190 protein-coding genes, 1 tRNA gene, 1 other RNA gene and 1 riboswitch (2 of these 193 only partly in view) are annotated in these 230,686 nt (G+C 32.5%); of the genes, 110 read left to right on the top strand and 82 right to left on the bottom strand.

Features of this window, described 5'->3' with window-relative positions:
* From AB3G39_RS10785 to AB3G39_RS10735, 11 genes are all read left to right on the top strand, one after another.
* Positions 1-741, top strand: the 3' portion of a protein-coding gene (locus AB3G39_RS10785; RefSeq protein WP_369769347.1) for a serine hydrolase. It extends 819 nt beyond the left edge of the window; only the last 741 of its 1,560 coding nucleotides appear in the window; its start codon lies off the left edge, out of view; it ends in the stop codon at positions 739-741.
* Between the two features lie 379 nt (positions 742-1,120).
* Complete coding sequence (locus AB3G39_RS10780) at positions 1,121-1,966, top strand: transglutaminase family protein (protein ID WP_369769346.1); 846 nt, start codon at positions 1,121-1,123, stop codon at positions 1,964-1,966.
* A 185-nt stretch (positions 1,967-2,151) separates the two neighbouring features.
* Positions 2,152-2,961, top strand: coding sequence for a helix-turn-helix domain-containing protein (locus AB3G39_RS10775; RefSeq protein ID WP_369769345.1), 810 nt, complete (start codon positions 2,152-2,154; stop codon positions 2,959-2,961).
* Between the two features lie 75 nt (positions 2,962-3,036).
* A complete protein-coding gene (locus tag AB3G39_RS10770) occupies positions 3,037-4,701 on the top strand; it encodes a serine hydrolase domain-containing protein (protein ID WP_369769344.1) in 1,665 nt (554 codons plus the stop codon).
* A gap of 277 nt (positions 4,702-4,978) precedes the next feature.
* Positions 4,979-5,398: a MarR family winged helix-turn-helix transcriptional regulator gene (locus AB3G39_RS10765; RefSeq protein ID WP_367769728.1), complete on the top strand. Its 420-nt coding sequence runs from the start codon at positions 4,979-4,981 to the stop codon at positions 5,396-5,398.
* Between the two features lie 2 nt (positions 5,399-5,400).
* On the top strand, positions 5,401-5,823 hold the full coding sequence (locus tag AB3G39_RS10760) for an organic hydroperoxide resistance protein (protein ID WP_369769343.1): 423 nt from the start codon (positions 5,401-5,403) through the stop codon (positions 5,821-5,823).
* Between the two features lie 59 nt (positions 5,824-5,882).
* Positions 5,883-6,518 (top strand): NAD(P)H-dependent oxidoreductase, encoded by a 636-nt coding sequence (locus AB3G39_RS10755; protein ID WP_367752942.1) that lies wholly within the window; start codon positions 5,883-5,885, stop codon positions 6,516-6,518.
* Positions 6,519-6,864: 346 nt separating this feature from the next.
* Positions 6,865-7,137: a DUF4242 domain-containing protein gene (locus AB3G39_RS10750; protein ID WP_369769341.1), complete on the top strand. Its 273-nt coding sequence runs from the start codon at positions 6,865-6,867 to the stop codon at positions 7,135-7,137.
* A gap of 230 nt (positions 7,138-7,367) precedes the next feature.
* A complete protein-coding gene (locus AB3G39_RS10745; RefSeq protein ID WP_367769737.1) occupies positions 7,368-8,468 on the top strand; it encodes a Gfo/Idh/MocA family protein in 1,101 nt (366 codons plus the stop codon).
* A gap of 4 nt (positions 8,469-8,472) precedes the next feature.
* Positions 8,473-8,955: a GNAT family N-acetyltransferase gene (locus AB3G39_RS10740; RefSeq protein ID WP_369753756.1), complete on the top strand. Its 483-nt coding sequence runs from the start codon at positions 8,473-8,475 to the stop codon at positions 8,953-8,955.
* A gap of 154 nt (positions 8,956-9,109) precedes the next feature.
* Complete coding sequence (locus AB3G39_RS10735) at positions 9,110-9,904, top strand: DUF1080 domain-containing protein (protein WP_369753757.1); 795 nt, start codon at positions 9,110-9,112, stop codon at positions 9,902-9,904.
* A 94-nt stretch (positions 9,905-9,998) separates the two neighbouring features.
* On the opposite strand, the gene AB3G39_RS10730 is transcribed toward AB3G39_RS10735, so the two are convergent.
* Genes AB3G39_RS10730 through AB3G39_RS10715 form a run of 4 tightly spaced genes read right to left on the bottom strand, consistent with a single transcriptional unit; the run spans position 9,999 to position 16,224 of the window.
* Positions 9,999-11,399 carry an efflux transporter outer membrane subunit gene (locus AB3G39_RS10730; RefSeq protein ID WP_369769339.1) on the bottom strand — a complete coding sequence of 467 codons (1,401 nt, stop codon included), beginning with the start codon at positions 11,397-11,399 and terminating at the stop codon, positions 9,999-10,001.
* Entirely contained in the window at positions 11,389-14,559 is a 3,171-nt protein-coding gene (locus AB3G39_RS10725; protein WP_369769338.1) for an efflux RND transporter permease subunit, read from the bottom strand. The genes AB3G39_RS10730 and AB3G39_RS10725 overlap by 11 nt, the downstream gene beginning before the upstream one ends.
* Positions 14,560-14,592: 33 nt before the next feature.
* Complete coding sequence (locus AB3G39_RS10720; protein ID WP_367752956.1) at positions 14,593-15,699, bottom strand: efflux RND transporter periplasmic adaptor subunit; 1,107 nt, start codon at positions 15,697-15,699, stop codon at positions 14,593-14,595.
* A gap of 30 nt (positions 15,700-15,729) precedes the next feature.
* Positions 15,730-16,224 carry a GbsR/MarR family transcriptional regulator gene (locus AB3G39_RS10715; RefSeq protein WP_367769747.1) on the bottom strand — a complete coding sequence of 165 codons (495 nt, stop codon included), beginning with the start codon at positions 16,222-16,224 and terminating at the stop codon, positions 15,730-15,732.
* A gap of 213 nt (positions 16,225-16,437) precedes the next feature.
* On the opposite strand from AB3G39_RS10715, the gene AB3G39_RS10710 reads away from it, so the two are divergent.
* The 14 genes from AB3G39_RS10710 (at position 16,438) to AB3G39_RS10645 (ending at position 31,133) form a co-directional block, all read left to right on the top strand.
* Positions 16,438-17,667 (top strand): HD domain-containing protein, encoded by a 1,230-nt coding sequence (locus tag AB3G39_RS10710; RefSeq protein WP_367752960.1) that lies wholly within the window; start codon positions 16,438-16,440, stop codon positions 17,665-17,667.
* Positions 17,668-17,706: 39 nt separating this feature from the next.
* On the top strand, positions 17,707-18,750 hold the full coding sequence (gene lpxD, locus AB3G39_RS10705) for a UDP-3-O-(3-hydroxymyristoyl)glucosamine N-acyltransferase (protein WP_367752962.1): 1,044 nt from the start codon (positions 17,707-17,709) through the stop codon (positions 18,748-18,750).
* Positions 18,743-20,131, top strand: a complete 1,389-nt coding sequence (locus AB3G39_RS10700) for a bifunctional UDP-3-O-[3-hydroxymyristoyl] N-acetylglucosamine deacetylase/3-hydroxyacyl-ACP dehydratase (protein WP_369753763.1) — start codon at positions 18,743-18,745, stop codon at positions 20,129-20,131. Before lpxD ends, AB3G39_RS10700 begins: the two co-directional genes overlap by 8 nt.
* Positions 20,132-20,209: 78 nt before the next feature.
* A complete protein-coding gene (gene lpxA, locus AB3G39_RS10695) occupies positions 20,210-20,995 on the top strand; it encodes an acyl-ACP--UDP-N-acetylglucosamine O-acyltransferase (protein WP_367752966.1) in 786 nt (261 codons plus the stop codon).
* Positions 20,996-21,115: 120 nt separating this feature from the next.
* Positions 21,116-21,682: an elongation factor P gene (gene efp, locus AB3G39_RS10690; protein ID WP_367752968.1), complete on the top strand. Its 567-nt coding sequence runs from the start codon at positions 21,116-21,118 to the stop codon at positions 21,680-21,682.
* A gap of 78 nt (positions 21,683-21,760) precedes the next feature.
* Entirely contained in the window at positions 21,761-22,690 is a 930-nt protein-coding gene (locus tag AB3G39_RS10685; protein WP_367752970.1) for a UDP-3-O-(3-hydroxymyristoyl)glucosamine N-acyltransferase, read from the top strand.
* Positions 22,691-22,692: 2 nt separating this feature from the next.
* Complete coding sequence (locus AB3G39_RS10680; protein ID WP_367769755.1) at positions 22,693-23,055, top strand: nuclear transport factor 2 family protein; 363 nt, start codon at positions 22,693-22,695, stop codon at positions 23,053-23,055.
* Positions 23,056-23,139: 84 nt separating this feature from the next.
* The gene (gene sucD / locus AB3G39_RS10675; protein ID WP_367752974.1) at positions 23,140-24,012 is read left to right on the top strand and encodes a succinate--CoA ligase subunit alpha; all 873 of its coding nucleotides are present in this window, start codon (positions 23,140-23,142) and stop codon (positions 24,010-24,012) included.
* A gap of 88 nt (positions 24,013-24,100) precedes the next feature.
* Positions 24,101-24,523, top strand: a complete 423-nt coding sequence (locus tag AB3G39_RS10670; RefSeq protein WP_367769757.1) for a hypothetical protein — start codon at positions 24,101-24,103, stop codon at positions 24,521-24,523.
* A gap of 121 nt (positions 24,524-24,644) precedes the next feature.
* Positions 24,645-24,741: riboswitch (SAM-I-IV-variant riboswitch) on the top strand.
* Positions 24,742-24,801: 60 nt separating this feature from the next.
* Complete coding sequence (locus AB3G39_RS10665; protein WP_369765125.1) at positions 24,802-26,124, top strand: Na+/H+ antiporter NhaC family protein; 1,323 nt, start codon at positions 24,802-24,804, stop codon at positions 26,122-26,124.
* 185 nt (positions 26,125-26,309) lie between these two features.
* A complete protein-coding gene (gene fabG, locus AB3G39_RS10660; RefSeq protein ID WP_367752977.1) occupies positions 26,310-27,056 on the top strand; it encodes a 3-oxoacyl-[acyl-carrier-protein] reductase in 747 nt (248 codons plus the stop codon).
* 79 nt (positions 27,057-27,135) lie between these two features.
* Positions 27,136-29,163 (top strand): hypothetical protein, encoded by a 2,028-nt coding sequence (locus tag AB3G39_RS10655; protein WP_369765124.1) that lies wholly within the window; start codon positions 27,136-27,138, stop codon positions 29,161-29,163.
* 20 nt (positions 29,164-29,183) lie between these two features.
* Entirely contained in the window at positions 29,184-30,083 is a 900-nt protein-coding gene (locus tag AB3G39_RS10650) for a LysR family transcriptional regulator (protein ID WP_367769764.1), read from the top strand.
* A 144-nt stretch (positions 30,084-30,227) separates the two neighbouring features.
* The gene (locus tag AB3G39_RS10645; protein WP_369766280.1) at positions 30,228-31,133 is read left to right on the top strand and encodes a YeiH family protein; all 906 of its coding nucleotides are present in this window, start codon (positions 30,228-30,230) and stop codon (positions 31,131-31,133) included.
* Here AB3G39_RS10645 and AB3G39_RS10640 read toward each other — a convergent pair.
* The gene (locus AB3G39_RS10640) at positions 31,117-31,866 is read right to left on the bottom strand and encodes a YoaK family protein (RefSeq protein WP_369753767.1); all 750 of its coding nucleotides are present in this window, start codon (positions 31,864-31,866) and stop codon (positions 31,117-31,119) included. The genes AB3G39_RS10645 and AB3G39_RS10640 overlap by 17 nt on opposite strands.
* A gap of 97 nt (positions 31,867-31,963) precedes the next feature.
* On the opposite strand from AB3G39_RS10640, the gene AB3G39_RS10635 reads away from it, so the two are divergent.
* Entirely contained in the window at positions 31,964-32,968 is a 1,005-nt protein-coding gene (locus AB3G39_RS10635; protein ID WP_369765123.1) for a zinc dependent phospholipase C family protein, read from the top strand.
* A 54-nt stretch (positions 32,969-33,022) separates the two neighbouring features.
* Here the strand turns inward: AB3G39_RS10635 and AB3G39_RS10630 are convergent, their stop codons facing one another.
* On the bottom strand, positions 33,023-35,119 hold the full coding sequence (locus AB3G39_RS10630; RefSeq protein WP_367769776.1) for an LTA synthase family protein: 2,097 nt from the start codon (positions 35,117-35,119) through the stop codon (positions 33,023-33,025).
* Positions 35,120-35,323: 204 nt separating this feature from the next.
* Between AB3G39_RS10630 and AB3G39_RS10625 the strand changes: the two genes are divergently transcribed.
* From AB3G39_RS10625 to AB3G39_RS10505, 25 genes are all read left to right on the top strand, one after another.
* On the top strand, positions 35,324-35,758 hold the full coding sequence (locus AB3G39_RS10625; RefSeq protein WP_367769779.1) for a thioredoxin family protein: 435 nt from the start codon (positions 35,324-35,326) through the stop codon (positions 35,756-35,758).
* Positions 35,759-35,763: 5 nt separating this feature from the next.
* Entirely contained in the window at positions 35,764-36,753 is a 990-nt protein-coding gene (locus tag AB3G39_RS10620; RefSeq protein ID WP_367769781.1) for an FAD:protein FMN transferase, read from the top strand.
* On the top strand, positions 36,746-36,955 hold the full coding sequence (locus AB3G39_RS10615) for a DUF4266 domain-containing protein (RefSeq protein ID WP_367769783.1): 210 nt from the start codon (positions 36,746-36,748) through the stop codon (positions 36,953-36,955). Before AB3G39_RS10620 ends, AB3G39_RS10615 begins: the two co-directional genes overlap by 8 nt.
* A gap of 10 nt (positions 36,956-36,965) precedes the next feature.
* The gene (locus tag AB3G39_RS10610; protein WP_369765122.1) at positions 36,966-38,411 is read left to right on the top strand and encodes a DUF3570 domain-containing protein; all 1,446 of its coding nucleotides are present in this window, start codon (positions 36,966-36,968) and stop codon (positions 38,409-38,411) included.
* 13 nt (positions 38,412-38,424) lie between these two features.
* On the top strand, positions 38,425-39,087 hold the full coding sequence (locus AB3G39_RS10605; protein WP_369753775.1) for a response regulator transcription factor: 663 nt from the start codon (positions 38,425-38,427) through the stop codon (positions 39,085-39,087).
* A 5-nt stretch (positions 39,088-39,092) separates the two neighbouring features.
* Positions 39,093-40,472 carry an ATP-binding protein gene (locus AB3G39_RS10600; RefSeq protein ID WP_369765121.1) on the top strand — a complete coding sequence of 460 codons (1,380 nt, stop codon included), beginning with the start codon at positions 39,093-39,095 and terminating at the stop codon, positions 40,470-40,472.
* An 84-nt stretch (positions 40,473-40,556) separates the two neighbouring features.
* Entirely contained in the window at positions 40,557-44,891 is a 4,335-nt protein-coding gene (locus tag AB3G39_RS10595) for a CusA/CzcA family heavy metal efflux RND transporter (RefSeq protein WP_369765120.1), read from the top strand.
* Positions 44,892-44,901: 10 nt separating this feature from the next.
* Entirely contained in the window at positions 44,902-46,020 is a 1,119-nt protein-coding gene (locus tag AB3G39_RS10590) for an efflux RND transporter periplasmic adaptor subunit (RefSeq protein WP_369765119.1), read from the top strand.
* 9 nt (positions 46,021-46,029) lie between these two features.
* Complete coding sequence (locus AB3G39_RS10585; RefSeq protein ID WP_367753005.1) at positions 46,030-47,148, top strand: VIT1/CCC1 transporter family protein; 1,119 nt, start codon at positions 46,030-46,032, stop codon at positions 47,146-47,148.
* 102 nt (positions 47,149-47,250) lie between these two features.
* Positions 47,251-47,772, top strand: a complete 522-nt coding sequence (locus tag AB3G39_RS10580) for a DUF2231 domain-containing protein (RefSeq protein ID WP_369765118.1) — start codon at positions 47,251-47,253, stop codon at positions 47,770-47,772.
* A 280-nt stretch (positions 47,773-48,052) separates the two neighbouring features.
* Positions 48,053-48,910 carry an ATP phosphoribosyltransferase gene (gene hisG, locus AB3G39_RS10575; protein WP_367753009.1) on the top strand — a complete coding sequence of 286 codons (858 nt, stop codon included), beginning with the start codon at positions 48,053-48,055 and terminating at the stop codon, positions 48,908-48,910.
* 112 nt (positions 48,911-49,022) lie between these two features.
* On the top strand, positions 49,023-50,306 hold the full coding sequence (hisD, locus tag AB3G39_RS10570; protein ID WP_369765117.1) for a histidinol dehydrogenase: 1,284 nt from the start codon (positions 49,023-49,025) through the stop codon (positions 50,304-50,306).
* 103 nt (positions 50,307-50,409) lie between these two features.
* Positions 50,410-51,459, top strand: coding sequence for a histidinol-phosphate transaminase (gene hisC / locus AB3G39_RS10565; RefSeq protein ID WP_369765116.1), 1,050 nt, complete (start codon positions 50,410-50,412; stop codon positions 51,457-51,459).
* Between the two features lie 29 nt (positions 51,460-51,488).
* On the top strand, positions 51,489-51,914 hold the full coding sequence (locus AB3G39_RS10560) for a DUF2846 domain-containing protein (RefSeq protein WP_369769336.1): 426 nt from the start codon (positions 51,489-51,491) through the stop codon (positions 51,912-51,914).
* Between the two features lie 187 nt (positions 51,915-52,101).
* Positions 52,102-53,238, top strand: coding sequence for a bifunctional histidinol-phosphatase/imidazoleglycerol-phosphate dehydratase HisB (gene hisB, locus AB3G39_RS10555; protein WP_367769810.1), 1,137 nt, complete (start codon positions 52,102-52,104; stop codon positions 53,236-53,238).
* A 78-nt stretch (positions 53,239-53,316) separates the two neighbouring features.
* Positions 53,317-53,904 (top strand): imidazole glycerol phosphate synthase subunit HisH, encoded by a 588-nt coding sequence (gene hisH, locus AB3G39_RS10550; RefSeq protein WP_367753019.1) that lies wholly within the window; start codon positions 53,317-53,319, stop codon positions 53,902-53,904.
* Positions 53,905-54,000: 96 nt separating this feature from the next.
* On the top strand, positions 54,001-54,732 hold the full coding sequence (gene hisA, locus AB3G39_RS10545) for a 1-(5-phosphoribosyl)-5-[(5-phosphoribosylamino)methylideneamino]imidazole-4-carboxamide isomerase (protein WP_367769816.1): 732 nt from the start codon (positions 54,001-54,003) through the stop codon (positions 54,730-54,732).
* 16 nt (positions 54,733-54,748) lie between these two features.
* Positions 54,749-55,108 (top strand): four helix bundle protein, encoded by a 360-nt coding sequence (locus AB3G39_RS10540; RefSeq protein ID WP_369753783.1) that lies wholly within the window; start codon positions 54,749-54,751, stop codon positions 55,106-55,108.
* A 33-nt stretch (positions 55,109-55,141) separates the two neighbouring features.
* Positions 55,142-55,897: an imidazole glycerol phosphate synthase subunit HisF gene (hisF, locus tag AB3G39_RS10535; RefSeq protein WP_369753784.1), complete on the top strand. Its 756-nt coding sequence runs from the start codon at positions 55,142-55,144 to the stop codon at positions 55,895-55,897.
* Positions 55,898-55,960: 63 nt separating this feature from the next.
* Positions 55,961-56,560: a bifunctional phosphoribosyl-AMP cyclohydrolase/phosphoribosyl-ATP diphosphatase HisIE gene (gene hisIE, locus AB3G39_RS10530; protein ID WP_369769335.1), complete on the top strand. Its 600-nt coding sequence runs from the start codon at positions 55,961-55,963 to the stop codon at positions 56,558-56,560.
* Between the two features lie 138 nt (positions 56,561-56,698).
* Positions 56,699-57,835 carry an alpha/beta hydrolase gene (locus AB3G39_RS10525; RefSeq protein ID WP_369769334.1) on the top strand — a complete coding sequence of 379 codons (1,137 nt, stop codon included), beginning with the start codon at positions 56,699-56,701 and terminating at the stop codon, positions 57,833-57,835.
* The gene (locus AB3G39_RS10520) at positions 57,836-59,266 is read left to right on the top strand and encodes a M17 family metallopeptidase (protein WP_367769828.1); all 1,431 of its coding nucleotides are present in this window, start codon (positions 57,836-57,838) and stop codon (positions 59,264-59,266) included. It begins immediately after the preceding gene.
* Between the two features lie 5 nt (positions 59,267-59,271).
* Positions 59,272-60,486, top strand: coding sequence for an acetyl-CoA carboxylase biotin carboxylase subunit family protein (locus AB3G39_RS10515; protein WP_369753788.1), 1,215 nt, complete (start codon positions 59,272-59,274; stop codon positions 60,484-60,486).
* 50 nt (positions 60,487-60,536) lie between these two features.
* Positions 60,537-62,192: a M1 family metallopeptidase gene (locus AB3G39_RS10510; protein ID WP_369753789.1), complete on the top strand. Its 1,656-nt coding sequence runs from the start codon at positions 60,537-60,539 to the stop codon at positions 62,190-62,192.
* A 59-nt stretch (positions 62,193-62,251) separates the two neighbouring features.
* Positions 62,252-62,926, top strand: a complete 675-nt coding sequence (locus AB3G39_RS10505; RefSeq protein ID WP_367769836.1) for a DUF4240 domain-containing protein — start codon at positions 62,252-62,254, stop codon at positions 62,924-62,926.
* A gap of 12 nt (positions 62,927-62,938) precedes the next feature.
* On the opposite strand, the gene AB3G39_RS10500 is transcribed toward AB3G39_RS10505, so the two are convergent.
* Positions 62,939-63,775 (bottom strand): AraC family transcriptional regulator, encoded by an 837-nt coding sequence (locus AB3G39_RS10500; protein ID WP_369753791.1) that lies wholly within the window; start codon positions 63,773-63,775, stop codon positions 62,939-62,941.
* 157 nt (positions 63,776-63,932) lie between these two features.
* Here AB3G39_RS10500 and AB3G39_RS10495 point away from each other — a divergent pair, with 157 nt between their 5' ends.
* Positions 63,933-64,931 (top strand): phytanoyl-CoA dioxygenase family protein, encoded by a 999-nt coding sequence (locus tag AB3G39_RS10495; protein WP_369753792.1) that lies wholly within the window; start codon positions 63,933-63,935, stop codon positions 64,929-64,931.
* A 36-nt stretch (positions 64,932-64,967) separates the two neighbouring features.
* On the opposite strand, the gene AB3G39_RS10490 is transcribed toward AB3G39_RS10495, so the two are convergent.
* The 15 genes from AB3G39_RS10490 to AB3G39_RS10420 all read right to left on the bottom strand — a co-directional run bounded on the left by AB3G39_RS10490 (position 64,968) and on the right by AB3G39_RS10420 (position 80,991).
* Positions 64,968-65,843 (bottom strand): sugar phosphate isomerase/epimerase family protein, encoded by an 876-nt coding sequence (locus AB3G39_RS10490; RefSeq protein WP_369753793.1) that lies wholly within the window; start codon positions 65,841-65,843, stop codon positions 64,968-64,970.
* 18 nt (positions 65,844-65,861) lie between these two features.
* Positions 65,862-66,758: a hydroxypyruvate isomerase family protein gene (locus AB3G39_RS10485; RefSeq protein ID WP_367769848.1), complete on the bottom strand. Its 897-nt coding sequence runs from the start codon at positions 66,756-66,758 to the stop codon at positions 65,862-65,864.
* An 11-nt stretch (positions 66,759-66,769) separates the two neighbouring features.
* The gene (locus AB3G39_RS10480) at positions 66,770-68,005 is read right to left on the bottom strand and encodes an MFS transporter (protein WP_367769850.1); all 1,236 of its coding nucleotides are present in this window, start codon (positions 68,003-68,005) and stop codon (positions 66,770-66,772) included.
* Positions 68,006-68,066: 61 nt separating this feature from the next.
* Entirely contained in the window at positions 68,067-68,750 is a 684-nt protein-coding gene (locus AB3G39_RS10475; RefSeq protein WP_367753046.1) for a DUF1080 domain-containing protein, read from the bottom strand.
* Between the two features lie 10 nt (positions 68,751-68,760).
* Entirely contained in the window at positions 68,761-70,230 is a 1,470-nt protein-coding gene (locus tag AB3G39_RS10470; protein ID WP_367769855.1) for a Gfo/Idh/MocA family protein, read from the bottom strand.
* Between the two features lie 43 nt (positions 70,231-70,273).
* Positions 70,274-71,326: a sugar phosphate isomerase/epimerase family protein gene (locus tag AB3G39_RS10465; RefSeq protein WP_367769858.1), complete on the bottom strand. Its 1,053-nt coding sequence runs from the start codon at positions 71,324-71,326 to the stop codon at positions 70,274-70,276.
* A 27-nt stretch (positions 71,327-71,353) separates the two neighbouring features.
* Entirely contained in the window at positions 71,354-72,520 is a 1,167-nt protein-coding gene (locus tag AB3G39_RS10460; protein WP_367769861.1) for a Gfo/Idh/MocA family protein, read from the bottom strand.
* A gap of 8 nt (positions 72,521-72,528) precedes the next feature.
* Positions 72,529-74,232, bottom strand: coding sequence for a GMC oxidoreductase (locus tag AB3G39_RS10455; RefSeq protein WP_367753053.1), 1,704 nt, complete (start codon positions 74,230-74,232; stop codon positions 72,529-72,531).
* Positions 74,233-74,334: 102 nt separating this feature from the next.
* The gene (locus tag AB3G39_RS10450; protein ID WP_367769864.1) at positions 74,335-74,895 is read right to left on the bottom strand and encodes a gluconate 2-dehydrogenase subunit 3 family protein; all 561 of its coding nucleotides are present in this window, start codon (positions 74,893-74,895) and stop codon (positions 74,335-74,337) included.
* Between the two features lie 488 nt (positions 74,896-75,383).
* Positions 75,384-76,577, bottom strand: a complete 1,194-nt coding sequence (locus AB3G39_RS10445) for a hypothetical protein (RefSeq protein ID WP_369765109.1) — start codon at positions 76,575-76,577, stop codon at positions 75,384-75,386.
* 14 nt (positions 76,578-76,591) lie between these two features.
* A complete protein-coding gene (locus AB3G39_RS10440; RefSeq protein ID WP_367769870.1) occupies positions 76,592-77,422 on the bottom strand; it encodes a type 1 glutamine amidotransferase in 831 nt (276 codons plus the stop codon).
* Positions 77,423-77,464: 42 nt separating this feature from the next.
* On the bottom strand, positions 77,465-78,571 hold the full coding sequence (locus tag AB3G39_RS10435; RefSeq protein ID WP_367753061.1) for a carboxylate-amine ligase: 1,107 nt from the start codon (positions 78,569-78,571) through the stop codon (positions 77,465-77,467).
* Between the two features lie 109 nt (positions 78,572-78,680).
* Positions 78,681-79,628 carry a RimK family alpha-L-glutamate ligase gene (locus AB3G39_RS10430; RefSeq protein ID WP_367753063.1) on the bottom strand — a complete coding sequence of 316 codons (948 nt, stop codon included), beginning with the start codon at positions 79,626-79,628 and terminating at the stop codon, positions 78,681-78,683.
* A gap of 41 nt (positions 79,629-79,669) precedes the next feature.
* The gene (locus AB3G39_RS10425) at positions 79,670-80,383 is read right to left on the bottom strand and encodes an esterase family protein (protein WP_367769872.1); all 714 of its coding nucleotides are present in this window, start codon (positions 80,381-80,383) and stop codon (positions 79,670-79,672) included.
* A gap of 212 nt (positions 80,384-80,595) precedes the next feature.
* A complete protein-coding gene (locus AB3G39_RS10420; protein ID WP_369765108.1) occupies positions 80,596-80,991 on the bottom strand; it encodes a glyoxalase in 396 nt (131 codons plus the stop codon).
* A 68-nt stretch (positions 80,992-81,059) separates the two neighbouring features.
* Between AB3G39_RS10420 and AB3G39_RS10415 the strand changes: the two genes are divergently transcribed.
* A complete protein-coding gene (locus AB3G39_RS10415; protein ID WP_367769876.1) occupies positions 81,060-81,443 on the top strand; it encodes an acyl-CoA thioesterase in 384 nt (127 codons plus the stop codon).
* Positions 81,444-81,449: 6 nt separating this feature from the next.
* Here AB3G39_RS10415 and AB3G39_RS10410 read toward each other — a convergent pair whose 3' ends face one another.
* From AB3G39_RS10410 to AB3G39_RS10395, 4 genes are all read right to left on the bottom strand, one after another.
* Positions 81,450-81,842 (bottom strand): ACT domain-containing protein, encoded by a 393-nt coding sequence (locus AB3G39_RS10410; protein WP_369765107.1) that lies wholly within the window; start codon positions 81,840-81,842, stop codon positions 81,450-81,452.
* A gap of 1 nt (position 81,843) precedes the next feature.
* A complete protein-coding gene (locus AB3G39_RS10405; RefSeq protein ID WP_367769882.1) occupies positions 81,844-82,083 on the bottom strand; it encodes a hypothetical protein in 240 nt (79 codons plus the stop codon).
* A 166-nt stretch (positions 82,084-82,249) separates the two neighbouring features.
* Positions 82,250-83,506: a mechanosensitive ion channel family protein gene (locus tag AB3G39_RS10400; protein WP_369765106.1), complete on the bottom strand. Its 1,257-nt coding sequence runs from the start codon at positions 83,504-83,506 to the stop codon at positions 82,250-82,252.
* On the bottom strand, positions 83,499-83,783 hold the full coding sequence (locus AB3G39_RS10395; protein ID WP_367769887.1) for a DUF3817 domain-containing protein: 285 nt from the start codon (positions 83,781-83,783) through the stop codon (positions 83,499-83,501). The genes AB3G39_RS10400 and AB3G39_RS10395 overlap by 8 nt, the downstream gene beginning before the upstream one ends.
* A 102-nt stretch (positions 83,784-83,885) precedes the next feature.
* On the opposite strand from AB3G39_RS10395, the gene AB3G39_RS10390 reads away from it, so the two are divergent.
* The 4 genes from AB3G39_RS10390 to AB3G39_RS10375 all read left to right on the top strand — a co-directional run bounded on the left by AB3G39_RS10390 (position 83,886) and on the right by AB3G39_RS10375 (position 88,900).
* A complete protein-coding gene (locus AB3G39_RS10390; protein ID WP_367769890.1) occupies positions 83,886-84,413 on the top strand; it encodes a DUF6155 family protein in 528 nt (175 codons plus the stop codon).
* Between the two features lie 95 nt (positions 84,414-84,508).
* The gene (locus AB3G39_RS10385; RefSeq protein ID WP_367769893.1) at positions 84,509-86,053 is read left to right on the top strand and encodes a DEAD/DEAH box helicase; all 1,545 of its coding nucleotides are present in this window, start codon (positions 84,509-84,511) and stop codon (positions 86,051-86,053) included.
* A gap of 131 nt (positions 86,054-86,184) precedes the next feature.
* Positions 86,185-87,522 carry a DEAD/DEAH box helicase gene (locus tag AB3G39_RS10380; protein ID WP_367769895.1) on the top strand — a complete coding sequence of 446 codons (1,338 nt, stop codon included), beginning with the start codon at positions 86,185-86,187 and terminating at the stop codon, positions 87,520-87,522.
* Positions 87,523-87,619: 97 nt separating this feature from the next.
* On the top strand, positions 87,620-88,900 hold the full coding sequence (locus tag AB3G39_RS10375) for an NAD(P)/FAD-dependent oxidoreductase (RefSeq protein ID WP_367769897.1): 1,281 nt from the start codon (positions 87,620-87,622) through the stop codon (positions 88,898-88,900).
* 8 nt (positions 88,901-88,908) lie between these two features.
* Here the strand turns inward: AB3G39_RS10375 and AB3G39_RS10370 are convergent, their stop codons facing one another.
* Positions 88,909-90,138, bottom strand: coding sequence for a multidrug effflux MFS transporter (locus AB3G39_RS10370; protein ID WP_369753802.1), 1,230 nt, complete (start codon positions 90,136-90,138; stop codon positions 88,909-88,911).
* A gap of 87 nt (positions 90,139-90,225) precedes the next feature.
* A complete protein-coding gene (locus AB3G39_RS10365; RefSeq protein WP_367769902.1) occupies positions 90,226-90,963 on the bottom strand; it encodes an NUDIX hydrolase in 738 nt (245 codons plus the stop codon).
* A 401-nt stretch (positions 90,964-91,364) separates the two neighbouring features.
* Here AB3G39_RS10365 and AB3G39_RS10360 point away from each other — a divergent pair, with 401 nt between their 5' ends.
* From AB3G39_RS10360 to AB3G39_RS10330, 7 genes are all read left to right on the top strand, one after another.
* Positions 91,365-92,747 carry a carbohydrate porin gene (locus AB3G39_RS10360; RefSeq protein WP_369765105.1) on the top strand — a complete coding sequence of 461 codons (1,383 nt, stop codon included), beginning with the start codon at positions 91,365-91,367 and terminating at the stop codon, positions 92,745-92,747.
* A gap of 32 nt (positions 92,748-92,779) precedes the next feature.
* Complete coding sequence (locus AB3G39_RS10355) at positions 92,780-93,643, top strand: sugar phosphate isomerase/epimerase family protein (protein WP_369765104.1); 864 nt, start codon at positions 92,780-92,782, stop codon at positions 93,641-93,643.
* A gap of 29 nt (positions 93,644-93,672) precedes the next feature.
* Positions 93,673-94,605: a carbohydrate kinase family protein gene (locus AB3G39_RS10350; RefSeq protein ID WP_369765103.1), complete on the top strand. Its 933-nt coding sequence runs from the start codon at positions 93,673-93,675 to the stop codon at positions 94,603-94,605.
* 16 nt (positions 94,606-94,621) lie between these two features.
* Positions 94,622-95,947, top strand: a complete 1,326-nt coding sequence (gene fucP / locus AB3G39_RS10345) for an L-fucose:H+ symporter permease (protein WP_369765102.1) — start codon at positions 94,622-94,624, stop codon at positions 95,945-95,947.
* A 185-nt stretch (positions 95,948-96,132) separates the two neighbouring features.
* On the top strand, positions 96,133-97,500 hold the full coding sequence (locus AB3G39_RS10340) for an NAD-dependent succinate-semialdehyde dehydrogenase (RefSeq protein ID WP_369765101.1): 1,368 nt from the start codon (positions 96,133-96,135) through the stop codon (positions 97,498-97,500).
* A gap of 536 nt (positions 97,501-98,036) precedes the next feature.
* Entirely contained in the window at positions 98,037-99,953 is a 1,917-nt protein-coding gene (locus AB3G39_RS10335) for a DUF294 nucleotidyltransferase-like domain-containing protein (protein WP_367769919.1), read from the top strand.
* Positions 99,954-99,955: 2 nt separating this feature from the next.
* Positions 99,956-100,552, top strand: coding sequence for a PolC-type DNA polymerase III (locus tag AB3G39_RS10330; RefSeq protein WP_369753807.1), 597 nt, complete (start codon positions 99,956-99,958; stop codon positions 100,550-100,552).
* Positions 100,553-100,558: 6 nt separating this feature from the next.
* Here the strand turns inward: AB3G39_RS10330 and AB3G39_RS10325 are convergent, their stop codons facing one another.
* The 14 genes from AB3G39_RS10325 to AB3G39_RS10260 form a co-directional block, all read right to left on the bottom strand.
* Positions 100,559-101,038 carry a 4'-phosphopantetheinyl transferase superfamily protein gene (locus AB3G39_RS10325; RefSeq protein WP_367769925.1) on the bottom strand — a complete coding sequence of 160 codons (480 nt, stop codon included), beginning with the start codon at positions 101,036-101,038 and terminating at the stop codon, positions 100,559-100,561.
* Positions 101,035-101,289, bottom strand: coding sequence for an acyl carrier protein (locus AB3G39_RS10320; protein WP_369753808.1), 255 nt, complete (start codon positions 101,287-101,289; stop codon positions 101,035-101,037). Before AB3G39_RS10320 ends, AB3G39_RS10325 begins: the two co-directional genes overlap by 4 nt.
* A gap of 11 nt (positions 101,290-101,300) precedes the next feature.
* On the bottom strand, positions 101,301-102,575 hold the full coding sequence (locus AB3G39_RS10315) for a beta-ketoacyl synthase (RefSeq protein WP_369753809.1): 1,275 nt from the start codon (positions 102,573-102,575) through the stop codon (positions 101,301-101,303).
* Positions 102,576-102,644: 69 nt separating this feature from the next.
* Complete coding sequence (locus AB3G39_RS10310) at positions 102,645-103,073, bottom strand: 3-hydroxyacyl-ACP dehydratase FabZ family protein (protein ID WP_367769931.1); 429 nt, start codon at positions 103,071-103,073, stop codon at positions 102,645-102,647.
* A 23-nt stretch (positions 103,074-103,096) separates the two neighbouring features.
* Complete coding sequence (locus AB3G39_RS10305) at positions 103,097-104,149, bottom strand: type III polyketide synthase (protein ID WP_369765100.1); 1,053 nt, start codon at positions 104,147-104,149, stop codon at positions 103,097-103,099.
* Positions 104,146-104,859 carry a methyltransferase domain-containing protein gene (locus tag AB3G39_RS10300; RefSeq protein ID WP_367769936.1) on the bottom strand — a complete coding sequence of 238 codons (714 nt, stop codon included), beginning with the start codon at positions 104,857-104,859 and terminating at the stop codon, positions 104,146-104,148. Before AB3G39_RS10300 ends, AB3G39_RS10305 begins: the two co-directional genes overlap by 4 nt.
* Positions 104,860-104,867: 8 nt before the next feature.
* A complete protein-coding gene (locus tag AB3G39_RS10295; protein ID WP_367769939.1) occupies positions 104,868-105,992 on the bottom strand; it encodes an NAD(P)/FAD-dependent oxidoreductase in 1,125 nt (374 codons plus the stop codon).
* A 109-nt stretch (positions 105,993-106,101) separates the two neighbouring features.
* Complete coding sequence (gene acs, locus AB3G39_RS10290; RefSeq protein ID WP_367769943.1) at positions 106,102-108,009, bottom strand: acetate--CoA ligase; 1,908 nt, start codon at positions 108,007-108,009, stop codon at positions 106,102-106,104.
* Positions 108,010-108,534: 525 nt separating this feature from the next.
* Positions 108,535-110,007: a ketol-acid reductoisomerase gene (gene ilvC / locus AB3G39_RS10285; protein ID WP_367769946.1), complete on the bottom strand. Its 1,473-nt coding sequence runs from the start codon at positions 110,005-110,007 to the stop codon at positions 108,535-108,537.
* Positions 110,008-110,017: 10 nt separating this feature from the next.
* Positions 110,018-110,545, bottom strand: coding sequence for an acetolactate synthase small subunit (gene ilvN / locus AB3G39_RS10280; RefSeq protein WP_367753114.1), 528 nt, complete (start codon positions 110,543-110,545; stop codon positions 110,018-110,020).
* A gap of 4 nt (positions 110,546-110,549) precedes the next feature.
* Positions 110,550-112,244: a biosynthetic-type acetolactate synthase large subunit gene (gene ilvB / locus AB3G39_RS10275; protein WP_369765098.1), complete on the bottom strand. Its 1,695-nt coding sequence runs from the start codon at positions 112,242-112,244 to the stop codon at positions 110,550-110,552.
* A gap of 72 nt (positions 112,245-112,316) precedes the next feature.
* A complete protein-coding gene (gene ilvD / locus AB3G39_RS10270; protein WP_369765097.1) occupies positions 112,317-113,990 on the bottom strand; it encodes a dihydroxy-acid dehydratase in 1,674 nt (557 codons plus the stop codon).
* 45 nt (positions 113,991-114,035) lie between these two features.
* Complete coding sequence (gene leuB / locus AB3G39_RS10265; RefSeq protein WP_369766279.1) at positions 114,036-115,151, bottom strand: 3-isopropylmalate dehydrogenase; 1,116 nt, start codon at positions 115,149-115,151, stop codon at positions 114,036-114,038.
* Between the two features lie 23 nt (positions 115,152-115,174).
* Positions 115,175-116,350 carry a 2-isopropylmalate synthase gene (locus tag AB3G39_RS10260; protein ID WP_369753810.1) on the bottom strand — a complete coding sequence of 392 codons (1,176 nt, stop codon included), beginning with the start codon at positions 116,348-116,350 and terminating at the stop codon, positions 115,175-115,177.
* Positions 116,351-116,504: 154 nt separating this feature from the next.
* Here AB3G39_RS10260 and AB3G39_RS10255 point away from each other — a divergent pair, with 154 nt between their 5' ends.
* Positions 116,505-118,049, top strand: a complete 1,545-nt coding sequence (locus tag AB3G39_RS10255) for a hypothetical protein (RefSeq protein WP_367753122.1) — start codon at positions 116,505-116,507, stop codon at positions 118,047-118,049.
* 65 nt (positions 118,050-118,114) lie between these two features.
* Here AB3G39_RS10255 and AB3G39_RS10250 read toward each other — a convergent pair whose 3' ends face one another.
* Together AB3G39_RS10250 and AB3G39_RS10245 are read right to left on the bottom strand one after the other, a co-directional pair.
* Positions 118,115-118,405: a putative quinol monooxygenase gene (locus AB3G39_RS10250; protein WP_369753811.1), complete on the bottom strand. Its 291-nt coding sequence runs from the start codon at positions 118,403-118,405 to the stop codon at positions 118,115-118,117.
* A 2-nt stretch (positions 118,406-118,407) separates the two neighbouring features.
* Positions 118,408-119,001 (bottom strand): NAD(P)H-dependent oxidoreductase, encoded by a 594-nt coding sequence (locus AB3G39_RS10245; protein WP_367753126.1) that lies wholly within the window; start codon positions 118,999-119,001, stop codon positions 118,408-118,410.
* A 96-nt stretch (positions 119,002-119,097) separates the two neighbouring features.
* On the opposite strand from AB3G39_RS10245, the gene AB3G39_RS10240 reads away from it, so the two are divergent.
* Both AB3G39_RS10240 and AB3G39_RS10235 read left to right on the top strand, forming a co-directional pair.
* Positions 119,098-119,991, top strand: coding sequence for a LysR family transcriptional regulator (locus AB3G39_RS10240; RefSeq protein ID WP_369753813.1), 894 nt, complete (start codon positions 119,098-119,100; stop codon positions 119,989-119,991).
* 94 nt (positions 119,992-120,085) lie between these two features.
* Complete coding sequence (locus tag AB3G39_RS10235; protein WP_369754114.1) at positions 120,086-120,226, top strand: hypothetical protein; 141 nt, start codon at positions 120,086-120,088, stop codon at positions 120,224-120,226.
* Positions 120,227-120,259: 33 nt separating this feature from the next.
* Here AB3G39_RS10235 and AB3G39_RS10230 read toward each other — a convergent pair whose 3' ends face one another.
* Positions 120,260-122,008, bottom strand: a complete 1,749-nt coding sequence (locus tag AB3G39_RS10230; protein ID WP_369765096.1) for a DUF885 domain-containing protein — start codon at positions 122,006-122,008, stop codon at positions 120,260-120,262.
* Positions 122,009-122,077: 69 nt separating this feature from the next.
* On the bottom strand, positions 122,078-124,054 hold the full coding sequence (locus AB3G39_RS10225) for a thiamine pyrophosphate-dependent enzyme (protein WP_369765095.1): 1,977 nt from the start codon (positions 124,052-124,054) through the stop codon (positions 122,078-122,080).
* A gap of 174 nt (positions 124,055-124,228) precedes the next feature.
* On the opposite strand from AB3G39_RS10225, the gene AB3G39_RS10220 reads away from it, so the two are divergent.
* The 6 genes from AB3G39_RS10220 to AB3G39_RS10195 all read left to right on the top strand — a co-directional run bounded on the left by AB3G39_RS10220 (position 124,229) and on the right by AB3G39_RS10195 (position 129,068).
* Positions 124,229-125,179 carry an isopenicillin N synthase family dioxygenase gene (locus AB3G39_RS10220; protein WP_369765094.1) on the top strand — a complete coding sequence of 317 codons (951 nt, stop codon included), beginning with the start codon at positions 124,229-124,231 and terminating at the stop codon, positions 125,177-125,179.
* Between the two features lie 188 nt (positions 125,180-125,367).
* Complete coding sequence (locus AB3G39_RS10215) at positions 125,368-125,697, top strand: translation initiation factor (RefSeq protein ID WP_367769964.1); 330 nt, start codon at positions 125,368-125,370, stop codon at positions 125,695-125,697.
* Between the two features lie 68 nt (positions 125,698-125,765).
* Positions 125,766-126,635, top strand: coding sequence for a nucleoside phosphorylase (locus AB3G39_RS10210; protein ID WP_367769967.1), 870 nt, complete (start codon positions 125,766-125,768; stop codon positions 126,633-126,635).
* A gap of 98 nt (positions 126,636-126,733) precedes the next feature.
* The gene (locus tag AB3G39_RS10205; RefSeq protein WP_369765093.1) at positions 126,734-127,261 is read left to right on the top strand and encodes a GNAT family N-acetyltransferase; all 528 of its coding nucleotides are present in this window, start codon (positions 126,734-126,736) and stop codon (positions 127,259-127,261) included.
* A gap of 1 nt (position 127,262) precedes the next feature.
* On the top strand, positions 127,263-128,114 hold the full coding sequence (locus tag AB3G39_RS10200; RefSeq protein WP_367769972.1) for a substrate-binding domain-containing protein: 852 nt from the start codon (positions 127,263-127,265) through the stop codon (positions 128,112-128,114).
* A 21-nt stretch (positions 128,115-128,135) separates the two neighbouring features.
* The gene (locus tag AB3G39_RS10195) at positions 128,136-129,068 is read left to right on the top strand and encodes a transglutaminase (protein WP_367753141.1); all 933 of its coding nucleotides are present in this window, start codon (positions 128,136-128,138) and stop codon (positions 129,066-129,068) included.
* Between the two features lie 9 nt (positions 129,069-129,077).
* Here the strand turns inward: AB3G39_RS10195 and AB3G39_RS10190 are convergent, their stop codons facing one another.
* From AB3G39_RS10190 to AB3G39_RS10165, 6 genes are all read right to left on the bottom strand, one after another.
* Positions 129,078-130,382: a TolC family protein gene (locus AB3G39_RS10190; RefSeq protein WP_367769975.1), complete on the bottom strand. Its 1,305-nt coding sequence runs from the start codon at positions 130,380-130,382 to the stop codon at positions 129,078-129,080.
* Positions 130,375-132,792: an ABC transporter permease gene (locus AB3G39_RS10185; protein WP_369765091.1), complete on the bottom strand. Its 2,418-nt coding sequence runs from the start codon at positions 132,790-132,792 to the stop codon at positions 130,375-130,377. The genes AB3G39_RS10190 and AB3G39_RS10185 overlap by 8 nt, the downstream gene beginning before the upstream one ends.
* Positions 132,793-132,835: 43 nt before the next feature.
* Complete coding sequence (locus AB3G39_RS10180) at positions 132,836-135,277, bottom strand: ABC transporter permease (RefSeq protein WP_369765090.1); 2,442 nt, start codon at positions 135,275-135,277, stop codon at positions 132,836-132,838.
* Positions 135,278-135,279: 2 nt separating this feature from the next.
* A complete protein-coding gene (locus AB3G39_RS10175; protein WP_369769333.1) occupies positions 135,280-137,703 on the bottom strand; it encodes an ABC transporter permease in 2,424 nt (807 codons plus the stop codon).
* A gap of 117 nt (positions 137,704-137,820) precedes the next feature.
* Complete coding sequence (locus AB3G39_RS10170; RefSeq protein WP_367769988.1) at positions 137,821-138,522, bottom strand: ABC transporter ATP-binding protein; 702 nt, start codon at positions 138,520-138,522, stop codon at positions 137,821-137,823.
* A 64-nt stretch (positions 138,523-138,586) separates the two neighbouring features.
* A complete protein-coding gene (locus tag AB3G39_RS10165) occupies positions 138,587-139,825 on the bottom strand; it encodes an efflux RND transporter periplasmic adaptor subunit (RefSeq protein ID WP_369765088.1) in 1,239 nt (412 codons plus the stop codon).
* Between the two features lie 140 nt (positions 139,826-139,965).
* Here AB3G39_RS10165 and AB3G39_RS10160 point away from each other — a divergent pair, with 140 nt between their 5' ends.
* Together AB3G39_RS10160 and AB3G39_RS10155 are read left to right on the top strand one after the other, a co-directional pair.
* Positions 139,966-141,315 (top strand): sigma-54-dependent transcriptional regulator, encoded by a 1,350-nt coding sequence (locus tag AB3G39_RS10160; RefSeq protein WP_369765087.1) that lies wholly within the window; start codon positions 139,966-139,968, stop codon positions 141,313-141,315.
* A 151-nt stretch (positions 141,316-141,466) separates the two neighbouring features.
* Entirely contained in the window at positions 141,467-142,651 is a 1,185-nt protein-coding gene (locus tag AB3G39_RS10155) for a PAS domain-containing sensor histidine kinase (RefSeq protein WP_369769332.1), read from the top strand.
* A gap of 63 nt (positions 142,652-142,714) precedes the next feature.
* Here AB3G39_RS10155 and AB3G39_RS10150 read toward each other — a convergent pair.
* Positions 142,715-142,789: transfer RNA gene (locus AB3G39_RS10150), tRNA-Val, on the bottom strand.
* A 216-nt stretch (positions 142,790-143,005) separates the two neighbouring features.
* Here AB3G39_RS10150 and AB3G39_RS10145 point away from each other — a divergent pair.
* Positions 143,006-144,790: an ABC transporter ATP-binding protein gene (locus tag AB3G39_RS10145; protein ID WP_367753158.1), complete on the top strand. Its 1,785-nt coding sequence runs from the start codon at positions 143,006-143,008 to the stop codon at positions 144,788-144,790.
* Between the two features lie 101 nt (positions 144,791-144,891).
* Here the strand turns inward: AB3G39_RS10145 and AB3G39_RS10140 are convergent, their stop codons facing one another.
* Entirely contained in the window at positions 144,892-146,061 is a 1,170-nt protein-coding gene (locus tag AB3G39_RS10140) for a proline dehydrogenase family protein (RefSeq protein ID WP_367769999.1), read from the bottom strand.
* 163 nt (positions 146,062-146,224) lie between these two features.
* On the opposite strand from AB3G39_RS10140, the gene AB3G39_RS10135 reads away from it, so the two are divergent.
* The 7 genes from AB3G39_RS10135 to AB3G39_RS10105 all read left to right on the top strand — a co-directional run bounded on the left by AB3G39_RS10135 (position 146,225) and on the right by AB3G39_RS10105 (position 155,593).
* Positions 146,225-148,621 (top strand): O-antigen ligase family protein, encoded by a 2,397-nt coding sequence (locus AB3G39_RS10135; RefSeq protein ID WP_367770002.1) that lies wholly within the window; start codon positions 146,225-146,227, stop codon positions 148,619-148,621.
* 10 nt (positions 148,622-148,631) lie between these two features.
* A complete protein-coding gene (gene aroB / locus AB3G39_RS10130) occupies positions 148,632-149,711 on the top strand; it encodes a 3-dehydroquinate synthase (RefSeq protein WP_369765084.1) in 1,080 nt (359 codons plus the stop codon).
* A 288-nt stretch (positions 149,712-149,999) separates the two neighbouring features.
* Positions 150,000-151,400, top strand: coding sequence for an arginine decarboxylase (locus tag AB3G39_RS10125; RefSeq protein ID WP_369765083.1), 1,401 nt, complete (start codon positions 150,000-150,002; stop codon positions 151,398-151,400).
* Between the two features lie 95 nt (positions 151,401-151,495).
* The gene (locus AB3G39_RS10120; RefSeq protein ID WP_367753167.1) at positions 151,496-152,467 is read left to right on the top strand and encodes a deoxyhypusine synthase family protein; all 972 of its coding nucleotides are present in this window, start codon (positions 151,496-151,498) and stop codon (positions 152,465-152,467) included.
* A 9-nt stretch (positions 152,468-152,476) separates the two neighbouring features.
* Positions 152,477-152,875, top strand: a complete 399-nt coding sequence (locus AB3G39_RS10115) for a DNA primase (RefSeq protein ID WP_369765082.1) — start codon at positions 152,477-152,479, stop codon at positions 152,873-152,875.
* 122 nt (positions 152,876-152,997) lie between these two features.
* A complete protein-coding gene (gene recQ / locus AB3G39_RS10110) occupies positions 152,998-155,112 on the top strand; it encodes a DNA helicase RecQ (protein ID WP_369765081.1) in 2,115 nt (704 codons plus the stop codon).
* Between the two features lie 7 nt (positions 155,113-155,119).
* The gene (locus AB3G39_RS10105; protein ID WP_369765080.1) at positions 155,120-155,593 is read left to right on the top strand and encodes a DNA-deoxyinosine glycosylase; all 474 of its coding nucleotides are present in this window, start codon (positions 155,120-155,122) and stop codon (positions 155,591-155,593) included.
* Positions 155,594-155,596: 3 nt separating this feature from the next.
* Here AB3G39_RS10105 and AB3G39_RS10100 read toward each other — a convergent pair whose 3' ends face one another.
* The 4 genes from AB3G39_RS10100 to AB3G39_RS10085 form a co-directional block, all read right to left on the bottom strand.
* Positions 155,597-156,112 (bottom strand): DinB family protein, encoded by a 516-nt coding sequence (locus AB3G39_RS10100; protein ID WP_369753832.1) that lies wholly within the window; start codon positions 156,110-156,112, stop codon positions 155,597-155,599.
* A 10-nt stretch (positions 156,113-156,122) separates the two neighbouring features.
* Complete coding sequence (locus AB3G39_RS10095; protein WP_369765079.1) at positions 156,123-158,708, bottom strand: phosphoenolpyruvate carboxylase; 2,586 nt, start codon at positions 158,706-158,708, stop codon at positions 156,123-156,125.
* Between the two features lie 101 nt (positions 158,709-158,809).
* On the bottom strand, positions 158,810-159,289 hold the full coding sequence (locus AB3G39_RS10090; protein WP_007139244.1) for an Lrp/AsnC family transcriptional regulator: 480 nt from the start codon (positions 159,287-159,289) through the stop codon (positions 158,810-158,812).
* Between the two features lie 77 nt (positions 159,290-159,366).
* On the bottom strand, positions 159,367-160,521 hold the full coding sequence (locus AB3G39_RS10085) for a M14 metallopeptidase family protein (protein ID WP_369765078.1): 1,155 nt from the start codon (positions 160,519-160,521) through the stop codon (positions 159,367-159,369).
* A 310-nt stretch (positions 160,522-160,831) separates the two neighbouring features.
* Between AB3G39_RS10085 and AB3G39_RS10080 the strand changes: the two genes are divergently transcribed.
* Complete coding sequence (locus tag AB3G39_RS10080; RefSeq protein ID WP_369765077.1) at positions 160,832-161,281, top strand: helix-turn-helix domain-containing protein; 450 nt, start codon at positions 160,832-160,834, stop codon at positions 161,279-161,281.
* A gap of 34 nt (positions 161,282-161,315) precedes the next feature.
* Here the strand turns inward: AB3G39_RS10080 and AB3G39_RS10075 are convergent, their stop codons facing one another.
* A complete protein-coding gene (locus AB3G39_RS10075) occupies positions 161,316-161,867 on the bottom strand; it encodes a 1-acyl-sn-glycerol-3-phosphate acyltransferase (protein WP_369753835.1) in 552 nt (183 codons plus the stop codon).
* Between the two features lie 61 nt (positions 161,868-161,928).
* Here AB3G39_RS10075 and AB3G39_RS10070 point away from each other — a divergent pair, with 61 nt between their 5' ends.
* From AB3G39_RS10070 to AB3G39_RS10060, 3 genes are all read left to right on the top strand, one after another.
* Positions 161,929-162,594: a spermidine synthase gene (locus AB3G39_RS10070; protein WP_369765076.1), complete on the top strand. Its 666-nt coding sequence runs from the start codon at positions 161,929-161,931 to the stop codon at positions 162,592-162,594.
* A 128-nt stretch (positions 162,595-162,722) separates the two neighbouring features.
* On the top strand, positions 162,723-164,600 hold the full coding sequence (locus tag AB3G39_RS10065; protein WP_369765075.1) for a glycoside hydrolase family 3 protein: 1,878 nt from the start codon (positions 162,723-162,725) through the stop codon (positions 164,598-164,600).
* Between the two features lie 149 nt (positions 164,601-164,749).
* Positions 164,750-165,460, top strand: a complete 711-nt coding sequence (locus AB3G39_RS10060) for a potassium channel family protein (RefSeq protein ID WP_367753189.1) — start codon at positions 164,750-164,752, stop codon at positions 165,458-165,460.
* Here the strand turns inward: AB3G39_RS10060 and kdsB are convergent, their stop codons facing one another.
* From kdsB to AB3G39_RS10045, 3 genes are all read right to left on the bottom strand, one after another.
* Entirely contained in the window at positions 165,461-166,186 is a 726-nt protein-coding gene (gene kdsB / locus AB3G39_RS10055; protein ID WP_369753838.1) for a 3-deoxy-manno-octulosonate cytidylyltransferase, read from the bottom strand.
* A 70-nt stretch (positions 166,187-166,256) separates the two neighbouring features.
* Entirely contained in the window at positions 166,257-167,087 is an 831-nt protein-coding gene (gene ygiD, locus AB3G39_RS10050) for a 4,5-DOPA dioxygenase extradiol (RefSeq protein ID WP_367770031.1), read from the bottom strand.
* Positions 167,088-167,208: 121 nt separating this feature from the next.
* Entirely contained in the window at positions 167,209-168,087 is an 879-nt protein-coding gene (locus tag AB3G39_RS10045; protein ID WP_367770034.1) for an SDR family oxidoreductase, read from the bottom strand.
* 118 nt (positions 168,088-168,205) lie between these two features.
* On the opposite strand from AB3G39_RS10045, the gene AB3G39_RS10040 reads away from it, so the two are divergent.
* Positions 168,206-168,568, top strand: a complete 363-nt coding sequence (locus AB3G39_RS10040) for a winged helix-turn-helix transcriptional regulator (protein ID WP_367753196.1) — start codon at positions 168,206-168,208, stop codon at positions 168,566-168,568.
* 13 nt (positions 168,569-168,581) lie between these two features.
* On the opposite strand, the gene AB3G39_RS10035 is transcribed toward AB3G39_RS10040, so the two are convergent.
* Positions 168,582-170,003 (bottom strand): ATP-dependent RecD-like DNA helicase, encoded by a 1,422-nt coding sequence (locus AB3G39_RS10035; RefSeq protein ID WP_367770037.1) that lies wholly within the window; start codon positions 170,001-170,003, stop codon positions 168,582-168,584.
* A 153-nt stretch (positions 170,004-170,156) separates the two neighbouring features.
* Between AB3G39_RS10035 and AB3G39_RS10030 the strand changes: the two genes are divergently transcribed.
* The gene (locus AB3G39_RS10030) at positions 170,157-170,978 is read left to right on the top strand and encodes a DUF3822 family protein (RefSeq protein ID WP_369765074.1); all 822 of its coding nucleotides are present in this window, start codon (positions 170,157-170,159) and stop codon (positions 170,976-170,978) included.
* Positions 170,975-171,568 carry an RsmD family RNA methyltransferase gene (locus AB3G39_RS10025; protein ID WP_367770043.1) on the top strand — a complete coding sequence of 198 codons (594 nt, stop codon included), beginning with the start codon at positions 170,975-170,977 and terminating at the stop codon, positions 171,566-171,568. The genes AB3G39_RS10030 and AB3G39_RS10025 overlap by 4 nt, the downstream gene beginning before the upstream one ends.
* Before the next feature lie 74 nt (positions 171,569-171,642).
* On the opposite strand, the gene AB3G39_RS10020 is transcribed toward AB3G39_RS10025, so the two are convergent.
* Positions 171,643-172,581 (bottom strand): ketopantoate reductase family protein, encoded by a 939-nt coding sequence (locus AB3G39_RS10020; RefSeq protein WP_369765073.1) that lies wholly within the window; start codon positions 172,579-172,581, stop codon positions 171,643-171,645.
* A gap of 125 nt (positions 172,582-172,706) precedes the next feature.
* Positions 172,707-173,026: RNase P RNA component class A (gene rnpB, locus AB3G39_RS10015), an RNA gene on the bottom strand.
* 116 nt (positions 173,027-173,142) lie between these two features.
* Here rnpB and AB3G39_RS10010 point away from each other — a divergent pair.
* The 4 genes from AB3G39_RS10010 (at position 173,143) to dnaX (ending at position 176,194) form a co-directional block, all read left to right on the top strand.
* Positions 173,143-173,454, top strand: a complete 312-nt coding sequence (locus AB3G39_RS10010; protein WP_369753846.1) for a hypothetical protein — start codon at positions 173,143-173,145, stop codon at positions 173,452-173,454.
* Positions 173,455-173,494: 40 nt separating this feature from the next.
* A complete protein-coding gene (locus AB3G39_RS10005) occupies positions 173,495-173,794 on the top strand; it encodes a hypothetical protein (protein ID WP_369753847.1) in 300 nt (99 codons plus the stop codon).
* 100 nt (positions 173,795-173,894) lie between these two features.
* Complete coding sequence (locus AB3G39_RS10000; RefSeq protein WP_369765072.1) at positions 173,895-175,010, top strand: class I SAM-dependent methyltransferase; 1,116 nt, start codon at positions 173,895-173,897, stop codon at positions 175,008-175,010.
* A 98-nt stretch (positions 175,011-175,108) separates the two neighbouring features.
* Complete coding sequence (gene dnaX, locus AB3G39_RS09995; RefSeq protein ID WP_367770057.1) at positions 175,109-176,194, top strand: DNA polymerase III subunit gamma/tau; 1,086 nt, start codon at positions 175,109-175,111, stop codon at positions 176,192-176,194.
* A gap of 28 nt (positions 176,195-176,222) precedes the next feature.
* Here dnaX and AB3G39_RS09990 read toward each other — a convergent pair whose 3' ends face one another.
* Positions 176,223-176,486 (bottom strand): hypothetical protein, encoded by a 264-nt coding sequence (locus AB3G39_RS09990; protein ID WP_369753850.1) that lies wholly within the window; start codon positions 176,484-176,486, stop codon positions 176,223-176,225.
* A 67-nt stretch (positions 176,487-176,553) separates the two neighbouring features.
* Between AB3G39_RS09990 and AB3G39_RS09985 the strand changes: the two genes are divergently transcribed.
* Positions 176,554-176,844 carry a DNA polymerase III gene (locus tag AB3G39_RS09985; RefSeq protein WP_367753216.1) on the top strand — a complete coding sequence of 97 codons (291 nt, stop codon included), beginning with the start codon at positions 176,554-176,556 and terminating at the stop codon, positions 176,842-176,844.
* 1 nt (position 176,845) lies between these two features.
* Here AB3G39_RS09985 and AB3G39_RS09980 read toward each other — a convergent pair whose 3' ends face one another.
* Genes AB3G39_RS09980 through AB3G39_RS09965 form a run of 4 tightly spaced genes read right to left on the bottom strand, consistent with a single transcriptional unit; the run spans position 176,846 to position 180,935 of the window.
* On the bottom strand, positions 176,846-177,421 hold the full coding sequence (locus AB3G39_RS09980; protein ID WP_367770063.1) for a TMEM175 family protein: 576 nt from the start codon (positions 177,419-177,421) through the stop codon (positions 176,846-176,848).
* A gap of 7 nt (positions 177,422-177,428) precedes the next feature.
* Entirely contained in the window at positions 177,429-178,319 is an 891-nt protein-coding gene (locus AB3G39_RS09975) for a Ppx/GppA phosphatase family protein (RefSeq protein WP_367753220.1), read from the bottom strand.
* A 50-nt stretch (positions 178,320-178,369) separates the two neighbouring features.
* The gene (gene ppk1, locus AB3G39_RS09970; protein WP_367753222.1) at positions 178,370-180,439 is read right to left on the bottom strand and encodes a polyphosphate kinase 1; all 2,070 of its coding nucleotides are present in this window, start codon (positions 180,437-180,439) and stop codon (positions 178,370-178,372) included.
* 10 nt (positions 180,440-180,449) lie between these two features.
* The gene (locus tag AB3G39_RS09965; protein WP_367770066.1) at positions 180,450-180,935 is read right to left on the bottom strand and encodes a histidine phosphatase family protein; all 486 of its coding nucleotides are present in this window, start codon (positions 180,933-180,935) and stop codon (positions 180,450-180,452) included.
* Positions 180,936-181,307: 372 nt separating this feature from the next.
* Between AB3G39_RS09965 and AB3G39_RS09960 the strand changes: the two genes are divergently transcribed.
* The 8 genes from AB3G39_RS09960 to AB3G39_RS09925 all read left to right on the top strand — a co-directional run bounded on the left by AB3G39_RS09960 (position 181,308) and on the right by AB3G39_RS09925 (position 207,456).
* The gene (locus AB3G39_RS09960; protein ID WP_369769331.1) at positions 181,308-191,918 is read left to right on the top strand and encodes a gliding motility-associated C-terminal domain-containing protein; all 10,611 of its coding nucleotides are present in this window, start codon (positions 181,308-181,310) and stop codon (positions 191,916-191,918) included.
* Positions 191,919-191,977: 59 nt separating this feature from the next.
* The gene (locus tag AB3G39_RS09955) at positions 191,978-192,886 is read left to right on the top strand and encodes a type IX secretion system membrane protein PorP/SprF (RefSeq protein WP_367753228.1); all 909 of its coding nucleotides are present in this window, start codon (positions 191,978-191,980) and stop codon (positions 192,884-192,886) included.
* Between the two features lie 12 nt (positions 192,887-192,898).
* The gene (locus AB3G39_RS09950; RefSeq protein WP_369765069.1) at positions 192,899-194,836 is read left to right on the top strand and encodes an OmpA family protein; all 1,938 of its coding nucleotides are present in this window, start codon (positions 192,899-192,901) and stop codon (positions 194,834-194,836) included.
* A gap of 960 nt (positions 194,837-195,796) precedes the next feature.
* Complete coding sequence (locus AB3G39_RS09945; RefSeq protein ID WP_369765068.1) at positions 195,797-203,350, top strand: gliding motility-associated C-terminal domain-containing protein; 7,554 nt, start codon at positions 195,797-195,799, stop codon at positions 203,348-203,350.
* Between the two features lie 62 nt (positions 203,351-203,412).
* The gene (locus AB3G39_RS09940; protein ID WP_367753234.1) at positions 203,413-204,321 is read left to right on the top strand and encodes a type IX secretion system membrane protein PorP/SprF; all 909 of its coding nucleotides are present in this window, start codon (positions 203,413-203,415) and stop codon (positions 204,319-204,321) included.
* Positions 204,322-204,333: 12 nt separating this feature from the next.
* Positions 204,334-204,741, top strand: coding sequence for a flagellar motor protein MotB (locus tag AB3G39_RS09935; RefSeq protein WP_367753236.1), 408 nt, complete (start codon positions 204,334-204,336; stop codon positions 204,739-204,741).
* Positions 204,742-204,760: 19 nt separating this feature from the next.
* Positions 204,761-205,459 carry a tol-pal system YbgF family protein gene (locus tag AB3G39_RS09930; RefSeq protein WP_367753238.1) on the top strand — a complete coding sequence of 233 codons (699 nt, stop codon included), beginning with the start codon at positions 204,761-204,763 and terminating at the stop codon, positions 205,457-205,459.
* A gap of 59 nt (positions 205,460-205,518) precedes the next feature.
* Complete coding sequence (locus tag AB3G39_RS09925) at positions 205,519-207,456, top strand: OmpA family protein (RefSeq protein WP_369753859.1); 1,938 nt, start codon at positions 205,519-205,521, stop codon at positions 207,454-207,456.
* A gap of 68 nt (positions 207,457-207,524) precedes the next feature.
* Here the strand turns inward: AB3G39_RS09925 and AB3G39_RS09920 are convergent, their stop codons facing one another.
* The 7 genes from AB3G39_RS09920 to pyrR all read right to left on the bottom strand — a co-directional run bounded on the left by AB3G39_RS09920 (position 207,525) and on the right by pyrR (position 212,765).
* Positions 207,525-208,028, bottom strand: coding sequence for a CAP domain-containing protein (locus tag AB3G39_RS09920; RefSeq protein ID WP_367770080.1), 504 nt, complete (start codon positions 208,026-208,028; stop codon positions 207,525-207,527).
* Positions 208,029-208,505: 477 nt separating this feature from the next.
* Positions 208,506-209,009 carry a CAP domain-containing protein gene (locus tag AB3G39_RS09915; protein WP_369753860.1) on the bottom strand — a complete coding sequence of 168 codons (504 nt, stop codon included), beginning with the start codon at positions 209,007-209,009 and terminating at the stop codon, positions 208,506-208,508.
* 161 nt (positions 209,010-209,170) lie between these two features.
* Positions 209,171-209,815 carry a pyridoxamine 5'-phosphate oxidase gene (pdxH, locus tag AB3G39_RS09910; RefSeq protein WP_367770085.1) on the bottom strand — a complete coding sequence of 215 codons (645 nt, stop codon included), beginning with the start codon at positions 209,813-209,815 and terminating at the stop codon, positions 209,171-209,173.
* 77 nt (positions 209,816-209,892) lie between these two features.
* Positions 209,893-210,798 carry a ribonuclease Z gene (locus AB3G39_RS09905; protein WP_367770088.1) on the bottom strand — a complete coding sequence of 302 codons (906 nt, stop codon included), beginning with the start codon at positions 210,796-210,798 and terminating at the stop codon, positions 209,893-209,895.
* Between the two features lie 55 nt (positions 210,799-210,853).
* Entirely contained in the window at positions 210,854-211,186 is a 333-nt protein-coding gene (locus AB3G39_RS09900; protein WP_367753250.1) for a ribonuclease Z, read from the bottom strand.
* 54 nt (positions 211,187-211,240) lie between these two features.
* Positions 211,241-212,167 carry an aspartate carbamoyltransferase catalytic subunit gene (locus tag AB3G39_RS09895; RefSeq protein ID WP_367753252.1) on the bottom strand — a complete coding sequence of 309 codons (927 nt, stop codon included), beginning with the start codon at positions 212,165-212,167 and terminating at the stop codon, positions 211,241-211,243.
* A 58-nt stretch (positions 212,168-212,225) separates the two neighbouring features.
* Positions 212,226-212,765 carry a bifunctional pyr operon transcriptional regulator/uracil phosphoribosyltransferase PyrR gene (gene pyrR, locus AB3G39_RS09890; protein WP_367770091.1) on the bottom strand — a complete coding sequence of 180 codons (540 nt, stop codon included), beginning with the start codon at positions 212,763-212,765 and terminating at the stop codon, positions 212,226-212,228.
* A 317-nt stretch (positions 212,766-213,082) separates the two neighbouring features.
* On the opposite strand from pyrR, the gene AB3G39_RS09885 reads away from it, so the two are divergent.
* On the top strand, positions 213,083-213,256 hold the full coding sequence (locus AB3G39_RS09885) for a hypothetical protein (RefSeq protein ID WP_367770094.1): 174 nt from the start codon (positions 213,083-213,085) through the stop codon (positions 213,254-213,256).
* Positions 213,257-213,362: 106 nt separating this feature from the next.
* A complete protein-coding gene (locus tag AB3G39_RS09880; protein ID WP_369765067.1) occupies positions 213,363-215,168 on the top strand; it encodes a T9SS type B sorting domain-containing protein in 1,806 nt (601 codons plus the stop codon).
* 52 nt (positions 215,169-215,220) lie between these two features.
* On the opposite strand, the gene AB3G39_RS09875 is transcribed toward AB3G39_RS09880, so the two are convergent.
* The 5 genes from AB3G39_RS09875 to AB3G39_RS09855 form a co-directional block, all read right to left on the bottom strand.
* Positions 215,221-216,837 (bottom strand): ABC-F family ATP-binding cassette domain-containing protein, encoded by a 1,617-nt coding sequence (locus tag AB3G39_RS09875; protein WP_367770099.1) that lies wholly within the window; start codon positions 216,835-216,837, stop codon positions 215,221-215,223.
* 198 nt (positions 216,838-217,035) lie between these two features.
* Positions 217,036-219,063, bottom strand: a complete 2,028-nt coding sequence (locus AB3G39_RS09870) for a beta-N-acetylhexosaminidase (protein WP_369765066.1) — start codon at positions 219,061-219,063, stop codon at positions 217,036-217,038.
* A gap of 29 nt (positions 219,064-219,092) precedes the next feature.
* A complete protein-coding gene (gene nagB, locus AB3G39_RS09865; protein WP_369765065.1) occupies positions 219,093-221,030 on the bottom strand; it encodes a glucosamine-6-phosphate deaminase in 1,938 nt (645 codons plus the stop codon).
* A gap of 103 nt (positions 221,031-221,133) precedes the next feature.
* Positions 221,134-222,714, bottom strand: coding sequence for a RagB/SusD family nutrient uptake outer membrane protein (locus AB3G39_RS09860; protein WP_369765064.1), 1,581 nt, complete (start codon positions 222,712-222,714; stop codon positions 221,134-221,136).
* A gap of 10 nt (positions 222,715-222,724) precedes the next feature.
* Positions 222,725-225,754 (bottom strand): SusC/RagA family TonB-linked outer membrane protein, encoded by a 3,030-nt coding sequence (locus AB3G39_RS09855; protein WP_369769329.1) that lies wholly within the window; start codon positions 225,752-225,754, stop codon positions 222,725-222,727.
* Between the two features lie 491 nt (positions 225,755-226,245).
* Between AB3G39_RS09855 and AB3G39_RS09850 the strand changes: the two genes are divergently transcribed.
* From AB3G39_RS09850 to AB3G39_RS09830, 5 genes are all read left to right on the top strand, one after another.
* A complete protein-coding gene (locus AB3G39_RS09850; protein WP_369769328.1) occupies positions 226,246-226,557 on the top strand; it encodes a hypothetical protein in 312 nt (103 codons plus the stop codon).
* A gap of 38 nt (positions 226,558-226,595) precedes the next feature.
* Positions 226,596-227,078, top strand: a complete 483-nt coding sequence (locus AB3G39_RS09845; RefSeq protein ID WP_369769327.1) for a sensor histidine kinase — start codon at positions 226,596-226,598, stop codon at positions 227,076-227,078.
* A complete protein-coding gene (locus AB3G39_RS09840) occupies positions 227,068-227,775 on the top strand; it encodes a LytR/AlgR family response regulator transcription factor (RefSeq protein WP_367753272.1) in 708 nt (235 codons plus the stop codon). The genes AB3G39_RS09845 and AB3G39_RS09840 overlap by 11 nt, the downstream gene beginning before the upstream one ends.
* A gap of 194 nt (positions 227,776-227,969) precedes the next feature.
* Entirely contained in the window at positions 227,970-229,631 is a 1,662-nt protein-coding gene (locus AB3G39_RS09835; protein ID WP_369765062.1) for an MFS transporter, read from the top strand.
* Positions 229,632-229,785: 154 nt separating this feature from the next.
* A protein-coding gene (locus AB3G39_RS09830) for a hypothetical protein (RefSeq protein WP_369765061.1) crosses the window boundary here: on the top strand, positions 229,786-230,686 show its 5' portion. It continues 284 nt past the right edge of the window; the window shows 901 of its 1,185 coding nt (coding positions 1-901); it begins with the start codon at positions 229,786-229,788; its stop codon lies off the right edge, out of view.

Below are 230,686 nucleotides of genomic sequence, written 5' to 3'. Positions count from 1 at the left end.
AAATATGGTGTTGATATGCAATCTACTTTGTTTTCTGAAAAAAATCATAACGAAATGTGGCGCATACATACCGTAGAGGAGGCCAATCCAGACCCAAGATATAATTCTCATTTTGCAGGTTACGGTTTAGGATTTGAATTAGGGGATAGCAAAGGGAATTTTAAAGTTTCTCATACAGGCGGTCTGCCAGGCATGTTATCTATAATTACGATGTATCCTGACATGAACTTAGGAATTGTTATTTTGACCAATACGGAGAATGGTGGAGCTGGTTTATTTAGTGCAGTTACCCAAACGATAAGCGACAGTTATTTAGGTTTAGACGATTTTGGATGGACCGATAAAATGGTGGGATGGATGAATGAAGGTAGAAATCAAGGTGATGATGTAACCAAGGAAGTTTGGAAAAAAGTAGAAGCAGTAAAAAACACCAAAATCAAAAACCAAGATTTTATAGGTGTTTATGAGGACAACTGGTTTGGAAAAGTGGAAGTATTTTTAAAAGACAAGAAATTGTGGATGAAATGTTTGCGTTCGCCAAAATTAAATGGTCCTTTGGCTTTTTATGATGCCAATACATTTGCCATAAAATGGGAATATCAAGCGATGAATTGTGATGCGATGGCCACTTTTACCGCAGACGAAACCGGAAAAGCACAATCAATAAAGATGAAAGGTATTTCGCCAAATATTGATTTTAGTTTTGACTTTCAAGATTTAGACCTAAAAAGAGTAAACTAGTAAACCAATAAGAATAAATCCAACTTAATTAGTGCAAGTCTGTTGATCATTTCCAAAAAGAATTCTCGACAGACTAGTTGCGCTAACAATTCTCTAAAAATAGTAGTTTTTTTTACCAATAATTCTATCGAAAATCCTTCCCATACCAATAGAACATAAGTCTAAAGAGATTTGGAATGCTATTTTTCTATACAACAAGTTGAAGAAATTAAGAATCCACATTTTAACTAACTAACAATTATATAATATTTGTCTTTATTTATATAAGTCTTACCATTACTTTCTTCCTACATTTATCATCAGAAAAACGGAAAAGTAGTTGTGGCGATTCCCGACACATAAATAACTACCAAAACGAATAAATTAAAAAATAATTGATATGAATTTTAATGTAAACTGTTCGCTTTCGTATGTTGTAAATGGTCCTACCACTTTCATTTTTAACATTCAAGCCTTAAATACCTATAGTCAAAAAGTCTTGCAAGAAAATTTGCAGGTAGATCCACCAATGTATTTAGAACAATATACGGCCCACGACGGTAGTTCTAGGTTTGTTCGTCTTAAGGTTCAGCAACCCACTACTTTTACCTTAACATATTCAGCAGTTGTAGATATGAACTATAAAATCATAGATGAAAGTGCCTCTGCCAATGTCGTCGATGTAGTGGAATTAGACAGTTATATTGCTTCATTTCTGTATCCAAGTAGGTACTGTCAATCCGATCTAGTTATGGAATTCGCATACAATCAATTCGGGCAATACAATTCGGTTTACGAAACTGTTGTGGCTATAACTGAATGGATTTATAACAATATTAGTTATACCAGCGGAAGCACAAATTCACAAACTTCGGCTATCGATACTTTAAATGATAGAGTAGGGGTATGTCGTGATTTTGCACACTTGGGAATAGCGCTGTGTAGAGCATTAACAATTCCTGCGAGATACTTCACAGGATATGCGTATCAATTAAATCCACCCGATTTTCATGCTTGTATGGAAGTATATATAGATGGAAACTGGATTGTATTTGATTCAACCAAATTAGCACCACTCAACGGATTGGTAAAAATTGCTAACGGAAGGGATGCTGCAGATGCTGCTGTTGCCAGTATTTTTGGTGACGCTTATGGTACAAACGTAATTGTTGACTGCCAAGTAGTCGATCCATCCTTTCAACCTTATAAATATGACGGAAATTATAAAGGTTTGTCTTTTCAATAAAAAGGAATACCTAATTGTCATTTTGAATAAGTAAATAACAATCTTTGCCCTTTCTATGTGATTTCTCTCTAGGGTGGAAATGATAAATAATTGAATTCTAGCATGCAACTGTAATCTAAAATCAAAAATAAGTTGTTAATTTATATGTTATTTTCAAAAAGCGAAATGCTAATTAGAATCAAATAATGAAACAATCACAAAGAGGAGAATTTTATGGGCAAACGAATAAAACGATTCATTTAGATGGAATTACGTTGACCGATACCGTTTATACACACGATAAAGTAGAATGGCATTATCATGAAAACGCCTATTTTACTTTTATTTTGGAAGGAAATGTGATTGAAGGAAATAAAAAGGAGATATACAATTGCTCCGCAGGGAGTTTGCTATTTCATAATTGGCAAGAGCCACACTACAATATCAAACCCGAAGGATTTACAAGAGGTTTTCATATTGAAATAGAAAAAAATTGGTTTGATGATTTAGAATTTGATGCGAATAATTTAGAAGGGAGTATCAATATTGCCAACTCTGATTTGAAATTTTTAATGTATAAAATTTTTAGAGAAGCCAAAATGGACGATACCACAAGTCCGCTTTCTATTCAAACTTTATTATTAGAATCCTTAGCCAAAATGTTAATTGATAAGCAAACTAAGGCGAATATTAAGCCTACTTGGGTTTCGGAAATCAATATGATATTGAATGATCAATTTACAGATGCACTTACCTTAGACTATTTGTCAAAAACGGTAAACATTCATCCTGTGCATTTATCAAGAGACTTTTCTAAATACTTTCATTCTAGTTTTGGAGAATACATTCGAAAATTAAAAGTCGAAAAATCATTGCGACTCATCTCTCAGAAAAAATTAAGTTTGACCACCATAGCCTTAGATTGTGGCTTTGCAGATCAAAGTCATTTTACCCGTTGCTTTAAAGAAATCAATGGAATTAATCCTTCTGAATATAGAAAAATTCTTTTCAGTTAATTTTACCAATGTTAATTCTGTTCTATTTTTTAACTCATTTGGGTTATAGTTTTGTGCCTAAATAAGTAACCAATTATGAAAAAGTTTTTCGCCACCATTTTAGTTAACTTGGTTTTTCTAACCAGTTTTGGACAAATAAAAAATGTAGTAGCCACCGAAGGCATTACAACCGATTTGCACAAAGCGAATGTTGGAAAAATTACTTTCATGAATGGGAATATTCCTTTAGATCAATATAAAGAATCGGATTTCTTAACTTCCTTCAATTTAACTCGAAAATCAGACTTGAATATCCGGGTTTTCATGAATAATTCGGTTACCAATTATCTGCATCAATTGGCTCCCGATTTACCAATTGAAGAATTACTAAATGTAGGAAATCTTCAATTTTCATTTTACATTGATGGCAAATTTATTTACAAAGAAAACATTCATCATGGTTGCAGTTTTGGATCTGGCGGTACTAAAAATGCGTCTACCACTTTCAGAGTGCCATTGACGAGTTCTAAAGGCGAAGATTGGTGGGCGATGTATCTTTGGGATCGATTTAAAACTAAGGGTGGAGAAAAAGCATTGACTGAAGGCAAACACCAACTCAAAATGGAGATTAGACCCTATGTGAAAAGAGAAGAGGGTAGCGACGCAATAGTTGGTGATTTAATTGCTGCAGGTCAAGTACAACTTGTAATTAAAACACCTAAAATAACGGCCGAACAAATGGCGATTCAAGCCATTCAACCCAATAGCGGTTGGGAGATTTCCAAATTGCCTTTTGACAAAACCAAAATTGAAATGCTCAATTCGGAAATTGCCAAGTACAATTTGAAAGAAATCACCAGTATTGTAGTCATTAGAGAGGGAAAACTAATGCTGGAAGAATACTTTAATGATGCCGATAGAAATACATTGCACGACACGAGATCCGCAGGAAAGTCATTTACATCCACTTTAATGGGTATGGCGATTCGTGATGGATACATTAAAAATGAAAATGAAACATTGAATTCTTTCTATGATTTAAAGCAATTTGATAATTATGAACCAATGAAAGACAGTATCAAGATAAAGGATTTATTGACCATGAGTTCCGCACTTAATGGCTCAGATGCAGACGGTAATTCGCCAGGAAATGAGGAGAATATGTATCCTACAGCTAATTGGGTAAAATTTACCTTAGACTTGCCTATGGATCATTCGAAAATAAATGGAGGGAAATGGGATTATTTTACAGCCGGAGTTGTCGTATTAGGTGACATTTTAGACAAAAAAATTATCGGAGGATTAGAAAAATATGCCAGTGAAAAACTGTTTGGACCTTTGAATATTACAAATTACCAATGGCAATATACGCCACAAAAAGTAGTGAATACGGCAGGAAGTTTGCAAATGAGGTCTTTGGATTATGCTAAATATGCTCAATTATATAAAAACAAAGGCGTATGGAATGGAAAACAAATACTACCAAAAGAATGGGTAGAAAAAACGTTCACACACCAAATTCAAATTCCCGAAAGAGACAATCAGTTTTACAGTTATTTGTTCTGGAACAAATCGGTTTTCTATAAAGGTAAAAATTATGAAACCTATTATTGTGCAGGAAATGGAGGCAATGAATTTATTATATTTAAAGACCTTCCCATTACTATTATTATCACTTCCAAAGCATATAATAAACCCTATGCACATGCGCAAGCAGATACAATCGTAACGGATTATATTTTGCCTGCGATAATTAAATAAAAGAAATAATGAAATTGTAAAAAAGAATATACCTAGAATGAAAACCATTTTTGTTCTAGGTTTTTTGTTTATCATAAAGTCGTTTAAGTTTGAAATATATGGAGTAGGAGTACTTCAATATGTTGTATTAAGTATTGTTGTCTAATAAAAGCCAACAATAAATGAAATGGATAATAGATTTTCATATTGTAACAGTTGTTAAAATAATAATAATCTTTCACAATTAAATTGTACACAATTTAATTGTGAACTATATTTGTACCATCAAAAAGTAAAGATGAAAGACCAATTAAATATTAGCGAGCAAGTTTGTTTTCCTGTGTACGTATTTGCAAAGGAAATTATAAACCAATATCGTCCTTTGTTAGAAGAACTACAACTTACTTATCCGCAATATTTGGTGATGCTTGTACTTTGGGAATACAAAGAACAGACTGTTAATCAACTTGGTGAAAAATTAAAACTAGATAGTGGTACGTTAACCCCTTTGCTAAAAAGAATGGAGCAAAAAGAATTTGTTTCAAGAATTAGAAGCACGGTTGATGAACGATTGGTTAATATTTCACTAACCGAAAAAGGACTAGCATTAAAAGAAAAAGCATCCTGTATTCCGGGTCAATTAATGGAATCTATGAATGTTTCAGCAGAAGATTTGTTAAGCTTAAAAAATATAATAACTAAGATATTAAAGAAATAAAAATGAAAGCAATTTATACAATTAATGCTACCGCAACTGGTGGGAGAAATGGACAAGTTAAAAGTGAAAATGGAATTATCGATTTAGAAGTGAGATATCCCAAATCTTTAGGTGGAGCAAATGATGAATATGCAAATCCGGAAATGCTTTTTGCAGCGGGTTATTCAGCTTGTTTTGATAGTGCACTCAACTTGATCATAAAAAAAGAAAAAATACAAACAGGTGAAACCTCGGTAACTGCCCAAGTAAGTATTGGACAAATTGAAAATGGTGGTTTTGGATTAGAAGCGGAGCTACATGCTAATATTCCTGGTGTATCCATGGATGAAGCACAATCTTTAATTGAAAAAGCACATCAAGTTTGTCCCTATTCTAATGCAACTAGAGGTAATATGCAAGTGAAGTTAACTGTTTCAAACAATTAAATTGACAATAAGTTTCGTACTAATTCATTACATATTACCTATAAATACAATAAAAAAAAATGACACTATTAGAAAATTTAAACTGGAGACATGCCGTAAAAGCATATGATCCAACCAAAAAAGTAAGTGCAGCAGACATTGATAAAATTGTAGAAGCGGCACGTTTAGCGCCAACTTCGTCAGGATTGCAAGCATTCCAAGTGATTGTTGTTGAAAATCAAGAATTAAAAGAAAAATTAGTAAAAGGAGCTTTGAATCCAGAATGTATGAGAGATTGTTCTCATGTGGTCGTTTTTGCTGGATGGGATCGTTATACTGCTGAACGAATTGATAAAGTTTATAATCATACAACTGATGTTCGTGGATTACCAAGAGGGCGTTTTGATAGCTATACTGATATGTTGAAGAAAATCTACCTAGCACAATCTGCCGAAGAGAATTTTGCTCATATCGCCAGACAAACTTATATTGCACTTGGTCTTTCTTTGGCGCAAGCCGCTGAACTAAAAGTAGATAGTACACCAGTCGAAGGTTTTAACAACACTGTAGTTGATGAAATCTTAGAATTAGACAAAAGAGGATTAAAAAGTGTTTCTTTGATGTATGTAGGTTATGCTGACACACCAAACGACTGGATTGCTCCCATGAAAAAAGTAAGAACCCCTAAAGAAGAATTTGTAATAGAGTTGAAATAAATAGTTCAATTAGAATATTCCAGCTTAGATTCTAGATTTATAAAAGTAAATTATTCAATTAAAACCTAGTCCAAAACCCAGTTTTGTTCTAGGTTTTTTGCGTTTTTAGTAAGAGCTTTAAAATCAATTTGTATTCCTCTTTTTTTTGTAATCTATAAAAAACACAAACAATGGTTTATTATTTCGCTACAAAAAAAAAGTATTTAAATCTATGATAATTAAGTACTTGTGATAATTCCATAAATATTTTTATTAACTTTAAGATGCAAATGAATAATGGAAGCAGATACCATTTTAAAAAACGGCTTGGTACTGAATTTAATTTAGTGTCACAAAAATAAAGACGATGCCAAAATATGTAATTGAAAGAGAAATTTCTGGAGCTGGTAAACTTACCCCACAACAACTAAAAGATATCTCGCAAACCTCTTGTAATGTGTTGGATAAAATGGGTTCCGAAATAAAATGGCACAATAGCTTTGTAGCCAAAGATAAAATTTATTGTGTATACACTGCGCCTAATGAAGATATGGTGCGTGAACATGCTAAACTAGGTGGTTTTCCAGCTAATGCAGTTAGTGAAGTATTTGCCGAAATAAATCCAAATACCGCACAATAAAATATCCTATTTATTTCAAAAAAATGGAAGCTACACTTTTAGGTAAGGTGTAGTTTTTTTGTGCTTGGAGTAGGCAAATAACTGCTTCAAATCCTTTGTTTCTAAAAATGGATTGTCATTTATAAAAAAGAAAAAGGAAATTCAATGAAAGGCATTTAACGTTATCTAGTTTATTTTTTTAAATTCGTAAGTGAAAATTAGTACAGATAATAAAAATAAAACATCCATATATGAAAGTTAAAAATATTTTCACCGTCTTTATAGCCATTCTAACCATAAATTGCATTGCACAACAAAAAGTACTTAAAGTAGGAATTATTGGTCTTACACACACTCATGTTCATGGAATTTTAGGGATTAAAGACCGGGGAGATATTGATATTGTGGGTATTGTGGAAACGAATCGAGAGTTAGCGCAACGTTATGCTGATCAATATCATTTCTCCATGGATTTAGTTTATAATACGATGGATGAAATGATTGCTAAAAAACATCCAGAGGCAGTTACCGCTTTTGGAAGTATTTATGAGCATTTAGGCGTTGTAGCCACTTGTGCACCAAAAGGCATTCATGTAATGGTAGAAAAACCATTGGCAGTAAGTTTGGAGGATGCCAAAAAAATGGAGGTTCTTGCAAAGAAATACAAGATTAAATTATTGACGAATTATGAGACCACTTGGTATCCGTCAAATAAGGAATCCTATGATTTAGTGAAGGCAGGAAAAATTGGAGACTTACGTAAAGTGGTGGTGCATGATGGACACAGAGGACCTAAAAAAATTGGAGTGAATTCGGAGTTTTTAGATTGGTTAACGGATCCTGTACTGAATGGAGGAGGGGCTATAACTGATTTTGGTTGTTATGGAGTTAATTTAATGACTTGGTTAATGGAAGGTAAGAAACCCAAAACGGTTACAGCCATTACGCAACAATTACAAAAAGAAAACAATCCAAAAGTAGATGATGAATCTACTATATTATTGACTTATGATACTGCAAATGCTACGATTCAAGGTTCGTGGAACTGGCCAATAGGAAGAAAGGATATGGAAATTTACGGCTTAACTGGAGCTATTTATGCCGATAATAAAAATGACATACGAGTAAGAATGGCAGAAGGGTATGACGGTTTTACTGAAGATGGGCATAAAGCTACCGCACTTCAAGCTCCTTATAATGATCCATTTGCTTTTTTTGCAGCGGTGATACGAGATGAAATTACTTTAAAGCCTTACGACCTTTCATCTTTGGAAAATAATATGATTGTTATGGAAATCCTTGATGCTGCTATAAAAAGCAGCAAAACAAACCGTACGATTGAAATAAAATAAAATAATGAAAGAATTACAAATTGCTACTTACGAACCCAAATACCATAAAGAATATAAAAGACTTTCTATAGAATGGTTAGAGAAATATGGTTTATTAGAACCCGCAGATATGCCGATGCTTGACTTTCCAAAAGAAGAAATTCTAGATAAAGGTGGTTCAATTTTTCTGGCTCATTATGACAATACTATTGTGGGAACTATTTCGATAGTAAAAGAAGGGAAAAATAATTTTGAGATACTAAAATTAGGAGTTAATTCAGACTATCAAGGATTAGGGATTGGACGAAAACTGATGGTACATTGTCTTGATATTTGCAAAAAGAGTAATGCTGAAGCCATTATTTTGGAAACCAATACTAAATTGTTGAGCGCCATTGCACTTTATAAAAGCTTAGGTTTTAAAGAAATTCCTTTAACGGATTTAATGTATCAAACCGCCGATTATAAAATGGAGTTGATCCTTGCAGATTGGATTTTGACAAATTAAAAAGAATCAAATAACAGGATTAAATAGATTGCTAGAATTCGGTTATTTTTAACAACATAATAATTAAAGCTTATTTTTTTTTAGTTATGATGCAAAAAGATAGCTATTTTATTATAAATTTATACTTTGTCCAATAAAATTAATTTAGTCAGTTATGAAATTTAAAAAAGTTAGCAGTTATTTATTATTAGTTGTTTTATTTTCAACTACAATTGCAATGGCACAACATACGGTGATTAATACGCCACCAGAAGTATCTCCTATGCCAATGAAACCAGAAATGACCGAAATTTGGGAGCCGCAAGTTAGTGTAATTACACCTGCAAAAAAGTTAGGAGATGCGCCTTCTGACGCGATTATATTATTTGACGGTAAAAATATGGATCAATGGGTAAGTCAAAAAGACGTTACCAAACCTGCGGCCTGGAAAATCGTGAACAACGATTATATGGAAGTAGTTCCTGATGCTGGAGGAATTCAAACTAAAATGCAGTTTGGCGATTGTCAATTGCATATTGAATGGAGTGCCCCTGATGTTGTGATCGATGGAGGACAATGGAGAGGAAATAGCGGTGTGTTTTTCCAAAATAGATATGAACTACAAGTATTAGATTCGTATAACAACAGAACCTATAGTAATGGACAAGCGGGAAGTATTTATAAAGATCACCCACCATTAGTAAATGCAATGAAAACACCTTTGGAATGGAATACCTATGATGTAGTTTATACAGCACCTCGCTTTAAAGCGAATGGTCTCATTGATGCACCAGCAAGAATTACTGTTTTTCACAATGGCGTTTTGGTACAAAACAATACAACCATAAATGGTTTAACATTGTATTCTGGTTTGCATAATTATCCTTCTTCTCATGGAGATGATGTGATTTCGTTACAAGAACACGGTTGTAAAACACAGTTTAGAAATATCTGGCTTAGAAAATTGTAAAAACTCAATTTTATAAAAGCATATAAAAAAGCCACTAAGTACAGTACTTAGTGGCTTTTTCGGAATTAGTAAACATTGTATTTTAGAAATTCTATTATTGCCATCCGCCTCCAAGGGCTTTGTACAATTGAATTACAGCTTTATATTGTTGGAACTTATTATCTACTAAACTTAATTTAGCATTTAAAGCATCATTTTTAGAGGTTAATACTTCTAAATAATTGGCCAAACCATAGGTCAATAATTCATCAGAGAAAGTGGCCGCTTTTGTTAATGCATCCGCTTGTTTCTCACGAACCGTAATTTTATAAGTTTCATTGTTGTACTGTGCCAGTGCATCCGAAACTTCTTTACCAGCCGTAAGTAGGGATTGTTCAAATTGCAAATAGGCTTTTTCCTGATTGGCTTTAGCTATTTCAAACTTAGTTCTAACTTGTCTTTGATTGAAAATAGGTTGGGTTAGCCCCGTTACAATATTGGCAAAGATAGAATTGGCACTGAACCATTCTTTTAAATCAATACTTTGAAGTCCGCCTATAGCAGTAATTTTTAAGGTAGGATAAAAACCGCTTTTGGCCACATTGGTCAACTCAAAATTACTAATCAAGTTGTACTCAGCAGCAATAACATCAGGTCTATTTCTCAATAAATTAGCAGGAACACCAGTAGTAATGCTAGGTTGCATTTTTTGAGATTCAAAAGTAGATCGTTCAATTTTACCCGAAGCTTCTCCTAAAAGTGCGCTCATTGTATTTTCTAAAATAATGATGCTATTTTTTAAATCAGCAATAATAATTTCGGTCGTATATTTTTGAGCTTCTGTTTGTTTTACCCCCACTTCTGTTACATTCCCCGATTTTTTCAATGCTAAAATGGTTTCGATACTTTTGTTTCTATTGATTAAAGTTTCTTCAGCCACTTTTATCTGTGCATCAACTGAAAGCAGTTGGTAATAAGTAGAAGCTATATCAGCAATTAATTGCGTTTTTATGGCTTGATTGGCTGCCGTTGTTTGTAAGTAGACAGCATTAGTTGCTCTTTTATTACTTCTTATTTTTCCCCAAATATCAGCTTCCCAGGATAGATTTCCAGTCAATTGGTATTGATCGGTATTTAAATCTGTTAAGAAAGATCCATTCTGACTGTTTTTAGAAATTTTGTTGTGTGTCCAATCTGTCCCAGCAGATACAGCAGGGAAGTAACCTGCTTGTCCTTGCTTCATTGTAGCTTGTGCGGCAGCAAGATTTTGCAAGGCAATCCGAATGTTTAAATTGTTTTCTAACCCTTTTTTAATATAACCCTGCAAAAGAGGATCAGTAAAAATTTTATCCCAAGAAACATTCGCTAGTGAAGCAGTGTCCGTAGACACCACTTCATTTCTATACAAGTTTTCTGTTTTCAATTCTGGACGTTTGTAATCTTTAGCAACAAAACACGATTGCATTAGTGCTGCCGTCACTCCTAAGAGTGCGATTCTATATATATTATTTTTCATTTTTTTCATCTAAAAGTGCAACATCTGTTCCCTGATTCTCTATAGGAAGCGGTTTTGTAGAAATTTTTTCCTGTAATGTTTGGAAAACGATAAACAATACTGGTATCACAAATACTCCAAAAATAGTTCCTATTAACATTCCTCCAATTGCTCCAGTTCCAATAGCATTATTTCCTACGGCTCCAGCTCCTTTAGCTAACATAAGTGGCATTAGTCCAAAGATAAATGCAAATGATGTCATTAAAATAGGTCGTAAACGAGCAACAGCGCCATGAATTGCTGCTTGAGCAATAGTCATTCCTTTTCTTCTTGAATCAACCGAAAACTCTACTATCAAAATGGCGTTCTTAGCGAGCAATCCAATAAGCATAATGAGCGTAATTTGCAAGTAGATGTTATTACTTACATTGAATAAATAAGCAAATAAGTAAGCACCTGCTAAACCAATCGGTAGTGATATTAATACTGCAAATGGCAACATATAACTCTCATATTGAGCGGCAAGTAAGAAGTAAACAAAGATTAGACACAGCATGAAAATATACAAGGTTTGTCCACCTGCACTAATTTCTTCACGCGTCATTCCTGAAAATTCATAACCATATCCAACAGGTAGGTTTTGACTAGCTACTTCTTCAACTGCTTTAATAGCATCACCAGTACTGAAACCATCATTTGGCGCTCCAGTTACTTTAACAGAAGTAAATAAATTGAAACGGTCTATAGCTTGAGGTCCAAACACTTTTACTAAAGTCACAAATTGTGAAATAGGAGCCATTTGTCCACTACTATTTCTAACTAAAACTTTGTTTAGCGATTCAGGATTGTTTCTGAATTCGGGATCTGATTGGTATACTACTCGGTATTGTTTTCCAAACTTGTTGAAATTAGAAGCATATACACCACCATAATACCCTTGCATTGTTCCTAAAACATCAGTGACTGTAAGCCCCGATTTTTTTATAAGCGGAACATTTAAATCAATTCGGTATTGCGGGTAATTTGGAGAAAATGAGGTAGCTGCATATTTAATTTCTGGTCGACTGTTTAATGCTGCCAAAAATTTATTGTTTACTTCGCTTAACTCTTGTATAGATCCTCCTTTTTGATCTTGTAGTTGAAATTCAAATCCATTGGTAAAACCAAAACCAACAAGTGTCGGACGAGCAAAATAGAGTACTTTCGCATCTTTTACGGCAGCTGTTCGCTTAAATAATTCCGCAACAACTGCAGTTATTTCTTGATTAGCATCTTTACGTTCCGCCCATGGTTTCAATTTTACAATTACCATTCCGTAGTTGCTACCCGTACCACTGATTAAACTTCGACCAGAGATTCTAAGTACCTCTTTTATTTCAGGAATATCTTTTACTTTATTTTCAATTTGTAATAACACTTCTTCTGTTCTTTGTAAAGAAGTACCCGGTGGAAGAGAAACATCAGAAAGAATAGCTCCTGTATCCTCACCAGGGACAAAAGCCTTTGGTGTGATATTTAATAATAAGATTAAAATTCCGGCAAAAACAGCAATTCCTAAAAAAGCCAACCATTTGCGTTTTATAAAAAACTCTACAGATCTTTTGTATTTAGCTGTCGTCGTTTCAAATCCGGCGTTAAATGCGGTATAAAAACGTTCCATGAAACCTTTTTTCTTTGCACTTTTATCGTGTTCTTTTAAGAAAATAGCACATAATGCAGGAGACAGTGTTAGTGCATTAATAGCTGACAATACAATTGAAACAGCTAGTGTTAATCCAAACTGTTTGTAGAAAACTCCAGCAGAACCACTAATAAAAGAAACAGGAATAAATACAGCCGACATTACCAGTGTAATGGATATAATTGCACTACTAATATCTTGCATGGCGCTGTGAGCTGCTTTTTTAGGATTATGCTCACCCGCTTCCATTTTGGCATGCACGGCTTCCACCACTACAATAGCATCATCCACTACAATTCCGACCGCAAGTACTAAGGCAAATAACGTTAATAAGTTAATGGTAAAGCCAAATAAATTAAGGAAAAAGAACGTTCCTAAAATAGCTACTGGTACGGAAATCGCAGGAATAAGAGTCGATCTCCAATCTTGTAAAAAGATAAAAACGACAATAAATACTAGTAAAAATGCCTCAATTAGTGTATGAATCACTTTTGTGATTGACTCATCTAGGAAATCATTGGCATTAATTAATGTAGCATATTTTACTCCTTTTGGAAAATTCAGTTCGGCTTGATTCAGTACTTTTAATGACCCTTCAATTACTTCTTGAGCATTAGACCCTGCGGTTTGTGCAATGGCAATAGCTATTGATTTATTGCCGTTTGTATAGGCATCACTCGCATAATTAACAGCACCCAATTCAATTCTTGCTACATCACCTAATTTAAGGATTTCTCCATTTTCAGTTGAACGAACAATAATTTCTTCAAATTCTTTTATATTTTGTAAACGTCCTTTGTATTTTAAGGTATATTGAAAAGATTGGTCGCTATTTTCACCCAATTGTCCTGGAGCGGCTTCAATATTTTGTTCCGCTAATAGCGCCGTAATATCCGATGGTACTAGACCGTAAGCCCCCATAACGTCAGGTTTTAACCAAATACGCATAGAGTAGTCTTTTTGACCAAAAATCATAGCTTCTCCAACTCCCGCTACACGTTTAATTTTAGGTAAAATATTAATGTTGGCGTAATTTTGAAGAAATGTATCATCATAATCAGGATTTTCACTATAAAGTGAGAAAATCAAAATATTATCACTTTGTCTTTTTGATGTTGTAACACCCGCTCGAGTAACTTCTTGGGGCAATAGTGACGTTGCACGTGATACACGATTTTGCACATTCACCGCTGCCAAATCAGGATTAGTACCTAATTTAAAATAGATACTAATAGATGCTGAACCATCATTATTTGATGTTGAAGTCATGTAAGTCATGTCTTCAACACCATTAATTTGTTCTTCTAAAGGAATTACTACCGAGTTCATTACAACTTCGGCATTTGCTCCTTGATAATTTGCCGCTACAGTTACAGTAGGTGGTGCTATTTCTGGATATTGTGAAACTGGAAGCGAGATTAACCCTAAAACCCCCAAAATTACGATGATAATAGATATCACTGTTGACAATACCGGTCTGTCAATGAATTTTGAAAACATATTTTGTTATTTATTCAATAGTTAGTTTGTCAATTATTTTTTTGTTGGATTGATTATAGTATTAAAATCTACTACCTCAGGTTTGATAAGCGTTCCTTCAGTAACTATTCCAACTCCCTCAACAAGGACTTTATCATTTACATTTAATCCACTGTCTACTACAAAAAATTTACCTCCAGGAATGGCACGAACTTCAATAGGCACTGCTTTCACTTTGTTGTCTTTATCTACAATAAGAGCAATGCGTTTGTCTTGTAATTCTAATGAAGCATTTTGTGGGATTATAATAACATCCTTTAAATTTGTTGGGATTTGGACAATTCCACTGCCACCTGACCGCAATAATTTGTTTCCATTTGGAAAACTTGCTCTTACATTAAAGGAACCTGTTTGCATATTGGCTTGTCCACTAAAAGTTTCAATTTTACCCTTTTGCTCATATGGCATACCATTACTCAAAATCAAATTTACCTTTTCCATTTTGTTGATTTTTTCTTGAAATGTTTTACCTTCAGCATTCATCATGATGTCTAATTGTTGTTTTTCATTTACTGAAAAATAAGCATAAATAGTACTAATATCTGAAATGCGAGTTAATGGCTCTGCTGTTTGGCTACTTACATAACTTCCTAAACGTAAAGGTAAAGTGCCTACAATTCCGTTAACGGGGCTTTTTATAGTTGCATAATTAATTCTGGCAATTATACTTTGGTAGGTACTTTTTTCACTTGCTAAATTTGCTTTGGCAGTTTCTAGTTGTACATCACTAATTATATTACGATCAACTAATGGTTTTAAACGGCTTACTTCAACTTGTGCAGCAGCAACTTTAGCCTTTGCAGCACCCGCTTCTTGGGTAGCAGTTTGTGTTTCTAGTTTAAAAAGTAATTGCCCTTTTTTAACTTCTTGTCCTTCTTGTACATATATTTTTTCAATATATCCATCTACTTTTGCACGAATATCTATATCTGTAATCCCTTCTAGACTTGCGGGGTATTCTGCTAATAAAGAAGTGTCAGATTTACCAATTTCAACTACCTTATAAGGCATAACTGGTGGAGCTGTTTGAGTGGTTTCTTTTTTACAGGAGAGCAAACTTATGGATAACAAAACGGCACTTATAAAATATTTTTTTTTCATCTGTGAATATTTACTGATTTGGATTAATTATTATTGATTGATTATATTTTTGGTTTCTTTTGTTTTAAATTCTTCAATTGTTTTTTTAAGCGATATTTCAACTTCATTTAAATGAATTTTATAGGCTTTTGTATTTTCCAGATTGCATCTCTCAGCTGGACAAGATGCGGTATGTTCTCTATAAATAATCATTCGGTTTACAATGGTCATTTCAGAATCAATTAATCTCAGATAGTTTTCTAAGCGCTTACTTAAATTAGCAGCCTTAAAGTACTTTTTACGATCTCCCGTTATGGTGAAATAGGTGATCTTTTCCATTTTTAAGAGTAAATTTAAATTAGTTGAAATCGAACTTTTACTAGCGCACATTGTTTCAACAAGAGTCTCAAATGTAAGTCCAGATTTACAGCCATCAATTATGAGTGTACCAAGAATGCGTGATGCCAAAGGTGGAATGTTATAAAGTTTTTCAAAATGAACACCAAACATTTCTTTTAGTTCATTTTTTTCTTTCTGAATATCCATGTTAATTTTTTTGCAAATGTAACATTGGTTCATAAAATACCGAACTAATCGAACTTAAAATTATGTTAATTTTAATACACTATTTTTATGTTGTTAATTTAGATGGAAATAAATACGAAATTGATAATTTATAGGGTTATAAAGTATGTATCTATAGGCTGTAAATTATAAAATCTAATTTACTTATATTTGTTCCTTAAAAATTAATTTCTAGTGAGTCAAATCAATAAACTAAAGATATTCAATGATCCCATTTATGGTTTCATTAGCATACCCAACGCATTAATTTACGATTTAATACAGCACCCTTATTTTCAAAGACTTCGACGCATCTCTCAAATGGGATTATCCTATTTAGTCTATCCAGGAGCCAATCATACCCGTTTTCATCATGCTTTAGGTTGTATGCATTTGATGCAAAAAGCAGTTGATGTATTGCGTTTTAAAGGAGTTTCTATATCTCAAGAAGAAGAAAATGCATTATATATTGCAATCTTATTACATGATATTGGGCATGGTCCTTTTTCACATGCTATGGAAAGAAGCATTGTTGAAGATGTGCATCATGAAGAAATTTCATTGTTATTTATGCACCAATTAAATAGTGAGTTTAAAGGTCAGTTGAGTTTAGCTATTCAAGTTTTTGAAGGGGATTATCATAGAAAATTCATGTTGCAGCTTATTTCAAGCCAATTAGACATGGATCGAATGGATTATTTAAAACGCGATAGTTTTTATTCCGGAGTTGCCGAAGGGAATGTAAATTCGGAGCGATTGATCCAAATGATGAATGTTGTGGATGATGTTTTGGTAATCGAAGAAAAAGGAATTTACTCAGTGGAGAAATTCTTAATGTCCCGACGTTTAATGTATTGGCAAGCCTATTTGCATAAAACCAGTTTGGTAGCTGAGTTAATTTTAACTAAAATTTTAAAGAGAGCCAAAGAATTAACTTTAAAAGGAACTATATTGCCTTGTAGTAAACCCTTGCAGTTTTTTCTTCAAAATAAAATTACATTAGATGCATTTGATACTGAAATTTTGAATTTATTTTCACAGCTCGATGATTTTGATATAATAAGTGCACTAAAGGCATGGCAACATGAGGATGATTTTATTTTGTCTTCATTGAGTAAAATGATTATCAATAGGGATTTATTGAAAATAAAATTAACAAGTGAAAAAGTGCCTACTGAAGATTTACACCCTTTAAAAGAGCGCTTTGCATTGGAAAACAACATTAGTTTGTTAGAAACTAATTATTTTATTTTTAAAGGTAAAATAAAAAATCAAGCATATAGCAAAGAAGCAGAACCCATACGAATTTTGAAAAAAGATCGAACAGTTGAAGATGTAATTGAATCATCTGACCAGTTGAATTTAAAATCATTATCGAAATCAGTTACTAAATATTACATCTGTTTCCCAAAACAACTGATGTAAATGAACATTTAAAATCTATTTTTTTATATTTTTGTCGCAATGAAATTTACAGCAGAACAAATAGCGGGAATTTTGGAAGGTGAAGTTATTGGCAATCTCAATGCTCAAGTATCTGAGTTATCTAAGATAGAAGAAGGTAAAGAAGGTTCTTTAACTTTTTTGGCAAATCCAAAATATAATAATTATATTTATACCACAGAGGCAACCATTACCATAGTAAACAAATCCTTTATTCCAGAATCGGAATTAAAAACTACCTTAATAAAAGTAGACGATGCCTACTTATCTTTTTCAAAATTATTAGAATTTTATGCTGAAGCAAAAGGCAATAAAATAGGAGTGGAGCAACCTTCAGTACTGCCAGAAAACACTAAATATGGTGAAAACTTATATTTGGGAAGTTTTAGTTATATAGGAGCTAATGTTACTCTAGGGACTAATGTGAAAATTTATCCTAATTGTTTTATCGGAGATAATGTTGTCATTAAAGATAATGTCACTATTTTTGCTGGTGCAAAAATATATTCGGAAACTGAAATTGGTAATAATTGCACCATTCATTCAGGAGTAATTATTGGAGCAGATGGATTTGGATTTGCTCCAAATACAGATGGAACTTTTAAGAAGATACCTCAAATAGGCAACGTAATTATTGAGGATGATGTTGATATAGGTTCTTGTACAACAATTGATAGAGCGACAATGGGTTCTACAATTATAAGAAAAGGAGTTAAACTAGACAATCAAATTCAAGTTGCCCATAATGTAGAAATAGGAGAGAATACCGTAATTGCCGCTCAAACGGGAATTGCAGGTTCTACCAAAATCGGAAAAAACGGAATGATTGGTGGGCAAGTAGGGATTGTAGGGCATTTAACCATTGGTGATAATGTTCGCATTCAAGCTCAAGCAGGTGTAGGAAGAAATATAAAAGACAATGAGGTTTTGCAGGGAAGTCCAGCATTTGGATACAATGATTTTAGTAAATCATATGTACATTTCAGAAATTTACCGAAAATTGTTGCAGAAATAGAAGAGTTAAAAAAACAAATATTAAACCAAAAAAATGGAAACAATGGTTAAACAAAAAACCATCAAAACAGAAATCTCGCTAACTGGAGTTGGATTACACACAGGGAAAGAAGTCAAAATGACCTTTAAACCTGCTCCAGTTAATAATGGTTTTACTTTTGTTAGAGTAGATCTAGAAGGACAGCCAGTTGTTGAAGCAGATGCTAATTATGTAGTTAATACACAAAGAGGTACTAATTTAGAGAAACTTGGAGTTAAAGTTCAAACACCTGAGCATGTATTGGCGGCATTAGTTGGTTGTGATTTGGATAATGTAATAATTGAACTAAACGCTTCAGAACTTCCTATTATGGATGGGTCGTCTAAGTATTTTGTTGAAGCTCTCGAAAAAGCGGGAATTGAAGAACAAAATTCTAAGCGAAACATTTATGTGGTAAAAGAAGTTATTTCTTTCACTGACGAAGAATCGGGTAGTGAGATTTTGATTATGCCAAGTGATCACTATAGTGTTACAACAATGGTAGATTTTGGGACTAAAATTTTAGGAACCCAAAATGCCAACATGAAAAATATTTCTGATTTTAAAACAGAAATATCGGAATCAAGAACTTTTAGTTTTTTACATGAACTAGAGGCTTTGTTGGATAATGGACTAATTAAAGGTGGTGATTTGAATAATGCTATTGTGTACGTTGATAAAGAAATATCTGCGGCTACGATGGAAAATTTAAAAATAGCATTTGGAAAAGACGTTATAAATGTTAAACCAAATGGTATACTAGATAATCTTACCTTGCATTATCCAAATGAAGCAGCAAGACATAAACTACTTGACGTTGTTGGTGATTTAGCTTTAATTGGAACAAAAATTCAAGGTAAAGTAATTGCAAATAAGCCAGGACATTTTGTAAACACTCAGTTTGCTAAAAAAATGGCTAAAATTATAAAAATAGAACAAAGAAATTATGTTCCTGTATATGATTTAAATTTGGAGCCTTTGATGGATATCCATAAAATCATGGCAGTACTTCCTCACAGACCTCCCTTTTTATTGATTGATAGAATTATAGAAATGTCTGAGAGTCATGTGGTAGGTATGAAAAATGTTACAATGAACGAGAATTTTTTCGTTGGGCATTTTCCAGAAGCTCCTGTAATGCCAGGGGTTTTAATAGTGGAAGCTATGGCACAAACAGGAGGAATATTAGTTTTAAGTACTGTTCCTGATCCTGAAAATTATTTGACTTATTTTATGAAAATAGATAATGTTAAATTCAAACATAAGGTATTACCAGGTGACACTTTGATTTTCAAATGTGATTTAATCACACCGATTAGAAGAGGGATTTGTCATATGCAAGCCAATGCTTATGCAAATGGAAAATTAGTTGCAGAAGCAGAATTAATGGCTCAGATTGCCAAAAAGCAATAAAAATTAAATTAGAATAAACACTCTAAGTCAATTATCTGGAGTTTATTATTCTGAAAATACTAATATAAAAAAAAGCAGATGAATCAACCCTTAGCATATGTTCATCCTGGCGCTAAAATCGCCAAAAATGTTGTAATAGAGCCTTTTACAACCATTCACAATAATGTTGTTATTGGTGATGGAACTTGGATAGGTTCTAATGTTACCATTATGGAAGGCGCAAGAATAGGAAAAAATTGCAATATATTTCCTGGTGCAGTAATATCTGCAGTACCGCAGGATTTAAAATTTGGTGGAGAAGAATCTTTAGCAATAATAGGTGATAATTGTACTATAAGAGAATGTGTCACCATTAATAGAGGAACAATTGCTTCAGGTCAAACAACCCTTGGGAACAATTGTTTAGTTATGGCTACAGCACATATTGCGCATGATTGTCACATTGGCGATAATGCAATTATCGTTAACGGTGTTGCATTAGCTGGACATGTTACGGTTGGGAAATTTGCCGTTATAGGTGGTTTAGCTGCTATTCATCAGTTTATTCATATTGGAGATCATGCGATGATTTCGGGTGGTTCATTAGTGAGGAAAGATGTTCCTCCTTTTACAAAAGCTGCTAAAGAACCTTTATCTTATGTTGGAATAAACTCAGTTGGGTTAAGAAGAAGAGGTTTTACAACGGAGAAAATTAAAGAGATTCAAGATATTTATAGAATTTTATATCAAAAAAACTATAATACAACCCAAGCAATTGGAATTATTGAAGCGGAAATGGAAGCAACTCCTGAGCGTGATGAAATATTAGATTTTATCAGAAATTCGTCTCGTGGTGTTATGAAAGGATATACCGGGAATTATTAAGGCCTAGTCCTCCCACTAGTTTGTGGAGGTATAGATAAAAATATAACAATAAGTAACACACTTCCATCCAGCTTCCCTTCACTTAAGAAAGGGCTGAAATGGAGAAAAAACAAAAATAAAATGGCATCTACATCAGACATCAAAAACGGATTATGTATTAAGTACAATAATGATATTTACAAAATCATTGAATTTCTTCATGTTAAACCAGGTAAAGGACCTGCATTTGTAAGAACCAAATTGAGAAGTTTGAGTAATGGAAAAGTATTGGATAATACATTTTCTGCAGGACATAAAATTGAAGAAGTACGTGTTGAAAATCATAAATTTCAATATTTATATCCAGAAGGAGATGACTTTCACTTTATGAATACAGAGACATTCGAACAAATATCTTTGAATAAAAACATCTTGGATTCACCAGACTTATTGAAAGAAGGTGAAAGCGTAATGGTTAGTATTAATACTGAAACTGACTTGCCTCTTTCAGTAGATATGCCTGCATCTGTAGTACTTGAAGTAACATATGCTGAACCAGGAATTAAAGGAAATACAGCTACAAATGCTACAAAATCGGCTACGGTAGAAACTGGAGCGACAGTAAATGTACCTTTATTCATTAACGAAGGAGATAAAATTAAAATAGATACAGCTTCAGGTTCATACATGGAGCGTGTTAAGGAATAATTTTTATACGTTTTTAGTTTTCAATCACTAGTAATTCTATTTTATTAGTGATTGAAAGCAAAGACTAAAAATAAATAAATGAAATTTACACAAGCACAATCTTTACTTGAAATTGCAAATTTGCTACAATGCGAATATGTTGGCAATGACAATTTTGAAGTTTTAGGAATGAATGAAATTCATGTTGTTGAACGCGGTGATATTGTTTTTGTTGATCATCCTAAGTATTATGATAAAGCATTAAATTCAGCAGCAACTATCATTTTAATAAATAAAAAAGTAGATTGTCCTCCTGGAAAAGCATTGTTAATTTCTGATGACCCGTTTAGAGATTTTAATACTTTAACAAAACATTTCAAACCTTTTCAATTTTCAAACGCTTCAATTTCTACTTCAGCTACAATTGGACAAGGTACTGTCGTACAGCCAAATAGTTTTGTAGGTAATCACGTTAAAATTGGAAAAAACTGCTTGATTCATTCTAATGTTTCGATTTACGATCATACAGTTATTGGCGACAATGTAATTATTCACGCAGGTACAATTTTGGGAGCTGACGCTTTTTACTATAAGAAACGTGAAGATGGTTTTGATCAATTACTTTCGGGTGGTAGAGTTGTAATTAAAGACAATGTTGGTATAGGTGCACTTTGTACAATTGACAAGGGGGTTACAGGTGATACAATCATTGGAGAAGGAACAAAAATTGACAATCAGGTACATGTTGGCCATGATACCGTGATTGGAAAAAAATGTCTTATCGCTTCACAAACTGGAATTGCAGGATGTGTAATTATTAAAGATGAAGTTACGATTTGGGGACAAGTAGGAACCACTAGCGGCATCACAATTGGAGAAAAAGCAGTAATTTTAGGGCAAACTGGAGTGACTAAATCGGTAGAAGGGGGTAAAACTTATTTCGGTACACCAATTGAAGAATCTAGAGAGAAGTTGAAACAACTGGCCAATATTAAAAGAATACCTGAGATACTCAATAAATTGAAATAATTATGTCGGCAAAAGAAATTATTCAAAAGTTTTACAAATCAGATGCGCTAATTGATAGTGACATTTTGAAAGATTATTTGCATTCTGATATCATTGTAGATTGGAATAGTAGTAAAGGATTTATTCAATTGGATTATGATTCTTTAGTGAGTCTCTCTAATGATTTGAGTAAAGCGTATGTTCGTTCGAAAGTAAGAATAAGTCATATCGTTTCAGAAAATGATATGGTTACGGTTCGTTATTCGCATTTTGTAAAAACAATAGAGAACCCTAGAGAAGAAATGTTATTGGCCCATTTTATTGCAATTTGGCAAATAAAAGACAATAAATTATATAGAGGTTATCAAATGAGTCAATTATCCTAATTTATTTGATAATAAAGGGCTAAAAATAATTTTCAAAACCTTACTTTTGCATCACAATTTTAAAAATCACATAAAATATATATCATGAGTGTTTTAGTTAATAAAGATTCCAAAATAATTGTTCAAGGATTTACAGGAAGCGAAGGAACTTTCCATGCTTCTCAAATGATTGAGTACGGTACAAACGTAGTTGGTGGTGTTACTCCAGGTAAAGGAGGATCAACTCATCTAGACAGACCTGTTTTCAATACTGTAAAAGACGCAGTTGAACAAGCTGGTGCTGACACAACAATCATTTTTGTACCACCTGCTTTTGCTGCGGACGCAATTATGGAAGCTGCTGATGCTGGAATAAAAGTAATTATCGCTATTACAGAAGGAATTCCTGTAGCTGATATGATCAAAGCAAATGCTTACGTAAAAGAAAGAAATGCTAGGTTAATAGGTCCTAACTGTCCTGGTATCATTACTCCAGGTGAAGCTAAAGTTGGTATTATGCCAGGTTTTGTATTTAAAAAAGGAACTGTAGGTATTGTTTCTAAATCAGGAACATTAACATATGAAGCGGCTGACCAAGTTGTAAAACAAGGATTAGGAATCACTACTGCAATTGGTATTGGTGGAGACCCAATCATTGGAACTACTACTAAAGAGGCAGTTGAATTATTGATGAATGACCCAGAAACAGAATGTATCGTTATGATAGGTGAGATAGGTGGTCAATTAGAAGCTGATGCTGCACATTGGATTAAAGCTGATGGTAACCGTAAGCCAGTTGTTGGTTTCATTGCAGGAGTTACTGCTCCAGCGGGTCGTACAATGGGTCACGCAGGTGCTATTGTTGGTGGATCAGATGATACTGCTGAAGCTAAAAAACAAATCATGAGAGAATGTGGAATTCACGTTGTAGATTCTCCAGCAGAAATTGGTAAAAAAGTTAAAGAAGTTATCGGATAATTGAAAAATTAGTGGTGATTTCAAGTCATTATAAAAATGCCTCACTTTTTTTGTGAGGCATTTTATTTAATATTAATACAAAAGAAAGATGTACAAAGAATTAAAAAAGTTTAAGGTAAGCGATAGCTTCACTTTTACAGCAGATGATAGCTTAGAGCAAGTATGCAACGCTTCTGAAGGAAGTGGTGTATTTTTAGTTTATGCAGTTGCAGATGAAAAAGAGTTAATCATGGTGGGTTCTACAGGAACTGTTCAAAACGATGGGTCTTTGAAAATCAAAAATGGTGGTTTGAAAGAAAAGATTGTTGAAGGACACCAGTTTGCAAAAACAGGAAGAAAATATTCTTGGCCAACACAAATGGTAAAAGAAGATATTAGCACTTTAGAAGTGGTTTGGTACGAAACTTTCAACGAGAATTCTAAGGGGATTCCAACATTCGTAGAAGGACAAGTGTTACAAAACTTCTTAGATGAAAATGGAAGATTACCAAAATGGAATGTGGCTTTCTAGTCAGTTTCAAAAATTATAATTTATTTATAAAAAGCTTTACTTCGGTAAGGCTTTTTTTTGGTTTTAAATTATAAAATCTACTTTACTATTGCTTTTTATATAAAATAATATTTACTTTTGCAGCCGTTATCACGAATCTCATAATGAGATAGCAACCTGCAACAACGAGCAAGGTGCTAAAACGATAAGCCAAATCCTTTGGAAAAAATGTTGTTTTACATTCCCATTTTTTTTTGCTTTAGTTTTCGTCATAATACTATCATTTTTAAAACTGATTTATGACTCATTTATTGAAAAAAAAGGGAAGTGCTTATGCTTTAATTCCTTTATTGATTTTTATTTTTACTTTTTTAGGAGCCGGAATTTGGCTTGATGACTTTTATGCTTTACCTGCTCCAATAGCGGTTTTAATTGGAATTATTGCTGCTTTTTTACTGTTCAAAGGTACAGCTGATGAAAAAGTAACCACCTTGATTGCAGGTTGCGGAGAGAGTAAAATTATGACCATGTGTTTGATTTATCTATTAGCAGGTGCTTTTGCAGTGGTTAGTAAAGCAATGGGAGGTGTTGATGCCGTGGTAAGTCTTGGAATTAATACTGTAGATGTGGCTTACTTTCCGTTGGGGATCTTTTTGATAGCCGCTTTTTTATCAACTGCTACAGGAACTTCTGTAGGTGCAATTGTGGCAATTGGGCCAATTGCGGTTGATTTGGCTAATTCTAGTGGCGCTTCATTGCCTTTGATTGCAGGTGCTTTGCTAGGTGGTTCGATGCTTGGAGATAATCTATCTATGATTTCGGATACTACAATTGCTGCGACACAATCCTTAGGTTGTGAATTGAAAGATAAATTTAAAATCAATTTATTCATTGCTTTTCCTGCTGCTATTATAACGATCGCAGTATTCTTTTATTTGGGATTGAATTCTGATATTACTGCAGTAGCTATTCCTAAAACAAGTTTTGAATGGATTGCAATTGTGCCTTATATTTTAGTAATTGTACTTGCATTGATTGGTGTTGATGTATTTTCTACCTTGATTATTGGAACTATATTGGCTGGATTAATTGGGTATTTTGGAAATCATTTTACGTTAATGGAATTTGCGCGAAAAATTCATGAAGGATTCACCAGTATGACCGAAATCTTTTTACTATCGATGCTGACTGGAGGTTTAGCCGCTATGGTGGATAAGGCTGGAGGTATTGATTTTTTATTGTACCAAATAAAAAAAAGCATTAAGAGTAAAAAATCAGCCCAAGCGGGGATAGGTGCTTTGGTGGGTTTTACTAATGTAGCTATTGCTAATAATACCGTTTCTATTGTTATTACTGGAGGAATTGCCAAGGAAATTAACGACGAATACAATTTAAGTTCCAAAAAAACAGCCGCCATTCTTGATATTTTTTCCTGTGTTATTCAAGGAATTTTGCCTTATGGTGCGCAAGTACTTTTGATTTTAAGTTTTGCTAATGGGAAACTTGATTTTATGGATTTGCTTGGGAATGCATGGTATCATCTATTTTTATTTATTTTTACTTTGGTAGCGATTTATAGTTCATTTTGGGATAAATTAGTAAAACGGTTTTTAGATATTTAAAATCGGGTCGATTTATAATGTTATTGAATTTGAAATTTTTTTTAAAAAAGGAATTATTCTATATTTGACGACTCTAAGATAGCCCTGATAGTAGTGGAAATCCTTTTATGTTTTTCTTTAAAACATAAAAGATTGAAGCGAATAGCGGGAATAGCTTCAAATAAAAATTAAACTAATTTTCGAATATGAAATTACTAGAAGGAAAAGTGGCCATTATAACAGGCGCAAGTCGCGGAATTGGGAAAGGAATCGCAGAAGTTTTTGCAAAACATGGAGCAAATGTGGCGTTTACTTACAGTTCATCTGTAGAATCGGCATTAGCATTAGAAAATGAATTGAATGCTTTGGGAATAAAAGCGAAAGGATACCAATCAAATGCCGCTGATTTTAATGAAGCGCAAACTATGGTTGAAGCTGTAATTGCTGAATTTGGTACTGTTGATATTTTAATCAATAATGCTGGAATTACAAAGGATAATTTGCTAATGCGTATGTCTGAAGAGGATTTTGACAAAGTAATTGATGTGAATTTGAAGTCGGTTTTCAATATGACTAAGGCAGTTCAAAAAACATTCTTGAAAAAACGTGCAGGTTCTATCATCAATATGAGTAGTGTAGTAGGGGTAAAAGGAAATGCAGGACAAACGAATTATGCGGCTTCTAAGGCTGGAGTTATTGGTTTTACTAAATCAGTAGCATTAGAATTGGGTTCTCGTAACATTCGTTGTAATGCGATTGCTCCAGGATTTATAGAAACAGAAATGACTGCAAAATTGAACGACGATGTGGTTCAAGGATGGAGAGATGGAATTCCGTTAAAACGTGGTGGTACTACTGAAGATGTTGCTAATGCATGTCTATTCTTAGCTTCAGATATGAGTTCTTATATCTCTGGGCAAGTATTGAATGTATGTGGAGGAATGCTTACGTAAAGAAATTATAAATTTTAAATGATGAATTTTAAATTATTGAAATCTTTCCATTTAAAATTCATCATTTAAAATAAAAAGAATGACTACAAACACGATCTTACTAATTCTACTTTCAATAGTAATTGCAGGCGGTTTGTCATTTTTTCAATATTTTTATAAAGCCAAAAACAAATCAAAGCTGAATTTGTTTTTGGCTTTATTGCGTTTTGCTTCCATTTTCGGGATATTATTGTTGCTGATAAATCCAGTTATAAAAACTAATACCTTAGAGATAGTAAAAACACCTTTACCTATTGTAGTAGATAATTCGAGTTCAATTGTGGCGCTTAAAGCGAATAATAAAGCGCAAGAATTATATACAGCTTTAGTTTCGAATACCGATTTACAAGATAAATTTGATATTCAGTCCTATCGATTTGATGCTAATTTTGAACCATCGGAAAAATTTGATTTTAAAGGATATCAAACGAATTTAGATGCAATAGCTAAAGATTTAAGAAGCATCAATAAAAATGCAGTTTTTCCAACCGTTATTATCACAGACGGAAACCAAACCAATGGTAATGAATATGTGTACAGTTTTGATTCAAATAATAAAGTTTTCCCATTAGTTGTAGGAGATACTGCAAAAGTGATGGATTTAAAAATCACGCAGCTGAATGTCAATAAATATGCATTTTATAAAAATAAATTTCCTGTAGAAGTATTTTTTCAATATTCAGGGGATAAAAATACTATAGCTGATTTCAGCATTTCGCAAGGAAACACGATTTTAAGTAAACAAAATATTTCCTTTTCGGCTACTAAAAAAACAGCAGTTGCTACTGTATTATTGCCTGCCAATAGAATAGGTTCTCAAGTGTTTAAAGCGACACTTTCGTCAAAAGAAAAAGAGGTGAATACCTATAACAATACGAAGAAATTTGCAGTAGAAGTAATTGATCAAAAGACCAATATCGCTATAATTACAGCAATCAATCATCCTGATGTTGCAGCATTTAAAAGAGCAATTGAATCTAATTCACAACGTAAAGTAACGGTGGTTAATCCTAAAGAAATCAATTCGTTACGTGATTTTACTATTTTAATGTTATACCAGCCAACAGCTGCATTTAAAAAAGTATTTGATGAAAATAAATTAGCTGGAATCAATACTTTTATTATCACAGGAACGCATACTGATTTTGCTTTTTTAAATCAACAGCAAAGCAATTTTGATTTTAAAATGAGTAGCCAAAAAGAAGATTATTTGGCTAGCTTTAATTCCCAATTCAATCTCTTTGCGACAGATGATATTGGATTTGAAAATTTCCCTCCCTTGGAAAATGCCTATGGAAAAGTTACTGTGAACGGACTGGTTTCGGTATTACTTTCTTCAAAAATAAGAAACATTGAAACAAACGCTCCTTTATTGGCGTTCTCTGAAAATCAAGGAAAACGCTCGGCCTACTTATTGGGTGAAAATAGTTGGAAATGGAGATTACAAAGTCACGTAGATAGCGACTCATTTGACAAATACGATCTTTTTATTGATAAGGTAATTCAGTTTTTGGCATCTAATAATTCTAAGAAATCATTGGTTGTTAATCATGAAACTTTTTATAATTCAGGAGAATCCATTGAAATTACTGCTCAGTACTTTAATAAGAATTATGAATTTGACGATAAAGCACGTTTAACAATTGCATTGGAGAACACAAAAACGAAGCAAACTAAAAACTATGATTTATTGAAAAGCAATAATGCCTATAAAGTAAATCTAGACGGACTGGCAGCAGGCAACTATAATTTTAGAGTAACTGAACTGAATTCTAAAACAAGTTATTCCAGTCATTTTGAAATATTAGATTTTGATATTGAAAAACAATTTGTCAATCCTGATGTAGATAAGTTGCAGCAATTAGCTGCGAACACAAAGGGACAAGCCTATTTTTCGGATCAAGTGAATCAATTAATAAAGTCACTTCTTGCAGATGAAAGTTATAAATCCATTCAAAAAAATAATGTGACGCGTTCTCCTTTAATTGATTGGTATTGGATGTTGGTTTTGATTGTAATTTTTCTATCTACCGAATGGTTTGTTAGGAAATACAATGGTTTATTGTAAATTAATAATAAAAAACGAGTATGGATTTTAGACTCAAAGTATTTTATACTGTTGCAAACCGTTTGAGTTTTACTAAAGCTGCACTAGAGTTGTTTATCACTCAACCTGCTGTTTCAAAGCACATACAGGAATTAGAAGAACAATATCAAATTAAACTTTTTGATAGAAATGGAAATAAAGTTTCCCTGACACTTGCTGGTCAAACGTTGTTGAGTCATACTAATAAAATTCTTGAAATTTATAGAGATGTTGATTTTGATATGAGTTCGTTAATCAATCAACAACGAGGATTGTTGCGAATAGGAGCGAGCACCACTATTTCTCAATATATCATTCCGCCTTTGTTAGCGCGTTTTCATCAAAAATTGAAGGATGTTAAAGTGAATTTGAGAAATGGAAACACAGAGCAAATTGAAAATGCATTACTAAATAAAGAAATTGAGATTGGTATTGTAGAGGGACAATCGAAGAACAAATTAATTAAATACACTCCTTATTTAAAAGATGAACTGGTTTTGGTTTGTAATTTAAATAATCCTTTAGTTTCTAAAACTGAAATAACAAAAGATGATCTTTTGAATATGCGTTTTTTAATGCGGGAACAAGGTTCTGGAACACTAGAAGTAATTGAATATGCTTTAAAACCATTAGATATTAATTTATCTCAATTGCTAATTGAGATGGAATTGGGCAGTACTGAAAGTATTAAATCTTATTTAATGAATTCAGATTGTGTTGCTTTTATTTCGATACATGCGATAGAAAAAGAGCTGAAAAATCAAGAATTAGTAATTCTAGATATAAAAAATTTAACAATAGAAAGGTTTTTCTATATTATCAGTTTACAAGGAAAAACCGACGCACTTTCGGAATTATTTATAAAAAATATCGCAGGTTATTATAACTTGAAGTTATGGTAGATTATTAAATACGATTGGCAATTACTGTTTAATCGTTAGATCTTTGTAAAGTAATAATACAATTACTTTACGATGGAAAATCAATCTTATCTAGTTTCAAATAAATCTACTTTTCTTTTTGAAATTAAGAAGTGGCAACAGCAAATGTTTTTTATTTTTCTGATACTAATTTGCCTGTCGGGTTTTATTTCTCCTCCAATTGCCCTTTTATTAGGTTTAGTTGTAGCTAATTTGGCAGGGCATCCGTTTTTACATTTAAATCATAAAGCAACTACTATTTTACTGCAAGTTTCTGTTGTAGGATTGGGGTTTGGCATGAATGTAAACAGTGCTTTATCTGCTGGGAAAGAAGGTTTTTTATTTACTATAGCCTCAATTTTTAGTACATTAACTTTAGGCTTTTTCATTGGTAAATGGTTTAGTATTGAAAAGAAAACGTCCCATTTAATTTCATGTGGAACTGCCATTTGTGGCGGAAGTGCCATTGCAGCAATTGCTCCTGTCATTAAATCTGATGAGAAACAAACTTCGGTGGCTTTAGGAGTCATTTTTATTTTGAATTCAGTTGCTTTGTTTCTTTTTCCTGCCGTTGGACATTGGTTGCATTTAACACAACATGAATTTGGTTTGTGGTGTGCCATTGCGATTCATGATACCAGCTCAGTAGTTGGAGCAGCTAATAAATATGGTTCAGAGGCATTACAAATCGCTACAACAGTAAAATTAGCGAGAGCATTATGGATTATTCCAGTGGCATTAATTACATCTTACTTATTTAAAAATCAAAAAAGTAAAATCAAAATCCCTTATTTTATTGGGTTATTTATCTTAGCGATGCTCTGTAACACATTTGTTCCACAAACAGCTCTTGTAGCGCCTTATTTAGTTTCAATTGCCAAAACGGGTCTTACAGTTACTTTATTTCTAATAGGGGCGGGTTTAAATTGGAAAATTTTAAAAACAGTAGGTGTTAAACCATTATTGCAAGGGGTTTTACTTTGGGGTTTTATTGCTATTGCAGCTTTAGTATCTATTATCTATTTAAGTTAGTGCTTTGAGTAAGCTTTTTTCTTTTGACAGCTAAAAAACGCAAGCGAATAGAATCATACATTAGCGCAATTAAAAGAAAAAAGACACCAACTAATAGTGTTTTTATTTTGAGAAAAGTATAGATGTAACCTCCAGAAATACAACCGATAAAGAAAAAAGTTATGATAGATAATCGCAAAGAGATGCTAGCATTTAATCTCTTTTTTTCATTTTGTTTTTTATAAAAAAACAATTGAGACAGTTCAATACCTAAATCAGTGAAAAGACCAGTAAGATGAGTAGTTCTTACCGTCGATTGAGATATTTTTGTTACCAAAGAATTTTGTATTCCCATAGCAAAAAGCATTGCAAAAGCAATCATTTTTCCTTCTAAAGTATATAAATCGGCTTGAATACCGAAAAACCCCACTAAAGTTAAAATAGCTATCTCCATTGAAATAGGTATGATATGTAATAAATGGGGATGTTTTATTGAAACCCATTCTGCCATAAAATTAGAAGTAAAAGCCCCCATTAGGAAGAAAATAGTAAATACAAAAAAAGTAATTGCAGCAGTATAATTGTGTTTTATCACTTCTTCGGCAAAAAAAGCAAAATGACCAGTCACATTAGTAGTCAGTGTCTTTACTGCCAAAACTCCAGTTATATTTACTATTCCAGCAACAAATGAAAGTAAAGTAGCCAAACGCAAATTGTGAATAAATGTTCTGTTTTTTCCTTGATGCCGAAACATAATTAATACTGTTTTGTTAATTGTTGTAATCTTAAACTGATATTTTTTTTAATTGTATAAAAATAAAATACATTTGTAACTCATATAAATAAATGTAATGAAAAATATCAAGTTTAAGCCTACGGTAGTGACGTTAACTGCAGTAGTTATTTGTTTCTTAACTGTTTCTTGGGGAATTGTAGGACATGAAAGAATTAATAAAGCAGCAGTGATGGCTTTACCAAAGTCACTTCAGGTTTTCTTTTATAACCACATCGATTTTATTACGCAAGAATCGACTGTTCCTGATTTAAGGAAATATATTTTACAAGATAAGGCCGAAGGACCTAGACATTATTTTGACATGGAGAATTTTGGTTCGGTAGATAGTTTTCCAAAAACTATGGCAGAAGCCAAGAAGAAATACGATGATAAATTTTTGTCTAAAAACGGAACTTTGCCTTGGCACATTCAGGAAATGATGGAGAAGTTGACTCAAGCTTTTAAAGACAAAAGAAAATCAGAAATCTTATTTATTGCAGCTGATTTAGGTCATTATATAGCAGATGCTCACATGCCGTTGCATACTTCAGATAACCACGACGGTCAATTTACGGATCAAAAAGGAATTCATGCTTTGTGGGAAAGTAGATTGCCAGAATTATTTGTTAAAAACTATAAATTTACGGTTGCTCCTGCCCATTATTATGAAGATGTAAACAAAGCGACTTGGGACTTGATTAAGGACACCCATAGCTTAGTACCAGCATTATTAGCTGCAGATAAAGGATTGAGAACTTCATTACCAACAAATCAAATTTTTGTTACAGATACAGAGGGAAATATTGTAAAAAATAAATACAACGGAGTAAAATATACCGATGAATATGCAGGGAAATTCAATACTGCTTTAAACGGTATGGTGGAAAGCCAAATGAAGAAAGCAGTTACCGCTACAGCTAGTTTTTGGTATACGGCTTGGGTAAATGCAGGAAAACCAGATTTAAGTAATTTAGATGCTTCCTCACTGACAAAACGTAATGCTAAGTGTTTGAAAAAAGACAATCAACTTTTCAAAAAAGGAGATTTATTTGGAATAGAAAGTGATAAAGACGCTGAATAAATAATTTTAATAATAACAAAAAAGCCTGTGATTTTCACAGGCTTTTTTGTTAAATTAATTCTTCTGATATTTCTTTTTCTTTAGCATATCTGATGCGGTTTGATAGAATGAAATAGTTTCATTTACTAAATCCATTCGGCTTTTATCTAGTGGTTTCTCATCATAATAAATTTGAAAATCGGCACCAACTCCAGGCTTTGGCAATAGTGTCAATTGGTATTGCTTATAGGCTTGTTTAGGTGAAATAATGGTCAAAACATTATCTTTTATCAATCCTAAATCTTGATAAGTAGCAATTAATGCTCTAGGTTTATAATCTGGTTTTAAAACATCCTGACCATAAAACTTAGATTGATAATTAAAATTCAAAAGACCAAAAACGGTAGGCATAATGTCTATTTGTGACATTAGTTTATTATACTGTTGTGGCTGTATAAATCCTGGGCTATAAATCATAGCTGGAATTCTATATTTGTCCAAAGGCATTTCGGTTTTTCCAGCACTTGAAGCACAATGATCGGCAAGAATTACAAAAACCGTATTGGCGAACCAAGGCTGTTTTTTTGCTTTTTCAAAGAAATTTTTCATAGCAAAATCAGTGTATTTTACACCTCCATCACGTGATTTAGCATCTCCAGGAATGTCAATTTTGTTGTTTGGATAAGTAAAGGGTCTGTGATTACTTACCGTCATAATATGATTAAAGAAAGGTTTGTTTTCATTTGCTTCAGCGTTCATGACCTTTATGGCTTTGTTGTACATGTCTTCATCACAAACTCCCCACACGTTCGAAAAAGTGATTTCTTCAGGTTTAAACGTCTTTTTGTCTACGATATCATATCCATTTCCTGAAAAGAAATCTTCCATATTATCAAAAAAGGAATCTCCTCCATACAAGTATTTTACATTATATCCTTTTTGCTTAAATAAACTTCCTGTTGTAAATTTGTCTTTATTGTCTTTTCTTTTCACTACACTTTCACCTGCAGTAGGAGGTAAGCATAGTGTTACGGCTTCCAATCCACGAACAGTTCTGTTTCCAGAAGCATAAAAATTGGTAAACAGCAAACTTTGTTTTGCTAAACTATCTAGAAAAGGAGTGATTTTTTTATCGCTTCCATAAGCTTCCATAAAGTCAGCACTATAGCTTTCAATTGTAATTAACACTACATTTTTATGCATTTCAGCAGCAGCACTTTTGATATCTCTTAAAGTAGATTCATTTGAAATACCTGGAATTTGTTGAGAAAGTAAGGTATATGCTTCTTTTTCTGGTAGTGTTTTATAGAATTTAAAATAATCCAATTCACTATTCATGAAAGCCAAATAAAACTTATAAATCCCGTTTGCTTGCAATTCATTAGCAAATATATTTTGAGAATTTTCTTGATTTGCCAATGAAGGAATAACAAATAAGGAACTTACAAATAAAACTAAATATAATCCTGATATTTTAATTTTCTCTACAAATGTTGGAATGTTGTCAATATAGTTTTTTGATTTACCAACAATAAAATAGGTAACGATTCCAGCAATAAGGAATAATCCTGAAAATAATGGAATGACAGGATAGGATTCCATGATATTTCCAATTACTTCATTAGTATAAACTAAATAATTTACAGCAATAAAATTATATTTCACTCCAAATTCATTCCAGAAAAAATATTCACTTATGGCATTTTGTAAAATCAAAACAACAAATAGAAACATAACAAAACTAAAAAGCCAAAATCGAATCTTATCTCTGTGTTTTGGCAAAAAAAGCAATAAACCAAACAAGCCTGTTTTGATTCCTACAAATGCCAAACCTATTTCGGGTAAAGCACCACCATACTCATTAAGTATTGATTTTCCTGAAAGAATGTATAAAAACAAAGCAATTAATAGCCCAAAAAAAATATAGCCATATGGTTTTAAATATTTTGCATTGGATATAAAAATAAGATACAGCCATAAAAAACCACTTGCCAATATAAAAACAAAAATATCCGAGACAAAACCTAATGTAAATATTTTGATTGCGTCTATTCCTTTGAAAGAGGCTTGTGTAATAGGATGAAAAAGTAAAACGATTCTTAATATAAAACTTACTAAAACGTAAAACAGGGTAAGGTTATAAAAAGGGGATAATTTTTTAAAAAAAGACATAGCTAGTTAGTTTTATGCAAAAATATGCAATTTGGTACATATTAGTACTAAATTTTTTATGGTATTGTATTCTTAATTTTGGCTTAAGAACTCTTTAGGATAACAATAATCACTTTGTTTTTGAGTTAAGTTTGTAAAATATTATATTCCATAAGTTTATAAGAATATTTTCAATCAATAATGCTCACAAAATAAAAATATAAAATGAAAAAAAACATGCTATTACTATTGTTTTTTATTGGAACAATAGGATATTCACAAGATTGGAAAACGGATATTAATCTTGCAAAACAAGAAGCAGTTGCACAAAACAAACCCATTTTACTTGTTTTCTCTGGTTCTGATTGGTGTGCACCTTGCATAAAGTTAGATAAAACGATTTGGCAATCTGCAGAATTCAAGAAATATGCAACTGAACATTTGGTTTTAGAACGTGCCGATTTTCCAAAGAAAAAGCAAAATCAATTAGAAGCACAAATCAAGAAACAAAATCAAGATCTTGCTGAAATATATAATAAGGATGGAATTTTTCCTTTGGTTGTTGTATTAGATGCTACTGGAAAAGTATTGGGCACTACAAGTTATAAAAATATTTCTCCAACGGAATATATTGGGTTGCTTAATTCATTTTTAAAATAATGACAATGCGACAATTATCTTCCTGTATTTTCTTTTTTGTAGTATTTGCAACTTCGGCTCAGGTTACCCAAAAAAGAACTTTATCGATGTTAGGAAGCCCGTTTGAAATGATTGTTGTAGCTAAAGATATTCCAGAAGCCGATGGATATATTGATATGGCTGTAGCGGAAGTCTCTCGAATTGAACATTTAATTTCCGACTGGATTCCAACAACACCAATATCCGAAGTCAATAGAAATGCAGGAATTAAACCAGTAAAAGTACCTCAAGAGGTATTTGATTTGGTTGGGAGAGCGATGAAAATATCAGAGTTAACTTCAGGAGCATTTGATATTAGTTATGCTTCAATGGATAAAATTTGGAAATTTGACGGAAGCATGACAAGGATGCCAACAACTGAAGAGATTAAAAATTCGGTTAGTAAAGTAGGATATAAAAATATCATATTAGATCCAAAAAACACAACTATTTTTCTTAAAAATGAAGGAATGAAATTGGGTTTAGGAGGTATTGGTCAGGGCTTTATTGCTGATAAAATTAAAACTATGCTCATCGGCAAAGGGGTAGTTGCTGGAATAGTGAATATCTCTGGAGATATCAATACTTGGGGTAAACAACTCGATGGAGAGAAATGGAAAGTGGGAATTAAAAACCCAATGAATAAGGATAAAATTTTCGCTACTTTTCCACTCGAAGATAGTTCTGTTGAAACATCAGGGAGTTATGAAAAGTATGTTACATTCAATGGTAAACGCTATTCTCATATCATTGACACCAGAACGGGTTATCCAGCATCAGGTGTGATTAGTGTCTCTGTTTTTGCTAAATCAACCGAATTAGCAGATGCACTAGCCACAGGTATTTTTGTACTTGGAGTTGATGTTGGTTTAGATTTGGTGAATCAACTGCCCGGAATTGGCTGTATTTATGTTGACGATAAAGGAAAAATATCCACCTCAAAAAATATTGATTTAAAAAATTATAAAAATGAATAAATGGCCCTTTTTTTTAGTTTTAGTCCTAGCAATGCAATCTTGTGTCGCTGTGAAAGAATATGATAAATTATATATCAATGATCCCGACATGAAGTTAGCTGCAAAGCCAGCTGAAAAATACGAGACTACTTTTCAAGTATACCGTGAAGCTGCCGCAGGTGCAAACGGAGGAAAAACAGGTGGTGGTTGCGGATGCAATTAATTTATTAAAGATGAAAAAAATATTAATTGCAATTGTTGTATTGATTAATTTCACTGCTTTTGCACAAGAAAAAGAAACTGCTACTACTTTTAAAAAGAGGGTTTTAGAAAATACAGAAGTGGATTTTTTATTGAGTTATTACAATCAAGATGGGACACATTCACCAGTTAACGGAGGTATCGGTTCCGAAAAATTAACAGATGTTGCCTCCAATATTGTTATAGCAGTGCCGATTAATGATGATGATGTATTAACATTCGATGTTGGAATCTCTACTTATACATCAGCGTCTTCCAGTAATATTAATCCTTTTAATTCCAATAAAAGTTCTACATCAACATCTTCTGGCGCTTCGGGGAAAACGACTTCTACAACAGTAAGTTCTGCACCTTACGGAACACCTTGGCAAGCTTCTTCCGGAGCTTCGAAGAGTGATCAATTGGCTTCAGTTTCGGCAAATTACAGTCATAGTTCAGACAATAGAAATAATTTGTGGAATGCTGATATTGCTGTATCAAATGAATTTGATTATACTTCGTTTGGGTTTGGTGGTGGGTACACTAAATTATTCAATGAAAAAAACACGGAGATTAGTTTGAAAGCGAATGCTTATCTGGATCAATGGAGACCCATTTATCCAACTGAATTGCATGAATATGCCACTTACGGTGCTAACTTTCAAAATCAAGGATATTTAACTGGTGTTACAATTATGGATCGATATGGTAATAAATCAACGAATTATTTGCCGTCTGCTTTTACACCTTATACTAATTCAAATAGAAATTCGTATTCTGCTTCGATTTCCTTTTCACAAATCATGACTAAAAAGATTCAATTATCAATATTTATGGATCTTTTGAAGCAAGAAGGATTATTAGCTACACCGTATCAAAGGGTTTATTTTGCTGATAAAGCCAACTATTATATTGGACAATCACAATATATTCCAGTGTATGGATCTTATGATAACAAAGGAGTATATCAATTAGCAGATGATAAAGAAAGGTTACCTAGTACTCGATTTAAAATTCCTATTGGTGCTCGTCTAAATTTTTACATCAATGAATATGTAGTTGCAAGAGCATATTATAGATATTATCAGGACAATTGGGGGATTCAAGCACATACGGCATCAATAGAGTTGCCTATAAAAATAAATTCAAAATTTACGGCGTATCCAATGTATCGCTACTATACGCAAACAGCATCTGATTATTTTGCACCTTATGAACAGCACCTTTCAACCGAAAAATATTATACCTCCGATTATGATTTATCTAAATTTGTAAGCAATCAATATGGGCTTGGTTTTACGTATACGGATATATTTGCTAGAGCAAGAATCTTTGTTTTAGGATTAAAATCAATAGATTTGCGATTGAATCATTATCAAAGGAGTGATGGTTTAGCTGCAAATATTGCTTCTTTTGGGTTTAAATTTGAAGTACAATAAAACAATTTAATAAATGCATATATTAATAGTTGAAGATGAATTAGGTATTATTCAATTTTTGCAACAAGGTTTGGAAGAAGAAGGGTATAACATCACTTGTGCATCCGATGGTTTACAAGGGTTTGAATTAATTCAAAAGAACAACTTTGATTTAATTTTATTAGATTGGATGTTGCCTAAAATGAGTGGTTTGGATTTGTGTAAAGCCATCAGAATCAAAGATACCAAAGTGCCTATTCTTTTTTTAACAGCTAAAGATACGATTCAGGAAACGATAGAAGGGTTGAAAGCGGGAGCCAATGATTATATAAAAAAACCTTTTAGTTTTGAAGAATTGGTAGAGCGAATCAAGATTCACTTTCGAAACCTAAATAAAGAAGAAATTCTGAATTTAGGGACTATTGAAATCAATAGAACAAAGCACATCGTATCAGTTAAACAAGAAGAAGTTTCATTGACACAGCGTGAATTTGAGTTGTTGTATTATCTCATTAAAAACAAAGGTAAAGTATGTACAAGAAATCAAATAATTGAAGATGTTTGGGACATCCATTTTGAATATGATACCGGTGTAATTGATGTTTTTATCAATGCTATTCGTAAAAAATTAAATTTAAAAATTGAAGAAGATTACATTAAAACAGTTCGTGGTGTAGGTTACATAGCTAATGACTAATAAATATGCAACAACTTTCTTTTAAAAATAGAATTGCTTCTAATTATATAATCACAACTGCACTTTTAATTTTTGTGGTGTTTTTTGCTATACATTCTATCGTAAAATTTAGTGTTTATAATCACGTAAATACTGATATTTCAAAAGAGGTCAACAACCATTTGAATGAAATAGAAATTAAAAACAACTCTTTTTTCCTAATCCATATGGAAGAATGGAAAGAAAGAGAGCACAATACGGTTGATGTAAATCCTGTATTTATTGAATTTTTGGATGCAAATGGGGATGTTCTTGAAAAATCACCTAATTTAAAGAATCAAATTTTATATTTTAATAAATCTGTTCCAGACAATGAATTGTTTGACTCAAAAATTTTAAAAAATAAAATTCGTCAAATTCAAGTTCCTATCTATCAAAATGAAAAAGTAATTGGTTATTTAATAATTGCTATGTCGCTTGAAGATGCTTCCATGGTACTTCAAAATTTATCCGAAATATTAATTATTGCTTATCCTTTAATTCTATTAATACTTTTTCTTATCGCTCGATTTATTGCAGGTAGAAGTATAAAACCAATCAGTTCTATTATAGAAACCTCAAATATTATTACAAAGGATAATTTAAAATCCAGAATTCCATTGCCACAAAAAAAAGACGAACTTTATGTTTTATCAAAAACGATAAATAATCTTTTAGATCGAATTGAAACAGCAGTTGAAAGAGAAAGACAATTTACCTCAGATGCTTCTCATGAATTACGAACACCTTTAACAGTCATTAAAGGAACATTAGAAGTTTTAATACGAAAACCGCGCAATCAAGAAGAGTATCATGATAAAGTTAATTATTGTATTACTGAAGTAAATCGCTTAAATAATATTGTTGACCAACTACTTTTACTGGCAAGATATGAGAATCAAAATCAATCTATTAAAATAGAAAATGTTTGTTTGAATGCCATATTATTAGATACTATTTCTAGATTTTCTACTTTAATTCAGTCTAATAATATTCAGGTTAACACACAATTTACAAATGAAATATATGTAAAAAGTGACCGCTACTTAGTGTCCATTATTATTAATAATATTGTCTCGAACGCAATTAAATATTCAAATTATGATGGTCAGTTGGCAATTGTATTAACTGAATTAGAAGGAAAAGTGACATGTCACATATCTGATTCAGGGATTGGAATTCCAAAAGAAGATTTACAAAAAATATTTAACCCTTTTTTTCGTTCTCAATCTACAGATCATCCAGATATTAAAGGGACTGGTTTAGGACTTTCGATTGTTAGTAGATTATGTAAATTACTGAACATTAAAGTTACTATTTCTAGTCAAGAAAATGAGGGAACACAAGTGGAACTTAACTTTCATTAAGTATTCTTTAAGTATCCCTTAAGACTATCTTAAGTTAATCCCTATCTTTATATTTTACTTTTGAAGGATCAAAATAAAATATTTATGTTAGAAAAAATTATAGCTTTTAGTCTAAAAAACAAACTCATTGTTTTATTATTCACTCTTTGTATTTTAGGATTTGGCGTTTTTTCTATATTCCAAATTTCTATTGGTGCTGTTCCAGACGTAACCAATAATCAAGTTCAAGTAATCACTACTTCACGTAATCTTTCAACCCAAGACATTGAGCAATATATTACATATCCTGTTGAAATTGAAATGGCCAATTTGCCAGGAGTAAAGGAAATTCGTTCCATTTCAAAATTTGGCTTATCTGTTGTAACTATCGTTTTTGAGGATGATTTAGGTACTTATTTACCAAGACAATTAATTGCTGAAAAAATTAAATCGGCTTCTGAGAAAATACCAGCCGGTTTTGGTACTCCTGAAATGGGGCCAATAACCACTGGACTTGGTGAAATTTACCAATATACACTTGAAGTACAACCCGAATTTAAAAATAACTATTCCGTTACTGATTTAAGAACGATCCAAGATTGGGTAGTAAAAAGGCAATTGTCAGGAATTAAAGGTGTTGTTGAAATTAATACTTGGGGAGGGTTTTTAAAACAATATGAAATTGCTATTAATCCATCCCAATTGAAAGCAATGAATATTGCTACAACGGATGTTTTTACAGCTCTTGAAAAAAATAACAGTATTGCAGGTGGTGCTTATATTGAGAAGATAAATCAAAGTTATTTTATTCGTGCCGAAGGAAAAGTTAAAAACTTGGAAGACATTGAAAACATTGTTGTTAAAAACAGTAATGGTTTCCCTGTTTATATAAAGAATGTGGCTGATGTTCGTTTTGGTCATGCCAATCGTTTTGGAGCAATTACTGGTAATGGTGAAGGAGAGAAGGTACTTGGACAAGTGATGATGCTTAAAGGCGCCAATTCAAAACAAGTCATCAATGATGTGAAAGATAGAATTGCAATCATTCAAAAATCACTGCCCGAAGGCGTTTATATCAATGGATTCTTAGAACGTAGCGAATTAGTTGGTAAAACCACTTTTACAGTGGCCGAAAATCTTACTCTAGGCTGTTTAATCGTGATTTTTGTTGTAGTATTATTATTAGGAAATTGGCGTTCAGGATTAGTTGTAGCTTCAGTCATACCATTGTGTTTGTTATTTGCAATTTCACTGATGAATATTTTTGGAATAGACGCTAATTTAATGAGTTTAGGCGCCATCGATTTTGGAATAATAATTGACGGTGCGGTTATTATTGTTGAATTCATTGCATTCCAAATAGCCAGTAAATCAGCACAGTTAGGGCCACTTTCCAAAGAAGACCGACAATTAGAAATTGATCAAATTACGTATAAGAGCGCTTCTAAAATGATGAATTCGGCTATTTTTGGCCAACTTATTATTTTGATTGTTTTTATTCCAATTCTTTCTCTTTCAGGAATCGAAGGTAAAATGTTCAAACCCATGGCGATGACTTTTAGTTTTGCTTTGGTGGGGGCTATGATCTTCTGCTTTACCTATGTTCCAGTGGTTTCTTCGTTGTTTTTAAAACCAACCGTAGAAAATCCAAAATCGTTATCTAGTAAATTAATTCGAAAGCTAAATTCTTGGTATTTACCTCTTATAACTTGGGCTTTGGTTAATACTAAAAAAGTATTGTATGGTGCTTTTGGATTATTAGTTATGGTGATCGTTTTATTTACCACTATGGGAGGGGAGTTCATTCCAACACTTGACGAAGGGGATTTTGTCATTCAACCTGTTCTTAAAACGGGAACTACATTAACAAAAACGATAGCTACTACTACCAAAATCGAAAAAATAATACTCAAGAATTTCCCCGAAGTGGAGCAAGTGGTTAGTAGAATAGGTGCTGCCGAAGTTCCTACAGACCCAATGAGTATGGAAGAAAGTGATGTAATTGTAAAATTGAAACCAAAATCAGAATGGGTATCGGCATCCAGTAAAGATGAATTGGCAGATAAAATTAAAACGGCTATCGAAAAACAAATTCCCAATATGGAAATCGAGTTTACACAGCCTATTGAAATGCGTTTTAATGAATTAATTTCAGGTACACGTTCAGATGTGGCGGTGAAGATTTTTGGTGAAGATTTAAATGTTTTGGCTCGAAAAGCCCATGAAATTAAAAAAGCTATTGCAAAAGTAGAAGGAGCTTCGGATATAATAATTGAAAAAACCGAAGGATTACCGCAAATGACAGTAAAATATGATCGTTCAAAAATTGCTCGATATGGTTTGAATATCTCTGATTTAAATGAAATGATAGCGCTTGGTTTTGCAGGAAAAACGGTTGGAAATGTGTTTGAAGGCGAGAAACGATTTGACATGGTTATCCGTTTAGATCAGTCCAATAGAACGGGTATAAATGACTTAAAAAACCTTTATATAACCACTTCGTCTGGAGAGCAAATTCCGTTGCAGGAGTTAGCAAGCATAGATTATACGGAAGGTCCTGCTAAAATTTCAAGAGACAATACGAATAGAAGAATTGTTGTAGGAATCAATGTGCGAAATAGAGATTTACAAAGTGTAGTAACTGATATTCAGAAAATTGTAGATACTCAAATAAAGTTACCTACGGGCTACTATGTGCAATACGGGGGGCAATTTGAAAACCTCCAAAGTGCCAAAGCCAGACTGATGATTGCAGTTCCAATTGCGCTATTTTTAATATTTATATTATTGTATTTTGCTTTTGGTTCAGTAAAAGAGGCCTTGATGGTATATTCGGCCATACCACTTTCGGCAGTTGGAGGGGTATTGTTTTTATGGATTCGAGGATTGCCTTTTAGTATTTCTGCAGGAGTTGGATTTATTGCGCTGTTTGGAATTGCTGTGCTAAACGGAATCGTATTAATTGAGCATTTTAAAGAATTAAAACACCAGGGAATGAAAAATATTGATGAACTTATTTTAAAAGGAACTACTGATCGATTGCGTCCCGTGCTATTAACTGCTGCCGCTGCCGCTCTAGGTTTCTTACCAATGGCAATTTCATCATCAGCAGGAGCAGAGGTGCAACGCCCTTTAGCAACCGTAGTGATTGGAGGTTTGTTTACAGCAACCATCTTAACGATGATTGTATTGCCTATTTTATATAAACTTTTTGAAGGGAAAGAATTTAGAAAACCAAGATTTAAAAAACATCATAGTGCTACTTATATCATATTTTTAATATTAAGCAGTTCTTTTAGTTTTGCACAAAATACTACTACTGAATTAGATAGTTTGATTTCAAAAGGGATAAGTAACAACAAGGGATTAAAAGCGCATCAATTGCAAGTAGATAAATTCCAGGCAAATATAAATAGCGCTTTTGCATTCGATAAAACGAATATCTACTACAATTATGACCAAAATAATGTTGCCTATAATAATGAACCTTTAAAAATATTCGGGATTCAACAACGCTTTTCTTTTCCTACCGTTTATGGTGCTCAGAAAAAAGTAAATACAACAGAATTTGAAAAAGAAAAGGCTAGTTTTGAGATTCAAAAAAACAAAACTTCCTTAATGATTTCTAAGGTTTATTATCAAATCGTGTACTTACAACATGAAGAAAAACTGTATCAATATTTAGATAGTTTGTATCAAAATTTTTCTAAAGCAAGTGATAGACGATTTGAATTAGGGGAGACGAATTATCTCGAAAAAATCACTGCAGAAGCCAAATTTAGACAGATAAAAACAAAACTTTCTCAAATAAAAAATGAAAAGCAAGCGGAGTATGAAACATTACAAGCATTAGTACAATCAGAGGATAAAATAGTAATTAAAAGCATAAAAATAATACCGTTAAATGTCTTAACAAATGAATTAAGTAAATTTACCTATAATTATTATTTAGAAAGTGTTAGTAAAAATTATGAAAGTCAAATATACCTTCAAAAACAAAATTGGTTTCCAGATTTGCACTTAGACTATTTTAGAGGTTCTAACAAAGGAATTTCGCAATCTTTGAATGGTTTTCAAATTGGAATTGCAGTTCCTATTTTATATACTGCGAATATTTCAAAATCAAAAGTGGCACAACTTGAACTACAAAGTTGGGAGCAACAAAAGCAAAATGAAACCCAAAAAATGGATAGTTATTTAAATCAAAAAAAGAATGAATTAGCAAAATACCAAGATGCTTTAAATTATTACAATCAATACGGTAAAAAACTTTCGAACGAAATTATTAAAGTAGGAAATTTGAGTTTCAAACATGGAGAGATAGATTTTTTTCAATACATCCAAAGTTTAGAAAACGCGACCATTATTCAAGTAGATTATTTAGATAATGTACTTCAATTCAATAAAACACAACTTGACATTCAATTCCTTAATTACTAAAATATTTAAAATGAAAAAAACACTATATATATTTACTCTTTCCATTCTATTTGTTTCTTGTAAAGAGACAAAATCAGAAGAAGTCATTGATAAAAATGACAATCTAATATCAGTTACAACAGCGCAATTTAAGTCGGGTGCAATGGAAATTGCAGCTCCTGTTGAGGAAGATTTTGACGTAACGGTAAAAACATCGGGAAAAATTGATGTACCGCCACAAAATAGAGCTCAGATCACTTCGTTTATAGGTGGATATGTGAAATCTACAACACTTCTAGTAGGTGATAAAGTGAGTAAAGGACAAGCTTTATTGACATTAGAAAACACAGAATTTTTAGATATTCAAAAAGAATATTTAGATGTTGCAGAGCAAATTAAGTATCTAAAGTCGGAGTATGAACGTCAGAAAACATTATTCGATGAAAAAATCACTTCTCAAAAAAATTATTTAAAAGCAGAGAGTGACTATCGCAGAGCAAAAGGGATGTACCAAAGCTTAAAAGCAAAATTATTGATGCTTAATATTAGCCCTGCAAATGTTGAAAAAGGAAATTTAACTTCTGTAATAACCATTTATGCCCCGATATCTGGTGATATTGTTGTAATGAATGCCAATGTTGGTATGCATGTTTCTCCATCGGATGTAATATTAGATATTATTCAAACTTCTCATTTACATTTGGAATTAAATGTTTTTGAAAAAGATATATTGAATGTAAAAGAAGGACAAAAAATTAAATTTACTGTTCCAGAGGCTTCAAAAGATGTTTTTAACGCCGAAGTTCATTTAGTAGGAAAATCGATAGAAGGAAGTGATAGAACAATCAATGTTCATGGCCATTTAGACGAAACCATGAAACAAAAATTAATAACAGGAATGTTTGTAGAAGCTGCTATTATAGTGGATTCAAAGAAAGGTTTAGCAATTCCTACCGAAGCATTAATAACAGAAAATAATAAATACTTTGTACTTTTATTGAAAGAAGATAAAAACAACAGTTATTTCTTTAAAAAAGTGGCAGTTAAAGTTGGCGAACGTTCTGAAAAATTTATTGAAATTCTTCCGGATACTCATATTAATTCATCTTCAAAAATTTTGGTAAAAGGTGTTTTTGATGTTACTAATTAATCGATAATTATGGATTTAAAAAAATTAAAAGAGCAATTACAAGTAGAAGTAGATACTGCATTTTTGTACGAAAGTATTGCTGCTATTCAAACGGATGATAATTTAGTTCGTGTTTTACAAAGTTTAGGTGAAATTGAAAAGGGGCATGCTAAACATATGTTTGACAAAGTCATTTCATTTGAGTCTAATTATAAAATGCCACTGCCTTCTTCTAGAGCAAAATTTCAATTAAAACTGGGTAAGTTTTTTGGCTACGGATCGATAATCAGTAGTTTATCCAATATTGAAAAGCAATTTGCGGTTAACGCTATTAAAAATAAATTACAAAGTGGTGAAAAACCAACAGGTTTTGAGCACAATCATCTTAAAATAATTGAAGCAGTAAATGATAATGCTGCGTTGAATGTTTCGGGAGGTTTTCTATCTAAATTTGAAAGCCGACATAAATCAGTGGGAGGTAATGCCTTGCGCGCTGCTGTATTAGGTTCGAATGATGGCTTGGTTTCCAATATGAGTTTAGTAATGGGAGTTGCAGGTGCCGCCGTTTCTAATAATACTATTTTACTAACTGGAATTGCAGGGTTAATGGCAGGAGCAATTTCAATGGCATTGGGAGAATGGTTGTCCGTACAAAGTTCGAGAGAATTGAACCAACGCCAAATTGATTTAGAAACAGAAGAACTAGAAGCTTCGCCAGAAGAAGAGAAAAAAGAGCTTGTTTTATTATATCAAGCTAAAGGAATGAATATGGAAGAGGCTAAAAAATTAGCCGATAAAGCATTTGAAACTCCTGAAACTGCAATTGATGCAATAATTAAAGAAGAACTAGGAATAGATAAAGAAGAATTAGGTGGTTCCGCTTGGGAAGCTGCAATTGCCTCTTTTGTCCTTTTTTCAATAGGAGCCATAATACCATTATATCCTTTTATGATTTTAGACGGGATGAATGCCATTTATTTAAGTATTGGCAGCAGTGTAATAGGGCTTTTTGGAATTGGTGCTGCAATAACGTTACTAACAGGAAAAAGTATATTATTTTCAGGTTTTAGACAAGTATTTTTTGGCTTAGCGGCAGCGGCCGTCACCTATGGAATTGGATCATTGATAGGCGTATCCTTAGCAGCTTAGAATTCAAAAGGAATTTTCTTATTAAATCAAAAAATAAAGTAAATTACAATCAAATTAAAATGTTATTTTTAATTTTTAAAATGAAACCATAAAATTTAAAATATGAATGATGCTCATTTACACTTAGTAGTTAACCATTTTCCAATTATTGGATCTATATTGGGCCTTGGGGTTTTAATTGCTGGACTATTTTTAAAAAATAATTCGGTTAAGAATACAGGTTTTTTTCTACTTATTATTGCAGCTGTTTTCGCGTTGGCAAGCATGGCAACAGGTGATGGCGCTGAAGAAATGGTAAAAGATATGCCTATAATTGGAGAAAAAATTATTCATGAACATGAGCAAATAGCCGAGAAATTTGCTTTGGTGTTATATGCAACTGGTATTTTCAGTATTGTATCACTTTATGCAACTCAAAAAAGAAATAAATTTGCAAAAATAGTAACATACATCACTTTGATTCTGGCGTTAATTGCTGCTGGACTATCAACGTTCGTAGGAACATCTGGTGGAGAAATTCGTCATACTGAAATTAGAGATAACAATGACACTTTGGTTTCTAAAAATATAAATAGTGTCCGTCCCGGTTTTAATGATACGCTAAAAAGGAAAGTCGACGAATAAGATATTTAACAATAAAATAGCAATTAGTTAAATTTAAAATAGCGTTTTAATTAAAATATGATTTATATTTGCATCAGAAATTAAAGTTCTAAAACAATAACACAATTATGTTTACAAAACAATTACATCATCATCATTTTCATTATTGCTCTCAAGCGATGTGTTAATGAAATGGGTGTAAGTCATCATATTTTAAAACCCGTTTGAGTACATCAAACGGGTTTTTTATTGCCTAACTTTTGTACTCTGACACAATACTAACAAAATTAAATTCAAAAAAATGAGTACATTAAAAATTGCAATTCAAAAATCAGGACGTTTAAACGAAGACAGTATCCAAATTCTAAAAGATTGCGGAATCTCTATTAACAATGGAATTGATCAATTAAAAGCAGAAGCTTCAAATTTCCCTTTAGAAGTTTTATACTTAAGAAACTCTGATATTCCTCAATACTTAATTGATGGTGTGGTAGATATTGCCATTGTAGGAGACAATTTATTGGTTGAAAAAGGGAAAGGGATTCAAGTGATTCAAAAGCTTGGTTTTTCTAAATGTAAAGTTTCAGTTGCTGTACCCAAAACATTCGAATACAATTCTATTCAAGATTTAGATGGATTGCGTATTGCGACTTCTTACCCAAATACGGTAATCGAATATTTCAATTCTTTTGGAGTAAATGTAGATATTCACCAAATTTCTGGTTCGGTTGAGATCGCTCCAAATATTGGTCTAGCCGATGCCATTGTTGATATTGTTTCAAGCGGAAGTACGTTGTTTAAAAACAATTTAAAGGAAGTTGAAATTATTTATAAAAGTGAAGCGGTATTGGCAGTTTCTCCAAAAGTAACTCCAGATGTTCAAAAATTAATTGACACCTTAAAATTTAGAATTGAATCCGTTTTAAGAGCGCGAAAATCAAAATATATTTTGATGAACGTGCCTAATGATAAAATTGAAGAAGTAGGTAAAATTCTTCCAGTATTGCGTAGTTTAACAGTTTTGCCATTGGCGCAAGAAGGATGGAGCAGTGTACACTCTGTAATTGATAAAGATACTTTCTGGCAAGTAATCGATCAATTGAAAGACGCTGGTGCCGAAGGAATTTTGATATGCCCAATTGAAAAAATGGTGCTGTAAATAATTATAAATTATTAAGTATGAATTATAAAGTTGAGTAAAACTTAAATAGTTGATACTTTGCAAACTTTGCGAAAAACCTTTGCGAACTTTGCGGTTAAAACACAATACGATGAATAAAATATACGACCCAAAACCCAATACCTGGTCAGCAATTCTAGAACGACCTACTAAGACTATCGACGACATCGAACTTACTGTAAAAGAAATTTTTAAGGAAGTTCAGAAAAAAGGAGATACCGCTGTGGCCAAATATACTTCGATTTTTGACGGAGTAAATTTTGAAAATCTAGAAGTATCTATACAAGAAATCGAAACTGCTGTTGCTACCGTTCCTAACGAATTGAAAGATGCGATTCAATTGGCTAAAAGCAATATTGAAAAATTCCATACAGCTCAAAAAACGGCAAAAGTAGAAGTAGAAACAGTAGAAGGAGTGCAATGTTGGCAAGAGAAAAGACCGATTCAAAAGATTGGTTTGTATATACCAGGAGGAACTGCTCCCTTATTTTCAACTGTTTTGATGCTTGCCGTTCCTGCTCGAATTGCAGGTTGTAATGAAATTGTTTTATGTTCTCCTCCTGATAAAAAAGGAGTTATAAATCCAGCCATTTTATACGCAGCACAATTATGTGGTGTTACTAAAATTTTAAAAGTAGGTGGTATTCAGGCAATTGCAGGAATGACTTTTGGTACCCAAACGATCCCTAAAGTGTATAAAATTTTTGGACCTGGAAACCAATTCGTTACTGTTGCCAAGCAATTAGCAACTCAATTTGGTGTAGCAATTGACATGCCTGCTGGACCTTCTGAATTACTTGTTGTTGCCGATGATACTGCTATTCCATCTTTTGTAGCTTCTGATTTATTGTCTCAAGCAGAGCACGGTACAGACAGTCAGGTTATTTTGGTGTCAACTTCAAAAAAACTGATTGATGCCGTTGAAGCCGAAATTCAAATTCAACTAGAGCAATTACCTAGAAAAGCGATTGCAGAAAAAGCGATTGCCAACTCTAAATTGATTTTTGTCGAAAACAACGAGGTTGCCTTAGATTTAATCAACGAATACGGACCAGAACATTTCATAGTTTGTACCGCAAACGATGATTTTTTTATCGACGGAATCGAAAATGCAGGTTCGGTTTTTATTGGGAATTATACCCCTGAAAGTGCAGGAGATTATGCTTCGGGTACTAATCATACCTTACCAACAAATGGTTATGCTAAAAATTATAGCGGTGTAAACTTAGATAGCTTTACAAAATCAATGACTTTCCAAAAAATCTCTGAAAAGGGAATTCAAAATATTGGTAACGCCATTGAAATTATGGCAGAAGCCGAAGGGCTGCAAGCGCATAAGAATGCGGTGACACTAAGATTGAAGAGTTTAGAATAAGAGACAAGAAGCAAGAAACAAGATATTAGAGAAGGAGGCACAGTATAAAAGTCCTTTCTCTTGACTCTTGATTCTAATTTCTTTCCTCTAAAAACAAAAGAAAATGGAAAATTTCGATTTAAATAATTTAGTTCGTGAGAACGTCAAAACCATGAAGCCGTATTCATCGGCTCGTGATGAGTTTAAAGATTTTGATGTGGCTCAAATGATATTTTTGGATGCCAATGAAAATCCGTATCAAAATGGTGTAAACAGGTATCCCGATCCACAACAAAGCAGCGTGAAAGCAGTTTTAGCCAAACAAAGAAACCTAAAAATCGATCAAGTTTTATTAGGAAACGGAAGTGATGAAGTATTGGATTTGCTATTTAGAGCTTTTTGTGAGCCTAAAGAAGATAATGTAATTACTTTACCGCCTACATATGGAATGTATGGGGTTTTAGCCAATATTAATGCGGTAACCAATAAAGAAGTATTACTTTCTACTGATTTCCAACCAGAGATAGATTCCATTCTAGATACTGTAGATGCTAATACTAAAATAATCTTTTTATGTTCGCCAAACAACCCAACAGGAAACTCTTTTTCTGATGAAAGTATAGTGACATTACTTCAAAATTTTAATGGATTAGTAGTTATCGATGAAGCGTATATCGACTTTTCAAAAAAACAAAGTTGGTTGAATGAATTAGATGAATATCCAAATTTAATCATTACACAAACACTTTCAAAAGCTTATGGTTTGGCAGGAATTCGTTTAGGTATTTGTTATGCTTCAGCTGGAATAATTTCGGTTTTAAACAAAATAAAACCTCCGTATAATGTGAATGAATTAACGCAACAAAGAGCATTAGAAAGATTAGCTGATAAAGAAAAAATTCAACTTGAGATAGACTCTATTATAATACAAAGAGATGATTTACTTAAAGTATTAAAAGAAGTGAAATTTGTTTCTAAAATATACCCAACCGAAGCTAATTTTGTGTTGATTAAAGTGGATGATGCGACTAAACGCTATAATGAATTAATCGCAAAAGGGATTGTTATTCGAAACAGAACTACCCAACCACTGTGTGAAAACACGTTGCGTTTGACCATTGGAACAGCAGAAGAAAATAAAAAATTAATGGAAGCACTATTAGCGATAAGCTAATTTTAAATAATCAAACTAAAAATAACAACATGTGTAAAAAACTAATCATTGTACTTTTAATGTCATTAAGTTTTAATATTGCGATGCAAGCTCAAGAAAGTAAGACCACTGAAACGGGTAAAATTTATTTTCTACGCTCTACTGGTTTTCAAGGGTCAGCAGTTGCTTTTAAAACTTTTATTGATGGAGAATTTGTTTGTAAACTAAATAATAAAAAATATTCTATACACGAAGTTCCTGTTGGTAAACATGAATGCTCCGTACAATTTGGAGGAAAAAAATCTAAAGAGAAAGCGGAGAAGTTTGAAGTCCAAGTTGAAGCAGGCAAAATTACCTATGTACAATTGGTATTTGAAACGGGATTATTTATTAATAACATTTATTGTGAAGAAGTAACCGAAAATACGGCAACGCAAAAAATGAAAATAATGGAAGAAGATACTAAGTGTCTTTAATTCCAAGGTTTTAAAAATAAAATAAATTGGATTGAAAGTGCGTGAGGGATAGTAGTGAAGCTCTTTTTTATCTTGTTTTTTCAAGATAAAAAAAGCGGGAATGAATAGCCCGACCCGCAGGGACACGCCAAAAACAATAAAACAAACACAACTAGCTAAAAGCTAACAGTTAAAAGCTTATATAAAAATGAAAAAAGTACTTTTTATCGATCGTGATGGAACGATTGTTTTAGAACCAGAAGGATACCAATTAGATAGTTTAGATAAATTAGAATTTTATCCAAAATCATTTCAATATTTGGCTAAAATTGCGAAAGAATTGGATTATGAGTTAGTGATGGTAACTAACCAAGATGGGTTAGGGACGGACAGTTTTCCGGAAGATACTTTTTGGCCTACACAAAATTTCATTTTGAGAGCTTTTGAAAACGAAGGTGTTTTATTTGACGATATTTTTGTAGATCGGTCTTTTCCAGAAGACAATGCACCAACACGCAAGCCAAGGACAGGAATGCTAACAAAGTATATTGATAATCCAGCCTATGATTTAGCAAATTCCTTCGTATTAGGAGATCGATTGACTGATGTAGAACTGGCTAAAAATCTAGGTGCAAAAGCGATTTTTATGAACACCAGCGAAGGGGCAGGAAGTGGTGAGATTGCTTCGAAACGTGAGGAGTTGGATGACATTATTACATTACAATCCACTGATTGGAAAGTAATTTATGAGTTTTTGAAACTCGAAGCGCGCTCCGCTACAATATCAAGAAAAACAAATGAAACGGATATTTACATTAATTTGAATCTGGATGGTACGGGGAAAAGCAAAATCGAAACTGGAATTGCCTTTTTTGATCATATGTTAGACCAAATTGCGCGTCACGGCCAAATGGACTTGGAAATTCTTGTAAAAGGAGATTTGGAAGTAGATGAGCACCATACCATAGAAGACACGGCAATTGCGCTAGGCGAAGTTTTTGCGAAAGCATTAGGAAACAAGCTGGGTATTGAGCGTTACGGTTTTTGTTTACCAATGGACGACTGCTTAGCACAAGTTGCTATTGACTTTGGAGGTAGAAACTGGTTGGTTTGGGAAACGGAATTTAAACGTGAAATGGTTGGGAAAATGCCAACAGAGATGTTCTTGCATTTCTTTAAATCTTTTTCAGATGGAGCTAAAGCAAATATCAACATCAAAGCCGAAGGACAAAACGAGCACCATAAAATTGAGGCTATTTTTAAGGCTTTCGCCAAAGCGATAAAAGTTGCCGTAAAACGCGACACCGAAAAAATGATTTTGCCATCGACAAAGGGGATGTTGTAAAAATTTGTTTAAAGTTTAAAGTTTCAGGTTCTATGTAGAACTTTAAACCTTAAACTTTAAACTTGAAACAAAAAAACAATGAAAATAGTAATCATAAATTACGGAGCAGGAAACATTCAAAGCATTATGTTTGCCATCGAAAGATTGGGATTTAAAGCGGTTTTGAGTAATAATCCTGAGGAAATCAAAGCTGCCGATAAAGTAATTTTTCCAGGTGTTGGTGAAGCAAGTTCAGCGATGAAAATGTTGTTAGCAAGTGGCTTAGAAACCTTAATTCCTACTTTGACTCAACCCGTTTTAGGAATTTGTTTGGGAATGCAATTGATGTGCAACCAGTCAGAGGAGGGAAATACAAAGGGATTAGGAATTTTTGATGTTGATGTATTAAAATTTTCTCCAAAAGTTAAAGTGCCACAAATGGGATGGAATACTATTTATAACCTGAAGTCCCCTTTATTTAAAGGAATTGCAGAAAATGAATATATGTATTTAGTACATAGTTTTTATGCCCCTGACTGCGTTGAATCCATTGCAACAACTAATTATGAAGTCGAATATGCCTCGGCATTACAAAAAAACAATTTTTACGGTACTCAATTTCATCCTGAAAAAAGCGGTGATGTAGGAGAGCAAATTCTAGAGAATTTTCTAAAATTAAATGATTGAAAGATGTAATGATTAAGCAATTCTGGATGGAGTAGTTCTACGCTCAAAATTGCTAATCTTTAAATTATTCAATTTTAAATCTTTAAATTATAAAAAATGCGAATTATACCAGCTATAGATATCATCGAAGGAAAATGTGTTCGTTTATCAAAAGGCGATTACAATACTAAAATCATATACAATGAAAACCCGCTAGAGGTTGCAAAATCATTCGAAGCACATGGAATAGAATATTTACATTTGGTTGATTTAGATGGAGCCAAATCGAGTAAAATTGTCAACTATAAAATATTAGAACAAATTGCAACTCAAACTAGTTTGAAAATTGATTTTGGTGGTGGATTGAAATCGGATGCCGATTTAAAAATTGCTTTCGAAAGTGGTGCTAACCAGATTACAGGAGGAAGTATCGCTGTAAAAAATAGAGCTATTTTCGAAAAATGGATTGCAGAGTATGGTGCGGATAAAATCATTCTTGGAGCAGATGCCAATAACGAAAAAGTAGCAGTTTCTGGTTGGTTAGAAGATTCTAATGAAGATTTGGTTCCATTCATTCAGGACTATCAAAATAAAGGGATTCAGTACGTTATATGTACGGATATTGCAAAAGATGGGATGCTAGAAGGTCCGAGTTTTGATCTGTATGCAAAAATTTTAGCAGAAGCCAAAGGAATAAAATTGATTGCGTCTGGTGGAATTTCTACCTTTGATGAATTACCTAAATTAGCCGAATTGGGTTGCGAAGGAACTATTATTGGGAAAGCGATTTATGAAGGTCGAATTAGTTTGAAACAATTGGAGAACTACGTTATAAGTAGTAAGTCATAAGGATTAAGTTGTAAGTATGGGAGAAGATATAATCAAGGTAAAGAGTTTTTCATTTGCGATTAGAATGGTCAACCTCTACAAGACTTTAGTTTCTAGAAATGAATATGTCATGAGCAAACAAGTTTTGCGCTCTGGTACTTCAATAGGTGCAAACATTCGCGAAGCTAAAAATGCGGAAAGTAGAGCTGATTTCATTCATAAAATGGGAATTTCTCAAAAAGAGGCAGACGAAACTTTATACTGGTTAGAACTTTTACAAGCAACAAAATACCTTTCACAAGAAGAATTTGAGAGTTTACATAACGATGGCGTTGAAGTTTTAAAACTGATAAAAAGCATTATCATCTCTGCTAAAAATAATCAGAAGAAAACTTAATACTTCATCCTTATTAATTAATACTTACTATACATGTTAACAAAAAGAATAATACCTTGTCTCGATATTAAAAATGGAAGAACCGTAAAAGGCGTAAATTTCGTTGACTTACGCGATGCTGGTGATCCAGTGGAATTAGCCAAAATTTATTCAGATGAAGGTGCTGATGAATTGGTTTTTCTTGATATTTCTGCAACTGAAGAACGTAGAAAAACATTGGTTGATTTAGTTCGCAAAGTAGCTTCGACTATTAATATTCCGTTTACTGTTGGTGGGGGAATTTCATCTGTTGAAGATGTTGAAATATTATTGCAAAATGGTGCTGATAAAGTATCTATTAATTCATCTGCGGTAAAAAATCCGCAACTAATCAATGATTTAGCACAAAAATTTGGAAGTCAGTGTGTTGTTGTTGCCATTGATGCAAAACAAATTGACGGGCAATGGATTGTACATTTAGTAGGTGGAAAAGTGCCTACTGAATTGAATTTATTTGATTGGGCTACCGAAGTTGCCGAGAGAGGTGCAGGAGAAATACTGTTTACCTCAATGGATAATGATGGAACTAAAAATGGATTTGCTAATGTAGCTTTGTCTAAATTATCTACCTTGGTAAACATTCCTATTATTGCATCAGGAGGCGCAGGAAACATACAGCATTTTGTGGACAGTTTTATAGAAGGAAAAGCAGATGCAGCATTGGCAGCAAGCGTTTTTCATTTTAAAGAAATTGAAATCCGAACTTTGAAGCAAGAACTTCAAAAACACAACATCGAAGTAAGATTATAAAAGAAAGAGAAAAGACGTCAGATTTGATAATCTTTTAATTTTTCAATCAATAAATAAAATAACATGAACATAGATTTTTCAAAAAGTGCACACGGATTAATTCCAGCCATTATACAAGACAGTGAAACTAAAGCCGTTTTAATGTTGGGTTACATGAATGAGGAAGCGTATCAAAAAACAATTGAAACTCAAAAAGTAACTTTTTTCAGTCGTTCTAAGCAAAGACTTTGGACAAAAGGGGAAGAAAGTGGTAACTTTTTAAATTTGGTTGATATAAAAAATGACTGTGATGGTGATACTTTACTAGTTCAAGCAAAACCAGTTGGACCTACTTGTCATACTGGTGCAGATACCTGCTGGCAAACCGAAAACAAAGCGGATTATGGATTTATTTCGCATTTAGAAGAAACGATTAAAACACGTCGTGAAAATGCTGATTCAGAGAAAAGCTATGTAGCTTCATTGTTCAAATTAGGAATGAACAAAATTGCTCAAAAAGTAGGTGAGGAAGCAATAGAAGTTGTTATAGAGGCAAAAGATGATAATGATGATTTGTTCTTGAGTGAAAGTGCTGATTTACTTTTTCACTATTTAATACTACTGCAAGCCAAAGGATTTCAACTCAATGATGTTGTTGAAGTATTGAAAAGTCGTCAAAAATAGAGCAGTTTTTCTTATTAATTTAAATATAATAAAACCCAATAATGAAGCGATTCATTATTGGGTTTTCTTTTTTCTTTTTTTTGATTATGCAATCCACTATATTTACTTTTATTTAAAAGAAATACCACATTACATATTATGAATTTTGACAATACAATAGAAACTGAAGACTTAAATCATACTATTATAAAAACCGGTTTACATATCATATTAACTACTGACGAAGATGATTCGCGACCAGTATATATTTCAGGTAATTTTAATAATTGGCTTACCCAAGACAAAGAGTTTTTGATGGAGAAAATAGGTAATGGATTATATCATTATAAGTTTACTCATGATTATAATTATCCTGAAAAACTTCTATATAAATTCACAAAAGGAGATTGGAGTGAAGTAGAAATTGATTTAAGCGGAAATCGTACAGAAAATAGAGAGACTAATAAACATACTGGAATTCAGAACGAACATGTAATTAGATGGAGGAAAAACTGGCTTCCATTTAAACAAAATTATTTACCGCAAGTTGTTTTAATATCGGATGAATTTGAAATTCCTCAGTTAAATAAAACGAGAAAAATATGGGCATTATTGCCACATGATTACGATAATTCAAGTGAAAGTTACCCCGTAATGTATTTGCAGGATGCTCAAAATTTATTTAATGAAGAGGCAGAATATGGCAATTGGGAAATAGATAAAAAGTTGGCTGTAATGTCCGAATATAAAATTGGGAAAATCATTATTATTGCTATTGAACACGCTGAAGAAGATCGTATTAAAGAATACAATGTAGGTAAAACCGTTTTAGGAAAAGGACAAGGAAAAAAATATATAAAATTTCTAATAGAAACTTTAAAACCATTTGTTGATACCAATTTTAGAACAAAAAAAGACCGCAAAAATACAGGAATAGGAGGAAGCTCTATGGGTGGACTAATTAGTATTTTTAGTGGATTAAGATATCCAGATGTATTTGGTCGCTTAATGATTTTCTCTCCTTCCTTATGGGTTAAACCAGACTTAAAAATTAAAGTTGATGATGAAAATAATTCAGATACAAAAATATACTTGTATGCTGGTGGAGATGAAAGTGAAACAATGGTTTCTCATGTGAAAAATTTCAAAGAGCGTATTATTGCAAGTGAATTTGTTAAGGATAAAATGAAAATCAATTTAAGTATTAATAAACAAGGGAAACATAACGAAATTTATTGGAGTGATGAATTTCCTAAAGCTATTGAGTGGCTATTTTTTAAAACAAAAGAAAATTAAATGAAAACAAAGAAAATTGCTAGTTTAGAAAATTTTGTAGGATCGGTGTTAATACCTGTCTTTGAAACCAATCCGAAAAATCTAATTCCAATCCAATTTGGTGATTTATCCATTTCATCTAAAGTTTTTTATGGTAAAAAAGATACGCATTATCTGGCAGAGAAAAACGATACTACTTTTATTTTTATTGGGCTAGGAAAATCAATTGATTATAAATCTTTAAAGACCACTTTTCGTAGAATTGCAGTTAAAGAAAAAGAATCTTTTTCTAAACAAGTTGCTTTAAATATTCCAGAAGAATTCAGCGACGAACAAGTAGAAGCAGTAGTATCTGGATTACTTTTAGGTACATATAACTTAGGACACTATAAAAAACAAGTAGATCATCCGTTTTTGGATACTAATTTTGAATTGGAAATTGTATCGACCAAGGATTTTTCAGATGTGATAAATAAAGCAATAAAAATCGCTAAAGCACAATTAGAAACATTAGCTCTAGTAGATCTACCTCCAAATAAAGTAACTCCAAAATATTTAGCTAGTTGGGCGCAAGATAAAGGGACTAAATATGGATTTGATATTAAAGTGCTGGGTCTAGAAGCTTCAAAAATTGAAGGTTTAGGTGCTTTTTTGGCTGTTGGAAAAGGAAGTCAAAATGAACCACAGTTTGTCATTATGAGCTACACTCCAAAGAAAAATGCAGAAAAGTTAAAACACGTTGGATTAGTAGGAAAGGGAATCACTTTTGATACAGGGGGATTAAATATTAAAACGGCAGGAATGGTCCATATGAAATGTGATATGGCAGGTGGAGCTGCTGTATTTGGCGCCATGCAGTTGATAGCCGATTTGCAATTACCAGTTCAAGTTACTGCAATTGTACCATGTGCTGAAAATTCAGTAGATAAGACTTCTTTTTTACCTAGTGATGTGATTCAAAGTTATAGCGGGAATTCAATTGAAATTATTGATACAGATGCTGAAGGCCGACTTATATTAGCAGATGGTTTATCCTATTTAATCAAAAATTACCAACCCGAGTATATTGTAGATGTTGCGACTCTTACCGGTAGTAGTGTGGGTACTTTAGGGTATGAATGTGGTGCTTTATTTACCAATAACGAAGTTGTTTCTAAAAAAATACAAGAAGCAGGAGATGCTGTAGGAGAGCGTTTATGGCCATTGCCACTTTGGGATGTGTATAAACAAGATATTGAAAGCGACATCGCTGACGTTAAAAATTATAGTGGAAAACCAGTAGCAGGTGCGATCAGTGCTGCCAAATTTTTGGAATTTTTTACTCAAGAACACCCAGCGTGGGCGCATCTCGATGTTGCTGGAGTTGCATTTGGGGATGATGAATTTGCAAAAAGTAAACATGCTACTGCTTATGGTGTTCATTTATTAACTAAATTCATTGAAAATTTATAAAGCTTATGGAAAATGCTAAAACCTTCATTTGTATTTCGAACTATTTCAAAGGAGCCGATTTTTTGACTCATTTAAAAAGTCTTGGAAATAAAGTATACCTAATTACCAGTGAAAAATTAAGAGATAAACCTTGGCCACATGAAGCTATAGAAGAAACTTTTTATATGCAGGGCCAAGATACCGATTGGAATTTAGAGCATTTATTATTAGGTGTTGGTAATTTAATGAAATCCAATAAAATAGATGCCATAGTTGCTTTGGATGATTATGATGTTGAGAAAGCAACATATCTTAGGGAAAACTTGCGTATTGATGGGATGGGTCAAACCACTGGTCGTTATTTTAGAGATAAATTAGCCATGCGCATGAGAGCAAAAAGTTGTGGAATTCCAAATCCCGCATTTTGTTCTTTATTCAATGATCATGATATCAATACATTTGCGGATACTGTTCCAGCTCCGTGGGTCTTAAAGCCACGTTCAGAAGCTTCAGCTTCAGGGATAATTAAAGTATATGACAAAGAAACTTTATGGATACATATCAACGAAATGGGTAATAATCGTTTCAAATATTTATTAGAACAATTTAAACCTGGAGATGTATATCATTGTGACAGTTTAATTTTAGATAAAAAAGTAATATTTAGCATAACATCTAAATATTTAGCTACACCCATGGAAATTTCACAAGGTGGAGGTGTATTTAGAAGTTCAAATATCCCGTATGGTTCTGATGATGATGTAGCAATTAAAGAAGTAAATGAACAAGTCATGAAAGGTTTTGGTTTAAAACATGGTGCTGCACATACTGAATTTATAAAATGCAATGAAGATGGTGAAATCTACTTTTTAGAAACGTCATCTAGAGTAGGAGGTGCCCATTTAGCAGAAATGGTTGCTGCAGCTTCTAATATTAATTTATGGAAAGAGTGGGCGGCAATTGAGGACGCTTTGGTAAAAGGAAAAAAATATAAATTACCAAAAGTAAAAAAAGAATATGCTGGTATCGTTTTGACTTTATCAAAATATCAGCACCCTGATTTATCTTCTTTTTCAGACCCCGAAGTTTGTTTTAAAGTTCCTTTAGAGTATCATGCCGGTTTAATTGTACAATCTGATAAAAATGAAAGAATATTGGAGTTACTAAATGACTATGTTGATCGCTTATTAGCTGATTTTTCAGTAGTCCTAAAACAAGAAAAAATAGTCAAACTTCATTAATTCTCAGTTTTTAAAAACTACAAAAAAAATATTTATATCCTCACAATTTCATGAAAAAGTATTTCGCATCCATTTTTTTATTTTTACTGTTTTTACAAAATAGTACGGCTCAAGGTCTTTTATCAAAGTCTGAATTACAATTTACTAGACAGGATACTTTACGAGGAAGTATTACAAAAGAGAGAGCGTGGTGGGATGTGAAAAAGTATCATTTAGATATTAAAGTTAATCCTTCAGATAGCACAATTACAGGGTCTAACACTATTACATATAAAGTATTAGAAGAGTATAATAAGATGCAGGTAGATTTACAAAATCCAATGGAAATCTATAAAGTAATTCAAGATGGCAAAACGCTAAAATATACCCGAGAAGGAAATGCCTTTTTTATTGATTTAGTTTCACCACAAATTATTGGTGCCACAAAAGAACTTATTGTTTTTTACGGAGGAAAACCAAAAGTTGCAGTAAATCCACCTTGGGATGGAGGAATCACTTGGAAAAAAGATTCTAACAATAATTTATTTATAGCTTCGTCTTGTCAAGGATTGGGAGCCAGTGTTTGGTGGCCCAATAAAGATCATATGTATGACGAAGTGGAAAATATGCTGATTAGCGTAAATGTGCCAGGAAATTTGATGGATGTTTCCAATGGTCGTTTGCTAAGCGTAAAAAAATTAAAAGATGGAACAAAAACGTACAATTGGTATGTTTCAAACCCTATTAATAATTATGGAGTCAACATAAACATTGGGGATTATGTTACTTTTTCTGAAAAATACAAAGGAGAAAAAGGAGATCTAGATTGCAGTTATTATGTATTGAGAGATAATTTGGCTAAAGCCAAAGAGCAATTCAAAGACGTTCCGCGCATGCTTAAAGCTTTTGAACATTGGTTTGGCCCTTATCCTTTTTATGAAGATAGTTATAAACTTGTTGAAGCGCCTTATTTAGGAATGGAACATCAAAGTTCCGTTACATATGGTAATGGTTTTAAAAATGGATATCGAGGTCGAGATTTAAGTGGAACTGGCTGGGGTCTAAAATTTGATTTTATAATTATTCATGAATCGGGACACGAATGGTTTGCTAATAATATAACATATCGAGATATTGCTGATATGTGGATCCATGAAAGCTTTACCAATTATGCAGAAAGTCTTTTTGTAGAATATTATTATGGAAAAGAAGCGGGAGCCGAGTATGTTAGAGGTACAAGAAAAGGAATTAAGAATGATAAGCCAATCATTGGAAATTACGATGTAAACAATGAAGGTTCTGGCGATATGTATCCTAAGGGAGGAAATATGTTACATACAATTCGCCAAATTGTAAATAATGATGAAAAATGGCGTTCTATCCTTAGAGGATTAAACAGTACTTTTTACCATCAAACAGTAACTACAAAACAAATTGAAGATTATTTGACAACAGCAGTTGGAATTGACTTATCAACCGTTTTTAATCAATACTTAAGAGATACTCATATTCCAACTTTAGAATATTATTTCAAAGAAAACAAATTGGGTTTTCGTTGGACAAATTGTGTAAAAGGATTTAATATGCCAGTAAAAGTTTTAATTGATGGAAAAGAAAAATGGTTAAAACCTAATACTGAATGGAGTACTGAAACTGCTGAATTCAAAATAAAAAAATTACAAATAGACAAGGATTTTTATGTAGCAGGATTTGATATTTCAGAATAAATTTTGCTAATTTTACCTCAGTTTTTTAAAATAATCAACTGTAAAATACTTTTCAAATCATGAAAAATTCAGCCATAAAATTGTTTTCTTTATTATTTGTTAGTCATTTTGCAATGGGTCAAACTAATGTTAAGAATCAAGATCTAGCAATTGCGAACACCAGTACTTTGGGTGATACAATAGCAATCGCTAAGTCAAGTGAAATGCTTAATGAGGATTTATATTGGACAATAGTTGAAAACTCAATAAAACAAACTACAAACCAAGAGGACCAAGAGCTTTTTTTAATTTCAGAAATTGAAAAGTTAAGCCCAAAAGAAATGATTGGTTTTCGTTTAAGAACTGACAAACTTCTTTTTGACACTTATAATGAAAATTTATGGTGTGCAGCATATATTATCAACGGTGGTTGTTCTGATGGTGGTTTTGAATATTTTAGATGTTGGTTAATTGCTAAGGGAAAAGATGCATTCTATAAAGTAAAAGATAATCCTGATGCTCTAATTAATTTAGTAACAAAAGGGCAGGAGAACTATGAGTTTGAAGGTTTTTGGTATGTGGCGATGAATGCTTTTAAAAACAAAACCGATAAAGAATTATTCTCTTATATAGATTACGATAGATTTGTTACAAATGATGAAAATTACCCTGTTTTGAAATTTTCATGGAATGTCGACGAACCTAATACTATGGGAGTAATTTGCCCTATTTTATTTAAAAATCTTTGGAAATAAAATAACAAACAATTATTTTTTCTTAAATTGAATAGGGTTTTTACCAACTACCTTTTTAAAAATTCGATTAAAATAAGATAAACTTTCAAATCCACATTCATAACAGGTCTCTGTCACATTTTTATCGCTTTTTAACAGCCTTTTAGCTTGCTCGATTCGATACTGATTAAGGAATTCTATAAAAGTTAATTGCGTCATTTTTTTAAAATAGCGACAAAAAGCAGCTTTAGATAAATTCGTTTTTTCGGCTATTTCTTCTAATGAAATGGGTCTTTGAAAGTTTTCTTCAATAAATTCGTAAACAATTTTCAATCGCAATTGCTCTTTGTTATTATACATGTTTTCAAAGGGAACATCATGTAAAAGTGTCATTTCAGTAGAATTTGCAAGTAATTGAAATAGACTCAATACTTCTATAAATTGCTCGAAATGAGATAATAAATGTAATTTTTGGAGTCTTTTACCAACTGTATCTTTGATTTTTCCATTAAAACAAATCACTCTTTTAGAATTCTCAAAGAATTGATAAATTGATGCTAACTCAGGAGTAACTGCCAAATCATTTTTGAAAAAATCTTCGTTTACTTGTAAAACTACTTTTTCATATTCTGTTTTTATTCCATAATCGAAATTCAAATGTGGAATATTAGATCCTATAAAGACCAAGTCACTTCCTTCAAAATTACCCACATGATTTCCTACACGTCTTGTTCCACTTGGGGCAACGATAAAAGTTAGTTCAAATTCAGGGTGAAAATGCCAATAATAGAAATCGTTCAATTTTGGATTTACTAATATTCGGAATGAGCTTCCTGCTAATCTTTTTATGTCTTCAAAAACTATTTTCATTTTTATTTAAAACTATTAATTGTTCAAAAATATACATAATAACGATTAAAAGTAGTAAACAAATCAATATTGTACAAATAGAAGAGAATTTTGTAGAAATTAATGGCATTCATTTTTTATAATTTTGAATTATTAATAATAACTAAATATTCAAATAATGGAAAATAAGGAAAAAACAATGACACCAAATATGGTGCCTACGATGGCAAATAATAATGCTCATAAAGACATTCCTGGAAATCCTTCAACGGCAAAATCGAGTACTTTAAAATTGAATGATCGTTCTGATGGGAAGCCCTTACGTTTATTAACAGAAGAAGATTGGAAATTTTGGAAAAAGAACGGATATATTGTGATAAAAAATGCTGTTCCAAAGGAGAATGCTAAAAAGATGGCTGACTTTTTATGGGAATTTGAAGAAAAAAATCAAAATGACCCCGAAACTTGGTACGCTCCACCAAGAGCCGAAATGCAAATGAAAGAACTTACTAATAGTGGTATGGTCGAAGTGTACAATCACCAATACCAGTGGGATAATAGACAAATGCAGAAAGTATATGACGCATTTGTTGATATCTGGGGAACTGAGAAATTATGGGTGACTATTGATAGAGCTAATCTCAATTTGCCAATCAGACCTGGTTTTGATTTTAAAGGATTTATTCATTGGGATTATGATCCTGACACCAAGCCACAAAACGTTCAAGGAGTTCTTGCCTTAGCTGATCAAACGGATGAAAATATGGGAGGTTTTCAATGTATTCCTGATTTATATCGCAATTATGATACCTGGAAATTAACACAACCCGAAGATCGTAACCGTTTTAAACCAGATGTAACAGGATTAGAAGATAAATTTGTAAAAGTAAAAATGGAAGCTGGGGATTTATTAATTTTCAATAGTACACAGCCACATGGGATACGGCCTAATATAACAAAGGATAAAGTGAGAATGGCACAATATATTTCTATGATGCCAGCAGAAGAAGATAATGAAGAGCTTAAACAATGGCGTATTAATTCTTGGAAAAATAGGGTGGCACCTGAAGGATATGCTTTTCCGGGAGATCCACGCAAATGGGAACAAACTAAATATGAAACTGCAGAATTGACCGATTTAGGTAAAAAATTATTAGGACTTGATAAATGGGAATAAAAAAAGGGATACGAAAAGTATCCCTTTTTTGTGGCTTTATATTAAGTTGTTCTTTATATAATTATAACTAGCAGCTGCAGATTCTATTGGATTAGGAATGTAGTTACTTTCATGTTCCAAAAAGAAACGTTTCATTCCAGAAAGTTCCGATTGAGCAAAAATAGATTTAAAGTCAATAGTTCCAGTTCCTATCACAGCATTAAATTCATGATTGGCTTTATCCATATCTTTTACATGCCACATTTTAAAACGGCCTGGATGTTCTTTAAATAATTGCAATGGATCATGGCCTGCACGTACTACCCAATATAAATCCATTTCAAAATCAACTAATTTTTTATCAGTTTCATTTAGTAAAATTTCATAACCATTAGTTGCTCCGAATTTAGTAAATTCAAAATCATGATTGTGATATGCTAATTTTAAACCAGCGGCCTTGCAAATTTCGGCTGCTTTATTAACTTTTAAGGCTAATTTTTTATAATCATCCCCAGTTTTACCTCTTAAGTTCTCCACAACATAAGGAACAGTAATGTATTCACTACCTAATATATTAGCTGCTTCAGTGTAGGACTTAATTACATCTGTATTACCATTTTCTATATAACCATTAAAATCAAAATGATTACTCGTTGCTTTTAAATCATTGTCACAAAGCATTTTTTTGAAATCCTTAACTGATGTCCCAAAAAAACCTTTTGTGGGAGAAAAACCAAAAGTTTCCACTTCGTTAAATCCTATTTTTCCAACTTGAGCCAATACTCCTTTAACATCTTTTGGAAAAGTATCTCTCAATGTCCATAATTGAATTCCAATCGCTTTCTTTTTTGCAGCAAATGCAAAGGAAGGGGCAATGGCTAATGCACTTAGCGCCAAGCCACTATTTATTAAAAAATCTCTTCTTTTTATCATGAGTTTGTTTTTAGTTTATTAGATATCACAAATTAGAATCGCTTTTCTCAAAGATTCTAATTTGTTAGCATTTTTAGGTATAAATTCTTGACCAATGAATCCCTTATAACCAGTTGCTGCGATTGCTTTCATAATTGCAACATAATTTAGCTCCTGAGTCTCGTCAATTTCATGTCGGCCGGGAACACCAGCAGTGTGAAAATGAGCAATATATTGATGATTATCAGTAATATTTCTAATTACATCACCTTCATCAATTTGCATATGGTAGATGTCATAAAGTAATTTGAAGTTTTCTGTATTTAATCGTTTAGCCAATTCTACTCCCCATGATGTTCTGTCACATTGGTAATCATGATGGTCAATTTTACTATTTAAAAGCTCCATCACTAAGGTAACATTGTGTTTTTCGGCCAGCGGAATTAACTTTTGTAAACCAGTAACACAATTTTGCCAACCTTCTTCATCCGTTTTACCTCTTCGGCTTCCACTGAAACAAATTAGATTTTTATATCCTGCATCAGCAACTAACGGAATCATTTCAGTATAATTCTTAATAAGCGCTTCATGAAATTGCAAATCGTTAAAACCATCTACTAAATTGAGTTCAGCACCATTACACATTGTTGAAACTAGATTATGTTTTTTCAATATTGGCCAATCTTTAGGGCCCACTAAATCAATTCCGGTGATTCCCATTTTTTTTACTTCAGTACAAAGCGTTTCAATATCAAAATCATTAAAGCACCAACGGGCAACAGAATGATTTAATTTTCCTTTTAATATACCAGATGTCATATTACTTACTTCCTCTTTAGTATTGGCCATAGCAGAAAAGCCAGATGGAAATCCTAATACTGCAGTTCCAGCAAGGATTCCTTTTATTACAGATCTTCTATTTATTTGATTACTCATAAAAATTATATTTAGGCTGCTTCAACTTTATTTTTACTTTTTTCATTGAATAAAGCAGCAAAAAATAAAAATACACCAAAAGCAATTGCAGCAGGAATAATCCAAACCATTTGCCAGTTAATTGCACCATCAATCATTTTGTAATTATCTGTAATCCATCCTGCAACTGCAAAACCAATTAACATACCAACTCCATAAGTAGCAAGAGTTATTAAGCCTTGTGCAGCACTTTTATATTTTTCTCCCGCTTTTGAGTTGGTATAAATTTGTCCAGCCACAAAGAAGAAATCATAACAAATACCATGCAATGCAATCCCAATAATAAGCATAAAACTCAAGTTATCCCCATTACCATAAGCAAACAAAGCATAACGAATTGCCCAAGCAAGCATTCCTAATAAAATTGTTTTCTTGAATCCGAATCTTGTAAAAAACACTGGAAGCAAAAGCAATAATAAAGTCTCAGACACTTGACCTATAGCCATTTTCCCTGTTGGATTATCAATTCCTGCTGCAGTCAAAAAAGGATGCGCATTTTGATAATAAAACGCCAATGGAATACAGATAAGAATTGAAGAAATAAAGAATACAGCAAAGTTTTTATCTTTTAATAATTTTAAGGCGTCAAACCCTAATAAATCACCAATTTTAATTTTCTCAGTAGAAGCAACCTTTGGAGGTGTTTTTGGTAACACAAAACTAAAAATACCTAATACTAATGATACTATTCCTGCAAGTAAAAATGTATTTTTTAGCATTCCACTAGAAACCCCTTCTACAGAATCCCAATGAAACAAATAACTAATTGATAAACCTGCTAAGATCCATCCAATTGTTCCCCAAACTCTAATGTTTGAAAATTCTTTTTCAGGATCAGTCATTTGATTAAACGATACTGAATTTACTAGGGCCAATGTTGGCATAAATAGTATCATATATCCTAAAACAAAATAATAAAATACACTAACATCATCCGACATATACATTTGATACATTAAAAATGCACCCACAAGGTGAAGAATTCCTAATATTTTCTCAGCATTAAAATAGCGGTCAGCTATCAATCCGATAATAAACGGTGCTATGATTGCACCCCACGACTGTGTTGAAAAAACTGCAGCTGAATCAGCTCCAGAGGCTTTTAAATTACTTGCTAAAAAGGTTCCTAATGTTACGAACCACGCACCCCAGATAAAAAATTCTAGGAACATCATTATTGATAGTTTTATTCGTATTGTAGTATTCATTGATTATTGGTTAGTTTATATATTTTGTTTTTAGTTTCTTACTCTTTAAATCCATTCCGGATTATAATTCTTTTATTTCAATATTTTTGAACCAGACGTTTTCACCATGATCTTGCAAAGCAATTTTTCCAGTTTTAAATGTTCCAAAATCACTCCAAGCTTTAAATTTACTTCCAGCAACTAGTTTTTTCCAGTTGTCATCCCATAACATAGTTTTTACAACAGTCACTCCATTTAATATTAGAGTAAGTTTCCCTTTGTTGCAAATTACTTCAGCTGTATTCCATTCTCCAACAGCTTTTACAGGTTCAATATCATTTTTAATCAAATCATATAAGTTTCCAGCTCTATGCTTGTCAATTTTTCCATCAGGATGACCCTCGTTATCCAAAACCTGCATTTCTAAACCTGTTTCGTATGTATTCTTGTATTTTGCAGGATCTTCATGGATGAAAAATATAATTCCGCTATTTGATTTAGGAGCTACTTTCCAATCTAACTTTAAATGAAAATTAGAATATTCCTTATTCGTAACAAGATCTCCTCCTTGACCATTTTCAGCAGCTGAAGGATCAAAATGTAGAACCCCTTTATCCACTTTCCATGCAGCACCTGCGCTTGTTTTTCCATAAGAATGCCATCCATTTGTTGTTTTACCATCAAACAGGCGAGTGAATTTTTTTTGGGCTTGAGTATTTTGCATAATGAAGATTAAGCCTAGTGATAATACTATTTTCTTTATCATAATGGGATATTTACAAAGTTAGATTGTTCCAACCTTGACGGTATTCTCTTTTTACAAATTGATTCACATCATCAAAATTGGTGATTCTCATGGCATCATTATCCCAAAGTAATTTTACAGAACGTCCTGGATATTTAGTTTTTCCACCTACTTCTTTTTGCACATCATAGCCTCTTATGGCTAAATTTGCCATCAATAAGGCTTCTGTCAAAGGGCCTGCAATTTCAAAAGGAGAACTTAACTCTTTTTTTCCGTGACCCGCAATTGCTGCTTCAATCCATTGTTTATAATGCCCTTCTGAACCGTCAACAACTCTAGAGTATTTTTGAGCGATATTTAAATTTTCATTTTTGGTTAATGGAAGTAATCTCGGATTTCTACCATATGTATCGCACATCATTTTTCCTTTAGTCCCAACAAATAAAGTACCATTTCCACCATCTCCAAAAATCTCATTTGGTTCTAATTCTAATGGTCTTTCAGGTTGAATACCACCATCCATCCAATGCAGAGTAACGTCTCCATTGGTTTTATTGGTTTTAGGAAATGTTAATGTAACATGACTTGATGGAGGACAACTTTCAGGGAAATACCCTCTTTTAAACTCATCTACATATACTGATCCAACACTACATTGAACATCTTTGGCGTATTTTAAATTTAAAACACTAAATGGAGCTTCAATTAAATGACAACCCATATCACCCAAAGCACCCGTTCCATAATCCCACCATCCTCTCCAGTTGAAAGGAACCAGTTTATCTACATAATTTTTTTGAGGAGCAGTACCCAACCATAAATCCCAATCTAATTCTTTTGGAATCTCAGTTTTACTAGTAGGCCAGGGGATACCTTGAGGCCAAACAGGACGGTCAGTCCAAGCATAAACAGTATGGACGTCTCCAATCAAATCTGCGTCATACCACTCTTTCATTATACGAGTACCATCATTTGAAGCACCTTGATTTCCCATTTGAGTAACTACATTGTATTTCGCTGCAGCTTGAGTTAGAATTCTAGCTTCATAGATATCATGAGTTAACGGTTTTTGAACATAGACATGCTTTCCTAACTGCATTGCTGCAAGGGTTTGAATAGCATGGTTATGATCTGGTGTTGCTACTGAAACAGCATCAAAATTTTTGTGTTCTTTATCAAACATTTCTCTCCAGTCTTTATAATATTTGGCTTTTGGAAACGCATTAACCGTTTTTGCTGCCCTTCTATCATCAACATCACAAAGAAAAGAAATTGAAGCTTTACCACTTTTATCGAACATGGCAATATCTGACTGTCCTTTACCGCCTACACCAATACTCGCAATTAATAAGCGATCACTAGGAGCAACAAATCCTCTTCCTAAAACATGTCTAGGAACAATCATAAATGCCGCTGCGGCTAAAGCACTGGTTTTTATAAAATCACGTCGATTATTTATGATTTTACTTTCTTCAATTTTTTTAACTTTTTCTTTTTTCATGCTGATCGAAAGATTTTAATTATTGATTGAATAAATGAGAAATTTAAAGCCCTAATATTTTTCTGTTAAATTCTTGACTACTATTTACCGAAGCAAAATCATCAAAGGCCTTATCAGTAACCTTAATTATATTATTCTTTATAAACTCAGCACCTTCACGAGCACCATCTTCTTGATTTTTTATACAGCATTCCCATTCCATTACAGCCCAACCTTTAAAATCATATTGAGAAAGTTTGCTGAAAATAGTTTTAAAATCAACTTGACCATCTCCCGGAGAACGATAACGCCCTGCACGGTTGGCCCAACTTTGATATCCACCAAATGTTCCTTGCTTCCCAGTTGGATTAAATTCGGCATCTTTTACATGAAATGCTTTTATTCTTTCATGATAAAAATCAATGTATTGGATATAGTCTAATTGTTGAAGTACAAAATGAGAAGGATCATATAAAATACATGCTCTTGAATGGTTGTTGACCGCCTTCAAGAACATTTCGTAGGTTTCTCCATCAAATAAATCTTCACCAGGATGAATCTCATAACAAAGATCCACACCATTTTGATCAAATTCATTTAAAATAGGCAACCAACGTTTTGCTAATTCAGCAAATCCTTCTTCAACTAAACCTGCTGGTCTTTGCGGCCAAGGGTGAAAATATTGCCAAAGCAAAGAACCACTAAAAGTGGCATGAGCATTTAAACCTAAATTTTGAGATGCTTTTGCAGCATATTTTAATTGCTGCACTGCCCATTCTTGTCTTGCTTTTGGTTTTCCATGCACATTTGCTGGAGCAAATGCATCAAATAAATCATCATAAGCAGGGTGAACAGCAACAAGTTGCCCTTGTAAATGTGTAGATAATTCGGTTATTTCTAAACCGTAGGAAGCAATTTTTCCTTTTAATTCATCTGCATATATTTTGCTTTCGGCAGCTTTTTGTAGATCAATAAACCGAGTATCTAACGTAGGCATTTGGATGCCTTTAAAACCTAAATCTGCAGCCCATTTACAAATTCCGTCTAAAGAATTAAAAGGGGCTTCATCACTGATAAACTGTGCTAAAAATACTGCTGGACCTTGTATTGTTGTCATTTTTTATTCTTTTTGTCTACTTAGATTTTATAATATATAAGGCGACCATTTTTTATCTGAATTAGCAGATGCTACTACACTATCAATAAATGCCATTCCTCGCAATCCATCTTCAATAGAAGGAAAATCTAACATTTCTGGGGTAGGTTCTATACCGTCTAATTTGCAGCATAATGTTAAGGCAAAATTGCGATAGATATTGGCAAATGCTTCCAAATATCCTTCTGGATGTCCGCCTGGAGTTCGGCAGTTATGAGTCGCAAATGATGATAGATGACCATAATTAGAACCCGCTCTTAAAATTTGAGTAGGTTCATCAAGCCATTTTACAATCAAAGTATTGGGATCATGTTGCAACCATTCAATTCCGCCTTTTTCACCATAGACTCTAATTTTTAAAGCATTTTCTTCACCAGCAGCTACTTGAGAAGCCATTAAAACTCCTTTAGCTCCATTATCAAATTTCAACATTACAGCTCCGTCATCATCCATTACACGTCCTTCGACAAGTGTATTTAATTCAGCGCAGATGTCTGTAATCTTTGAACCTGTAATGTATTCAGCTAGATGTGCAGCATGAGTTCCAATGTCTCCCATTACAGAACTTTTTCCTGCTTTTTTTGGATCTGTTCGCCAAGCAGCTTGTGCATTTCCTTCTCTTTCAGATAATTTACTTAACCATCCTTGAGGGTATTCTACCCAAACTTTTCTGATTTTTCCTAGTTTACCTTCTTTAAGCATTGCTTTAGCTTGCTTTACCATTGGATACCCTGAGTAGGTATGTGTCAAGCATAGAATTAATCCCGTTTCTTCCAATTTTTGTTCCAATAGCTTTGCTTCTTCCAAAGAAAAAGTAATTGGTTTTTCGATTACAACATTAAAACCATAATCTAGTGCCATCATTGCAGGAGCAAAATGAGCAAAATTAGGAGTAACAATAGTAACAAAATCCATGCGCTCACCAACTGGTAAGTTGGCTTCCGCTTTGATCATTTCTTCATAAGAAGTATAGGTTCTGGATTCAGGAAGGAATAACGCTTTACCAGAAGCAATTGCTGTTTCGGGTGTTATGCTTAATGCTCCACAACTTAATTCAATAAGACCGTCCATATTGGCAGCTAAGCGGTGTATTGCGCCTATAAAAGCATCTTGACCACCGCCGATCATACCCATTTTTAATTTTCTATTCATCATTTATAATCCTAAATGTTTCCTTTATTTAATTCTTTAACTGCATAATCACAAGCACGTGCTGTTAATGCCATGAATGTTAATGATGGATTTTGACATGCAATAGAAGGCATACAAGAACCATCTGTTACAAATACATTACTTACTTCATGCATTTGATTCCATTTGTTTAAAACGGATGTTTTAGGGTCATTACCCATTCTCGCAGTTCCCATTTCATGTATTGCCATTCCAGGGTAACAATCGTTATCATAAGTTTGAACATTTTTAATTCCTGAAGCTTCAAGCATTTCTGCAGCATCATTCATCATGTCAATTCTCATTTTTTTCTCGTTCTCTTTGTATTCACAATCAATAGCTAAAACAGGTTGGCCCCATTTGTCTTTTTTATCATGATTGATATATACTTTGTTTTCGTAGTAAGGTAACATTTCTCCAAAACCACCTAATCCCATATTCCATGTGTTCGCAGGAAGACTTAATTTGTCTTTAAAATCACCACCAAATGATAATTCAGCAACCTCTTCATGCCAAGGGTTTCTACTAGCACCACCTTGATAACCAAAACCTCTTAAATAATCTCTTTTATCATTACCTACATTTTGATATCTAGGTACATAAACACCATTGGCTCTACGTCCATAAGTGTATTTATCCTCAAAACCTTCGGCAGTTCCTGAAGCTCCACAACGAAAATGGTGATCCATTAAGTTGTGACCTAATTGTCCACTAGCATTTCCTAAACCTTCTGGATGTGCTTCAGAAGTAGAATTTAATAAGATAAAAGTAGAACCTAATGTAGAACCGTTTACAAAAACAATTTTAGCATAAAACTCCATTGTCTCATTAGTTTCTGCATCAATAACCATTACTCCTTTTGCTTTTTTAGTGTCTTTATCATAAATAATATGATTTACAATAGAGTAAGGTCTAACCGTTAATCTGTTAGTAGCCATCGCTGCAGGTAGAGTAGAGGACTGTGTGCTAAAGTAAGCACCAAAAGGACATCCACGACTACATAAATTTCTATATTGACAGCTTCCACGTCCATTATGAGGAACAGTTAAATTAGCAGTACGTCCAATAGTTAAGATTCTAGTTCTATTGTAATGTTTTTCCATTCTTTCTTTAACAGACTTCTCCACACAATTTAAATCCATTGGAGGTAAAAAATGCCCATCAGGTAGTAAAGGCCAATTTTCATTTTGACCACTTATCCCTGCAAATTTCTCTGCATAATCGTACCATGGAGAAATATCTTTATAACGAATAGGCCAGTCATTACCATGACCGTCTTTCGCATTATCTTCAAAATTGTGATCACTAAAACGGTAGCTTTGACGTCCCCACATTAAAGATTTTCCACCAACGTGAAACCCTCTATACCAATCAAATCTTTTGTCTTCAGTATATGGGCATTCTAAATCATTAACCCACCATTTTTCATTCGCTTCCTGGTATGGATAATCTCTAATTTGTACTGGATGTGTTCTTTTTTCTTCTTCTGTATGTTTTCCCGCATGCTTAAACTCCCATGGGTTTTTCATTGCAGAATCGTAATCTTTGATGTGTTCGATGTTCATTCCGCGTTCTAACATCAAAACTCTTAATCCTTTTTCGGTTAGTTCTTTTGCAGCCCAACCACCGCTTATACCTGAACCTACAACAATTGCGTCATAAGTATTCTCTTCTTTTAAATTTGTATTTATATTCATTCCAGCGCTATTAAATTTGATTAATGTGAAGATTATTTTTTTAAAAAGTACTATTTTGTATCCTCCATATAATGGATACGAAATTTATTTTTGAAAGGTTTACTATGTTGCCCAAGCTTTTTGCCCAGGTTTGTATTCAGCACTTCCATCATATCTTCCAGGAACAGCCAAATATTCACGTGCTTGAGTACACCCAATTTCTGATGAAAAATATCCTAAAATGGTTAAATCTCTAGCGATAATAAAAAAGCTTGGTTTATTAATATCAACTAATGACTCTTTTCTTGTTTCTTCAACAATTTTAGTACGGTCTTCTATTGATAGCGATTTAAAGTCTTTATTAAATTGACTCATGCATTTATCTTGCATTTCTTTCATACCTGTTGCAAAAGTTTGTTGCAAATCGGCTGGATAACAATCATTAATCATCATAGGAATAAATGCACCTAAACCAGCTGCTTTCGCTCCAGGCGAAGCTTTAGTTGTTGGTATCAATAAGTCAGCAAATTCTGATAAAAAATCTTCATCTGTTGCTGAAAAAGAGAATTTTTTGTCGTCATTTTCAGGAATAACAAAATCCTTAATTAAAATCCCTACTGTCGTAGCAGAGATGACACCTCCAAGTACAAGTGCCAAGTTTTTTATTGCTTTACGTCTATCCATTTGCTGATTTTTTAATAGTAATTAGTATTGTTGATTATCATGAGTTTATCAAAGCTATACAATAATAAAGAAAAAAAAGAAGCATCATTTTTTTTATGTTAAAATATTAAAGAATTAAAGTATTTTCAAAATAATTGTTTAAACACTAAAAAATAACTATTAAATAGCAAATGAAATTGATTTATGTAGCAGTAAATGCATTATTATTGAACAAATGAAATCTTCGAAAACGATGTAATATCCAATTTAAGACTATTTTTGACTGTTTTTAAAATCAAAAAAGGTCTGTTTTTGGATTTTCATGGATTTCATTGCGTTAAAATGACATTTAAAGTAAATTATTTAGCAGTAAAATCTTCCCGTTTTTTTTCGAATATAAAAATACAGAAAAATAGGGTTAATTTAGTTAGATAAAAAATATTTTTTTTGGAAAAAACAACAACAAAATAATAGATAATTAAACAGATTGTAGTAGCTAAAGGTTTGCATTATTCCTTTTCAAATAGTCCAATAGTACCACCAACCCAATTCTTATCTTTATTGAATTTTACGCCAATCATTTCTCCACGACTTAATCTAACCAAATTGCAAAGTAGAGTAGGTGCAACATCATTTTTTTTCCAGGTGCAAAGAACACGGACTTCCGCCTTTACTTTTCCTTCTGGTGATTGAACAATAGACATGTAATTTACTTTTTTCTGAAGTATATAAAGTTCTTTTTCGACCACAGCTTCAATATCTTCTTTTTTCACATGAAAAATCACTCCAGATCCAGAAAAAGAAAATAATGGTTTTAAAACATAATTTTCTAAATCCTCTGGTATTTCAGTTAATTCACTTAAGAGTGTAGTCTCTATAAAGTATTTCCCTTTTAAGAAAGGCAAGATAAACTTACTTATTCTAAAAAACCAATTGGGATGTCCTGCCCATTCTACATCAAGATCGTCTGAAAAATGGAAATTTAATTTTAAATCAGTGCGCAAATCCAATTCATCAAAAATCACTCGATTGTAAATTCTTCTTACAAGAATCTCATTACCTTCTTTATTTTTATAAAAAAGTTGCTTTCCTTTTTTAATCAGTTCCGTAACGCAAACTATAGGTATACCTAAATCTCTTTTGCAATAATAAAAGTCGATTTTAGTGTTTTGCTTTTCAGGTTCAATTTCAAGCAGAATAACATTTTCTTTAGGGTAATTATTACAAATTACTTCTTCGAGATTTTGCATGTATTCTTCTTCAGTAATTCCAGTAATAAATGGAGTTAGTTCATTTATAAATGGATAGTGTTTCTTAAATTTATTAAATAAATTAACTTGATAATTAAACAAAGATGGGAATCCTTGTACTTCTATCAATTTAGGAATAATGATTCCATCTTCTTCACAAATTCCGAAATCAATCGCTAAAAAAGTCGTGTGATTATCTTCATTTGGAACTTTATGATTTAGTTCTAATGATTTATCAGTTAGCTTTTTAAAGTCTTTACTCTGAATTAAAGCTATAACTTCATTCGAGCCTTCGATTAATTGTTTTTTTAAATCTTTAGATATAAAAAAAGGAGTTTCTCCTAATCGAAAAGTAGGTTCGTAATCAAAATCAGAGGCAATATCATCTTTAAATTCCTGATATTTTTTATCTGTAAATTGTTCATTAAATAATTTTCGATACTTTGGAATCATAAGATTTGGGGTGATTAATTAGACATGATTTTTTTTGTTTTTATCAAGTCGTTTATTGCAGTTCGAAGAAAATTTGGAATCAAGGTTTCGTTTGTTCTGTATATTTTATCGTCATCCATTAGGTCTTCAAGCATATTTCTAAACTTTCTTTTCCCTTTCATATTTCTAATTTTATCCTTCGCTTCTTTATTTCTTAAGTGGGAAACAAAACTAATAGGATCGGCCTCTGGATGGAATTGTGTTCCTACAAAATAATCTGTAAAACGTACTGCCATTATAGCACGTTCATATTGAACATGATCTCTAATTTTTTCTAATGAAATTATCTTTGCTCCTTTTTTCTTAAATACACTTAGCTTAGGTTGAACTACTTGATAATCTCTAGAATCAATTGCATAAAAAGGATCGCTTAATCCTTCAAAAAGCGGGTCTAAAAGGCCTTCTTTAGTTTTATGAATCGTCATTACGCCAAATGAAGTATCATTCCTTTTTGTTATTTCGGCCAAACCAAAATGTTTACAAGCCATTTGAAAAGAGTGACAAATAAACAAAACATGTTTTTTTATTTCATTTTCGGTATTCCACTTGGTTAAAGCATCAATGAATTCATAGTATTTCGTATCCCAAGTTCCATCACCAATTAACGGATTTCCCGGACCACCAGTAGAAATATAAATATCAAACAGGTTGATTTCAGGTAATTCACATTTTCCCCTTACATCAAATATTTTAAAGTCTACAATAGGGTTAAATCTACTAATAACATCAATAATACAACGCATGCCTTGATTGGGCTCGCCATTATACATGTCTAAAAGTGCTATTGTTATCTTTTTCTTGCTCATTTTTAAATCTTTATAAATAATCCGCAAAGTTAATCTATTATTTTATAATCCTTTTGTGAATTCTCCGGTTATAAAATCAACCACTTTTGTCAAGTCATTTGTTTTTTCGAAAACGGCCAACTGTTTTGCGGCGCCAGTTCCATTTTTTAGAATTTCATGAACATAATTAATGTGATCACGGCTTCCTAATTCATCAACTACATCGTCAACAAATTCAAGTAATTCTAAAATTAGCATTCTTGTTTCAACTTCTTTTTGAAGTCCAAAATCAATCATATGTCCTTCAATTCCATAACGAGCAGCACGAAATTTATTTTCTTTTATTAGCGCTAATCTATAAATATTAAAACTCATGTTGTGTAAGTTTAATTTATACAATTTAGCAACAACAGCTTGAATTACAGAAACTATACACATCGTCTCCTCAACTGTTAAACTCATATCACAAATACGAAATTCAATGGTATCATAGAAAGGATGCAAGCGTAAATCCCACCAAATTTTCTTTGGATTATCAATGCAATTAGTTTTTACTAAAGTCTCCAAAAAGTTATCATAAGAGGCAACCGAATCAAAATATTCTGGTAAACCGGTTCGTGGAAATTTATCAAAAACTTTTGTTCGAAACGATTTATACCCTGTTTGTCGACCTTCCCAAAAAGGGGAGTTGGTTGATAGCGCAAAAATATGCGGAAGAAAATAGCAAGCCTGATTCATTAATTGCAATCCAATCTCTCTGTTTTCGATACCTACATGACAATGCATTCCAAAGATTAAATTGGATCGAGCAGCATCTTGTAATTCATTAACAATCGTGTGATAACGGGGATCATCTGTAATGGGTTGGTCTTGCCATTTAGAAAAAGGATGGGTTCCAGCACCACCAACAATCAAATTTTGCTTATCGGCTAATTCAACAATTTTAGTTCTTAAAAACTTAATCTCTTTCTCCGCTTCATCAACATTTTTGCAAATATTAGTCCCTACTTCCACAACAGATTGATGCATTTCTGCTTTTACCTGTTCATTTAGTATAATTTTAGCTCCATCAACAATTTTTGATAGATGGGAGCGTAAGTCTCTTGTTTCGGGATCTATAATTTGATATTCTTCTTCAACACCAAGTGTAAAAACAGGTAATTTTTTCATTTCTATTTTTTTAGGAGCATTTTCCAGCTATTCGATACAATCCATCTCGTGAAAAACGAGATGGGATTTTCTCTTCTATCTGGGCTAGGGAATTGGATTTAATGACATACTATTTTATTGCAACAGCTTCTTTCATAAAAGTTCCCCAAGTCAAATTCATTTTTCCTGGCTTTTGTTTTTTTGCGGCAGCAATAGCCATTTTTGCTGATTCTTCTACCACCCATTCAAAATTTTCAGCACCAACTGATGTTAGTTCTGCATCAGGAGCTGGATTACCAAAATCAATTGCATAAGGAATTCCATCACGTACAGCAAATTCAACCGTATTAAAATCATAACCTAATCCTTTACAAAGTCTTAATGTATAATCTTTTATGGTTGCTAGAAGTTTTTTATCTACTGGTGGACCATCAATTACATAACGCAAATGATGCGGATTTCTAGGTTCATATTGCATAATGCGCACTGCTTTGCAGCCTAGGCAATAGACTCTAAAATATTCAGTAAAAACAATTTCTTCTTGAAGCATCATTACGAGTTGCCCTGTTTCCTGATGTTTCTCCCAAAATTCTTCTTTATTTTCTAATCGATACACATTTTTCCAGCCACCACCAGCATACGGTTTCATATAAGCAGGAAATTTTATGTAATCAAAAATAGCTTCCCAGTTCATTGGGTATTTCAAATTTCTAAATGATTTTCCTGTAGTGTCTGTAGGATGTTCTGCCGAAGGAAGGAGTACTGTATTAGGTAAAGGTACACCAAGAGTATCGGCTAATGAATTATTGAAAAATTTATCATCTGCGCTCCACCAGAATGGATTATTAATCACATTTGTTCCAGTTAAAGCAGCGTTTTTTAGATACGCTCTATAAAAAGGAACATCTTGTGAAATTCGGTCTATTATTACTGCGTATTCACCGTCTTTATTTTGAACGACCATATCTATACCAACCGCTTCAGCTATAATATCTTTTTCGTTTTTTGAATTAACTCTGTCAATAAATGCTTGAGGAAAGGTATCTTCCATTCCAAATAAAATTCCGATTTTTTTCATTTTAATATATTTTTTCTTGATTAGTTAATTTAATAGTAGGACTAATAAAATTTTATTCTTGATAAATAATGTGGAAACATTTCTTTCCAAACTGGCCAATCATGCTGTCTATCTGGGCGAACATCCAGCCAATGATGCACATTTCTATCACTAAGTACTTTACTTAATTTTAGATTAGCATCATAACAGATATCCCAATTTGAAGTCCCTAAAACAATATCCATGTTCCATAATTCATAATCTTCTAGACCGTATAAGTAATCTAAAGGACTATTGTAAAATACATCGTCATTATGAAATCCGTCCATAAAACTTTTAATGTCAAAAGCGCCACTCATAGAAAATAAATGACTTACATATCCTGGATGTCTAAAAGCAAAATTTGCTGCATGATAACCACCAAAACTGCAACCAGCAACTACCACTTTACCTGATGGAGTGTTGTTTTTTACTTTTTCCACAATTTCATGACAAATCATTTTATCATACCAAACATGATTTTCTATGCGATGCACTGGGTGAATTTGTTTATTGTAAAAACTGTCTTTATCAATGCTGTCTGGACAATAAATTTGAATTAATCCCTGTTCAATAAACCATTTTGCCGATTCGATGAGTCCCATATCTTTGTTCTCATGAAAACTTCCCATAGATGTTGGAAATAAAATCACAGGATAACCTGAATGACCAAAAACTAACATTTCAATCTCTCTATTTAGGTTTGGAGAATACCATTTGAAATATTCCTCTTTCATAACTTTGTTTTAACAATTATAATAAAAAAAACCATACAGTCGACTCAAATAGAGTGTCAAATTTTAATTTTATTATTAAAAACAATACATATTCTTAAAAGATAAGAATAAAGTAGAAATGTGGGACTAAAAACTGTTTTTTTTAAACTTTTTGCAATAAATAAATTTAGGATAAATGTATTTGATCTGGATATCTTAAATAAATATCTGTTTTAAGACTGTTCAAATAATTGTATTTGACTCTTTAATCTTTCCACAAGCATTCCCATCATTCTTTTATTAAGACTCGATGAGTTTTTTATGTATATTACATATTCATCAATAGTAAACAACCCAATAACCATCCCTTTTAAGGCATTGCGATACTTGATGTCTTTTTGAATAGCATTTTCTATTTGTGCTAATTTCTTCTCTGTTGACTGGGAGTAGAAATCATTTTTATATTTAGTGATATAATTCTTAAAAGAAGCGATGAATAAATCATTTTGTAATTTCAAAATAGGGCGTAGCACCTGATTTTGAAACACTTCGTCAGAAGAGGAGCTTAAACCCACTGTTCCTATTGTTTCTCCTCGTAATTCCTTTAAAAAAATTGCTCTTTCGTTCATCTTTTTTTCTTTAAAATTAAATAAAAATAAGCATGGAAATGTTACTTTAGCATTATTAAATAAAAAACATGCGATTTCATACCAGAAAATGGGTAAAACCCGAAGACTTAAATCCAAATGGAACATTATTTGGAGGTCAATTATTAGCTTGGATTGATGAAGAATTAGCTTTATACACCATCATACAACTAGAAAACTCAAGAGTAGTTACAAAACATATGTCTGAAATCAATTTTAGAAGTTCAGCAAAACAAGGAGATATTATTGAAATTGGAATTGACGTGGTGAAATTTGGTCATACATCACTTACCTTAAAATGTGAAGCTAGAAATATGATGACTCGGGAGACAATCATTTCAATAGATAGTACTACAATGGTCAATTTAGGCAGTGATGGAAAACCAGCAGCTCACGGAAAAAAAGAGATTGAATTTGTAAAAGATCGTCTTTAATATTCTTTAACGGGAAAAATGATTTAAAATTTCCATGGCTTTATGTATGTCCTTTTGGTCGACAAATATATGGTCATGATAAAATGCAGCAACAACATTACAACTAATGCCATCTTGTGCGAGTGCACTTGAAAAAGCAGCTGTTAATCCTACCGCTTCTAAAGAAGAGTGTACTGTCAAGGTAATCCAAGAAGCAATAAATGAATAGTCTAAATTTAATCGATCAGCGAGCTCTTTTTTTATAATTACGGTGGTTCCTTCTTGCTCTTTGAATATTAAAATTATTTCTTCTAGGTTAATTTTTTTAAGATCATCAGTGATACAAAATACATAGTCCCCAATATTATGTTGGGGCTTCATGCTTTTTAGTAATGTTTCTAAATTTTTTTCTCCTGCCATTTTATTTTTTTCTAAAGTAGTGTAATAAACCATATGCTGATACTAACGTCCAAGAACCTTCTAAAATAATAAAAGGCAAATAATGCAATAATAAAGAAGCAAAACAAGCAATCCCTGCACCTACGAAATTCAAAGAAAGATAAATTATGCTTTCTTTTTTTATAGTGTCATTTAGATTTAAAAAGAAAGCGATTAATAGAATTGTTACTCCAATAAATCCAACCCAATCTGTGGTAGTCATAGTTTTTTTTTTAGCTAAGCGATTTCCTTTTATCTGTTTCTAAGAGGGAGTATTCAAAATTATGGGACCATCCTGTTTTTAATGGTAAAACTTGTCGTCCACGTCCTTCTCGTATCATTCCTACTTTTCTTCCTGCTCATGTGCTGAAATTAGAGGAAAGTCGCAACTATTTATTAATCTTATTATCCAAATTAAATTCAGACAATTCTAAATCAAAAAATTTAACTGAAGAGAATATATGATCAAAAATATCCGACATTGCATATTCATAGCTTTCCCATCTTTTATCACTTGAAAAAACATAAATTTCTATAGGCACTCCTTGTGCTGTGGATTGCAATTGACGACACATTAAAAGCATCTCTTGATTCAACGCAGGATGGTTGCGTAAATACTGAGTTATGTATTTTCTAAATAGTCCTAAATTGGTCAAGTTTCTACCATTTATTATAGTTGATTTATCAATTGAATTAGTAGCATTGAAGCTATCAATATCTCTTTTTTGGGTGTCAATATATTCACTGATAAGTGCAATACTTTTTAAATCATTTAGTTCGTCATCACCTAGAAAACGAATGCTACTTGCTTTTATAAGAATATGTCTCTTAATACGCCTTCCATCTGAATTTAGCATCCCACGCCAGTTCTGGAAAGAGTCGGAACTTAAACTATATGTAGGGATAGTTGTGGTAGTATTATCAAAATTTCGAACTTTTACCGTAGTTAAATTGATTTCAATTACATCTCCATCGGCTCCAAATTTATCCATCGTAATCCAATCTCCTATCCGAATCATATCGTTTATAGATACTTGAACACTAGCAACAAATCCCAAAATAATATCCCGAAAAATCAAAATAATTAAAGCGGAAACAGCTCCCAAAGTGGTAAATAATTCTGAGATTTTAAAATCAAATAATTTTGATATGATTACGGTAATACCAACCATCCAAAGTACAATCATAATAACCTGAATGAAACTATCAATAGGTTTATCGCTGTATCTAGGCTTCAGTTTTAAATAATCTCTTAAAGCATTAAAAATGGTTCGTATAATCCATAAAATCAGAAATACGATATAAATTCCAACTAGTTTTCCAAAAACACTTTCCCAATATTCATATTTATCAAGAATAATTGGAACTGATTTATAGATAAACAATAACGGAATTAAATGCGCTATGTATTTAGCTGTTTTATTAGATACTAATAAATCGTCAAATTGGGTTTTTGTCTTCTGGGCAATAAAAACCATTATAGTAACTAAAACCAACCTGAAAACCACATAGATACTATATGCCAAAAAGCATAATAATGCAATATTAAAAATTAAACTTATGTACGATGCAAATGTATAGTTCATGCCCCATTTTCGAAAAATAGGGTAGAGTAATTGAAATATTTTTTCTATAAATTTATACATTTTCCAAGTATTTCTTTTCTACATAAAAAGTACCAAAAGGAATTAAAGAAGCAATTAATATGATGATAAAAGTTTTTAAATCCCATTTTTGAGACTTTTTTAATAAAATTGCCAATAAAATATAACCAATAAATAGGATTCCATGACTCATTCCTACTGGATATAAAAGCGTATGATACAGTTCAAAATGGTTCGGCTTGATAAAAAGCATATTAGAAAATAAAGTCAAATAGGATATCCCTTCTAGAATGGCTGTAATCTTAAAAATCTTGAACATTTAAATAATTTTAATTTATATCAGGCAAAATTAAGTAATAACATCGATTTACACCCTAATCAATCACAAAGTAATTTACTTTTGTATTCTTAAACTTTGATAATGAGTAAACGTGATTTAAAAAAATACCTAAACGAATTAAATAAAGAACAACTCGAAGAGCAAATTATCGAGTTGTACGAAAAGTTCTCTCCTGTAAAAGTCTATTATAATTTTGTTTTTAACCCCAAAGAAGATACCCTCTTGCAGGAATGTAAACTCAAAATTTCCAATGAATACTTCCCTGTAAAAACTTCTGGAAGGGGTAAGAAGCCAAAAATGAGGCGTTCAGTAGCTCAAAAATACATCAAACACTTTATTATTCTAGGTGTTGATCCCTACGTGATTGCCGATGTAATGCTTTATAATATTGAAATTGCGCAAGCATTTTCAGCAGAACATCTCATAAAACAAGAATTATTCTTTAAAAGTATGCTTAATTCGTATGAACAAGCAGTGGTATTTTTGATTGCTAATGGTATACTAGCCGATTTTATGGGAAGAATTAAAGCTATTCATAATGAAACCGTAGCCCAACGATGGAAAAATCAAGCCGAATTTAACGCAATAGTAGAGCGTTTTGAATACTAATACACCTTATAATTAAACATCCTATTATATTTTAAAGAATATTTGACGAAAAAACTGTTTTTTAGGTGTATTTTTGCAAAAACCCAACAAAAACAATGTTTGAAAATACTATAGAAATAGAAAAAGAAGACAAAAAAGAACTTTATGCATATCAACAAGGCGATATTGACGCTATTTTTGAACGCATAGATAATGCCCCAAAACAACATCACTTGTTATATCAATTGCCTACTGGTGGTGGTAAAACAGTGGTTTTCTCTGAAATTGTACGTCGTTATTTGACAAAACATGAGAAAAAAGTAGTTGTTTTAACGCATCGAATTGAGTTGTGTAAACAAACTTCAAAAATGTTAAAAGGTTTTGGAGTTAAAAACAAAATAATCAATAGTAAAGTAAAAGAACTTCCTGATCAAAATGAGTATTCTTGTTTTGTTGCCATGGTTGAAACTTTAAAAAACCGTATTAATGATGAAAAACTACACCTTGACAATGTAGGTTTAGTAATTATTGATGAGGCCCATTACAACTCTTTCCGTAAATTATTGAGTTCATTCACAAATGCATTTATATTAGGAGTTACCGCAACTCCATTGAGTTCTAATATAAAATTACCCATGCATGAAAGCTACGATGAATTAATCGTAGGAGATACAATCAGTTCGCTAATTGAGAATGGATTTTTGGCGAAAGCCATAACCTACAGCTATGATGTTGGTTTAACATCTTTAAAAGTAGGAATCAATGGAGATTACACCGTAAAATCATCCGATGATTTATATACGAATATGGCCATGCAAGAAAAATTACTGCATGCTTATACGGAGAAATCTTTAGGTAAGAAAACACTAATTTTCAATAATGGAATCAATACCTCTTTATATGTTTATGAAACATTTAGAGAAGCAGGATACCCTATACGCCATCTGGATAACACCAGCAATACCGAAGAACGTAAAGATATTTTACATTGGTTCAAGCATACACCGGACGCTATTTTAACCTCTGTGGGAATTTTGACTACAGGTTTTGATGAGCCTACAGTTGAAACCATAATTTTAAACAGAGCGACTAAATCACTGACGTTATATTATCAAATGATTGGTCGTGGTTCTAGAAAACTGCCTAACAAAGATATGTTTACCGTTATAGATTTAGGGAATAATGCGGCCCGTTTTGGATTGTGGAGTGAACCTGTAAACTGGCAACATATTTTTAAATCACCTGAATTCTATCTTGAAAATCTTCGTGATGATACGGAAATCGAATTGTATTTCAAATATGCAATGCCCCCAGAATTACGTGCTAAATTCAGTAAAACTGCCGAAGTAACTTTTGATGTTGATGAAGAACACAAACTAATTATTTCTCAAAATTTACGTTCTAAAGTCGTTTTGGATAAATCACTCGAACAACATGCTGGGATGTGTGTCGACAATACAGAGACTTTACAAGAAGCCAAATCATTATCAAGAGAGTTAGATGAAGATATCGATTGCCGTATCAAGCGCTATTCTAAATGTTTAAGTCAGTGTAGTAAAAACTACCGCGAATGGCTTGTTGATGATTATAAGCTAAAAATGACTTTATTAATTGGGAAAAAGTATCGTGAGAAAATCATGAACGAACCTGATGAAGATTAATATAAGGAGCTAATCCTGCTGTACACTTTATCTGTAGTGGCGAACCCCGCCACTACAGGATATCGTTCCCATCAGGGCTAGAAACTAGATTACAAAACAACTATTTTTTATAAAATAACAAATCCAAAAAAATGTCAAAACAATTCTCTGATTTAGGAATTTCGGCACCTATTTTAAAAGCGCTTACCGAATTGAAAATTGTTGAACCAACAGAAATTCAGCTAAAATCAATTCCGTTACTATTATCAAACACTACTGATTTAGTTGGACTAGCAAAAACGGGAACTGGAAAAACGGCCGCTTTTGGATTGCCTATTTTACAATTAATAGAAACTGCTTCTCCAGTAGTACAGGCCGTAATACTTGCACCAACACGAGAGCTAGGTCACCAAATTTTTAAAAACTTAGAGGCTTTTGCTCAATTCCTACCCGAAGTTTCTATTGCAGCAACCTGTGGAGGAATTCCAATCAAGCCACAAATAGAACGACTTTCTCAGCCTACACATATTGTTGTGGCTACTCCAGGTCGTTTAATTGATTTGATTCAGCGCAAAGCGGTTAACTTACAGGAAACAAAATTTCTTGTTCTTGATGAAGCCGATGAAATGGTAACCATCTTAAAAGAAAGCCTAGACGAAATTATTGCCGAATTACCTAAAAGTCATAAGACACTTTTATTCTCTGCAACCATGCCAGGTACTATCAAGCAATTGATTCAGAACTATTTAAATAAAAACGTAGTTCAAGTAAGTGCCAATATGGAAACTATTGGTAATCAAGGTATCGATCATGAATACATTGTGGTAGATCCAATTGAAAAACTGGATGTTTTAATGCATTTCTTGAATTCAAAAGAAGGAGAACGCGGAATCATATTTTGCAAGACCAAAGCAGCCGTGAATAAATTAGCTAAAAATTTAGCGATCAATCGCTTTTCATCAGGAGCATTGCACGGAAGTCTATCTCAAGGAATCAGAGACCGAATCATGGAGCAATTTCGTGAAGGACACATTAATATATTAGTAGCAACTGACTTGGCTGCAAGGGGTATCGATGTAAAAGAAGTTTCCTATGTAGTAAATTACCACTTACCAGATGTTTACGAAGCGTATGTTCATCGTTCTGGTAGAACCGCAAGAGCAGGAGCAAAAGGACTTTCTTTAACCGTATTACAACCGGAAGAAGAAAAAGAAATAGTTGATTTTGAAAAAGAACTCGGAATAAAATTTACCAAATTTAAAAAACCGAGTACGCTTAGTATCGAAGAAAACAATACATTGTTATGGGCGAAACAAATTTTTAAAACCAAACCCAATCATGAGGTTGATTCGGAATTAAAGACCAAAATCAAAACGGTGTTTCATCATTTAACTAAGGATGAATTGATTGAGAAATTATTAGCAAATTATTTGTTACAAAACAAAAATCAAATTCAAGAGAAACCTGTTAAAAAACTAAAAAGAATATAAAAATCACATTGTTTTTTTCAGATTTATACCTTCATAAACACCCATAAATTGCTTAATTTTATGGGTGTTTTTTATTATAAATAATATACAAGTATAAATGGAAATTGTAATAATTGGAGGAGGTTTTGCAGGATTGAATCTTGCTAAAGAACTATTGAATCATAAAGATATTAATGTCACATTAGTAGATAAAAATAATTATAATTTTTTTCCGCCACTAATCTATCAGGTTGCTACCGCTTTTTTGGAACCATCAAGTATCAGTTACCCTTTTAGAAAGTTTTTTGCAGGAAAAAAAAATCTAAAGTTTCGCTTAGGAAATTTACTTAAAGTAGTTCCAGCTGAGAAAAAAATTATTCTCAATAATGGAGAACTAAACTATGATTACCTAGTTTTTGCAACAGGAGCAGAAACGAGTTATTTTGGAATGGAAAATGTCAAAAAAAATGCCATTCCAATGAAAACTTTGAATGATGCCATTGTAATGCGCAATACCTTATTGAAAAATCTAGAGAAAGCGGCCATTTGCAAAGACATGCGTGAGCGTAGAAAATTATTAACTATAGTAGTTGCAGGAGGTGGTCCCACTGGTGTTGAAGTTTCGGGTATGTTTGCTGAGATGCGAAAAAATATTTTATTAAAAGAATATCCTGAATTAAGTACTACAGCCAGTAATATTTATTTAGTTGATGGATCTAATGCTGTATTATCGCCCATGAGTAAAGCCTCACAGGAAGACACACTAGATGCACTTACAAAATTAGGTGTGGTTGTAAAACTTAATACAACTGTTGTAGATTATGTTGACGACACCGTATATTTTGGCAATGGAGAAACAATTCAAACTAAAAATTTAATTTGGGCGGCAGGAGTTTCTGCCAAAGTTTTTGAAGGAATGCCGGCTGAAAGTTATGGTCGTGGAAGAAGAATGGCAACTGATGCTTTTAATAAAGTAAATGCTACAGATGCTATTTATGCCATTGGAGACACCTGCATTCAATTAACCGATATTAATTTTCCCGCTGGTCATCCTCAAGTAGCGCAAGTTGCTATTCAACAGGGATTAAACTTAGCTGCCAATTTCAAATTAATGTTAAACAAAAAGATGCTAATTCCTTTCAAATACAATGATAAGGGCTCGATGGCTATCATTGGAAAGAACAAAGCAGTGGTTGATTTACCCAAGCCAAAAATGCATTTCAAGGGATTCTTTGCTTGGATAATCTGGTTGTTTATCCATCTTATTTCTTTGATAACCTACCGCAATAGAGTAAAGACATTCTTCAACTGGATGATTGCTTATTTTGCAAAAGACCATTCGCTACGTATGATCATTAGACCCGATAAAAAAATTAAAGTAGATAAAAAGGAAATCTAGAATCCCAATTAATGAATTATTGCAATTTCTTCATTAGGAGAAGTTGCAATGGTTTTTTTAATGTTTCTTTTTCCTACCATCAAAATTAAAAAGGCAGCAATAGTTGTTGAAGCCATTATTACGACCATAGGCGTAATTGAATCTTTTACAAAAACACCCACTGCAAAAGAAGCCAAAGCCCCTAACCCCAGTTGGATGGCACCCATTAATGCCGATGCACTTCCAGCATTTCTTGAAAAAGGAGCAAGTGTAAGACCTGCTGTATTTGGGTTAGATATCCCTAAACAGGCTAAGAATAAAAATAACATTGCAATTGTTGTATATAATCCTAAAAGACCATTTATTGCCAAAAGAAGGAATACAACGCTAATTATTGATTGTGTAATCAATGCGCCAAAAATCATTTGCTCACTTGAAAATTTCCTTAATAGCAATGAGTTCAGTTGACTTGCACCTATAAAACTCAATGACATAAATGCAAATATCCAACCGTATGTTTTGGCATCCACATTAAAAATATCCATGAATAAAATAGGAGAAGCAGCTACATAAGTAAACAATCCAGAAAAAGCAATTGCACCAGTAAAAGCATAGGTATAAAACTGAGGCTCTTTTACAATACTTATGAAATTAGTAATAATAGGCTTTGGTTTTAATGAGATAGAGGTATCTGGTTCATATGTATTTGGCAAGCCTATCTGTGAGGCCAAAAGAATTAATATTCCCATACACATTAATATAAAAAAGACAGTATGCCAACTATAATACGCTGTAACATAACCTCCAATTGTAGGTGCTAGCATTGGCGATAGCCCAACTACTAACATCAATAAAGAAAAAACTTTAGGTATATCTTTCACAGGAAATAAATCCCGAACCATCGAAACAGAAGCAACTGTAGCAGCACAACTTCCTATCGCTTGAATGAATCGTAAACCAATAAAAGTGTCAATATTAGTTACATAAACACAACCTAATGATGCTAATATGTAAACCAATAATCCAATAAACAATGGTTTTTTTCTCCCAAAACGATCTAATAAAGGACCATAAAGCAATTGCCCTGCTGAAATTCCTATAAAATAACTGGACAAGGTCATGGAAACATTGGCTACTGTAGTATTCAAATCTTTTGCGATACCAGAAAATCCTGGTAGATACATGTCTATAGAAAAGGGTCCCAATGCAGTAAGAGAACCTAAAATTAGAATTAATTTGAAATAACGAGCTTTAGACATAAAAAGAGCTTTAATTTTTTGCAAAGGTAAATAATTATTGCCCTAAAATTGATACGTTTTAAAGTATTAAAATAACTACCAATTTATTTAAATGTTTATTAAATAACTCTCAGTATAAGCTTTTTGATAAATTGCCTCACTAAACATAAATAGATTCGATGGCTTTTTAGATGTACCAACTTGTTTTTCGTCTAATTTAACAATGAATTTTTTTGTAATTAGTTTTCGTCTAAAATTACGATTGTCAATCTCAGTACCTAATATAGATTCGTATGTATCTTGTAACTCTTTAATAGTAAATTTATCTGGAAGCAACTCAAAAATAATGGGTTTGTACATCGATTTCTCTTTCAAATCAGCATAAGCCTCATTAATTATCGTTTTATGATCAAATCCAAGTGCGGGTAAATTATTTATGGGAAACCATTGTACTTTAAGCTTAGTAGTCTCTAAATTAACTTCATGTGTTTGTAATAAAAAATAATAAGCAATAGTTATAGTTCGTTGATTAAAATTTTGATTTTTTGCCCAAATAATATCTCTTTCATTCATTAAACGGTTTGGGTCACCAAAAACTTTAAACTGTTTTTTATAAAGATTGTCAAGCCCCGTTAGCTCCTTTAATACTCTTGATGCAGTTTCATCTATAGTTTCATTTTCAAGTGTATGATATCCAGTTAGAACATAATCATTTACAAGTGGTTCTTTACTGACTTCCGATTTTAAAAAACGTTCAATCAATAATACGTTTAAGGATTTAGTATTAAAGTCAAAGCCAAAAATGACACAGTCAACTGATATATTGGGAATTATTTGGGGTTGCATAAGTAGAAAAATAAAAATGGTTTGTACGTTTTTTAATAAAATTAAAATACTTCAAAAAACAAATTTAAGGATTTTATTATGAATATAGATAGGAATGGATAAGTCTATCTATATTTATACAAACGTCATTAGTACGTTATATCTATAATTTAAAATTTAGATATATTTATATGCGATATATACATATAAAACCTAATTAATTTAAATAATAGCAAAATATAAGTATTTTTTTTTAGCATATATAATAATTTAAATATACTTTTGAAAAATAATAGTCATTTTGACGTTTAATATAAATGTTAAAACTATTTCGATTTAGTATTGCTAATAAATAAAAACTAATTGTAGCCGAAAAACTGAAGCGAACACAAAAAAATAAACAAATATTCAAGCCCTAAGTCATGAAAAAAACCGTTGCTACATTTTTATTATCCTTTTCTGCTATGTTATCGTATTCACAAGTTGTAATAACAAATTCCAACTTTTCTATGGGAACTACAGGTCGAATTGGTGTTGGGCTTTCGCCAAATGGGGAAGGAAACCAATGGAGACCATTAAATCTTTCGGGCCAAGGCTCTTTGGGCGGTCGAATGGAGCAAACTGACTATATCGATATTTTACCTGCATTTCACTTTACACCTAAACTTGTAGGGAAAGAAAGTACCAATGTTACTTTTCAAATGCGTTTAGGAATGTACTCTAATAATGGACAATTTATTGGAAATACAAGCACTCAAACTAAAAACGGACTAACTTTCATTCTTCCTGAGGCTTATGTAGAAGCAACTAATATTATGGGAAGTAAATGGTCTGCTTGGGCAGGATCCCGTTTTCGTCGTTATGATGATTTACACATCAGTGATTATTTTTATTTTGATGATCATTCTTCACAAGGTTTTGGTGTAAGCCATAAAACCACAGAACTGACTATGTTAATGCCTGCTTCTTCGAATACAGGTTCTATTTATCCTTATAACTATGAAGTTACTGTCGCGGGTGCTACAAATGCAGCTATTCGTCAAAGAATGGTTTGGATTGGGGAACACAGTTTTAAATTTAAAAACGACAATACCATAAAGCTTTTGGGTGAATTTCACTATGCATCAGCTAGTTCTAATGAAGCCAGTATTAAATATGCGTCGGATAACGGTTTTGTAGCTGGAATTAAATACAACAGTCCGTTTAAAACCGCTATGCCTGGTTCTTTCAATCAAATATCGGCACGTTATGGTACCGGGATTGCGAATGGTGGTGATAACGGAAACACTTTTACTTGGGCTACTTATGGAGCTCCAGATGCGGCAGGGAAATACAATGGTGCATATTCATTTACGATGGTGGAACATTTTTTATTAAATATTTCTAAAAAATTTAGCATCAATGGGTATGGTGTTTTCACAAGAAGTAAAGGTGGGTCTAGTAGTACTGATAAAGACACCTATTTCGATGGGACACAATTGTACAATCAAAAAACCGACTTGGTAGTTGGAATGCGTAATTTTTATTATGTGACCGATTGGTTTCACATTCTTCAAGAATTACATTATGCTGTTAGAAAAGACGGAGATAATCCAGAAGCAAGCATGTGGAAATTTTCTCTCGCACCTACAATTGTGCCTTTAGGACAGCGGGATCCATGGAGTCGTCCGCACATTCGTTTGGTTTATACAGTGGCCAGATACAATGATTTTGCAAGAGACCATAATTACTCCTCTTTTTTACTGGTAAATCAAAAACGATGGGGTTCTTATTTAGGGGTAAAAACAGAGTGGTGGTTGTTTTAATTCAATAGAAAAATAATTTAAAATAGATACATATGCCAATTTTTGGAACTAGTATTTTATCATTCATTCCCGGATGGACTGCTGAAGGAGGAACATTTGCCATACAAAAAACAGCAGAATATGGCTTTGACATGCTTGAAATTTCTTTGCCATCATCATTAGATTTTGATGCCATAGCAACTAAGAAGCAACTGGATGAACATGGAATTCAAGGACGTTTGTCTCTGAATCTGCCCAAAGCTTCCCATATTCCATTATACCCAGAAAATGCTTTGGCTTTGATTACAAAAGCATTGGATAAAGTAGAGGAGATGGAAGGTGATTTTTTAGGTGGTGTCTTACATTCGGCCATTGGGACCTTTACAGGAAAACAATGTACAGTTGATGAAAAAGTCATTATTCGTCAAGTTTTTACTGAATTGGCAGTTTACGCCAAGAAGCAAAATATAACGTTAGCGATTGAACCGATTAATCGTTACGAAAGCTATGTCTTTACAGCGGCTCATGAAGTGTTGCAAATGATTGAAGAAATCAATACTACTAATATTGGTTTGCATTTGGACACTTTTCATATGAACATAGAAGAAATGAATTTTTACGATCCTATTATTGTTGCAGGTGACCGCTTGAAACACGTTCATATTACCGAAAGCGATCGTGGAATGACAGGAGAAGGAAATGTACATTGGGATGATTTTTTTAAGGCATTAGCCAAAATCAATTACCAAGGACCATTAGTTCTAGAAAATTTCTCATCAGAAATCACTGCTTTAGTAGGACCTACTTCTTTATGGAGGCCTTCAGAATACAATTCAGAAGATCTTGCCAAAGGCAGTCTGCTATTTATGAAACAAAAAGTAGCCCTCTGGTACAATGAAAATCAATTAATTCAATAAAAAATAAAAATAAATAAAAAATAAATAAAATGGAAAAAAGGCTAAAAGGAGTTTGTTTTGGTGAAGTACTTTTTGATGTTTTTTTGGAACACAAAAAAATTGGGGGAGCCCCATTAAATGTTGCTTCAAGATTAAACTCACTAGGTGGAGAAATCGCTATGATAAGTGCCGTTGGGAATGATGCCAATGGAAAAATAGTAGTGGATTATTTGAATGGAGTAGGAGTAAATACTGAAAGCGTTCAAGTAAAAGAAAATTACGCTACGGGAGTGGTAAATGTAATTTTGAACGAAAAAGGAAATGCATCTTATGATATTAATTATCCTGCTGCTTGGGATAAAATCGAAGTTTCAACTACAAGTACACAACTGGTTGAAGGTGCTGATTTTTTTGTCTATGGAAGTTTATCTTCAAGAGATTCTGTATCCAATAATACTTTAAAAGAATTATTAAAAGTAGCCAAATATAGCGTTTTTGATGTCAATTTAAGGGTGCCACATTATACTAAATCGAATGTTTTAGAATTATTGCAAGTAGCTGATTTTATTAAGTTTAACGATGATGAGTTAAATGAAATTTGTCAAGACTTACAATCAGATAAAAAATCATTAGAGCAAAACATCTTATTCATTGCGAAGAAAACCAATACGAAAACCATTTGTGTGACTTTAGGATCACACGGAGCCGTTTTGTATTGCAACAATAAATTTTATCACAACTGTGGTTTCAAGGTGAATGTAGTAGATACGGTAGGTTCAGGAGATTCATTCTTAGCCGCTTTAATTATTAAATTATTGAATGGTGAAGATCCACAACACGCTATTAATTTTGCTAGTGCCATTGGAGCCATCGTTGCTCAAAATGAAGGAGCAAACCCTGTAATTTCGCCAACAGAAATTGATGTTTTCTTGTCTGGATTTGAGCAAGTAAACCGTTTTACTAAAACATCAACTACCTATTAACTATATAAACCGACCAATGAATTTAACAAAAAAAATACCCGTAGTAAGTAAAGAATTAATTTTTCAATTTGTAATTATAACCATATTATTTGCGCTGTGGGGAATTGCTAATGATTTGACAACTCCCATGGTTTCTACTTTCAAAAAAGTAATGCCTGAACTTTCTAATACGCAGGCGTCATTAGTGCAATTTGCATTTTATTTTGGGTATTTCTTTATGGCATTGCCAGCTGCATTATTCATTAGAAAATACAGCTATAAATCAGGTATCATATTAGGACTAATCCTTTATGCAACAGGTGCTTTTTTATTCTATCCAGCAGCTCATTACCAGAGCTATACTTTTTTTCTTATTTCATTATGGGTAATTACCTGTGGTTTAGCTTTTCTTGAAACCACTTCAAACCCATTAATCTTATTCCTGGGTAATAAAGAAACAGCAACCCAACGTTTAAATTTAGCGCAAGCCTTCAATCCTATTGGTGCTATAACGGGATTAATTATGGCCCAGTTTTTAGTAATCAAAGAAATAAAATCTGATGATTACACCCAGGAAGCGTATCAAGCTTTATCTTCAACTGAGTTAGCTAGTATTCGTGAAAATGATTTGAGTGTAATCAGTATTCCTTATATTGGTTTAGGACTTTTTGTTTTGATCATCTTAATCATTATCATTTTTACTAAAATGCCTACCACAGCTCACGAAGATAAAATGTCAGTAGCGGAATCATTCAAAAAATTATTTGCCAATAAAAATTACAAACACGGCGTTTTAGCACAAGCATTTTACGTTGGAGCGCAAATCATGTGTTGGACATTTATTTTTCAATATGTTGATAATATCAATCATACCTTTGGATTACATTTAACAGCAACCTATTACAATATTGCTGCAATGCTTTTATTTTTATCGGGACGATGGATTGGAACGGCTTTAATGAAAACTTTAAACCCATCCAAAATATTGATGGTATTTGGTATCGGTGGAGTAATTTGTGCAGCTGGTGCTATTGTACTACAAGGAATGCCTGGATTAATTTCGTTAATTTGTATTTCCATATTCATGTCAATTATGTTTCCAACGATATACGGAATTGCATTGAAAGATATGGGAGATGAGGCCAAAATTGGTTCTGCAGGTTTAGTAATGGCCATTGTTGGTGGTGCTTTGATGCCCGTTTTACAAGGATCTATGCTAGATTTGGGAGGTCCTGGATTTGCAGATATCAAACTGTTTGGATTCATTCCTGAAGTGAATTTTTCTTTTATTCTACCCCTAATTTGTTTAGCTGTAGTGGCTCATTACGGATACAGTACGTATCAATTATCAAAAAAGGTATAGTAATTCATCCGTTTATTTACTAATTAAAAACCCGAAACAGACTATAAGGCTATTTCGGGTTTTTTGTTTTGTATTATCAAATATTGGGAATTAATTATCATAACAGTCTCTTTTTTTGGAGCGATTTTCTTTATTTTTATGCTTTATATTAGAACAAAAAATAAGGAATCTCAAAAATAAAAATAATGGCAACTACTATAACTATAAATCCAGCTACTGGAGAAAAAATAGCGGAGTATAATCGCATCACAATAAATGAAGCTAAAGAAAAAATTACCCAATCAAAAAAAACATTCGATAGTTGGAAGCAAAAAACTTTTGAAGAACGCGCCCAATTGATGCATAACTTAGCAGATATTTTAGAAAAAAACAAGGAAGAATATGCACAATTAGCTACTAGAGAAATGGGTAAAACAATTGGTCAATCTCGTAAAGAAATAGAAAAATGTGCATTAGTATGCCGTTACTATGCGGATCATTCTAAAGAGTTGTTGGCAGATGAAATCGTAAAGACAGAAGCTACTAAGAGTTATGTTACTTTTAAGCCCATCGGTGTAATTTTAGCTGTTATGCCTTGGAATTTCCCATTTTATCAAGTCATACGATTTGCAGTTCCAGCTTTGATGGCAGGAAATACAGGTGTTTTAAAACATGCCTCAAATGTTCAAGGTTGTGCATTTGCGCTGGAAGATGCATTTGTAAAATCAGGATTTCCTACAGGCACATTTACCAACTTAAACATCGATTCAAAATTGGTAAAAGATATTATTGAAAACAAAAATATAATGGCTGTGACGCTTACTGGAAGCGAACCAGCAGGTCGTTCTGTTGCTTCGATTGCTGGACAAAATTTAAAGAAAACAGTGATGGAATTAGGAGGTAGTGATGCTTATATTATTCTTGATGATGTTGACATGGAAGAAGCGACTGATATGGCTACTTTAGGAAGATTACAAAATAACGGACAAACCTGTATTGCTGCTAAAAGATTTGTTGTCCTTGATGAAATCTATGATGAATTTCTAGCCTTATTCACAAAGAAAATGAAAGCTGCAAAAATGGGCGAACCTACGGATGAAACTACGTATTACGGCCCGATGGCTAGAACAGACTTGCGTGATCAACTTCACGAACAAGTTCTAAAAACTGTAGCTCAAGGAGGCCGATTGGTATTAGGTGGTGAAATTCCAGATAGAAATGGAGCGTATTATCCAGCCACTATTTTGGCAGATTTAGAGCCAGGAATGGAAGGTTTTGATAATGAGTTATTTGGTCCTGTAGCATCTGTAATACGAGCAAAAGATGATGCTCATGCGGTTGAATTAGCTAACAATTCTGTTTTTGGTCTCGGATCGGGTGTGTTTACTGGCAATAAAGAAAGAGGGGAAAGGCTTGCATTGCAATTGGAGGCTGGAAGTAGTTTTGTAAATAAATTAGTTGTTTCTGATCCAAGATTACCCTTTGGTGGTATAAAAAACAGTGGCTATGGGAGAGAACTTGCTGCGTATGGAATTCGTGAATTTGTGAATACCAAAACGATTTGGATAAATTAAAGTGATACCTTTTTAAACAGTATGGTGTAATCAATTTTTTGATAGAAATTAAATCCTTATAAATATATAGAATTAAAATTTCCGTTTTTACATTTTATTCTAATAATATACAATCGCTGAGAATCGCGTATTTGAAAATTTATTGAACATGGCACGGAATATCAAAAAATAAATGAAGCAATTTACGAAGAGAATTAAGTTGCTGCAGTGCATTGTTCTATAAAACAATTAGAATCATTCAAATTGGTGACAGACTATACTATTTATGGATAATAGAAAACGAACTATAATTTATATTATGTAAAATAGAAAATATACAAACTTCCCATTCTGCAAGATTCCTCAGTAAAACTACTTGTGCCAATTGATATAATTAAAAAGTACAATTTTGACTTAGTCTTCTCCTTTTAGTACATAATTCATTAATTAAATTAAACCAAAGTACAAATTCACAAAATTTAATATATAACCTAGATTTACGCTGTTATTTGCATCATTAATTTATTAATTTTGCTAAATATAATTATTCAAAAAATATGAATTCAATTGCAGAACACATTGCTGATTTTTTAAAAGAATACGCTCCATTTGATGCACTCACGTTTCAAGAGTTATCAGAGATTTCTGCAAATATTCGAGTAGTCAATTTAGAAATTAATAAAACCTTATTTCAAATTGATGAAGCTTTACATGATAGTTTTTATGTGGTGGCTTCCGGTTTAATTAATTTATCTGTAATTGCCGATGCCGAAGAAACAATTTTGAATAAATGTCATGAAGGTGCTATTTTTGGTTTGCGTCCCTTTTTTGCAAAAAACAATTATATGATGACTGCAAAAGCACGTGAAGAAAGTATTGTTTACGCTATACCGATAGCTGTTTTTAGACCTTTTGTAGCTAATAATTCAGATGTTTTAAATTTTTTACTAGAGAATTTTGCAGTCAATTCAAGAAGCACAAATACTAAGGAAAATGCACATAGAAACCTAATTTCTGATACTAGTTTCTCTTCAGTACAACAGTCTGAAATGCAATATTTCCAGACTTTATCTTATAACAGCTCTCCATTAATTACTGCTCCATACAATATTGTCAAAGATGTTGCTCAGTTAATGGCTGAAATGAGAATCAATAATGCTGTAATTTGTGAAAATAATATTCCTATTGGTATTGTTACTGATATGGATATGTCATCTAAAATTGCTACAGGAAGATATCCTATAACTATTTCTGTTGATAAAGTAATGTCATCCCCTGTAATTACGGTTCTTGAAAATGTATCCTTGGCAGAAGCACAATTATTAATGTTAAAAAATAACGTCACTCATTTATGCGTAACACTGGATGGTTCAAACAAATCAATTGTAAAAGGAGTGATTTCGGAACATGATTTAGTGGTAGCCCAAGCCAATAATCCTGGGGTTTTAATCAAAGAGATAAAACGTTCCCAAACAGCTAAAGAACTAAAACAAATCAGATTAAGACTGGACGACATTGTTCAGACATCGATTCAAAAAAACATTCCACTTACGCATATTTCAAATATTGCCAGCGAAATCAATTTTGCTATTTTAAAACGCGCTGTGGAGCAATCAATTTTAGATTTGGGCTCCCCTCCTGCTCGTTTTGCCTGGTTAAGCATTGGTAGTCAAGGAAGAAAAGAGCAATTATTACCCACAGATCAGGACAGTATTTTAATTTTTGAAGATGTTGCTCCTGAAAAATATAGAGCCGTAAAAGACTATTTCCTTAATTTAGCAAAAAAAGCTACTTTAATTTTAGAAAAAGTAGGATATCAATTGTGTCCAAATGGACATATGGCTAGCAATATGCTTTGGTGTAAGTCCCTTTCAGATTGGACAAAACAATACAACAGTTGGATGAATACTACAGCCGAAAACAGTAGTGATTTAAGCAGTATATTTTTTGATTATGAAATTGTTTTTGGCGAACAAAAAATTGAAGATGCAATTAATAATGTAGTATATAAAAATGCTGAAAATAATGTTTTATTTTATGACTTTTTAGGGAATGATGCTTTAAGAAACAATTCTCCATTGACCTTTTTTAAGAAATTTAATGTAGAAGAAGAAGGTCCTAATAAAGATAAATTTGATATTAAGACACGTGCATTAATGCCACTAATTGATGGCGCCCGTTTATTTACATTAAGTCATAATATCAAAGGAATTAATAATACATACATTCGTTTTAAACAATTAGCTATTACCAATCCTAAACATGCTGAAATTTATCTAGAATGTGCCGAAGCTTTCTTAGTTTTGTCTAAATTTAGAGCATTAGAAGGTTTGAAAAATGATAATTCTGGACAGTATATCAACTTAGAAGAATTGTCAAAAACAGATAGAGAAAAACTTAAAAATGCATTAGCTCCAATGAAAGAATTGGAGGACTTGATTAAAGACACATTTCAAATGACTCAATTTTCATAAATATGCTAGACTGGATTAAAAATATCAATAAAGAATTTCCTGAATTTTGGAAAACATACCTTTCAAAGTTTGTTAAGAAATCAAATCGATATGTGATTTTTTCTACCGAAACTTCTGGATTAAATTTACATGATGATGTGATTTTAACAATTGGTGCTTTCGCTGTAATTGATGATAGTGTTCATATTGGGGACAGCTTTGAAAATGTATTATTACAATACAAATATTTTCATGACAACAAACTTTCAAATGAGTTTATTGTTGAGAGTAAAATGCCGAAATTAGGAGAATCTGATGCTATTAAATCCTTTATTGAATATATTGGGAATGCTGTATTAGTAGGACATCACATTGATTTTGATGTAGAAATGATCAATGTTGCGTTAGAAAGACTAGGTTGTGGCCGATTAAAAAATGAAGCCTTAGACATTGATATTATGCATCGAAAACTGCATGATATTACTGATAAAAAATCTTCTTTGGATGAATTATCCCATTTTTATAAAATTCCAAAAAGTGATCGAATTTCCTCTTCAGAAGATGCCTATAAAATTGCATTATTATTTTTAAAATTAAAATCAAGACTTAAAATTAAGTAACCAGTTTTATAGTGAAATGATAGCTTTATAGCGCCCGTGATGGCTTATTGAAACGGGTTTTATGATATCTTCATCAGTAAAAAAAGGAATGCCATTTATTTTATCCAATTGATTGTTCGGTTCTAAATATACAATCTGGTTGAAAAACAACTTTTGGGCAACGGCAATAGTATGAATTTTATCCCCTATAATTTGTGTTTTTGTATAATAAGTATTCCCTTTACAAATTACTCTTCCCAAAGTAGCATTCTCATAAATACATTCTAATTGAGTAGGAATATAGGCTCTGATACCCGTTTCGCGATTATAAATTTTATATGCTGCCTCTTTTCTACTCCATAAATTCCAAACCATTTTCTCCGAATTTTGGGCATTATGTATCAAAAGTTGTTCCTTTAACGTAAATATTTTTTGCAAAAATCCAGGCCGTTTCCAGTTACTTTCTTTTTGGGCTAAAGCCAAATCTACGATGTCATTACCAATCATTTTTCTGATAATTTTGTTCTAATAATTTCTAATGTTGATTTTACATCAAGCATTTTTTCCATAGATTCATTATCAATTTGAATGTCAAATGCATCTTCTACATCCAAAATAATATCGACTAAATTAGCTGAATTGATATTCAAATCTTTTATAAAATCAGTTTCTTCCGAAAAAGAATCAAAAGCTTTCTCATTGTTTACAAAAGGCATAATGATTTTTTTTAATTGTTCTAAAATAGCTGCTTCGTTCATATATAATTTTTTTAAGTTTTGTATTTTTTAAAAATGATACAACCATTAACATCCCCAAATCCAAAACTTGCTTTTGCAATTACATTCAGTTCAGTAGTTATTAATTGTTGTGGAATTCTGGAGGAATCAATTAGGTCTATTATCTCAGGATGTAAATCTTCAGAATTTATATTTGGAAAAACAAAACCTTGATGCAATTGTAAAACAGTAGCTACACTTTCTATACTTCCTGCTCCAGATAGACAATGACCAACCATTGATTTTAAAGAGTTTATATAAGGAAAATCTACTCCATTTCTTCCTAAGGCTTCGCTCCAATTTTGAATTTCTAAACTGTCTTTAGAAGTTGCCGTCAAATGACCATTTAAAGCATCAATTTCATTTGGTTCAATTCCTGCATTTTTGATCGCTGTTGTAATGCATTTTTTAACCGCTATTGGATTAGGAGCCGTCATTGTTCCTAAACCACGTTGCCCACCTGAATTAATATTCCCGCCTATTATTTCTGCATAAATTTTTGCACCTCGTGTTAAAGCAGTTTCTAAATCTTCTATCACTAATGCTCCTGCTCCACTGCCAGGAACAAAACCTGAAGCACTAGCACTCATTGGACGCGATCCTTTTTCTGGGCTGTCATTGTGTTTAAAAGTGCAAACACGCATCGCGTCAAAACCTCCCCAAATATAGGGTCCGGAATCACTTGTACTTCCTGCAACTATTCGTTTTGCTTGACCCGATTTTATTCGGTCATAGGCCATCATGATGCTCTCAGTCCCAGTAGTACATGCCGACGAATTAGTTGTTACTTGGTTTCCAAGGCCTAATTTTCCTCCTAGATAAGCACTGATTCCACTGTTCATCGTTTGTGCAACAGCAGTACTGCCTAATCTACGAGTCTGAAAATCATCAATTTTATAGATGCTTTCTCTAAACTTTTCAATTCCAGAAGTTCCAGTTCCAAAAATAGTACCGCTATCCCAATCGGGATCTTCATTCGTTTGTATTTCTAAACCAGCATCTTTCCATGCATCTATCCCCGCTATAACACCATATAAAATTCCTGAAGAATTAAAATTTCGCAATTCTAATTCTGTAAAATAATTCAATGCCAAATCGGTTGTAATCTCCGGTTTTCCAGAAATCTGACACGAAAATTGTAGGCGTTCTAATTCTGCATCTTTTTTGATTCCAGAAATTCCATTTTTGATGGCATGAGTAAACGCTTCAAGTCCTACTCCATTTGGAGCAACAACACCAAGACCCGTAATGACAACTCTCCTACTCATTTTATATCTATTTATAGCGTTTTATTTAGTTTTATAAAAACTGCATTATATAATTATTTACTTAGGCAATTAGGTGATCATTCCGGCAATCTCTCCCATGCAAACAAGGTCTCCATTCTCATTCTTCATTTTTACTTTGCATTTTAATTTTCCAAATCTAAAGTATATTTTTTCTGAAATAACGGTGACTTTTTCTTTAGGAAAAACAGGTTTTAAAAACTCTATATTACTTGAAGTTAAAGCAATTGAAGTGTTTTTATTAAAGTTTAAGTCTAATAAAAAAACACCTAAACAAACCAATCCTATTTGCGCCATAACCTCCGTTAAAATTACACCGGGAGTAACAGGAAAATTGTTGAAATGCCCTTTGTAAAAATCAAGATTTTCATCAAATGTATAACAACCCTCTACTCCATTTTCATTAACAGACGATAATTCGTCTACAAATAAAAAGGGATTTGAATAGGGCAATTTTGATATAATTTCCTGATTTGTCATTACTAATTCTTTTAATGAATTTTCTAAAATTGCAGTAAAACACGTTGTGCCGAAAACCCTGGGCCAAAACTCAACATTAATCCTTTTTCTCCTTTTGCTGGCTTATTATCCATAAATCGCTCCAAAACATACAATACAGTGGCGCTAGACATGTTTCCATACAATCGCAGTACTTCTTTAGTGTCATCGATGTTTTTGCCTAAGCTAGAGAATAAATCTTCCACTGTTTGCACAATTTTTTTTCCTCCAGGATGAAATATTAAATGATTAATATCATCAATTTTTAAGTTGTTTTTTTCTAAAAACGGATGAATGATTGCAGGAAAATGAGAAGCAATTGTATTAGGAACTTCAATATCCAATACCATTTGCAAACCTGAATTGGTTAACTTAAACCCCATCATGTGTTCATTATTATAAAAATGATACATTTCTTCCGCCACAATTTCAGGCCCCTCATCCTCTTCAAATGATGAAAGCAGCACACAAGCAGCACCATCACCAAAAATGGCAGCACTTACGATATTTGCCATAGAGAAATCATCCAATTGAAAAGTAGCCGTGGGGCTTTCCACGGCAACAACAGCAGCCCTTTTTCCAGGATTTGCCTGAAGAAAATTTTTGGCATAAATAATTCCCGAAATTCCTGCAGCACAACCCATTTCAGTAACAGGAAGCCGAACAATATCTTGACGCAGTTTCAATTTATTAATTAAATAGGCATCGAGAGACGGTATCATAATTCCGGTGCAACTCACCGTAATAATATAATCTAAATCTTCTGGTTTCCACTTGGATTTCAACAATGCTTTTTTAAGTACTTTTTCACCTAAATCAATGACTTCACGAGTATAGATATCATTTCTTTCTTCAAATGATGTTTTAGTAAAAACCTCTATAGGATCCATAATTGAATAGCGGGTATCAACTGCTGCTCCTTCAAATATTTTTTTTACTTTTCGAATAAAACGTTCGTCTTGTCCTGTCAACCAATTGTCTAGAAATGGTATAATTTCTTCCGTTGTTCTTGAATATTTTGGAAGTTGCTTAGCAACGGTATGTATTTTAACACTCATATTTTTAAAATTATCCATTGGTAACGAAAAGCCCATTTCCACTGAATGGTATAGTTTCTGAAATTTAATTTTTTTGAAAATCCAATTAAGTCTTCTTTTTTAAAACCCCTTAGTATTGAAATTAATCCATCTTCTCTTGACATTTCATTTAATTGAAATGTCGCACACAATAATTGAAATAATCTATAAGAAATTCTGCTTCTGTGTAAATCATTTATAACGATTCCCAAATCAGCATTGGCATAAAACACAGGAAGTATTTTTTCAATTTCTTCTTTTTTAAAATGATGTAATGTCAAAGTGCACAAAACAATATCATATTTTAATTCATTAAAAACTTCGCCAAAAATATCTTCACAAATAAAACTTATATTAGGATAATTAACTGATAAATTGATTGCATGATTGATGGTGAAATTATTAGCATCAACACCAATTAATTTAAAATTTAAATTGTTTTTTTTAGCATATTGAGCCAATGTTCGTAACATGTCTCCATTGCCACACCCCACATCTACAATTGTAATTTCTTTGTCAGTAACAAGGCTAGAGAGTAATTTTTCAACTCCAAGTAAAGTTAGCGTGTTTCCGCCCAATAGCTGGTTTATTTTTGCGATTTTATCTAATGCTTCACGCAAAATTTCCCCTTCCATGGTGAAATCATCCATTATCTCTTCCTTATCAGTTCGGTGCTTAGTGTTTAAAAACATTTATTCATTTATAAAATAGGTTTGCCATGAGTTTTCTTAATAATTATGGTTAAAAGAAAAGGAAATTCAACTAATATACGCAGTAGCATATCAGATAGTTTTTGTTGTTGCAAAATTGCAGATAAAAATCGCCCTGCTTTCAATCTTGCTTTAAAATTGGTAGTCCATTGCTTCAGATATTTTTGCTCTAATTCATCTCTAGATTTAATTTCTTTAGTTAAATATTTAATAACCAATTCAGATGCGATTTTTGCACTATGAATAGCCATTGCCATTCCATTTCCACACAAAGGATGGATTAACCCAGCAGTATCTCCAATCATTAAAATATGATTTTCAACTGCCTTTTTTTTATCAAATGAAACTTGGCTTATCGTTAGCGGTTTCTCAAAAAGAAGGGTACTCGTACCAAAAATATTTTTTAAAAAAGGGTTCTTTGCGATTACATTATTTTGATAGTCTTCGGTGTTTTTGTATTTTTTAAATGTTTCATAATTACATAAATAACAAATATTAATCTGATTATTTTCTACTTTTGAAACACCACAATAGCCTCCTTCAAAATTATGTAAACCTACTAAGTCCTCCCGAAAACTACCCAAATAATGTCCTTTTACGGCTAGCCAAGAAGATTTTTTTTGAATAAAATTCCTGTTTAATTTTTGATCAATTAGGGATCGTTTCCCAAAAGCCCCTATAACAATATCTGCTTTTAAAATAGTATTATTTACTGTCGAAACTGTAAATTGATTTTCTTTAAAAATAATATCTTGGACACTATCTTGAATAACCAAGCAACCATTTACTACTGCTTTTTTATATAAAAATTCATCTAAAGCAAACCTGCTAATTCCAAAACCTCCCAGCGGTAACTCACAAGAAATCATAGTTCCGCTGGAAGTCGAAAACTGTAATTTATTGATCGCGGTTGGATTCAATTCTGAAATAGTTATACCAAGCCAATTTAAATAGGGTAAGACTTCATTGGAAATGTATTCGCCACATACTTTATGTTTTGGATATTCATTTTTTTCAACTAAGATAACTTCTACTCCTATTTTAGACAAATGAATGGCAGCAGTCAGCCCTGCTAATCCACCACCAACAATAATTACAGCAGAATTTGTTTTCATATCCATGCTAATTTAGGTTATTTCTTGCAAATACTAATTTTTATTAAATAAAAAAACTGTTTCATATATTGAAACAGTTTTAATAATTTTAAAAAATAAAATCTATATTTTATTTTATTTCATTTATAATTTCTTCTACAATTTCAGGATTTAATAATGTAGAGGTGTCACCGAAATTAGTAAAATCACCAGCAGCTATTTTTCTAAGAATTCGACGCATAATTTTACCAGAACGAGTTTTTGGCAAACCAGAAACAAATTGTATTTTATCCAATTTGGCAATTGGTCCTACGTGATCTGAAATGTGTTGATTGATTTCTTTGAAAAGGTTTTCTTTATTTCTAATTTCTCCTGTTTCTTTCAAAATAACATAACCACATAAAGCATTCCCTTTTACATCATGTGGAAATCCTACTATAGCACTTTCTGCCACTGCAGGATGCTCATTAATGGCATCTTCAATAGGAGCTGTCCCTAGATTGTGTCCCGAAACAATAACTACATCATCAACACGGCCTGTAATTCTATAATACCCTACTTCATCACGTAAAGCGCCGTCACCAGTGAAAAAGTTACCTGGGTATTCCGAGAAATAAGTGTCTATATATCGTTGATGATTACCCCATATTGTTCGTGCAATTCCTGGCCATGGAAACTTGATACATAAACTTCCAACTACTTGGTTTCCTTCAATTTCATTTCGCTTGTCATCCATTAATACCGGCTGAATTCCTGGTAATGGAAGTGTAGCATAGGTTGGTTTTGTAGGAGTAACAAATGCCAAAGGAGAAATCATGATTCCGCCTGTTTCAGTTTGCCACCAAGTGTCTACGATAGGACAACGTTTCCCACCTACATGATCATTAAACCAATGCCAAGCTTCTTCGTTTATGGGTTCACCGACAGAACCAATCACTTTTAATGTATCTAAATCATATTTTTGAACGTATTCTAGACTCTCTTTTGCCAAAGAGCGAATGGCAGTTGGAGCGGTATAAAATTGTGTTACTTTGTGTTTTTTTATTGTTTCCCAATAGCGACTAAAATCAGGATAAGATGGAATTCCTTCAAAAATAACTGTTGTAGCACCGTTTAAAAGTGGTCCATAAAGGATGTAAGAATGTCCCGTAATCCAACCTATATCAGCTGTACACCAAAAAACATCATTTTCTTCGTAATTAAAAACATTTTTAAAAGTATAGGCTGTATGAACCATATAACCAGCGGTTGTATGGACCATCCCTTTTGGTTTTCCAGTAGAACCAGAAGTATATAGAATAAATAAAGGATCTTCGGAATCCATTATTTCTGCAACACAATTATCAGAGGCAATATCCAACAAGGGTTGCAACCAAATGTCTCTACCTTGTTTCATTTTAATTTCAGTATTTGTTCTTTGAACAACCAATACCGTATCTACAGAGGGACAATTTTCTAATGCTTCATCAATTATTCCTTTTAATTCAATAGTTTTATTTCCACGGTAACCTCCATCAGAAGTAATAACCATTTTACTTTCACTATCAATTATTCTATTTGCTACTGCAGAAGATGAAAATCCTGCAAAAATAACTGAATGGATAGCACCAATTCTTGCACAAGCTAAAACTGAAACTGCTAATTCAGGAATCATTGGTAAATAGATACAAACCCGATCCCCTTTTTTTATTCCTTGTTCACGCAAAACATTTGCCATTTTACAAACACGTTGATGCAATTCATTATAGGTTATGTGCAATGCCTCTTCATCGGGGTTATTGGGTTCAAAAATTATAGCAGTTTTTTCTCCTCTTTTATTTAGGTGTCTATCGATACAATTTTTGGTCATATTTAGCTTTGCTTCAGTAAACCATTTTATATCTGCTTCGGCCATATTAAATTCCACAACTTTATCCCATTGTTGATACCATGTAAAATTCTCTTCCGCTATCTTACCCCAAAATTTTCGGGGTTCTCGAACAGATTTGTTATAATGTTTGAAGTATTGCTCTAAATTTTCGATCTTATAATAACTCATGGGATATATTTTTTTATAAAAGTATTAAATCTCACTCTATTCCAAAAATTTTTTATTTGATTAATTATCAGGGTAAATTACACATAAATAATTAAAACAGGTGTTTTTTTAAAGATACCTTAAAAACTGTACAATTCCAATAAAACAGTAAACGCAAAAAAGACGAAGTAAATAGTTTACTTCGCCTTTTTTTAATTAACAATAATTGTAACAATTAAATTAATAATACAAAAATATGTTGCATTTATAACATTCCACTATTCAAAATAATTAAATATAATACACCACTTTCGCTACTATAATCTTTGAATCAATCAATTTTAAATTGATTTAAATCTTTATTTTTTTAATTAAAAAGGAATTACTCCACTTAACTAATTATCAAACCAGTTAAGTGAATGTAATAAGCAACCATATTGATCATTAAGTTTTAATAAGTTGTTTACTAATTCAAAATACATGAAAAATAAATGATACAGTGCCAATCCCAACACACCCTCATGTGCGGCAATTCCTAATTTTAATCTATACTATTTTTTTCATAGCCGTCATTGATTCTCTTAACCAAGCTCCTACTTCTTCAACTGGATGATTTCTAATTATGCTATTAACTTCGATTAATTGTTTGTTATCAACTCCGTTGTTTCCATCGTTGAATGGGCGACCCACTAAGTTAGATGGTGCATTTTTTACGTAATCAGCTATTAATGGCTTACAAGCGTGATCAAATAAATAACATCCGTACTCAGCTGTATCAGAAATTACACGGTTCATTTCGAATAATTTCTTTCTTGCAATAGTATTAGCTATTAATGGAGTTTCGTGTAATGACTCATAATATGCAGACTCTTCAATAATTCCTGAATCAGTCATAGCCTCAAATGCTAATTCTACTCCTGCTTTAACCATTGCTACCATTAATACTCCATTATCATAGTATTCTTGTTCAGAGATTACAATGTCTCCAGCTGGTGTTTTTTCAAAGTTTGTATCTCCTGTAGCTGCTCTCCAAGCTAACAAGTTTTTATCATCATTATCCCAGTCTTCCATCATTGTTTTAGAAAAGTGACCAGAGATAATATCATCCATGTGTTTTTGAAACAATGGACGCATAATATCTTTTAATTCTTCTGACGCATTGAAAGCAGCAATTTTAGCTGGATTAGATAATCTATCCATCATGTTTGTAATTCCACCATATTTCAATCCTTCAGTAATTGTTTCCCATCCGTACTGAATTAATTTTGAAGCATATCCTGCATCAATTCCTTCAGCTACCATTTTATCAAAACATAAAATAGAACCCGTTTGTAACAATCCACATAGAATAGTTTGTTCTCCCATTAAGTCTGATTTTACTTCAGCTACAAATGATGAACGCAATACTCCTGCTCTGTTTCCACCTGTAGCAACAGCATAAGCCTTAGCTTGATCTAAACCAAAACCGTTTGGGTCATTCTCAGGATGAACAGCAATTAATGTTGGAACACCAAAACCTCTTTTATATTCTTCACGCACTTCTGAACCTGGACATTTTGGAGCACACATAATAACCGTAATGTCTTTACGAATTTGCATTCCTTCTTCTACGATATTAAAACCATGAGAATAGGCTAAAGTGGAACCTTGTTTCATCAATGGCATGATAGCAGTTACAACTGCAGTATGTTGTTTATCTGGAGTAAGATTACAAACTAAATCAGCAGTTGGGATTAATTCTTCATATGTCCCTACGTTAAAACCGTTATCAGCAGCATTCATGAAAGAAGCTCTTTTTTGAGCAATAGCTTCTGCACGTAATGCATATGAAATATCTAAACCTGAATCTCTCATGTTCAAACCTTGATTTAAACCTTGAGCTCCACAACCAACAATAACTACTTTTTTACCTTTTAAAGCTTCGATTCCATTAGCAAATTCTGATTGATCCATGAATTCGCAAACGCCTAATTGTTCTAATTGTAATCTAAGTGGTAATGAATTGAAATAATTTGCCATTTTTTAATTTTTATTTTTGTTTTAATTCTTCTAATAATGCTGAAATTTCCATTTTTTCTTTGGAAATCGATATTCTTCCTGAACGCACAAACTGCATGATTCCGAAAGGTTTTAAATTTTGATATAACTCTTCAATTTCAGAACGTTTTCCTGATTTTGAAATCACAAAAAAGTCTCTTGAAACTGTAACTATTTCAGAATTACTATCTTTTATAATATTTTGAATTTGTCTTTCGTCAAATAATAAACTAGATTCTATTTTAAACAAAGCATTTTCTAAGAAAATAGTTTCTTCATCAATGTGATAAAATGCTTTAATAACTTCAATTTGCTTCTCTATTTGACCTACAATATTCTGAACCCACTTTTCAGTAGTATTGACTACAATAATAAATCGAGATACAGATTCAATTTCTGATTCTGAAACATTTAAACTCAATATATTAATATGGCGCTTTAAGAATATCCCTGATATTCTATTTAATAGCCCAACGTTATTTTCTGAATAAACAGAAATAGTGAATGTTTGATTTTCCATAATATTAACTTAATCTGATATCAGAAACAGAAGCTCCTGTTGGAATCATTGGGAATACATTATTTTCTTTTTCTACCATAACTTCAAGGAAGTACGATTCTTTTGAAGCCATCATTTCGGCTACAGCTGCATCTAAATCTTCTCTTTTAGTTACTTTTTTTGCTTTGATATAATACCCTTCTGCAATAGCTATAAAATTAGGATTTATCATTTCTGTAGAAGCATATCTTTTATCAAAGAACAATTGTTGCCATTGACGAACCATTCCTAAGAATTCATTGTTCAAGACTACAATTTTCACAGGAACTTTCGTTTGAAAAATAGTTCCTAATTCTTGAATTGTCATTTGAAAACCACCATCTCCTATAATTGCTACTACTTCACGTTCTGGCATTCCCATTTTAGCACCAATTGCCGCAGGTAGTGCAAATCCCATTGTTCCTAATCCACCTGAATTAATAATACTTTTAGAATTATTAAATTTAGCGTAACGACAAGCAAACATTTGATGCTGACCTACGTCTGGAACTATAATTGCATCTCCTTTAGAATGTTTATTTATCATTTCAATAGTTTCTCCCATAGAAATTCCTTCTTTCTTTGGTTTTAACTCATCATTGATTACGGTATCTAATTCTATTTGATATAATTTTTTGAATTCATTATGCCAAGACTCATGTTTTTTCTCTTCAATTAAAGGTATAATTGCAGCCAAAGATTCTTTGATATCAGCTAAAACAGCTACTTCAGTTTTTACATTTTTGTCAATTTCAGCAGGATCAATATCAAAGTGAATTACTTTTGCTTGTTTAGCATACGTTTCTAAATTTCCAGTTACACGATCATCAAATCGCATCCCTAGAGCAATTAAAACATCGCATTCGTTAGTCAATACATTTGGACCATAATTTCCATGCATTCCTAACATACCCACATTTAATGCATGATCGGTAGGTAAAGCTGAAAGACCTAGAATAGTCCAAGCAGCAGGAATCCCTGATTTTTCAATAAATGCTTTTAACAACTCTTCGGCTTGACCAAGAATAATTCCTTGACCAAAAACGATAAATGGTTTTTTAGCACTATTAATTAAAGCAGCAGCAGCTTCCACTTTTTTTAATTTTAATTTTGGAACAGCAACATAACTTCTAATTCCGGTACATTTTTTATAACTGAATTCAAATTCATCGAATTGAGCATTTTTTGTAATGTCTATTAAAACAGGTCCTGGACGCCCAGATCTAGCAATATAAAATGCTTTTGCCATGATTTCTGGAATCTCAGAGGCTTCAGTAATTTGGTAATTCCATTTAGTTACCGGAGTCGAAATCCCAATAATATCTGTTTCTTGAAAAGCATCTGAACCCAATAAATGTTTTCCTACTTGACCTGTAATACACACCATAGGTGTTGAATCAATTTGAGCATCGGCAATTCCTGTTACCAAGTTTGTCGCTCCTGGTCCTGAAGTTGCAATAGCAACACCCACTTTTCCAGTAGCTCTTGCAAAACCTTGAGCAGCATGAGTAGCACCTTGTTCATGACGAACTAAAACGTGATGTAATTGATCTTTAAATTTATATAATTCGTCATAAACTGGCATTATAGCACCACCTGGGTAACCATAAACCAAATCTACTCCTTCTTCTAATAAGCATCTAATAACGGCTTCGGCGCCTGATATTTTATTTGTTCCCATTGGTTATATATATTGTTTTCGAAGTGAAATGAGAGATAGTAAATTCAAACTATTCCACTTTTTTTTTGTAAATTATTTATCAGTAACACATCCTTCAGATGCACTTGAAACTGATCGTATATATTTCAGTAAAACTCCCTTATTCACTTTTAAAGCAGGTTGAACCCAACTTGCTTTTCGAGCTGCAAACTCATCCTCTGTTATTTTTAGATTAATAGTGTTTTTCACAGCATCGATAGTAATAGTATCACCGTCCTTGACGAGAGCTATACCTCCACCCTCAAAAGCTTCGGGAGTAACATGTCCTACAACAAAACCATGTGAACCACCAGAGAATCTACCATCAGTAATTAAAGCAACTGAACTTCCTAAACCAGCTCCCATAATCGCTGATGTTGGTTTAAGCATTTCTGACATTCCAGGGCCTCCTTTTGGACCACAATACCTAATGACGACTACATTACCCGGTTTAACTTCTCCGGCTTGTACCCCTGTAATTACATCGAATTCATTTTCATAAACTATCGCTGTTCCTTCAAAATATTCTCCTTCTTTACCACTAATTTTGGCTACACAACCCTCTTCTGCAAGATTTCCGTATAAAATTTGAATATTTCCTGTTGGTTTTAATGCTTTATGAATTTCATGTATTACATCTTGACCATCATTTAAATTAGGGACTGATGCTAAATTCTCCGCTATAGTTTTCCCTGTTACTGTCAAACAGTCACCATGTAAGAAACCTTCTTTCAATAAATATTTCATTACTGCTGGAACACCACCTACATTATGTAAGTCTTCCATTAAATATTTACCACTTGGTTTTAAATCAGCTAGCAATGGAGTTTTATCACTAATATCTTGGAAATCTTTTAAAGTAATTTCAATATCAACTGAATGCGCCATTGCAATTAAATGCATTACCGCATTTGTAGAACCTCCTAAAACAGCAACTATTGTAATAGCATTTTCAAATGCTTTACGAGTCATGATGTCTCTAGGCTTAATATCTTTTTCTAATAATATTCTGATGGCGCGACCAGCATCAGCACATTCTTGTTTCTTTTCTGGACTCAAAGCAGGATTAGAAGAACTATATGGCAAACTCATTCCTAAAGCTTCTATTGCTGATGACATCGTGTTTGCAGTATACATACCACCACATGCACCTGCACCTGGACAAGAATTTTGAATTACTCCTTTAAAATCTTCTGGTGTAATGGTGTTGCTGAATTTTTTTCCTAATGCTTCAAAAGCCGAAACAATATTCAAATCTTCTCCTTTCCACTTTCCTGGATGAATTGATCCACCGTAAACCATAATAGAAGGGCGATTTACTCTACCCATAGCCATTAAAGCGCCTGGCATATTTTTATCGCAACCAGGAACTGCAATCATACCATCGTACCATTGTGCCCCCATAACTGTTTCAATAGAATCAGCAATTACATCTCTAGAAACCAATGAAAAACGCATTCCTTCATTACCATTAGAGATACCATCACTTACACCAATAGTATTAAAAATCAAACCAACTAAATCAGCTGCCCAAACCCCTGTTTTTATATCTTTAGCCAAATCGTTTAGGTGCATATTACAGGTATTTCCTTCATACCCCATACTTACAATTCCAACTTGTGCTTTCTTTAAATCTTCTTCTGTTAAACCTATTCCATACAACATAGCTTGAGAAGCTGGTTGCGTTTCATCTTGAGTTATGGTTTTACTATATTTATTTAATTCCATTATATATGTCTATTTGTATATGTTTTTTTAATTTAATTTTTAAAGCTATACAATTGTTGATTGCCCTAAATTCACATTATCCATTTTAAAATATAAATCACCTTTACTAAGTATGTAATTTGCGATATAATCACCCACTTCATTAGTACCAAATTTAGAATTCACTTTTAAATCAATTGTAACAATTTGATTAACTATTGCTTTTTCTACTGCTTCAAAAACAGCTACTGATTCTTTTACAAGTCCAAAATGTTCTAATAACATTCCAGCTGATAATATTGAAGCAATTGGATTGGCACAATTTTTATTTTTTACTTCATTATAACTTCCGTGAATCGGTTCAAAAAGCGAGTATTTTTCACCTACTGATGCAGATGACATAAGTCCCTTAGAACCTGCAATTACACTAGCTTCATCAGATAATATATCACCAAATAAATTGTCAGTTAGTAATACATCAAATTGTCTCGGATTTAAGATTAATTGCATTGCTGCATTATCTACATATAAAAACTCTAAAGTTACATCTGGATAATCTTTTGCAATTCTTTGAACTACTTTTCTCCATAAACGGGATGTTTCTAATACGTTAGCTTTATCAACTAATGTTACTTTTTTGCGTCTTTCTTGAGCCGATTTGAAGGCTAGATGTGTTATTTTAGAAATTTCATCTTCATTATATTCACAAAGGTCAGAAGCATATGTTCCCTCTTCATTTGTTTTCTTTTCACCAAAATACATTCCTCCATTTAATTCTCTATAAATGACAAAATCCGTTCCCTGAAGAATTTCTTTTTTAATAGGAGATGCATCCATTAATTTTGGATATGCTTTTATAGGCCTAATATTCGCATATAAACCCAATTCCTTACGCAGTTTTAATAAACCTTGCTCAGGACGTATTTTAGATTCTGGATTATTATCATACATAGGATCGCCAATGGCACCAAACAAAATTGAATCTGTATTTTTACACAAATTTAAAGTTTGATCTGGTAATGGTTTTCCAGTTCTCTCAATAGCAACGGCCCCAATTAAAGCATCTTCAAAAGTGAATTCATGACCAAATACTAAAGCAATAGCACCTAATGCCTTTTTGGCTTGTAAAATTACCTCTGGTCCTATACCATCACCAGCTAATACGGCTATTTTTAATTTTATCATATGATTAGGTATAAAGATTATTAATTTCTGATTAAATCACTTTGTATTTTACACGCTTCAATAATTTGATGAATATCATCATCTAAAACTTCTTTTTTAATATCAGCAAATTTTAAAAATTCGATATATATAATATCCAATTGCACTTTAGTAAGTTCATAACCTACTTTTTTTGCTCTATAAGCTAATGCTGCTCTTCCACTTCTGGCAGTCAATACAATTGAAGATTCATTTACACCAACTTCAAGTGGATCCATGATTTCATATGTTGCTCTGTTCTTAATCACACCATCTTGATGAATTCCAGAACTGTGAGCAAAAGCATTGGCTCCTACAATCGCTTTATTCGGCTGAACAATCATACCCATACTTTCAGAAACTAAACGACTCATTTCGTTTAATTGTTTTGTGTCAATATCAGTATATAAATTTAAGTAAGGATGTTGTTTAAAAATCATTACCACTTCTTCAAGTGCTGTGTTTCCAGCTCTTTCCCCAATTCCATTTATAGTACATTCAATTTGTCTAGCTCCATTTATTGCTCCTGAAATAGAATTTGCTGTTGCCATTCCCAAGTCATTATGACAATGACAGGACAGAATTACATTTTCAATTCCTTTAACATTCTCTCTTAAATATTTTATTTTAGCACCATATTCTTCTGGTAAGCAATATCCTGTTGTATCCGGAATATTCAATACAGTAGCACCGGATTTAATCACTTCCTCACAGACTCGAGCTAAGAAATCATTGTCCGTTCTACCTGCATCCTCAGCGTAAAACTCAACATCTTCTACATATGATTTAGCATGAGAAACTGCAAATTTTGCTCTTATAATAATATCTTCTCTTGTTGTATTGAGTTTATGGATTATATGTGAATTCGATGTACCAATACCAGTATGGATACGAGGTTTTTTTGCATATTTTAAAGCCGCTGCTGCAACATCAATATCATTCTTAACAGCTCTAGTTAATCCACAAACAGTAGCGTTTTTAACAACTTTACTGATTTCAGAAACAGATAAAAAATCACCTGGGCTTGAAACAGGAAACCCAGCTTCTATAATATCAACACCCATTTCATCTAATCTATTTGCTATAATTAGTTTTTGATTGGTGTCTAATTTACATCCAGGGACTTGTTCTCCATCTCTTAAAGTGGTATCAAAAATTTGAACTTTCTCTCTATTCATTTTCATTTATTTAATGTAATTTCACATCTCGATAACAAAAATAGATTTCATTACTTTAAAATAAAACTCAATTTAATGAAATATACTGCTTATAAAGCATACAAATACTTTGTAAGTAACTGAAAAACAACTAATTAAGCTTCTATATTTTACAATGGCTAACCATCAAAAAGATTTCTTATTTGTACTAATAAAATCCCTTTCAAAGTCTGAAAAAAGACAATTTAAGATATTTGCTAGCAGACTTGAGACGAGTTCAAATACAAAGTTCATAGAATTATTTAACATTTTAGACAAATCTGAAGTCTATGATGAGAAACTTATTTTGAAAAGTGGGATTATTAAAAAAGTACAATTATCAAATCTCAAGTCCTATTTATATAAGCAAATTTTAGTAAGCATTAGACTGAACATCCCTAGCCAAAACATTCGTTATCAATTAAGGGAGCAAATTGATTTCGCTGCAATTCTTTACAACAAAGGACTTTACAAACAAAGTCTAAAAATATTAGATAAAACAAAACAACAAGCCATTGAAAATGATGAAAAATACATGGCTTTTGAAATTGTTGAATTTGAGAAACTAATCGAATCCCAATATATCACCCGAAGTATTCAAGGACGTGCAGATGAATTAGTAATTCAAGCCAAAGAACTGAATTATCGCAATACTATTTCCAGTAAATTGTCTAATTTATCTTTGCAACTCTATGGTATCATGCTTAAAACTGGATACGTGAAAAGTGATGAAGAATACAAATATATAGACGATTATTTTAATAAACACATTTCTAAATTTGATGAAAACAAATTTGGCTTTCGTGAAAAATATTGGTTTTACAATGCGAATCTATGGCGTAGTTTTTTAGTTCAAGATTTTTTAGCCAGTTATAAATATGCTTATAAATGGGTAACTCTTTTCTACGACAATCCCAATATGATTTTTTTAAATCCTGTCTTTTTCCTAAAAGGAAACCATTATTTATTAGAATCATTTTTCATGTTGAAATACAAATCAAAGTTTAAAAAATACCTTGATTTATTAGAAGAAACAATTCATGATTCTCGTTTTCCAGTAAATGACAATATTGCATCTCTTTCTTTTTTGTATTTATATAATAATAAATTAAACTATCATATTCTAGAAGGTACATTTGATGAAAGTGAATACTTAATTCCAGAGATTTTGGAAAAAATTCAAATTCACAATGAACACCTTGATGAACATCACGAAATGATGTTTTATTATAAAATTGCTTGTATTTATTTTGGTACAGAAAAGTATGCAGAATCAATTTACTATTTGGAAAAAATAATAAACAATAAGAATCTTATCATGCGTGAAGATTTGATGTGCTTTGCGCGTTTGCTTTATTTGATAGTTCATTATGAAATGGGTAAAGACTTTAATTTAGAAACTCAATTAAAATCAACTTATAAATTCTTATTAAAAATGAATGATTTGCATGAAGTGCAAAAAGAAATTATTCGATTTTTGAAGAATTTAAATTCATTATATCCAGGTGATATTAAAAAGGAATTTATAAAAATGAGAGAACGTTTTATTGAATTGGAAAAAAACACTTATGAAAAAAGAGCCTTTCTCTACTTAGATATTATTTCTTGGCTAGAAAGCAAAATTGAAAATAGAAAAATAGCTGATATTATGAAAGAAAAAGCCAAATTAATCAATCGTTAATTAAAATTTTCTCCATGAAAAAAGCACTTCTGAATACGTTTCAAAAGTGCTTTTTTTTTAATTACCTACTCTACCCTTGAAGTACTATGAACAATAGGCGTATCTTGTAAAAGTGTTTTTGATATTGCAAAAAAATCTCTAATGTAACTTTGGTTATTATGAATGTCTAATCCGTCCTGATCTTCCCAAATTTCATGAAAAATAAATACTGAAGGATCTTTTTTACTTTGATGTAAATCATATTGCAAACAAGCCACTTCCTTATTTGATTGAATAACCAATTCTTTCAATTTACTTTTTAATTCTTCTATGTTTTCTGCTTTACTTTTAAGTAGTACTGTTAAATGTATTTTCATAATTAATTTAAAAATAGTTTAGTTAAATGTTCTTGATACAAATTTAGATCTTTTTCAATATCGGCATTTTTTTCAACATCATGAAAATGAATACTTTGTAAGGGTTTCATTCCTGTAAAAGCGTTCATTCTATGAAAACCAAATAAAACTCCATCGTCAACACTTTGTTGATTAAAAAATTCTCCAGGCAAAGTAAAGGCTTCTTTAGGTGCATTCCAAGATGAAGTTATCATGTATTTTTTACCATGAAGCATTCCACCAGTTCCGTAGTTTATTGTTGGGTTTTCTGATGATCGCCCATCACTTCTATAAATTCCTTTGGCATGTCCAGCGGTAAAAACAACATCTATATACTTTTTAAAACCATGTGGCAATTGAAACCACCATATTGGGGTATGATATATAATAGCATCCGCCCACACAAAGTTTTCAACTTCGATTACAGGATTATATTCCTCATTAATATTAGTAGTTCTTATTTCAAAATCCGAATGATTTTGAAAAAACGAAGCCGTTTCATTTGCAATTGTTTCATTAAATCGACCTCCTGAATGACCAAATTTTTGACCACCATTGATTATAAATATTTTTCTCATAATTTTGTTGAATAATTTATGATGCAAATTTAAAGCAGTCATAACTATTATAAAAATAACTTAATTCATACCTTTGTATTATAATTATAATAGAATATGATCAATTTAGAATGGTACCGTACTTTTAAAGCAATATATAAAACTGGAACTTTGACCCATGCAGCCGAAGTTTTGTTTATTTCGCAACCTGGCGTAAGCTTACATTTAAGTTCTCTTGAAAATTATGTAGGTTACAAATTGTTTGACAGGACTGGAAGAAAAATGATTCCTACCGAAAAAGGAAAAGTCCTTTATAATTTTATAATAGATGCGCTAACAAAACTCGAAGAAGCAGAAAAAAATTTTCAAAGAAGTACCGAAAAAAACACACCAACAATTAGTGTAGGAATGTGTTTTGAAACATTTCAAATTACACTAGAGCAGTACATCTCAGCGCTACCTTTTAATGTTATTATCCAATTCGGTGAATATCCTGAAATGGTAGAAAATCTTGAAAAAGGAATTTTGGATTTAATAATTACCCCCCAAATGGTTATTAAAAATGCGATTGAATACCAAGCATTTTCATCTGAAACGATTGTTCTTGTAGGCGGAAATGAAATTGATAACGAGGAATTCAAAGAAATTGAACAAAATCAAAGTATTGAAAACTTGGAACTTTGGCTAAAACAACAAAAATGGTATGGAACTACTGGAGACATGGAGCATTTACGCCGTTTTTGGCAGTTAAATTTCAATAAATACCCTGATTTTAGACCAAATTATATTGTTCCAAACATAAACTCGATAGTCCGTTGTTTAAGCAGTGGTAAAGGATTGGCTGTGGTTCCCGATTTTCTGTGTCGTAAAGAAATAGAAAATGGTTCCGTAAAGATTATCTGGGAAGGAAAAACACCTTTAAAAAACATTCTATACTTTGCTACCCGAAAAAAAACGATCTATGAAGAAGAGATTAATTTGATAAAGAAAATTTTTATGGAATTAGAATAAACCAATATAACTCCCTGTTTCTTTTATATAAATTTAGCTATTTGTTTCAATATTTACTGTTCTTCTTTTTTGTATTCAATAAATTATTAATTTTATGAAAACATTAAAACTAAAAGATATGAATGGCTTTTTTAAAACAATTTTAGCTGGCTATGGTGCCAAGAAATTAGGTGGTGGTTGCTTTGGAACTATTCTTATATTTATAATTCTATATTGGATTTTAGGTAAGTTTTAGAATTCTAAAACTTACCTACATATCATAAATGAGTTATTTTTTAAGGTCTTTTAGCATCAGTTCTTTTATGAATTTTACAGGAGAACTGCCATAGCTCAGAAATTTTTCATGGAAATTTTTTAGATTAAAGTGAGCTCCTTGTTCTTTTTTTAGCATCTCCCTAAATTCATATATTTCAGTATATCCTGTAAAATAAGAACATAATTGAACTTGCGATAAACTTACACGATTCCACTTCCCTTCTGCTTCTGCTTGTTGTTGAAAAGCGTCTACTACTAACAAATGCATTGCTTCTTCCTTGCTCATGTTTTTAGTATGTACACTATAGTCCAAAATTAAATTACAAGTTGTTCTTAAATTCCATTTGTAATACATCAACCACATTTCATCTGAGTTTTTATAGCCATTTTCTAACATCATCAGTTCTGCATATACAGCCCAACCTTCAATCATAGCTCCATTACCCAGAATAGATTTAATCAAACTTGGGGATTGATTGCTATAGACCAGTTGCGTATAATGCCCCGGAATGGCTTCATGAATGTTTAGAATTTGCAATACATAATCATTGTATTCCCTTAAGTAGCTTTCAGATTTATCAGCGCTCCAACCAGACATACTTCCCACATTGTAATAGGTATTTGCATTTTTATCATATGGTCCTGGTGCCGAAATGGAAGCGCCAGCAACTCCAGCCATATAAGCCGGTTCTTTGCGCACTAGTAAAGGTTTTGACGGATCTATATAAAGTAAATCTTTTTCTTTTACAAAAGCCATCAGTTCTGGAATTTGCTTCTCTATAGCCGACTGAAACTTAGCAGGTGTAGTATGTTGTAACGAAATCTTATCTATTACGGTTTTTATAAGAAATAAACTATCAGTTGGCTTCGGAGTTTCTTTCATGTATTTTACCCATAATTTGTCGGCCAAAGCATACATTTTTTGATGCAACTCCTTTTTATGATCCACTGCTTTTTTAAAAATGGTATCCGCCTTATAACTCGATTGAATGTCTAATTCAAATTTCTCTTTGTACAAATCAGCTCCCAATCTAAAAGAACGAGGTGTTTTATTATCTAAATCTTTCAACCAATCCGTATAGGTAACAATTGCGTTAACCGCTACTTTAGCCTTGTCTTTTATTTCTTTCTTCTCTGAATCTCCTAATTTGCTTTTGCTTAAAGCGGTATTTAAATCCTTTTCAAAAATAGAAATTCCTCCTAGATTTTGAGTAATGGCAAGTGCTGTATGTTCTAAAGTTGGATTTTTAATATTTATTTTGGCCGCTTCATAGTAGGCCGTAATTCCATTCATTTTTAAATTAAAATTATGTAATCGAGACTCCAATGAATCGTATTTCCCATTTAATATCGATGCAAAGGCACTACATACATTGTATTCAGAGGGATCCCATTGATAGGATTTAAGTTTGTCTATTTTAAAAATAGTGCTTTGTAGCTGATTTTTGATAATATAATAATCAATTATATTAGGATCTGAAAGATTCTCTAGTGGATAATTTTGAATGGAATCTAGTTGTGAATGAGCAAAGTCTAACTGCTTTTTTAAGTAAACCGAATCTGAAGCGACCAATACGCTATCTAATTTATGATACCCTTGACTAGATGCCCAATCTGGATAAACATCCCATAAAGTGGTTACATATCCTTTTTTATAATGCTCGAATTTCTCATTTAAGTTGATTCCTTCTGTTGTTTTTGGCTTTTTATTACAGGAAAACACGAGAAGAAGTGATAGAATTGGGAAAAGTATTTTTTTCATATTAAGTCATTTCAAAAAAATAAAGATATAAAAAATGCCGTTCAATGAACGGCATTTTTTATTCTAATATTAATAAGCTAAAAGCGCTACTAACTCTTTTTCGAATCGGCCTTTCGGCAAATAATGATCTTCCAGTATTTTTGTAAACGGAATTGGCGTGTCTAAACTTGCTACTCGCCTCACAGGAGCATCCAAGTATTTAAAACATTCCTCCATTATCATTGCCGAAATATCACTAGCAATACCTCCAAACATAGAATCCTCTTGATAAATAATGACTCTTCCCGTTTTCTTCACTGATTTGAAAATAGCTTCAGTATCCAGTGGTTGTAGCGTTCTTAGATCCAATAAATCAGCTGAAATAGATGGATTTTTTTCTAATGTATCCAAAGCCCAGTGGACTGCAGCTCCAAAAGAAATGATAGTTACTTGACTCCCTTCTTTCAATAAAGCAGCTTTCCCTAATGGCAGAGTGTAATAGTCTGTAGGTACTTCTTGGTAAACGGAACGATACAGTTGTTTGTGTTCAAAAAACATAACTGGATTTGGATCGTTGATTGAAGAATTTAATAATCCCTTAGCATCATAAGGAAAAGCAGGATATACCACTTTCAATCCTGGTGTTTTAGTAAACCAAGCTTCATTCGTTTGGGAGTGAAATGGTCCAGCTTGGGTTCCACCACCACATGGCATACGCACCACAACATCGGCTTTTTCTAACCAGCGGTAATGCGATTTAGCTAACAAATTTACAATTGGATTAAATCCAGTCGAAACAAAATCGGCAAATTGCATCTCTACAATTGCTTTGTGTCCATTGATTGATAATCCCATTCCAGCCGAAACTATAGCGCTTTCACAAATAGGCGTATTGATCACGCGTTCTTTTCCAAACTGTGCTACAAATCCATCTGTTATTTTAAAAGCTCCACCATATTCAGCAATGTCTTGCCCCATAATAACCAAGTTATCATGACGCTCCATAGATTGTTTTAAACTGCTTGAAATCGCGTCTATAAATCGTATTTTTTCTTTTTGTTCAGAAGGTTTAATTTGCTCATATACAAATGGTTTGTATATATCATTTAATTCTTCACTTTCTGAATATTCTATTTCTGGTTCAGCATTGGCCAAAGCCAAACCTTCATCAATATCTTTCTTGATTTCGGAACGTAAAGTTTCGTCAAAATCATCATTTAGGATTCCATTTTCTTTTAAATATTTTCGGTAATTTTCAACAGGATCTTTAATTGCCCAATGATCCATTAATTCTTGTGGTACATATTTAGTTCCACTTGCCTCTTCATGCCCTCTCATTCTAAAGGTTTTGAATTCTAGCAAAATGGGACGTGGATTTATTTTCATTGAAGCTTTCAATTCAGACAATAAATTATACACTTCAAGTATATTATTCCCATCCACAATATGGCTTTCCATGCCGTATCCAATCCCTTTGTCAGCCAGGTTTTCACAGCGGTATTGCTCATTAGTAGGAGTCGAAAGTCCGTATCCATTGTTTTCAATGACAAATAGAACGGGTAATTCCCAAACTGAAGCAATATTCAAAGCTTCATGAAAATCTCCTTCTGAGGTTGCTCCTTCTCCTGTAAAAACGGCAGTAACTTTTCCGTTTTTCTTTAGTTTATTGGCTAAGGCGATTCCATCAGCAATTCCTAGCTGTGGTCCTAAATGGGAAATCATTCCAATAATCTTATATTGTTGCGTCCCAAAGTGAAAACTTCGATCCCTACCTTTAGTAAATCCATTTGCTTTTCCTTGCCATTGCGAGAATAAACGATATAAAGGGATGTTTCTACCGGTAAATACACCTAGATTTCGATGCATTGGTAAAATGTATTCATCAGGGTCCAAAACGGCAGTAACTCCTACCGATATAGCTTCTTGTCCAATTCCTGAAAACCATTTAGATACTTTTCCTTGACGAATGAGAATAAGCATTTTCTCCTCAATAAGTCGTGGTTTAAGTATTCTTTTGTATAAATCTAATAAGGTGTCGTCAGTAAGGTTTTGTCTATCAAAGTTCATTTTTATAGTTTTATTAGGCAATTCAAAGATAGAAAAATATAACAGTTTTGATTAAATTTGTTATATTATTTTATTTTGTTTATAACTTTTGAAATTCTTTTCTAAAATTATTCAATACCTTTGTGGTTGTTAGGCTTTTGAAGCCTTCTAAGTTATTAAAAAATATTTTAAAGTATGCAAAACATTCCTAGTGTTGACTTGCGTGATTTCCTGTCGGATGACCCGGCACGTAAACAAAAATTTGTAAATGAAATCGGAAGTGCATTTGAAGATATTGGCTTCGTAGCACTAAAAGGTCATTTTTTAAATGATCAATTGGTAGAAGAATTGTATGTTGAAATTAGAAATTTTTTCTCTTTACCCTTAGAAACGAAACGCAGTTATGAGATTTCAGGTATTGGAGGTCAGCGTGGTTACGTTTCTTTTGGTACAGAACATGCAAAAGGAAGAAAAGAAGGAGATTTGAAAGAATTTTGGCATTTCGGTCAGTATGTGAGTGAAAATTCAAAATATGCTTCAGAATATCCTGAAAATGTCGAAGTAAAAGAATTACCTCGATTTAATGTTGTAGGTAAAGAAGCGTATCAAATGCTGGAAAAAACGGGAGTTTACGTTTTGAGAGCATTAGCATTGCGATTGGGTTTAGACGAATTCTATTTTGACAATTATGCCAAAGATGGAAATTCAATCTTACGACCTATTCATTACCCACCTATTACTACAGAACCTGCAAATGCTATTCGCGCTGCTGCTCATGGTGATATCAACTTGATCACCTTATTAATGGGAGCGCAAGGAAAAGGACTTCAAGTTCAAAACCACAACGGAGATTGGATTGATGCCATCGCTGAACCAGATGAATTAGTAATAAATGTAGGTGATATGTTGTCTCGTCACACGAATAATAAATTGAAATCTACCATTCACCAAGTGGTGAATCCACCTAGAGAATTATGGGGAACTTCAAGATATTCAGTGCCATTTTTTATGCACCCTGTGAGTGATATGCCATTGAATTGTTTAGAAAACTGTATTGATGCAGAACATCCTAAACAATTTGAAGATATTACTGCTGGTGATTACTTGTACGAACGTCTAGTAGATTTAGGATTAATCAAAAAATAATTCCTAATTTTACTTCTAGTAATAAAAGACATTGAGTTTACTTAATGTCTTTTTTCTTTTTATAAATATTAAATTAAAAGAAATAGAACGCGGATAACGCAGCTTTAAACGGATTTAAGCGAATTAATTATATTCCTTAAAGATTTTTCTAAATCTTCAATTATCCAATTTCAATTAAAAAATAAAATATGGACTTACAAGACCAATTAAAAAACCTTTTCCCTAATCACGAACCTGGCCCAGAAGAAAAAATAGAAGAAGTGCCACATGAATTATATGTTCAAAAAGAACCAATGATTTGTAAATTCGAAAAAAGAAAAGGCAAAGCCACCACAATAATCGAAGGTTATGAAGGAACCGATGAGGATTTTAAAATCTTAGCTAAAGAAATTAAAACAAAACTGAGCGTTGGTGGTACTTTTAAAGACGATTCTATCATTATTCAAGGAGATTACCGTGATAAAATAATGGAAATATTGAAATTAAAAGGCTTCAAAGTAAAACGTGTTGGGGGCTAAAAAAAGGATTCAGTAATTTAGTGCTCAGTTGAGCAACTTGAAACCTTAAACTTTAAACAAAAATCTTAATGATACAATCATCAGAATTAATATTAAATCCAGATGGAAGTGTCTATCACTTGAATCTGAAACCAGAACATATCGCACATGATATAATCTTTGTAGGGGATCAAAACCGGGTAGAGAAAATTACTCAGTTTTTTGACAGCATTGAATTTTCTACCCAAAAAAGAGAATTCAAAACCCAAACTGGTATTTTCAAAGGCAAAAGAATTACTGTAATGTCAACCGGAATCGGTCCAGATAATATAGATATCGTAATTAACGAATTAGATGCCCTAGTCAATATCGATTTAGAAACGCGCAAACCAAAAGACCATTTAACTACACTAAATATTATCCGTATTGGGACTTCGGGTTCTTTACAGGCAGATATTCCAGTAGATAGTTTTGTGATGTCTAAGTTTGGTTTAGGTCTGGACAACATGCTCCGCTCCTACTTGATTGACGAAGTTTCTAATAAAACCATGGAAGATGCTTTTGTAAGTCATACGAATTGGGATTTACGCAAGGGAAAACCGTATGTAATTGCCTGTTCTGAGGTATTAGAAAAAATAATTGAAAGCGACAAAATACACAAAGGAATCACAGCAACAGCTGGTGGTTTCTATGGACCGCAAGGACGTGTATTGCGTTTAAACATTCAAGATGAAGAGCTAAATTCTAAAATGGATAATTTTAAATTTGAAGAAAATAGGATTACCAACTTAGAGATGGAAACCGCTGCAATATATGGTCTTTCGGCGCTTTTAGGACACAATGCCCTATCGCTAAATGCTATAATTGCTAATCGCGCTTCGGGAACTTTTAGCGAAGATCCTTACAAAGCAGTCGATGAATTGATTGCTTATACTTTAGATAAAATCGCTACCCTATAATTTTTTAGGAGCTAGTACCTGCTATCCGCTATATCTCTTGTGTCCGCTACGCTACCACAAGAGGATATCGCTCCTATCAGGGCTAAAAAAGAGTACACATGAACATTTGTATTGAAACCGAGAGATTAATATTAAGAGAATTACTCCCTTCAGATGCTGAAGGAATGTTCGCTTTAGACAGGAATCCTAAGGTACATGAGTTTCTAGGTAATAATCCTGTGGTTTCAATTGAAGAAAGTAGAAAATATATTGAGAATATTCGAAATCAATACCTTGAAAACGGAATTGGTCGTTATGCAGTAATTCTGAAAGAGACAAATCAATTTATTGGTTGGTCGGGAATTAAGTACATCACAGAACCCGAAAATGGTCATGTTAATTTTTACGAAATTGGGTACCGATTTATAGAACAGTATTGGGGAAAAGGATATGCATATGAATCGGCCAAAGCTTGGCTAGATTATGGGTTCATTACTATGAATATAAAAACTATGTATGCATCGGCTCATATTGACAATGCCGCTTCTCGTAGCATTCTTGAAAAAATAGGAATGCAACTAAAAAATGAATTCGATTGGAATGGAATTTCTTGCGTTTGGTACAAATTAAATAAAAAAAACAATTAAAATGACAACAATAAAAATAGCTGGAGTACCAGAACATTTCAATTTACCTTGGCATTTAGCCATCGATAACAGCGAATTTGAAGCTCAAAACATTAACTTAAAATGGACAGATGTTCCTGAAGGGACTGGTAAAATGTGTCAAATGCTTAGATCAGGAGAAACCGATATTGCTGTTATTTTAACGGAAGGAATCGTCAAAGATATTGTTGCAGGAAATCCATCCAAAATTGTTCAAGTTTATGTAGCATCACCATTAATTTGGGGAATACATGTAGCTGCGAATTCTATATATAAAACTGTTTCTGATTTAGAGAATACTAAAGTAGCAATTTCAAGATTAGGTTCTGGCTCACAACTAATGGCATATGTAAATGCCAATAATCAAGGTTGGAAAACCAATGATTTACAATTTGAAATCATCAATACCATCGATGGTGCTGTTGAAGCTTTAACAGCTGGTGCTGCTGATTATTTTATGTGGGAACGGTTTATGACCAAACCATTGGTAGATTCAGGGGTTTTTAGACGTGTTGGAGACTGCCCTACTCCTTGGCCTTGTTTCGTTATTGCTGTACGTGATGAAATTCTAGAAAAACAACCTGAAATTATTAAATCGATTCTCGAAGTCATCAATAAAAAAACTGAAGGGTTTAAAAACATCTCTAATATTGATAAAACTTTGGCAACAAAATACCATCAAAAAACGGCTGACATTCAAGAATGGTTATCCTTAACTGAATGGTCTCAAAACGCATTACCAAAAAATTTGTTAAACAATATTCAAAATCAATTATTTCAACTTAAAATCATTGATAAAAAAGGTACTTTTGATGAAATTGTAAAAGCAATCTAGTTTTTACACTTTGTGGTTGCTATGATAAACATTAAAAATATTTCTTTACAAAATATAAAACAAAAACTTAAGGTTAAGAAGCCTTGGGATGATGTAATTATTTTTGTCTTAAATATTTTGATTGCTGTTCCTCTATTTATAATTGCTCATCAGAATTTAATTGAACTCAGTTGGGCCTATAATATTGATCGAATTTTACTTTTCTTAGTCATTATCATTCTTATACAACTTATATTGAGATTGTTAAGAACCATAATTATCGTATGCATTTTTCTCTATATTTTAGTTTTATTTTATGGAACTGCTTCAGGGAACTATGGATTTAATAGTGTTTATGAGGATTATGACTCGATGATTTACACCATGTCAGACAATCCAAATCCACAAGACATCATTATTTCTAAACTCCTCCCATTTCCCAATAAATCAAAGATTATCAATGCAATAGAATACAAAAATCCTAAAGTTCGTAATTTTGCCATCATGGCGACATCAAAATACTTTAAAAATGTAAATGGATATTCTGATTATAGAACGATTATACAATGCTTTGCTGTTTTTAAGGAAATAAATGGCCGCTGGAACTATGTAAGTGACCCAAAAGATGGCGATTACATTGCTACAGCCAGTGAATCATTAGATTACTTTTCAGGTGATTGTGACGACCACTCCATTCTTATGGCTGCGGCTGTAAGAGCTATTGGTGGCACACCAAGATTGATTCATACCAAAGGGCATATCTATCCCGAAATATTAATTGGGACTATGAATGATTTAGAAACCGTAAATTATTTGATAAAAAATATTTTGTTTAAAAAAGAAAGCTATAAAAAGCAGCTTCATTACCATATTGATGAACGGGGCCAAGTATGGCTCAACCTTGACTACACTGCTAAATATCCAGGAGGACCTTTCCTATCCGAAGAAATATTGGGTGCGTTGACATTGAATTAGTTGATTAGTTTAAATAACATTATTCTTCAAGAGATTAATTTTTAAGTGGATATATTGAATTTGAAGATTGTTTTTCAGCACATCATATTCAGCTCTTAAAAATTGATTTTTAACCGAAGAATAAACGATAGCTTCAACTCTACCATTTGTAAATTTTGCTTGCATCGTTGTAAACGAAGCTTTTGCATATTTTTGTCTCTCTTTTAATTTTTCTTCTAGTTGTAAATAGTTGTTTTTGTTTTTTTCTTCTAGTGTAACTTGTTTATCCAACTCTTGCTTTTCTTGTTCGATAACCAATTTTGATTTTTGACTTTCAATTTTAGAAGCTATTATTCTTTTGTTATTTCTGAATCCGTTAAAAATTGGAATTGCTAATTGCATGCCCACTTGCTGGCTTTTATTATCAGCCAATTGATTCGAAAAAGAATCTGTTAAACCATTTGCATCCTTGATGTTTTTGTAATAAAAAGTTGAATAGCCGTAATAAGCCGAAAGAACTGGTAAATTATTGGCTCTTTGTAAACTAATCGATTTTAAGTTGTTTTCGTGCTGAAACTCGGCTCTTTTAATTTTTGGATTATAATTCGTGTTTGCAACAACATCAGAATTGTTTTCATCAAAATAGACTTCCAGAACAACAGTTTCTGTTTCCACATTTAAAACATTCATTAACTGAAACAATTGCAGTTTTTGTATTCCGTACAATTGTTGAGATGTGATATAACTATTTTCTTCTTCCGAAAAACTCAATTGCATATCGTACAAATCACTTTGAGGCTTGCTTCCTATTGCGACTTCTTTAGTAATTCGGTCTAAATTGAAAGAAGCTTGATGCAATTGTTCTTTCTGAATTTTCAATAATTCTTGCGTATAAAGTGCTTGATAATAACTTTCTAAAAGCTGCAATTTATATTCGTTTTCAACGACTTCTTTTTCTGCTTTTGCGATTTCAATACTAATTTTATCTTTTTTAGCATTTGCAAAAGCACTGAAATCAATCAAATTTGTTTTAGCATTCAAATAAAAATTATCATTCTGAATGTTCGAACTTACTCTTCCGTTTGTAGAAGGATCAATGGTAGAACCAAAATTATAACTCTGTTCTCCATACAAATTAACCGACGGCAACATGCGGTTTAAAACCGAGTTTTGTGTCTTTTGAGTCCTTTTTACTTCGAGTAATCTAATTTTTATTTCGATATTATTTTGCAAAGCCGTTTCTATGCATTTGGTAAGCGGCCAAGAATTTTCCTGACCACTTACTAAAGCAAAAACTAAAAAAAGGGCTAACGTTAAAAATGGTATCTTATTCATATTTTAAATATTTTAAAACATCTGTTTTAGTTGCTTGATAGGCTCTTGAAAGCACTATCAAAAGTGTAAGAAGTAGCAATATGACAAATCCAAACACAAATGGGAATAGGCTAATATCAATTCTGAAAGCAAAGTTCTCCAACCATTTGTTTAGTAAATAATAAACGGGAAATACTGCGATTGCGAAACCGATGATGCAATACAAAATGTACTGTTTAGAGAGTTCTTTCAATAATAAATTGGTTTCGGCTCCAAGGGTTTTTCTGATAGCAATTTCTTTCATTCTCCTTTGTATCGAATACGAAGCCAAAGCGAACAATCCGAAAAGTGCAATTAGAATTACAACTACATTCAGCAAGGAAAATAGATTCTTTTGCTTCACGTAGGATTCATAGGTTCGGGCGTATTGCTTGTCTACAAAATCATATTTAAAAGGAAATTCGGTATCGACTTTACTCCATAATTTTTCAATATCAGCGATCGTGCTTTCAATATTATACGATTTTAGTTTTATGTAAACTTTATTAATATTTTGAGCTATATCAACCGTTTTAAGATGATAAAAAAACATCCCTGACACCTCAACTTCAGGACTTAATAAATTAAAATCTTTAACAACTCCTATGATTTTTAATTTTCTTTCTTTGATAATTACTTCTTTTCCGATAGGATCTTTAAGATTCATCAACTTTTGTGCTGTTTCATTAATCAACACAGAACTAATAGTATCCGAAGCGCGTTTCGGATCAAGAGATCTTCCTTCTACTAGTTTTATTTTCATCATTTCGAATATACCAAAATCAACTGCAATTGTTCGTGCTTTAAAAAGTTCATCATTGTACAATATACCTCCTAATGAATCATCTGAACCGTCAAATGAAATCAATCCTGTAGAAACTTGTTCGACACCTTTTATTTTAACTAGTTCTTGTTTTATTGTACTGTATTTATTGTAGATATTTTGCCCTACCTTTTCCACTTCATAATCCGACTTAGGAAAATTCAAACATACGGCAATCACTTGATCTCCTTTAAAACCTAAATCTTTATGGCTTAAATAATCGATTTGCTGATACACAATATAAGAACCTACAATAAAGAAGGTAGCCACGGTAAACTGGAAAACCAACATTCCGTTACGTAACCAGATTCCGTTTTTACTTCTTCCAAAATTACCTTTCAGAACTTTTAAAGTTTCGAAATTAGCAACATAAACGGCTGGAAGTATTCCTGCCACAAAAAGTGTAATACTGAAAATCAGAATTAATTGCAGATAAAACTGACTGCCAATTATTCGTAAACTCTTATTTAAAAAATCATTGTAATACGGCAAAGTCAACTCAACAATAACTAATGCTAGCAAAATCGAAAACAAACTTATTAGCGCAGTTTCAAAAATAAATTGAAGTACAATAGTACTTTTTGAAGCACCCACAACCTTACGAACACCAACTTCTTTCGCACGTTTAACCGCATTGGCTGTAGCCAAATTAATATAATTTACAATCGAAAGAATGAGAATTAAAACGGATAACCCAACCATAATCAACAAAAACTGATAATTACCTCTGCCTTCTGGATATCCATCTGCAATAGAATGTAATCTCGCTTTTGAAAGTGGCTCAATAACTACATCAAAATGTCCAATTTTCTTAGTCATTTCTTCGAAACTAAAACCTGCTTCCTTGGCAATTCTTCGAACAAAATCTTGGCTATACATTTTCTCTAAATTTTTGCGTGTATTCTCAATTTTTGACGGGTCTTTAATTTTAAGAAGTAACTTGAATATAAAAGGTCCTGTTAAATTTTCACTTTTATACTGCTTCATTGTATTCATTATAACATCTGGAGCAATTGAAGAATTCCCTGGAATATGATACACAGCACGCACTGCCAACATTTTATCCAAAATTGTTATTTGTTTACCAATCGGATTTTCGTCACCAAAAACTAGTTTAGCCATTACATCTGAAATAGCAACACTTGAATCCTCTTTTAATGCCGAAACAGCATCTCCTTTTATAATTTCAAATGGAAAAAGAGAAAAGAAATCAGCTTCAACATTAATAATTTTATCAACTGTTTCTTTCTTGCCTTTATAGATAATTTTATCCTTTTGGTACCAGCTATCAGCATAAACTACCTTTTCTACATTAGCATCCTTCTCTAAAATAGGTTTTAGAAAATAAGCGCAATCTGAAAAAACGGGCATTCCTGTTACTTGCACTAAAACCTCATAAACATTGTCCTTTTCAGGATTCCAAGTATCATAACTATGCTCATCATTCCAATACAGTAATGCAAAAATTAATCCTGCAATACCAATGGCTAATCCGAAAACGTTTAGAAATGAAAACAGTTTGTTTTGCTTTAAATGATAGATGAATATTTTTATATAGTTTAATAACATTATTTAAGTTTGGTTAGTTATAAATGACTTTTATTGGTTTTAATTATTCGTATTTTAGGTATTTTAAAACATCCAGTTTGGTTACTTGATAGGCTTTCGCTAAAACAACTACTAAAGTCAAAAACAATAAAGAAACAAAAGCAATCGCAAAAGGTAAAAACTGAATATCAATACGATATGCAAAATTATCTAGCCATTTTTGTAACAGAAAGTAGGCTGGAACCACTCCGATAATAAAACCTATTACACAAAAAACCACATACTGTTTTGATAATTCTTTGAGTAAAATAGTCGTTTCAGCTCCCAAGGTTATTCGAATAGCAATTTCTCTTAATCTTCGCTCCATAGAGAAAGAAGCTAATGCAAACAATCCGAAAATGGCAATAAGAACAACAACAAGATTCAGTAACGAGAAGAGATTTTTTTGTTTGACATACTCCTTATAAGAACGGGCGTATTTCTTATCTACAAACTCATACGAAAACGGATATTCGGTATCGACTTTAGTAGTCCAAAATTGCTCAATATCGCTCATCGTGTTTTCAATATTATCTGTATTTACTTTTACAAAAATAGAATTCACATTTTGTGCCATCAATGGCATTGTCTTTAAATGCATGAACACCATTGGTGAGTTTTTTTCTTGTGGCCCTCTTAAATTAAAATCTTTTACAACGCTTATTATTTTGAATTTATCCCCATCACCAGATACAATCTCTTTTCCTATTGGTTGTTTAATCCCTAATAATTTTACTGCCGTTTCATTAACCATTACATTATTAATAGTATCCGAAGCGTATTTAGTACTTAAATATCTTCCTTCTGTTAGTTTAATGTTCATCATTTCCATCATCCCAAAATCAACGGCCATATTCAGCCCTTGAATGTTGGCATTTTGAAACAAATAGTCTCGTGAAGAACGCGCACCATTTCCAAAAGAAAAATTTGCTGTAGCTACCTGATTAACACCTTTCATTCTGGTCAATTGCTCTTTTGCCTTCAAATAATCCTGAAAAAACTCTTTTTTATAAATTGCTTCAGATTGTGTATCAAACTTTTTCAGATAATCAATTTCAATTACTTGATCACCTTTAAAACCTAGATTTTTATTGGTTAAATGATTTACTTGTTGATAAACAATGGTCGAACCAACAATAAAAAAAACAGCGATAGCAAATTGAAAAACCAACATACTGTTGCGTAACCATATTCCAGTTTTACTTCTGTTGAAGTTTCCTTTTAATACTTTTTGAGTTTCAAAACTTGAGATATAAAGCGCAGGAAAAAACCCGCCAAGGAAAACCACAATTCCAAAAATAAAGATCAATTGTAAATAAAATTCACCTCCATAAATTTTCAAATCTTTCTCTAAAAATTCATTGTAATAGGGTAAAGAAATCTCAACAATTACTAAGGCCAATAGAATGGAAACTAGAACAATTACGATGGTTTCAGAGATAAATTGAACGATAATATTTCTTTTACTTGCGCCCAACACTTTACGCATACCCACTTCTTTGGCTCTTTTTATTGCGCCTGCCGTTGCTAAATTGACGTAGTTTATAATGGAAAGAATCATTATTAAAATAGATAATCCCACCATTATCATTAAATATTGGTAATTTCCTATTCCTTCAGGATAACCCCAATTCGCATTTAATGCCGAATTTAGACGTGCATCTTTCAAAGGTTCTAAATGTATCGCTACAATTCCGTGTTTTTTTATTTCCTGTTCTAAAGTAATATTGGCTTCTTTTGCTTCCTGTTTAATTACGTTGTCAATAAATAGCTTTTCAATCTTACGTTCAACAACTTCTTTTTTAGCATTATCTTTAAGCTTGAGAAGCAAGCAAAAATTAAAAGCTTCCCAATGGTCTAAATTTTGTGTAATTACTTTTTTAAAATTATCCGTGAGGACCACATCAGGCGCAAATGAACTTTTCATTTCATTTTGGTATACACCACTTATGGTGTAGAAGTTTTTTCCAAATTTAATTTGCTTTCCTATTGGATTTTCATTGTTGAAAAAAGCTTTGTAAATTTTCTCAGAAATAGCAATCGACGAATCATCTTTAAGTGCATTTTTAGCATTTCCATAAAGGAATGGAAAAGGGAAATAATCAAAAAATTTATTTTGAGTATTAAACGCTTTTTCAATTTTTTGCTTTTTACCGTTATAGCTAAACAAGTCTGAATCGTACCAATTATAGCTATAATTATAACTTTCAATATTGGGATCGTTGTCTAGATATTGCCCGATAGCGGCAACCGTATAGGGCCATTTTTCATTGTTCAGGGTATTTATAACCATATGAACATTGTCCTTTTCAGGATTCCATTGATTATAACTATGCTCGTCATTCCAGTATAGGGTTGCAAAAATTAATCCTGCAATTCCAATACTCAAACCTAAAATATTCAAAGCTGTAAAAAGCTTGTTGTTTTTAGTTTGATTTAAAAATATATTTATCCAACTCTTTAGCATGATTATTCGTATTTTAAATATTTCAAGACATCTACTCTTGTCGCCTGATAGGCTCTAGAAAGAACCACAAGTAGGGTCAATGACAATAAGGCAATAAAGCCAATAATAAAAGGATAAATAGAAATTTCAATTCTGTATGCGAAATTTTCTAACCATTTATTAAGCAAATAATAAGTTGGAAAAAGTGTAATTAAGAATCCAGCTATGCAAAAAACAATATATTGTTTGGATAATTCTTTTAGCAAAATAGTAGTTTCGGCTCCAAGCGTTTTTCGGATAGCGATTGCTTTCATACGTCTTTCTATTGAAAATGAAGCTAGACAGAACAATCCAAAAAGTGCAATGAGGATAACCACAACATTTAATAATGAGAACATATTTTTTTGTTTTACAAAACTGCTGTAAGACCTTTTATATTCTTTATCTACAAAATCATACGAAAATGGATAATCTGGATCGACTTTCTTCAACCAAAACTTCTCAATATCCGCAAGCGTTTTATCCATCGTTTTTGAATCTGCATCAACATAAATATTATTTAAGGCAAACGTTGTCCATGAATTTGTTTTAAAATGAAACAATGACACTGGAGGAATCGCTTCGCTAGGATTACCTATGTTAAAATCCTTTACAACTCCAACGATAGTTATCTCTTTACCATTCCAATTCACCTTTTTTCCAATTGGGTTTTTCTCTTTTAATAGTCTAGTGGCAGTTTCATTTATTAACATCGTATTAATAGTATCCTGAGCAAATTTTGGACTCAAGTACCTCCCCTTTACAATTTTTATTTGCATCATTTCTAACATTCCAAAATCAATCGGAATATTGTCTCCATCCACACTTAAATCTTTATATTGATACGATATTGTTGATTTTGCAGATCCTCCAAAAGCAAAGCCAGCTGATGCAACTTGTTTTACCCCCGGAATGCGTAATAATTCATTTTTGATTGTTGAGTAACGGTCAAATCTAAAATCATCTGTTATCTCCTCACCATAAACATTACGATACGATATACTTAAAATTTGATTGGCTTTAAAACCTAAATCTTTTCTATTCATATAATCTATTTGCTGATAAACAATATAGGAACCGATGATGAAAAAGGTTGCAATTGAAAATTGAAAAATCAACATTCCGTTTCGTAACCATACGCCACTTTTACTTCTTCCAAAATTGCCTTTCAACACCTTTAAAGTTTCAAAATTAGAAACATATATTGCTGGAAAAACTCCTGCCAAACAAACTGTAATACTAAATATTATAATAAGTTGTACATAAAATTGACTGCCTTGTACAATGATAGTTTTATTTAAAAAATCATTATAATAAGGTAACGACAGCTCAACAATTACAAGAGCAAATAAAATTGAAAACAACGATAGTATTCCTGTTTCAAAAACAAATTGCTGGATTATATTACTTTTTGAAGAGCCCATAACTTTTCTTACACCAACTTCTTTAGCACGTTTTATTGCATTTGCTGTTGCAGAATTGATATAATTTACAATTGAAAGAAGAAGTATTAAAACTGATAATCCAACCATAATCATCAAAAACTGAAAATTGCCATTTTCCTCAATTAATCCACCCGTTTTAGTATGTAGTCGAACAGTAGATAAAGGCTCTAAAAAGGGTTTGGTAGTTCCATATTTTTCAATGTATTGCGCTGGAGTAATTCCATTTTCTTTTGCATAACGAACCGTCATGTTATCATAATAAAGTTTCTTTAAATCATTTTCTATAAGTGAAACTTTATCCGGATTTTTAACTTTAAGAAATAATACAAACTGAAAATTCCCCCATTGGTCAATTGTTTTTCTAATTCTTAAATCAATGAAATTGACTACACAGGAAGGATTATAAGAAGATTTTTTATCCATTTTATAAACGCTTCTTACTATCAATTTCTTATTCTGAAAGAGAACTTCTTTTCCTAGAGCAGTTTCCTTTCCAAAAATCTGCAAAGCTAAATCTTCTGAGAGACTGATACTATTTTCATCTGGCAATGCTGATTCTTGACTTCCTTCTACAAATTCAAAAGGAAAAAATTCAAAAAAATTCTTTTGTGCTGATACGATTTTACTCGATTGCACTTTTTTATTTTTAAACCGAATTATATCGCTTTCATAATTTCCACTTAAATAACAATACGATGCTACTTCTGAACTTTTCTCTTTTATTGCAGCTCCTATTGGTGCTGAACTCGATGCCCAAAATGAATTTTCGCTCATTTGATTAGCTACCAAAAAAACGTTGTCTTTGTCAGGATTCCATGCATCATAACTTTGCTCGTCATTCCAGTATAAAGTAGCGAAAATCACTCCTGCAATACCAATACTCAATCCTAAAACGTTGAGAAAAGAAAACAGTTTGTTTTGCTTTAAATGATAAATAAATATTTTTATCCAGTTGATTATCATGTGATTTTGATTATATTGATTTTGATTTGATGATATGTTTTTAAGCTACTTACAATAGTATTTTGCAAAGCAACTCACAAACAAAAGTGATGATTGAAATTAGGATAGTTATCATGATTATACTTTAAAAACATCTACATTCCTTTGATTGTGCTTTTCAGAAGAGACAACACCATCTTTCATTAAAATCGTTCTTTGTGAAAAAGAAGCATCATAATCGGAGTGAGTAACCATCAAAATTGTAGCACCGTTTGCGTGTAAATCGGTTAACAATTCCATTACTTCATTTCCGTTTTTACTATCTAAGTTTCCTGTAGGTTCATCGGCAAGAATAATTTTTGGATCATTTATCAAAGCTCTGGCAACTGCTACACGTTGTTGCTGACCTCCTGAAAGTTGTTGCGGAAAATGTTTCAAACGATGCGAAATCCCTAATTTATTGGCAATTGCTTCTACTTTTTGTTTTCTGTCAGACGAAGGAACTTTATTATAAATTAATGGCAATTCGATATTATCATACACTGATAATTCGTCAATCAAGTTGAAATTCTGGAATATAAAACCAATATTTTCTTTTCTGGCTTTCGATTTTTCTTTCTCTTTGAGACCAATCATCTCTTGGTTCAACAATTGATAACTTCCTCCTGAACCACTATCAAGCAATCCTACAATATTCAACAATGTTGATTTTCCGCTTCCTGACGGCCCCATAATAGACACAAAATCACCTTGATTAATGGTTAATGAAACTTCGCTCAATGCCATCGTTTCTACTTCTTCGGTTCTAAATACTTTTGAAAGGTTTTTAATTTGAATCATAATATTATTCGTTTTTTGATTGATGTTTGTTTTTATTTTTATTCTTGTCTATTTGTCGCCTACTCTATTCTAAATTCAAAACTTCTACTTGTTTATAATCTTTATACGATGATGTAATTACTTTTTCACCAGCTTTTAATCCGTCTAAAACTTCATAATACAACGGATTTTCTCGACCTAATTTGATGGTTCTCTTTTCCGCTTGATTTCCTTTGACCACAAAAATCCATTTTCCACTAGTATCTTCGTTAAAGCTACCTTTAGAAAGCACTAAACTTTTCGTTTTTTCAGATAAATTTAATTTCACTCCAAAACTTAACCCTTGTTTTAAATCTAATTTTTCCGAAGATACAAAGTCTAATTCTAATTGAAACCTTCCTCCTTTTACCTCAGGAATCACTTTTGTTATTTTAACCTCAACCTCTTTATTATCAAAACTTACCGTTCCTTTTTGTCCTTCTGAAATGCGATCTAAATAAAATTCGTCGACATCAGCAACCAGTTTATATCCTTTTTGATCATCAATAAAACCAATACTTGTATTTTGTGCATAGGTTTTTCCTAAAATCGGTTCAAAAGAAGAAAGTCTTCCGGAAATAGGTGCTGTAACAAGGAAATTCTTTTTATTGGTTCTTAAAATATCCAAACTCTTATTCATGAAATCTATAGATTGATTGAGTTGTCCTATTTGAACCTGATTGGCTTGTCTTTCCTTACTAACACTTTGTTTTATAATGTTCATTCGTTCTTTTTGAAAACGAAAATTTTCCTTCGTTTTCTCCCATTCACTCTTAGCAAGAATTTCTTGGTCAAAAAGATTCTTATTTACATCATACAAATTTTTAGCATCTTGAAAATCGTGTTCAATTGATAACAAATCCTTTCCTAAATTTAGTTCTTGATTACGTAAATCGAGTTTTGCTTTATTCAAATTATTAATTTGCTCTATAATTGCTGTTTCTTGCTGCATATAAGCCAACTCTGAGTTGGGATTGTACAAACGTGCTAATGATTGCCCTTTAGTCACAAAATCACCGTTTTCAACAAATATTTCCTGAACGGCTCCACCTTCTATAATATTAATCAGCATCGAATTGATAGGAACGGCCTTAGCTTGAAAAGACATGAAATCTTCAAAAAAATCATTTTCGACTGTTTTTATGCTAATTTCGCTTTTCTTCACATTCAAACTTCTTTTCTTAGTTACGGAAGTAAAGACCACATATCCTAAAACTAAGATAATAGGTAATGCGATTAATAGCTGTTTTTTTTTGTTACTTTTACTTTTAATAATGGTGTCCATTGTTGCTAATTTGCTGAACGTAAAGAGATTTTCGTGCCAAAAAGTTAAACTTTGTAACTCACTTATTTTGAAGTTTTTATTTTAAATTGATTTTTTGAAGTGTTCATATCCGAACACTTTTTGTCCGAAACCGAACACTAATGAAGAAAACCAACGCCGCAATTCTAGTAATAGATGATCAAGAAGACATCCTTTTTGCTTCAAAAATGCTACTTAAAAAGCATTTTGAAGACATTTATACCCTCAGTAATCCCAAAAACGTAGTCGAATTATTAGCCAAAAATACGATAGACGTTGTTTTATTGGACATGAATTACCGAATTGGTTTTGAAGATGGTAAAGAAGGATTGTATTTATTGAAAGAAATAAAAACGCTTTCGCCAAAAACAGTTGTGATTTTAATGACTGCTTTTGGTAAGGTAGAAACAGCTGTTGAAGGCTTAAAAGCCGGGGCGTTTGATTATATTTTGAAACCTTGGGAAAACCAAAAACTACTTGAAGTAGTAAAACAAGCCGTTGATAAATCCCGAAAAGAGAAAAAGAAACCTACTCCAATTGAAATGGATACCGATTATTTCATTGGAAATTCTGAAGCTATCAAAAAAGCGTATGCTGTAGCTGATAAAGTCGCTAAAACAGATGCTAACGTTCTGATTTTAGGAGAAAATGGAACAGGAAAATTTGTGTTATCACATCATATCTTTAGTCAATCAGAACGAAAAATCAATCCGTTCATTCACGTTGATTTGGGTTCTTTAAATTCAAATATTTTCGAAAGTGAACTTTTTGGTTATGCAAAAGGCGCTTTTACAGATGCGAAAGTGGATACTGCTGGACGTTTTGAAATGGCTCAAAACGGAACTATCTTTTTAGATGAAATCGGGAATGTACCTTTGCATTTACAGTCGAAACTTTTACAAGTTATTCAAACTAAAACCGTAACCCGTTTAGGCGAATCAAAAGCAAGACTGTTGAATGTGCGCATTATTACGGCTACCAATTTAAATCTAAAACAAGAAGTCGCTGATAAAAACTTTAGAGAAGATTTATACTATCGCATCAATACTATGGAAATCATACTTCCACCTTTGCGAGAACGTGATGAAGATAAAATTCCGCTAGCCAATTATCTTTTACAGAAAATGATTGAAAAATACCAACGTGACGAAATTATTTTTGATTCTAAAGTAATAGAACAAATTCAGAAACACGCCTGGAACGGTAACATTCGTGAAATGGAAAACCGAATTGAGCGTGCCGTTATTCTTTGTGAAAACAATACAATAACTGTTTCTGATCTTGATTTAGACGAAATTACTCAGTACGAAAATAGTCCTGAAGACGTCCAACTCTCTTCAATAGAAAAAGCAACTGTTGAAAAAGTGTTGTTGAAAAATGATAATAATATTTCTAAAGCCGCTGAGGAATTAGGATTATCAAGAGCTGCTTTATACCGTCGTTTAGAAAAATATAACATCAGTACTCATTAATATGTTCCAATCTTCAAAAACATATCAACTCTTATTTTTGCGTTTATTAATCATCCTAGCCTGTTCAGTCTTTTTGATTTGGCTACTGCATAATGATTTACTATTTACGTCTTTATTTACGGTTGTTTTAATACTGTTACTACTTGTTGAAATGTATTTTTACATTAAAAATGCTTTTTCACTTTATGACAGAACCATTACTTCTATTCTTCAAAATGATTTTACAGCTGATTTTTCAAAACATAAATCACATAACAATTATATCAAATTATTTGAGTTGTATGAAAAGTTAAAATCAGATAAAAAGGAACAAATATCGAAAGATATGGTTTACCGCTCCATTTTAAATACGGTTGAAACAGGAATTATAATACTGCAAAAGCAAGAAAATGAATGGGATATCTTTTTGATGAATGACTATTTTTCTAAACATTTTAGTGTACCCAAAGTCTCAAAATGGAAATACCTCAAGAATCAATTAGCTTCTTTATGCGAAATTATTGAAGAGCACCATTTTCAAGAAATCAAGACTTCACTAGAAATACGGGTAAACCAGCAAGACACACAAACTTTTGTTCTGCAAACCTCTAGAAGTGAAATTTACCACCAAGATTATTTCATCATTTTACTGGATTCTATCCAGAATGTAGTGGAGAAAAAAGAAAAAGAAGCTTGGGGGAACTTAATGAAAGTCATTTCACATGAACTATTAAACTCCATTACGCCTATTCGCTCGCTTTCGCAAAATTTACACGAGTTAGTACAACAAGAAAGCATTTCTTCGGATGATCTTGAAGACATGAAAACCAGTGTAGCAACGATGTTACGCCGTAGTGACCATTTGCAACAATTTGTAGAAAGTTACCGTAAACTTGCCATGTTGCCATCACCTAAAAAGGAACAGATAAGACTGCAACAACTCATTGCAAATAGTTTTGAAATTATGACTCCTTTATTCATAAAAGAAGGAATTGAAGTTGTAAATACTATTACTATTAATCATTGGTTAGAAGCAGATTCAAAACAAATGGAACAAGTATTTATCAATCTATTGACCAATTGTATTTATGCCTTAAAAGAAATAGCACAAAAACGGATATTTATTTCGGCTGAAGCCAAAGAAAACAGGACATTCATAACAATATCAGACAATGGAAAAGGCATTGAACCCGAAATAGAAAATAAAATTTTCCTCCCTTTTTTCACTACAAGAAAAGAAGGCGCTGGAATTGGATTAACCTTATCCAAAAATATTATCGAATCTCATGGTGGCTATCTAGCTTATAAAAATGAGGAAGAAAAAACTACTTTTGTTATTTGTCTTATTACAGATTGATTATAATTTTTCGACAAACGTTAAAGCAAAAAAAAAAACTTCTCAATTTCTTGAGAAGTTTTGTGGGCGATGAGGGGTTCGAACCCCCGACCCCCTCGGTGTAAACGAGGTGCTCTGAACCAGCTGAGCTAATCGCCCTATTTTTACAATTAGAATGATTTCTTATTCGTTATTGCGTGTGCAAATATACATCTAGAATTTGTATTTGCAAGCAAAATTTAAAAATAAATGAATAAAAAATAAGCAATAAATCCTTTAGTACTCTATTACAACATATTAATACTATTTTCTAAGGCTACAATTTTTTTGTAATGAAACGCTATAGTATTACATTTGTGTCATAAACAATATATAATGGCAAGGTTCAAAGAAAATGATTTACCCAAATCAAAAATTACAGCAAGTTCTCTCAATAAAGCAACCCTTATATTTCGATATGCTGGTAACCATCGTTGGAAATTTTATGTTGGATTAGTCTTTTTACTTCTTACTGGAGCAACTGCCTTAGCTTTCCCAAAATTAATGGGATTGTTAATTGATTGTGTGAAAAATAAAGACAACGCTCAAGCTAATACCATTGCACTATTTTTAATAGGTATTCTTTTTATGCAATCTATATTTTCATTTTTTAGATTGTCATTGTTTATCAATTTCACTGAACATACATTGGCTAACCTTCGTTTGTCCTTATACAGTAATTTGGTAAAGTTACCTATGTCATTCTTTTCTCAAAAACGTGTTGGGGAATTGAATAGTAGAATTAGCTCAGATATCACACAAATTCAAGATACGCTAACTTCAACTATTGCAGAGTTTTTAAGGCAATTCATTTTAATAATAGGTGGTGTTGCTCTATTGGCGACTGAAAGTTTTAAACTAACCTTATTGATGTTATCAGTAGTACCATTAGTTGCTGTTGCTGCAGTAATTTTTGGTCGGTTTATTCGAAAATTTTCTAAAAACGTACAAGATCAAGTAGCCGAAAGTCAGGTGATTGTTGAAGAAACCATGCAAGGTATTAGTATTGTTAAGGCTTTTGCCAATGAATGGTATGAAATTGCCCGTTATGACGGAAAAATAAAAGAAGTAGTAAAATTAGCCATTAAAGGCGGAAAATATAGAGGGTATTTTGCTTCATTTATAATTTTCTGTTTGTTTGGTGCTATTGTAGCCGTAGTATGGTTTGGTGTTCGGTTGAGTATTAGTGGCGAGATGAGTGTGGGACAGTTAATTTCATTTGTCCTCTATTCTACTTTTGTAGGAGCTTCTTTTGGAGGTATTGCTGAATTGTATGCACAAATACAAAAAGCAATTGGTGCCACGGAGCGTGTGTTTGAATTATTGGAGGAAACTCCTGAAAAAATTAATTCCGTACAAAATGCTGTAAAAAACAAAATTAAAGGAAATGTCACCTTCAAAAATGTGGCTTTCAGTTATCCATCAAGAAAAGAAATAAATGTTTTAAAAAATGTTAATTTCACTGCTGAATTTGGACAAAAGATCGCTATTGTTGGCCCTAGTGGAACAGGTAAATCAACTATTGCTTCCTTATTATTACGTTTTTACGATATTGATAGTGGCGAAATTATAATTGACGGTAAAAATATATACGATTACGATTTAGAAAATCTTCGTGGAAATATGAGTATTGTTCCTCAAGATGTCATATTATTTGGAGGAACCATTAGAGAAAATATAGCCTACGGAAAACCTGATGCAAGTGAAGATGAAATTCTATTAGCTGCTAAACAAGCGAATGCTTTTAATTTTATCGAAGGTTTCCCAGAGAAATTTGAAACATTAGTAGGAGAAAGAGGAATCAAACTTTCCGGTGGTCAAAGACAGCGTATTGCTATTGCTAGAGCTTTACTTAAAAATCCAAGTATATTGATTCTTGATGAAGCCACTTCTTCATTAGACAGCGAAAGTGAAAAGCTTGTTCAAGAAGCTTTAGAAATATTAATGGAAGGTAGAACAAGCATCATTATTGCGCACCGACTTTCTACTATTCGTAGTGCCAATCAAATTCTGGTACTTGATAACGGAATCATCTCAGAACAAGGAACGCACCTAGAACTAATTTCTCTAGAAAACGGTAAATATAAAAACTTAAGTAACTTACAGTTTAGTAATTCTTAGTTAAGATTGATGATAAAAAAAACCATTTGCTAAAACAAATGGTTTTTTTTATAAAATTGGGTGTGTGTTTTTAAAATGAAAAAGCTACAGTGAAATATAATTTATTTTCCTTTTCTTCTTTTACGTTCCGCTTTTATCATCTCTAATTCGCGGCTCGTTTGTCCAGCCACAGAAGTATTCTCTTCAGCACGACGAATTAAATACGGCATAACATCTTTCACAGGTCCAAAAGGCAAATATTTGGCAACATTATAACCATGGTCTGCGAGATTATAACTGATATTATCACTCATCCCATAAAGTTGACCAAACCAAACTCTATTGTCATTTGTCTTAATTCCTTTCTCGTTCATTAGTTCCATCAACGTATACGTACTCGATTCATTATGAGTTCCAGCAAAAATTGACATGGTATCTAAATGATTAATCATATAGTGTACTGCAGCATCATAATTGACATCCGAAGCTTCTTTTGTGGCGCATATTGGTGATGGATATTCTTTTTCTTCAGCACGAACATTTTCTTTTTCCATGTAAGCACCACGAACTAATTTCATTCCAATAAAAAAACCTTCTTTATCCGCCTGCTCTTTTAATTTCATCAAATAATCCAATCGATCCCAACGGTACATTTGCAATGTATTGAAAACAATAGCCTTTTCTTTATTGTATTTACGCATCATTTCAGTCACTAATGCATCAGCAGCATCTTGCATCCAACTTTCCTCTGCATCAATTAATAAGGCAACATCTTTTTTATGTCCTTCACTACAAACCAAATCAAAACGAGCTACTACTCTATCCCACTCCTCTTGTTCATCAGGAGTCAGTGGTAGCTTCTCCCCTATTTTTTCATACAATTCAAAACGACCAAGACCCGTAGGTTTAAAAACTGCAAATGGAATAGCTTGACGTTCTTTAGCAAAATCAATTGTTTTCAAGGTCATTTTTAAAGCGGCATCAAACTGATCCTCTTCCTCTTTTCCTTCAACAGAATAATCCAATACTGAAGAAACTCCTTTTGTATACATTTTATCTACAACAGAAAGGCAGTCTTCCTCATTTACACCACCACAAAAATGGTCAAAAACAGTAGCTCTTATTAATCCTTCAACAGGAAGATTTGCTTTTAAAGCAAAATTAGTAACTGCAGTTCCTATGCGTACTAAAGGCTGATTTGCAATCATTTTGAAAAGAAAATAAGCTCTATCCAGTTCGGTATCGCTTTTTAATGAAAAGGCAACTTGTGTATTATTGAATATTTTTTCCATATGCTGATATTTTTGCACAAATATAGATATAGTTTGATTTTTCTTTGTCAATTTCTCATTAAATTAATCATAATTGTTTTTTATGATAATTTTCCTAAATAAGTACTTCAAGAAAAAATATTCAATAAATTTGAAAAACGTAAACTTATATAAAAAACAGTAAATGACTAAGCCAATCAAACCTAGTTCTGAAAATCGGGAAAACATTGAATTTAATACAGACAATAAAGTTTATTACGAAACCATCTTACTCCTATTTATTGTAAGTTTTTTAATTATTGACTTTTTTCCACAATTTGGAAGTGTCGAAATTATAGCCCCTCAATTTTTATATCTTTCTGTCATCAATATAATTACAAGCTTATTTTTTTATAAAAATCAAGATTTAATTTCAAACGGATTAGCAGCAGTATTTAAAAAAAGTATCCTTTTTAAGACTTATATCGGCTTCTTAGTATTATGTAGTATTTCATTAGTTTCTGCTAATAATTTTTCATTAGCGGTTGTCAACTTTATGCAAATTATTACCGTTTTTAGTTTATTTATAAACCTCTCTGTGTTACTTTACAATAATTTTGATTTAATTTACAAAATTGCTTTATTAGTTGCAATTAGTGTTTTTGCACAAGCATATTTAGCATTAAGTGATTTTATAGGAACATCCAAATCAACTGATATTACAAATGGTTTATCCATGTTGAAAGGAAATACAGGTAATATCAATATTTTTGCCGCAAGTCTAGCAGGCAAAATCCCATTTATACTATTAGCGATTACGCACTTCACAAAATGGAAAAAATGGCTTTTGGTTTTGAGTTTGTTTTTGGCAACAATACTAATTTTCTTAACCGCTTCGAGAGCTTCTTATATTAGTTTGTTTGTTGAAATTATTCTTTTTATTATAGTTTTTCTAAAAATTAATAATCAAAAAAAGCAAAATTATATAAATTACATAAGTATTATTCTTCCTCTTCTTATTGCCTTTTTTGTTGCGAATATTATTTTCGAAAAAAGCAATAACAATGACAGATATAAGTCGGTTACAAATCGTGTTTTGCAAATTAGTTCTTCAAAAGAAAAAGATGCTTCAAAAAATGCAAGGTTAACCTATTGGGGAAATGCTTTTGAAATCATCAAAAAAAATCCTGTTTTAGGAATAGGACTCGGAAATTGGAAAATTGAATCAATTGCTTACGAAAAAACTCAGACAAATGATTTGCAAATTTCCGCTCATCCACACAATGATTTTCTTGAAATTGCTGCCGAAACCGGAATTTTGAATTCAATTGTCTACTTATTTATTTTCATTTTTGGACTGTTATTAAACCTAAAAAATATTTTTAATGAAAAGGAAAAAGAAGCACAAATTATAGCTTCCCTTGCTTTGTTATTAATGGTCAGTTATGGAATCGACGCCTTATTTAATTTTCCTTTGTACAGGCCTACTATGCAAATTAATTTTTGCTTTTTTCTAGCATTGACAATCTTAAATGCAAATCCAATAGCTACAATTAAAGAATTTCACTTTAAGAAAATAGTTACTATTACTCTAATATTACTAAGCACTAGTACATTATACTTTTCTTATAGCTCTTTTAAAGCCTATCGATTAGAAAACGAAACTCGAATTGATTTGAGTCAAGAGGAAACAAAATATCAATTTACAGCAAGTGAAATAGCCAACAGAATCCCTTTGTTTCCAAACGTAGCAACAACTTCAGAACCTTATATTGAATTAGCTGGAATTTATTCTTTAAAGGAAAAAAAGTATGAAGAAGCTTTAAAATATTTCAATAATTCACAAAGAATTAATCCTCATACAGGACGTACGGAATGGTATAAATATAGAATCTATAAAGAATTAGGTAATACAGATAGCGCTTATATTTATGCAAAAAAAGCATTTGAAATTAGACCTCGAAGTGAAGACTATTATTTAACAGCAATAGTGGTAGAAACAATTAAAAAAGATACAGCTGCAATTTTGCAAATCCACAATCAATTTACAAAGTACATTCAAAAACCAAATATTTGGATTAATACCTCTAGTGCATTGGCACAATCACAATATTCAAACAAAGCATTAATCCAATTTATTGATTCAGGATTATTGGTATTTCCTAACGACACAACGTTATTGAACCGAAAAAAATCATTTCAAAATGATGGATTAAGGACTAATACTATATCATCAAAACCAGTTAAAAATGAAGCCGTTAAACCTAATAACATCACTATTGCCAATCAATATGGGACCGAATCTAAATATGACAAAGCTATAGTATATTATAAAAAAGCATTACTAGATGATCCGAAAAATATAATAATTACACAGAATATAGGAATTTGTTATTTTAAGTTAAATCAGTTTAAAACTGCCATAATTTATTTAGAAAAAACCTTAAATTCGCCAACTCTAACTGATGGGAAAACTGAGTTTTTACTTGGAGCGTCTTATTTGAACACAAAAAATAGAGAAAAAGGCTGTCAAAATTTAAAATTGGCAGAGAACAAAAATTATCCTGGAGCTGCAGCATTAGTAGTCCAGTATTGTAACTAAATTAATTAATATGCCGAATTCGTTAAAAACCATAGAAGCAAGCAATCAGCCCATTCATTTCAATGAAAAAGGGTACGAAGCTTTAAACTTACATTTAAAACAAAGTAAATATTCAACCATATTCATTATAGTTGACAGTAATACTAATGAATTTTGTTTGCCTAAATTCTTACCTTATTTAGAAACCGATTTAACGATTGAAATAATTGAATTTGAAAATGGAGAGATCAATAAAAATATCGACACTTGTGTTCAAATTTGGAATGTATTGACTGAACTAGGAGGAGATAGAAAAAGTCTTGTTATTAACGTTGGTGGTGGTGTTGTTACCGACTTAGGTGGGTTTGTCGCTTCTACTTTTAAAAGAGGTGTTGATTTCATTAATGTTCCTACAACGCTACTTTCAATGGTAGATGCCTCTGTAGGAGGTAAAAACGGTATTGATCTTGGAAATATTAAAAACCAAATAGGGGTTTTCAATTTACCTATAATGGTACTTATTGACACAGCCTATCTAGAAACGGTTCCACAAAACGAAATGCGTTCTGGTCTCGCAGAAATGTTAAAACACGGTTTGATTTATGACAAAAAATATTGGGAACAATTCCTAGATTTAAAAGCTATTAATTATGCTGATTTAGACGAATTAATTTACCGTTCTGTTGAAATTAAAAATGAAATTGTAACATTAGACCCAACGGAGAAAAACCTTAGAAAATCACTAAACTTTGGACATACTTTAGGGCATGCCATCGAAAGTTATTTTTTGGAAAATGAACAAAAAACTACTTTATTACATGGAGAAGCAATTGCTGTAGGGATGATTTTAGAAAGTTATATCTCATTTGTAAAAAAATTAGTTACCTTAGAAGAATACAACCAAATAAAAACAGCCATTAAAGCGATCTTTGATGACATTGAATTTCATGAAAATGACATTGAACCTATACTAGAATTGCTCATTCATGACAAAAAAAATGAGTATGGAACTATTCAGTTTGCTTTAATAGAAGGAATTGGAAAAATCAAAATCAATCAATCTGTTGAAAATGAATTAATTCTTAGTGCATTTAATGATTATAAATCATAATTATTTTTTACCAAAAAGGATTGCATTACGTATAAATTATTTTTTACATTTGCCCCAATGAAAACAAATCAAAACAGAATAAATTTTAGTAAAAATTGGAGTGGAAACAATATTTCTTTTTTAAGAATGTTGAAGCGTTTCAATTCTATTAAAGGAAACTTTAGTTTTGATCTATTTCAGTATTTAAAAGTTGATCACGAAAAATTACAAATCATTTATGCCAATATAAGAGTTTGAATTATAGATTAATTTCGTTTCAATTTAATCTCATAATTTACTCAAAAACAAATGAATACAAAGTATACAGACTTAATTAATCAAACCTATTATTTCCCGCAAGAAGAATTTACTTTAAACAAAGATAATCTTCAGTTTCATAATATCGATTTAATGAAATTGGTGGAACAATATGGAACACCATTAAAATTCACCTACTTACCTCAAATTTCAAATAACATCAACAAAGCCAAAAGCTGGTTTCGTAAATCGATGGAAAAGAATAAATATGAGGCTAAATATTATTATTGCTATTGTACTAAAAGCTCTCACTTTGAGTTCATCATGAATGAAGCTTTTAAAAACAATATTCATATTGAAACCTCTTCCGCTTTTGACATTAATATTGTTGAAAATTTAATGACAAATGGTAAAATAAATAAAAGCACCTATGTTATTTGTAATGGTTTTAAGAGAGATCAATATATTGAAAACATTGCTCGTTTAATCAATAACGGACATAAAAATACGATTCCTATTATTGACAATTTTGAAGAATTAGATTTGCTTCAAGCGGAAATTAAAGGTAAATTTAAGATTGGAATTCGTATTGCTGCAGAGGAAGAACCAAAATTTGAGTTTTATACTTCCAGACTAGGAATTGGTTATAAAAATATTGTGAACTTTTATAAAAAACAAATTCAAGAAAACGATAAGTTAGAACTGAAAATGTTGCACTTTTTTATCAATACAGGGATTAATGATAATGCCTATTATTGGAATGAATTAGTAAAATGTATAAAAGTTTATATTGCCCTAAAGAAAGAATGTCCAACATTGGACGGATTAAATATTGGTGGTGGTTTTCCAATAAAAAACTCATTGGCATTTGAATACGATTATCAATATATGATTGATGAAATTATCAATCAAATTAAAATTGCTTGTGATGAAGCCGAGGTTGATGTTCCAAATATTTTTACTGAATTTGGTTCGTTTACAGTAGGTGAAAGTGGTGGTGCCATTTATCAAATTTTGTATCAAAAACAACAAAATGATAGAGAAAAATGGAATATGATCGATTCTTCATTCATAACTACGCTTCCAGATACTTGGGCAATTAACAAACGTTTCATTATGTTAGCGGTTAACCGTTGGAATGAAACTTATGAAAGAGTTTTACTAGGTGGATTGACATGTGATAGTGATGATTATTACAATTCAGAACAAAACATGAATGCCATTTATTTACCAAAATACAATAAAGAAAAACCATTATATATTGGTTTCTTTAATACTGGAGCTTATCAAGAAACCATTGGTGGGTACGGAGGTTTACATCACTGTCTTATCCCTCAACCCAAACATATTTTAATTGATAGGGATGAAAATGGAATTTTGGCAACAGAAGTTTTTTCAGAACAACAAACTTCAGATGATGTTTTAAAAATTTTAGGTTACGATAAAAAATAAATATTAAATACAATTAGTCAATTTAAAAATTTCTTATATTTGGATAACTACATTTTTTTCAAGTATCTGATTTTTAAATATTTAAAACCAACACAATGAGTAAAGGACCTATAAGTCAGTTTATAGAAAAACATTATTTGCATTTCAATTCTGCATCTTTAGTAGATGCTGCTAAGGCATACGAACAACAATTAGCAAATGGTGCCAAAATGATGGTGAGTATGGCGGGTGCAATGAGTACAGCCGAAATTGGAAAAATCTTCGCTGAAATTATTCGACAAGATAAAGTACAAATCATTTCTTGTACAGGAGCAAACCTAGAGGAAGATGTTATGAATTTAGTAGCTCATTCACATTATGAAAGAGTACCTAATTACCGTGATTTGACACCACAAGACGAATGGGACTTATTAGAAAGAGGATTAAATAGAGTTACTGACACTTGTATCCCTGAACATGAAGCTTTCCGTCGTTTACAAAAACATATTTATAAAATATGGAAAGATGCTGATGACAAAGGAGAAAGATATTTCCCACACGAATTTATGTACAAAATGTTACTTTCAGGAGTATTAGAAGAATACTATGAAATTGACTTAAAAGACAGCTGGATGTATGCTGCCGCTGAGAAAAATTTACCTATTATTGTGCCAGGTTGGGAAGACAGTACTATGGGGAACATTTTTGCATCTTACGTAATAAAAGGAGACTTAAAAGCTTCTACAATGAAATCAGGAATTGAGTATATGGTCTATCTATCAGACTGGTACCCAAAAAACAGTGCCAAAGGAATCGGTTTTTTCCAAATTGGTGGTGGAATTGCAGGAGATTTTCCAATTTGCGTAGTACCAATGTTGTATCAAGATATGGAAATGCATGACATTCCTTTTTGGAGTTATTTCTGCCAAATTTCAGATTCAACAACAAGTTACGGTTCTTATTCAGGAGCTGTACCAAATGAAAAAATAACTTGGGGTAAACTAGATATTAATACTCCAAAGTTCATTATTGAGTCAGATGCTACTATTGTAGCGCCTTTAATTTTCGCTTATTTATTAGACTTATAGAATATTATTATGAAAAGAGTAATTGTTGATTACGCAAAATTGACCAATGAAATCTTAAATCTTTTAGTAGAACGATTTCCTGATGGTTATGATGACTCCGATATAATTCGTTTTAGAAATGCTAAAAACGAATTAATTGAAGCAGTAGAAGTGCGTACTGAGGACACTATTTATTTAGTTAAAGTAAGTATGAAACTTGCTGATAGAATTGAAAATTATGACGAAGATGACGAAATCGATGACGAAATCGAACCAATCATCCCAATAAAAGGGCTTGATTTAGACGATGATGATGACGATGATGACGACGCTGTCGATAAACCTGAAACTGAGGACGATGAGGACGACGAAGATTCAGATAAAAAAGATTATTCTGATGAAGACGACGATGAAGATGATGAAGATTAATTCATTATAAAAAAAAAGGAACTCTTATTTGAGTTCCTTTTTTTTATTAATCGAATACTATTTAATTCAAATGTAAGATTCCATTATTACTAAATTCATTACATTCTTGTTTACTCATTATTATGATTACATCACAGATACTACACGATACACTTAAAGAAAATTTTGGTTTTGAAAATTTTAGACCCAATCAGGAAAAAATTATTAATTCAATCATTTCCGGTCAAGACACATTGGCAATTATGCCTACTGGAGGCGGAAAATCTATTTGCTTTCAATTACCCGCACTTTTGTTTACAGGAATTACAATAGTTATTTCTCCGCTAATTGCCTTGATGAAAGATCAGGTTGATAGTTTAAAAACTAACGGAATTCAAGCTTGCTACATCAATAGTAGCCAAACAGATGGAGAACAACAATTACATATCCAGAATCTTAAAGACAACAAAGTAAAAATTGTTTATGTAGCTCCTGAGAGTTTATCGTATTTAGAAAATGCATTTAGTCAAATAACCATTAGCTTAATTGCGATTGATGAAGCGCACTGTATTTCTTCTTGGGGACATGATTTCCGTCCAGCATATACCAATTTAGGATACTTAAAAAATCGCTTCCCTTCTACTCCAATCTTAGCTTTAACTGCGACTGCAGATAAAGCTACACGTAAAGACATTAGCACACAATTAAACCTAAATAATGCCAAGTTATTCATATCCTCTTTCGATAGAAAAAACTTGAGTTTAGAAGTTCGACCAGCACTAGACAGAGTCAAACAAATTATTGAGTTCATTAGCGAAAAGCCATCTGAATCAGGAATTATTTATTGCTTAAGCCGAAAAACAACCGAGGAATTAGCCGAAAAACTTCAAAAAGTTGGTGTAAATGCTAAAGCCTATCATGCTGGTTTAGAAAACACAATTCGATCAAAAACGCAAGATGAATTCATAAATGATGATTGCCAAGTAGTTTGCGCAACTATTGCTTTTGGTATGGGAATCGATAAGTCAAATGTCCGCTGGGTCATTCATTATAATCTACCTAAAAATATTGAAGGGTACTACCAAGAAATTGGACGTGCAGGACGAGATGGACTACCTTCGGAAACCATTTTATTCGAAAGTTACGGCGATGTAATCCAATTACAGAAATTTGCATCTCAAGGCTTAAACGCCGAAGTGCAACTCGCAAAACTGGAAAGAATGAAGCAATACGCAGATGCTTTAAGTTGTCGAAGAAAAATATTGCTTTCCTATTTTGGGGAACTCGTAACTGAAAATTGTGGAAATTGTGATATTTGTAAAAACCCACCCGAATTTTTTGACGGAACGATTATCGCTCAAAAAGCATTATCAGCCATTATGAGATTAAAAGAGTCAGAGCCACTTCCCGTTATAGTTGACTTTTTAAGAGGTTCAAAAAATGCTTATATTTTCGAAAAAGAGTATCAGAATTTAAAAACGTATGCCGTCGGTAGTGATATTTCCTGGTATGACTGGAATCAATACATTATTCAGTTAATCAATCAAGGCTATTGTGAAATAGCTTTTCATCAACAAAACAAAATTAGATTAACCTCTTTGGCACGTGAGGTTTTATTTGAAGGTGATAAAGTACAATTAACTACAGTTGTAAAGGCAAATACAGAAAAAATTGCAGTAAATGAACCAAAAACAAAGTTCAGTGCGAATTCTCTTTTTGAAAAATTAAAAAAATTGCGATACGAAATTTCAAAAGACGAAAGTGTTCCTGCTTATGTGATTTTTAGTGATGCGGCTTTACGCCAAATGGAAACTTTAAGACCCATGAGCGATGAAGAACTTATTGCAATTGATGGTGTAGGTAAAGTAAAATTAGAAAAATATGGTGATGTATTTATAAAAGCTATCATTGACTTCCATAAAAACAAAGAGATAAAAACAAAGAAAGAATCTAACACCTATAAAGAAACGCTTGCCTTGTTTCAAAGCGGGTTACCGCCTGATGAAATAGCTTTAAAAAGAAATCTAGGATTAGGAACTATTATGTCGCACGTTGCTAAATTATACTTAGATGGTGCAAATATTGATTTATTTCAATTTGTATCTAAAGAAGAAGTAATTCTTGTAAAACAAGCCAAGACAAAACTAGAAAGCCCAGCTACCTTAAAACCATATTTTGATTTTTTTGAAGAAAAAATTGCTTACGATAAAATAAGACTCGCTTTAACAATCATCGAAAAAGAGAATCGTAATAAGTAAAACCTGTATGATAACTTCATTCTCCCCTTTTATCAATTCTGAAACTAAAATTTTAATTCTAGGAACCATGCCTGGAATTGCATCTCTTGAAAAACAAGAATATTATGCTCATCCAAGAAATCATTTTTGGAAAATAATGTGCACACTTTTGGATAGTTTGCCGATTTCTGTTGTTTTCGAAGAAAAAATAAAATTATTACAGAATAACAAAATTGGATTGTGGGATGTTCTAGAAAATTGTGAAAGAAATGGAAGTTTAGATACTAACATAAAAAATCAAAAAGAAAATGATTTTTTTACACTATTTAAAAATTACCCAACAATTACTAAAATAATCTTTAACGGTAAAGAAAGTCACAAATACTTTCTTAAAAAATTTGGACAAATAAAAGGCATCACTTATTATGTGATGCCTTTCACTAGTCCTGCTAATACAATGTCTTTTGAAAAAAAGCTTGAAATCTGGTCTACTTGTTTTTAAAAGCTATAAATATCTTTCTTGATAAACTTTTTGATGGTGTTTTTGATGACCAATAATAATAAAAGCTATCGCACGAACCGAAATAGATGTATTAGAAGCTGTACCAGTTCTCAGCAATTGTTCCTCTGAAAAACTTTTAAACAAAGACAACGTAGCCTGTCTTACTACAGCCATTTCTGTCAACAACCCTTGAAGGTTTCTTTCATTAGCATTTGTATTATCAACGTAATAATTTTCTTCAAAACCTGGCAACGGTGTTTTATCATTTCTGGAAATTCGTAAAGCACGATAGGCAAAAATTCGTTCTGTATCAATAATATGTTGAATAATATCTTTGATAGTCCACTTTCCTTCTGCATATCTGTAATCAAATTTATCCATTGGGATATTTTGTACAAAACGAATAAAATCATGAAGGCAAATTTCCAATTCTTCAATCATATCTACATTTCCTGCCGCCTTAATATAAGTTGCATTAAATTCCGAATATTCATTTACAGGCAATTGATCTGTTTTCATTTTTTTTTAATTAAGCGGAGTTTCTACTTGCGTTAGTATTTCCAAAAAGCGAACGTGTTACAATTTTTTCGTACACTTTAATTAGCTTTTCATCAACAACACTTTCTTTATTTAATTCATTTATTCTAAGTAGAGCATATTGTTGTATTGTTAACAATGGCAATACAATACGTTCTCTTATTTGAATAGATGCTTTACCATCAGGATAGTTTTCCATTAACTCAGTATGACCTGCAATTTTTAGTAATAATCGTTTAGTTTCTAAAAACTCATCATAGATTATTTGCCAAAATTCACCAAACTGAGGGTCCTTTTTCATATATGCCGTTAACGGAAAGAAAGACTTAGCCAAGGACATCATACTATTTTCCAATAATGTTTTGAAAAATAATGAATTGTCATATAAATCTTGAACCTTTTCCCATTGATCTGTATCTTCATAATGTTTTAAAGCTGTACCTACTCCGTAAAATCCAGGGACATTTTGTTTCAGCTGACTCCAAGAACCAACAAAAGGAATTGCTCTTAAATCAGCAAAATCTAGTTGAGCAGACTTACTTCTTTTTGAAGGTCGGCTTCCAATATTTGTTTTAGCATAATATTTCAACGTACTCATTTGCTCTAAATACGGAATGAATTTTGGGTGATTTTTAAAACTCAGGTATTTTTGATATCCTAAGTTGGCCAGATGGTCCATTACCTCTTTTTCTGAACTAGATAAAATATTTTTGTTTTTACTAAATACTTGATTCGTAACACCAGCACTTAATAAGTTTTCTAAATTATGACGACATGAATCTAAAGTCCCAAAATTTGAACTAATTGTTTGTCCTTGCACTGTAATTTGGATTTCTTTGTTTTCAATATTTGGACCCAATGAAGCGTAAAACTTATGTGTTTTTCCTCCACCACGCGCTGGAGGCCCGCCACGTCCATCAAAAAATATAACATCTACACCGTACTGTCTTGAGATAGCAGTTAGCGCTTCTTTGGCCTGATAAATACTCCAATTGGCCATTAAGTACCCTCCATCTTTGGTTCCATCAGAAAAACCAAGCATAATAGTTTGCTTCATTCCTCTATCAACAAGATGTTTAGCATACATTGGATTAGTGTATAATTTTTCCATTACATTATGCGCGTCAAGTAAATCATCTACTGATTCAAACAAAGGAACAACATCTACTGTAGGAGTTTCCCAATTACTTAAACGAATCAAAGCGAATGTCTCCATTACATTAAGTGCGCTTTCATTGTTACTAATAATGTAACGATTAGCTCCAAATTCTCCGTTATTTTCTTGAATCACTTTGATTGCTTGAATAGATTCAATAGTTGATCTTGTAATTTCGTTTTCAAAATCATTCGGATTCAAATCTCCTTTTACATTAGATAAAACATCAAATTTTTCTATTTCTGTTAAATCGTAATAATTTTCAGGAAAAACTAAAGTATCCGATTTTAAATAGAAATCAAATACATCTTTAAATACAGCATCATGAATTTTACTGTTTTGACGGATATCTAATGTAGCAAAATGGAAACCGAACAAATTAACTTTAATAAGAAGCGCATCTAATTCATCTAAATACAAAGATTGATGTTGTTCAATAATAATAGCTTTAATCTTATTCAATTGTGCTTTAAATTCATCCAAAGTGATATAAATTTCCCCTTTAGAATAAAATACAGAACGGTAAAGCTTTTGTTCCAGTTCAGTAACTAAAACATCTACGTTAAAGAATGTTAGCTTCCTTTTTAAGTTTCTCATTTCAATGTAATAGCACTTCAAAATTGAGGTTCTTAAACGTTCCGCTACTTTCAATGTAATATCCGTAGTTACATAAGGATTACCATCACGATCACCACCTGGCCAAAAACCAAGTTTAATTAATGGATTCTGAATTGAAGTACCTTGAAACACATTTTTTTGAAGGTAATGAACCATATCTCCTGATGTATTATAAAATACATTCTCAAGATACCAAATCAAACTTACCGCTTCATCAAAGGGATTTGGTTTCTCATTTTTAATAAATGGAGTTTTTCCCAATTGAGCTAATAAATGTTTTATATTAAGTAATTTATTCTCACGAATAGCTTCCGTTAAATCATTAATAATACCTAAAACTGAACCTGGGTAAAACTGAGTTGGATGAGCGGTTAAAACAGTCCTTACATTGAAATTTTCAAGGAAATCTATCAGTTCTTCTTTCTTGCCCTTAGCATCTGCTTTTTCTTTAATATCTCTTAAAGACCCTCTCCCTTCCATATTATTAACAATAGGAAAAGCAGCATCTTCAACTGCATCAAATAATACAATTTGACGCTCGATATACTGGATAAAACGAAACATTAAGTCAATTTTATCGGCTTCAACTGAGCTATGTAAATATTTTTGAGAGAAAAATTCAATTATCTCTTTAGGAGTTTCTTGCTTTTTAAAACCTGTTTCACAAACTTCCGTAAATAAAGGAAGTAAAACTCCTGTATTATCAATAGAATCAAATGGTAAAGTGATAAAAACACTATTGTAAATGTTGTATTTTGAAAGAACATTTTGATTGAAACGTTCAATTTTAGGTAGTGTATACATAATTTTGTTATAGTTGGTTTGGTTTAATAGAAAATAGTTATAAAAAAATAACCCCAAGAACTAACTTGAGGTTATATTTAAAATATAGCATTCAAGTTTAATTACATATTTTTAAAAATAGTATGCATTAAGCGTTTTTTATCATTGATACTTTCTTCAAGTGAAATCATAGTTTCGGTTCTGTAAACACCATCAATATCGTCAATCATAAAAATAACATCTTTTGCATGCTTGGTATCTTTTGCTCTAATTTTGCAAAAAATATTAAATTTTCCCGTAGTCACAGAAGCTACTGTAACAAATGGAATTTCATTGATACGTTGTAAAACAAACTTGGTCTGTGATGTATTATTAAGAAAAACTCCTACATAAGCAATGAAAGAATAGCCTAATTTATCATAATCAAGTACTAATGAAGACCCCATTATAATTCCAGCGTCTTCCATCTTTTTTACCCTAACATGAACTGTTCCTGCAGAAATCAACAATTTTTTTGCAATATCTGTAAAAGGAACTCTTGTATTATCGATCAACATATCCAAAATTTGATGATCTACTTCATCTAAACGGAATTTACTCATATTTCTTTAATTAATATTATTACTCGCTATAACAAAGTATAAAAATATACATAAAAACAACAAAAAGACTAAAAATATTATTTTTTTATCAATCCGTTAACAAATTTCAAGCTTTTATCTAAATAAAAATCAGCTTTTTGATTTAATTTCGGAAAATTATCTAAATCATCTTTATACACTGCACCTTTAGCATCATACTCAAAATGACCGTAATAACCTTTCAACTCGCCAATTTCTACAATATAAGCATTAAAATAAATTTTATTTTCAATTAATTCTTCTTTGTATTGTGCAGCAAAATTCGTTATTTTTTCAATACCATCATAATTTATTTTGACATTTTTATATATAAAATCATAAAAAACGGGTTTATTTTGAGGAATGTTCAAATAATTATTAATTCTATTGATAACTATATCGTTTTCGCAAAGTATCGTAAAACTCGAAAGTAACGACATGAAAATATATTTTCTGGTTTTTTCTCTATTATAATCATTGCTAAAATGCCCCGCTTCAAACAATAAAGTTGGAACTCCTAATGACTGAAACGTATCACCAATGCAATTTATATTAAAAGAATCGTCGAATCTCCCTACTTGATTAGGTATATATTGTTGCAATACAGAATTAATACCTGCAATAAGATTAATTGCCTTAAGTCGAGAGTCATTTATATCTCGTTCTTCATTATAAGATGGTGCTAAAAAAGATACTGTAGCTACTTTACCTGTGTCACTTACGCCAAAAATTGTACGTTGATCATGAAGATTAAAACAATAGTCAGGCTTAAAAGACAAAAACGCCTCTCTAAGCACCCTACTTTCTGGTTGGGAAAGATCTTGGGAATCTCTATTTAAATCAATTGAATTTGCATTTACACGTGTATACAACTTTGCTCCATCAGGATTCAGAATCGGTATGGCATAAAAAGTAAAAGTAGAAAGCAATTTTTCAGCAAGATCAGTTCTGCTATTTAATAAGTTAAGAAAATCAAATAATGCCTTTGTAGTGGTACTTTCGTTTCCATGCATCTGAGACCATAGAAATATTTTGGTATCTCCATTTCCAATTTGGTATTTATAAATTGGTTTTTCAAGAACCGATTTTCCAATAACCGAAAGCTGGTTATTTGAATTTAATTTTTTTAATAAAGGTTCAATTGATTCCAAAGTTAGATACCTACCTTCGATAGACGCTTCTTTATTTTCAACGAATAATTGTTCTAAATTCATAGTATATTATTTAATTTACAAAAGTAAACAACTTTATTTTTACAAAAGTAAACTTAATTATTTGGGTTTAAATTATAATTGTAAACAGTATTATTCTACTTTGATTGCTAATTTTGCTACTGTTTATTAACAATTGTCACTCGTGTTAATATAGTTTGCTATTTATTAATAATCAGATACTTACATAACTTTATGTAATGTTATTATTTACTATTTAAATACTCGTTTTTATTATTTACATATGTAATATTGTCTTTTAGCTGTTTTTTATTTACATTTGTAATTCTATTAACCGGAATGGTAATTTACAATGGTAAACACTGAGGATTTTATAAAACGTTTAGAAATTATACTTGAATATTATAGTATTAATGCTTCTACATTTGCAGATAAAATTGGCGTACAACGATCTAGTTTGTCTCACCTTCTATCAGGAAGAAACAAACCAAGTCTTGATTTTATTTTGAAAATTTTGGAAGAATATCCTGATGTAGATTTGTATTGGATTTTAAATGGAAAAGGAAGTTTTCCAAAAAATGGAGATAAAGATCTAGTAGTTGAAAATAGTGTAACTCCTGAATTAAAATTAAATCACACTACTCCAACAGCAGCATCTTCAATTCCTGAAAACTTATTTTCTCAAAATGAAAATGATAAAGAAAGTCTCCCAAATGTTGAAAGTGAAATCATTTCTGGAGATGTGGATAAAATCGTGTTTTTTTTTAAAGATGGAACTTTTAAAATTTTCAAACCCCAATAAATAATTTGTATTTTGAAAATTGCAAAAGCATCAATTACATTTTAAATCCATATTCTGGATTTTTCCCTTCTACTCCAATAAAGTGTTTTTTTAGAATTTCGATATCTACATCTAAATTTCCTGTCGGCATCAATGGTAAGCCTAAATTGACTTCTTTTTTTCCAAAATCAAATGTCACTGGAATTATTGGAACATTTGCTTTTAAAGCGATATAATAAAAACCTGTTCTAAGTTCGCTTACTTTTTTACGTGTCCCTTCAGGAGCAACTGCTAATCGAAACGTTTTTCTTCTTTCAAAAATAGCAGCAATTGAATCAACTTTATTTAATCCTCCAGATCTGTCTAAAGGTTCCCCTCCCATATATCTAAAATAATAACCAAAAGGAAAACGAAATAACTCTTTCTTACCTACCCAATTCATATCTAAACCAGTTATTCCTCTTGTGAATATCCCTAAGTAAAAATCATGTGCGCTTGTATGTGGCATTACCATCATCACACACTTTTTTATATTTGCATCTATACTGCCAACAATTCTCCAGCCCATAAGCTTGAAAAATATACATTTATATATTTGTTTCTTCATTCCTACGTAATTTTGTGCAAAGTATATAATTTTAAACTAATTTAGATAAAAACTGCAATTGATGCTGAAAAAAATATTGAGTTATATTATTCCTATAAAAATTCATACCAAAAAATCTGCTTTAAGCAAATCACTAGAGGTTACCTGGGCCAATGGAGAATTAGTTTTAGATTCTAAAAACACAAACTACTCTTATGGCAGTTTACAGCGCATTTTAAGATTAGGTTTAAAAAATATAGGATTTCATAACATTACACCTATGAAACATATTTTAGTACTTGGTGTAGCAGGAGGTAGTGTAATTAAAACTTTGGTTGATGAAATAGATTATAAAGGTAAAATAACAGGAGTAGAAATCGATTCAGATATAATTAATATAGCCAATCAATATTTTAACCTAGATAAAATTGACCAACTTGAAATCATTATTGATGATGCATTTGAATTTGTATTAAAAACAAAAAATAAATATGATTTGATTATTATTGACATCTTCCAAGATACTAAGATGCCTAATTTTTTATTTGAATCTTTTTTTATCAATAGAATCTGTTTTCTACTTAAAAGCAAAGGATTTGTTCTCTTCAACACTATGCTTTTGGATAAAAAAGATGATGTAAGAAATGAGAAATACATTGCTGAATTTGATACTATTCATTTTAAAATCAAATCCATTCCCAGGGTTGAAAATCATAATGAATTAATCGTTATCGAGAAATTAATATAAGTTTTGCTTTCTTTTTATTGATACATAAAAAAATTAATATTTTTTTTGTTATTATAATAATTAAATGTACTTTGCGTCATACTAACACATATAAATTAGTGTTACTACAAAAGTTAATTATTTGTACCATGAAAAAAAAGAATATTAAAAAAACTGTTTTGACATTAACCGTTTTATCCAGTATTACTCTAATGTCATTTATTGATCCCCCAAAATACCGTGATTTAAACAAAAACGGAAAAATGGATCCTTATGAAAATATAAAACTTCCTATCGAAAAAAGAATCAGTAATTTGATTTCTTTAATGAATATAGAAGAAAAAGCAGGGATGATGTTTATTAACGGAACGCTAATTAACACCGATGGTACTATTGATAAAAAAGAAGGTGCAACTGGTATGGCAGCTCGGCTTCCTTCTCCTCGTGAATTGATTGAAAATAAAAAAATGAATCACTTTAATTATTGGCAAGCACCCAATGTTAAAGAAATAGCTATGGGCTACAATGCCATTCAAAAAGTAGCCGAAGGTACTCGTCTTGGAATTCCAGTTACAATTGCATCTGATCCTCGTCATTATTTTAGTAATAATGTTTTCGCTATGGAAGCAAATGGATTTTCACAATGGCCTGAACAACTTGGTTTTGCAGCAATTAATGACACTCAATTAATGCAAAAGTTTGGTGATATTGCACGTCAAGAATACCTAGCTGTTGGAATTCGTGAAGCGTTACATCCTATGGCTGATTTAGCAACGGAACCGCGTTGGCCTCGTGTTAGTGGGACTTTTGGAGAAGATGCCAATCTTTCTGCTCGAATGATTAAAGCGTACATTTTGGGTTTTCAAGGAAACAAATTAGATGTAAACAGTGTAGCAACTATGACCAAGCACTTTTCTGGTGGAGGTCCTCAAAAAGAAGGACTTGATCCTCATTTTCAATATCAAAAAGGACAAGTATATCCAGGTAATAATTTCAATTATCATTTAATTCCATTCGAAGCGGCTTTCGATGCACATACAGCTGCAATTATGCCTTATTATGGTGTGCCAATGGAACAAACTTCTGAGAATGTAGGTTTCTCTTATAACAAAGACATTATTACACGACTTTTACGTGATAAATACAAATACGATGGTGTAGTTTGTACTGATTGGGGTTTAGTTACTGATACTCAAATGGGTCCTGTTGTATGGCCGGCACGTGCTTGGGGGGTTGAAAACCTTAGTGAAAAAGAACGGGTAAAAAAAATAATTGAAGCTGGTTGTGATCAATTTGGTGGAGAAAATTGCCCGCAATATATAGTTGAATTAGTTAAAGAAGGACAAATAAAAGAGTCTCGTATTGACCAATCTATCAGACGTTTGTTGAGACAAAAATTTACTTTAGGTTTATTTGATAATCCATACGTTGATGTAGAAAAAGCAACCCAAATTGTAGGTCGTGCCGATTTTAGAAAATTAGGTGACGAAACACAACGTCGTTCTATGACTTTATTAAAAAATGACATTAAACTTCCATTAACTGCTGTGGCAAAATTGAAGATTTATGTAAAAAATATTGATCCTAAAATAGCTTCTAAATATGGACTTATTGTAGCACTTCCTGAACAAGCAGATGTTGCTATTATACGCTTGAATACTCCATGGGTACCATTAGAAACTGATAATCCTTTTGCCAAAGGGTTTCATCACGGAGATTTAGATTTTAAAGGAAAAGACCTAGAAGACGTAATTACACTTTGTAAAACAGTTCCTACTATTGTTGATATTTACTTAGATCGTCCTGCTGTTTTTCCTGAGATTAATGCTGCAGCCAAAGGTGTTTTTGGAAATTATGGCGCTAGCGATGCAGCCTTATTGGATGTGATTTTTGGAAATGCTAAACCCGAAGGAAAATTACCTTTTGAGCTTCCGTCTTCGATGGAAGCGGTAAGAAATCAAAAAGAAGATGTGCCTTATGACTCTAAAGATCCTTTATACCATTTTGGTTTTGGATTGAGTTATTAGATTTTTAATTGTTGTTAGTTAATTATGTTTCTAAAAAATGCTTCTCTATAAATATGAAGCATTTTTTTTGATTTTAATTCAACACGTTAAAGATGGAATCTAAACTAATTATTTTGTACTTTCGGTAGGAACAGTAAAACTAAATTTGGATGAAAAAAACGGTACGGAAACTACTTTTAGGAAATGTAGCCAAAATGGGAAAACCAAAATTTAATCCTATTCAAAAACGAATTCAAAATATAAATGCAATCTGGAACAACGACCATCAGGATGACAATGGAATTGAAAAAATTGTGCGCTTGTTTCTTTCCTCCTCTCAATTGTTTTTTCCTGGTATTTATATCAAATATTTAGTTTCTAAAAAAGGGGCTGAATATGAAGATTTGGCTGTTGATTTTTATGTTTTGCTAAAGGTAGCACTTCCTCTTACTATTTTAATGAATGAATGGCAAACGAACCCGTTACTTCTTGGCATTATGGTTTATGTAATGCTAGAAACCGTTTTGTATATCCCAACCTTGATTTTTGCTTCCGATTTATTTTCAAAACCGCGTTCTTACAAAAGATCAATGTTGTTACTTTTCTTTAATTATTTAGAAATGGTATTTGCTTTTGCCGTTTTATATACTTGCGATAATTATTTAAATAGACCTTTTCATCATTGGTTTGATGCTATTTATTTTAGTACTGTAACATCATCAACCATAGGATTTGGCGACTACTATCCTGTTAAAACCTTTGGTAAGTTTTTGGTGAGTATGCAATCTCTTTTGGTACTATTATATGTAGTACTATTTTTGAATTTTTTCTCTACTAAAATAAAGTCTAAAGGGTATTTTGACCAAGATAACGATGCCTAATTACAACATTTTCCTAGCTTTTTTTAAGTCTTCCAAGGTGTCAATACCAATTCCAACATGGGTAGTTTCTACCATTTTTATGCGTTTACCAAATTCCAAATAGCGAAGTTGTTCCAGTTTTTCAGATGCTTCTAATGCCATCATAGGTAAACTATAAAAATCTAACAACGCTTGTTTTCTAAAAGCATAAATTCCTATGTGTTGCATATAGCGCACACCTACATTTTTCTCTCTTGGATAAGGAATTACTGAACGCGAGAAGTACAAAGCAAATTGATTTTGATCGGTAACTACTTTTACATTATTGGGATTGTTAATTTCATCTTCAATAGTAATTTCGCGCATTAAGGATGCCAAATCTACTTTTTTATCCAAATCATTTTTAAATACTTCAATCACTTTTGCCAAAGGTTCCGCATCAATAAATGGTTCATCACCTTGCACATTTATTACGATATCTACATCTAGATTTTCAACAGCTTCAGCAATTCGATCACTCCCCGACTCGTGTTCTTTGATACTACGAATCGCTTTACCGCCATGAGCAACAATTTCATCAAAAATTAAATCTGAATCGGTTACTACAAATACATCATCAAATAAATTGGTATTGATGGCTGCTTCATATGTTCTTAAAATTACCGTTTTGCCTCCCAAGTCCTGCATTAATTTAGCTGGAAATCGAGTTGACGCGTAACGGGCGGGAATGACTGCTATTATTTTCATTTTATTATTATTTTGCCATGAAGGCGCTAAAATACAAAGTTAATTTAGTGCGCCAAATATAAGTTTTATTTTATAAAATCTTAACCGAAGTCATACTCAACGAACCCGCTAAAAGTTTATTATTAAACAAACTTAATTCTTCGGTTTTTCCTTTTAGTCCTAAAGTATAAATCAAAGGCAAATAATGGTCTGGTGTAGGTATCGCTAATTGAAAGGCTTTACTTTGTTTTTCAAAATCAATAAGCGGCTGAAAGTCTCCATCTAGCAAATAATCATTTATTGTAGCTCTTGCTTCAATCGCCCAATCGTAACCATAATCATCTCTATGGAAATTCTGAAAATCAACCAATCTTAAATTATGAACTATATTTCCACTTCCAATTATCAAAACGCCTTTAGTACGCAAAGCGCTGAGTTTTTGAGCCAATTCAAAATGATATTTCCCTGGTTTAGTATAATCAATACTCAACTGAATTACAGGAACATGAGCATCTGGATATAAATGTTTAATTACACTCCAAGCACCATGATCTAATCCCCAATGTTCGTCAAGTTCCACTTCGGTGGGAAGCAATAATTTGGTAGTTTCTACTGCTAGTTCAGGACTTCCTTTTGCAGGATACTGCACATCAAATAATGCTTGAGGGAAACCTCCAAAATCGTGAATTGTTCTTGGCATTTCCATTGCAGTAACCTTTGTGCCATTAGTAAACCAATGTGCCGAAATACACAAAATAGCATTGGGTTCTGGTAATGTTTTGGCTAAATTTCTAAAATTGGCTACAAACTCATTTTCTTCAATTGCATTCATTGGACTCCCGTGTCCTAAAAATAAGACAGGCATTTTTTCGGTATTCGAAAAAGAACTAGAAATTTTATGTAAGTCGTTTAAAGTATTCATATCAAGTAATTGTCCTAATAATCATTAAATGTAAAAATCTTTTCTTTTATAAAGATTCATTTTATAAAAAAATGGACAAATTAAATTGCCCATTTTTTATAAATCAAAAAAATCTATATTTTTATTTTGAATAAACTTGTTTCAAAAAAGCTTCTAATGTGATCGGTTTTCTTCCTAACAATTTTTCTAAGTCCGAAGATTCTGCTTGAAACTCACCTTGCTTTATCGCTTCGGCAAAACCTACAAACATTCCAATATATTCCCCTGGAACTCCTGCCTGAGTCAAAACAGCTTCGTAATCTTTAGGGTCAGGACTTATATAATTTACAGTAGTATTTGTAATTTTACTTAGAGTATCTGCAATTTCTTGCATCGAATAATTTTCGACATTATTCATCCCGTATTCTTTATTCTCATGACCCTCAGTTATTAAAACAGTAGCAACAGCTTCAGCTAAATCATTTCTAGATACATATGCAGCAGCAGTTTCACCTGCTGGAAAATAAATTCCAGTATCTAAAACTTTCTCACCTAAAAACATAGGTAAAACATCTAGGTATAAATTATTTCTAAAAATAGTATACTTCATTCCGCTTGCCTTAATAGCATTATCCGTATCAATATGTGATTTGGCCAAAAAGGCAATTGGAGAGCTATCAGATTCATTTTTACGTTCAAAACTAGTATACAAAATATGCTTCACTCCTGCTTCTTTGGCCGCTTTTACAGCAGCTAACTGTTGTTTACTACGATTAGCTAAATCAGTTCCTGAAACCAATAATAATTTATCAATTCCTTGAAATGCAGCTAACAACGATTCATAATTATCGTAATCCCCTATTTTTAATGTAATTCCTTTTGCTTTCAAATCAGCTGCTTTGCCTTCGTCTCTAACTAGGGCTGAAATATTGGAGACTGCAATTTCTTTTTTCAACAAAAAATCAATTGTTGTTTTTCCGAAATTACCTGTCGCTCCTGTGACCAAAATTTTTGTATTCATTATTTTTTGTATTTATATTATTTCTAATACAAAGATAACTACCTTTGCTTCTTAAAGTATAGTGATATACTAAAGTATATCGATATACTTTAGTATACTATCAGTAAAATAAGGAGCTATGGAAAATAAAATAAGCTTTAAAGATGTAAAAGCATGTCCAATTCAGTTTGTATTGGCTGTAAATGATACTTTGAATGTCATTAGTGGAAAATGGAAACTACCTATTATTGGGTCATTACTATTTGAAAAAAGACGATTTACTGATATACTGCGCAATATTCCTAAAATCACACCACGAATGTTATCTAAGGAATTGAAAGATCTAGAAATGAACGGAATGGTGAAACGTACTGTTTATGATACGATACCAATAGCAGTTGAATATGAATTAACAGAATCAGCTAAATCCTTAGGTGATGTTTTAGATAAAATGCTAGAATGGGGTTTGCAACATAGGGAAACAGTACTTGCGGAAAAGTAGACCTCAATATTATCTATTCGACAAAATTCTCATCTTTAAACCCAATCAAATACAACTTGCTCTTTGCTCTTGTAATTGCCGTATACAACCATCGAATGTAATCACTATCTATTCCATTAGGTAAATAAGGTTGTTCAATAAAAACCGTATCCCACTGCCCTCCTTGTGACTTATGGCAGGTTATGGCATATGAGAACTTTACTTGTAATCCGTTGAAATATTCATTGGCTTTTACTTTTTGGAACTGCTTGTATTTAGTTTCTCCTTCGTAATCTTTCAATACTTCTTGATACAATCTATTGGATTCCTCATACGTTAAAGATGGAGATTCGCTTTTTATGGTGTCTAATAATAAAACGGTTTCAAACGGAATTTGATTTGGGTAATCGACCATTCGTATTTTTACTTTGGCAAACTTAAAACCGTATAATTCTTGAATTTTAAAAATCTCCAGCACTTCAATAATATCACCATTGGCAATAAAACCAGCTTCATCTGAATCTTTTAGCCAAAAATAATTATTCTTTACTACCATTAAAAAGTCACCTGTAGACAACTCACTTTCCTTATCGAGAATTTTGGTTCGTATTTGTTCGTTGTATTGATTGGCCCTTTTATTCGACCGAACAATGAAAGCCGTATCTTCAATACTATAATTACTATATGCAGAATTAATGGCATCTTGAATGTCATATCCATCTGTTAACCGAACAATATCTTTGAATTTTTTGACATCAAATTTAAAATCGGTTATAAAAGAATCTTCCAATAAAGTACGAAGCTCCGTAGCATTATATAAAATACCGGAACCTTCTTCCTGACGCATTACTTCATTGAGTTCAATATGCTCGACTTCTTTATTGTAATTGATACTTAAAGTATGAATATCTAATGCAGGGCTGATATCTAAATTTACCGGTGGCAATTGTGCGGTATCTCCCAAGAGTATCATTTTACAGTTGGCTCCTGAATAGACATAAGAAATCAAATCGTCTAGTAGCGATCCGTTTTCATACATTTTAGAATCGGAATTCGTATCCGAAATCATAGAAGCTTCATCGACTATAAATATGGTGTTTTTATGTTTATTGGGTTGCAAAGTAAACGACACTCCACCTCCCGAAGATTTCTTTGGAAAATATATTTTTTTATGAATCGTAAAAGCAGGCTTGTTCGAATAATTAGCAATTACTTTGGCAGCACGACCTGTAGGCGCCAGTAAAACGTACTTTTTGTTAATTTCTAATAGGTTATTTACAATAGTAGAAATCACAGTCGTTTTTCCAGTTCCAGCATATCCTTTAAGTACAAAAATAGTGTCATTGTGCGTATCCGTTAAAAAAATGGCGATTTTTTGAAAAAAAATATCCTGATTGTATGTAGGAGCAAAAGGAAACTGTTTTCGTAAAAGGCTATAGAACAAGGAAGAATTCATCTGGGCTTTGTTATTGTAAAATGAACTTCAAATATAAGGATGAAATTCCGGTGAATCACATTAAATCCCATTAGAATCAAAAAAAATTGTAAGTTTGCAATTGCATTTAATCGATTCAAAATTCCATATTTAGATTGGGTTTCAAAAAAGTTTATGTCTACACAAAATACGAATATTACCGAAAAGAAATATAAAAAACTGTCTATTCAAGTTTCCTTGACTGGACTTTCTTTTTGTTGTTTTGATACATTAAACAATACCATAACTTCTTTTAATGAAGTTCATTTTGACAGTTTCCATAAAGGAATACAAATTGAAGATTTATTTTCGAATGCTTTTCAGGAATATGCTGAATTGAATGACAGCTATGATGATGTGCTCATTATACACAACAACAATCTTTCCACATTTGTTCCTGAACCCTTATTCGATGAGAATTTTATAGGTAGTTATTTACAGTATAATACAAAAGTTTTTAAAACTGATTTTTTCGCTTTCGATGAAATTAGCAATTATCAAATCAACTGTGTCTATATTCCTTATGTGAATATGAATAATTTTTTTATTGACAAATTTGGTGCTTTTGATTATAAGCATGCGAATAGTATTTTGATCACTACCCTTTTGGATGCATCCAAAAATATTGACGATAAAAAAATGACTGTCCATTTTAATAAAGGCCATTTTGAAATTATTGTTATTCAAAATCAAAAGATGTTATTATTCAACTCCTTTGATTACCAAACACCCGAAGATTTTATTTATTACGTTTTATTTACTGCAGAACAATTGAATATGAATCCAGAAAAATTCTTATTGGAATTAATAGGAGATATTGATACAGAAAGTGAATTTTTCAAAATAGCATACAAATACATCCGTAACGTTTCTTTAGTAGACGTTGAGGCTTTACGATGGAACAATTATTTTTCTGAGGCCGAAAACAGAAATCATTATATACTTTTCAACTCATGAGAATCATTTCAGGAAAATACAAAGGAAGACGCATAAATCCACCAAAAGGATTACCCGTTCGCCCTACAACCGATATGTCTAAGGAAGCTTTATTCAATGTTTTAAATAACCATTTTAGTTTTGAAGGATTGAAAGTATTGGACTTATTCGCTGGAACAGGAAATATAAGCTACGAATTTGCCTCTAGAGGAAGTTCTCCAATAACCTCAGTTGACGGGGATTTTGGTTGCGTGAAATTCATAAAACAAACAGCCGCTGAATACGATTTTAATATTGCAGCTACGAAAAGTGATGTCTTTAAATTTTTAGAAAGAAACAATGCCACTTTTGATATTATTTTTGCCGATCCACCTTATGCTTTAGACCAAGCTACATTCGATAGAATTGTGCTGCTTGTTTTTGAAAAAAACAGTTTGAATCAAGACGGAATGATGGTTATTGAGCATTCAAAATATACTAAACTAGATCATCTAATTCATTTTTCATTTAAGAAAAGTTATGGCGGATCTATTTTCAGTTTCTTCGAATTACCATCATCTGACGAGGAGTTAGACGAGGATTTATTTGAAAACGACGGGGAAGAAGAATAATCAGATAAGATTTACAAAAAGAAAATGCCTTGTAATTGCAAGGCATTTTCTTTTTTAGTATAGGAAAAAAAATCTTAAATATTAAAATCTAAAACTACCGATAATTTATCTAAAACCATTTTATAATTTGGCGTTTCTACTTCATATTTCAATCCTTGTTGCACTACAAATTCTGTCAAGGATGCCAATTCAAATTTACGTCCAGCCAATACATCACGATGCATCGAAGACGTAGCGCTATGTGGTGTTTTTTCTAATTTTAAAATAGTTTGCATAATAATGTCATTAGGTAATTCCAATCCTTTAACAGCGGCAATCAGCGTGATTTCATTGAGAAGACCAACATATAATTTTCGGCTAGAATCGGTACTTAGAATTTCACCTACATTTTGGTTCAAATAAGAAGTAGCTGATGCTAATGCGGATATGAAAATAAATTTTTCCCAAACCGTTTCTTCAATGTTGTCTACTAAATAACTCTCTATCGTTGCCTTTTTAAAAATGGATTGTAAGGCTTTCAGTTTAGAAATAGAGGCTGTTCTAGATCCAAAAAATAATTTTTCGTACGCCCCTATTTTTGTAATTTCACCAGGAGCATTAATCATCGAAACGATATAAACACAACCTTCTAAAACAACATTATCAGGATAAAGGATACTAATTCTTTCTGGCGCATCAACACCATTGTACAAAGGTAGAAAAACGGTGTTTTTTGTAATGCACTTTTGAAGCGCAAGAAGACTCTCTTCAATATCATACGTTTTTGTAGCACAAATGAGGTAATCTAATTTTCCTATTATTGCAGGATCATTAGATACTATGCTTGGAAAAACAATCATTTCATTGTCATCCGAAACAATTTTTAAGCCAGATCGCGCTATTGCTTTTTGAGTTTCCCCACGTGCGATAAATACAATCTCAATTTGATCTGATTCAGCATAGGCTTTCGCCAAAAGTCCACCAAAATAGCCACCTACTCCACCCAAACCTAATATACCTATTCTTGTTTTCATAACCACTATTTAAAAAATTAAACCATTAAGAAATTTAGAAATCAAGTCTTTAGACTTAATATAACTGAATTTCTTAATGGTTCTCTTTTAGATTTCACAATCTTTGATTTATTAAATCTTTTAATAAAAATAACAGACCTATAAGCCGGATTCTGTATCCCGATAAATCGGGACCCTTATCATTTATCTAGATCTCGCATTACTACGAGACTCAAGCTATCTACCCTTCAACAACGGACGAGAAGCCCTTAAATGCTGATATACTTGATATTTCACCGCATAGAGTTTACCTGGTTTCACTACAGCATTACCTGTACATACTTTCTGTTGCACTTGTCCTAATCCGATTACTCGAACCGACGGGTATTACCCGCTATGCTTCTCTAAGGTGTCCGGACTTTCCTCCCTTCCGAAAAATCGGAACGACGATAAGGCGGTCTGCTGGGCAAATTTACATTTTTTTATTCATGCTTTGCTATTTTAGAATCGTTACTTTAACAACACTTTTGCAATATCTTAATTATAAAATAGTTATCTTTAAGATGAAAAAAATCTCTTATCATGAAACCAATCTATCATTATTCGACCGTTTCTGAAGCTCTTGATAATTTGAATGAAATGGGGTTTACTTATGACTTTAATATTCATGAGGAAGATATTGTAAAGAAACCTCATAATTACGAAATCAAACACATCTACCGCTATGAAGGAGATTCGGATCCTGGAGACGAAGCTGTGGTTTACGGCATTAAATCTACTTCAGGAAAAAAAGGGGTATTTGTTGCTGGATTTTCGGCTAATTCTGATAGCAAAGTGGCGCAAATATTATCAAAACTATGTGTTGATGAAAATGATCAACAATGCAGAATTTAAAGTATAAAAAATAGTAAAAAAAACAAATTAAGATAAAAATATGAAAAACATGTACCATTATGCTTCTGTTTCAAAAGCTTTAAATGAATTAAATGAAAAAGGATTTACCTATGATTTTAATATCCACGAACAGGAAATTGTAAAAAATCCAAATCAACATGAAATTATTCATATTTACCGTTATGAAGGAGATTCAAATCCAGATGACGAAGCAATAGTGTATGGTATTAAATCTGAATCAGGTACAAAAGGTGTTTTTGTTTCTGGTTTTTCAGCTAATTCAGTTAGTGAGGCTGCACAAATATTAATAAAACTTTCAATAGAAGAGAAAAACAGATAAATTTCTCAACTCATTTCCTAATTATATTTTTTAAATTATTCGTCCCAAATAATTATTTTTTTTCAAAGCTATATTTCGAACTAGATTTAATCGTAATTTGATGTTACTTACCGAAATAATAATTAAACGAATTAAAAATGAGGGTCCATTATCCTTTCGGGATTTTATGGAGATGGCTTTGTATTTTCCAGAATTAGGTTATTACAATTCAAAGAAAAATAAAATTGGACAAGACGGAGATTTTTATACCAGTGCAAATCTTTCTGAATCTTTTGGTGCAATGATAGGCCGGCAAATAGAAGAAATGTGGGAAATACTGGATAGAAAGCCCTTTAAAATTATTGAATACGGAGCAGGAACGGGGCTTTTATGTCGGGATATTTTACATTATTTAAAAAATAACACCACATTATACAAAGACTTAAGCTATTGCATAATAGAAAAAAGTGAGAGTATGCGTGCTGTTGAAAAGAAATATTTAATTGAAAAAGTAACTTGGCACAATTCTATAAAAACAATTCCAGATATAAATGGCTGTATCTTATCCAATGAAGTTATTGATAATTTTTCAGTTCATCAAGTAGTAATGGACGAAGAACTTAAAGAAGTATTTGTAGATTATGACAATGGATTTATCGAAGTGCTACAGCCAGCTAAAAAGGAGCTTAAAGAGTACCTAAAAACTTTAAAAGTAGTACTTCCAAAAGGATATCGAACAGAAATTAATCTGGAGGCAATAGCATGGATAAAGGAAGTTTCACAATTTCTAAATAAAGGATATATTATTACAATTGATTATGGCTCTTTCTCTTCTGATCTATATCGAAATGCGAGAAGCAGTGGCACATTATTATGCTATAACAAACATCAAAAAAATGAAAATCCATACCAACTTATAGGTTATCAAGATATTACGTCACATACTAATTTTTCGGCACTTGGCCGTTGGGGTTTAAAATATGGAATTAATTATTGTGGAATGATTGATCAAACCAATTTTTTAAGAGCACTTGGCATTAAAGAATACCAAAACAGAGCCTTAAACAATCCCTTATGTAAAAGTCAAGTAAAAATTCATGAATCCTATATTAATTACGGATTATTGATGGCGATGGGAATGAAATTTAAAGTATTAATTCAACAAAAAGGAATAAACCAAAACTCTTTATCAGGATTAAAATTTGCAAAAACTTCAGTAATTAAAACTATTGAATAAGTCCCTTTTTCATAATCTATATTTAATTTTGAATTAAGTAAATTATCCTTTTCATAATATAATCGCATTACCTATATTTGCTATCGAATAAAATTTATATGGAACAATTTGTAGTATCGGCTCGTAAATATCGTCCACAAACATTTAATGATGTTGTAGGGCAAAAAGCCATTACCAATACTTTATTGAATGCCATAGAAAGCAATCACCTTGCTTCTGCCCTCTTGTTTACTGGACCTCGCGGTGTTGGTAAAACTACTTGTGCTCGAATTTTAGCTCGGAAAATTAATCAACCTGGTTATGATGACCCAAATGAAGATTTTGCTTTTAATGTCTTCGAATTGGATGCGGCATCAAATAACTCTGTTGATGATATTAGAAATTTAATTGACCAAGTTCGCATTCCCCCACAAACTGGGAAATATAAAGTTTATATTATTGATGAGGTGCATATGTTATCATCAGCTGCATTTAATGCTTTCTTAAAAACATTAGAAGAGCCACCAAAACACGCTATTTTTATTTTGGCAACTACTGAAAAACATAAAATTATTCCAACGATTTTATCGCGTTGTCAAATATTTGATTTCAAAAGAATAACAGTAAAAGATGCTAAAGAACATCTTGCAGAAGTAGCTACGAATCAAGGTGTCGTTTACGAAGACGATGCATTACATATCATCGCTCAAAAAGCAGATGGCGCCATGCGTGATGCTTTGTCTATTTTTGACAGAGTAGTTTCTTATTGTGGTGCAAACTTAACACGTCAAGCAGTTACTGAAAATTTAAATGTTCTTGACTACGAAACTTATATTACAGTTACTGATTTAATACTTGAAAATAAAATTCCTGATTTACTAATGGCGTTCAATGAAATTCTTTCAAAAGGATTTGATAGCCATCATTTTGTATCTGGATTAGCTTCTCATTTTAGAGATTTATTAGTAAGCAAAAACCCATCAACTCTATCGTTATTAGAAGTAGGTGAACAAGCTCAAAAAATGTACGGTTTACAGGCTAAAAAATGCAGTCAAGACTTTTTATTAAAAGGAATTGCTATTGCAAATGACTGTGATTTAAAATACAAGCTAAGTCAAAATCAACGCTTACTTGTAGAACTTTGTTTGATGCAACTAGCCTCTATCACTTTTGATGGAGAAAAAAAAAAGTTGAGTCCTTTATAATTCCGCCAACTTATTTTAGAAAAAATGATTATTCGATAGCTGATAATACTAAAGCTACTGAACCAGTTAAAACAGCTGAAATTCCTGTTACGAATACAATTGAAGTTGCAGTAAGCACAGAACCAGAAAATATTATTTCTCCAAGTTCTTCTACAAGAATTATTGAATCAAATTCAGATGAACCAAAAATTTCAGCCTTTTCACTATCTAGTATTCGAGCCAAAAAAGCTTTAGAAGAAAGCAGTAAGTCCTTTGTAAAAGAGTCAGTGCATTTACCTACAGAAACTTTCACTGAAACAGAAATGTTAATTCAATGGACAAAATACGCCAAACGACTGGGTGACAAAGGATTTAAAATAATGGAATCAATATTACTTATCAATGACCCCGTTTTGAATGGATCCACTACAATACATTTTGAATTACCAAATGAAGGTTCGAAATTAGATTTTGAAAGTGAGAAAAATGGACTCTTAGGGTATTTAAGAAGTCATTTACACAATCATGACCTATCTATAGAAGTGATAGTTAATGAAAGTATTACTAGTAATAAAAGCTTTAACGATCAAGATCGTTACAATAGGTTACATGAAATAAATCCTAATATAGAACTACTAAGAACTACTTTTGGTTTGGATTTAAATGCCTAATTTATTTTATTAAACTCTTTTCAATACGAGTATCAGGTACTAACCAAATAAATGCCACAATTAAATAAATCACTCCCGAAATCCATTGGTTAAAAAAGGAAATAATAATTCCCAAAATATATAAAACGATTGACAACTTTCCTTTTAGGTCATTTTTAGTAGCTTTCCCTACTAAAGAATCTACTCCTTCCGTCTTTACAATACACGTTTGCAATAGATTAAAAGCTATTGCTGAAAACATTAGAATAATCCCGTATAAGGTCATTGTTGACTTAGAAAAATAATTTTCTCCCATCCAAGCTGTTGAAAATGGAATTAAGGACAACCAAAAAAGTAAATGTAAATTTGCCCATAACATTTTACCGTTAACTTTTGTAAGCCCTTGAAGTAAATGATGGTGATTGTTCCAATAAATACCTATATATAAAAAACTTAAAACATAACTTAAAAATTTTGGATAAACAGAGATTAAATCCTGAAATTCTTTTCCTTCAGGTGCTTTAATTTCTAAAATCATAATAGTAATGATAATTGCTAAAACACCGTCACTAAAAGCTTCTAATCTATTTTTATTCATCTTTTAGTTATATTTTTTCATAATACATTGCTTTTACAATTCCATCTGAAAGTCCAATTTTAGGCACATAAATCTGTCTTGCCCCACTCCACTTCATTGCATTAAGATAAATTCTAACTGCAGGAATAATTACATCAGCACGATCAGGGTTTAAACCTAATTCAGAAATTCTTTGCTCATAAGTTAATGAATTCAAAAAAGCATATTGAGAATTTATATAAATGTATGATAAAGGTTTCTCTTGCGTTTTACCCGACATTTTAAATAATTTATTGATATTCCCACCAGATCCAATAAGAGTTACTTCCTCATAATCAGCCGTATTTGTTCTAATCCATTTTTCAATTTCTTCCCAAACAACATCACAAACCATATTATTTAATAACCGAACAGTACCAGCCTTAAATGATCTGGAATTTACCATCTTACCATTAGAAAATAACGTGAATTCAGTACTTCCACCACCAACATCAACAAAAAGATACGTTTGATCCGTTTTTAATAAGTGATGTAAATCTGTCGATGCTATAATTGCGGCTTCTTTTTTACCATCAATAATTTCAATATTAATATCTGCTTTTTCTTTAATAACTTCTACCACTTCTTTTCCATTATAAGCTTCTCTCATTGCTGATGTGGCAAACGCTTTATAAGACTGCACCTTATGCACTTTCATTAAAAGATTAAATGCCTTCATTGCATCACACATCCTTTCGATATTCTCTTCGGAAATTTCACCAACTGTAAAAGCATCTTGTCCTAAACGAATTGGCACACGAACTAATGAGCTCTTATTAAATTGAGCTTCTTTACCCTCTTGTTCAACAATATTAACAATCAATAATCGCATGGCATTTGATCCAATATCGATTGCAGCATATTTTTTTATCTTAATCATTCTTTCTTATGAATTTTTATTTTTCAAAACGGTACTAAAAAAGTAATTTATTAAAATGTCTCTTCTAATAAATCTACTTTTCTTTGGTAGTATTTATACGTTTCAATTTGTGCTCTAAATATTGGGGCACCATTTCTTTCTCTATATTTATTATCTAATTTATCAGAATGGTAGCGCGCTTTTACATTTCCTTTCCAACCTAAATCAAAATTATCAATCAATTCATTTTTAATTTCTTGATCATAAATTGGGCAAGTTACTTCGACCCTACCGTCTAAATTTCGTGTCATAAAATCAGCTGAAGATATATAAACCTCCGTTTGCCCTCCATTACCAAAAATATAAATTCTAGAATGTTCTAAATAATTATCAACAATACTAATCGCTTCAATATTAGCACTCATTCCTTTAACACCAGGTATTAAAGAACAAATTCCTCTGACTTCTAGTTGAATTTTCACTCCTGCATTACTTGCTTCATATAGTTTATCAATCATTCCAAAATCAGACAAACTATTCATTTTTAGCTTTATATATGTTTTTCTCCCAGCGAGAGCATGGGAAATTTCTCTATCTATTAATTTATAAAATCGAGTACGTGTGTAATGCGGTGAAACAATAAGATGCTTATAACGATGAATTCTATAATTGATGTCAAAAAATTCAAATACTTTCGAAATATCTTTCAAAATTTGTTGATGACTCGTGAATAAAGTTACATCAGTATAAACTTTAGCAGTTGACTCGTTAAAATTTCCAGTTGAAATAAACCCATATCGTTTTGTTTTTCCTTTTTCGTTTCTTTCGATCACGCAGATTTTGCTGTGTACTTTCAGTCCTTTAATTCCAAAAATAAGATTGATTCCTTCCTGTTGCATTTGCTCTGCGTAGGAAATATTAGAAGCCTCGTCAAAGCGAGCTTGCAACTCAATTTGTACTGTTACTTTCTTTCCATTTTTTGCAGCATTAATAAGAGAGCTAATAATTTGAGAATTTTTAGCCAGTCGGTAAAGTGTAATTTTAATAGAGGTAACTTTAGGATCTAGCGCCGCTTCTCTCAAAAATTTTGTGAGATATGAAAAAGATTGATAAGGTGCATTTAGCAAATAATCTTTTTTACTTATTTTTTCTAATATACTTCCTTCTATGCTTAATCCCGGAATAGGTAAAGGAACATTTGTTTTGTATAATAAATCAAATCTTCCAAGGTTTGGAAAATTCATATAATCCCTTCTATTATGGTATCTTCCTCCTGGTATAATACTATCAGTGGAAACAATTTTCATTTTATCTAAAAAAAACTGTAAGGTATCTTTTTCTATTAATTGATCATAAATAAAACGAACTGGTTCACCAATTCTTCTGTCTTTTACACTAGTTGAAATTTTCTCTAACATGCTTTTACTCAAGTCACTATCAATATCCAATTGTGCATCTCGACTGATTTTTATCATATGAGCTGATACACTCTCATAATCAAAAATGTTAAAAATACTTTTTAAATTATGTCGAATGACATCATCAATTAAAATAACATATTGTTTTTCATCGTTTGAAGGTAAAACAACGAAGCGATTCATTGTTTTTGGAATTTCGATAATTGCATAACGAACTTCCGCATCTGTATTCATTACTAATTTTATAGCCAAATAACCTAAATTATCTTTCAACAATGGAAATTCAGCTAAATCATTTAAAATAATAGTTACTAACTCAGGACTCAACTTTTGAATAAAAAAATCTTTTAGAAATATCTCCTGTTCAACTGAAATTTCATTTTCATTTATAATAAAAATGTTTTCATTTTCAAGTTCATTTTCGATTCCTTTAAGTATAAGTAGACTTTCTGTTTGATGTTCAATTACTATTTCAGTAATATCTTTTACTAATTGTTGAGCTGAGATACCTCCAAGAATTTTTTCTCCAGATTTGCCAGAAAGACTCAATCTTCGTATTGCTGCAAATCGAACTCTAAAAAATTCGTCTAAATTATTGGAAAAAATTCCTAAAAATCGCAATCTATCTAAAAGTGGTACTGAATCGTCTGCTGCTTCTTGTAGTACTCTGGCATTAAAAGCTAACCAACTTTTTTCTCTATCTATATATTTTTGATCTAACACTATATTAATTTTATTTTAAATCTTTTGGAGCTATTATTTTTTTCGTTTTACCTTTTTTTATTTTTTCCCAATAATCTGTATCAAATTGCAAAGATACAAAACCTGCTGTAGGAACATTATCTATAAAAACATCCCCAAATTTATTAACAAAATTTGTAATTGCGGCATTATGTCCAAAAAGAATCAAACTATCATAAGAATTACTGCAAGATTTAACTATTTTTTCTAATTGTCTTTCATCAAAAGTGTATAGTGTATCTTTATATACAATACTTTCCATAGGATATAATACGTTTTGAGCAAAAATTACAGCGGTATCTGATGCCCGTTTTGCTATACTACTCCAAATGATAAATGTTTTGGGCAAGTCGTTAATTATATTTAAAGATACCAAATGGGCATCTTTGTAACCCCTTTGATCTAATGGTCTATCGATATCTTTTAGAGGTGCATCCCAATTTGATTTAGCATGTCTTATTAATATTAGATTTTTCATATTCTCAATCTTTCTGATTAATTTCTTAAATATTTTAACCGAAATAGAAAGATACAATATATATAGTTATTAAACATTATTCCTTTTAAAATATTCTTAAAATCACTTTTGTATTAAAAAAAAACAAGTAATCACAATTAACTCACATAAAAATTAACATAAAATTTAGATTAATTACAGATAAACCTTTGAAAACAGTTGTTTTTTAACTTTTTATTTGCTAAAAAAGCGTCATTTAACGAGTTTTTAAGCTATTCGAAGAGAAAATTAAAAAAAATAATTTAATGTAATTAGTTTAGCTCTATCTAATTACGAATGCGAATATTATTTTGTCCTAATTGAAGCTTTATAAACCTATATAAAATTGATCCTATGAAAACAATTTTACCCAATTCAAAATTAAAACAGTTTATCATTTTTGTTTTACTTATTCTATCTCTATTTATTTCAAATTGTTACGCTCAAAATTCCTATGATGGAAATTATTGTCCAGGTCCTGGAGCTGTTGGTGATGAATACGGTACAGGAACGGTGTTTAGCGCACTATTATCGACTTCTCCGTCTTCAACCTGTCAGGTTGGAACAATTAGAGCTAAAGTTGACACTCAAACTGAAGTATTAAGATTGGGAATGAATATCGGTAATAGTGGTGCAGCTCTTTTTAGATTGTATTTAGACACAGATAATAACAGCGCAACTGGATTAACTTCTGATACTTTTGGAGGAAGCATATCCGTAGCAGGAGCCGAATATGTTATAGAAATTAATTCTAATGCTAGCTCTTTTACATTATATAAATGGGACATTTTAACTCAAAAATTAATCTTAGCAGATATTACTACTGGACTTGCTGCTAAAAGCGGTACTATTTGTACTAGTGGTGCTTCATTTCTAGAATTTAATATCCCTTTTGGAAGTCTTGGTATTAATATTTGCAATGCTACTCCTGGAATAATAAATATTACAAAATTAGCATCAGTTAGTGGTAACTCTGCTTCTTCAAAAAGATGTGTTGATACTCCTCTAACATTTGGTATTCCTCTAAAAGGTTCGGTGGGTCCTAATTCAACTGTATGCTATGGTGCAAATAGTACAACTCTAACAATTAGTGGTCTTCCTAGTAATGCAACTATTATTAATTGGGAATCATCAGTAAGTCCATTTACATCGTGGACTAATATAGGTAACATGTCAACTACTTATACTGCAACTAACTTATATGTAACTACGAAATACAGAGCCTTGTTTTCAAGTTCTGGCTTATGTAGTGGGTCTAGTATTTCAACCGTAGAAGCAACTGTAACAGTTCGCCCTGCCATAGTTGCAACTCTCAGTTCTCAAGTAAATGTCTCTTGTTTTGGTGGTAACGATGGTTCTGTTGTCATTACTCCTGCTGGAGGAACGGCTGGATACACCATCACGCCCGCTCAAACAGGATTGACTGCTGGTTTACATACCTTCACTGTGACGGATGCTAAAGGATGTCAAACTACAATTGATGTAACGATTACTGAGCCTGCTGTAGCTTTAAGTGCAACAGCCGGAACGCAAGTAAATGTGTCTTGTTTTGGTGGTAACGATGGGTCTGTTGTCATTACTCCTGCTGGAGGAACGGCTGGATACACCATCACACCTGCTCAAACAGGATTGACTGCTGGTTTAAAAACTTTTACCGTAACCGATGCTAAAGGATGTCAAACTACAGTTGATGTAACCATTACTGAGCCTGCTGTAGCTTTAAGCGCAACAGCCGGAACACAAGTAAATGTGTCTTGTTTTGGTGGTAACGATGGGTCTGTTGTCATTACTCCTGCTGGAGGAACGGCTGGATACACCATCACACCTGCTCAAACAGGATTGACTGCTGGTTTAAAAACTTTTACCGTAACGGATGCTAAAGGATGTCAAACTACAGTTGATGTAACCATTACTGAGCCTGCTGTAGCTTTAAGCGCAACAGCCGGAACACAAGTAAATGTGTCTTGTTTTGGTGGTAACGATGGGTCTGTTGTCATTACTCCTGCTGGGGGAACGGCTGGATACACCATCACACCTGCTCAAACAGGATTGACTGCTGGTTTAAAAACTTTTACCGTAACGGATGCTAAAGGATGTCAAACTACTGTTCAGGTTACTATTACTGAACCTGCTGTAGCTTTAAGTGCAACGGCCGGAACACAAATAAATGTCTCTTGTTTTGGTGGTAACGATGGGTCTGTTGTCATTACTCCTGCTGGGGGAACGGCTGGATATACCATCACACCTGCTCAAACAGGATTGACTGCTGGTTTAAAAACTTTTACCGTAACCGATGCTAAAGGATGTCAAACTACTGTTCAGGTTACTATTACTGAGCCTGCTGTAGCTTTAAGCGCAACAGCCGGAACACAAGTAAATGTGTCTTGTTTTGGTGGTAACGATGGGTCTGTTGTCATTACTCCTGCTGGAGGAACGGCTGGATACACCATCACACCTGCTCAAACAGGATTGACTGCTGGTTTAAAAACTTTTACCGTAACGGATGCTAAAGGATGTCAAACTACTGTTCAGGTTACTATTACTGAACCTGCTGTAGCTTTAAGTGCAACGGCCGGAACACAAATAAATGTCTCTTGTTTTGGTGGTAACGATGGGTCTGTTGTCATTACTCCTGCTGGGGGAACGGCTGGATATACCATCACACCTGCTCAAACAGGATTGACTGCTGGTTTAAAAACTTTTACCGTAACCGATGCTAAAGGATGTCAAACTACTGTTCAGGTTACTATTACTGAACCTGCTGTAGCTTTAAGCGCAACAGCCGGAACACAAGTAAATGTCTCTTGTTTTGGTGGTAACGATGGTTCTGTTGTCATTACTCCTGCTGGAGGAACGGCTGGATACACCATCACGCCCGCTCAAACAGGATTGACTGCTGGTTTACATACCTTCACTGTGACGGATGCTAAAGGATGTCAAACTACAATTGATGTAACGATTACTGAGCCTGCTCTAGCTTTAAGCACAACGGCCGGAACACAAGTAAATGTGTCTTGTTTTGGTGGTAACGATGGGTCTGTTGTCATTACTCCTGCTGGAGGAACGGCTGGATACACTATCACGCCCGCTCAAACAGGATTGACTGCTGGTTTACATACCTTCACTGTGACGGATGCTAAAGGATGTCAAACTACAATTGATGTAACGATTACTGAGCCTGCTGTAGCTTTAAGCGCAACGGCCGGAACGCAAATAAATGTCTCTTGTTTTGGTGGTAACGATGGGTCTGTTGTCATTACTCCTGCTGGGGGAACGGCTGGATACACTATCACACCCGCTCAAACAGGATTGACTGCTGGTTTAAAAACTTTTACCGTAACCGATGCTAAAGGATGTCAAACTACAATTGATGTAACGATTACTGAGCCTGCTCTAGCTTTAAGTGCAACAGCCGGAACGCAAATAAATGTGTCTTGTTTTGGTGGTAACGATGGGTCTGTTGTCATTACTCCTGCTGGAGGAACGGCTGGATACACCATCACACCTGCTCAAACAGGATTGACTGCTGGTTTAAAAACTTTTACCGTAACCGATGCTAAAGGATGTCAAACTACAATTGATGTAACGATTACTGAGCCTGCTCTAGCTTTAAGTGCAACAGCCGGAACACAAGTAAATGTGTCTTGTTTTGGTGGTAACGATGGGTCTGTTGTCATTACTCCTGCTGGAGGAACGGCTGGATACACCATCACACCTGCTCAAACAGGATTGACTGCTGGTTTAAAAACTTTTACCGTAACGGATGCTAAAGGATGTCAAACTACTGTTCAGGTTACTATTACTGAACCTGCTGTAGCTTTAAGTGCAACGGCCGGAACACAAGTAAATGTGTCTTGTTTTGGTGGTAACGATGGGTCTGTTGTCATTACTCCTGCTGGAGGAACGGCTGGATACACCATCACACCTGCTCAAACAGGATTGACTGCTGGTTTAAAAACTTTTACCGTAACGGATGCTAAAGGATGTCAAACTACTGTTCAGGTTACTATTACTGAACCTGCTGTAGCTTTAAGTGCAACGGCCGGAACACAAATAAATGTCTCTTGTTTTGGTGGTAACGATGGGTCTGTTGTCATTACTCCTGCTGGGGGAACGGCTGGATACACCATCACACCTGCTCAAACAGGATTGACTGCTGGTTTAAAAACTTTTACCGTAACCGATGCTAAAGGATGTCAAACTACTGTTCAGGTTACTATTACTGAGCCTGCTGTAGCTTTAAGCGCAACAGCCGGAACACAAGTAAATGTGTCTTGTTTTGGTGGTAACGATGGGTCTGTTGTCATTACTCCTGCTGGAGGAACGGCTGGATACACCATCACACCTGCTCAAACAGGATTGACTGCTGGTTTAAAAACTTTTACCGTAACCGATGCTAAAGGATGTCAAACTACTGTTCAGGTTACTATTACTGAACCTGCTGTAGCTTTAAGTGCAACGGCCGGAACACAAATAAATGTCTCTTGTTTTGGTGGTAACGATGGGTCTGTTGTCATTACTCCTGCTGGGGGAACGGCTGGATATACCATCACACCTGCTCAAACAGGATTGACTGCTGGTTTAAAAACTTTTACCGTAACCGATGCTAAAGGATGTCAAACTACTGTTCAGGTTACTATTACTGAACCTGCTGTAGCTTTAAGCGCAACAGCCGGAACACAAGTAAATGTCTCTTGTTTTGGTGGTAACGATGGTTCTGTTGTCATTACTCCTGCTGGAGGAACGGCTGGATACACCATCACGCCCGCTCAAACAGGATTGACTGCTGGTTTACATACCTTCACTGTGACGGATGCTAAAGGATGTCAAACTACAATTGATGTAACGATTACTGAGCCTGCTCTAGCTTTAAGCACAACGGCCGGAACACAAGTAAATGTGTCTTGTTTTGGTGGTAACGATGGGTCTGTTGTCATTACTCCTGCTGGAGGAACGGCTGGATACACTATCACGCCCGCTCAAACAGGATTGACTGCTGGTTTACATACCTTCACTGTGACGGATGCTAAAGGATGTCAAACTACAATTGATGTAACGATTACTGAGCCTGCTGTAGCTTTAAGTGCAACAGCCGGAACGCAAATAAATGTCTCTTGTTTTGGTGGTAACGATGGGTCTGTTGTCATTACTCCTGCTGGGGGAACGGCTGGATACACTATCACACCCGCTCAAACAGGATTGACTGCTGGTTTAAAAACTTTTACCGTAACCGATGCTAAAGGATGTCAAACTACAATTGATGTAACGATTACTGAGCCTGCTCTAGCTTTAAGTGCAACAGCCGGAACACAAGTAAATGTGTCTTGTTTTGGTGGTAACGATGGGTCTGTTGTCATTACTCCTGCTGGAGGAACGGCTGGATACACCATCACACCTGCTCAAACAGGATTGACTGCTGGTTTAAAAACTTTTACCGTAACCGATGCTAAAGGATGTCAAACTACAATTGATGTAACGATTACTGAGCCTGCTCTAGCTTTAAGTGCAACAGCCGGAACACAAGTAAATGTGTCTTGTTTTGGTGGTAACGATGGGTCTGTTGTCATTACTCCTGCTGGAGGAACGGCTGGATACACCATCACACCTGCTCAAACAGGATTGACTGCTGGTTTAAAAACTTTTACCGTAACGGATGCTAAAGGATGTCAAACTACTGTTCAGGTTACTATTACTGAACCTGCTGTAGCTTTAAGTGCAACGGCCGGAACACAAATAAATGTCTCTTGTTTTGGTGGTAACGATGGGTCTGTTGTCATTACTCCTGCTGGAGGAACGGCTGGATATACCATCACGCCTGCTCAAACAGGATTGACTGCTGGTTTGAAAACTTTTACCGTAACCGATGCTAAAGGATGTCAAACTACAATTGATGTAACGATTACTGAGCCTGCTGTAGCTTTAAGTGCAACGGCCGGAACACAAGTAAATGTGTCTTGTTTTGGTGGTAACGATGGGTCTGTTGTCATTACTCCTGCTGGGGGAACGGCTGGATACACTATCACGCCTGCTCAAACAGGATTGACTGCTGGTTTAAAAACTTTTACCGTAACGGATGCTAAAGGATGTCAAACTACAATTGATGTAACGATTACTGAGCCTGCTCTAGCTTTAAGCGCAACGGCCGGAACACAAGTAAATGTGTCTTGTTTTGGTGGTAACGATGGGTCTGTTGTCATTACTCCTGCTGGAGGAACGGCTGGATACACCATCACGCCCGCTCAAACAGGATTGACTGCTGGTTTAAAAACTTTTACCGTAACGGATGCTAAAGGATGTCAAACTACTGTTCAGGTTACTATTACTGAACCTGCTGTAGCTTTAAGTGCAACGGCCGGAACACAAATAAATGTCTCTTGTTTTGGTGGTAACGATGGGTCTGTTGTCATTACTCCTGCTGGGGGAACGGCTGGATATACCATCACACCTGCTCAAACAGGATTGACTGCTGGTTTAAAAACTTTTACCGTAACCGATGCTAAAGGATGTCAAACTACTGTTCAGGTTACTATTACTGAACCTGCTGTAGCTTTAAGCGCAACAGCCGGAACACAAGTAAATGTCTCTTGTTTTGGTGGTAACGATGGTTCTGTTGTCATTACTCCTGCTGGAGGAACGGCTGGATACACCATCACACCTGCTCAAACAGGATTGACTGCTGGTTTAAAAACTTTTACCGTAACGGATGCTAAAGGATGTCAAACTACTGTTCAGGTTACTATTACTGAACCTGCTGTAGCTTTAAGTGCAACAGCCGGAACACAAATAAATGTCTCTTGTTTTGGTGGTAACGATGGGTCTGTTGTCATTACTCCTGCTGGAGGAACGGCTGGATACACCATCACACCTGCTCAAACAGGATTGACTGCTGGTTTAAAAACTTTTACCGTAACGGATGCTAAAGGATGTCAAACTACTGTTCAGGTTACTATTACTGAACCTGCTGTAGCTTTAAGTGCAACGGCCGGAACACAAATAAATGTCTCTTGTTTTGGTGGTAACGATGGGTCTGTTGTCATTACTCCTGCTGGGGGAACGGCTGGATATACCATCACGCCTGCTCAAACAGGATTGACTGCTGGTTTAAAAACTTTTACCGTAACGGATGCTAAAGGATGTCAAACTACAATTGATGTAACCATTACTGAGCCTGCTGTAGCTTTAAGTGCAACAGCGGGAACGCAAATAAATGTGTCTTGTTTTGGTGGTAACGATGGGTCTGTTGTCATTACTCCTGCTGGAGGAACGGCTGGATACACCATCACACCTGCTCAAACAGGATTGACTGCTGGTTTAAAAACTTTTACCGTAACCGATGCTAAAGGATGTCAAACTACAATTGATGTAACGATTACTGAGCCTGCTCTAGCTTTAAGTGCAACAGCCGGAACACAAGTAAATGTGTCTTGTTTTGGTGGTAACGATGGGTCTGTTGTCATTACTCCTGCTGGAGGAACGGCTGGATACACCATCACACCTGCTCAAACAGGATTGACTGCTGGTTTAAAAACTTTTACCGTAACCGATGCTAAAGGATGTCAAACTACAATTGATGTAACCATTACTGAGCCTGCTCTAGCTTTAAGTGCAACAGCCGGAACACAAGTAAATGTGTCTTGTTTTGGTGGTAACGATGGGTCTGTTGTCATTACTCCTGCTGGGGGAACGGCTGGATATACCATCACACCTGCTCAAACAGGATTGACTGCTGGTTTAAAAACTTTTACCGTAACGGATGCTAAAGGATGTCAAACTACAATTGATGTAACGATTACTGAGCCTGCTCTAGCTTTAAGCGCAACGGCCGGAACACAAGTAAATGTGTCTTGTTTTGGTGGTAACGATGGGTCTGTTGTCATTACTCCTGCTGGAGGAACGGCTGGATACACCATCACGCCCGCTCAAACAGGATTGACTGCTGGTTTAAAAACTTTTACCGTAACGGATGCTAAAGGATGTCAAACTACAATTGATGTAACGATTACTGAGCCTGCTCTAGCTTTAAGTGCAACAGCCGGAACACAAGTAAATGTGTCTTGTTTTGGTGGTAACGATGGGTCTGTTGTCATTACTCCTGCTGGAGGAACGGCTGGATACACCATCACACCTGCTCAAACAGGATTGACTGCTGGTTTAAAAACTTTTACCGTAACGGATGCTAAAGGATGTCAAACTACTGTTCAGGTTACTATTACTGAACCTGCTGTAGCTTTAAGTGCAACAGCCGGAACACAAGTAAATGTGTCTTGTTTTGGTGGTAACGATGGGTCTGTTGTCATTACTCCTGCTGGGGGAACGGCTGGATACACTATCACGCCTGCTCAAACAGGATTGACTGCTGGTTTAAAAACTTTTACCGTAACGGATGCTAAAGGATGTCAAACTACAATTGATGTAACGATTACTGAGCCTGCTCTAGCTTTAAGCGCAACAGCCGGAACACAAGTAAATGTGTCTTGTTTTGGTGGTAACGATGGGTCTGTTGTCATTACTCCTGCTGGAGGAACGGCTGGATACACCATCACGCCCGCTCAAACAGGATTGACTGCTGGTTTAAAAACTTTTACCGTAACCGATGCTAAAGGATGTCAAACTACAATTGATGTAACGATTACTGAGCCTGCTCTAGCTTTAAGTGCAACAGCCGGAACACAAGTAAATGTGTCTTGTTTTGGTGGTAACGATGGGTCTGTTGTCATTACTCCTGCTGGAGGAACGGCTGGATACACCATCACACCTGCTCAAACAGGATTGACTGCTGGTTTAAAAACTTTTACCGTAACGGATGCTAAAGGATGTCAAACTACTGTTCAGGTTACTATTACTGAACCTGCTGTAGCTTTAAGTGCAACGGCCGGAACACAAATAAATGTCTCTTGTTTTGGTGGTAACGATGGGTCTGTTGTCATTACTCCTGCTGGAGGAACGGCTGGATATACCATCACACCTGCTCAAACAGGATTGACTGCTGGTTTGAAAACTTTTACCGTAACCGATGCTAAAGGATGTCAAACTACAATTGATGTAACGATTACTGAGCCTGCTGTAGCTTTAAGTGCAACAGCCGGAACACAAGTAAATGTGTCTTGTTTTGGTGGTAACGATGGGTCTGTTGTCATTACTCCTGCTGGAGGAACGGCTGGATACACCATCACACCTGCTCAAACAGGATTGACTGCTGGTTTAAAAACTTTTACCGTAACGGATGCTAAAGGATGTCAAACTACTGTTCAGGTTACTATTACTGAACCTGCTGTAGCTTTAAGTGCAACAGCCGGAACACAAATAAATGTCTCTTGTTTTGGTGGTAACGATGGGTCTGTTGTCATTACTCCTGCTGGAGGAACGGCTGGATACACCATCACACCTGCTCAAACAGGATTGACAGCTGGTTTACATACCTTCACTGTGACGGATGCTAAAGGATGTCAAACTACAATTGATGTAACGATTACTGAGCCTGCTGTAGCTTTAAGTGCAACAGCCGGAACGCAAATAAATGTGTCTTGTTTTGGTGGTAACGATGGGTCTGTTGTCATTACTCCTGCTGGAGGAACGGCTGGATACACCATCACACCCGCTCAAACAGGATTGACAGCTGGTTTACATACCTTCACCGTAACCGATGCTAAAGGATGTCAAACTACAGTTGATGTAACCATTACTGAGCCTGCTGTAGCTTTAAGCGCAACAGCCGGAACACAAGTAAATGTGTCTTGTTTTGGTGGTAACGATGGGTCTGTTGTCATTACTCCTGCTGGAGGAACGGCTGGATATACCATCACACCTGCTCAAACAGGATTGACTGCTGGTTTAAAAACTTTTACCGTAACCGATGCTAAAGGATGTCAAACTACAGTTAATGTAACCATTACTCAACCAGAAATCGCAGTATCTGTTAGCGGAATTGCTACTAATGTTTCTTGTTTTGGTCAAGCTAATGGTTCGATTACTGTAACTAATAGTACTGGTTCTACTGTGGTAATAACGAATGCTACTAATCAAGTGGTATCTAATATAAACTTACCTGCTGGAACTTATACTCTTACCGCTACAGCAAATGGTGGTAATGAAGGAAATTCTTGTTCAGCTACTGCTCAAGTAATCATCACACAACCTGAAATTGCAGTAACCGTTAGCGGAATTGCTACCAATGTTACTTGTTTTGGTCTAGCCAATGGCTCAATCGCAGTAACTAGTAGTACAGGTTCTATTGTTGTAATAACCAATGCAGCTAACGAGGTTTTATCTAATACCAACTTGCCTGCTGGAACTTATACTCTTACAGCTAATGATGAAAGAGCATTCTGTAATGCTACAACTTCCGTTACTATTACTCAACCAGAAAAAATTGAACCTATAATAATTGAAAGTACTGCATGTAATACTGATAATACATTAACTATTGATTTAGTAACTCTCTTACCTCAAGGTACTCCATTAAATGGTATTTGGATTGATGATAATACCGGAGTTCTAATAGGAAATATATTCACTCCTTTTGGAGTATCTCAAGGTATTTATAATATTCAATATGAAATTGAAACTGATGGTTGTCCAATAACATATATCATAAAAATGAATGTTTCTGATGCGGATTGTGGTATTGTTTTAGGTTGTGGTGTCGTTGAAGTACACAATGCTTTTTCTCCTAATGGTGATGGAATTAATGAGCAATTTATAATTGATAATATAGAAGACACAATATGTTATCCCGAAAATACTGTTGAAATCTATAACCGTTGGGGAATATTAGTTTATGAAACTCAAGGATATAATAATACTAGTAAAGTTTTTACGGGTATATCACAAGGTAGAACGACAATTAGCCAGTCTTCTGGATTACCTTCTGGAACGTATTTTTATATATTAAATTATACATCAGTTGATGGAAATGGAAATATTCAAACCAATAAAAAGAATGGTTATTTATACCTTACAAGATAAAACAAACTCAAATCTGATTCTAAGAATTAAAAACTCTTAGATTAAAAAAATAGAACAAAATGAAGAGAAAAATCATATTATCCGTTTTACTATTTGCGGGAATTGTAAGTTATGCGCAACAAGATTCCCAGTTCACACAGTACATGTATAACACAGTCAATGTCAATCCTGCTTATGCTGGGTCAAGAGGAGTTATGAGTATATTTGCTTTACATCGTACACAATGGGTAGGATTAGATGGCGCACCTACTACAAATGCTGTCTCAATAAACACTCCTTTAAATTCCAGCAAATTAGGTTTAGGGGTGTCAGTAATAAATGATAAAATTGGTCCAATTCATGAAAACACTATTTCTGCAGATTTATCATATACAGTTCCAACATCTGAAACTTTTAAGTTGTCCTTTGGAGTTAAAGCAACTGCTAATTTATTTGATTTAGATGTGTCAAAATTAAATCCTGTTGATGATGACCCAAGTTTACATGATTATAATAATAAATTTTCACCAAATATAGGTGTAGGTCTATACCTTCATTCCAGTAAAGCTTATGTAGGTTTTTCGGTTCCAAATTTTATAGAATCTAATCGTTACGATAGTAATGAAGTTGCCATTTTTAAAGAAAAAATAAACTATTATTTAATTGCTGGTTATGTATTTGATCTTAATAGCAACATTAAATTTAAACCTGCCTTACTTACTAAAATGGTAAAGGGTGCCCCTCTTCAAGTTGATGTTTCTGGAAACTTTATGTTTAATGATAAGTTTATGGTTGGATTAGCATATAGATGGAGTGCTGCTATAAGTGCAATGGTTGGAATGCAAATATCTGATGGATTATATATTGGCTATGGTTATGACCTTGACAACACTAAATTGGATAATTATAATTCCGGCTCTCATGAAATATTCTTGCGATATGAATTATTTAAAAATAATGACAAAATTACGACTCCAAGATTCTTTTAATATATTTATATTATGAAAAACTATATAATCCTTTACCTATCATTAATAAGTATTTTTTCTTTCAACGGTTATTCACAAAAAGTGGAATTAAAAGCCGCAGATAAAAAATATGAAAACTTTGCCTACATAGATGCTATAAAAACATATGAAAGAGTAGCTGAAAAAGGATACAAATCTATTGATATGTTTCAAAAGTTAGGAAATGCTTATTACTTTAATGGAGAACTAAGTAATGCTGCTAAATGGTATACCGAACTATTTGCGATGACATCTGATTTAGAACCAAAATATTATTACCGCTATTCTCAATCATTAAGATCAATTGGTGAGAATGATAAAGCAAATGAAATTTTAGAAAAATTTAATCAGATTTCAGGGAATGATTCAAGAGGTAAGTTATTTGTAAAAAACGAAAATTATCTTGACGCTATTAAGGCAAATTCAGGAAGATATAAAGTGGAAGATGCTGGAATAAATTCTCAATATTCAGATTACGGTACAACAAAATATCTAGATAAAATTATTTTCACTTCGGCAAGAGATACTGGAAGTATAAGTAAACGTAAACATACTTGGACTAATCAATATTTTACAAATCTGTATGCTACAGATGTTGATAAAGACATGAACCCTGGAATTCCAAGTAAATTTGATGAAAATGTAAATTCAAAATTTAATGAATCCACTCCTGCATTTACTAAAGATGGAAAAACGATGTATTTCACTAGAAATAATTTTCTAGATGGAAAAAAAGGAAAAGATGGTAAACAAATTACACTCATAAAAATATATAAAGCGGTATTAGATAATAACAAATGGTCCAATATAACCGAATTACCATTTAATAGTGATAGTTACAGTACTGCACACCCTGCATTAAGCCCAGATGAAAAAACGTTATATTTTGCTTCTGATATGCCAGGAACGATTGGTCAGTCTGATTTATTTAAAGTAGAAATTAATGAAGATGGAACTTATTCTACTCCAGAAAACTTAGGAAAAACAATAAACACTGAGGGCCGTGAAACCTTTCCTTTTATAAATGATGAAAATGAAATTTATTTTGCATCAGACGGTCATCCAGGATTAGGAGGATTAGATATTTTTGTTTCAAAAATAAATTTAGATGGCTCATTTACTGAAGTACAAAATGTAGGGTCAGATGTAAACTCTTCAAAGGATGATTTTGCTTATTGGATTGATACTAATTCAAGAAAAGGTTACTTTTCTTCAAATAGAGATGGAGGTCTAGGATATGACGATATTTATAAGTTCTTAGAATTAAGAAAATTAGCATGTACCCAAGAATTATATGGAAAAATTACTGATTTAGTAACTTCTGAAGCCCTTCCTAATTCAAAAGTCAGTTTATTTGACAATCAATTTAATCTAATTAGCGAAGTTATTTCTGATGAAAAAGGGGACTATTTATTTTCTGTTGATTGTGATAAAACCTATAATGTAAGAGCACAAAAAGAAGAATATGCAACTAATGAGTTGAAAATTAAAATTTCTAATGAAAACGGTAGAACAAACTTACCAATCCCTTTAGAAAAAGCAGAATGTAAAGTAACTATAGGTGATGATTTAGGAAAATGTTTTGGCATAAAAATGATTTATTTTGACTTAGATAAATCCAATATTAGAGTTGAGGCAGCTTTAGATTTAGAAAAAATTCTAGATGTACTTAGACAAAACCCTACAATGAAATTAGACATTCGTTCCCATACTGATAGTAGACAAACTTTTAAATATAACGAAGCCTTATCAGATAGGAGAGCAAAATCTACTATAAATTGGTTAATAAAAAATGGAATTGATTCTAGTAGACTTACTGGTAAAGGATATGGAGAAACTCAATTGGTAAACAAATGTTCCGATGGAGTAAAATGTACCGAAGAAGAACACCAAATGAATAGACGTAGTGAATTCATTATTACTGCATTATAATACACGAAAAAAAAATAAAACCGAACCTCGAAAGTTATAGCTTCGAGGTTTTTTCGTTTTATACCAAGCAATAATTTAATTCTTACCATTATTTAAATTTTAACCCAAAATGCATTGAATTGAAAGAATTATAATGTAAAAAAAATGTTAATTACTTGAAATATAAATACTTATATTACTAAAACTAACCTAAAAAATTAAATATTATCAATTAATTTTTTGATAGATTTACATCAAAAAACACATTTCAACGACTAATTAGGTTTTTTACGGAAAAAATTAAACAATACCACAAATTATTTATAACTTTAATTATAAATAAAAAGGTTTTCATTTTTAATAAGTAAAAATGAGAAAGGTAAACTGTCATGAAGGATTTTTTAACCCCAAAAAAGAAATTCCTTTAGATTTAAATTAATGCAAAATGCATTTGAACTTGAAGTTTTGAATTATTGTTGATTCAAAAAGTGAACTTTAAAATATTAAACATTATTCTATTAAAACTTTTAATTAAATAATAATCCTTTTAAAAAATTCTTAATCCCCAATAAGAAATTTTTTATTTTAAAAATTTGAATTTATCTCAATTTTTAAAAATTTATTTTACTTAGGTTTTAAAATTTAAAAAAAATTGAAATATCTTAAAAATACCACCTTATACAATTTACTCTTTTTTAAAAATAGTAAATTAATTTAATGATTAAAATACTTGAAAAAGTAGAAATCAATTAATTAGTAATACTTAAAACTGAGCATCAATTGATAATTTATCATAAGTAAAACTCAATTTTTATAATTCCTATCGTTTTTATACAAAAAGCATAATACCCACTTTCGTTAATTTATTCAAAATAGTCATTTTTAATAAATATAAACTTTGAATACGCAATAATTCATAAAAAAATATGAGTTTCAATATTTAAAATACTCACACTTTCTAACGATTTAAAACAAATCAATATGAAAACTAACTTTACACTTTCGACAAAATTATTTATCATTATTTTATTAAGTTTATTTGCATCAATTACAAATATTTATGCTCAAGACACATTTGATGGTGACTATTGCCCAGCTCCTAACACTCCTGGAGATGAGTATGCAACTGGAATCTTTTTTAGCCAACAATTATCGGTTAATGCATCCTCAACTTGTCAAATTGGAACTATTCACGCAAAAGTTAATACTATAACTCAAGTATTAAGATTAGGAATGAATATTGGTAATGGTGGAGCTGCACTTTTTCGAATGTATTTAGATACAGATAACAATCCTATTACAGGGTTAACATCAGACACTTTTGGTGGAGCATTATCTGTAGCTGGTGCCGAGTATATTATTGAAATAAATTCCAATGCTTCTACATTTAATATATATTCTGGCAATGGAAGTACATTAACTCCCCTTTTAGTTAATAATGGCCTTGCTGCTAAAAATGGGAGTGCAGTGGGTTGTAGTGCTGGTGGTGGTGAATTTTTAGAATTTAATATTCCATTTGGAAGTATTGGTATTAATATCTGTGATCCATTAAATCCCGGTTTTATTAAAATTACTAAATTAGCTTCTGTTAGCGGGAACTCTCCTTCTTCAAGTAGATGTATTAACACTGCTCTTACATTTGGTATACCATTGAAAGGTTCCGTTGAACCAAGTTCAACTGTTTGTTCAGGAATAAATAGTAGTCTTTTAAATGTTACAGGGATTACTGGTAGTTCTACTATTACTAAATGGCAATCATCAGTTAGTCCTTTTACTACTTGGACTGACATAGCAAATACATCATTAACCTATACTGCAACTAATTTAACTGCAACAACAAAATTTAGAGCACTTTTTTCTAATACAGGCTTATGTGCTGGAAATGATATCACTACAAGTGAAGCTACAATAACGGTTAATCCTTCTCCTAACGCACCAACCGCAAGCAATCAAACTGTTTGTTCCAATGGATCACCGACTCAAACTTTAACCGCAACAGCAACTGGAGGGACCATCACTTGGTATGATGCGGCAACTGCTGGAAATGTCGTAGCAACGCCTACTCAGGTAGGTGTAGGAACTAAAACCTATTATGCACAAGCTTCTAACGGAACTTGTCCTAGTTTAACCCGCACTCCAGTTGTATTAACTATTAATACTATACCAAGTGCACCATCTGCAAGTAATCAAACGGTATGTACAAATGGATCACCAACTCAAACATTAACCGCTACTGCAACGGGTGGAACCATCACCTGGTATGATGCTGCTACTGGTGGTAATGTAGTCGCCTCTCCTACTCAAGTAGGTGTGGGATCTAAAACCTATTATGCAGAAGCTTCTAATGGAACATGTTCTAGTTTGACTCGTACTATTGTTATTTTAACTATTAATCCTGCACCAAATGCACCATCCGCAAGTAACCAGACTGTATGTACCAATGGATCTCCAACTCAAACGCTAACTGCTACAGCAACTGGGGGAACTATTACTTGGTACGATGCAGCTACTACTGGAAATGTGGTCGCCTCTCCTACTCAAGTGGGTGTGGGAACTAAAACCTATTATGCAGAAGCTTCAGACGGAACTTGTTCTAGTTTGACTCGCACTGCTGTTGTTTTAACTATTAATGTAGCACCTAACTCGCCAGCTGCAAGCAATCAAACGGTATGTACCAATGGATCTCCATCTCAAACTTTAACTGCTACAGCAACTGGTGGAACTATTACCTGGTATGATGCAGCTACTGCCGGAAATGTAGTTGCCTCTCCTACTCAAGTAGGTGTGGGAACTAAAACCTATTACGCAGAATCTTCTAATGGGACTTGTTCCAGTTTGACTCGTACTGCTGTTATTTTAACTATTAATCCTGCACCAAATGCACCAATTGCAAGCAATCAAACCGTTTGTACCAATGGATCTCCTACACAAACTTTAACTGCTACAGCAACTGGTGGAACTATTACTTGGTACGATGCAGCTACCGCTGGTAATATTATAACTACTCCAACACAAGTGGGTGTAGGAACTAAAACCTATTACGCCGAAGCTTCAAACGGAACTTGTTCTAGTCTAACTCGAACTCTGGTCATATTAACTATTAATCCCGCACCAAGTGCACCAGTTGCAAGCAACCAAACCGTTTGTACCAATGGATCACCAACACAAACTTTAACTGCTACAGCTACAGGTGGAACTATCACTTGGTATGATGCAGCTACTGCTGGAAATATAGTGTCCTCTCCTACTCAAATAGGTGTAGGTACTACAACCTATTACGCAGAATCTTCTAATGGGACTTGTTCCAGTTTGACTCGAACTGCTGTTATTTTGACTATTAATCCTGCACCTAGTACTCCAATTGCAAGCAATCAAACCGTTTGTACCAATGGATCTCCAACTCAAACATTAACTGCCACAGCTACAGGTGGAACTATAACTTGGTATGATGCAGCAACTGCTGGAAATAGTATAACTACTCCAACTCAAGTAGGTGTAGGAACGAAAACTTATTATGCCGAAGCTTCTAACGGAACTTGTTCTAGCCTAACTCGTACTCAGGTCATATTAACTATTAATCCTGCACCAAATGCACCAGTTGCAAGCAACCAAACTGTTTGTACAAATGGATCTCCAACTCAAACTTTGACTGCTACAGCAACTGGTGGAACTATAACTTGGTATGATGCAGCTACAGCTGGAAATATAGTACCCTCACCTACTCAAATAGGTGTAGGAACAAAAACTTATTACGCCGAAGCTTCAAATGGTACCTGCTCCAGTTTGACTCGTACTGCGGTTATATTAACTATTAATCCTGCACCAAATGCACCAGAAGCGAGCAATCAAACCGTTTGTACCAATGGATCTCCCACTCAAACTTTAACTGCTACAGCAACTGGAGGAACTATTACTTGGTATGATGCAGCGACTGCTGGAAATATAATGGCCTCTCCTACTCAGGTTGGTGTAGGTACAAGTACATATTATGCACAGGCTTCAAACGGTACTTGTTCTAGTTTGACTCGTACTACCGTTATTTTAACTATTAATTCTGCACCAAATGCACCTATTTCCAGCAACCAAACCGTTTGTACCAATGGATCACCAACTCAAACTTTAACCGCTACAGCAACTGGGGGAATTATCACTTGGTATGATGCGGCAACAGCTGGAAATATTGTAGCCTCTCCTACTCAAATAGGTATAGGAACTAAAACCTATTACGCGCAAGCGTCAAATGGTACTTGTTCTAGTTTGACTCGTACCCCTGTTATATTAACTATTAATCCTGCGCCAAATGCGCCAGTTGCAAGTAACCAAACTGTTTGTACCAATGGATCTCTAACACAAACTTTAACTGCTACAGCAACTGGTGGAACTGTAACTTGGTATGATGCAGCTACTGCTGGAAATGTAGTACCTTCTCCTACTCAAGTGGGTATAGGAACTACAACCTATTACGCCGAAGCTTCAAATGGAACTTGTTCTAGCCTAACTCGTACTCCCGTTGTATTAACAATCAACCCTGCGCCAAATGCCCCAGTTGCAAGTAACCAAACTGTTTGTACCAATGGATCTCTAACACAAACTTTAACTGCTACAGCATCTGGAGGAACTATTACTTGGTATGATGCAGTTACTGCTGGAAATGTAGTACCTTCTCCTATTCAAGTGGGTATAGGTACAAGTACATATTATGCCGAAGCTTCAAATGGTACTTGTTCTAGTTTGACTCGTACTGCTGTTATTTTAACAATTAATGATGGGTCAATTCCACCATCCGCAACTAATCAAACTATTTGTACTAATGGCTCTCCAACTCAGACATTAACAGCTACAGCATCTGGAGGAATTATAACTTGGTATGACGCAGCCACTGCTGGTAATGTTGTTAACTCTCCTACTCAGGTCGGTGTAGGTACAAGTACATATTATGCACAGGCTTCAAACGGTACGTGTTCTAGTTTAACTCGCACTGCAGTTGTATTAACTATTAATCCTGCACCAAATGCACCAGTTGCAAGCAATCAAACCGTTTGTACCAATGGCTCACAAACTCAAACTTTGACAGCTACAGCCACTGGAGGAACTATAACTTGGTATGATGCAGCTACTGCTGGAAATAGTATAACTACTCCAACTCAAGTAGGTGTAGGAACGAAAACTTATTATGCCGAAGCATCAAATGGTACCTGTTCTAGTTTAACTCGTACCCCTGTTATATTAACTATTAATCCTGCACCAACCGCTCCAGTTGCAAGTAATCAAACAGTTTGTACTAATGGATCTCCAACTCAAACTTTAACCGCTACAGCTACAGGCGGAACTATCACTTGGTATGATGCAGCAACTGCTGGAAATATAGTAGCCTCTCCTACTCAAATAGGTGTAGGAACGATAACTTATTACGCAGAAGCTTCAAATGGAACTTGTTCCAGTTTGACTCGTACTCTGGTTGTATTAACAATTAATGCTGCGCCTAGTGCTCCTATTGCAAGTAATCAAACGATTTGTACCAATGGTTCAACAACTCAAACTTTGACAGCTACGGCAACTGGTGGAACTATTACTTGGTATGATGCAGCAACCGCTGGAAATGTGGTAACAACTCCTACCCAAGTAGGTATAGGAACAATAACTTATTATGCAGAAGCTTCTAACGGAACTTGCTCAAGTTTGACTCGTACTCCCGTTGTATTAACAATTAATGCTGCACCTAATGCACCAGTTGCAAACAATCAAACAGTTTGTAGCGATGGTTCACAAACTCAAACTTTAACTGCTACAGCTACTGGAGGTACCATTACTTGGTACGATGCAGCCATTGCAGGAAATGTGGTGACAACTCCTACTCAAATAGGTTTAGGAACAGTAACTTATTATGCAGAAGCTTCTAACGGAACTTGTTCTAGCTTGACTCGTACTGCCGTTGTATTGACTATAAACTCTTGTTCAATCGCTTTAGTGAAAACAAATGATATTACAGTTGGTCCTAATGGATGCGCTGATTTAAAAGTTGGTGATGTTGTAACTTATACTTTTACCGTCACTAATCTTGGTAATTCAAGTTTACATGATGTAGTTGTTATTGACGCTCATATAGGTTTATCAACTATTACACTACAAAGTGGTGATAGTAATAATAATAGTATATTAGAAGTTAGTGAGAATTGGATTTATGAAGCAACATATACCGTAACGCAGATTGATATTGATAATGGGAGTATTACTAATCAAGCTACAGTTAATGCAACTGCATCTGATTCTACATTGGTATCTGATCCATCCGGGAATTCAACAACTAATGATGAGCCAAATGTCATTCCTATTTGTACAACAGCTAAAATTGCCTTAGTAAAAACAAATGATATTGAAGTTGGCCCTAATGGATGTGCTGATTTAAAAGTTGGTGATGTGGTAACTTATACTTTTAGCGTAGTTAATCTTGGTAATGTAAGTTTACATGACATAGTAGTTCTTGACAATCATGCCGGTTTATCAACAATTGCGCTACAAAGTGGTGATAGTAATAATAACAGTATTTTAGAAGTTACAGAAAATTGGATTTATAAAGCAACTTATACCGTTACTCAAACCGATATCGATACTGGTAGTATTACTAATCAAGCTTTTGTTAATGGTACTACACCTAAAGAAACAGAAGTAACTGACCAATCTGGGAATTCAACAACTAATGATGAACCAAATGTCATTCCTATTTGCACAACTGCTAAAATTGTCATTGTAAAATCCAACAATATTGAAGTTGGACCTAATGGATGTGCCGATTTAAAAGTTGGTGATGTTGTAACTTATACTTTTACCGTGACTAATCTTGGTAATGTAAGTTTACATGATGTGGCTGTTCTTGACCCTCATATTGATCTATCAACAATTGTATTGCAAAGTGGTGATAGCAATAGTAACAGTATTTTAGAAGTTAATGAAAATTGGATTTATACAGCTACCTATACTGTTGATCAAAGCGATATCGATACTGGTATTATAACTAATCAAGCTTCCGTTAATGGTACTGCACCTAATGCCACAGTAGTAATGGACCAATCTGGTGATTCTACTACTAATGATGAACCAAATGTAATTCCTATTTGTACTACAGCTAAAATTGCAATAGTAAAAAGTAATGATGTTGAAGTGGGACCAAATGGATGTGCTACTCTAAAAGTTGGTGATGTGGTTACTTATACCTTTAGCGTGACAAATTTTGGTAATGTAAGTTTACATGATATAGGCGTTATTGATTTGCATTCAGGCATATCAGCTATTGTTTTGCAAAGTGGTGATAGTAATAATAACAATATATTAGAAGTTACTGAGAATTGGATTTATAAAGCAACTTATACTGTAACCCAAACTGATATTGATACGGGTAGTATCACTAATCAGGCTTCTGTAAACGGTACTGCACCTAATGCAACAATAATAACTGACCAATCTGGTGATTTAGCTACTAATGATGAACCAAATGTAATTCCAATTTGTTCTACAAATAGTATTGCTTTAGTCAAAACTGCAGTTATAGGAGGCGCTGGTGCTGTTGGTGATGTTATTACTTATACATTCGCAGTTACAAATACTGGTAATGCAACGATAACAAATATTATTATCACGGATATTACAGAACCATTAATTGGATTAACATTTACAAATAGTATAATAAGTGCACTTGCACCTGGAGTTACTAATAGTACAATAACTGGAACGTATATTATTACACAAGCTGATATTAATTTAGGACATGTAACTAATTCCGCTTTAGCTGTGGGTCAAGATCCTAAAGGAAATGATGTGAGGGATATCTCTGGGACAACTATAGAGAATGATACTCCAACCATTACAACTTTAATTCAAAATCCTAGTTTAACAGTTATAAAAACGTCAAATACTGAATTTTATAGTTCGGTTGGTGATATAATCAATTATACTATTCAAGTAAAAAACACTGGAAATGTAACACTTCATCAAATAACTGTCACAGATCCACTAACTAGTTTGGATACAATTATTGAATTATTAGGTCCTGGTGAAACTCAAGAATTTAATCAAAATTATACAGTAACACAAAATGACAGAGAAACTGGATCAGTTACCAATGTAGCTAATGCAACTGGTTTCACTCCAAATGAGTCTTCAATAAGTGCGTCAGATACTGTAGTTGTGGAGGCTGCAATAGTCTTAGGTTGTGGAAGTATCACTGTTCATAATGCGTTTTCTCCTAATGGTGATGGTATAAATGAACTCTTTATCATCGATAATATTGATGATACTCTTTGTTATCCTGATAATACGGTAGAAATCTATAATCGTTGGGGAATCTTAGTTTTTGAAACAAGAAATTATGACAATGTGAATAGAGTCTTTAAAGGTTTTTCAGAAGGTCGTACAACAATTAGCCAGTCATCAGGATTACCTACAGGAACTTATTATTACATCCTGAGCTACTCTTCTATTGATGGTAATGGTGGTGTTCAAGTCAATAAAAAAGATGGGTATCTATACCTTACCAGATAAATATAACTCAAATATATAACTCCTGAGGGCTAGCATCCCTCAGGTATAAAACACTAAATCAAATGAAGACATTAGTACTATTATTCGCTTTGCTGTTTACTGGAGTTGTAAGTTTTGCACAACAAGATGCACAATTTACTCAATATATGTATAACACAATCAACATTAATCCTGCTTATGCTGGATCAAGGGGTGCTCTGAGTATTTTTGGTTTACATCGGGCACAATGGGTAGGGCTTGATGGTGCACCAGTTACAAATGCAATATCTATAAATACACCTATAAATAATAGTAAGTTAGGTTTAGGTATATCTATAATTAATGATAAAATTGGACCTACACATGAAAACACAATTTCTGCTGATTTATCGTATACCATTCCAACAACTGAATCAGTAAAACTCTCTTTTGGTATAAAAGCTACCGCAAATTTATTTGATCTAGATGTATCTCGTTTAAACCCTGTAGATGATGACCCTAGCTTGCACGATTATAATAATAAATTTTCTCCAAATATTGGTGCCGGTATTTATCTCCATTCTGATAGAGCCTATTTGGGGCTATCGGTTCCTAATTTCATAGAAACCAATCGTTATGATGATAATGAAGTTGCTATATTCAAAGAGCAAATTAATTATTACTTGATAGGTGGATATGTATTCGATCTAACTAGTGATCTAAAATTTAAACCTGCATTTATGACTAAAATGGTAAAAGGAGCTCCGTTACAAGTAGATTTATCAGGGAATTTTATGATAAATGAAAAGTTTGTTCTAGGTATAGCCTATAGATGGAGTGCAGCTTTAAGTGCTATGGCAGGATTTCAAGTATCCGAAGGTTTATATATAGGTTATGGATACGATTGGGAAACAACAAATTTAGACAATTATAATTCGGGCTCACATGAAGTATTCTTGAGATATGAGTTATTTAAAAACAATAAAAAAATGACAACTCCAAGATTTTTCTAAAAATCCAAAAAAATGAAAAAACAAATTAAATTCTATATCTTAATTATAAGTATTTTTTCATTCAATACTTATTCACAAAAGAAAATAATTGCAAATACGAAAATAATAAAAGTGGAATATGTATATGTAAATGTTATAAAAACATATGAAAGAGTTGCTCAAAAAGGTTATAAATCGATAGATCTATTTCAAAAACTAGGAAACTCTTATTATTCTAATAATGAGCTCGAAAAAGCAGCTAAATACTATGGCGAATTATTTATTATGACATCAGACTTAGAACCTGAATATTATTACCATTATGCTCAATCTTTAAATTTTATAGGACAAAATGATAAAGCGAATGAAATCTTAGATAAATTATGTCAAAAACCCGAAATGATGCTTGAATATAACAAACAAATGAAAGTTAATCAATGACCCTCTAAAGCCAATTATTATGAAAATTTATACCACTCTATATATAGTAATTGGAAGTGTGTTTTTATTTAACTGTTTAGCCCAAGCAAATAAAGCTAATGTAACAGATAAAATTATGGATACTACAAATACAAAAATGCAAAATAAGATAACTAAAAATGTAAAATTATATCATGTTGAGGAAAATATTAATATGAAATTTGGAGGTTATACAACTACTTATAATGTATCCGACTCGAGTTTAGTAAACAGCTATGATTTAGGACCGAACAATACTAGAGTTGTAACACCAAAATATGAAAAAAAGACAATTGAAATAACCCAACCTGAAAAAAAAATAACTGAAATTACTTATCCAAAAAATAAAGTAATTGAAACGACTAAGCCTGTTATTACTACTGATCCTATTATAAAACCAAAATCAACTGATAAACACAATGACTTTGCATACGTATATATGATAAAAACATATCAAAGGGTAGCGGATAAAGGGTACAAATCTATAGAAATATGTAGTAAACTAGGAAATGCTTATTACTATAATTCAGAAATGGAAAAGGCAGCACAGTGTTATAGTGATTTATTGACTTTAACATCTGATTTAGAACCTGAGTACTATTACCGTTACTCCCAGTCACTGAGGTCCATCGGCAAAAATGATAAAGCCAATGAGATGCTTGAAAAATTCAATGAATTATCTGAAAAAAACACCAGATAATAGTATTTAAAAATCGATCAAAAAAAGTTAACACCAAGATTACTCTAAAAACAATCATTATGAAAAATAGTATACTCCTTTTTATAACAATAGTAAGTGTTTTTTCATCTAACTGTTTTGCTCAGAAGGCAAGGGTTTCCTCAGCCGAAAAAAAATATGATAGCTATGCCTATATTGATGCTATAAAAACCTATAAAAGGGTTGCGGAAAAGGGATACAAGTCGGCTGATATGTTTCAGAAATTAGGAAACTCCTACTACTATAATGCCCAGTACGATGAGGCTGCAAAATGGTATGGAGAATTATTTGCCATGACTTCTGATGTTGAACCTGAATATTATTTTCGCTATTCACAGTCACTAAGATCCATCGGTGCAAACGACAAGGCCAATGAAATGTTTGAAAAATTCAATCAACTTTCTGCTAATGATACTCGAGGGCAGATTTTTAAAAACAACGAGAATTTTTTAGATAAAATAAAAGAAAATTCAGGAAGATTTAAAGTAGAAGATGCAGGTATCAATTCTCAATATTCTGATTATGGAACTGCTATTTATCTAAATAAAATTGTATTTGCTTCAGCTAGAGATACAGGAAGTTTAGGACATAGAAAACATTCATGGACCGATCAATTTTTTACCAACTTATATGCGTCAAACCTAGGAGATGATATGGCACCTGGTGGAGTTGAGAAATTCAATAAAAGCTTAAAATCCAGATTTCATGAGTCCACCCCTACATTTACAAAAGATGGAAAAACCATGTATTTTACAAGAAATAATTTTCTTGATGGAAAAAAAGGAAAAGATGGCAATAACATTACTTTAATTAAAATATACAAAGCAAATTTCGAGAATGATCAATGGACTAACATAACTGAACTGCCTTTCGATAGCAATAACTACAGTACAGCACATCCTGCATTAAGTCCTGACGAGAAAACATTATATTTTGCATCTGATATGCCTGGAACCTTAGGACAATCTGATTTATTTAAAGTAGCTATTAAAGAGGACGGAACCTTTGGAAATCCGGTAAATTTAGGTAGCACAATTAATACCGAAGGTAAAGAGACATTTCCTTTCTTTACTGATGAAAATGAGCTCTATTTCGCTTCAAATGGGCATCCAGGGCTAGGAGGTTTGGATGTGTTTGTATCTAAAATGAATGACGATGGTACTTTCAACGAAGTACAAAATGTTGGTGCTGATGTCAATTCCTCAAAAGATGATTTTGCATATTTAATTGATACTAAATCAAGAAGAGGCTTTTTTTCCTCTAATAGAGACGGAGGACAAGGATATGATGACATTTATAAATTTTTAGAAACAAGAAGATTAACTTGTGAACAATTATTATACGGCGAAATAACTGATATTTCTACTGGGGAAGTGCTCGAAAACACAACAATAACCATATTAGATGACAAGTTAAATACTATTGGTACAACTACATCTGACGAAAAAGGGAACTATTCGATACCAGTAGAATGTGGTAAAAGATATAGTGTAAGAGCTGCAAAAGAAGACTATACTACAAAAGAACAAATAATCACAATTCTTAAAGAAAATGGAAAAACACATCTCCCATTTGCATTAGAAAAAGCAACTTGCAAAGTGGCTGTTGGTGATGATTTAGGAAAATGTTTTGGTATAAAAATGATTTATTTCGATTTTGACAAATCCGACATTCGAATAGAAGCAGCGCTAGATTTAGAAAAAATATTAGATGTAATGGACCAATATCCAAAAATGAAATTAGATATCCGTTCACATACTGATAGTCGTGGATCATCCAAATACAACGAAGCTTTATCGGATCGAAGAGCAAAATCTACAATAAATTGGCTAATTAAAAATGGTGTCAATAAAAATCGATTAATTGGGAAAGGATATGGTGAAAACCAACTTGTTAATCAATGTTCAGATGGTGTAGATTGTACGGAAGAAGAACATCAACTTAATAGACGTAGTGAATTTATTGTCACTGAATTATAAAAAACTATAAACTTAAAAAAGAGTGTCTTTAATAGACACTCTTTTTTAATAAAAAAAACTAACTCGATTTAAATTTTTGCAAATATATTAGTGTAATATTTTTTTCCAGTTGTAGGGTTTTCTCTAATTGATATTCCAAAATGAGTAAAATTACCTTCAATATTATCTTTATGTGCTGGACTATTTAACCATGCAGTAACAGCGGCTTGTGGGCTATTATAATTATATGCAATATTTTCACCTACAGTTTTAGCACCTAATACCTTTATGATATTTTCTGAACGAGCTACAAAATCATCATGATTTACTACATTATTTGTTATCATGTATTTATCATGCTCTTCAGATTTATAAGAAATATGGTTGATTTTTTCTAAAGGATTTAAACCAACACTTACACGGTATTCGTTTATTAAATCCATTGCTTCAATTTCTGATGCGGTGTAAGTATAATTAACTACTACTTCTGATTTAGCTTCAACTGGATTAGCTTCAGAACTATTAGAAGAACAAGAGTTCAAAGTAAATATTACTGTTATTAACATTAATACGTGAAGTAAATTTCTTTTCATAATTTAGTAGTTTAAGTTTAAAGTAGATTGTGGGGCAAACTTCTTTAAGACAATTTTGTATGCGTTCTAATTCTTTTTCAAATATAGATACATTTACGTTAAACTACCAATTTTTATCGATGAACTACATCTTTTGTTTTTAATATTAATCTTTTTCCTACAATTAAATTATTTTAGTTAATAAAAACTAAAATAAACAGCAACATAATATACCAAAATTTATTAAAAAATTACGTTCTAAAAACTAAATATAGACATTAATAAAAATAAATAGAATTAATATTGAAGAAAATTAATGACTTTATAAACTCTTATAGAAAATCATTATATATGATTAAAATGAACTATAAACGTATTTTATGTCCTAGAATAATATAATCTATTTAAAAAGGAAAAGGAAAAGGAAACATTTAAAACACAAAGAAAGGTGCCTTTAACAAGACACCTTTCTTTAATGTAAAACAAAACTAACTTAAATTATATTTTTGCAAAAATATTAGTGTAATATTTTTTTCCAGTTGTAGGATTTTCTCTAATTGATATTCCAAAATGAGTAAAGTTTCCTTCTATATTTTCTTTATGCGAAGGACTATTTAACCAAGCAGTAACGGCGGCTTGTGGGCTATTATAATTATATGCAATATTTTCACCTACAGTTTTAGCACCTAATACTTTTATGATATTTTCTGAACGAGCTACAAAATCATCATGATTTACAACATTATTTGTTATCATGTATTTATCATGTTCCTCAGATTTATAAGAAATATGATTAATTTTTTCTAAAGGATTTAAACCAACACTTACACGGTATTCGTTTATTAAATCCATTGCTTCAATTTCTGATGCGGTGTAAGTATAATTAACTACTACTTCAGATTTAACTTCAACAGGAGTAGCTTCAGATGCATTAGAGGAACAAGAGTTCATTGTGAATATTACAGCTAATAACAATAATAGACTAAGTAGATTTCTTTTCATAATATAGTAGTTTAAGTTTAAAGTAGATTGTGGGGCAAACTTCTTTAAGATAATTTCGTATGTGTTCTAATTCTTTTCAAACTTACATACTTTTTAAGTTAAACTACCAATAATATCGATGAACTACATGTTTTTATTTTTATTTTAATCTTTTTCTTACATTATGGAGATAACCTTTCAATTTTCCAAGTATAATCATCTTGGTATTTGTACCTGATCCTATCATGCAATCTATTAGCCCTCCCCTGCCAAAATTCAACTTCTAAAGGAACAACTAAAAAACCACCCCAATGTTCTGGTCTTGGGATAACCATACTTTCATATTCTTTTTCCAAATCTTTCAAATTGTCTTCTAAGAAAACTCGAGAAGGAACAACTTCACTTTGATTCGAAACTATAGCTCCTAGTTTACTTCCGTCAGGTCTTGAATCAAAATAATTATCGGACACAATTGCTGATGTCTTTTGAGCAATTCCTTTAATAATTACTTGGCGTTCTAAACCATGCCAAAAAAAAGAAAGACAAATATTAGGGTTATTGGCAATTGCTTTCCCTTTCTCTGAATTGTAATTGGTATAAAACACAAAACCTTCTTCAGAAAATTTTTTAAGCAGTACTACTCTTGATTTTGGAAACCCATCTAAGCCAATTGTAGCAATTGTCATTGCATTAACCTCTTCCCCACTATCAAATTCTTCTACTTCGTGAAACCATCTGTTAAATAAATTTATTGGATCTTCAGGGATATTTGATTCCAATAACTCACTCTTTTCATACGATTTTCTATAATTACTTAAATCATTCATCTTTTTTAATTTTAAGATTTTAATTTTGCAAAAACATCTTTTACAATTACACTATTAATTAAAGGATCTACTTATTTTTAGAAATTAAAAACAACTCCATCATCCGCTAATGCTACTTCAGGGAAAATTGTTTCCGCTTCTTCTTTAAACAGCTTTATATTTTCGTATCGGGTTGAATAATGACCCAAAACTAACTGTTTTACATTTGCTTTCAGCGCTATACTTGCTGCTTCTTTTGCGGTTGAGTGCATTGTTTTCCTTGCTAATGTATCTTCCGATTCTAAAAAAGTGGATTCATGGTATAAAACATCAACATTCTTTATCAATGAAACAATCGATTCATCATAAACCGTATCGGAACAAAATGCATAATTTTTTGTTGGTAATGGATCAAATGTTAATTTATTATTTTCAATTATTCGTCCATCATCTAAAACGATATCTTTCCCATTTTTAATGTTTTGGTAATAACATTCTTCAATTTCAAAACTTTTAACTGTATCAATATTCAACTTCCTTTTATCAGGTTTCTCTTGAAATAAAAAACCATTAGTATAAATCCGGTGTTTTAGAGGTATTGTTTTAACAATTACTTTTTCATCTTCAAAAATCACTTCGCTTTCATTTGATTCTAATTCATGAAAATATAAATTATAATTTGTCCATGAATTAGCTAATCTCAATTGCAATAAAATAATTTCTTTAATCCCTTTGGGACCATAAATATGAAGATCTGTGGTACGACCCAACAAAGTAAACGTTGAAACTATACCTATTAAACCAAAAAAATGATCACCATGTAAATGGGAAATAAAAATGTGGTTGATTTTTGAAAATTTAATTTTGTTTTTACGAAGTTGTACCTGAGTTCCTTCACCACAGTCTATAAGAAATAGTCTGTTTTTAATTTCTAAAATTTGAGAAGTTGGATTGGTAAATGTTCGTGGAGTTGCTGCATAGCAACCAAGAATTGTTAGTTTCAATTTTATAATTTTCGGTTAAATGCAAAAGGTTAAATAAGTCAATAAAGTTTAAGGTTTAAAACCCTAAATCTCTTTCAATCTCTTCCATTTCAATAATATCATGTGCTTCTAATAATGAAGGAACAACAAGAAGTTCTTCAGGTATTGCATTATAATCAAAATCGGCAACAACAATAACGAAAGATTTTTTTGCTTTTTTATGCTGTTTAGACAAAGGCATAAACTGTTTGATCTCATTAATAGACAGATCGTCATGAAACAAAAGATCTATAACAATATTATCTTTTTCAAATGTTTTATATTGGTGCGTCACTTTCATCAAAAAAGAAGTAAAATCACCTTGAGTATCTTTTATTATTACGGAGTGTTTTTTTTGATCTACTTTCATTGCTTTTGATTTTCAAAATTAGGAAGTAGCTAAGTTACTACCGTTTTTTTTAAATTACTGAATTTTTGATGCTAAAAGATAGATTACAGCCATTCTGATTGCTACACCGTTTTCAACTTGGTTTAAAATAACCGATTGTTGTGAATCAGCAACTTCTGACGTTATCTCTACTCCTCTATTTATAGGACCTGGATGCATAATTACAATTTCCTTATTTAAAGAATCCAATAAGGTTTTGTCTAATCCGTATTGTTGTGCATATTCTCGCGTAGACGGGAAAAAATTAACATCCATACGTTCATTTTGCACTCGTAACATATTTGCTACATCACACCATTCTAGCGCTTTTCGAAGATTAGGTTCTACAGTTACCCCAAGAGACTCAATATGTCTAGGAATTAATGTTTTTGGCCCACAAACTTTAACTTCGGCACCCTGCATTTGTAAAGCATATATATTAGAAAGTGCTACTCTAGAATGTAAAATATCTCCCACTATAACCACTTTTTTTCCAGCTACTTCTCCTAATTTTTCTCTAATAGAATAACTATCCAATAAAGCTTGAGTTGGATGTTCATGCGCTCCATCACCTGCATTTACAATACTTGCTTTAACATTTTTTGATAAAAAGTAAGCAGCTCCAGGATTAGCATGCCTCATTACTACCATATCTACTTTCATAGAAAGTATATTATTTACAGTGTCAATTAAGGTTTCTCCTTTTTTAACAGATGATTGAGCTGCCGAAAAACTAATCACATCAGCTGATAATCTTTTTTGTGCTAATTCAAATGAAAGTTTAGTACGGGTACTGTTTTCGAAAAAAATATTAGCGATAGTAATGTCTCGTAAAGAAGGTACTTTTTTTATTGGACGATTAATTACTTCTTTAAAATGATCGGCAGTTTCAAAAATAAGGTCAATATCATTCTTGTTAATGTATTTTATACCTAGTAAATGATTTACGCTTAATTCTTTCATTCTTTTACGATTATTATTATTTTATCAGCTTAGCTTTTTGAACGATTTGTTTTACTGATTAGTTGGTAATTAAATAGACCACATCTTCACCGTCATTTTCTTTCCAATTAACCTTTACTTTTTCCCCATTAATTGCATCAACTTGTCTCCCTCTATAATCTGGTTGTATAGGTAAATTTCGGCTAAAACGTCTATCAATAAGTACCAGTAATTCAATTTCTGATGGTCTTCCAAAAGATTGAATAGCAGTTAATGCAGATCGAATACTTCTTCCAGTAAACAAAACATCATCAATGAAAATAACTTTTTTATTTTCGACAATAAAATTGATTTTTGTTTTATTGGCTTCTAATGGTTTATCAGTTCTACGGAAATCATCTCTAAAAAAAGTAATATCTAAATATCCTAACTGAATTTCAGGAGTATTGTATTCATCTTCTAACATGGTTTTTAAACGCTCAGCAAGAAATGTACCTCTAGGCTGAATACCTACTAGAATAGTATCTTTAAAATCGAGATGTTTTTCAATTAGCTGACAAGCCAAACGATGGAGAATGATATTGACTTCTTTGGAATTGAGCAAAACTTTTTGAGTCATAGTAAAGTATTGTGTTTGGTTTTGCAAATATACAAATTCAAATTTATGATTTAATAATTATATCTCTAGAATATGTTTTTGATATTTTTTTTTAATAAAGAAAACCAATTTACAATAAGCCAAAGATATTGTAATAATACTTATTTAGGTGTTCTTTATCTTATTTATAAAATGATTAAAGATAATTAAGTCTAGAAAAAACAATTAGCTTAAATATAATTCTATAGAAAGTTATTTTATAACAATCCATTAGAATTATATAACAAATTTCTTTTGGCAATTGGTAATTTTATAATTCAATTTTAAATCCATTTATTATGATGACCAAAATAACAAAAACACTTTTACTTTTCACAATCCTAATTTCATTTACAAGCTGTTCCGTAATTGGCGGTATCTTCAAAGCAGGTATGGGGGTAGGTATTATTATTGTAGTCGCTATTGTAGCAATTATTTTATTTGTTATTAGTAAAATATCAGGTAAAAAATAGAACTAATTGTTAAATTTCTAAATAAAAAATATTTTTACACTTCATTTTTATAGTTTTTCAATAATTTTAATAGTAATTTTAATATAAAATTTACAATTATTCGATTATGAAATTAACTATATTTTATATTACTCTTTTTTTATTTTCATCAATTTCATATTGTCAAGAAAATTGTATTAATGGAATTGATGATGATGGTGATGGAAAGATCGACTTAAATGATTTAGATTGTATCTGTAATCAAACAGCAGTACGTTCTATTATTCCAAACCATTCTTTTGAAGAGTATTCTTTTTGCAAAGAAGCCAAAATTTGGGTACCCGCTAATAATTCCAGAACTGAATATATCAATTGTGGATTAGATTTGGATGGTCAAGAAATATTGAAAAATGGGCTTTCTAATTATCCAGACGGATTTGGTATTTATGGAGCCATGTATACAGGAAATAAAAAAGGGTATATCGGTACTTGTTTAATATCGCCAATGTTAGCTGGCGAAGAATACCAGTTAACACTCGATATTGCAACATTAATCGTTGGCGGTGATGCAGCTTTAGGAACTTCAAACAAAGTTTCTAAAGAAAATTTTAAACAATTGAGAGTTTCTGAATTAGAGCCCATAAATATTACTTTATACGGAACTAGTAATTGCGAAAATCTCCCACTTACCTCAGATGTCTATGTCAACATTTACCAAAGTCCTCCTACTTATGGTCCAAAATGGATTGAAATAGGAAGCGTAACATATACTCCAGTTTCAAAATGGGAAAAAATAACAATCACTTTTACACCAACAGTCGACATTGAAGCAATAATACTTGGTAGTCCTCAAAAACTGCCAGAAAGTTACCCTTATGCCCCTTTTAGAGGTCCTTATGAAGCCCCTTTTTTTTTATATGATGATTTAATTTTAAATAAATCATCCCTATTTGGAGTGAATATTTTAAGGAATGGTGCCTTTTGCGAGAATAATTTAGTTTTGACTGCAAACCCAACTATACTAATAACACCAAGTATTAAGTATCAATGGTATAAAGAAGGAATTGCAATAGTAGGAGCTACAAATAAAGATTTCAGCATACCATATGAGACTAAAAATTATGGGAATTATATTGTAAAAATCACTGATAATACTGGTTGTATTCTAAGTTCACCTTATAACCTTAACAATACTATTCCAGAGCCAACAGTTTTAATTACGCAACCCACTTGCTCCGTAAATACAGGAACAATCACGATAACATCTCCTGCAAAAGAGTATAGTTTTGACAGAGGAAAAACCTGGACAACAAATAATGTAGCTACAAATTTAGTGTCAAAAACATATTTTATAAAAACTAGAAATGTTTTAAATTGTGAAGCTTCAAAAATTGTTGTGATAAATAATTTGCTCAATTTCCCAGAAATTTATGCTACAACCCCAATATCCTATGTGCAATTTGCAGTGGCTAAAGAATTAACTGCTGGCGGAACAAATCGCTTATGGTATACTACTGAAACGGGAGGTACAGGCTCAACTGAAACTCCAATTCCACAAACATCTATATTAGGTTCTACTGATTATTATGTAAGTCAGACTATAAATGGATGCGAAGATAATCAACGAAAAAAAATCACTGTAACTATTTATCCAGTTCCATATGCATTTGAATATCCCCATTTTTTCACACCAAATGGAGATGGAGAAAATGATTTTTGGAATATTCCTGAATTTGTAAAAGAAAACGAGGCCTTAATTTATATTTATGATCGATATGGCAAATCATTAGCGATAATTAAACCAAATGATATTGGATGGGATGGAAACTATCAAGGAGTTCCATTACCTTCAAATGATTATTGGTTTAAAGCAATCTATAAAGAAAATGGGGAACTCACTGAATTCAAATCTCATTTTACTTTAAAAAGATAGCCATCATAAAAAATGATTTTATGATGGCTAAAAATAATAGTATTATTTAGTATTAAGAATACATCTTAACTCTCAATTCTTGTATTTTTTCATCGTCAAGATACTCATCAAAAGTCATATAACTATCAATAGCTCCTTTTGGCGTTAACTCCACTACTCTATTTCCCACCGTTTGTGCAAACTCATGATCATGTGTAGTAAAAATAACGGAGCCTTTAAAGTTTTTCAAAGAGTTGTTGAATGCCGTAATCGACTCTAAATCCAGGTGATTGGTAGGTTCATCTATCATCAATACATTTCCTCTTTCCATCATCATTCGAGACAACATACAACGTACTTTTTCTCCTCCTGATAATACTCTACAGGTTTTCAATGCTTCCTCTCCTGAGAAAATCATTTTACCTAGAAAACTACGAATATTAACCTCATCGCGTTCTTCCTCTGTTTTTACCCATTGACGCAACCAGTCAACTAATGATAAATCACTTTCAAAAAAAGAATGATTTTCTACTGGCAAATAAGCTTGGTTTGTAGTCACTCCCCAATCAAAATTACCTGTGTCTGCTTTTTTATTCCCATTCAATATTTCGTAAAAGGCTGTTGTAGCACGAGAATCTTTTGAAAAAAGAACAATTTTATCTCCTTTGGCCATATTCAAATCAACTCCTTTAAACAATACTTCGCCATCAATTGAAGCACTTAAACCTTGAACATTTAATATTTGATCTCCTGCTTCACGCTCTTGATCAAATATAATTGCAGGATAACGACGACTCGAAGGTTTAATTTCAGAAATATTCAATTTAGAAATCATCTTTTTACGAGAAGTAGCTTGCTTTGATTTGGCTACATTCGCAGAGAAACGACGTATAAATTCTTCTAATTCTTGTTTCTTTTCTTCGGCTTTTTTGTTTTGTTGTGCACGTTGTTTTGCCGCTAATTGGCTAGACTCATACCAAAACGTATAATTTCCTGAATAATGATTTATTTTACTAAAATCAATATCAGATATATGAGTACAAACTGAGTCTAAGAAGTGTCTATCGTGAGAAACTACAATTACTGTATTTTCATAATTGGCCAAGAAATTTTCTAACCAAGCAATAGTTTCAAAATCCAAGTCATTGGTAGGCTCATCCATAATAAGCAAGTCAGGATTACCAAAAAGAGCCTGCGCCAAAAGCACACGAACTTTTATTTTTCCTTCTAGATCCCCCATTAAGGTATAGTGATGCTCCTCAGTAATTCCAAGATTGGATAACATAGATGCAGCATCTGAATCAGCGTTCCAACCGTTCATTTCTTCAAATTGAACTTGTAACTCCCCTATTCTATCTGCATTTTTATCATTATAATCCAGATAGAGTTCGTCCATTTCTTTCTTAACTGAATACAAAACCTTGTTCCCCATTATTACGGTTTCCAATACGGTATGTTCATCAAACATATTGTGGTTTTGATTTAAAACCGACATACGCTTTCCTGGTTCTAAATGGATATGTCCAGATGTAGGATCCATTTCTCCAGAAATTATTTTAAGAAAGGTTGATTTTCCAGCACCATTAGCTCCGATAACTCCATAAATATTACCATGTGTAAAGGTGGTATTTACTTCGTCGAATAAAATTCGTTTGCCAAATTGAACTGATAAATTATTAACTGTTAACATAAATGTTTTTTATAAAAATTTTTGCAAAAGTACAAAAAATTAATGATTTTTTTATTTATACAAAGACAATTTGCTGAATTGAATTAAACAAAAACGAATCGTATTTATCAAAAAAAAATCCTGACAAAAAATTGCCAGGATTACAATATAATCTCTTTAAACTAAACCATAACCAAATTAAAAGAAACTAATATTTACTTATAATAATTTTTTTAAACTACTATAAACTGCTAATTCAACATCAGCTTGTTTTTTAGAATTGCATTCTTCCAATAAAACATTCAAAACAATTGGATTAAGAGTTTGTTGATTATCGAAACGCAATAAAAACTGTTTTGATATGTCACTTAAACTTTTAGACAATGGCAATAAGGGTTGAATAAGCGGTGCATTTGTACTTAACCGTACTAAATCAGTATTCATAGTGATCCATTTTTCAAAAAAATGAGTAACTTCTTTTTGATTTTCAATGTTTTTATCTTTCAAATATTTATTTACTGCGGTATCAAAATCAATAGCATCTGATGCATCTGAAGAGCAAGCATCGGCAAATAAACTTAGAGGAGAAAACATAAAGTATTTTTTTCCACCACCATTTCGTGTATAGTTTTTAAGTGGCTCGCATACATTAGTAAAGTCATTTAAAGCTATAGTATTTTGGTTATTGCTAATATTTCTTAATATCACTTCTTTGTTTCTAATGTGAGTAATTCCCAATTCCTCTAGTCTAAAAGAAACGGTTTTTAATCTTTTGCGTAAGCTAACCATATCAGTCACACTTTCATCCGACCATAAACGTTCAGCAATTGCAGCAGTTCTTGGCCAAATTCTGGAATCAATATTTAAGGGAGTTACAAGTTCACTCCACATTGCAGCTTCTCCACCTAATATCCTAGCTTTTTCTTCTGGAGTTAATAAAACTGTTTTAGAAATTGGGTCGTTTTTATAATGACTTTCAAGGCTGAGCATTAAATCAATATAATATCCGTTTGACAAAACTGTTTTGTAGCCATTTTTTGCCGCTGCAATTAGTGAACCCCCAGAAGCTAAACCTTCATTAGTTCCTCTCCATGCATGAATAATGGCGTCTTTGGTCATGTCTTTGGTCATTATTTCTTCCCAACCCATCACATTTTTCCCATGTTTTTTCAACATTGGAACCAACTGCATATTAAAATATGTTTGCAAATCATGATTATTAGCCAGATTGTGTTTTTTCTTAAACTCTTGTATTTTAGGATTAGCATTCCATTCTTTTCCATTGTTCTCATCGCCACCTATATGGAAATAGTTAGAGGGAAATAAAGGGCAAACGGCATCAAAAATGGCACTTAATACTTCATAAGTCTTAGGATTAGTAGGGTCTAATGCAGCATTAAAAATACCTGATCTCCTTTCTACAGCATATGATCCAACTCCGTTATCAATTTTACTTCCTATTTCTGGAAAAACAGATAAAATGGCCGATGCGTGTCCTGGAACATCAATTTCAGGAATAATCAATATTCCTCTATCATCAGCATATTTTACAATCCCTTTAATTTCTTCTTGTGTATAATAATTTCCATCAGAAGCTAATTCATGCAACTTGGGGAAGTTTTTCATTTCAATTCTCCATCCTTGATCATCTACTAAATGCCAATGAAAAACATTCATTTTCATAGCAGCCATGGCATCTAAATTTCTTTTAATAACATCAACTGGTTGAAAATGCCTTGCTGCATCAATCATTAAACCTCGCCATGTAAAACGCGGCGAATCTGTAATATTTACTGATGGAAAATAAAATGCTGTTCCATCATTTTGAAGCAATTGCAATAGGGTTTCTAAACCATGTAAAGCCCCTAGATCAGTTTCGGCATTGATTACTATTTTATTTGAATCTATCAAAAGTTGGTAACTTTCATTCTCATTTATTTCTATTTTTCCAGATCGAGTACAATTGATTTGTAATTGTGCTTCGGGAACCTCATTGATTTTAGTCAAAAAATCTTGTTCAAAGAATAAACCAGTTCTTCCGTCTAATCGTCGCAAAAATCGGGTTGCCCCAATAAAAATTCGAGGATTTGGATTCCCAGTAATGTTCACTTTAAAGTTTTTGCTTAAAGCAAAAGTTCCTGTGTTTAAATCTATGTTTTGAGGCCACGGCATTAAATCTAATTGCTCTTTTTTAATTTGAGCACTGGAAATAAAAACAGATAGTAATAAAAACAAAATGTACTTCATAAATTTTAATAATAAAATGGAACAATTAATTAATAATCGAAACGTTTAAACGCTTCAATAGCTTCATATTCAGCAAGACCTAAATCATCATACAATTTTGCTGTATTTTTATTTCGGTCTTCAGCTCTAACCCAAAACTCTCTGGAATCATTTCCTTGAAACATAACGCGATCCTTTTGTGACTGGTGGAATAAAATAGCATGTCTTTTTAACATCACTTCATCTGGGCTCAATGGTACCGCCATATCAATTTCATGAATATCCCATTCGTGCCAAGCGCCTCTATACAACCACAACCAACAATCTTTCATGTAGGGCTCCTGTTTCAATTCTCCCATCGCTGCAAAAATAGCATTCAAACATACTTCATGTGTTCCATGTGGATCTGCTAGATCACCAGCTGCAAAAACTTGATGTGGTTTAATTGTCGCAATACTATTTTTTACTATTGCAATATCTTCAGCACCCAATGGCTTTTTCTTTATATGACCCGTTTCATAAAATGGCATATCTAGGAAATGAGTATTTTCATCTTTTAAACCAATATATCTTGTAGCTGCATAAGATTCACGTCTTCTAATTAGTCCTTTTAATTTTCGAACTTCTAAAGAATCGGCTTGATTTTCTTTTTTATTATTTATAAAATTAATAATTGATTTAAAATTAATTTTTGATTCCTCTACTCCAACAAAATCATTACATACCTCAGCAAATTTCAATGCTTCATCATCCGTAACTGCAATGTTTCCCGAAGTTTGATATACAACATGAACATCATGTCCTTGTTTTATCAATTTAGAAAATGTTCCTCCCATAGAAATTACGTCATCATCTGGATGTGGGCTAAAAAGGATTACCCTTTTTTGTGCTGGATTAGCACGTTCTGGTCTATTGGTATCATCCGTATTTGGTTTTCCACCTGGCCACCCTGTTATAGTGTGCTGCAAAATATTGAACATATTTATATTCAAATCATAAGCAGAACCCTCCAATGCCAAAAGATCTGACATCCCATTGTTATTATAATCTCTATCTGTTAATTTAAGTATCGACTGTTTTGTTTTTTGACACAACCATACAATAGCTTTGCTTTGCAATTCTTGAGTCCAAATACACTCTCCAACCAACCATGGTGTTTTGAAACGAGTTAATTCTGATGCTGCCGATTGATCTAATACAAAAGTGGCATTAGTATGATGTTGCAAAAAAGTAGCTGGAATTTCAGAACTTATATCGCCTTGAATAGTACGTTTTATAATGTCCGCTTTATTTTGACCCCATGCCATTAATACAATTCGTTTTGACCTAAGAATTGTAGAAACTCCCATGGTAATAGCTCTTTTAGGAACATTATCAATACCATTAAAATCAGATGATGCATCAACCTTAGTAATATGGTCCAATGTAATTATCCTTGTACCTGAATTAATATGTGAACCAGGTTCATTAAACCCTACATGTCCAGTACGTCCAATTCCCAATAATTGAAAATCTAAACCTCCAGCATTTTTGATGTTCATTTCATAATCAATACAATATTGATTTAATTCATTTATAGCAACTGTTCCATCAGGAATATTAATATTCTCTGGTTTGATATCTATATGATCAAAAAGATGTTGATGCATAAAATAATGATAACTCTGATTGTTTTCTTTTTTCATTGGATAATATTCATCCAAATTGAAAGTAACAACATTAAAAAAGCTAAGGTCTTCTTCTTTATGCATTCGTACCAACTCGTCATATACTTTTATTGGAGAAGATCCTGTTGCTAAACCAAGAACACAAATTTCATTTTTTTCTTGTTTGAATCTAATTAATTGCGCAATTTCTTGTGCAACAACTACAGAAGCTTCTGCAGAGTTTTTAAAAATTTCATTATGAATTTTTTCAAATCTGGTTTCTTCAAACTTACCTACACTTTTGTAACTAATATCAGGTTTCATTTCTAAAGCACTTTTCATTTTTATACTATTTTATCTAACTTAAATTTATAAAGATATGAATTTTATAAAAAGGTATAAGCAAATTAAATACTTATACCTTTTAAATTTAATCTTTTTTTTTCTAGAAGTTTCCTCCTACTTTATCCCACCAAAGTCTTGTTCCACCATTGTCAAGTCCTCCAAGTTTGGCAACTCCTGTAGCTACTCCACCTGCATTACCGTCTTTTTCAGCTTGAACAAAATTTAACCTTCGTACTCCAAGATTAGTATCAATTTTACCACCACTTGTGTTTTTAAGTACGGGCAATAATTTTGGATATCCAGTTCTTCTATAGTCTGACCAAGCTTCTTGCCCTTCAGGAAAACCTGCAATCCATTTTTGTGTAATAATTTTTTGCAATTTAACTTCATTGGTTCCAGCAGCATTCCAAGCAACTGTAACATCGTTTAAAGCAGCTCCATTATTTACGGGAAAATTGGGATCCACATAAGCCTTAGCTGTTTTTATGTTATCAGCAATATAAGCCGCTGCACCAGAAGCTCCCAGCTGACTAAACGAACTTGATATACCTGATTCATATAAACCTTGTGCGTCACCAGCCATATTCCAACCTCTTAGTGCCCCTTCAGCTCTTAAAAAATAAACCTCGGCTGTTGTCATTAAAACAATTTCTTTTGAATTTACAATTGGTCCAATACCTGAAAAATCAACATGATCCGCTTTGGCTGCAATTTCAATTCCTGTGCGAACTCCTTTGTATTGTCCTGGGAATTGTACTGCTGTTTTAAAGAAAACGGCTAACCTAGGATCAGCATAACCGCCCATAATGGACTCCATATCAGCTGACATACGAATGTCACCCCAAGCATTGCTTATTGTAGCAATTGGATTATTATAAACTGGCGATACCACTTTGAATAAATCATCATTAGTTGTCATTACACCAAATTTTTGCGAAATTGCTTTTTCTGCTTCAGTTTTGGCTAATGTCGGATTTACTTTTACAATTCGCATCGCCAATCTTAATCGCAATGAATTAGCAAATACAACCCATTTTTTATAATCTCCTTTGTAACCCGACAAATCTGTAGTGACAAATGTAGAAACTTCATTTGCATCTACTCTTGTTGTTAAATCAGATACTGCAAAATCCAATTCTTTAAACATTAAATTATAAACCTCTTCTTGAGAATCATATTCAATAACTGGGTCAGTTGTTCCAAATTTTGAATATACAATTGGTCCATAAGTATCTGTTACTCTATGCATCCCTTCCACTTTCAAAATCAAAGACAATGCATAAAATTGATCGTATTTGCCTTTTGCTTTCTGTTCTACTGAATAGGCATTGTACATAACATCACTGTATGCAGCCCCCCAGGAGAAACCATTCCAACCGTCTACTAAATCATATGTAGTATTATTTGACCCTCCTGCAAAACCGGTAGGTGTTGCCATATATCCTGACCAAATATCTCCCTGCAAACCTTGTTGCACTTGGTATTTCCACTCTGGAGTAAGAACTAAGATATTATTAAACATAGGGCTAAAAGAACCTTTAATATGATTAAAATCTTGCTCTAGTAATTGTTGGGTAATACCGTTTGGATTTGTATTTATTTCTTCAAAATTATCTGTACAACTTACTGCTGCGAGTAAAGTAGCGCAAATAGCTGCTTTTTTTATAGTATTTAATTTCATGATTTTTTAATTAGAAAGTTACATTTAAATTAAGACCAATACTTCTTGTAGATGGCATTCCATAAACATCAATACCTTGTAAACCCTCACCAGTACTTAATGAAATATTTGGGTCAAAAGGAGCGTCTTTATAGATAAATCCCAAATTTCTTGCTATTAGCGATAAACTTGCAGCTTGTAAAAAAGGTAGCTTATTGGTATTAAATGTATATCCTATTGAAACTTCTCTTAAACTTACATTGGTAGCACTATATACATATTCACCAGTAGCACCTGCTCTACCTCCAGTTTGTTTATAATAACTCTCTGTTGGGTATTTTCCCGCATACGCTGTTCCATCAGGATAAACTGCATTGATTGTAACTCCGCCAGCATTTCTCGCGTCACCTGTTATTTTAGAAACACCAAACTCATCATTTATAGCCTCTGTTAAACTCATTACATCACCACCAAATCTTGCGTCGATTAAAACGTTTGCAAAGAAAGAACCAAATTTAAAAGAGTTTGAAAAACCTAACATAAAGTCAGGATTGGAATTTCCTACTTCTTCAAAACCCGTTTTTTGAATTGTTCCATCTGAATTCAATAACACTCTTCCTTGTTCATCTCTTTTAATGTTTACTCCTTCAATAACCCCAAACGGTTTTCCTTGTTCCAATACATATCTGTAATTGTTAACACCTGCTTCGGTCAAGATTACTTTCCCTCCTAGTTCAGTTGGGATCTCCTTAACTGTGTTTTTATTAATGGAATAGTTCAAAGCAGTATCCCAAGAGAATTTATCTGATTTAATTATTTTTCCAGTTACAACGGCTTCAAAACCTTGATTTTTGATACTTCCAGCGTTAATACCATAGTATTTTACTCCCAAAGGATTTGTAGGTGGTGCAAGTATTTGTAAGTATTGATGTTTAGTCTCTGAGTTATAATAAGAAAACTCGAAACCCAATCTATTATCAAACATTCTCCATTCTGTACCTATCTCTATTTCTGATTTTAATTCTGGTTGCAATGAACCTCCTGGTCTTGGCGCAACTACTGGCGGTTTATTACCCTCAGCAGTATATCCATAGGTTGGCGAAGTAACAAATGAAAATATATCATTTCCTACTTGTGCATAGGTAGCTCTAACTTTTCCGTAGTTAATAAATTCTGGCAAAGTTGTCATTTCACTAATAATTCCAGTAACACCCACTGAAGGATAAAAGAATCCTGAATTATTGGTATTTACTAATGTAGAAGACCAATCGTTTCTTGCAGCTAAATCTAAAAATAACATGTCTTTGTAACCAAAAGTAGTTGCCGCAAAAACTGATTGCACTTCTTTGGTAGCATCTAATGTTTGTAGATTACCCGCATTATTAACAAAATTCCCTAATGTAAACCAGTTTGCAATTTGTAATCCTCCACCAATACCAGAATCTAAAGTAGTTCTTTGATTCCCTATTGTATTAGTTATACTTGTACCAACATTTGCGTTAAAACTAATATCTGTATTCAAATCTGTATTGATTGTAGCAATAAAGTCAGCATATCGTTGTGTACTTAATGTATTTACGTTGATATACCTCCCATTTGCATGTGACAATGTACCCTGTGTTGTAGCATATATCTTTTTATCAAAACCACTTTCGGAACGGTTATAACTGTATCTTGAAGCAAGTGATAACCAATTATTCACTTTATAATCCAAAGCAATAGAACCATTAAAAAACTGATTCGTATCCTCAGACTTATTTCTATTAATTCCCCAGTACGGATTTTGAAGTATATCTCTATCCGTCATCCAGTTTTGTGCCATTAGATTTCTTGTGGGATCATAAACTTCAAAATTGTTTTTATATTCATTGAAATCATTTCCTCTAGGCATTAAATAAACACCTGTCAAAGGATTAAAGTAAAGTCCGTTAACTGGCTTATTAATGATTTTTTGAGTTGTATAATTAGCATTTGCGGCAACATTTAATTTATCATTGAAAAATTTAGCTGTCTGACGGATTCCAAAATTATTTTTTTTCAAATTGTTTCCTGGAATTATTCCTGCAGCACTTGTGTTAGCATACGATAAACTTGTTGATGATGCTTCAGTCGCAGAAGAAAAAGCCATTGAAGTAATTTGAGTACTTCCTGTATCAAAAAAACCTTTCACATGGTCATTTGAAGCTCCTTTTGCTCCCCAGGTTTCTTCACCGCCTTCAACTGCTACATAATCATTTTGAAATTTCGGTAAATAAGCAGCACTTTCAAAAGTGGTAACAGAGGAAACTTTAAAATTTGATTTTCCTTCTTTAACTTTTTTTGTAGAAAGTAAAATAACTCCATTTGCACCTTGACTTCCATACAATACAGAAGCAGCTGCCCCTTTAAGTACTGTCATCCCTTCGTAATCGTCTGGATTAATAAGAGAAACAACATCTCCTCCGTCACGGTTTCCACCTGCAGTATCACCAAAAGCATTATTTGGTTGACCTGAAGTTCCATTAAACAATGGAATACCATCGATAACATATAACGGTTGATTGTTACTCACTGATGAATTTCCACGAATTACAACTTTAGTAGATCCACCAGTTCCTCCAGCACTTTTAGTTACCGCAACTCCTGATATTTTACCAGCAATCGTATTAATAATGTTAGCATCTTTTACTCTAGTTAATTCTTCTCCTTTTAACTCTTGAGCAGAATAGGTTAATGACTTTCTCGTTTTCTTAATACCCAATGAAGTTACAACCACTTCATTAAGTGCGTTAGAAGAAGCATCTTTCAATTGAACAGTAATAGTACTAGAGTCGCCAATAGCAATATTTTGTGTTTCAAATCCTAAATAGGAAACTACTAAAGTTTTCCCTTTTTGAGCTTCAATAGAAAAATTACCATCTAAATCGGTAACACTTCCTTTGGACTCGCCTTTTACAACAATGGAAGCCCCTGGTAACGGCATCCCAGATGCATCAGCAACTGAACCTTTGATGATTTTAGACTGTGCAAGCGTAACTTGTGCAGTAAAAACCATCATAAAGATTAAAATAATTTGTTTCATAATTAAAAGTTTATGTTAGTTATTTCGTAAATGTATCAGTAAGAACATTCTCAAAAAAAAAATTAAACCAACAGTACATTATTTTAAACCAACGACATTATTTTGTCTATAACAGGTTTTTTAGTAAAACACCATAAATGATTTTTCAATAATGATTTCATTAAAAAACATATTTTTATGTAACAAAAACTGATTTATATTAAAAAAAATGACTAAAGTTGTACTTTTGTTATTAATCTGGACTTTCTGTATTTAAATTAAAGATGAACTAAGTGAGTGAATTAAAAGAACTAAAATTCGATATAAAACTGAAAAACCACTTATGGTTTTGGGGTATATACTTTTTATTAAATTTTTTGCGTTGGGGTGCTTATTTTAATCATTATGAGTACTCTTTTAAATCAAATATTATTGAATTTGCACTTCATATTCCATTAGTATATTTTAATTTATTTGTACTAATACCAAAATATGTAGTCAAATCGAAGTACATGAAATATACCATAGCTTTACTATTCAGTCTTACCATGGTCTATTTATTAAAAACGGGACTTACCTATTATATTATTTCCGAAAATATTTGGCCAGAAGCAAATAGAGAATATAAACCATTTGAAATAAACCATATAATAGCAGTATGTATTGGTGAATTATATGTTCTAGCAATGGCGTCTTCAGTTTACCTCACTTTAACTTGGTTGAAAGAAAGAGATAGAAACAAAACTTTGATAGAAGAGCAATTTAAAATAAAATTGAAATATTTAAAGAACCAGATTCAACCCCATTTTTTTTTAATACTTTAAATAATCTCTACGCTTTATCTCTTGAGTCATCAGATAAAGTGCCAGATGTAATTATTAAGCTTTCCCAGTTGATGGAATATGTTTTATATGATATTGAAGAAAACACAGTTGTTCCATTAATTAAAGAAATTAATTATATTCAAAATTATATTGAAATTGAAAAACTTCGATTTGAAAAAATTGAAGTATCTATTAATATCGAATCTAATATTGATGATGTTATGGTGCCCCCATTATTATTAATTACACTTCTTGAAAATGCTTTTAAGCATGGAGGCATTAACAATCAAAACCTTAAAATAAAAGTCAATTGTAAAATTATTAATGGATCAATATTGCGTTTTGAAATCCTAAATAATTTTGTACTTTCACAAAACTTTAATCCCAAAATAGGCATTGGCTTAAAAAATACTAAAAAGCGATTGGAATTAATTTTCAAGAATAAATATACTTTAGACCATAAAATAAAGTTTAATTATTATATAATAAGTTTACAAATACCTATCAATAATGAAGATTAAATGTGTTATAGTTGATGACGAACCATTTGCGATAAAGGTATTGCAGAATTATTTTAAAAACTTTCCCGATTTTGAAATAGTTGCAACCTTCACAAATACGTTAGAAGCATTAAATTTTATAAATACGACTGCTCTTGATGTTGTTTTTTTAGACATCCAAATGCCTATTATGACAGGTTTTGAATTAATAAGGTTAATAAAAAAGGAACCCAAACCTAAAATAATCATTACAACTGCATATCGAGAATTTGCCGCCGAAAGTTACGACTTAGATGTATTAGATTATTTGATAAAACCATTACCTATAACTCGATTTATTAAGTGTATTAATAAAATTTCGACCGAAATTAACTTAAAAAACAATATAAAAATTGAGCCCTTTCGTGTAGAGCCACATTTATTTATTAAAGTGGATAAAAAAATGGTAAAACTAATTATTGATGAAATTTTATTTATAGAAGGAATGAAAGAATACATCAAGATCGTTTCCCTTGACAAGACTTATATTACTCATAAATCATTAACGTCATTAACAGAAGAATTACCTATCGACCAGTTTGTAAGAATCCATAAATCGTACACGATTGCTCTCAACAAAATAAAATTTATTGAAGGGAATAGAATACAAATTCATTCTTTCACTTTACCAATAGGAAGAAATTACAATAAAGAAGTTAAGAGTAGAATTTTGGAATAAATACAATAGGTAGGTTATTAAAAAAACTTGCTTTTCCTTGAAAAATAATCATCTTTTTTTAATAAAAAGTGATTATTACACAATTTAAATAATATTTATACAAAATTGTTTTTTTTTAATTTGCTTAACAAATATATTTACGCTCTTGAAAACTAAAAATTAATTAACCATAAAAAACTAATTCTTGAACAATTATGAATACAGAACAAACAAAGTCTAATAATTCCGCGCTTTATACACTTATTACAGTGTTTTTCTTTTGGGGATTTATTGGCGCATCTAATGGTGTTTTCATCCCTTTTTGTAAAGCCAAATTTGGCTTAGATCAATTTCAAAGTCAACTTATTGATTTTGCTTTTTATGGTGCTTATTACATAGGTGCAATTTTACTTTTTATATTTAGTAGCATATCAAAAAAAGATATCTTAAACGCTTGGGGGTTCAAAAAAGGAATTATTTATGGTTTACTTGTAAGTACTTTTGGAGCTGCATTGATGATATTAGCAGTAACGGAAGGAAGTTATTTGTTTATTCTTGGAGCTTTATTTATAGTTGCTTTGGGTTTCTCATTACAACAAACATCAGCACAACCATTTGCAGCATCACTTGGAGAAGCACATACTGCATCCAGTAGATTGAATCTTGCTGGAGGAGTCAATTCCTTTGGAACTACAATAGGACCGATAGTTGTTTCTATCGCTTTGTTTGGTGTGATATCTGGAATAGATATTGAAGAATTTGCACAAAAAGCTAATTCTTTGGATTCTATGAGAATTTTATACGTATTTGTTGGTGGTCTATTTTTATTGGCTGCAGCTTTATTCTTTTTCTCAAAAAAATTACCTGATGGAAAAAGTGATTCTACTTTTGAACCAGCTAGTAAAGCAATGAAAACTTTAATTGGTATTACACTAATTTTGATTGTTGTATTCGCCTATATATTCTCTCGTTACGAAGATCCTGAATTTATCACTCGTTTTATTGAGAATAAAGAAAAAGATTATTTAGGTTTAGGTTTAACTGTTTCTACATTAGTAATTGTTGTATTTGGACTATTATTTGCAAACGTTACGGCACAAAAAAAATCAGAAGGATGGGGAGCAATGAAATACCCTCAATTAGTTTTAGGGATGCTAGCTCTTTTCACTTATGTAGGTGTAGAAGTAACGATCGGTAGTAATCTTGGTGAATTATTAAAAACTGCTGATTTTGGTTCGATTACAGGTCCTTCATTAGCACCATATATGTCAATGTACTGGGGAAGTTTAATGATTGGACGTTGGGCTGGAGCAATTTCAGTTTTCAACCCTTCAAATCAACTTAAAAAAATATTGTTAATCGTTATTCCTTATGTTGCTTTTGGAGTAGTTTTAGCAGCAAATGCAATTTCTGGACAAGATGTTACGCCATTGTATGCTTATGCATTTGTAATTGCATTTCAAATTGTAGGTTTCTTTTTAGGAAAAGATCAACCTTCAAGAACATTAATGATTTTTGGTTTAATGGGTATGATAGCAATGTTAATTGGATTATCAACTACTGGTACAATTGCTATTTTTGCTTTTATGAGTGGTGGTTTGTTTTTAAGTATCATGTGGCCTTCTATATTCTCTCTTGCTATTGCTGGATTAGGAAAATACACTTCTCAAGGTTCTTCATTCTTAGTAATGATGATTTTAGGTGGTGGTATCATCCCTCCATTACAAGGAAAGTTAGCTGATATTATTGGTATCCATGCCTCTTATTTCATTCCCGTTTTATGTTTTGCTTTCATTGCATTCTACGGTTGGAAAGTAATTGCTATATTAGAAAAACAAGGTATTGGACATGACATTGAAGTTGGTGGAGCGCATTAATTCCTTTTTCAAGAAAAAACTATTTTAATATAATAGCGTTTCAATTTTTAATTCAAAATAATAGAACCATCAAAATTTAATTTTGGTGGTTTTTTTTTGGCATTAAAATTGATTTTAGATAATCAAATAAATACATTTGTTTAAACTATTCCTTATGAGAAAATCTTTACTCCTCCTTGCATTTATAATTATTTTTTCGGCTTGTGGCGTTAAGCAAACTCGCAATTTATTAACTTCAGGAAACTATGATGATGCTATTGATAATTCAATTTCTAATCTAAGGTCCAATAAAGACAAAAAAGGGAAGCAAGACTATATTTACATTCTTGAAGAGGCATTTGCAAAAGCAAAAGAACGCGATTTAAACACTCTTAATTTGTTGAACCAAGATGCAAACTCATCGAATTTAGAAAAAATTTACACTACCTACATAGGACTAAATATTCGTCAAGAAAAAATAAAACCATTACTCCCCTTAAAATTTATACCACAAGGAAAAAATGCTCGATTTCCATTTGATAATTACAACACACAAATTATAGAAAGTAAAAATGCTTTATCACAATATTTATATGGTAATAGTAAAAAATTATTAGCGTCTAATTCAAAAATAGATTTCCGACAAGCTTACGACGATTTGGTTTACCTCAATCAAATAAACCCCAATTTCAAGGATGTTTTAAAATTAATAGAAGATGCCCAATTCAAAGGAACTGATTTTGTACATGTATTTTTGAGAAATGAAACCAATATGGTTATTCCAATTATTTTACAAAATGAGCTGTTAGACTTTAGCACTTATGGCATGAATGACAAATGGACCGTTTATCACAACAATAAACAGAACGGAATTAACTATGATTATGGCTTAATCATGAATTTTAGAGAAATTAACATCTCCCCTGAGCAAATTAAAGAGAAAGAATTTTTCAACGAAAAACAGATAAAAGACGGGTTTAAAACAGTTGTAGATAGAAACGGAAAAATAGTAAAAGACAGTCTTGGAAATCCAATAAAAGTTGATAATTTTAAAGCAATCAAAATTAGAATTTACG

The organism is Flavobacterium sp. WC2416 (genome assembly GCF_041200095.1).
GTDB lineage: Bacteria > Bacteroidota > Bacteroidia > Flavobacteriales > Flavobacteriaceae > Flavobacterium.
This window is presented reverse-complemented; position numbering and strand designations above follow the sequence as displayed.

Coding starts and splice junctions, on each gene's coding strand:
- AB3G39_RS10780 (WP_369769346.1), top strand. CDS start 1,121: ATGAATTTTAATGTAAACTGTTCGCTTTCGTATGTTGTAAATGGTCCT.
- AB3G39_RS10775 (WP_369769345.1), top strand. CDS start 2,152: ATGAAACAATCACAAAGAGGAGAATTTTATGGGCAAACGAATAAAACG.
- AB3G39_RS10770 (WP_369769344.1), top strand. CDS start 3,037: ATGAAAAAGTTTTTCGCCACCATTTTAGTTAACTTGGTTTTTCTAACC.
- AB3G39_RS10765 (WP_367769728.1), top strand. CDS start 4,979: ATGAAAGACCAATTAAATATTAGCGAGCAAGTTTGTTTTCCTGTGTAC.
- AB3G39_RS10760 (WP_369769343.1), top strand. CDS start 5,401: ATGAAAGCAATTTATACAATTAATGCTACCGCAACTGGTGGGAGAAAT.
- AB3G39_RS10755 (WP_367752942.1), top strand. CDS start 5,883: ATGACACTATTAGAAAATTTAAACTGGAGACATGCCGTAAAAGCATAT.
- AB3G39_RS10750 (WP_369769341.1), top strand. CDS start 6,865: ATGCCAAAATATGTAATTGAAAGAGAAATTTCTGGAGCTGGTAAACTT.
- AB3G39_RS10745 (WP_367769737.1), top strand. CDS start 7,368: ATGAAAGTTAAAAATATTTTCACCGTCTTTATAGCCATTCTAACCATA.
- AB3G39_RS10740 (WP_369753756.1), top strand. CDS start 8,473: ATGAAAGAATTACAAATTGCTACTTACGAACCCAAATACCATAAAGAA.
- AB3G39_RS10735 (WP_369753757.1), top strand. CDS start 9,110: ATGAAATTTAAAAAAGTTAGCAGTTATTTATTATTAGTTGTTTTATTT.
- AB3G39_RS10730 (WP_369769339.1), bottom strand. CDS start 11,399: ATGAAAAATAATATATATAGAATCGCACTCTTAGGAGTGACGGCAGCA.
- AB3G39_RS10725 (WP_369769338.1), bottom strand. CDS start 14,559: ATGTTTTCAAAATTCATTGACAGACCGGTATTGTCAACAGTGATATCT.
- AB3G39_RS10720 (WP_367752956.1), bottom strand. CDS start 15,699: ATGAAAAAAAAATATTTTATAAGTGCCGTTTTGTTATCCATAAGTTTG.
- AB3G39_RS10715 (WP_367769747.1), bottom strand. CDS start 16,224: ATGGATATTCAGAAAGAAAAAAATGAACTAAAAGAAATGTTTGGTGTT.
- lpxD (WP_367752962.1), top strand. CDS start 17,707: ATGAAATTTACAGCAGAACAAATAGCGGGAATTTTGGAAGGTGAAGTT.
- AB3G39_RS10700 (WP_369753763.1), top strand. CDS start 18,743: ATGGTTAAACAAAAAACCATCAAAACAGAAATCTCGCTAACTGGAGTT.
- lpxA (WP_367752966.1), top strand. CDS start 20,210: ATGAATCAACCCTTAGCATATGTTCATCCTGGCGCTAAAATCGCCAAA.
- efp (WP_367752968.1), top strand. CDS start 21,116: ATGGCATCTACATCAGACATCAAAAACGGATTATGTATTAAGTACAAT.
- AB3G39_RS10685 (WP_367752970.1), top strand. CDS start 21,761: ATGAAATTTACACAAGCACAATCTTTACTTGAAATTGCAAATTTGCTA.
- AB3G39_RS10680 (WP_367769755.1), top strand. CDS start 22,693: ATGTCGGCAAAAGAAATTATTCAAAAGTTTTACAAATCAGATGCGCTA.
- sucD (WP_367752974.1), top strand. CDS start 23,140: ATGAGTGTTTTAGTTAATAAAGATTCCAAAATAATTGTTCAAGGATTT.
- AB3G39_RS10670 (WP_367769757.1), top strand. CDS start 24,101: ATGTACAAAGAATTAAAAAAGTTTAAGGTAAGCGATAGCTTCACTTTT.
- AB3G39_RS10665 (WP_369765125.1), top strand. CDS start 24,802: ATGACTCATTTATTGAAAAAAAAGGGAAGTGCTTATGCTTTAATTCCT.
- fabG (WP_367752977.1), top strand. CDS start 26,310: ATGAAATTACTAGAAGGAAAAGTGGCCATTATAACAGGCGCAAGTCGC.
- AB3G39_RS10655 (WP_369765124.1), top strand. CDS start 27,136: ATGACTACAAACACGATCTTACTAATTCTACTTTCAATAGTAATTGCA.
- AB3G39_RS10650 (WP_367769764.1), top strand. CDS start 29,184: ATGGATTTTAGACTCAAAGTATTTTATACTGTTGCAAACCGTTTGAGT.
- AB3G39_RS10645 (WP_369766280.1), top strand. CDS start 30,228: ATGTTTTTTATTTTTCTGATACTAATTTGCCTGTCGGGTTTTATTTCT.
- AB3G39_RS10640 (WP_369753767.1), bottom strand. CDS start 31,866: ATGTTTCGGCATCAAGGAAAAAACAGAACATTTATTCACAATTTGCGT.
- AB3G39_RS10635 (WP_369765123.1), top strand. CDS start 31,964: ATGAAAAATATCAAGTTTAAGCCTACGGTAGTGACGTTAACTGCAGTA.
- AB3G39_RS10630 (WP_367769776.1), bottom strand. CDS start 35,119: ATGTCTTTTTTTAAAAAATTATCCCCTTTTTATAACCTTACCCTGTTT.
- AB3G39_RS10625 (WP_367769779.1), top strand. CDS start 35,324: ATGAAAAAAAACATGCTATTACTATTGTTTTTTATTGGAACAATAGGA.
- AB3G39_RS10620 (WP_367769781.1), top strand. CDS start 35,764: ATGCGACAATTATCTTCCTGTATTTTCTTTTTTGTAGTATTTGCAACT.
- AB3G39_RS10615 (WP_367769783.1), top strand. CDS start 36,746: ATGAATAAATGGCCCTTTTTTTTAGTTTTAGTCCTAGCAATGCAATCT.
- AB3G39_RS10610 (WP_369765122.1), top strand. CDS start 36,966: ATGAAAAAAATATTAATTGCAATTGTTGTATTGATTAATTTCACTGCT.
- AB3G39_RS10605 (WP_369753775.1), top strand. CDS start 38,425: ATGCATATATTAATAGTTGAAGATGAATTAGGTATTATTCAATTTTTG.
- AB3G39_RS10600 (WP_369765121.1), top strand. CDS start 39,093: ATGCAACAACTTTCTTTTAAAAATAGAATTGCTTCTAATTATATAATC.
- AB3G39_RS10595 (WP_369765120.1), top strand. CDS start 40,557: ATGTTAGAAAAAATTATAGCTTTTAGTCTAAAAAACAAACTCATTGTT.
- AB3G39_RS10590 (WP_369765119.1), top strand. CDS start 44,902: ATGAAAAAAACACTATATATATTTACTCTTTCCATTCTATTTGTTTCT.
- AB3G39_RS10585 (WP_367753005.1), top strand. CDS start 46,030: ATGGATTTAAAAAAATTAAAAGAGCAATTACAAGTAGAAGTAGATACT.
- AB3G39_RS10580 (WP_369765118.1), top strand. CDS start 47,251: ATGAATGATGCTCATTTACACTTAGTAGTTAACCATTTTCCAATTATT.
- hisG (WP_367753009.1), top strand. CDS start 48,053: ATGAGTACATTAAAAATTGCAATTCAAAAATCAGGACGTTTAAACGAA.
- hisD (WP_369765117.1), top strand. CDS start 49,023: ATGAATAAAATATACGACCCAAAACCCAATACCTGGTCAGCAATTCTA.
- hisC (WP_369765116.1), top strand. CDS start 50,410: ATGGAAAATTTCGATTTAAATAATTTAGTTCGTGAGAACGTCAAAACC.
- AB3G39_RS10560 (WP_369769336.1), top strand. CDS start 51,489: ATGTGTAAAAAACTAATCATTGTACTTTTAATGTCATTAAGTTTTAAT.
- hisB (WP_367769810.1), top strand. CDS start 52,102: ATGAAAAAAGTACTTTTTATCGATCGTGATGGAACGATTGTTTTAGAA.
- hisH (WP_367753019.1), top strand. CDS start 53,317: ATGAAAATAGTAATCATAAATTACGGAGCAGGAAACATTCAAAGCATT.
- hisA (WP_367769816.1), top strand. CDS start 54,001: ATGCGAATTATACCAGCTATAGATATCATCGAAGGAAAATGTGTTCGT.
- AB3G39_RS10540 (WP_369753783.1), top strand. CDS start 54,749: ATGGGAGAAGATATAATCAAGGTAAAGAGTTTTTCATTTGCGATTAGA.
- hisF (WP_369753784.1), top strand. CDS start 55,142: ATGTTAACAAAAAGAATAATACCTTGTCTCGATATTAAAAATGGAAGA.
- hisIE (WP_369769335.1), top strand. CDS start 55,961: ATGAACATAGATTTTTCAAAAAGTGCACACGGATTAATTCCAGCCATT.
- AB3G39_RS10525 (WP_369769334.1), top strand. CDS start 56,699: ATGAATTTTGACAATACAATAGAAACTGAAGACTTAAATCATACTATT.
- AB3G39_RS10520 (WP_367769828.1), top strand. CDS start 57,836: ATGAAAACAAAGAAAATTGCTAGTTTAGAAAATTTTGTAGGATCGGTG.
- AB3G39_RS10515 (WP_369753788.1), top strand. CDS start 59,272: ATGGAAAATGCTAAAACCTTCATTTGTATTTCGAACTATTTCAAAGGA.
- AB3G39_RS10510 (WP_369753789.1), top strand. CDS start 60,537: ATGAAAAAGTATTTCGCATCCATTTTTTTATTTTTACTGTTTTTACAA.
- AB3G39_RS10505 (WP_367769836.1), top strand. CDS start 62,252: ATGAAAAATTCAGCCATAAAATTGTTTTCTTTATTATTTGTTAGTCAT.
- AB3G39_RS10500 (WP_369753791.1), bottom strand. CDS start 63,775: ATGAAAATAGTTTTTGAAGACATAAAAAGATTAGCAGGAAGCTCATTC.
- AB3G39_RS10495 (WP_369753792.1), top strand. CDS start 63,933: ATGGAAAATAAGGAAAAAACAATGACACCAAATATGGTGCCTACGATG.
- AB3G39_RS10490 (WP_369753793.1), bottom strand. CDS start 65,843: ATGATAAAAAGAAGAGATTTTTTAATAAATAGTGGCTTGGCGCTAAGT.
- AB3G39_RS10485 (WP_367769848.1), bottom strand. CDS start 66,758: ATGAGTAATCAAATAAATAGAAGATCTGTAATAAAAGGAATCCTTGCT.
- AB3G39_RS10480 (WP_367769850.1), bottom strand. CDS start 68,005: ATGAATACTACAATACGAATAAAACTATCAATAATGATGTTCCTAGAA.
- AB3G39_RS10475 (WP_367753046.1), bottom strand. CDS start 68,750: ATGATAAAGAAAATAGTATTATCACTAGGCTTAATCTTCATTATGCAA.
- AB3G39_RS10470 (WP_367769855.1), bottom strand. CDS start 70,230: ATGAAAAAAGAAAAAGTTAAAAAAATTGAAGAAAGTAAAATCATAAAT.
- AB3G39_RS10465 (WP_367769858.1), bottom strand. CDS start 71,326: ATGACAACAATACAAGGTCCAGCAGTATTTTTAGCACAGTTTATCAGT.
- AB3G39_RS10460 (WP_367769861.1), bottom strand. CDS start 72,520: ATGATGAATAGAAAATTAAAAATGGGTATGATCGGCGGTGGTCAAGAT.
- AB3G39_RS10455 (WP_367753053.1), bottom strand. CDS start 74,232: ATGAATATAAATACAAATTTAAAAGAAGAGAATACTTATGACGCAATT.
- AB3G39_RS10450 (WP_367769864.1), bottom strand. CDS start 74,895: ATGGATAGACGTAAAGCAATAAAAAACTTGGCACTTGTACTTGGAGGT.
- AB3G39_RS10445 (WP_369765109.1), bottom strand. CDS start 76,577: ATGATTCCAAAGTATCGAAAATTATTTAATGAACAATTTACAGATAAA.
- AB3G39_RS10440 (WP_367769870.1), bottom strand. CDS start 77,422: ATGAGCAAGAAAAAGATAACAATAGCACTTTTAGACATGTATAATGGC.
- AB3G39_RS10435 (WP_367753061.1), bottom strand. CDS start 78,571: ATGAAAAAATTACCTGTTTTTACACTTGGTGTTGAAGAAGAATATCAA.
- AB3G39_RS10430 (WP_367753063.1), bottom strand. CDS start 79,628: ATGAAAAAAATCGGAATTTTATTTGGAATGGAAGATACCTTTCCTCAA.
- AB3G39_RS10425 (WP_367769872.1), bottom strand. CDS start 80,383: ATGAAAGAGGAATATTTCAAATGGTATTCTCCAAACCTAAATAGAGAG.
- AB3G39_RS10420 (WP_369765108.1), bottom strand. CDS start 80,991: ATGAACGAAAGAGCAATTTTTTTAAAGGAATTACGAGGAGAAACAATA.
- AB3G39_RS10415 (WP_367769876.1), top strand. CDS start 81,060: ATGCGATTTCATACCAGAAAATGGGTAAAACCCGAAGACTTAAATCCA.
- AB3G39_RS10410 (WP_369765107.1), bottom strand. CDS start 81,842: ATGGCAGGAGAAAAAAATTTAGAAACATTACTAAAAAGCATGAAGCCC.
- AB3G39_RS10405 (WP_367769882.1), bottom strand. CDS start 82,083: ATGACTACCACAGATTGGGTTGGATTTATTGGAGTAACAATTCTATTA.
- AB3G39_RS10400 (WP_369765106.1), bottom strand. CDS start 83,506: ATGTATAAATTTATAGAAAAAATATTTCAATTACTCTACCCTATTTTT.
- AB3G39_RS10395 (WP_367769887.1), bottom strand. CDS start 83,783: ATGTTCAAGATTTTTAAGATTACAGCCATTCTAGAAGGGATATCCTAT.
- AB3G39_RS10390 (WP_367769890.1), top strand. CDS start 83,886: ATGAGTAAACGTGATTTAAAAAAATACCTAAACGAATTAAATAAAGAA.
- AB3G39_RS10385 (WP_367769893.1), top strand. CDS start 84,509: ATGTTTGAAAATACTATAGAAATAGAAAAAGAAGACAAAAAAGAACTT.
- AB3G39_RS10380 (WP_367769895.1), top strand. CDS start 86,185: ATGTCAAAACAATTCTCTGATTTAGGAATTTCGGCACCTATTTTAAAA.
- AB3G39_RS10375 (WP_367769897.1), top strand. CDS start 87,620: ATGGAAATTGTAATAATTGGAGGAGGTTTTGCAGGATTGAATCTTGCT.
- AB3G39_RS10370 (WP_369753802.1), bottom strand. CDS start 90,138: ATGTCTAAAGCTCGTTATTTCAAATTAATTCTAATTTTAGGTTCTCTT.
- AB3G39_RS10365 (WP_367769902.1), bottom strand. CDS start 90,963: ATGCAACCCCAAATAATTCCCAATATATCAGTTGACTGTGTCATTTTT.
- AB3G39_RS10360 (WP_369765105.1), top strand. CDS start 91,365: ATGAAAAAAACCGTTGCTACATTTTTATTATCCTTTTCTGCTATGTTA.
- AB3G39_RS10355 (WP_369765104.1), top strand. CDS start 92,780: ATGCCAATTTTTGGAACTAGTATTTTATCATTCATTCCCGGATGGACT.
- AB3G39_RS10350 (WP_369765103.1), top strand. CDS start 93,673: ATGGAAAAAAGGCTAAAAGGAGTTTGTTTTGGTGAAGTACTTTTTGAT.
- fucP (WP_369765102.1), top strand. CDS start 94,622: ATGAATTTAACAAAAAAAATACCCGTAGTAAGTAAAGAATTAATTTTT.
- AB3G39_RS10340 (WP_369765101.1), top strand. CDS start 96,133: ATGGCAACTACTATAACTATAAATCCAGCTACTGGAGAAAAAATAGCG.
- AB3G39_RS10335 (WP_367769919.1), top strand. CDS start 98,037: ATGAATTCAATTGCAGAACACATTGCTGATTTTTTAAAAGAATACGCT.
- AB3G39_RS10330 (WP_369753807.1), top strand. CDS start 99,956: ATGCTAGACTGGATTAAAAATATCAATAAAGAATTTCCTGAATTTTGG.
- AB3G39_RS10325 (WP_367769925.1), bottom strand. CDS start 101,038: ATGATTGGTAATGACATCGTAGATTTGGCTTTAGCCCAAAAAGAAAGT.
- AB3G39_RS10320 (WP_369753808.1), bottom strand. CDS start 101,289: ATGAACGAAGCAGCTATTTTAGAACAATTAAAAAAAATCATTATGCCT.
- AB3G39_RS10315 (WP_369753809.1), bottom strand. CDS start 102,575: ATGAGTAGGAGAGTTGTCATTACGGGTCTTGGTGTTGTTGCTCCAAAT.
- AB3G39_RS10310 (WP_367769931.1), bottom strand. CDS start 103,073: ATGACAAATCAGGAAATTATATCAAAATTGCCCTATTCAAATCCCTTT.
- AB3G39_RS10305 (WP_369765100.1), bottom strand. CDS start 104,149: ATGAGTGTTAAAATACATACCGTTGCTAAGCAACTTCCAAAATATTCA.
- AB3G39_RS10300 (WP_367769936.1), bottom strand. CDS start 104,859: ATGTTTTTAAACACTAAGCACCGAACTGATAAGGAAGAGATAATGGAT.
- AB3G39_RS10295 (WP_367769939.1), bottom strand. CDS start 105,992: ATGAAAACAAATTCTGCTGTAATTATTGTTGGTGGTGGATTAGCAGGG.
- acs (WP_367769943.1), bottom strand. CDS start 108,009: ATGAGTTATTATAAGATCGAAAATTTAGAGCAATACTTCAAACATTAT.
- ilvC (WP_367769946.1), bottom strand. CDS start 110,007: ATGGCAAATTATTTCAATTCATTACCACTTAGATTACAATTAGAACAA.
- ilvN (WP_367753114.1), bottom strand. CDS start 110,545: ATGGAAAATCAAACATTCACTATTTCTGTTTATTCAGAAAATAACGTT.
- ilvB (WP_369765098.1), bottom strand. CDS start 112,244: ATGGGAACAAATAAAATATCAGGCGCCGAAGCCGTTATTAGATGCTTA.
- ilvD (WP_369765097.1), bottom strand. CDS start 113,990: ATGGAATTAAATAAATATAGTAAAACCATAACTCAAGATGAAACGCAA.
- AB3G39_RS10260 (WP_369753810.1), bottom strand. CDS start 116,350: ATGAATAGAGAGAAAGTTCAAATTTTTGATACCACTTTAAGAGATGGA.
- AB3G39_RS10255 (WP_367753122.1), top strand. CDS start 116,505: ATGGCTAACCATCAAAAAGATTTCTTATTTGTACTAATAAAATCCCTT.
- AB3G39_RS10250 (WP_369753811.1), bottom strand. CDS start 118,405: ATGAAAATACATTTAACAGTACTACTTAAAAGTAAAGCAGAAAACATA.
- AB3G39_RS10245 (WP_367753126.1), bottom strand. CDS start 119,001: ATGAGAAAAATATTTATAATCAATGGTGGTCAAAAATTTGGTCATTCA.
- AB3G39_RS10240 (WP_369753813.1), top strand. CDS start 119,098: ATGATCAATTTAGAATGGTACCGTACTTTTAAAGCAATATATAAAACT.
- AB3G39_RS10235 (WP_369754114.1), top strand. CDS start 120,086: ATGAAAACATTAAAACTAAAAGATATGAATGGCTTTTTTAAAACAATT.
- AB3G39_RS10230 (WP_369765096.1), bottom strand. CDS start 122,008: ATGAAAAAAATACTTTTCCCAATTCTATCACTTCTTCTCGTGTTTTCC.
- AB3G39_RS10225 (WP_369765095.1), bottom strand. CDS start 124,054: ATGAACTTTGATAGACAAAACCTTACTGACGACACCTTATTAGATTTA.
- AB3G39_RS10220 (WP_369765094.1), top strand. CDS start 124,229: ATGCAAAACATTCCTAGTGTTGACTTGCGTGATTTCCTGTCGGATGAC.
- AB3G39_RS10215 (WP_367769964.1), top strand. CDS start 125,368: ATGGACTTACAAGACCAATTAAAAAACCTTTTCCCTAATCACGAACCT.
- AB3G39_RS10210 (WP_367769967.1), top strand. CDS start 125,766: ATGATACAATCATCAGAATTAATATTAAATCCAGATGGAAGTGTCTAT.
- AB3G39_RS10205 (WP_369765093.1), top strand. CDS start 126,734: ATGAACATTTGTATTGAAACCGAGAGATTAATATTAAGAGAATTACTC.
- AB3G39_RS10200 (WP_367769972.1), top strand. CDS start 127,263: ATGACAACAATAAAAATAGCTGGAGTACCAGAACATTTCAATTTACCT.
- AB3G39_RS10195 (WP_367753141.1), top strand. CDS start 128,136: ATGATAAACATTAAAAATATTTCTTTACAAAATATAAAACAAAAACTT.
- AB3G39_RS10190 (WP_367769975.1), bottom strand. CDS start 130,382: ATGAATAAGATACCATTTTTAACGTTAGCCCTTTTTTTAGTTTTTGCT.
- AB3G39_RS10185 (WP_369765091.1), bottom strand. CDS start 132,792: ATGTTATTAAACTATATAAAAATATTCATCTATCATTTAAAGCAAAAC.
- AB3G39_RS10180 (WP_369765090.1), bottom strand. CDS start 135,277: ATGCTAAAGAGTTGGATAAATATATTTTTAAATCAAACTAAAAACAAC.
- AB3G39_RS10175 (WP_369769333.1), bottom strand. CDS start 137,703: ATGATAATCAACTGGATAAAAATATTTATTTATCATTTAAAGCAAAAC.
- AB3G39_RS10170 (WP_367769988.1), bottom strand. CDS start 138,522: ATGATTCAAATTAAAAACCTTTCAAAAGTATTTAGAACCGAAGAAGTA.
- AB3G39_RS10165 (WP_369765088.1), bottom strand. CDS start 139,825: ATGGACACCATTATTAAAAGTAAAAGTAACAAAAAAAAACAGCTATTA.
- AB3G39_RS10160 (WP_369765087.1), top strand. CDS start 139,966: ATGAAGAAAACCAACGCCGCAATTCTAGTAATAGATGATCAAGAAGAC.
- AB3G39_RS10155 (WP_369769332.1), top strand. CDS start 141,467: ATGTATTTTTACATTAAAAATGCTTTTTCACTTTATGACAGAACCATT.
- AB3G39_RS10145 (WP_367753158.1), top strand. CDS start 143,006: ATGGCAAGGTTCAAAGAAAATGATTTACCCAAATCAAAAATTACAGCA.
- AB3G39_RS10140 (WP_367769999.1), bottom strand. CDS start 146,061: ATGGAAAAAATATTCAATAATACACAAGTTGCCTTTTCATTAAAAAGC.
- AB3G39_RS10135 (WP_367770002.1), top strand. CDS start 146,225: ATGACTAAGCCAATCAAACCTAGTTCTGAAAATCGGGAAAACATTGAA.
- aroB (WP_369765084.1), top strand. CDS start 148,632: ATGCCGAATTCGTTAAAAACCATAGAAGCAAGCAATCAGCCCATTCAT.
- AB3G39_RS10125 (WP_369765083.1), top strand. CDS start 150,000: ATGAATACAAAGTATACAGACTTAATTAATCAAACCTATTATTTCCCG.
- AB3G39_RS10120 (WP_367753167.1), top strand. CDS start 151,496: ATGAGTAAAGGACCTATAAGTCAGTTTATAGAAAAACATTATTTGCAT.
- AB3G39_RS10115 (WP_369765082.1), top strand. CDS start 152,477: ATGAAAAGAGTAATTGTTGATTACGCAAAATTGACCAATGAAATCTTA.
- recQ (WP_369765081.1), top strand. CDS start 152,998: ATGATTACATCACAGATACTACACGATACACTTAAAGAAAATTTTGGT.
- AB3G39_RS10105 (WP_369765080.1), top strand. CDS start 155,120: ATGATAACTTCATTCTCCCCTTTTATCAATTCTGAAACTAAAATTTTA.
- AB3G39_RS10100 (WP_369753832.1), bottom strand. CDS start 156,112: ATGAAAACAGATCAATTGCCTGTAAATGAATATTCGGAATTTAATGCA.
- AB3G39_RS10095 (WP_369765079.1), bottom strand. CDS start 158,708: ATGTATACACTACCTAAAATTGAACGTTTCAATCAAAATGTTCTTTCA.
- AB3G39_RS10090 (WP_007139244.1), bottom strand. CDS start 159,289: ATGAGTAAATTCCGTTTAGATGAAGTAGATCATCAAATTTTGGATATG.
- AB3G39_RS10085 (WP_369765078.1), bottom strand. CDS start 160,521: ATGAATTTAGAACAATTATTCGTTGAAAATAAAGAAGCGTCTATCGAA.
- AB3G39_RS10080 (WP_369765077.1), top strand. CDS start 160,832: ATGGTAAACACTGAGGATTTTATAAAACGTTTAGAAATTATACTTGAA.
- AB3G39_RS10075 (WP_369753835.1), bottom strand. CDS start 161,867: ATGAAGAAACAAATATATAAATGTATATTTTTCAAGCTTATGGGCTGG.
- AB3G39_RS10070 (WP_369765076.1), top strand. CDS start 161,929: ATGCTGAAAAAAATATTGAGTTATATTATTCCTATAAAAATTCATACC.
- AB3G39_RS10065 (WP_369765075.1), top strand. CDS start 162,723: ATGAAAAAAAAGAATATTAAAAAAACTGTTTTGACATTAACCGTTTTA.
- AB3G39_RS10060 (WP_367753189.1), top strand. CDS start 164,750: ATGAAAAAAACGGTACGGAAACTACTTTTAGGAAATGTAGCCAAAATG.
- kdsB (WP_369753838.1), bottom strand. CDS start 166,186: ATGAAAATAATAGCAGTCATTCCCGCCCGTTACGCGTCAACTCGATTT.
- ygiD (WP_367770031.1), bottom strand. CDS start 167,087: ATGAATACTTTAAACGACTTACATAAAATTTCTAGTTCTTTTTCGAAT.
- AB3G39_RS10045 (WP_367770034.1), bottom strand. CDS start 168,087: ATGAATACAAAAATTTTGGTCACAGGAGCGACAGGTAATTTCGGAAAA.
- AB3G39_RS10040 (WP_367753196.1), top strand. CDS start 168,206: ATGGAAAATAAAATAAGCTTTAAAGATGTAAAAGCATGTCCAATTCAG.
- AB3G39_RS10035 (WP_367770037.1), bottom strand. CDS start 170,003: ATGAATTCTTCCTTGTTCTATAGCCTTTTACGAAAACAGTTTCCTTTT.
- AB3G39_RS10030 (WP_369765074.1), top strand. CDS start 170,157: ATGTCTACACAAAATACGAATATTACCGAAAAGAAATATAAAAAACTG.
- AB3G39_RS10025 (WP_367770043.1), top strand. CDS start 170,975: ATGAGAATCATTTCAGGAAAATACAAAGGAAGACGCATAAATCCACCA.
- AB3G39_RS10020 (WP_369765073.1), bottom strand. CDS start 172,581: ATGAAAACAAGAATAGGTATATTAGGTTTGGGTGGAGTAGGTGGCTAT.
- AB3G39_RS10010 (WP_369753846.1), top strand. CDS start 173,143: ATGAAACCAATCTATCATTATTCGACCGTTTCTGAAGCTCTTGATAAT.
- AB3G39_RS10005 (WP_369753847.1), top strand. CDS start 173,495: ATGAAAAACATGTACCATTATGCTTCTGTTTCAAAAGCTTTAAATGAA.
- AB3G39_RS10000 (WP_369765072.1), top strand. CDS start 173,895: ATGTTACTTACCGAAATAATAATTAAACGAATTAAAAATGAGGGTCCA.
- dnaX (WP_367770057.1), top strand. CDS start 175,109: ATGGAACAATTTGTAGTATCGGCTCGTAAATATCGTCCACAAACATTT.
- AB3G39_RS09985 (WP_367753216.1), top strand. CDS start 176,554: ATGGAATCAATATTACTTATCAATGACCCCGTTTTGAATGGATCCACT.
- AB3G39_RS09980 (WP_367770063.1), bottom strand. CDS start 177,421: ATGAATAAAAATAGATTAGAAGCTTTTAGTGACGGTGTTTTAGCAATT.
- AB3G39_RS09975 (WP_367753220.1), bottom strand. CDS start 178,319: ATGATTAAGATAAAAAAATATGCTGCAATCGATATTGGATCAAATGCC.
- AB3G39_RS09965 (WP_367770066.1), bottom strand. CDS start 180,935: ATGAAAAATCTAATATTAATAAGACATGCTAAATCAAATTGGGATGCA.
- AB3G39_RS09960 (WP_369769331.1), top strand. CDS start 181,308: ATGAAAACAATTTTACCCAATTCAAAATTAAAACAGTTTATCATTTTT.
- AB3G39_RS09955 (WP_367753228.1), top strand. CDS start 191,978: ATGAAGAGAAAAATCATATTATCCGTTTTACTATTTGCGGGAATTGTA.
- AB3G39_RS09950 (WP_369765069.1), top strand. CDS start 192,899: ATGAAAAACTATATAATCCTTTACCTATCATTAATAAGTATTTTTTCT.
- AB3G39_RS09945 (WP_369765068.1), top strand. CDS start 195,797: ATGAAAACTAACTTTACACTTTCGACAAAATTATTTATCATTATTTTA.
- AB3G39_RS09940 (WP_367753234.1), top strand. CDS start 203,413: ATGAAGACATTAGTACTATTATTCGCTTTGCTGTTTACTGGAGTTGTA.
- AB3G39_RS09935 (WP_367753236.1), top strand. CDS start 204,334: ATGAAAAAACAAATTAAATTCTATATCTTAATTATAAGTATTTTTTCA.
- AB3G39_RS09930 (WP_367753238.1), top strand. CDS start 204,761: ATGAAAATTTATACCACTCTATATATAGTAATTGGAAGTGTGTTTTTA.
- AB3G39_RS09925 (WP_369753859.1), top strand. CDS start 205,519: ATGAAAAATAGTATACTCCTTTTTATAACAATAGTAAGTGTTTTTTCA.
- AB3G39_RS09920 (WP_367770080.1), bottom strand. CDS start 208,028: ATGAAAAGAAATTTACTTCACGTATTAATGTTAATAACAGTAATATTT.
- AB3G39_RS09915 (WP_369753860.1), bottom strand. CDS start 209,009: ATGAAAAGAAATCTACTTAGTCTATTATTGTTATTAGCTGTAATATTC.
- pdxH (WP_367770085.1), bottom strand. CDS start 209,815: ATGAATGATTTAAGTAATTATAGAAAATCGTATGAAAAGAGTGAGTTA.
- AB3G39_RS09900 (WP_367753250.1), bottom strand. CDS start 211,186: ATGAAAGTAGATCAAAAAAAACACTCCGTAATAATAAAAGATACTCAA.
- AB3G39_RS09895 (WP_367753252.1), bottom strand. CDS start 212,167: ATGAAAGAATTAAGCGTAAATCATTTACTAGGTATAAAATACATTAAC.
- pyrR (WP_367770091.1), bottom strand. CDS start 212,765: ATGACTCAAAAAGTTTTGCTCAATTCCAAAGAAGTCAATATCATTCTC.
- AB3G39_RS09885 (WP_367770094.1), top strand. CDS start 213,083: ATGATGACCAAAATAACAAAAACACTTTTACTTTTCACAATCCTAATT.
- AB3G39_RS09880 (WP_369765067.1), top strand. CDS start 213,363: ATGAAATTAACTATATTTTATATTACTCTTTTTTTATTTTCATCAATT.
- AB3G39_RS09875 (WP_367770099.1), bottom strand. CDS start 216,837: ATGTTAACAGTTAATAATTTATCAGTTCAATTTGGCAAACGAATTTTA.
- AB3G39_RS09870 (WP_369765066.1), bottom strand. CDS start 219,063: ATGAAGTACATTTTGTTTTTATTACTATCTGTTTTTATTTCCAGTGCT.
- nagB (WP_369765065.1), bottom strand. CDS start 221,030: ATGAAAAGTGCTTTAGAAATGAAACCTGATATTAGTTACAAAAGTGTA.
- AB3G39_RS09860 (WP_369765064.1), bottom strand. CDS start 222,714: ATGAAATTAAATACTATAAAAAAAGCAGCTATTTGCGCTACTTTACTC.
- AB3G39_RS09855 (WP_369769329.1), bottom strand. CDS start 225,754: ATGAAACAAATTATTTTAATCTTTATGATGGTTTTTACTGCACAAGTT.
- AB3G39_RS09850 (WP_369769328.1), top strand. CDS start 226,246: ATGAAATATACCATAGCTTTACTATTCAGTCTTACCATGGTCTATTTA.
- AB3G39_RS09840 (WP_367753272.1), top strand. CDS start 227,068: ATGAAGATTAAATGTGTTATAGTTGATGACGAACCATTTGCGATAAAG.
- AB3G39_RS09835 (WP_369765062.1), top strand. CDS start 227,970: ATGAATACAGAACAAACAAAGTCTAATAATTCCGCGCTTTATACACTT.